Below are 223,962 nucleotides of genomic sequence, written 5' to 3'. Positions count from 1 at the left end.
ATCCTGACCGGCCGACTCCTGGCTGTGTCGAAACACTCTGCACCGCAGCCTGTTTCGCCGATCCTGCGAAGGAAATCCATGCTCAATCTCGCCGTGCTGCTCGAGGACACCGCCCGGCGCTGTCCCAGCAGCGACGCCGTCGTTCTCGGCGACCAGCGCCTCACCTACGCCGAACTCGACGCCCGCGCGAATCAGGTCGCGGATCTGCTCGTCGCGCGCGGCATCGGGCCCGGAGACAAGGTCGCCCTCTCCTGCCCCAATCTGCCGGAATTCCCGATCATCTACTACGGGATTCTGAAGGCCGGTGCGGTCGTCGTACCGCTCAATATCCTGCTGCGCCCCCGCGAAATCGCGTATCACCTGGACGATTCCGAGGCCGACCTCTACTTCTGCTTCGAAGGCACGAGCGAGCTGCCGATGGGGGAGTACGGGCGCGAAGGGTTCCGGCACGCGGCCCGCTGCCGCCACCTCATCATGATCACCAATGATCCCGCCGGATCGTCGTCGTATCCGGAGATCGAGACCCTCGCCCAGGCGGTCGCACAGCGCCCGCAGCGATTCGGCACTGTGGCTCGGCGACCCGACGACACGGCGGTCATCCTCTACACCAGCGGAACTACCGGCCGGCCCAAGGGCGCCGAGCTCACCCACTCGAACATGCTGTTCAACGCCCTGACCGCGAACCGGTTGTTCGACAACACCTCTGCGCGTCACGACACATACCTGGTGGCGCTGCCGCTGTTCCATTCCTTCGGCCAGACCCTCAGCATGAACGCACCGCTCTCGGTCGGGGCCACGCTCGTGCTCATGCCGCGTTTCGACCCCGCCACGGCGCTGCGGCTGATGGCGGAAGAGCAGATCACCTTCTTCGCCGGCGTGCCGACGATGTACTGGGGACTGCTCAACGCCGTCGACGAGGGCATCGACACCGGCTGCATCGCGCGCACGCTGCGCAAGGCGGTCTCCGGTGGCGCGGCACTTCCGGTCCACATGCTCTCGCGGTTCACCCAGCGTTTCGGTGTGCAGATCCTCGAAGGCTACGGGCTGTCGGAGACCTCCCCATTGGCACTGTTCGCCGATCCGGACCGCGACCAGCGCCCCGGGTCGATCGGAGTTCCCGTGTGGGGTATCGAAGCCCGACTCGTCGACGCCGACTGGAACGACATCACCGGCACCGGCGAGATCGGGGAAATCGCGGTGCGCGGCCACAACGTGATGAAGGGCTACCACAATCGGGCCGAGGCGACTGCGGAAGTCATACACGACGGCTGGTTCCGCACCGGCGACCTGGCCCGGCGAGACTCGGACGGCTTCTACTACATCGTCGACCGGGCCAAGGACATGATCGTGCGTGGCGGGTTCAACGTCTACCCGCGCGAAATCGAAGAGGTGCTGCTCACCCATCCGGCGGTCTCGCTGGTCGCGGTCGTCGGTGTCCCCGACGAGCACTATGGCGAGGAGATCAAAGCCTGCATCGTGCGGCGAATCGGCACGGCGACAACCGAAGCCGAGCTCATCGACTGGTCCCGTGAGCAATTGGCCGCTTACAAGTACCCCCGCATCGTCGAGTTCGCCGACACCCTGCCGATGACCGCCAGCGGCAAGATCCTCAAACGCGAACTCGTCGCGGCCCATACCGGGCCAGGGACAACGGTTCTCGCGAACGACACAGCCTCCGGCGCCTGACCGCCGGATGCGGGGGCGCCATGACCTCCGCTCACCACGGGCGAGGACCGCAGGGCCGCGCCCGATTCCATCAATGATGATGAGGTACCCATGAAGATGAGGAAATCCGCGGTAGTCGCCGCGTTCGCAGCGACTGCAGTGGTCATTCCCGCCGCAACGGCCTACGCGGAACCGACCGCAGGCGGCGAATCCGCTCCGGTGGCATACGAAGTCACCCGGCAGGGCGACTCCGCCGTTATTACCGTCAGTGACGGCACACTGCGCCGTCTCGACGAGCAACTGGTGCTCTTCGACCGCCACGACCGACCCGTCGCCGCGCTCCCGCTGACCTACCGCATCGACGACACCGCCTACCCTGTCACCGCCCGGCTCGACGGCTCGACCGCGACCCTCACACCATCGAAGGCCAACCCGCAGCAGATCACTCGGGTAGACGCCCGCGACGTCGTGACCGTCGACCAAGCGGCAACCCAAGTGGCCGAGTCCTTTACGCCACGTGACGCACAAGCCCTGGGTGCATTCGCGCAACGCGTCGCGATCGGTGCGGCCGTCAGCGCCGTGCTCGGTGCCGTCCTCGGCGCCGGTGTCGGCTGTCTGGTCGGCGGTGCCGCGGGCGCCGTCATCTCCAGCCCGGTCATCGCCCTGCTGGTGCCCTTCGTCGGCGCCACCGTCGCCGGATGCGTGCTCGGCATGGCAACCCTCGGCGCGGTCGGCTCCATGGCCGGCATCGTCCTCGCCGGCGGCCCCGTCACCCTCTTCTCCGCCATCCAGTACTTCTCCACCATCCTCACCCCCTGCCCACCCGAACTCCCGTACTGCAAGGATCCGGCGCAGCCTGCGCCACAGGCGAAGTAGCCGACGCTGCTTATCCGTTCGCGCCGGAACTGCGGGCATCCAGTTCGGCGCGGGCGGTGGCGAACCACGCCTGGGTGCCGACCAGGCCGGCTTCGATGTCCTTCCGGGCGCCCTTGAAGCCGTACAGATCGCCGGCGAATCGGGTCAGCACCGACCCCTCGTGCTCGTCGAGTTCCTCCAGCAGGTCGCCTTCCTGGAGCAGGTAGGCGACACCGGCAACCTCGCCGCTGGTCCACACGGACCGGTAGTCGTCCCACCCGTTCTTCCTGACCGCAAGCGCCCGTTCGACAAGGTCTGCTCGCAGCGCATCTCGTTCGGCGTCGGTCGGCTGTCGAGTCTTGAGATGGTCCCAGTTGATCCGTTCTGAGTCGGACACGTCGGATCCCGTCCTTCCGGGTCGGTGATGGGCGGTCGGTACTGCGCAAATGTAGGCCGCAGCCGTGAGCTTGTCGCCGTCCCGGTCACGAGTCGCCACATCTCGTGAGAAATGGTACGGGCGTACATGCGTGCCCAGTTTTCGAGGGGTTTCGTTGCAGTTCCGTAGCGTGTGTGCCAACCAAACGGAAACGAAACAGAATCAAGCGGTTTCGGGCGGAGTGCGGATTCTGACCGCCGATAACGTTCACTTATCGGGGGTCAGAACGGCTCGGTTTGGTTTGAGGCTCTTCTGGTTTCGTTTCGTGTTGTTCCGTTGTATTTGACGAAACCAACGCTACGATTTCCGTTGTGTCGAGCATCTGCAACTACCCCGGCTGCACCAAACCGATTACGCGTGGCGGAGGGCCGGGGCGTCCGTCGGAATACTGTGATCACCCGGAGCACACCCGCTGGCGGGCCTGGCGAGAGCGGCAACGGCAGCAGCAGGCCGAGAGGGAGGAGACACCCCCGGCGAATGTCACTGTGACGCAACGGGGGCCGGTGACCGTGGCTCGGCTGCGGGCCGATGAGCTGCTCGGACAGTTCCGTGCGATCGCCGAACAGCTTGGGACGACGCTCAATACCGCGGTGGCGGAGTTGTCCACGCTGGCCGATCCGGCCGTCGCGGAAGCTCAGGTCCAAGCCGTGCAGGCGGATGCTGCACGGCGGATCGCGGAGGCGGAGATGGCCACCGTTGCGGCCGAGCAGGCGCGGCGGGAGGCCGAAGAGGCCCGGGCGGCAGCCGAATCCGCGGCCGAGGACGCGGCGCTGGCCGCGGAGGAGGCCGAGAGCCGGATCGCGGAGGCACTCACTGCGCGCGACGACGCACTGAAGGAAGTCGAGCGCGTCACGAAGCAGGCGGCCGACGATGTGTTCGCGGCACGGGCGGAGGCCGAAGCCGAGATCCGCACCATCCGGCGGGAATCCGCCGAGGACACCGAGCGGGCGCGCCAGCAGGCCGGCGAGGACATCGAGCTGGCCCGCTCGAAGGCGGCCGCTGAGGTCGAGCAGGTGCGCCGGGACGCCACCCAGCGGATCACCGCGGCGGGCGCGGAACGCGATCTCGCCGTGCAGCGTGCCGCCGATGCCGAGCGCACCATCGAACGGGCCGAAGCCGCTGTGGCCGAACGCAATCAGGTGGTCGCCGACACCCGGGACGAACTGAAGGGGGCCCGCGCCGAGCTCGATCGGTCACGGACGGAACTCACCGAGGTGCGCCGGCAGGCCGCCGCCGACCTGGCCGCGGTGCGCACGGAATCGGCGGCCGCCGTCGACCAGACGCGGCAGGAGGCCGCCGAACGGCTCGCCGCCCTGGACGATGCCCGCACCCAGACCCTGGCCCGTGCCGAACGCGCTGAAAAGCAGCTGGATGCCCTGCTCGCGCAACGTGATCCGGCCTCGGCGGCGAAGCCGTGAGAGTAGAGTCGGCACTCAATCGATAAATCGCAGGTACCTGATCGATAAGTGGCCCACAGAAATAGGGGCACCGAGCACGATGGCGTCCGGTTGCTGGAGCCCTTAGGGTCGAGCGGGGGGTGTTGATGCCCCTGGATTCAAGGTTGTCGATTCGGTTCCGGATCGGCGAAAGATGCTCGTGCAGCGGATGAGTCGGGGCTGGGGCTGCACCCTCAGGAGGAATCGATGTCCGCTCTGGCGGAATGGCGTGGTCGGTCGCGCCTGCAAACGGCCACGCGTATCGCGGTGCTGATGATGACACCGGTGGTCGCGCTGGTGGCAGGTTGCTCGAGCGACTCGGGAAAATCGACCGCGATCGCGACGACGGTCAAGCCGTCGACCAGTGTGACGAGCACGGTGGCGGCCTCGACTACTTCTGGTGCGCCCGCGGCGGGTCCGGGTGCGGGCCAGCCTGCCGGGGGAAGTCCCGCGGCCGGCTCGCCGGGCGGCGCGGCGCCGCAGCAGCAGCCCCCGGGCGAGTCGCCCGATACCCCGCCTGTGTCCGACTCGGCCCCCGGCGGAGCCCCCGCGCCGGACGGTTACGTCAAGTGCACCGACAAGATCAACTATGTCGGTGACCCGCGCAGCAATGCCGAGATCAACCGTCTCGGTGAGATACTCGGCCATTGCCCCGATCCGGTTTCGGCGTCCATAATCCCGACGCCGACCACCACGGTCGCCCCGACCACCACCACAGATCCGGGAACCGCCGCACCGGTCACGACCACGACGACCGCGCCCCAAACCACTACTCCCGCACCGACAACCACCGCGGCGGCGCCGACGCCCGCGGCCGCCGCGGGCGCTACGCAATAGGCACGATCGGTCCTTCGGGGCGGCTGGCGGTGTTTGCCTGGATGGCGCAGGATTTCCTGGTGGATAGCGGTATCGTCGGTGAGGAAAAAGGGGTGTGACACTTGAACATCAACGCCATGCGAGCGCGGCAGTCCCGGCCGAGCGTGGCACGCGTATACAGCTACGTACTCGGCGGGCGTGACAACTACGGTGTCGACAAGGATGTCGGTGACTACTTCATCGAGGACCTACCCGGATCCGAGCGGTTGGCCATCACCAATCGAGACGCCGTGCTGCGGGCCGTGAAGGCCATGGCGGCGGCCGGAATTCGCCAGATCATCGATATGGGCTGCGGCCTGCCGGCCAGCGTCAATGTGCACCAGGTGGTGCGGCAGGTGTATCCGGACGCCCGCGTCGTGTATGTGGACGACGACCCGTTCGTGGCCTCCCACGGGCGGGCCCTGCTCGCCGTGGATGACGGAATCGTGGTGCTGGAAGCGGATATTCGTGATCCGGACGGCATTCAGAAGCATGCCGACGTACAGCGCGTGATCAACTTCGACGAGCCGGTGGGCATCCTGTTCGGGATCACCCTGAGCTTCGTCAATGACGAAGAGGACCCGGCCGGCGTGGTCCGGTACTGGTCGGATCGCTTCCCTTCCGGTAGCCGGATCTATATTTCACACTTCCGTTCCGGCGCCACCCGTGAGGCCGTGGCGACGGCGAACAAGATCGTGGAAGCGTTCGGTCGCGGTCGTTTCCGCACCGAACCGGAGATCGAGTTCCTGTTCGGTGAACTCACCCTGGAGGAAGACGGCCTGCGCCCATGCGCCCAGTGGCGTCCCGATCCATCGGAGTCCGACGCGGACAATGCGGAGCTGACAGTCTGGGAACAGCTGGTGGTCGGAGGCATGGCCCGCAAACCGTAACCCTGTCAATCAAAATGCGGTGTTGCCAGCCGAATCCCGGTCGGCAACACCGCATTTGCGTGTCAGCGCGGAGTGCGCCACATCGGCCACAGCGGTGGACCGCCGCGGGTTGCATCGAGGGTGCCGGTGACGTCGAAGCCGAAGCGTTCGTAGTACGGGACATTCTGGGGTTTGCTGGATTCCAGGTAGGCGGGGATGCCCTCGGCGTCGCACTGCTCGAGGCGGGACCGCATCAGCGCCTGGCCGTACCCCTGACCGCGGACGCCGGGCAGCGAGCCGATGACGGCTAGATACCAGTGCGGTTCGCGAGGATGGGCAGCCGCCATGCGGTCGGCGAGCCTGCCGGCCATGAGCAGGCGGTGCCGGAAGGCGTACGCGAGGCTCGGCAGCTGGGGCGGCATCGCGGTGTCGGCGACGTGCCAGTGGCCGGGTGGCGCCCAGAGTGCCGCGCCGACTACGGAATTCGCGTCATTGCAGGCCACCTCGACACCGCCCAGGGGAACGAAGTGGTGGCGAGCCTGGGCGGCGAAGAGGGCGGCGGCGCGGCGGGCCCGGGTGGCGTCGTCCCGGATCAGCCACATGATGAGTGGATCGTCGGAGAACGCGATGCCGAGCACGCGCGCCAATTCGGGAATGTCGGACATTTGCGCCGGGCGCACGGTGATCCCCATGCGTTCACGGTAGCTGTTCGGCGGCCTCCACATGAGGTGCGACGAGCTGCTGTGCCGCATCGTGATCATGAGTGGGGATAACCGGCAGAAGCCGTTGCGCCAGGTGCAGCCGGTGCAGAGTTTTGAAGGTCAGGTCGCGATTCTCGTCGACGAAAATGCCTGGGAAGCTGGACTTCTGGCGCACCTTCTCGATCTGCAACGCATGCCAGGCGGCATCGCCCGCCAGCAGGATCCACCCGCGCGCGGTGTGCGCGAGCAGGCCCACGCTGCCGGGCGTGTGGCCCGCGAGATCCACCAGGACCACGCTGCCGTCGCCGAACAGGTCACGGCTGCGGGTGAAGGTGAGCACCGGCGGGCCGTCGAGGTCGTACTCGACCGTGGGGCGGTCCACCAGTGCATCGCGCACACCGCCGACCGGCGCGACCGGCCCGGTCATAACCCAGTCCTTCTCTGTGCTGTGGAGGTGAACCGGCAGCCCCGGGAAGTCGAGGAGTCCGCAGACGTGGTCCCAATGCGCGTGCGTGGGCAGGGCGAAATCGAGCGCGGGCAGGGTGGGCTGGGACTGCAGGCCGGTGATGGTCGGGATTGTCTCGACGGGCGGGCGCACGACGGGACGAATGGCAGCGGGCAGCTGCGCGATGGCGCGGTGCTCCGCATCGATGCAATAGCTCGGATCGACGATGAAGGTGGCGTCGGGGTGCTGGACGACGAACGAGGTCAGCGAGCTGGCGATGCGTCGCGGTGTGAACACCCCCTCCACGATCGCCGCGGTCGGCGCCGAGCGCGGAAACTGCGGCAGCGGCGTGACCGTGACGGTGCGCTCGGTCGCCGGCAGCCCGGCGTCGGTGATGGACCGCAGGAACCGCTGGTCGATGGGCCGCGGCCGGACCGCGCCGTGAATGGAACTCACTGCCGCGGTGCAGCATTGGATGATGGTGGACTTGCGCACTGGATCGGACATGCTGGAACGCTAATACTTAAGGTCGACATGAAGTAAAGGGGTAAATCGTGGCCATAGCCCAGGACATGAGAATCGGTGACGCCGCCGCCGCGCTCGGTGTGGAGACGCACGTGCTGCGGCACTGGGAGTCGGTCGGCCTGCTCGCGCCGCCGCGCAGCCCGTCGGGTCACCGCAGCTACAACGAGCACATCCTCGACTACGCCCGCATGATCCAGACGCTGCAGCGGACCGGACTGTCACTGGACCAGATCCGGCAGCTCGGAGTGAGCGGGTATGACGGCCGGCGGGACATGATCGCCGACCGCCGCGCCGAGGTGCGCGAGCGCATCGAACTGCTGGAGGCGACGGACCGGTTCCTCGAGCACCTGCTCGAATGCACCCATCCGATCATCAGCGAATGCCCCGACTGCTCGGGGTTCGTGGCGCGGGCGCAGGCGCGGCGAGCCGCGGAGTTCCCGGACCGCCCCTAGGCTGGGCGGTGGAGTGAGCGCTCACACTCGCGCGGCGTGAACCGATACAAGGTGTGCGGACGCCGGGGGCCGCCCGCCAATGTTCCCGGACCGGGAGGAGTTGGGAAATGCGCTATCTCACAGGGATTCTCACCGCGCTGGGGGTCCTCCCGCTCGGCCTGACCGCCTGTTCGTCGAGTGCGTCCAACACCTCACCACCGGCGACATCACCGGCAGTCGCGAGCGGGGCCACGGTCGGTGGCGGGAGCACCGCGGCTCCCGCCACCCCGCCGAGTTCCCAGGAAGCAAAGACCACGGCCCCGGCGCGCCAGGCGGCCTGCGGCGCAGGCCAGGTCGACGTGACCGCCGACGTCATGTCCCCGGCCACCGGGCACCGGGGCGTGAAACTCACTTTCAGCCTCACCGCCGGCGCGGCCCCCTGCACGCTGACCGGCTATCCGGGCGTCGACACCGGCGCGGGCGGCCCACTGCTGCACGCCGATCGGACCCCGCGCGGATACATGGGCGGTCTGCCGCAGGGCAGCGACGAACCGCCCACCGTGACACTGGAATCCGGTAGTCCGGGCACCGCGGTCGTCGAGGGCATCGCCGTCGACGCCGCCGGCAATCACTGCCCGCTGTACACGAATCTGCAGGTCACGCCACCGAATTCGACCGACACCCGCACTGTCACAGTGACGATCGACAGCTGTGCCCTGCACGTGCACCCGGTCACCGGGTAAGGCCCGGTAGCTAGGGGTTCCGGTAGCAATCGCCGAAAAATCAACGGATACGGCGTAACCGCAGGTAGCCGGCGTGGCGAGGCTGACCGGGACCGGCAGCAGGAACTGGTCCGCGCAGGGCCTAGTGACCGCCCGAGCCGCAGACGTGTCGCTGGAAGGTTGACCGCCCCTGTCGTAATCGGTTACGCCCCTGACGTCAATGGTCCTTACGCGCATCTCTGCTACGTCGCTAGTCTTCGAGCTGTTCGTCTGGCGAAACACTCTGACTGCCGGTCGAATTCGATGACTCGGAGGCCGGAAGGTGCTGTGGACGACGAGGTGAAGCCGCGCCGACTGGTTGTGGGAATCAGTGGCGCCACGGGCATCGCCTATGGGATGCGGGTGCTGGAACTGGCCCGCAAGGCCGGGGTGGAGACGCATCTCGTCGCGACGCCCGCGGGCCGGCAAACGCGGCGACGCCTGGTGCTGATGATCCGGGAGACACCGCTGACACTCGGGCATCTGCGAGCGATGGCCGCCGTGACCGATTCCGGCGGCATCGTGATGCCGCCGGTCCCCGCGTTCTATCTGCAGCCGCACCGCGTGCCCGACATCATCGACCACTCCGCCGGCCGTGCGCTGGACCTACTCGACATCGACGTACCCGACCTGCCCCGTTAGGGCGACTAGAACAGGAAACCCGTGGCCCACTCGAGAAGTCTGCGCGAATTCATCGCCCAACTGGAGCAGATAGGCGAGGTACTGACCATCGGCAAGGAGGTGGACTGGAATCTCGAGGTCGGCGCGATCATTCGGCGCAGCTACGACTTGCGTGCTCCGGCACCGCTTTTCACGAATCTGACCGGTTACGCCGACAGTGGTTTCCAACTGTTCGGCGCGCCTGCGGCGCTGAGCTCGCCACGGCACCGGCTGGCCCGGCTCGCACTGTCGATCGGACTCCCGGCCGACGCCACAGGTCAACAGATCGTCGACGCCCTCGCCGACGCGCGCACCAAGCCCGGCATCCCCCCGACGGTGGTCGCCGCCGACAGTGCGCCGTGCAAGCAGCACATCATGCGGGGCGACGACATCGACCTATTCGCCTTCCCGACGCCGTGGATCCACGGCAATGATGGCGGCCGCTACATCCAGACCTTCGGTGCCAATATCGTCAAGACGCCCGACGGATCCTGGACGAATTGGTCCGTCAATCGAATGATGGTGCACGACAAGCGAACTCTTGCCTGCCTGCTGCCGAAATCGCAGCAGATCGGCATCATCCGGGCGATGTGGACCGAGGCGGGCAAGCCGATGCCGATCGCCGTCGCCCTCGGAGTCGAGCCGGGCCTGCCTGTGGTCAGCGGAATGCCGTTGCCCCAGGGTATCGATGAAAGCCACTACCTGGGGGCACTTTTCGGCGAGGGCATCGAGGTCGTGGCTGCCGAGACGGTCGACTTGCTGGTCCCGGCCACCGCCGAGATCGTGATCGAGGGCCACGTCCTGCTCGACGACGATGTCGAGGAAGGCCCCTTCAACGAGTACCCGGGCTACAACGCGATCGGGAGCTCGCTCAAAGCCCGCTTCGAGGTCTCCGCGATCACATACCGGGACAACGCGATTCTGCCGGTGGTCGCTGCCGGGCCGCCGGTCGAGGAGGACGACACTATCACCGGCACGGCGGCCGCAGGTGAAATCCTGCACCTGCTACGCGAGGCCGAGCTACCGATCTCGTCGGCCTGGTACAACTTCGAGGCCGCCGTGCACTGGCTGACCCTGGCGGTGCGTCAGGACTGGCACGAGACGACGGGGCTGGCGTCGCACGACCTGGTCGACAAGGTCGCCGAGGTGGTGCTCGGCGGGCCCGCCGCGGTGCACGCCCCCAAGATCCTGCTGGTCGAAGACGATATCGATATCACCGAATTGGATCAGGTGGTGTGGGCGTTCGCCACCCGCTCGCACCCTGACGTGAACCGCGGCGAATTCCATTTCGAACGCAAGCTCACCGATCCGCTCGGGATCTACCTGTCACCTGAGGAACAGCAAGGTTTCAGCGCGGGCAAGGTCATCTACAACTGCCTGCTTGCCGACCTCTATCCGATCGGCAAGCGGCCGATCAAAGGCAGTTTCGAGAACGGCTGGCCGGCCGAGATCCAGCGGCGGGTGCTCGCGAACTGGCACGAATACGGCTTCCCCGAGGCGAAATAGATAGGCGGACAATGAGAATCGTCAAGTCATACACCCCGGTTCGAGTAGAGAGCGAGCGTTTCTCACCGACCCTCGACTACTACGAGCAGGCCCTCGGCCTCGCTTGCGATCTGCACTTCCGTTTCGAGGCGGGCGATCTCGATATCGCGACCATCGGGCCGGTGGTACTGATCGGTGGCCCGGCCGAGGCACTCGCGTCCGCCCCCAGGCAGGACATGGTGATCTCGGTGGATTCGCTCGAGGAATGGCAGACGAGCCTGCTGGCCCGGGGCGCCACCCTCGTCACGCCACCGGCCGACATTCCGACGGGACGAAACATGATGGTGCGCAACCCCGACGGAACGCTGTTCGAATACGTCCAGTGGTCGCAGGCGAAACTGGCCGCAGTCGATCTGTCCCGCTCCGCCCAACAGGTCAACCCCTGATCCGAGCGCGTCCGGACGCAGTCGGATCGCGCAACCGTCGGTCCCAGCGTCCAGCCGCGCGGATCGGCCAGCGACTGCCACGAATACGCGACGGTTGAATACGCGCCTCTGCGAGTCCGGGACCCCAGCTACACCCGAACCGTGTTGTCGGTGGTGACCACCACGCGCGCGCCGTGTGCCGGAACGTGGGTGATATTGCGCATCCGCGACGGTTCGCTGCCCGCCCCGTCGGGCAGTGAAAGCTGGTAGCGGGTCAGAATTTCCCGCAGCACCGCCGTGCCCTCCATGAGCGAGAACCCCGCGCCGATGCAGCGCCGCACCCCGCCGCCGAACGGCAGCCAGGTGTTGGCGGCGACCGAACCGTCCAGGAATCGCTCGGGCCGGAAGGTCAGGGCGTCCGGGAAGGCTTCCGTGCGCCGATGCGCCAGCAGGATCGAGGTCGCGACCACGGTTCCCTTCGGCAGTTCGTATCCACCGAGTGTCATGTCGCGGGTGAGTCGCCGTCCGGTCCCGCCGATGACGGTGTGCAGACGCATGGCCTCCTTCAGGACCGCTTCGAGGTACTTTTCGTCCCCGTCGTGTGCCGCCCGGCGCGCCAGGTCCTGGACATCCGGGTTGGCGGCCAGCTCGTGGCAGGTCCAGGACAGCGCCGACGCGGTGGTCTCGTGCCCGGCGAGCAGCAGTGTCACCAGCTGGTCGCGTAGTTCCTCGTCGGACAGCGGTGCGTCGGTGGAGTTCTCGCCGGAGCCGACCGCCAGCAGCCGCGACAGCACATCGGTGCGCGCCTCCAGGTCCGGATGCGCGCGCCGCTCCGCGATCTCGCTGTAGAGCAGCTCGTCGATGGCGTTCTGGTTGTCGCGGAAGCGTTTCCACGGCCCGCGCCGTTCCAGGAACGGATACTTCCAGCCGAAGAAGATGATCGGATCGATATTGACGATCCGGCGCAGCCGCGGCGCCAGCTGGGCGCGGCGGCGTTCGTCGGTCATGCCGAACACCACCTGCATGATGACATCGAGTGTCAGATCGTTCATCGCGTCGAGCGTGAGCACCGTCGACCCCGACACCCACCGGTCGACATGGGCCGCGGCGATGGTGTCGACCAGCCCGCGATATCCGCGCAGCGACGAGCCGACGAACGCCGGCATGAGCAGCCGCCGCGCCCGCGCGTGCTCGTCCTCATCGGTGAGCAGCAGCGAATGTTGGCCCATGATGTGCACCAGCAGTCGATTGCCCTCGCCGGCATGCAGATCCGCGGGGTCGGCGGCGAAGATCTCGCGGATGTGCTCCGGCCGCGAGAACACCACCAGGTTCTCGGCATAGGGCGCGACCAGATGGAGCGTGAAGACGTCGCCGTAGCGGCGCGCGGACCGGCGCACCAGGGTCCCGCGCCATTTGCCGTAGAGGGCGGTCTGCACCGCGCGTGGCAGTGGCGGTCCCGGTGGAAATGCGGTGCCCACGATGCCTATCCCTTCACCTGGCCGCCTCGCTGCGGCTGAAACGCTTGTCCAACAGCGTAGAACGCGGGTGAACCCGAGGGGAATCCGCTGACGGTATAGGACAGCGTTTGACCTAGTTGGTTCCTACGGTGGACGCATGACGATTTTCGAGCCCTTCCGAATCGACATCCCGGCCACCGACATCGAGGATCTGCGGACCCGCCTGGCCCGCACCCGCTGGCCCGCGGACCTGCCCGGGGCGGGCTGGACCTACGGCATTCCGACGGCCTACGTGCGGGAGCTCTGCGAGTACTGGGGGAGCGGCTACGACTGGCGCGTCCACGAGGCCGAGCGCAATCGCCACCCGCAGTTCCTGACCGAAATCGATGGTCAGCGCATGCATTTCGTGCACGCCCGCTCACCGGAGCCCGACGCACTGCCGCTGGTGCTGGTCCACGGCTGGCCCTTCGAGGATTTCACCGGCATGATCGGCCCGCTCACCGATCCGCGCGCCCACGGCGGCAATCCCGCCGACGCGTTCCACGTGGTCATCCCGACCCTGCCCGGCTTCGGCTTCTCCGGCTCCACCCACCGGCCGGGGGACGCCTCGACCGAGCGCAGCGCGGAACTGATCACGAAGCTCATGGCCGCGTTGGGTTACGGGCGATACGGGGCGCACGGTGGCGACGCCGGGTCCTTCATCGCACCGCAGATGGGCAGGATCGCGCCGCAGCACCTGGCCGGTATCCACCTCAACGACCCGATCACGATCCCGGCCGAGGATATCGACCCGGCCGACCTCAGCGCCCGAGACCGGGAGAAGCTGGCCCGGTACCAGGACTGGAACAGGTTGGAGACATCCGGCTACGCGGGCATGCACTCCACGCGCCCGCAGACTCTCGCCCCGGCGATGTCCGATTCGCCGGCCGGGATGCTGGCGTGGGTCCTGGACGTGGTCAACACCTATGCCGATCCGGCGAAGCCGACACCCGATGCGGCAATCGACCGCGACCTGCTCCTCACCGATCTGTCGATGCTGTGGTTCACCGATACCGCAGGCTCCTCCATGCGGCTCTACAAGGAATCCCGGCAATGGGGTGCCGAGCCGGCCGATTCCGGCGTTCCCACCGGTGTCGCGGTCTTCCCGGGCAGCAGCAGTATTCGCGCTGTCGCCGAGCACCGGAACACGATCGTGCACTGGTCGGAATTCGATCGCGGCGGCCACTTCGCCTCGATGGAAGCCCCCGATCTGCTGACCGCCGATCTGCGTGACTTCTTCCGAGAGTTGCGCGGACCTAACGAATAACGCACCGCCGCAAGAAGTTCCACCGCTATCCCGCCCATCTCTGGCAGGATGGCGGCATGGCCGAGATCCACAGGACGACCATGGCGCCCACCAAGCTGGAGCTGCTGGCGCGGTGGCTGCCCACCCGGCACTGGTACTCCGGCGCCGAGTCGCCGGTGCTGTCCAAGTCCGGCGGCTTCCGTCTCGACGATCCGGCCGGCGAGGTCGGCATCGAGCTCATGGTCGTCACCGACGACTCGGGCGTGGAGCCGGTGGCGTATCTGATCCCCATGACCTACCGCGGTGCGCGGGCCGAGGACCTCGATCACGCACTGATCGGCACGTCCGAACACGGTGTGCTGGGCTTGCGCTGGCTCTACGACGCCGCGCACGACCCGGTCTTCATCGAGCAGGCCGCGCTGCTGCTGACCGGCAAGGCCACCGCCCAGGACCAGAGCACGAGCGATACCCCCGACCTGACCGTGCACGTGGTCCCCGGCGACATTCTCTGGCCCGCACCCGGATTCCGTCCGACGGTCATCGACACCGATACCCACACCGATATCGCCTTCGATTCCGACCGCTCGACCAACGCGGGCGCGGAGCTGATCCGCGTCCACCGCCGCCTCACCACCGGACCGGCGCTCGAGCGCGACCGCAGCCACGTCGACGCGCTGTGGTCGGCCGCGGACGGCACCTCGTCGCGCGGTGTGTTCCTCAGCGCTCCGTAGACGCGGGCCGGCCGGTGACGCAGCCGTACGTCACCGGCGAACCCGGCCGTGGCTCAGTGGTGTTCGAGATCGTCCTTGATCTCGCTGAGGGCGTCGACCGGAGTCAGGTTCTGGCCCAGGGAGTTCTGCCCGAGCTGGGGCCAGCCCTTGCCGTCCTGTCCGAGCAGCTGGGTCCAGATGTCGCGCAGCATGCGGCGGTCGTCGTCGGTGAAGCTCATGTCGTCTCCTGTGAGTAGAGCGCGGAATTGATCGGGGCTGCCGCGGAAGGCATCCACGTCCAGGGAGCGACCGGCTACCGCGCCGCTGTCGCTGAATTGGAACACCGCGACCTCGGCCCCGCCGTAGGGCTGCCAGCCGATGTCGTCGTCGCCCGGGTAGATGACCGAGGCGTAGCCGGAGCGGCCGTCGCCGTAATTCGAGGTCATCAGCGGCGGGATTCCGCTGAGGTCGGGTGAGCCCATCGTGCCTTCCCAGTACCAGTGCGGCAGGTACGAGAGTGCGACGTGCACACCACGATTCTCGATGGCGGTGCGCACCGCCTCGAACACGCCGAGGTCGCCGGAGTTCAGCTCGTGGTCGAGCATGGCCGGGATGCCGTGATCGCCGAGGTGATCGACGAACAGCGCGGCCTGGGCGTCGGCGTCGACATCGCCGCGCACGTAGTGATAGCCGACGAGGATCTTGCCGGCCGCCAGGGTGGCGTCGCGGAACGCGGGCCAGGAGTCGTCGGTGTAGTAGTCGCCCTCGCTGACCTTGGCGATGACGAACTCGAATCCCTCGGCGAAGACCTCCGTGAGGTCGAGCCCGTCCTGGTAATTCGAGATGTCGATGCCGAAAATCGTTGCGTTGGAAGTCATATCGGGTCCGTTCTGGTCGGGCGCGGGCGGCTCGGCGGCGTCGGTCAGCATGGTGAGCGGGTCCAGGCGATCCGGGCCCGGCGGCACCCACGAGTACCGGTGCCACTCGAAGTGCAGGTGCGGGGCGACGCCGCCATTGGTGCCGGAATCGGGATTGACGTGCGCGATGCGGTGCCCGGCCTCGACCCGGCTGCCCAGCTCGACCTCGCGGACGATGTGCCCGTAGACCGTGGTGCCCCCGCCGTCCGCCGCCGGATGGTCGACGACCAGCCAGCCCGCCGGATCCGGTCCGCCGAAACCCGTTGCGGCACCGGCGTACACAACCGTGCCGCCTTGCGACGCGTACACCGGCTCGCCCCCGCTACCGCCGTCCTTGCCGAAGTCCACGCCCCAGTGGAAGCCGTCGTCGCGCGGCCCGAATCCCGAGGTGACCACCCGCCCGGCGCCCATGGGCCAATACCTGGTGAAAGCCATGAGTCTTCTCCCCCTTGCGGTACAGCCGATCCGGTGCCCTTCCGTTTGCTGTGACCCGAGTAAAGCGGGATCGCCCGTCCGATTCCTCACCCGAACAGATGAATTTCCCTGTGATAACTCGCTGCGCTCGGCCGATAAACTGGTATCACCTCCGACCGGGGCTCGGCGGCCGGGACGTGATCGTTCTTGATTGGGGGGCGGGACAATGGACATGGGGGAGACGGGCATCTCGCTCGCTCGCTTTTCCGAGCTGATCGCGGAGATCAACCATGCAACAGGGCAGCCCGGCGCGTGGACCCGCGCACTGCGAGCCATCACCGACAGCCTCGGCGGCCACCACGGCTGCCTCGTTACGGCACAGGGCGGGCGGCGGTACATGATCGCGAGCACCACCGAGGGGCTGCGGGATAGCTACAACGAGCACTACGGGCGCATCGATCCGTTCGCGGCTGTGCTCGAATCCGCGCTCACCGCAATGGTGCTCACCGGTAGCGAGCTGATACCACCGGATGGCGGGCGCCGGCATCCGTTCTACACCGGCTGGGCCGCGCCACACGAGCTCGGGGACGGCGTGTTCGCGCGGCTGGCGACGCCCGGCTCCTGGATCGCCGTCTATCCGCGCGCGGACCGGAACCTGGACCGCCTCCTGGCCGAACGGTTGCTGAGGTTGTTCCTGCCGCACCTGGACCACGCCCTCGGCATCGCCGCGCGACTGGCCGATGCCGTCATCGACCGGGATCTCGCGCTCAGCGTGCTCGACCGCCACCGGCACGGCCTGGCCCTGGTATCCGGTTGCGGCCGGGTCGATTACGCCAACCCTGCGGCGCTGGCGATATTGGGGGCCGGCGACGGTCTGCGCCTGGGCGCCCTGGCGCGTCTGGAATCGAACGACCCCGCGGTGTCGAGTCGGCTGCGTCGCCTGCTGGCGGCGGCCGCGCAGACCGGCTCGTCGAATGCCGCGGCCCGCCTGCTCATTCCACGCGACCGCGACCGGCTGCCGTTGACCGTGTCGATCCTGCCGCTCTGCCCGGGTTCGCAGGAATCACCGCGCCGCGCGGCACTGATGGTGATCGTCGATCCCGAACGTGAGGAGCCGGGCGGCCGCGAAACCCTGCGCGAGCTCTACGGACTGACCCGGGCCGAATCGCAGGTCGCCTTCGAGGTTCTGCGCGGCAGCGGGCTGGCGTCGGTTGCCGAGGAGCTCTATATCTCGGTCAATACCGCACGCACCCACCTGCGCCAGGTGTTCGCCAAGACCGGCACCTGCCGGCAGGCCGAGCTCGTCCGCCTGCTGTCGTGCGTGCTCTCGGGCGCCGGGCAATTCGCGGACGGGCGACGCGCCGGTGCCGGTCAGAACGCAAACGTCCAGTTACCTGGGTGAATCGGTCATATCATTTATGCATGCCCGCCAATCGGATCGAGGGGCGAACCGATGTATTCGCCGACTGGGCTTGGCAGTCGCTGGTCGTGACCGGCGGCTGCTCGGTGGTGCTGGGGGTGGTGATGGCGGTGTGGCCGGACAAATCGCAGACGGTGGCGGGGATTCTGTACGGGCTCACGCTGATGGCGTCGTCGGCGGTGCAGTTCGTCGTCGCGTTCGGGGCGCGGATCGCCACCGCGTTGAAGGTACTGGAGGTCGTGAGCGCGATCGTCGCACTGGTGCTGGCCGCCTGGGCGTTCACCAGCGGTGAGTGGGTTGCGTTGCTGTCCTTGTGGATTGGGATGGCCTGGGTGGTGCGGGGCATCGTGCAGGCCATTGTGGGCGTGTGGTCGGAGCAGTTCGCGGGAGCGGGCCGGCTGGAGGTGGTCGGGCTGTTGACCCTGGCCGCCGGTGTGGTGGTCGGGGTGGTCCGGTTCGAATCGCTGACATCGCTGTCGATCGTGGTGGGCCTGTTGACCGTTGCCCTGGGTGTCTCGGAAATCCTGCTCGGCGTCCGGGTGGAACGCGAGGTCGTCGGAACCGCCTGACAATTGCCGGGTCGAATACCGGATCGCTTTCGCATAACTGACCAGTCTGAAATTCGTCAATTGCCCAAAATTTGCCGATAGGTTCGTATTGTTCGTGTGCTCGGGTAATCGATCGCGCGACGGATGCCGCCGCGACACCGTGAGAGGCAGGCTGGATGGCGCGAGACAACGGCAGCGGCGTGGTGGGGGTGGGCGGCCGGGGTCCGGTCGGTGAGAGCTCCGGGCAGCTGACGCCGGTCGCCGTGGAGAACTTCCGGATGCTGCAGGAGCGGCAGACCGCCGACCGGTCGGGGTCGGTCGCCGGATCCGCCCAGGTCAGGCTGCTCAGCTGGGACGGTCGCGGCACGCCCGACGGGCTCATGCCGGAACAGCCGGGGAGGCATCGCAAATGAGGCGCCGGACCGCGCGACCCGAGCCCGGCGACGCCCAGCGGATCGCAGCCTGGCAGGTGCAGTCGGTGCTACTCGGCTATCCCGACGAGGCGCTGCTCGACTCGCTGCCCATCCTGGCCCGGGCCGTTTCGACGCTGCCCGAGGCAGTGGGTGCACCTCTGCATCCGGTGCTGTCCTACCTCGACACCACGCAACCGCTCACCGCGGCAACCGAATACGCCGATACCTTCGATCATCGCAAGCGCTTCGGCCCGTACCTGACCTGGTTCCTCTCCGGCGACACCCGCAAACGCGGCATGGCTCTGCTGCGGTTCAAGCAGGTCTACCGCAGCGCCGGGCTGGTGCTCGGCGACGACAAGCTGTCCGACCACCTGGCGGTGGTGCTCGAATTCGCCTCGGCGCATCCGGTTCCCGGGCAGCGGCTGCTCGAGGAGCACCGCGCAGGCATCGAGGTCATGCGCCTGGCGCTACGGGAGGCCGGCTCGCCCTGGACGGGCGTGCTGGATTCGGTCTCCGCGACCCTGCCCGCCCTGCAGGGCACCGAGCGCGAGGCCATAGCCGCGCTCCTGGCCGCCGGACCGCCGGATGAGGACGTCGGTCCGGAGCCGTTCGCACGCCCCACCTCCATGCCGAATTTCATCGGAGGCCAACGGTGACGCTCAACGGCCGAGGACGCCGGCGGGACGTCAAGACTCTCGGCGAATCGCAGCCGAAGCGCGGCTGGGAGCCGGTCGGCCGCTGATTCGATCTCGCACTTGGGCCAATGTGCCGAGTGCAAGCCGAAATCCGTTCATCCGGATACATCCGAGCTCGGTAGGGTTCGGCGGGTGGCGAGGATTGCGTTTCTGGGTGTCGGGCGTATGGGTGCGGGGATGGCGGGGCGGCTGGTGGCTGCCGGGCACGAGGTGACGGTGTTCAATCGGACGCCGGAGAAGGCGGACGAACTCATCGGGGCGGGAGCGGCATTCGCGGCGACCCCTCGGGAGGCGGTGCGTGGCGCCGAGGCCGTTTTCGCCATGGTGGCCGACGATGACGCTTCGCGGGCGGCATGGCTGGGCGCGGATGGCGCGCTGGCGGGGGAGTATGAGCCGGGCGCGTTCGCGGTGGAGTTTTCGACCATTTCCCGGCCGTGGGTGCTGGAGCTGGCGAAACATGCCGCAGCACATGGTCTTCGTTATCTCGACTCGCCGGTGACCGGGCTGCCGGATGCTGCGGCTGCGGGGCGGCTGACGCTGTTCGTCGGCGCGGACGCTGCGCATCTCGACGCGGCGCGTCCGCTGCTGGCGCCGCTGTGCATCGACATCGTGCATTTCGGTGCGGTCGGGGCGGGCACGAGCTACAAGCTCATCCAGAATCTGCTGGGCTCCATCCAGATCGCCGCCACCGCCGAAGCACTGCGCACCGCCGAACTCGCCGGACTCGAACTCGCTGTCGTCACCGACACCCTGTCGCGAGGTGGAGCGGCCAGCCCCACCGTCATCCGCATGTGCCAGGAGATGACGGCCGGCGTCCACGACCGCGATATCGCCTTCACGGCCGCGCTCCGATTGAAGGACACCCGGATCGGCGTGGAACTGGCCGATGCGGTCGGCACCCCCGCAGCCCTCGGCCACACCGCCGAGCAGATCTTCCAACGCCTGGTCGACGCCGGGCACGGCGACCTCTCCGAAACCAAACTCATCGACCTGCTGCGTGACTGAACCCGATCCGCCACCGCTGCGGCCGGTCGCACGGCTGTTGCGCGCGGCCACCTATGTGTCCGTGCCCGCCTGGCGGAAAGCTCCGGCGTGAATTGTGGCCCACTGCCGGAAGGTTCGCGGTGCACGGCCGGTGACCTGCTCGACGGTGGACCGCACGATGGACTCGTCGATCGCGCCGGCGACGTAGAAGTCGAAGAACGCGTCCACGTATTCGACGGGCGTGGATTTCAGCATGTCGGCGCGGGCGTCCTCGTCGCTCAGGCCGACGCATTCCAGGTCCCGGCCGAGCACGTCGCCGAGAATGGCGATCTGTTCGGCGGGCAGCAGGGATTCGGGCCCGGTGGGCCACAGGATTTCGCCCCGCAGTGCGGGGTCGGCGAAGGCGTGCGCGGCGACAGCCGCCAGATCGAAGGCGTCCAGGCTCGCGGTTCGCACGGTCGGGAACGGGACCCGCACGGTATCGCCCGCCCGGAGCTGCGGCAGCCAGCGCAGGGCATTGGAGTCGAAAGCACAGGGACGCACGATCGTCCATGCCGCGCCGCAGTCGGTGACCTCCTGCTCGGACGCCATCATGTAGCGGGTGACCGCATTGCCGGTGTCACCGGTCGCCGCGGAAACACCGGACAATTGGACGATGTGTTCGACCCCGGCCTTGGCGGCTGCCTGCGCGACCCCGGGGTAGCCGGGCAGCAGGAACAGCGCCCGAACCCCGGTCAGCGCGGCCGTCAGGGTGTCCGGCGCGGTCATGTCGCCCGCGACCGCCTCCACACCGGCAGGGAGGGCGGCCTTCGCGGGATCGCGGACCACCGCCCGCACCGGTTCCGCGCCATCTGCCAGCGCCCGCACGAGTTCGGCGCCGACATTGCCGGTCGCGCCCGTCACCAGAATCATGTCATGCCCTTCGCATCCGGGCCGGGTACCGGCCGCCGGTTCAGGCTGTCACGAAAAGTGAACGGGCGCAAAGCATCCGATGAGCAACTAGGGCAGATCGTAGGCGGTGGCGTGGCGGGGCTGATACAGCCCGATCTCCCCGGCGCCGGGCACCTTCAGCATGGTGAGCATGCCCCAGCCCGCATTGGTGACCTCCGAGGTGAATTCGACGCCCTTCGCGTGCAGGTCGTCCATGGCGGCGGCCAGGTCATCGCACATGAGGTACAGCTCGGCGCGGCCGCTGTCCGGGGCGGCCGCGGGATGGACCGCGAGTTCGGCGGGTGGTGACTTGAAGATCAGCCATCCGTCGTGCGCGTCGACGTGGGCCAGGCCGAGGATGTCACGGAAGAAGGCCCGTGCCGCCTCGGCGTCCTCGGCATACAGGATGGTGTGTGCGCCGGTGATCATGCGCTGACGCTAACAGCGGCCGGCGCTTTCGGCCCGTAGGCGGGCGGTCATGGCGTCGGCCAGTTGCGCGGCGAATTCGGGTGCTTCGGTGCGCATTCCATTGTGGGCGCCGGGGAATTCGGTGACCTCGCGGCCGATCCGGCGGGCGATCTCCACGGCGGGGCGGTACGGCAGGCAACCCCGCGTCTCGCACCCGACCGCCAGGACCACCCGGTCGGCCACCGCGGCCAGCGCCTCGTAATCGGGCAGGTACGAGGTGAATTCCCGTAGTTCGTACTCCAGCATGAGCGGACCGTTGGCCGCCAGCCGCGCCCACATGTCGGCGGCGCGCGGCGGCAGCTCGGCCGGTACGGGAGACGGCTTCATCGCAGGGCCGATCCCGGCCAGGAAGCGCGCGCCCGCCGCGGCCGGGCCCTCGGTGCGGAACAGCGTGTAGACCTCCTCGATCATGGCGCGCTGTTCGGCGGCATCGGGAAGCACCGCGAAGCACGGCGGTTCGTGCGCCACCAGGAGGCGCACCCGATCCGGATGCCGGGCCAGTAGATCCAGTCCGACGATCGCACCCGCACTGCCGCCGACCACGAACGCGGGCTCCTCGGTGAGATGGTCGAGCAGCCTGAACGCGTCATCGCTCTGCACCTCGACCCGCTGTGTCTGCTGCTGCCCGTCCAGCACGCTGCGCGAATACCCGCGCGGATCCAGCGACACCACCGTGAACCGGTCCTCGAGCACCTCGGCGATCGGATCGACCGAGGCCGCGTCACCCCCACCGCCGGGCAGGAACAGCACCAGCGGCCCGCTGCCGCGCACCTCGTAGTAGAGGGACGCGCCGGGTACGCGCAACATCTCGGATCTCATTGCGGTATCTCCTCTTTCGAATTCGGACTGCTTGGCAACCGCAGGCGGCGGCGCAGCACCTAACCTAGGTATATGAGGGTGAAACCTAATATACCTAGGTTCTAAGGGTTCGCCAAAACGAGATTCCGGTTCGGTTCGATGGAGAGCGGATCAGTCGAGCTGGGACATGGTCCGGTCCGGGGTGCAGCCGCAGGTCTCACCGATGCTGAGCTGGACCGCGATGCGGGTCATCGTGCCGGAGGCGGTGCCCGATGTGGTGGCCGGCGTACGGGTCGGCGCCGCAATGGCATTCGTGCTGATCGTGGTCTCCGAGATGACCGGCACCACCGCCGGGATCGGCTATCGCATCTATCAGGCACAACTGTTCTCACAGGCCGACCGGCTGATCTTCTGCCTGCTGGTGCTCGGTGTGCTCGGCGCGGTCTGCGATCTGCTCATCGCCGCGATCACCGCGCCGATCCAGCGCTGGGCATGGGAGGTGAACTGACCATGGCCATCGCCACCCGAGACCTGACGGTGCACTTCCCGAACGCCAGGCACCCCACGCTCCGCGGAATCGATCTGACCGTGCCGGACGGTTCGTTCACTGTCCTGGTAGGGGCATCCGGAAGCGGGAAATCGACGCTGCTGCACTGCCTCGCCGGGCTCATCACCCCGACATCGGGCACGGTGACCGACAACGGTGCACCAGTGCTCGCGCCCGACCCGCGCCGCGGCGTCGCCTTCCAGCGTGACGTGCTGTTTCCGTGGCTGAGTGTCGCGGGCAATATCGACTTCGCCCTACGGGCGCACGGGGTTCCAGCCCGACTGCGCCGCAGCCGGATCGACGAGCTGATCGGCCTGGTCGGACTGCCCGGTGAGGTACGCGGCAAACGACCCACGCAGCTCTCCGGCGGAATGCGCCAGCGTGTCGGGATCGCGCGCATGCTCGCCGGTGAACCCGACATCATGCTCATGGACGAGCCCTTCGCCGCACTCGACGCGCTCACTCGGCTGAAGATGCAGGACCTGCTCATCGATCTGTGGAATCGACTGCGCCGCACCATCGTCTTCGTCACCCACGACGTGGACGAGGCGATTCGGTTGTCCGACACCATCAGTGTGCTCGGCGGCGGCCGGATCACCAACCGGATCCCCAATCCGCTCCCACGACCCCGCCCCGCCGATGCCCTCGCCGACCAGCCCGGTTACAGCGAGCTGCGGCGCATCCTCCACCACGAACTCGGTGTCGAGAGCGTGACGGCGTAGACCGGCACCTGTTGCCGGCCAAGCGATTCAGCCCAATCCGTGAATTACGAAAAGAAGATCAGCCGTGAAGAGACTCATCCGCCCGCTGACGGCCGCCGTCGCACTCCTCGCTCTGCTCGGGCCGCTCACCGCCTGCGGCACAGCCGACAATTCCGACCCGAACACGCTCACCGTGGGGTTCGTGGTCGACCCGTCGTGGGCCCAGATCCCGGTGGCCCAACAGGCCGGGTACTTCGCGAACCACGACGTGAAGGTCAAGGTCGTCAACTTCTCGACCGGAGTGGAGGCGTTGCAGGCGCTCGCGGCCCACCAGCTCGACATCGCCACCGCCGCCGATGTTCCGGCCGCGGCCACCTTGACCCGCTCGCCGGCACTACGAATCGTGGGCGACGGATCCCGGTGGCAGGGTTCCCGCATCGTGGCACGGCGCAGCGCCGGCATCACCTCCCTCGACAACCTCGCCGGGCATTCGATCGGCACCCCGCTGGGCACCAGCGCGGCCTTCTTCGCCTCGGATGTACTCTCGCACAACAAGATTTCGGCGAATCTCGTTCAGGTCGCGCCGTCCGCGACGGTCACCGCCGCCACGCAGCGCAATGTCGACGCCGTCTCGATCTTCCAGCCCTACCAGGCCCAGGTGGCCGAGGCACTGGGCGACGACGCGGTCCAGCTCACCGGTGGGAGCTACAACCAGCACAGCCTGTACCTCGCGAGCGATACCGCGATCTCGGCGAAATCGGCGGCGTTGACCGCCTTCTTCGCCGCGCTGAACGACGCCGGAGCGCAGCTGACCGCGCGATCCGACGCCGCCGTGTCCGCGGTCTCCACCGCCACCCAGCTGTCCCCGGATCTCATCCGGAAGATCCTCCCGGAGTTCGACTATGCCCTGCAGTTGCGACCGGACCTCGCCGATACCCTCGGCGCGCTCGCGAGCTGGGCGAAAGAACAGGGGTCGGTCGACCGATCGACCCCGCTACCCGACTACCGGACGCTTCTCGCCACCACCTTCGTGAGCCACGGGAACTGACTCGTTCCGCCAGCCCGCAGCCCGCTCGGTCAAGCTCGACCGAGGCCGGAAGGTGCCGGTTACTGTTGTGCCGCATGGGTTCCGAACTGAACGACTATGTCGCTGGACTGCCTCGCAAGCGCATGGGTGCGGGTGCGCTGTTCGTCGACGAGCAGGATCGGGTGCTGCTGGTCGAACCGACCTACAAGCCGTACTGGGAGGTGCCCGGCGGTGTCGTCGAGGCCGGTGAATCGCCCTACCGTGCGGCCGTGCGGGAGATCCGCGAGGAGCTGGGGCTGAGTGTGCCGATCGGGCGGCTGCTGGCGGTCGACTGGGTGCCCGCCGGTCTGTATCCCGACGACGGGGTGATGATGGTGTACGACGGTGGGCTGCTGACCGCCGAGCAGATCGACGCGATAGCCCTTCCGGCGGACGAACTTCGGAGCTGGGCGTGGTGTGACGCCGAGACGGCGACGCGGCTGCTGCCCGCGGTGCTGGCCCGTCGCGTGGCAGCAGCGCACCGGGCCAGAACGGTAGGGATCACGGTCTATCTGGAGGATGGCGTCGAGATCGGTTGACGCTCGATCACAGCGCGGCCAGGCCCCGGAGTGCTCGCCCGGTCATGAGGCAATATCTACTACGTCCCGTCGTTTTCGGCTTAGGATGTCTTCAAGGGAGCATCCGCGAACGCGAAGGGGAGTGGAGCGCATGCGAGCAATCACCCGAATCCTGAACTACGTCAAGGCGATGCGGCGGGCTCGCCGTAATCGAACAGATCTCGTCGGCTGGCTGATCCGGCGGCCGCAGCTGCTGGTCGGCACCATGATCCAGGAGACGATGCTGCTGTTCTCCAACCGGGTCGACCCGCATCTGAAGGACCTGGCCGAGCTGAAGGCCGCCGCTCTGGTGAACTGCCAGTTCTGCCTAGACATCGGTTCGACGCTGGCCCACTACGGCGGACTCACCGAAGCCCAGGTCACCGAGCTGCCGAAGTATCGGGACAGCGACGCGTACAGCGATCTGGAGAAACTCGTCCTCTCCTACGCCGAGGCCATGACTCTTACGCCGACCTCACTCGATCTGAGTGAGATTCGCGCCCAGCTGCTGACCCATCTGAGCAAGGCCCAGCTCGCCGAACTGGCCGCGGCCATCGCGTGGGAGAACCAGCGCGCCCGCGTCAACCAGGCACTCGGCGTGCGCCCGGCCGGTATGGCCGAGGGCATGACCTGTGCGCTGCCCGAACCCGCCAGGCCGGCTGACATCTTCAGGTTCACACCTTTTCCATTCGCGCAGCAATGAATTCGGCGCGGTCGTACCGTCGTAACCGGTGTCCATGTACTGACCACTTGGAGCGACCATGACCTCGACCGCACCCGTCACCTCCGGAACCGTCGCCGTGCCGGACGGCACCATCTACTACGAAGTCCGCGGCAGCGGCCCACTGATCGCCCTGATCGGCGCACCGATGGATTCCGGACCGTTCGGCGCGCTGGCCGAACTGCTCGCCCCCGACTACACCGTGCTCTGCAGCGACCCGCGGGGCCACGGCCGCAGCCCGGTCAACGACACCGACAAGGACTCGACTCCGGAACTGCGCGCCGACGACCTCGCCCGCGTGCTCACCCATATCGGCCAGGGCCCGGCCACCATGCTCGGTTCGAGCGGTGGGGCGATCACCGGTCTGGCGCTGGCCATCGCCCGGCCCGATCTCGTGCCGACCCTCGTTGCACACGAGCCGCCCCTGCGCGAACTGCTCCCCGATCGCGACGAGCTGCGTGCTCGGACCGACGAGGTCCGGGCCGTCTACGAGACCGGCGATGTGCTCGGCGCGGTCCGCAAATTCTTCGCCATGACCGGCCTGTTCATGCCCGAGGAAGTGCTGCAGGAGATGTTCGGCGGCGAGCGGGACCCGCAGTCGATCGCCTCCGACGACTTCTTCTACCGCCACGAGCTGCACACCACCTCCGGCTGGCAGCCCTCCCTCGACGCCCTGCGCGCCACCCCGACGAAGATCATCATCGGCATCGGCGACGAATCCGCCGACAAGTTCTGCGATCGCACCTCCCGGGCCCTCGGCACCGAGCTCGGCATCGAACCGACCCTCTTCCCTGGCGGCCACGGCGGTTTCATGGAACAGCCCGACGCCTTCGCCAAGCGCCTGCGCGAAATCCTGCAGGACAACTGACCGAATTCGTCGACGACCATGCATGGGCGGCAGGGCCACCCGGGTTTTGCCTGCGGCAATGCATGGTCGTCGGTAAACGTGAGGATTAGGCTGAGAACACACTGATCCGAGGGCGCGGAGGTGTGGACTATGAGGATTCGAATGGTTCGGGGCGTGGGACTCGGGGTGGTGGGGCTCGCGATATTCACGGCCGCGGTGGCGGTCTCGCCGGCGGCTCACGCCGATGGGCAGCTCTACGTGTGTGATGAGGTGCAGGTCACGATGGACGGGCACGGGCTCGGGACCGGGAATTGCGTGTCCGCGGGAGGCGGGGCACCTGCCATGGGATTGATCACCGGCGCTTTCGATATCTCGAGGCGCTCGGACAACTACACGGTGCATTGTTCCGACAATGGCGGCACGACCGGGGAATCATGGCTCCCGGGTGAGGTGAACGGGGGCTCGACGCAATGCGCTCCGACTTCCTGACCGGATTCAGTCAGGACGAATTGCCCAGCGCGCGTAAGTGTTTTCGGGATTCACCGTAATGATGTCGGCGACCTGCACGATATCGTCGGGTATCAGGCCGCCGAAATGCGCGAGGCTGGGGACGATCACCGCATCGGCCTCGAGGCGGGAGATCAGGGTGCGCACGCGCACGAACGGGCGATCGGTCTCGGGGCCGAAGACCAGGGTCTTGCACAGATCGTAGCCGAGCCGGCGAGCCAGATGCTGGATCTGAGTCTCGTCCCACTGTTGCTGTGCCCCCGACACATCGTGCCGGAGGAATCCGATCGCTGATGGTTGTGGCCGCATCTCGCCGCTCTCTTGAACTGATCCGCCTGGCGCCGGTGTCAACGCTACGGCTAACCAGTGCCGAACATAGGGTGATCGGCCGAGAAACTGCTCCTCGCAAACGTGTCGCGATCGGAGTGTCGGCGCCGACGCCACCGCGAATACCACCGAAAATGCTTGGTATGCAATGCATTACCTAATTTCGGTGAGCCTCTCTTTGCTGGCGGGAAACCCTCTGAAGCATTACCGTTCCCCTCGTGAGGGACGATTTCGACGGGTCGGTGGCGGTCGCGCAACCGACCGAACCGCATGCGGTGGGATTGGCGACGCGCCTGAATTGGCTGCGCGCCGGCGTATTGGGAGCCAACGATGGAATCGTCTCCGTGGCAGGCATTGTGGTCGGGGTGGCGGCGGCAACCAGCAACAGCACCGCGATCATGACCGCGGGCGTGGCCGGACTCGCGGCCGGCGCGGTCTCGATGGCCTTGGGCGAGTACGTCTCGGTGAGCACCCAGCGCGACAGCGAGCGCGCGCTACTGGAAACCGAGCGACGCGAATTGGCCGAGCAGCCCGAGGCCGAACTGGCGGAGCTCGCGGCCATCTATCGGGCGAAGGGCCTCTCGCCGGCCACGGCTCAGGCTGTGGCGGAAGAACTCACGGCCCGGGACGCGTTCACCGCGCACGCGGAGGCCGAGCTCGGCATCGATCCGGACGAACTGACCAACCCGCTGCACGCCGCGCTGTCCTCAGCGCTGTCGTTCACACTGGGCGCGCTACTGCCCCTGCTGGCAATCCTGACGCCCCAGGCGATCCGGGTACCACTCACCATGGCCGCGGTGCTCGCCGCACTGGCCTTGACCGGGGCCGTGGGCGCCCGGCTCGGCCAGGCACCGGTGGCGCGGGCGACCGTGCGTGTCCTCGCGGGCGGTGCGCTCGCCATGGTCACCACCTATGCGATCGGGCACCTGGTCGGCGTCGCGATCTGATCGGGAATCGCTGCGGCCATGCCGTGACAAGTCAACGTGCGCACGAACTTTCGGTTTCGACATTGTGATCCGCGGACGGTGTGCAGAATGCAACCGGCCTCACATTGGGTGCGACGGCCCGGACGCTGCGGAGACGGCGTCCGGGCCGAGCTGCCCTGGCACTGCATGCGCTGCCCAGCGCAACTGCTGGGCACCGGAGGTCCTACGGCGCCACCGGTGGCGGGGAGTCTGAAGTCTGCCGCCGGTGACACGGGGGTGCATTCCCTGCGCGGTGCCACGCGCAGCGCGCCGCGTAGTGCCCGGATCAATACCGGCGGGCGCGAAGTTCCGCCGGTGCCAATGAGTTTCGCGTATCCGGCTGGGCCCGGCATCTCGGGAAGGCTGGTAGGCACGCAAGGTCTCCGGATTGGCACGACCGGTCGGTCATGTGCGGAGGACGGCCGCAGCTCGTAGTTGAGGGCGTCGAGTTCCTCACGGCTGGTCGAGCTGAGCGGCGGGGCCGGCGACCAGGAGATCGCACGGCAGGGCCACTGGTCCAATCTCCGGACCGCGCACGGGGACATTCGGGCTGCGAATCCACTGGAAGACAATGCCGTGACCGAACTTTGTTTTTGATACGTGTTCAGGAATAGACTGCGTCACCATTCTGGTCGGAAGTCCAGATTATTGGAAGTCTCCGTATCGAATCGAGTAGTGCGATACGCAAGTAGCCCAGGCGGTCGGGGGATAGGGTGATGGCATCAACTATCCGGGCGTCTCAATAAGGGTGGACCTCGATGTCTCGGGATGTCGAACCTGCTGAACTGCGCATAGCGCTCGTCTGCTACGGCGGTGTATCGCTTGCCATTTACATGCATGGCATAACTAAAGAACTGCACAAACTCGTCCGCGCATCGCGTGCTCTGGATCAAATTCTGGAAAGCGACTCGCAGGTCGTGAATCCGTTCGTGGGAGCCGATGGTCAACCATCGGATACGGAAAGCATTTACTTCGACGTCCTTTCGCAGATGCGGGCGAAGGGGCAGCCGCTGTCCGTCGGAATCGACATCATCGCCGGAACCTCCGCCGGCGGCATCAACGGCGTGGTCCTCGGCAAGGCCATCGCGCAGAACGCGGATCAGGGACCGCTGAAGCAGCTCTGGATCGACGAGGCCGACCTGGGAATATTGGCACGCAGCGTGCATATCGGCGGGCCGAAGCTGCGCACGGCGCTGGCGTTCATCGGCAAGTTGGCGACCTTCTGGACCGATCGCGCGGTATTGAACGGCGACGTCATGTCGCGGCTCCTGTATCAGGCGCTGGCCGGGATGGATGAGAAGCGACCGGTCGCTTGGTCGGCGAATTCGCGCGGGCCCGCGGCCGAAACGCTGATTTCGCGATCCGGTGAGTTGTCTCTCTTCGTGACCACGACCGATCTGAACGGATTCGACGTAGCGGTGGCGTCGAGCGATGGCGGTGTGGGTCAGCGGGACCGGGAGCATGCGCAGGTACTCGAGTTCATCCGAGACGACAACAATGAAGACGCATTCGGCCCGCACGCGACACCGACCCTGTCCTTCGCGGCGAGGGCGACCTCCGCCTTCCCCGGTGCGTTCGAACCGGTCAATCCTGGAACCTTCCCGGCCCAGGCCCTGTTTCCTCCGGACACACGCGTGAATACCGATCTCTTCCACTACAGCTATCAAGAAGACGGCCGTGACGCGGACGCCGCCTGGTTCGTGGACGGTGGCGTGCTCGACAACGCGCCGTTCGACCTCGTCGTCGATGCGATCAGCCGCAGACGGTCGTCCACCGAGGTGCATCGCCGGCTCGTCTACATCGAGCCGGATCCGGGATGCGCTCTCTCGGCTCCACCTGCCGACACCAACAGCGGCAAGGCGGCGAAACGCAGTTGGGCAGCGGATGTTCAAAAGGTGCTCGTCGGAATCAGGGGCAGCCGATCACTGATCAGAGATCTGATCCGACTGCGTGACATGAACGAGAAGATCACCGAGATGGGCGCCATCGCCATGCGCCAGGAGGTCGAGGTTCTCGACCGGATCAGCGCTGCCGTCGCGTCGATACCCGGGTGTGAACAGGCTGTGCCGCAGGTCAATTCGAAAGATCTCGGTACGGCCATCGAGGCAATGCCCGCACTCGGGTTCTTGAGGGACCAGGAGAAATTCCAGGAGGTTTCGGCCAAGATGCACGCCGAAGCCGTAACCGCACTCGGTTCGACCTGGAATACCTATCAACGGCTGAAAGTCGAGGCAGCCGCCCGATGCATCGCGGACGCGATCGTGCAACATTTCGCGTTGCCTGGCGAATCGGGGACCGCGGTGTTCATCCGATGCGCCATGGCCGCCTGGCTGCGGCGGCAACCATGTTGGACCGCCAACGACTCCGCAGAACTGTCCACGCTCCTGCAACACATCGATACCCCGTATCGACATCGCCGGATCATGTTCATCCTCGCCGGGCTCAACAAGCTCTATACGGCCGAGGGCGGGCCACCGCGGGCGGATATCAACGATCTCAAGGGCCAAGCATGGTCGCAGCTGGATGAGATAACGGCTGCACCCGTTGCCGCGATTCGAGCCCTGGCCGACAAGGGGCTGCTCGACTTTCTGCGCCCACAACGGTTGCAAGCCAACGTGTTCGAGGGCGAGAGGTTCCGGACGCCGGAGGACTTCGCCGGATGCGAGGAGAATGCGAAGAGTTTCACCGACCTCAAAACCGCTTACGCAGAACAGATTCAGGAAAGACTCGGAAACGGTGGACAGACGCTCTGGGACGCGTTCGCGGCGACGACTCAGATGTGGAACAAGCGCGATCGTATCCTCCTGGCCAGCCGGTACCTGGGCTTCCCGCTCTGGGACGGGCTGCTGTTCCCGACGATCTCGTTGTCGTATCTACCGCAATTCACTCCCATTCCGATGACTCAGTTCAGCCCCCTTCGCGCGACCGCGCTCCAGCCGCTCGGCGCGGGCAAGCTCAAGGGTGTCGAGCTGCACCACTTCGGCGCGTTCGCCCACGCACCCGACCGGGAGAACGACTACCTGTGGGGCCGGCTCGACGCCGCCGAACTGATACTGCGCACCCTCGACGAAACATTCCCGGACGGAACACCACTGGGCCGAACCCTGCTCCCGCAGGCGCTGTCTGCTGTGCTGACGACCGAAGATGATCTCCGGCGGATCCCGGCGCAATTGATCGAGTCCCTCCGCGCACAGATTCCGGTGCTCAGCGCCAAGATCGCCGCAGGCGGTGACGCCGCACGCTGGCCATAGCGAAAGCAGCTTGCGGCTGATCTTCAGCGGGCAGGACTACCAGGGCAGCGGCCCATTGATATCGAAGAAGCCGCCGGTCGGGCCGTCCGCGCCGATCAGCGCCATCCGCACGATGATCTCGGCCGCTTCCTGAACTGTCTGATGTCCGCTGTTGTTGTTCAGATCGGTCTTCGTGTAGCCGGGCTCGACCGAATTGATGCGCAGCCACGGAAAAGCCTTGGCGTACTGAATGGTCAGCATATTGACGGCCGTCTTCGACGCCGGATAGGCCACACCGGGATACGCATGGGCCGGACTGCCCGGCGTGGCGACCCCGGTCAGCGAGGCGAGCCCACTGCTGACATTGACGACCACCGCCGCCGCGGACTCCTGCAGCACCGGCAGAAACGCGTGCAGCACCCGCACCGTCCCGAACACATTGGTCTCGAACGTCTCCCGCATGATCTCCGCCGTCAGCCCGGCCGCCCCGACCACAAGCCCGTCCGCACTCATCTCCGCCTGGATACCCGCATTGTTGACCAGCACATCCAGCCCACCCTCGGCCCGGATCTCCTCCGCAGCCGCGACCACGGACCCCTCATCGGTGATATCGATCCGAATCGCCTGCGCCCCTATCTCTTTCGCTGCCTGCCGCCCCCGCTCGGCGTCCCGGCTCCCGAGATACACCGTGTGCCCGTCCGCCACGAGCCGCCGTGCAGTCTCGAAGCCGATCCCTTTGTTAGCTCCAGTCACAAGGATTTTGCTCATGCCCCGAACCTAGAATTTGGAGCACACTCCAAGTCAACCCCCGGACGCCAGGTTCCGGTCATGGCGGCCGTAAAGAACGACGGAGATCGCTCAATGCCGGGTCACAGGGCGCGGATGGTCACCGACAGGTAGCTGTCGTCGACCTGTGTATCCGTTCGATCTCGATGGGAGTTATGTGGTCATTCGTCCGTTACGGTGATCTTCCCACTTGAGCCATGTTCGCCGCCAAGGATTCGGGAATGAGCTCGAAGGGTGCTATTGGTTTGCTGCGCGGCGGTCGGGCGTCGGGTACGGGGACCGGCGCAGTGGTCTGGGGTTGTGTTGTCGGCGGTAGGGCTGCTGGTGAGCTCGGTGGGTCTGGTGGCAGCCCGAATTCCGAAAGGGGTAGGGCAGTGGCGATCCTCGATGATGGTGTCGTGCAACAGGTTTCGTTGTCGGCCGAATCACTGTTGGACGATTATGGTGCGTGGTTGGCCGGGCATTCCGCTGCGCTGGAGTTGTTCTTCGCGCAGGACGCGCCGAGTGTGGGCGCGCTCGACGACCCCTGGACATTGCAGGGGCTGCAGGCTGCGGTGCGGGTGGCACGTACACGGATCGTGGATCGTCGTGGCATCCTCGCCCCTGAGAATCGAGCCCTGATCGATCGGTTCGGACGGTTCGTCGGGGAAGTGTTCGTGCGTCAGTTCGACGGATCGTGGACCAACGTCCTCGACAACGCACCGCCTGACGTGCAGGTCTGGCCGATGGTCCGCTGCACCGGCTACCTCGCCTGCATCGCACCGCACAGCGCGATCGAGATAGCCATCGCGCAGGGCCGCCCCCAGGGACCCGCCGCAACACCCGACGGCATCCTCACCGATCTGTACCGGGGGGTGCAGGACAAATACCTGACCTGGATCGCCACTGACCCGACGTCGCCGTACCGGGCGACAGCATGAATCGGGCCCGCTGCGAATCTCGCGGCGGGCCCGATCGATTGGCCGAGGCTCAGCGGGTGAAGGTCGAGGCGTTCTTGGCCAGGTCGAGCAGGGGTTGGGGGAAGATGCCGAGGACCAGGGTGGCCGCGGCGGTGAGGGCGATGACCGTGCTGGTCAGGGTGGGGTAGACGACGGTGGGCGGGGTGGCCGGCGGGTCGGTGAAGAACATCAGGACGATCACGCGGATGTAGAAGAAGGCCGCGATGGCGCTGGAGACGACACCGACGATGACCAGGGTGGCGGCATTGCCGCCGGTGGCCGCGGCGAACACGCCGAACTTGGCGATGAAACCGCTGGTGAGCGGGATACCGGCGAAGGACAGCAGGAACAGGGAGAAGATGGTCGCCAGCCAGGGGGAGCGGCGGCCCATGCCGGCCCAGGCGGGCAACGCCGTTGCCTCGTCACCGTTCTCGTCGCGGACCAGACTGACCACGGCGAAGCCGCCGAGGGTACCGAGGCCGTAGACGGCGAGGTAGAACAGGACGGACGAGACGCCCGCGGTGGTCGCGGCCACCAGGGCGGTCAGGATGAATCCGGCATGTGCCACCGAGGAATACGCGAGCATGCGCTTCATGTCGGTCTGGGTGACGGCGAGGATCGCGCCGACGACCATGGTGGCGATGGCGACCGCCGCGAGCACCGGCCGCCAGTCGTTGCGCAGGTCGGGGACCGCCACGTAGAGCACGCGCAGCAATGCACCGACTGCGGCGATCTTGGTGGCGGCGGCCATGAATGCGGTGATCGAGGTCGGCGCGCCCTGGTAGACGTCGGGTACCCAGGACTGGAACGGGACCGCGCCGATCTTGAACAGCAGGCCCACCGCCAGCATGGCGATGCCGAGAATGGCCAGGGTGTGCGAGCTTCCGGCATCGCGGGTGACGGCCTCGGCAATGCCTGACAGGCGGATGGTGCCGGCGTAGCCGTACAGCAGCGCCATGCCATAGAGGAAGAAGGCCGACGAGAACGAGCCCAGCAGGAAGTATTTCAGCGCGGCCTCCTGCGACAGCAGCCGGCGCCGCCGCGCCAGACCGCACAGCAGATACAGCGGCAGCGACAGCACTTCCAGCGCCACGAACATGGTGAGCAGGTCGTTCGAGGCCGGGAACAGCATGAGACCCGCGAGCGCGAACAGGGTGAGGGGGAAGACCTCGGTGGTGGCGACTCCGGCTTTGGTGGCGGCGATTTCGTCGACGCTACCGGGCGTGGCCGCCGCCTGCGGGGTGAAGGCGTCCACCCCGCCGCGCGAGGCCGTCAGGCTCCAGGTGCCGGGCCCTTCCCGCCGCACCGGTATGCGGTCGGCATGGCGTTCGGCGATGAACAGCAGCCCGAGGATGCCGACGACGAGGATGGTGCCCTGCAGGAACAGGGAAACCCCGTCGATGGCAACCGCGCCCACGACCGCCGTCTCGCGGACATCGCGCAGTCCGATCACCGCGCCGAGCGCGACGGCCAATCCGCCCAGTCCGAGCACCAGCTGGATCCCGTATCGGGATCGCCGGGGCGCGAAGGCTTCCACGAGGACGCCCGCGACGGCGACGCCGAACACGATCAGCATCGGGGACAGGTCTCGGTATTCGATGCTCGGTGCCGGGACTGTCGCGGCGAGCAGCAGACCTCCACTCATTTGTGGGCACCTCCGGTGGTTGTCTGGGCGGCTTCCGGCTGCACGGCCGGGGCCGGGTTGTGCTGTCCGATGGTGGTGAGGGTGCGGGCGACGGCCGGATCGATCCGGTCCAGCGCCGGTTTCGGGTACGCGCCCAGGAACAGCAGGGCGAGGATGAGCGGGACCACGACCACCAATTCGCGGGGGAGCAGATCGTAGAGCCGTTCGTTGCCCTCCTTCACCGGGCCGGTCATCATGCGCTGGTACATCCACAGCACGTACAGCGCCGCCAGCACCAGCGCGGAGGCCGCGAGGACGGCCGCCACCGGGTACCGGGTGAATGTGCCGATCAGGACCAGGAATTCGCTGATGAACGGTGCGAGACCGGGCAGCGAGAGGGTGGCCAGGCCGGAGATGAGGAAGGTGCCCGCCAGGATGGGCGCGACCTTCTGGACACCGCCGAACGCGGCGATGAGCCGGGTTCCCCGGCGCGACACCAGGAATCCGGCGATCAGGAACAGCGCCGCGGTGGAGATGCCGTGGTTGACCATGTACAGCGTCGCGCCGGTGCCGCCCTGGGTGGTGAGCGCGAAGATGCCGAGGATGATGAACCCGAAGTGCGAGATCGAGGTATAGGCGATCAGTCGCATGACGTCGGTCTGGCCGATGGCCAGCAGCGCGCCGTAGATGATCCCGATCACCGCGAGCACGCTGATCAGCGGCGCGTAAGTCGAAGTGGCGGAAGGGAACAGCAGCAGGCAGTAGCGCAGCATGCCGAAGGTGCCGACCTTGTCGACCACCGCCATCATGAGTACCGCGCTGGCCGGGGTGGCCGACACCGCGGCGTCGGGCAGCCAGGTGTGCAGCGGCCACAGCGGGGCCTTCACCGCGAAGGCGAACATGAAGCCCAGGAACAGCGCGTTCAGCACCGCGGGCGTCGCACCGAGGTGGCCGGAGTTGGCCGCCTCCATGACCGTCCGGAAGTCGAAGGTGCCGCCGCCATTGCTGCCGAGCTTGTCGCGGGCGGTGATGACGTACAGCCCGATGACCGCCGCCAGCATGATGAGCCCGCCGAACAGGTTGTACAGCAGGAACTTCACCGCGGCCCGCGACCGCTGCTGCCGCACCGCCGCGTCCCCGGTCCGCGGCCCGAAGCCGCCGATGAGGAAGTACATCGGAATGAGCATGACCTCGAAGAAGACGTAGAACAGCAGAATGTCCAACGCGGTGAACGAGATCAGCACCATGGATTCGACGACGAGGGTGAGTGCCACGTAGTAGTGCGCGACCCGCGGGCCGCTGCCGACCTCACGCTCGTCCTGCCATCCGGCGAGCAGCAGCAGCGGCACCAGCCCGGTGGTCAACAGGACCAGGACCAGTGCGATGCCGTCCATGCCGAGGGTGTAGCCCGCCCCGAAGGCCGGGATCCACTGCTGCTTCTCGACGAACTGGTATTGCGCGCCACCGGTTTCGAACCGGGTGGCCAGCCAGATGGCGATGCCGAGGGTGCCCAGCGAGACCAGCAGCGCGAAGACCCGCACCCCGGTGCGTCGGCCCGCCGGAAACAGTAGTGCGAGGGCGGCTCCGGCGAGGGGAACCGCCCACAGCGTGGTGAGCCACGGGAATTCCCGCACGGCGCCCAATGATGAACTAGCAAGGTCGTTCACAGGAACCTCACCGCCAGCAGGGCGGCGACCACCAGGGCCGCGCCGGTGAACATGGACAGGGCGTAGGAGCGCACGAAACCGGTTTGCACGCGCCGGATCCGGGCCGACAGGCCGCCGACGACGGCGGCCGTGGTGTTGACCAGGCCGTCGATGCCGCGGTTGTCGACGAACACCAGCGACCGGGTCAGGTGCTGGCCGGGGCGCATGAACGCGGCCTCGTTGGCGGCGTCGCCGTAGAGGTCGCGGCGAGCGGCCTCGACGAGCGGGCCTGCGGCAGGGGCGGTTTCGGGGATCTTGCCGTGTGCGTACTGGTCGTAGGCCACCCAGATGCCGGCCGCCACCACCGCCAGTGCGAAGAAGGTGATCGCCCAGGACGGGATGAACGGTTCGACGTGGTGCTCACCGACGACCGGGGCCAGCCAGTTGGTGAGCGAGGAGCCGTAGGCGAAGAGCATGCCGGAGAACGCCGAGCCGAAGGCCAGCAGGATCATCGGCCCGGTCATGGAGGCGGGCGCCTCGTGCGGGTGCACGCCTGCACGCCAGCGGCGTTCGCCGAAGAACGTGAGGATCATGACGCGGGTCATGTAGAAGGCGGTGATGCCCGCGCCGCACAGCGCGGCGAAGCCGGTGATGATGCCGCCGAATCCGCCGTGCGCGAACGCCGCCTCGATGATCCGGTCCTTGGACCAGAACCCCGCGAACGGCGGAACACCCAGGATGGCAAGGTATCCCAGTCCGAAGGTGACGTAGGTGACGGGCAGCAGTTTGCGCAGTCCGCCGTAGCGGCGCATATCGGTCTCGTCGTCCATGGCGTGCATGACCGAGCCCGCGCCGAGGAACAGCCCGGCCTTGAAGAAGCCGTGCGTGAGCAGGTGCATGATGGCCGCCGCGTAGCCGATGGGGCCGAGTCCGGCGGCGAGGACCATGTAGCCGATCTGGCTCATGGTCGAGGCCGCGAGGGCCTTCTTGATGTCGTCCTTGGCGCAACCGATGATGGCGCCGAACAGCAATGTGATTGCGCCGACTGCCATTACGGCGGCCTGTGCGCCCGGAGCCAGATCGAAGATCGGGTTCGAGCGGGCGATCAGGTAGACACCGGCGGTGACCATGGTGGCCGCGTGGATGAGCGCCGACACGGGTGTGGGGCCCTCCATCGCGTCCCCGAGCCAGGACTGCAGCGGCACCTGCGCGGACTTGCCGCAGGCTCCGAGGAGCAGCAGCAGCCCGATGGCCGTGAGGGTTCCGGTGCCGGCCTGCCCGGCGGCCCCGAACACGGTTCCGAAGTCGATGCTCCCGAAGGTCGCGAACATGACCATGAGCGCGATGGCCAGCCCCATGTCGCCGACCCGGTTGACCACGAACGCCTTCTTGGCCGCCGTTGCGGCGGAAGGCTTCTCGTACCAGAACCCGATCAGCAGGTAGGACGCCAGGCCGACGCCTTCCCAGCCCAGGTACAGCACCAGGTAGTTGTCGGCGAGGACCAGCACCAGCATGGCGGCCAGGAACAGGTTGAGGTAGGCGAAGAAGCGCCGCCGTCCCGGATCGTGGGCCATGTAGCCGACCGAGTAGATGTGGATCAGCGAGCCCACACCGGTGATCAGCAGTGCGAAGCACATCGACAGCTGATCCAGTTGCAGGGCGAAATCCACCTTCAGCCCGGTCACCGGCAGCCACTCGAACAGGCTGTAGTGCACGGCCCGTTGCGCATCCGACCGATCCAGCATGTCGCTGAACGCCCAGGCCGCCACCACGAACGAGGCCAGCGCCATGAGGGTGCCCACGAGGTGACCCCACGTGTCGCTGATCCTGCCGAGCAGCAGCAGGACCACGGCGCCGGCGAGCGGGAGCGCCGGCAGCAGCCACAGCATCATCTGTGCGGTATCCATGTCAGTACCGCAGCAGGTTCGCGTCGTCGACCGAGGTCGAGCGGCGGGCACGGAAGATGCTCATGATGATGGCCAGGCCGACCACGACCTCGGCGGCGGCGACCACCATGGTGAAGAAGGCGAACACCTGGCCGTCGAGGTTGCCGTGGGTGCGGGCGAAGGTGACGAAGGCCAGGTTCACCGCGTTGAGCATCAGCTCGATGCACATGAACACCACGATGGCGTTGCGCCGCACCAGGACTCCGGCCGCGCCGATGGTGAAGAGCAGGGCCGAGAGATACAGATAGTTGTCCGGATTCACCGCAAGCCTTCCTCGTGGGAGTCGTTGCCGTTCTTGCCGCCGTGCGCGTCGGTGCCGTTGTGGCCGTTGCCGTTCCGGTGACTGTCACTGCCGTTGCCGACGGTGAGCACCACGGCTTCGGTGTGGGCCCGATTGCGCCGGTGCCGCAGGATGGTGCTGACCGACAGCTCCTCGAAGGAGCCGTCCGGCAGTCGCGCGGGGGCGTCGACCGCATTGTGGCGGGCGTACACGCCGGGCGTCGGCAGCGGCGTGACCCGGGTGCCCTGGCGGAAGCGTTCCTTCGACAGCGTGCGCTGATCGGTGGGCGGCCCGAACTTCTCGCGGTGCGCGAGCACCATGGCGCCGATGGTGGCGGTGATGAGCAGCGAGCCGGTCAGCTCGAACGCCCACACGTAGCGCACGAAGATGAGTTCGGCCAGCGCCCCGATGCTGTAGTTGCCGCCCAGGCCGGGCCCGGTCTCGGCGACGCTCTTGCTGGACATCCCGTGCGCGATGCCGCCGATGAGCAGCATGCCGAAGCCGATGCCCACCACGATGACCGCGAGCCGCTGCCCGCGCAGCGTCTCCCGCAGTGACTCGGCGGAATCCACGCCGACGAGCATGAGCACGAACAGGAACAGCATCATGACCGCGCCGGTGTAGACGACGATCTGGACGATGCCCAGGAACAGTGCGCTCTGGGCGATGTAGAACGCGGACAGCGTGATCATGGTGGCGGCCAGGCACAGTGCCGAATGCACGGCCTTGCGCGCGCACACCATGCCGAGCGCGCCCAGCACCGCGACCACGGCCAGGATCCAGAACTGCACCGCCTCACCGGTGGAGGTGTGGGTGACGATCTGCTGGGCCGGCTGGGACAGGTGGTCGATCATTGCTGCGCCCCTTCCGCTCCGGCGAGTTCGCCTGTAGCGCCGGGGACTTCACCGCGGTAGTAGGACCCCTCGTCCGCGCCGGGATACATGGCGTGCGGCGGGGCGATCATGCCCGGCTGCATCGGCGCGAGGAGGTCCTGCTTCTCGTAGATGAGGTCGGCCCGATTGTCGTCGGCGAGCTCGTATTCGTTGGTCATGGTCAGCGCCCGGGTCGGGCAGGCCTCGATGCACAGGCCGCAGCCGATGCAGCGCAGATAGTTGATCTGGTAGACGCGGCCGTAACGCTCACCGGGGGAGAAGCGTTCGTCGTCGGTGTTGTCCGCGCCCTCGACATAGATGGCGTCGGCCGGGCAGGCCCACGCGCAGAGCTCGCAGCCGATGCACTTCTCGAGACCGTCCGGGTGCCGGTTCAGCTGGTGCCGGCCGTGATAGCGCGGCGCGGTCGGAGTCTTGACCTCGGGATACATCTCTGTGTTCGGCTTCTTGAACATGGTCGAGGCGGTGACCAGGAAGCCGCCGAGCGGTTCCAGCAGACCGGCCTTCTCGGTGGCCGCCGGAGGTTCGGCGGGCATCGGCGGCACCGGGAAGTCCGAATAGGCCCGCGTGGAGTCCGGATCCGGCGAAGCCTCGGTGCGGTCGCCGCCCGCGTGCCCGGCCCGGATGACCAGCGCGAGCAGCACGACCGCGACCACGATCCCGCCGATCACCATGCCCGCGGTCTGGATGTGGGTCCCGTTGTCCTGCAGTACCTTCAGGGTGGCGACGTACATGACCCAGGCCAGCGACACCGGGATGAGCAGCTTCCAGCCCAGGTTCATGAACTGGTCGTAGCGCAGTCGCGGCAGGGTGCCGCGCAGCCAGATGAACACGAACAGGAACGTCCACACCTTGGCGGTGAACCACAGCACCGGCCACCAGCCCGAGTTCGCGCCCGCCCACAGGCTGATCGGGAACGGCGCGTGCCAGCCGCCGAAGAACAGCGTGGTGGCCAGCGCGGACACCGTGGCCATATTGATGTACTCGGCCATCATGAACATGGCGAACTTGAGCGAGGAGTACTCGGTGTGGAAGCCGCCGACCAGCTCGCCCTCGGCCTCGGGGAGGTCGAAGGGCGCACGGTTGGTCTCGCCGACCATCGACACCGCGTAGATCATGAACGACGGCAGCAGCAGGAAGACGTACCAGGTTCCGTTCTGCGCCTTGACGATTCCCGAGGTGGCCATGGTGCCCGAGAGCAGGAACACCGCCGCGAAGCACAGGGCCATGGCGATCTCGTAGGAGATGACCTGCGCAGTGGAGCGCAGGCCGCCCAGCAGCGGATAGGTGGAGCCCGACGCCCAGCCCGCCAGCACGATGCCGTACACACCGACCGAGGCCATGGCCAGGATGTAGAGCACGGCCACCGGCATATCGGTCAGCTGCAGCGCCGTGCGGTGCCCGAACATGCTGACCTGCGGCCCGAACGGGATCACCGCGAACGCCATCACGGCCGGGATGAGCGAGATCACCGGCGCGAGAATGAAGATGGGCTTGTCGACGATGGCCGGGACGATGTCCTCCTTGAGGAGCATCTTGACGCCGTCGGCGATGGACTGCAGGCTGCCGCGCGGGCCGACCCGGTTGGGGCCGACGCGCATCTGCATGAAGGCCACGATCTTGCGTTCGGCGTACACCGCGAGCATCGGTATCAGCAGCAGGAAGACGAAGATGCAGATCGATTTGACCAGCACCAGCCACCAGGGGTCGTGGCCGAACATGGACAGGTCACTCACGGTGGTCCTCCCGTCGGATGCGCACGAGGTGTCCGGGTGTGGTGCCGAGCTGCACCAGCACGTCGGAGCCGGGGGAATTCATGGGCAGCCACACCACGCGGTCGGGCATCTCGGTGATGACCAGAGGCAGGGTGATGTGGCCGTGATCGTTGCCGACCGTCACCGGATCGCCGGTGGTGGCGCCGATCTCGGCGGCCGTGTGCGCCGAGAGCCGCACCACCGGGGTGCGGGCGGTGCCGGCCAGGTTGGGTTCGCCGTCCTGGAGCCGGCCGCGGTCGACGAGCATGCGCCACGAGGCGAGCACCGCGGTGCCCGCATGCGGCTGGGCGATGGGGTGCGGGCGGTGCACCGGGGTCGCGGCGGGCGGGCCTTCCCACGCGCCCATATCCGCCAATTCGGCTCGGGCACTGGCCGCGTCGGGCAGGCCGAGCCGGATCCCCATGTCCGTGGCGATCGCGTCGAGCACCCGGTATTCGGGCATCGGCGCGGCCTCGCGGCGCACCGTGGCGTCGCGCAGGGCGGCGTCGAACTGGCGGTGGCGGCCCTCCCAGGTGAGGAAGGTGCCGTTCTTCTCCATGGCCGAGGCGACGGGGAAGACGACGTCGGCGCGGTCGCTGATATCGCTGCGGCGCAGTTCCATCGACACCACGAAGCTCGCGGCATCGATGGCCGACAGGGCCGCGTGCGGGTCGGGCAGGTCGCCGACCTCCACCCCTGCGATGAGCAGCGCGCCCAGTGTCGGGGCGGCGGCCAGGATGGCGCTGGTGTCGCGGCCCGGAGTCGCGGGCAGATCGTTGACATTCCACGCGTCGCGGACCTGCTGGCGTGCAGCGGAATCCGCGACCGGCCGCCCGCCCGGCAGGAGCACCGGAAGCGCGCCGGCCTCCAGCGCGCCGCGCTCACCGGCACGGCGGGGGATCCACGCCAGGGTGGCTCCGGTCTCGTCGGCCAGACGGGCGGCCGCGGACAGGCCACCCGGAATGCCGCCGAGACGTTCGCCGACCAGGATCAGGGCACCGGGCTCGCGCAGCAGGTCCGCGATCTCGCGCAGGCGGGTGTATCCGGCGGTGGTGGCATCGGACTCACCGGTGCGGACCGCCTCCAGCACATGCGGTTCCGAGCCGGGCGCGGTGAGCAGCAGGGTGCCGGACATGCGCTGCAGGCCGCGGGTCATATAGGGGGCCAGCGAGTAGATCGGGGTGCCGTTCTTGCGGGCCGCCTTTCGCAGCCGCAGGTACACCATCGGCGATTCCTCTTCGGCCTCGAAGCCGGCGAGCAGCACGAACGGGGCGCGTTCGAGCGCCGCGTAGTCGACCGTGATGCCCTGTCCCGCAATGCGAGCCGCCAGGAAGTCGGCCTCCTCTCCGGAGTGCTCGCGGGCGCGGAAGTCGATGTCGTTGCTGTTCAATGCGATTCGCGCGAACTTGGAGTACGCGTAGGCGTCCTCGAGCGTGACGCGGCCGCCGATGAGCACACCGGCATTGCCGCGTGCCGACGCCAGTCCGCGCGCCGCGACCGTGATCGCCTCGGACCAGGAGGCGGGCTGCAGCGTCCCGTCCTTCCAGCTGCGCACCATGGGCGTGGTGAGCCGGTCCGGTTCGGTGGCGTACGCGAACGCGAAACGTCCCTTGTCGCAGTTCCATTCCTCGTTGACCTGCGGGTCGTCACCGGCGAGGCGGCGCATGACCTTGCCGCGGCGGTGGTCGGTGCGCTGGGCGCAACCCGAGGCACAGTGCTCGCACACCGCCGGGCTGGACACCAGGTCGAAGGGCCGGGCGCGGAAGCGGTAGGTCGAGCCGGTGAGCGCGCCGACCGGGCAGATCTGCACGGTGTTGCCGGAGAAGTAGGAGTCCAACGGCTCCCCGGCGGCAATACCGACCTGTTGCAGCGCACCGCGATCCATCAGTTCGATGAACGGGTCACCGGCCACCTGCTGGGAGAAGCGGGTGCAGCGCGCGCACAGCACGCAGCGTTCCCGGTCCAGCAGGATGGCCGCCGACAGCGGAATCGGCTTGGGATAGGTGCGCTTCTCGCCGTCGAAGCGGGATTCGGAACGGCCGGTGGACATGGCCTGGTTCTGTAGCGGGCATTCGCCGCCCTTGTCGCAGACCGGGCAGTCGAGGGGGTGGTTGATGAGCAGCAGCTCCATCACTCCCTCCTGGGCCTTGGCGGCGGCGGGCGAGGTCAGCTGGGTGTGGATCACCATGCCCTCGGCCACCGTCTGGGTGCAGGAGGCGACGGGCTTGCGCTGCCCCTCGATCTCGACCAGGCACTGCCGGCAGGCGCCGACGGGATCGAGTAGTGGGTGATCGCAGAACCGCGGGATCTGGGTGCCGATGAGTTCGGCGGCCCGGATCACCAGGGTGCCGGCGGGCACGGAAACCGTTGTGCCATCTATGGTTACGGTCACCATGTCGGTGGGGGTCACCCCGCCGCCGGTCGTGGAGCTCACTGTCGAGGTCATCGCGCTCCTTCAGCCCAGACGGTGGACCGGGCCGGGTCGAACGGGCAGCCGCCGAGGCGGATGTGCTCGGCGTACTCGTCGCGGAAGTACTTCAGGGAGGAGAAGATCGGGCTGGCCGCGCCGTCGCCGAGAGCGCAGAAGGACTTGCCGTTGATGTTGTCGGCGATGTCGGCGAGCTTGTCCAGATCGGTCTCGTGGCCCCGGCCGTTCTCCAGCCGCTGCAGCAGCTGGACCAGCCAGTAGGTGCCCTCGCGGCAGGGGGTGCACTTACCGCAGGATTCGTGGGCGTAGAACTCGGTCCAGCGCAACACCGCCCGCACGACGCAGGTGGTGTCGTCGAAGATCTGGAGGGCCTTGGTGCCGAGCATGGACCCCGCGGCCGAGACGCCCTCGTAGTCGAGGGCGACATCGAGGTGCTCGTCGGTGAAGATCGGGGTGGACGAACCGCCCGGCGTCCAGAATTTGAGGGTGTGGCCGGCGCGGATGCCACCCGCGTAGGTCAGCAACTCCCGCAACGTGATTCCGAGCGGCGCTTCGTACTGCCCCGGTCGCGTCACGTGACCGGAGAGCGAGTAGATCGTGAAGCCCGGCGACTTCTCGGTGCCGAACGACCGGAACCAGTCCACGCCATTGGCGATGATGGACGGCACGGACGCAATGGATTCCACATTGTTGACCACGGTCGGGCAGGCGTAGAGACCCGCCACGGCCGGGAACGGGGGACGCAGGCGCGGCTGGCCGCGGCGGCCCTCGAGCGAATCCAGCAGGGCGGTCTCCTCACCGCAGATGTAGGCGCCCGCACCGGCGTGCACCACGATCTCGAGGTCGAAGCCGGAGCCCTGGATATTGCGTCCGAGATAGCCTGCGGCATAGGCCTGCTGGACCGCCGCCTGCAGGCGGCGCAGCACCGTCACCACCTCGCCGCGCACGTAGATGAAGGCGTGCGAGGCGCGAATGGCGTAGGCGGCGATGATGACGCCCTCGACGAGGGCGTGCGGGCTCGCCAGCATGAGCGGAATGTCCTTGCAGGTGCCGGGTTCCGACTCGTCGGCATTGACCACCAGGTAGTGCGGCTTGGTGGTGCCGTCGGGTCCGGGGCCCTGCGGGATAAAGCCCCACTTCATGCCGGTGGGGAAGCCCGCGCCGCCGCGGCCGCGCAGGCCGGAGTCCTTCACCGTGGCGATGACCTCGTCCGGGTTCATGCGCAGCGCCTTCGGCAGTGCGCGATACCCGCCCTGGCCGCGGTAGGCCGCCAGGGTCCAGCCCTCCGGGTCCGCCCAGTGCTTGGAGAGGACGGGAGTCAGAGCGGTCGTCACTGCGCGCCTCCGTCGGTCGACTTCTGTTCCGCGACATGCAGATCCCGTTCGGCGACGTGCAGGCCCGCAAGGGTGGCGGGTCCGGCGGCGCCGTCGGTGGCCCCCGGCCGCTGGTCCTCGTATCCGGCGAGAATGCGGGCCGTCTCGCGGAAGGTGCACAACGGGATGCCGCTGCGCGATCCGGTCACGGGTTCCCCGCGCCGCAGCGAATCCACCAGTCCCTTGGCCGATTCCGGGGTCTGGTTGTCGAAGAACTCCCAGTTGACCATGACGACCGGCGCGTAATCGCAGGCCGCATTGCACTCGATGTGCTCGAGGGTGACCGCGCCGTCGGCGGTGGTCTCCCCGTGCCCGATTCCCAAGTGCTGATTCAGCTCCGAGAAGATCTGATCGCCGCCCATGACCGCACACAGCGTGTTCGTGCAGACACCGACGTGATAGTCACCCGTGGGCGTGCGCCGGTACATCGAGTAGAACGTGGCCACCGCGGTGACCTCGGCATCGGTCAATCCCAGCTGCTCGGCACAGAATTCGATGCCGGTCCCGGAGACGTACCCCTCCACCGATTGCACCAGATGCAAAAGGGGAAGCAGTGCAGAACGCGCGTGGGGGTACCGCTCGATGATCTCGCGAGCCTCGAGTTGCAGACCCTCACGCACCTTCTCCGGGTAGGGAATCGGCCGCGTGGTCAGGTTGAGCAGGATCTCGGTCATCGGTCCACACCACCCATCACGGGGTCGAGGGAGGCGACGGACGCGATCACGTCGGCCACCAGGCCGCCTTCGCACATCGCCGCCACCGCTTGCAGATTCGTGAAGGAGGGGTCGCGGTAGTGGACCCGGTAGGGCTGGGTGCCGCCATCGCTGACCATGTGCACGCCCAGCTCACCGCGCGGGGATTCGACCGGCACGTACACCTGGCCGGGCGGGACGCGCAGGCCCTCGGTCACCAGTTTGAAGTGGTGGATGAGCGCCTCCATGGAGGTGCCCATGATCTTGCCGATGTACTGGGGCGAATTGCCGAGGCCGTCCGGCCCGAGCTGCAGATCGGCAGGCCACGCAATCTTCTTGTCCTCCACCATGACCGGGCCCGGCCGCAGCTTGTCGAGGCACTGCTCGACGATCTTGACCGACTCCTTCATCTCGTTGACGCGGATGAGGTAGCGGCCGTAACAGTCGCAGCCGGTGTCGACCTGGACGTCGAACTCGTAGTTCTCGTAACCGCAGTAGGGCTGGGACTTGCGCAGGTCGTGCGGCAGGCCGGTGGCGCGCAGTACCGGACCGGTGATGCCCAGCGCCATGCACCCGGTGAGGTCCAGGTAACCGACATTGCGAGTACGGGCCTTCCAGATGGGGTTCTGGTTGAGCAGAAGTTCCATGTCCCGCAGGCGCTTCGGCAGCAGGTCCAGCAGTTCGCGCACCTTCTGCACGCCGTCGTCCGGCAGATCCTGGGCGATACCGCCGGGCCGGATGAAGGCGTGGTTCATGCGCAGACCGGTGATGGTCTCGAACACGTCCAGGATCAGCTCGCGTTCCCGGAAGCCGAACAGCATGGGGGTGAGCGCACCCAGTTCCATGCCGCCGGTCGCCAGCGCGACCAGGTGCGAGGAGATGCGGTTGAGCTCCATGAGCATCACCCGGATGACATTGGCGCGCTCGGGGATGTCGTCGGTGATGTCCAGCAGCTTCTCGACCGCCAGGCAGTACGCCGTCTCGTTGAAGAACGGCGATAGGTAGTCCATGCGGGTCACGAAGGTGGTGCCCTGCACCCAGCTGCGGTACTCGAGGTTCTTCTCGATGCCGGTGTGCAGGTAGCCGATGCCGCAGCGGGCCTCGGTGACGGTCTCACCCTCGATTTCGAGAATGAGCCGTAGCACCCCGTGCGTGGAGGGGTGCTGCGGGCCCATGTTCACGACGATGCGTTCCTCGGCGACCCCGTTCAGGGCAGCGGAGATCTCGTCCCAGTCGTTTCCCACCACGGTGACCGTGTGTTCGGGTCGTTCCTCGGTGTTGCGACGGGACTTGGTGTCGATGTCGTTCATCAGCTGTACGTCCTCCGCTCGTCGGGCGGCGGGATGCGCGCGCCCTTGTATTCGACCGGGATCCCGCCGAGCGGATAGTCCTTGCGCTGCGGGTGGCCACGCCAGTCGTCGGGCATGGCGATGCGGGTCAGCGAGGGGTGACCGTCGAACAGGATGCCGAAGAAGTCGTAGGTCTCCCGCTCGTGCCAGTCCACGGTCGGATAGACCGAGTACAGCGAGGGCAGGTGCGGATCGTTGTCCGGCACCGAGACTTCCAGCCGCACCCGGCGGTTGTGGGTGATGGAGTTGAGGTGATACAGCGCGTGCAACTCGCGCCCGGTTTCCTCGGGGTAGTGGGCGCCGCTGACACCCAGGCACAACTCGAAGCGCAGGGCTTCGGTGTCGCGCAGCGTCTTCGCCACCAGGACCAGGTGCTCGCGGCGGATGTGCAGGGTCAGCTCGCCACGGAACACGACGATCTTCTCCACGGCCTCGTCGAAGGTCTTCGCCAGCGCCAGGCGCAGATTCGCGATGATCTCGTCGAAGACCGGACCGTAGGGCGCGGGCGTGCCGCCGGGCATGGAGACCGTGCGGACCAGCCGGCCGTAGCCGGAGGTGTCGCCGGTGCCGGAGACGCCGAACATGCCCTTGCGGACGCCGATCACCTCGTCGGCGGGCTCGGCGGCCTCGATTGTCTCCGGGGTGTTCTCACTGGGTTCCACCGCCGCCTCCGGGGGGCTCTCCGTGCCGGTAGGTGCATCAAAGGTCATCGCAGCAGCCCCTTCAACTGGATGGTCGGGGTGCTGGCGAGCGCGGCGCGCTCGGCCTCGCGCACGGCTTCCTCGCGATTGACGCCGAGCGGCATCTCCTGAATCTTCTCGTGCAGCTTCAGGATCGCGTTCAACAGCATCTCCGGCCGCGGCGGGCAGCCGGGCAGGTAGATGTCGACCGGCACGATGTGGTCGACGCCCTGCACGATGGCGTAGTTGTTGAACATGCCGCCCGAGGATGCGCAGACACCCATGGCCAGCACCCATTTCGGTTCGGTCATCTGGTCGTAGACCTGGCGCAGCACCGGGGCCATCTTCTGGCTCACCCGGCCCGCGACGATCATCAGATCGGCCTGGCGCGGCGAAGCACGGAACGCCTCCATGCCGAAGCGGGCGATATCGAATCGCCCGCCGCCGGTGGCCATCATCTCGATCGCGCAGCACGCCAATCCGAACGTCGCCGGCCAGAGCGAACTCTTTCGCATATAGCCGGCGAAATCTTCCACCGTGCTCAGCAGGAACCCGCTGGGCAGTTTCTCCTCGAGACCCATGTCGGACTACATCTCCCGGATCGTTACACCCCGCCTCGCACGGGGTGTGTCATTGGAAATCCCCTGTGCGCCAATCAATCCCAGCTGAGGCCGCCGCGCCGCCACTCGTAGGCGTAGGCGACCGAGACGTTGAAGATGAACAACGCCATGGCGGCCAGTCCGAACACTCCGAGCGCGTCGAAGTGCACTGCCCACGGGTAGAGGAACACGATCTCGATGTCGAAGATGATGAACAGCATGGCGGTGAGGTAGTACTTCACCGGAAAGCGCTGGCCCGCAGCATTTCCCGGCCCGCCCGCGACAGCGTGGGGCGTGGGTTCGATACCGCATTCATAGGCTTCGAGCTTTGCTCGGTTGTGGCGTTTGGGGCCGATCAGGGCCGCCAGGAAAATGGAGAACACCCCGAACGCGGCGGCCACCGCGCCGAGAACCAGGGTCGGCACCTCGATATTCACAACAGCACTACCCCTCCTGCGAGCTGGACGACGCAATACGGACGGCAGCTGCCGAGGCGCGGGCTGACATCGTCGTCCGCCGGCCAGTCTCGTTCCCCGGGCACCGCTCAGCGACGACACGGACGTTCGGGGAGTGAGGCGGCGGCTTCATTCATACCGATGCCCGCGCTCGTGTGAGCTACGGCACAGCCTACAACTCGGATGAGAAGATACATCACGATTCGCAATCGCGTTTGATCGAATTCGGAACGGTCTTTTATGACCGATTGGACGCAATCACGAATGTCACGTGACAGGGGTTTGTCCTGATCACGAGGGCGAACGAAGATCAGGCCGCGAAGCTATTACCGAGCACACCCAGGACAGTGTCGGTGAGCCGGATAGGGTCGATGGGGTGGGGCACCGCAGCCTCGGCGCGCGACCAGTTGGCCAGCCAGGCATCGTCCGGGCGGCCGGTCAGCACGACGATCGGCGGGCAGTCCGCGATCTCGTCCTTGAGCTGCTTGGCCAGGCCGAGACCGCCCTCCGGGGCCGACTCGCCATCGAGGATCAGCAGATCCAGATTGCCGGCGTCCACGCGCTCGAGGACAACCGGCCCGGTCGCCACCTCGAGGTATTCGATGGGCGGCAGATCTGGGTGCGGCCGTCTGCCCAGCGCCAGCATCACCTGGCTCCGGGTATCGGCGTCATTGCTGTAGACGAGGACCCGCACCGCGGCGGGACGTTTCGCATCGGCCACGTTCCGCATGCTACGTCCCTGGTGGGGGAGTGCGGGGCAGCTTCGCCCGAAGTCGCGCGCGCGTCGCGGAATCGCCTGTCGCGCACTACGTCGATGGCTGATTGTTCGTAATTCGCGACCGGTACCATCCAGCGAATGAGGGGATACATCACGCAGCACCTCATCGAAACCAACGCGTGGACCGACGGGTTGGTGGGGTTGGCGGGGGCCGAGTGAGATGAGCACGCGGGTCGAGGTGGTGCCGGGCAGCCACCTGGTGGCCAGTGTGGACGACGTGGTCGTGGTTGTCGCGCACCGGGATTCGCGGCCGCTGACCGCCGAATCCGACGCCGTTGGGGTGCTGGACAAGCTGCTGGATCTGGTCGCCGAGGCGTCGTCGCGGGAGACCCGGCGGACCGGGCGGACCTTCGCCCGGCTGGTCAGCACCTGGCTGATGGCTCGCGACGACGAGGAGAAGGTCGAATTCGGGGTGCTCACGCCGGGCACCCGCGGGCTGGCCGTATTCCTGCACGGGCAGGTCACCGCGATCCTGGAGGGTGGGCAGCGCCGCGAGGTACTGCACGGGCGCGACGCGGGATTCAGCGTCGACCGGGTGGTCAGCCCCGCGCCCGCGCGGGCTGCGGCGGTGTTCGTGGACGACGGCGAGGCGCGGGCGACGTTGCCGCCGCCGGGTGTGTTCGCACTGCGCGATGGGCGGGTGCCCGGGTCCGGGGCGGTGATGTGGCGGGAGGGCGCACCCGATACACCGGTCGGTGGTGTGTCGGCGGGAGCACGCAATTCCGGGGCGCGCACGAATCCTGATCGCCGCGTGCGGCAAGCAAGACGCAATGGGCAACCGGCGAACGAGCCCGCAAGGTCGGGGGACGCCGCGTCCGGCAGTACAGGCAAGAATGCATCGCATGCCACTCGGCTCGGGGTCGTCGTGCACGGATACGACTGCGCGCGTGGGCATCTCAACGATCCGCGCGTGCCCCTCTGTGCGGTGTGCGGCATTCGGATGGAGCCGGTGACCTGTGTGCTCACCGAGGGCATCCGGCCGTCGCTGGGTGTGCTGCTGCTCGATGACGGGACCTCGTATGCGCTCGACAGCGATCTGGTGATCGGGCGAGAGCCGGAACGATCCGACCAGGTGCGGCGCGGTGCGCAGGCGATTCGGATCCCCGACACCTCGGGCGGCATGTCGCGGGTGCACGCCGAGATCCGGCTCGTGGGGTGGGACGTGCTGGTGATGGACCGCGGCTCGGCCAACGGCACCCACATTCGCCCGCCGGGCCGTCCGGATTGGGTGCCCGCGGCACCCGGGCGGCCGGCAGTGCTGGAACCGGGGAGTCAGCTACTTCTCGGCGGCCGGGTATTCACCTTCGAATCCTCGATCAGTCCGGGCTCCTCACCCCAGGAACTTCCAAGAATATAGTCGGGTACGGCAGATTTTCGACGCAGCGACCATGTCTGGTCACGCCATTAGCAAACACGCAGATAACTCCGATGCCGGAAGATGGCAATGCCCACGCATCCAGTTAGGCATCGAATCGCAATCTTTGCTGGTCGCGCCCGGTTATCAGCGGCATTCTAGTAACCACGGATAGTCCCGAGCGTTGGGCGGTGGACACATGCGAATCTCTGAAATACTGCGCCGGAAGGGCAGCGGCGTGGTCACGATTGCACCGGATGCATCAGTGCGTGAACTGCTCAGAGTCCTGGCGACCCACAATGTGGGCGCGGTGATCGTCTCGCGAGACGGTGCCGCCATGTCGGGCATCGTCTCCGAACGAGACATCGTGCGCCGACTCCATGACCAAGGCGCTGCACTCCTCGACGCCTCCGTCTCCTCGATCATGACCGCCGCCGTGCACACCTGCTCGCCCGACGACCGCGTGGAAACCCTCAACGCCACCATGACCGAGCACCGGATCCGCCACCTCCCGGTCCTCCGCGACGGCCGGATGATCGGCATCGTCAGCATCGGAGACGTCGTCAAAAGCCAGATCTCCGAACTCGAAACCGAGCGCGAAGCCCTGGTCAAGTACCTGCAGCACGGCTGACGGATAAACACACTCGTTTCACCCGACTGCCTGCCCGATACGATCGAATCGATTCGTCGTATCGAGGAAAGGCCCTGCGCCCGTGCAGTCCGAAAACCCAACGCCTGACGACACTCTGGGCGATTTCACCAAGCGCACCATTGCACTGGAAGGCGCGGACAAGACCGTCTATGTGGCAGGCAGCGGGCCGGCGGTGATCGTCATGCCGGAGATGCCCGGCATCAGCCCCGACGTGCTGCGCTTCGCACGGTGGGTCCGCGACGCGGGCTTCACCGTCTACGTGCCCTCACTGTTCGGTGTGGACGGCGCGTACCCGACGGTCGAACTGGGCGACCCGATCGCGCGGAAGACCTGCGTCAGCAAGGAGTTCCGCGCCTTCGCCGGCGGCGGCACCAGCCCCGTCGCCGTGTGGCTGCGCGCCCTGGCCCGCCTGGCCCACGCCGAATCCGGCGGCCCCGGCGTCGGCGCGGTGGGCATGTGCTTCACCGGAAACTTCGCGCTCACCATGACTCTCGAACCCGCGGTCATCGCCCCCGTCATCAACCACCCGTCCCTCCCACTCGACGACCCCGCCGGCCTCGAGCTCTCCCCGGAGGACGCGACCGCCATCGCCGCCCGCTTCGAACGCGACGACCTCCGCGCCCTCGCCTACCGCTTCGACAACGACAAATGGTGCACCGGCCAGCGTTTCGCCGCCTACACCCAACTCCTCGGCGACCGCTTCGACGGCCGAGTCCTCTCCGGCGCCCACGCCAACCCCAACCCCCCACCGTTCTTCCAGCACATCGTCCAAACCCCCCACAGCGTCGTCACCGCCCACCTCGTCGACGAACAAGGCCACCCCACCCTCCAGGCCCGAGACGAAATCCTCGCCTACCTCCACACCCGCCTCCACCCCGCACCACCCGCGTAGCCTCCCTCAGCTGCCGAAGCATCCGACCCCCGCCGCTCTACGCCGACGAGGGGTTCCGGACTGGTGACGATGGACCAGCCACTCACGATGCTGCGCCCCGACGACAGCACCATCGCCTATCAAGTCTCGGACGCTTTCACCGACTGATTCGCCGGGGTCCCAGTCGCTTTCGTGTCAAAACAATGGGCGGCGGCGGCTCGGCCCTCATCGGCGTTTCTTGAGCCTTGGCGTCTTCGGTGTCTGTTCGGCTTTCCGCGCGTGTTCGCCCTTCGATTCGCGGCGGTGCCTCCGCAGGGCAACATCCACTGGTTCTGTGCCGACGATACGGAGGTGGACTCCCGGTAGCCCTTTGTGTGCGCCGTGCTTGGACATGCGGGTCACCACCGCGTCCCCGACGCGCAGGGGTTTGTTGAAGTTCGTCGGGACATAGGCCAGGACCTGCATCGGAGCAGCGCCAGGTCTGTCGTAGGGCGTGAGCGAAACCACCCGAGGCAACGGCGACTTGTTCGGGCGGTCGGTGGACGCAGGCTCCCGGGTGGGACCGACGTCGGTCACCACAAACGTCCTGTCCGGCCATTTCTTCCGTCGTGTCGCCGCGTACCCGAGCGCGGCCGAATGATACGAGTGACCAGAAATTGCGAGCTTGACGCCATTTTCACCTTCCCCGCGAAGCTTCTGGCTGCTTTTTCTCATTGCCCTCACCTTCCCGCGAGTCGTCTGCGGGTAACGGCGTGCCCGCAGCTGTGCTGAACCCAGTTGAGCAGGGGACGTATCCGCTGCTCAGCATGCCATCACGCAGGGCAGACCGCGGCCGAACCCCAGTAAATCCGCCATGTGCCGGGCACCCCACCTAATCGTGCTGATCGATCCGTTCCAGTAGGGCATCGGTCAAGATCCTCGACCTCACCGCCGCGGTGCCCGGCCTGCTCTACGCGTGGGCGCAGTGCACCGACGGAACCTGGATCGGGACGCGCAGTAGGCCGCGTCGCCGACCAGCGCGACTCGGCCCATGGACCACGAGACCATCCGGACCTGGCCGAGCGCGCCGATGTAGGCGTGTGGAGGGGCTCATGGACACCTGGCCGCGGCATACGGAATTACTGCGGATGCAGATGCAGGATCAGGCGCTGTCCGCCGACGACGCGACCTACGCGCGGCTACGCGATATCGCCCTGACGGCGCGAGAACGGATCGCCGGTCCCGGCGCGGACTTCACCGAGCGGGTGCGGGCCGCGCAGGTGTGTGCGGCGCTCAGCGATCCGGTGGTCATTTTCGCCGACCACTCCGAAGCGGAGTTGCGGGCCGCGATTCTCGATGGAGCGCAACGGCTCCTGGGCTCGCCGCGACCCCAACCCACCGGGACTCGCGGCCACCGACCCGCCGAAACCCCGCGCCGCCGGCCGAGCTGCGGCCGTCCGGGTGCGATGACCTCGGTGATGGTGGAATTCGCCCGGCGCATGCGAGATTCCGGCAACTACACCGTGGACGAGATCGCCTCCGAGTTGGGCGTGTCCCGCGCGACCGTCTACCGGTATCTCTCCGCTGCGGCCGATGGCTCGGGTATTTCGTTGTGAGACATTTGTGAGACAGCCCATCAGACAACCGATCTGAACCCGATCATGAGTTGGACTAATGAACGAATAGCACTACCGTTCACAGCTTGGGTAATTCTCGCAGGTGGCTGCTCAGTGAATGGTTAGAAGTCCCGGTGAATAGACCGTAGGAGCAGTCCCCCGATCTAGTGTTGGGCCCGCAGGTTCCGAATTTCAAAGGCATCAAATGGAAAGGGAACAAGTGAAATCTAGAATTACCGGAGCGATGTTCATTGCCGCGGCGGCGGGCGCACTGATCGCGGGGCCCACGATCGGAACGGCAAGCGCCGCAACCATTGCGCCGGCGCATCAGGACGCCGGGTCGGCGGGCTGGGGCGACCAGGGACAGGGCGGCGACTGGGGCGGATACAACCGTCCGGGCTGGACCGACCCGGGCGATCCGTGGCACAACGACTGGCACTGCGACCGCCACGGCAACTGGCACGACGACGAGCGCGACCAGTGGGGTCGCCGCGACGATCGCTGCCGCGCCTGGTGATTCCCGGCGAGCCGAATACGATTCCGGCACCAGCCCGAATCAACGGCTCGGAAAAGATGAATACCACTGAAGTCCGTGCGTGAGTCGAGCAGTGCGGGCTGTTCGAACGGAACGGATACCGCCGCCGGGAAATTCGATACGCGCATTCGAATACCCCGGCGGCCTTGCCGGTTCACGGACAGTGGCGGATGAACTGCGGGGTGGGGGCCGAACACCACGGATCCTCGCGATCGGGCCAACCTCCGCCCGGTCCGCCACCTTGTCGGGGTTCCGGACTGGTGGGGTCGCCTGTTCGACTGTCGCGGATTATTGCGTGGCTCTCGGCATCTCAGAAGCTGGTGGAGCCGAGCCAGTTATGTGGTGATCGCAGCAACTGGGTCGTGGAGTTGCATGACCAGCTGTCGAACGACGGATGGGGCTGCCGTGAGGTCGCCTTCGATCCGAAGTTTGCCGCTGTCTGTTGCGAGTTCGCGGCGGTGTTCGGAGGCGGCGATGGCTTCCGGGTTGCCTGCCCAGGCTTGCCTGGAAAGCTCATGGTGCGTGACGTAGTCGGCGACGATTCGGATGTCGGCGTAGCCGACAGAGCCGCCGCTGACCTCGAGCTCGTTGTCGCGGATGCGGATGAACCAGCTCAGTGTTCCGGCGGGCGTGTTGGCCCGGCCGGGTGGTGGGTTCGTCAGGTCTTCACAGATGCAGAAATCGAGGGAATCGAGGTCGTGGCCGTCCAGCAGATCCGCGATGATCATTGCGACGGCATCGAGCCACTCCAGGCTCACGTATTCGAACTTGCGGGTGGGTGACATCTTCCGGATGTTTCCATGCAACGGCCTGCTGATCTTGTGGTGATCTGTGGGGTTCCGGTAGTAATCGCGCGATTGCCCCCGGCCGCGCATTAGGGTCTGACCGCATGGCAGTCCTCTCCCACCCCATCAGAAGCCTGGCAATCGTACTCGGTGTGGCCGTTGCGATTCCGATGCTCGCGACCCTGGCCTTCGCGGCCATCGGCCACCCCGAATGCGCGACCATCCCGGAGGATGTGGGCCCCTGCGGATACTGGGCCCGCGTGGGGGAATACGGGCCGTTCATCATGCTGTGGGGAACGGTCGTCACCGCAGGCTTCGGGTTGATGGTGTGGCTGGTGGTCGTCGGTGTGCTGAGCCTCTTCGCAGCGCTACGGCCTCGCCGCGAGTAGATAGCCGCGCACTGTCCGCCATAAGATGGGAGCCTTCGCCCAGGCCACTGCGGTGGCGGTGGACCGGGAGCCCGTTGCGTACCAGGACTATTGGACCGGGCTGCGGCCCACCTCCGACAACCGCAACCGCCATTTCCTCGATGTGGTCACCGTGAGTCCGGAACAAACCTTCGCTCCGTGGCTCATTCCGCCCGTCACTCCGGCTGGAATGGGATCTCGGCAGCGGGGCGGTCGACACATCCGGGCTCGATTGAGCGAATGAACAGTGGGTGAACCATGATCGAGTGGTGTTGTGTTGTCCGATGGGTATAGGTGGGTCGCGAACTTTGATATCTGAATCGAATAACCTGGCGGCGCACCGCATCTCGATCGGATTCGGGGGACCGTTGTGAGACCCCGCTTCGCACGCAGCGTGTTTCTGCGGGGAGCGCTCGGAATCGCGGTCGCCGGTGTCGGTTTCGCCGGAACCACCCGACTGCCCGCCTCCGACGCGGCGCCTGCCGCAGGCTCCTCCGACGGCACCGCCGGCTCCTCGGACAGCGCCTCCGGCTCCAGCACCGGCAGTGCCGACCCGAAATGGCGTGCGCTGCAGGACAAGCTGCACGGCCGAGTGATACTGCCCGGCGATCTCGGATACCCGATGGCCAAAGAGGTCTTCAACACTCGCTTCGACGACGAGATGCCCACGGCCATCGTGCAGGTCGCGGACGCCGCCGATGTGGCCACGGCCTTCGGCTTCGCGGCCGAGAACGATCTCGAGGTCGCCGCGCGGGCGGGGGGGCATTCCTACGCCGGGGTCTCCACGGCGACCGGCACACTGATTGTCGACGTCCGGCGGCTGCGCGGCGTCCGAGTCGAGGCCGGACAGGCCGTCATATCACCGGGCCACACCCTGTACGAGGTCTACGGGGAACTCGACCGGTCCGGGCAGAGTCTGCCGACGGGCATGTGTCCCAGCGTCGGCGTCGCGGGTCTCACCATGGGCGGCGGGTTCGGCTTCGAATCCCGTGCCTACGGCCTCACCTGTGATCGGCTGACCGCCGCCACCCTGGTCCTGCCCGACGGCACCATCACCGAGGTGTCCGCCACCGCCGGCCCCGACCTGTACTGGGCGCTGCGCGGTGGCGGCTCGCTGTTCGGCATCGTCACCTCGCTGACCTTCGACACCATCCCGGCGACCGCGAAAGACGTGGTGCGCCTGACCTTCTCGGGCGAGAACGCGGATCGCGTCATCGGCGGCTGGCAGGAGTGGCTGCGCGGCGCAGACCGCGAGCAGTGGGCCGATGTCAGCCTGGACGCCGACGGCGAGGGCGGCCTCCGCTGCTGGATGCAGCTGGTCTGCCCAGCGGGTTCGGCCGAGACGGTGACGGCCGCGCTCACCGATGCGATCGGCGTCGCGCCCGCCAACATCGATACCCGCACCCTCAGCCATATGGACACCGTTCTGTATCTGGCAGGCGGCACGGCGGATCAGCCGCGCGTCGCCTTCACCAACGGCTCCGACATCGTCTCGGACCTCACCCCCGACACCATCGGCCGGGTGCTCGAGGCCATCACCCGGTTCTCCAGCGTCGGCGGCACCGGCTGGGTGCAGATCAACACCCTCGACGGCGCGATCCGCGACCTGTCGCCCACAGCCACCGCTTTCCCCTGGCGCGACCACGCCGCCATGGTGGAATGGGGTGCCTACGAACCGATTCCGCACGACGCCGCAATGGCCTGGCTCTCCGACGCCCACGCCACCCTCGCCCCCGATTCGGTCGGCGCGTATGTCAACTACCTGGAGCCCGGCGATCCGCTGTCCCGCTACTACGGCGACAACCACACCCGCCTGTCCGAGCTCCGCAATCGTGTGGACCCGGACAATCGGATCCGTTCCGTCCTGACCTCCTGACCACGCGCCCGACGGTGACCGGGCACAGGGGAGTGCGGCCCAGACGTCGCCTCGCTGAGCGGGGCGACGTTACTGGTCGAGGGCCTCGATTAGGGTGTTGAGGCCGGATTTGACGGACTCGCGCTGGGCCGGGGTGAGGGATTCGAGGGCGCCGGCGAAGCGCTGGATGCGGGCGGAAGTGAGGCCGGTGACCAGGTTGTGGGCGGCGGCCGTGGCGGTGAGGAGTTGGGCCCGGCCGTCTTCCGGGTCGGCGTCCCGGGTCAGGTAGCCGCCCTTTTCCAGGCCCGTCACTATGCGGGACATGGTTGGGGCGCTGACCCGTTCGATATTGGCGAGGTCGCCGAGGCGGAGGGGTCCGGACCGGGCGACGGTCGCCAGGGCCGAGGCCGCCCCGGGGCTGAGGGCCCCGAGGTCGCCGGAGTGGCGCAACAAGCGTAGGAGGCGGCCGATCGAGTGGTACAGGTCGGCAGCTTCGGTGAGCTGGTCGGGGTCGGCGACGCTCGTGGGCTCGGGCAGCGTGATCTCCTCCGGTCAGATTCCCTCGCGAGCGGCTTCCCGCAGTTCGGCAGCCTCGTCCGGGACGGTGGGGCTACCGGCGAACCACGAGGCCACCGCGCCGATCAGCATCATAATCGCGGCTCCCAGGAAGACCACGACCAGACCCGAGTGGAACGGGCCGGAGATCAAGTGCGGGAAGAACTCCTGGCCCGTGAGGACGTCCTTGTGCACGCCCGGGTGGTCCAGGATGCCGGTCGGGCCCAGCAGCGCCTCGATCGGATTCACACCGAGGAAGGCCGCGAACAGGCTGCCGACCGGCGGCAGACCGGAGATGTTCTCCGCGACATTGGCGGGCACACCCTGCGCCTGCAGACCCGAATTCATGGCGCTCGGCAACGTATTGGACAGGCCGATGATCATGAGCGAGAAGAACACACCGATCGACAGCGCCATACCGCCATTGAGCAGCGTGCCGCGCATGCCGGACGCGACACCGCGCTGCGACGCCGGCACCGCAGACATGACCTCGGCGGTGTTGGGCGAGGCAAACATGCCCGAGCCCAGGCCGTTGAGCGCGATGACCACCGCAAACGCCCAGTAGGAGAAGTCCACCGGCAACACCACCAGCAGCACGAACGTCACCGCGGTGATCGCCATGCCGAGGGTCGCGAACAGCCGCGGCCCGTAGAGGTCGGACAGCTTGCCCGAAACCGGCCCGGCCACAAGGAATCCCACCGTCAGCGGCAGCAGGTAGATGCCCGCCCACAGCGGCGTGGACTCGTAGTCGAAGCCGTGCAGCGGCAGCCAGATGCCCTGCAGCCAGATGATCAGCATGAACTGCAGACCGCCACGACCCAGCGACGACATCAGGCCGGCCAGGTTACCGAGCCCGAACGCTCGGACCTTGAGCAGCGACAGGTGGAACATCGGCTGCTCCACCTTGGTCTCGATCCAGCAGAACAGCGCGAGCACCGCGATACCGCCGAACACCGCGGCCAGCACCCACGGGTTGGACCAGCCGGTATTCGAATCCCCGTACGGCTGAATGCCATAGGTGATGCCGGTGAGCAGGGCGGTCAGTCCGACCGCGAAGGTGACGGTGCCCGGAATGTCGAGCGAGCCCGCGTTGCGCTGACCGTTGTCGTGCAGCGACCGGTACGACCACACGGTCCCGAGAATGCCGAACGGCACGCTCACCCAGAACACGGCCTTCCAGTCCCACTGCGCGAGCAGGCCGCCCAACAGCAGGCCCAGGAACGAACCGGCCACGGCCGCAACCTGATTGATGCCGAGCGCGAAGCCGCGCTGTTCGGCGGGGAACGCGTCGGTGAGGATGGCGGCCGCGTTGGCCATGAGCATGGCGCCGCCGATTCCCTGGAACACACGCCATCCGATGAGCCACACCGCGCCGCCGCCGTGCGTGAACGGATCGAACGAGAGCGCGACCGCCGCGATCGTGAAGATCACGAACCCGTAGTTGTAGATCTTGACGCGGCCGACCATGTCGCCGAGCCGCCCGAACATGACCACCAGCACCGCGGACGCGAGCAGGAAGCCCATCATCATCCACAGCAGGTAGCTGACATTGCCCGCCGCGAGCGGGTTGAGATCGATGCCCCGGAAGATGTCGGGAAGCGAGATGATCACGATCGAGGAGTTGATCGTGACCATGAGCATGCCCAGGGTCGTATTCGACAGGGCTACCCACTTGTAGTGCGGGTGGTCATGCTCGATTCGGAGTCGCCTCCGAATGGTCTGGACATCACCGGTATCCAAACCGGTGGTTGGGGCCGCAGCCATCAGAGCCTCCCGCAAGTCAACGAACGAACAGCGCCTAAATATAGTTGCATGTCGCTAACTAATAAAATCGTGCGGCCAGATCACGTCCGGACGGGCGGTCGCGGGATTCATCCTCGGCTGCGGGATCAGTGTGGACGGCGGCTTCGGTGTCGAGATCGGCACCGATCAAGGGCTGGGAGTCAGGATTCTCCCCTCGGTCGGCCCGCCCAGCGCCTCGGCCATCCTGCCCGGTCCGAGCCGGCCCAGTGTCGGCGGGACTCTGGACGTGGGCGAAGGCGTGTTCGGGAACCTGGGACCCGGCCAGGTCACTGTTGCGAGAACGGAGACGGCCCGCCTGAATGCCAACACGACGTTCCCGTATCGCATCGCGTTCAACAATGCCCCGCTGAATATCGCCCAATGCGCCTCGCCGGTGTCGGCCGTCCCTTTCGTCACCACCACTGTGAGCACCCCCGAGGGACTCGCGCAGACCACCGCCTACGGCGACCAGTTCACCTTCTGAAACCCGGCCGAATCGGGTCCTAAGGGCGAGATCCTGTACCGGGTGGCCAGGCTCGTCTGGGCGCCCAACGGTGCCGGTAGCATGGGCTGCGCCCGCGCGTGTGATGTGCGCAGTTCGCACGATGCCGCGCTGCGGGATATCTGCCGCAAGTTCGGTTCTTCTCCGGATCTTCCCGACCACGTGAGGAGTTCGACGATGACGACTGTGGCACCAGCCAGTAACTGGCCTCTCATGCTCGGCAGCGCAGCGGTGTTTCCCGCCCGGGACGGCGGTCTGAGCACACCGTTCATCTTGGTGGGCGACTCGGACATGACGGCCGCCGATCCCGGTGCCTTCGCTCGGCAACTCGACAGCCCGAGGTACTCGTTCCGGGAGGCGCTGCGCGCCGCCGGCGCCGACTTGATCCTGGTGTCGCTGGGCGGTGGTGACACTCTCGACGGCGCCGCCCACCGCAGTGTGCTCGAGGTCCTGTTCCGCGTGATCGGCGAGCGCCTGGGCTCGACTCCGTTCACGGTGTGCGGGATCGGGCGCGGAGCCCTGCAACTGCGCTACACCCTGGCCAGGTGCGAGTGCGACCGCATCGACCACCAGACCGGGCAGTTCGTGTCCTACTCCAGCCCTACCCCGAGCGCTGCGGAGGCCGACGCGCTCAACGGGGTCGGCTGCTGGCCGGTCATACCCCGCAGACTCGAGGTCGCAGGCCCCGGCATCACCGCGGACAGCTTCGACTACGAGAACAGCGCCTTCGACGACCTCATCACCGGCGCGGCAGCCAACCGGAACCCGCTGTTCACCGAAGAATTGGGCAATCACATCATCGAACAGACCGTCGACCTATAGGACATGCGCCCCGTGTGTGCCGGATCGGTAACCATCTGGACAGACACCGGGCCCGCTCGGCAAACGCTCGCCTTCACCACGCAAGGCGAGCGTTTGTCGTTCCCTTCCCTGCCGGACCGGTATCACCGGGGCCACGACACCGCGATGGTGTTCATCGGGAGCATCCCACCGGACACCTGGATCAGGTCCTGGCCGGGACCTGACCCTCAGACCAGTCTCTGATCAGCCACTGACCGCGCTGACAGAACCGGCCACTGCGCGGTGCCAGCGACCGAGCCCCCACCCGGATTACCGAATGGGGGCTCAGCAGAGTCTCTACCGGCAGCGATACAGGCGCCGCCCTACCCGGCCCGCGAGCGAGCGGTATTCGATCGGAGCCACTCGATCACCTGCTCGGCATGGCGGTCGGGCGGGAAGACCGGGTAGAAGACGTGCTCGATGACCCCGTCTCGGACAACGAGAGTCAGGCGCTTGTAAAGGTCGCGGCCGCCCGACTCGAAGGTGGGAAGCGATAGCTCGGCGGCCAGGCGGAAGGAGGTGTCGGAGAGCAATCCGAACGGAAGGTTCAGACGGTCGACGACCTCGCGCTGATATTCGGTGTCCTGACTGGACAGTCCGAATACCCGGGCGGCGCCGGCTGCCAGTAATTCACTGTGATGGTCGCGGAAGGCGCACGCCTCCGGGGTGCAGCCACGTGCGCCGGGGATCTCGTTCCACCCGAGGGGTATGTCGGTATCGGGCCGGCCGGTGAGTGGATAGAGGTAGATGATCGTCCGCCCAGCAGGCAGCGCGGCCAGATCAACCTTCGTCCCGTCCGTGCAGTCGAGCACGAGTGCGGGCAGTCTCGTGCCGGGCAGATGTGCTGCTGCGCCGTCGTCCTCGGGCACGGGCAAGTCCGACGGCAGTGTGAAGAGGTCGGTCACAGGTGGTGCGACCCGGCTGTGGCGATAGGCGGCGTCGCGCAATCGAGCCGTGAGCGCGCCCCTGCGTACATTCAAAGCGGTGATGCGCGAGTCGATTTCATCGATGGCTCGCTGGTATTCCGCCAGCGATGCCGGACAGTCGTCGACATGCTCGCCGCCCGAGGACAGGCAGTCCAGAAACGGTCTGGTCTGATCCACCGCGATCCCGAGCCGACCCAATGTCCGGATCTCCCGAACCACGCGGACATCGTGCTCGGAATATTCGCGATATCCGTTCGCCGACCGCCGCGGCGAAATCAACCCCATCGCCTCGTACCGTCGAATCGCTTTCGGACTCACGCCCGCCAACCTCGCGACTTCCCCGATTCTCACACCCGGACCGTAAACCCTGCCCCCAGGGGCAATGTCAATCAGCTGTAGGGGAGCGGGCGCGAGCTTCATTGATGAAAGGCTCGGCGATCAGGTTTCACGCACCGCGAAAGGCCTTGTCCGCCACCCTGTCCGGATCGGTGATGTGGGAGAGGAACAGGCGGGCGGCGGGGGCGGGGGTGCGGGTGGTGACGACATGCCACGGGCGGTTGAGGGGAGTGCCCTCGACCGCGATGACTTCGAGCAGTCCGGCTGCCAGGTCGGTGGCGACGGCGTCGGAGTGGATGAGGGTGATGCCCAGGCCCTCGCGGGCGGCGGCCAGCGCGGCGCCGTGGGTGCCGAGAGTCAGTGTGGGCGGGCGAATTTGGAGGCGGTCGAAGAGGGCAAGGGTGGTGTCGCGGGTGCCGGAGCCTTTGCCGCGCAGAAGCCAGGTGGCCTCGCAGGGGTCGGGCCAGGCGTCGGGCGCGCCGACCACGACCAGCTGACAGGGGCGGCGGGCGCGGGTGACCAGTCCGGCGTCGCGGGGTGGGCGGCCGGCGATCACGAGATCGGTTTCGTGGTGGGTCAGTTCGAGGTAGAGCACGTCGCGGGGCTGGATGGACAGGCCCAGTTCGATGTCGGGGTACCGGATGCGGAAGGACGCGAGCAGCCGGAGCAGCACGTATTCGCCGGCGGTCGCCACCACGCCGATACGCAACCGGCCGGTCTCGGCTTCCCGGACGGCCGCGTGCGCCTCCTTCATCAAGCCGAGGATGCTGCGGCAGTAGTCGGCGTAGACCCGCCCGGCCTCGGTGAGCGCGATACCCCGCCCGGATTTGGCGACGAGTTTCGCGCCGAGTTGTTTCTCGATGTGTGCTACGGCCGCCGAGGCCGCCGCTTCGGTGATGTGCAACTGTGCGGCCGCGCGGCGAATGCTGGAGTGCTTGGCAACGGCGAGAAAGGTTTCCATGCGCACCGCGCTCACCGTACCCATACTCAACGGTAGCAAACTCGACGAAAAGGTTGAGCGAGAACAGAAACAATCGAATTGTTTGTCGTTAACGGCCCCGTCATCCTGGGAATCACAAGTCGCCCAACCCGGTTCGCAGGAGGAATGATGGCCGGATCTGTCGATGATCAGCGCAGCCGGTGGGATCCGGGTGTGCAGTCGTACGCGTCGATGGGATACTACGCTCCCGACTATCAGCCCAAGGACACCGATGTCCTGGCGGTCTTCCGGGTGACGCCCCAGCAGGGCGTCGATCCGGTGGAGGCGTCCGCGGCGGTGGCGGGTGAATCATCCACGGCCACCTGGACGGTGGTCTGGACCGACCGGCTCACCGCGCACGAGCGCTACCAGGGCAAGTGCTACCGCGTCGACGAGGTTCCGGGCCGCAAGGGCGAGTACTTCGCCTATGTCGCCTACGATCTCGATCTCTTCGAGGAGGGTTCCATCACGAACCTCACCTCCTCGGTCATCGGCAATGTATTCGGTTTCAAACCGCTGCAGGCGTTGCGGCTGGAGGATATGCGTATTCCCGTGGCGTATGTCAAGACCTTTCAGGGTCCGCCGCACGGAATCGTTATGGAACGGGAGTATCTGAACAAATACGGCCGTCCGCTGCTGGGCGCCACGGTGAAACCGAAACTCGGTCTGTCGGCCCGCAACTACGGCCGCGTGGTGTACGAGGCCTGCCGGGGCGGACTCGATTTCACCAAGGACGACGAGAACATCAACTCGCAGCCGTTCATGCGCTGGCGCGACCGCTACCTGTTCGCGATGGAGGGCGTCAACCGCGCCATCGCCGAAACCGGAGAAATGAAGGGGCATTATCTCAATGTCACGGCCGCCACGATGGAGGACATGTACGAGCGCGCGGAATTCGCGAAATCGCTCGGCAGCTGCATCATCATGATGGACCTGACGGTCGGCTACACCGCCATGCAGTCCATGTCGAAGTGGGCGCGCCGCAATGGCATGCTGCTGCACCTGCATCGGGCCGGGCACTCCACCTTCACCCGGCAGAAGACCCACGGCGTCAGCTTCCGGGTCCTGGCCAAGTGGTGCCGGCTGATCGGTGTGGATCATCTGCACGCGGGCACGGTCATCGGCAAGCTGGAAGGTGATCCGCACACGGTCAAGGGCTTCTATGACACGTTGCGCGACAACCACATTCCGATGAACCCGGTCAACGGCATCTTCTTCGACCAGGACTGGGCCAGCCTGCCCGGTGTCATGCCGGTCGCCTCCGGCGGCATCCACGCCGGCCAGATGCACCAGCTGCTGGACCTGTTCGGCGACGACGCCATCCTGCAGTTCGGCGGCGGCACCATCGGCCATCCGATGGGCATCGCCGCGGGCGCGGAAGCCAACCGGGTCGCTCTCGAAGCAGTGGTCAAGGCGCGCAACGAGGGTCGCGATCTGCTCAAGGAGGGCCCGGACGTGCTGCGCCGCGCCGCCGAGATCTGCCGCCCGCTCGATGTCGCGCTCGCCACCTGGGGTGATGTCACCTTCGACTACACCTCCACCGACGCCCCCGACGCCGTACCGACGGCCTCCCGCTGAAAGTCGAGGAATCCCCATGCATCTGCGCCAAGGCACCTTCTCGCACCTGCCGGACCTCGACGACACCGAGATCGCCGCCCAGGTCCGCTACGCCCTGCTCAACAACTGGCCGGTGTCCATCGAGTACACCGACGATCCGCACCCACGCAACAACTACTGGGAGATGTGGGGCCTGCCGCTGTTCGATCTGGATGAGCCCGACGGGGTGCTCGCCGAGATCAACGCCTGCCGGGCCACGTTCCCGCGCCACTACATTCGCGTGAACGCCTACGACGCCTCCTACGGCCGGCAGACCACGGCGCTGAGTTTCCTCGTGCAGCGCCCGGCCCACGAGCCCGGTTTCCGCCTCGACCGGACCGAGTCCGACGATCGCCGCCAGCACTACGGCTTCCATGCCTACGCACTCGACGACCGTCCGGGCCAAAGGTATGGCGGCTGAACAGCTTTCGGAACGGGAGGATATCGTGAGCGCGGAACGCCCCGCGGTACCGGGCGGCCGGCAGCCTGCAGCCGGCCGCCCGGCGGGCGGGTTCCAGATGCATCGGCCCGGGGTCACGAGCCCCGCACCGGTGCGCGGTACGGCCGCCGATGGTCCTCCCCGACCGGAGGATTCGGCGGCCGACCACCTGCACCGCCTCGCTTCCGGCCCACCGGAGATGCTGGCCGACGACGCCCTGCTGGATCTGTCGACGGATGTCGCGGGCAAGGACGTCGAGGACACTCTCGCCCGCCTCGACGCGGAACTGGTGGGTCTGGCGAACGTCAAAACCCGCGTGCGGGAAATCGCCGCATTGCTGCTGATCGATCGCGCCCGTCAGCGTTTCGGGCTCCAGGCTACCCGCCCGACCATGCACATGAGCTTCACCGGCGGGCCCGGGACCGGGAAGACCACGGTCGCCCTGCGCATGGCCGAGATGCTGCACGCCCTCGGGTACATCCGGAAACCCAAGGTGCACACCGTCACCCGCGATGATCTGGTCGGCCAGTTCATCGGTCACACCGCGCCCAAGACCAAGGAGGCCCTGGCCAAGGCCGCCGGGGGAGTGCTGTTCATCGACGAGGCCTACTACCTGTTCCGCCCCGAGAACGAGCGCGACTACGGGCAGGAGGTGATCGAGATCCTGCTGCAGGAGATGGAGAACGAGCGCACCAGCCTGGTGGTCATCTTCGCCGGCTATCCGGACCGGATGGAGACCTTCTTCTCCGCCAATCCCGGCCTGTCCTCCCGGGTGGCCCACCACATCGAGTTCCCCGACTACACCCACGACGAGCTCATGGCCATCGCCGAACTCATGGTGCGCCAGGAGAACTTCCGCTTCGATCCGGAAGCCGCGCAGGCCTTCTCGCGCTATCTGAAGCTGCGCATGGCCCGCCCCCGCTTCGCCAATGCCCGTAGCGTGCGCAATGCCCTCGATCGCTGCCGGCTGCGGCAGGCCAAACGCCTGGTCGAACTGCACCGGCCGGTCGGTCGCACGGATCTGATCACCCTGACGGACAGCGATGTCCTCGGCAGCAGTGTCTTCGCGGACGCCCTCGCCGACGAGGGGGCCCCTCCATGACGAATTGAGAGCGATTGTGCCCGAAGGATTGAAGACCCTCACCCGCTACACCATCGAGCAGGAGCACCGGCATCCCGGATCGTCCGGGGAGTTCTCGGCGCTGCTGAACGTGCTCGCCACCGCAACCAAGATCATCGGGAATCAAGTGACCCGGGGAGCGATCGTCGGCTCCCTGGGCGCGTCCGATGCCGAGAATCTGCCGGTCACCGTGCACCGGAAGATGGACGCGATCGCCAACGACATCATGGTGGCCGAGAGCCAGTGGACCGGACCGCTGGCGGCGCTGGTGTCCGAGCAGATGCGCGAATGCCATCAGGTGCCGACCGAGTATCGGCGCGGGAAGTATCTGCTGGCCTTCGATCCGCTGGACGGATCCAGCAATATCGACGTGAATCTGCCGGTGGGAACGATCTTCAGCGTGCTGCGCGCTCCGGAGGACGGGCGCGAGGCCGCCGGCACCGATTTTCTGCAGCCGGGCGTCCAGCAGGTGTGCGCCGGCTTCACGCTGTACGGGCCCGCGACCATGCTGGTGCTCACCACCGGCAACGGGGTGGACGGGTTCACGCTGGATCGCGAGGTGGGCGCGTTCGTGCTCACCCATCCACGCATGCGAATCCCCGACGACACTTCCGGTTTCGCGATCAATGCCGCCAATGAGCGGTTCTGGGAACGCCCCGTCCGCCGCTATGTCCACGAATGCCTCGAAGGCGTGGACGGCCCGCGCGGACGGGATTTCAATATGCGCTGGGTCGCCTCGCTGGTGGCCGACACCTTTCACATCCTGACCCGCGGCGGGCTCTACATGTATCCGCGCGATACCCGCAATCCCGAACGCCCGGGCCGGGTTTCGCTGCTGTACGGGGCGAATCCGATCGCCTTCATCGTCGAACAGGCCGGTGGCGCGGCCAGCACCGGGCACGAACGGGTGCTGGATGTGCGGCCCGCGGAGCTGCACCAGCGGATCCCGTTCATCTTCGGCTCCCGCAACGAGGTTGAACGGATCGAGCGCTATCACCGCGAACCGGAGGAGGGGCCCAGTTTCGACGCCTCGCTCTTCGGTTCCCGCTCCCTGTTCCGCGCGTCCCGGCACTGAAACGCCGGTTGCGTGAAAGCTGTTGTCCGGCAATCGAGGAGGTGCCATGTCGGTCAAACATCCCGTGGTCGCGATCACCGGGTCGTCCGGTGCGGGGACGACCAGCGTCACGCGAACCTTCCAGGAGATATTCCGCCGCGAGGGAATCAGCGCGGCCATCGTGGAAGGGGATTCGTTCCATCGCTACGACCGCAACGAGATGAAGCTGGCCATGGCCGAGGCCGAACAGCATCGCAACCTGACCTTCTCACACTTCGGGCCGGAGGCGAACCTGCTCACCGAACTGGAGTCGCTGTTCCGCGAGTACGGGGAGACCGGTGTGGGCGCGGTGCGGCGCTACCTGCACGATGACGACGAGGCCAAACCCTTCGGGCAGCCGGCGGGCACGTTCACGCCGTGGGAGGAGCTGTCGCCGGGCAGCGATCTGCTGTTCTACGAGGGCCTGCACGGGGCGGCGGTCGGCGACGGGGTCGATGTGGCCCGCTATGCCGATCTGCTGGTGGGCGTGGTTCCCATCATCAATCTGGAGTGGATTCAGAAGGTGCACCGCGACAAGACCGAACGCGGCTACTCCAGCGAGGCCATCATCGACACCATTCTGCGGCGCATGCCCGACTACGTGAAGCACATCTGCCCGCAGTTCTCGCGGACCTATGTGAACTTTCAGCGGGTGCCCACGGTGGACACCTCGAATCCCTTCACCGCCCGGACCATTCCGACCGCGGACGAGAGTTTCGTGGTGATCCGCTTCGCCGATCCGAAGGTCATCGACTTCCCGTATCTGCTGTCCATGCTGCACGATTCGTTCATGTCGCGGCCCAACAGCATCGTGGTGCCGGGCGGGAAGATGGACCTGGCGATGCAGCTCATCTTCACGCCGCTGATCCTGCGGCTGATGGACAAGCGGCCCAAGCGGCTGCGCTGATCCGGATTGTGCCGCACGAGAAACGGCGGCCGCCCGGAGAAGGCGACCGCCGTGGGTTACGCGGATCGAAGCGGTCAGACGGCGGTGGGCACATCCTTGGCGCGGCTCTTCACCAGGAAGGCCGAGACCACCTCGAAGACGCCGATGGCGATCAGCCAGCAGCCGACCACCACGACCAGGGCCGTGATCGAGCGGAACGGCTCCACGATCAGCAGACCGCCACCGACGATGAGCAGGATGCCGAAGAGGATCTGCCAGCCCCGGCCCGGGACGGCGGCATCGGACATCGCGGCCACCAGCACCGCGGTGCCGCGGAAGATCCAGGTGATGCCGATCCACAGCGCCAGCAGGCCGATGGCCTGGAACTCGTTGCGGAAGCAGAAGAAGCCCAGAATGAACGACAGGATGGCGGTAATGAAGGACAGCACCCGCATCCAGGTGCTGATGTGCATTCCGAAGGCGGCGATCAGCTGGAAAACACCGGATACGAGCAGGTAGATGCCGAACAGGACACCGGCGACGACCAGGGTGGGTCCGGGCCACACCAGCACCAGGATGCCCAGCACCACCGAGAGAAGGCCGGTGACCAGGATCGACTGCCACGCGCTGCGGGCCAGTGCATGGACCGGCCCTTCGTAAACTCCCTCTTTGCTGGTTGTCATGTTCAGCAGAATATGACCAGTTAGGGCTGTTTGCGTTTAATTAGCCAAGTGTTGCGTGGCTGTGACATGACTCAATCGTCGTCGGCGCTCAGGCGCGCGATGCGCCGCACCCAGCGAATGTCGGCCCGCCAGGTGTATCCGGCGACCAGCAGCGAACCGACGACCGCGGCATTGAGCATCGAGGAACCGTTCACCACCAGCGACACCAGGCCACCGATGAGCGCGCCCGTGCTGAACGAAACATATTGCGTCGCATAGCCGAGCCAATCACGGATAGTGCCGCCGCCGAAGACGTGCCGCTCGATGCCCTGCGCGAGTTTCACCAAGGTGCCGGTGACGTAGCTGACCGGAATGGAGACCTCGCCGTTCTTGACGAACGAGGTGTTGAGCGCGCCCATGCCGAAGGCGACGAACAGGATCGGGACCAGTCCGATGGCACGCTCGCCGAGCACGGCGTCCACGATGGCCGCGAGCACCAGCGCGCCGGTGGTGAGCATGGTCGCGCCGTGCGGATGGTTGGTCCACCAGTACCGGCGGCAGATCGAGGCAATGAAGACGCCGGCCAGGAAGCAGACGATGATCGCGGCCGCACCGCCGGCCAGGGCCGGGTCGCCCGCGAAGTTGCCGAGAATCGTGCGTTCCGTATTGCCGGTCATGAAGGTGACGAAATACCCCTCCGAGTGGGTGTACGCGGCCGCGCCGATGAATCCCGCCAGCATGGACAGCACCGCGGACAGCCGCATCTCGAGATCCCAGAAGGGCTTCTGGGGTTGCTTGCCGGTCGCAGTCACAGCAACAGGCTAGCAATCCGCGGGATGTCGGCCCGGAGGCGAAAATTCGCGCCGGTGACGCCGCGCTGTCGGTGCGGTACAGTGCGTATGTTAACCGGAATTCGCAACTGGAATGTCCAGTGGGAACAAGGAGAAGTCATGACCTCCGCCGTCATCGTCGACGCTGTCCGCACCCCCTCCGGGAAGGGGAAAACCGGTGGCGGCCTGTCGGAAGTGCATCCGGCGACACTGCTGTCGGGCGTGCTGGAAAGCCTGGTCGAGCGCACCGGGATCGATCCCGCGCTGGTCGATGATGTGATCGGTGGTTGCGTCACCCAGAGTGGCGAGCAGGCCTTCAATATCTCCCGCACCGCGGTGCTGGCGGCCGGCTTCCCGGAAGCGGTGCCCGCCACGACAGTGGACCGGCAGTGCGGATCCTCACAGCAAGCCGCCCATTTCGCGGCGCAGGGTGTCATCGCGGGGGCCTACGACATCGCCATCGCCTGCGGGGTGGAATCCATGTCGCGGGTGTCGATGTTCTCCAACGCCCAGGGCCGCGACGCCAATCGCGGGCCCATCGCGCACCGGTACCCGGACGGGCTTGTGCAGCAAGGCATTTCCGCCGAAGTGATCTCCGCGCGCTGGAAGTTCGACCGGACCGCGCTCGACGAATTCGCGGCGCGCTCGCACCAATTGGCCGCCGCCACCGCGGTATCCGGAGGCTTCGACAACGAACTGGTCCCGGCGGGATCGCTCACCGCTGACGAGACCATCCGCCCCAGCACCACCGTCGATGGCTTGGCCGGGCTGAAGCCCGCCTTCGTGGACGCCGAATTCATGGCCCGGTTCCCCGAAATCGAATGGTCCATCACCCCCGGCAACTCCTCGCCCCTCACCGACGGCGCGTCGGCAGCGCTCATCATGAGCGAGGAGAAGGCCGCCCAGCTCGGCCTGAAGCCGCGCGCCCGCTTCCACTCCTTCGCGGTCACCGGTGACGACCCGCTGCTCATGCTCACCGCCGTCATCCCCGCCACCCGCAAGGTGCTGGCGCGAGCGGGACTGTCCATCAACGACATCGACGTCTACGAGGTGAACGAGGCGTTCGCCCCTGTGCCGCTGGTCTGGGCACACGAGCTCGGCGCCGACCCGGCCAAGCTCAACCCGCGCGGCGGCGCCATCGCTCTGGGACACCCCCTCGGCGCCTCTGGCACCCGCATCCTCACCACCATGCTCAACCACCTCGAACAGACCGGTGGCCGCTACGGCCTCATGACCATGTGCGAGGCGGGCGGCCTGGCCAACGCCACCATCATCGAACGCCTCTGAGTTCGCGCCTTGCATCGGGGGCACGATCGGCAGCGAGCCGAGGCCGACAGGGCTGGCGCCCTCGTCGGCCCGGAGGCCTCGACGGAGCGACCCTTTTGCCGCCGCCCGACAGCGCATCGGGTGACCGTGCGCCGCACGCCGGATGGCTTCCTGGGCACGGGAAATCGCCGGCACTGTCGGGGACCGGCCGTAGGCTGGCGTCGGTTGCGCGGGCAGCACGTGGGAGAAGCCCGCGTGGACCAGGGCGTCCGGGGCGACACCGGATGATGTGGCGGCGCTGGTCAAGGCGGTCGGTGACATTCTCGACGGGCACGTGCTGACTCGCGACGAACTGGTGGCGGAGCTGATCGCCGAGCGGCGATTCCAGCCGCTGGAGGACCATCTGCGCTCCGGGTGGGGTTCGATGCTGAAGCCCCTGGCCTGGCAGGGCGCGCTGTGCCACGGCCCGTCCCGCGGCACGTCGGTCACCTTCACCAATCCCGCGCACGTCATCCCCGGATGGTCCGGCATCCCCGACCCGGATGCCGCCGCGCCCACCATCATCCGCGCCTACCTCGGCGCCTACGGCCCCGCCACCCCGGAGATCTTCAATACCTGGCTGACTCGCGGCTTCCTGAGCAAACCGACTGTGCGCCGCTGGTTTTCGGACCTCGGCAACGAGCTGACGGAGATCGACGTCGAGGGCCGCCCATGCTACTTCCTCACAGCCCACCTCGACGAACTCGCCAGGACCAAACCGACTTCCGCCGTCCACCTCCTCGGCCAGTTCGACCAGTACGTTCTGGGCCCCGGCACCGGCGACACCGCCCTCCTTCCCGGCGACCACCGCGCCAAGGTCAGTCGCACCGCAGGCTGGATCTCCCCACTCGTCCTGACCGGCGGCCGGATCACCGGAACCTGGGACCTCGACAAGGGCGACCTGACCGTCTCCATGTTCGACGGCGCACCCATCCCCACCGCCCAGCTCACCGCCGAACTACCCCGCATCGCCAAGGCCACCGGCCGGCCCGTCACAACAGTCCGCGCCGCCTGACGCAGACCGCCCGGTCACCGCCGGTCCCGTGACCGCAGCGGCATCCACCCCGCAAACCAGAACAGAGCCGCAGATGCCACTGTCAGCACCGCGAACAGCTGGCTCCAATGCTCCACATGGTCGAAGTCGACGATGTAGCTGACCAAACCGGCAAGGCACAACCCGCCCGTGATGGCCAACGCGACCAGAAACCGCCAGGTCCATCGCGCTCCACGCAGGTCCGACATCGCGAGATCCCCCCGAATCCGTTGTGCGCGAGCCCCTTCGGCCCACACATGATGCGGAATTCTACGCTCCGGTGCGGCCCGGAGCGCCTGCTTTCGCCATCGCACCCAACGTCGCGGACCTACTCGCCCGCGATCGTGACCGGCAGCATCCGGTCGGCGACGCGATGTACGAGGACACACAAAGTGCCCGAAGGATTCACGCCTACTCTGCTGTCGAGTGAGATTTGTTCGTCAGTTGCCGCCGGGCAGGAGGGACGGGTCGTGAGCGCCTGGGCCCAGTTGGGGGCGTAGGTCCTTGACGGTCAGGTGATCGCCGCATTCCGAGCAGACGGGCTGCACGGTCATGATGTGGCCGCAGGAGTTGTGGACGGATTCGATCGGGGGGCCGTCGGGGGCTGCCCATTCGTCGCCCCATTGGCGCATGGCGGCCAGGATCGTCCAGAGGGAGCGGCCCTTGTCGGTGAGCAGGTAGTCGTAGCGGACCGGGTTGTCCTGGTAGGGGGTCTTGTCCAGGATGCCCTGGGCGACAAGGTGTTCCAGGCGCTGGGTGAGGACATTGCGGGCGATGCCGAGGCGGGAGCGGAAGTCGTCGAAGCGGGTGATGCCGAAGAGGGCGTCACGGACGATGAGCAGGGTCCACCATTCGCCCACCACCTCCAGGCACTGGGCGATGGAGCAGTTCATGTCCTCGAAGCTGGTTCGCCGCATGACCCCAGCATAGTCGGTTGCTTGAAGCGACTCACTCGCCTATGGTCCGTCTCATGAAAAAACTCACTCGGGCCGACGGCCGGACACATGGGGGAGAACGATGAGCACCGATGTCGTGCAGGAGGAACGCCGGGCCGTCGATCCGCGGGTGGTGCTCGGGATCGTCGCGGTGGCGGTGCTGCTGTCCAGCCTGGACCTGTTCATCGTCAATGTGGCGCTGCCGCGGATCGCGGAGGATTTCTCGGGAGCCCGGATCGCGGGACTGTCGTGGGTGCTCAACGCGTATTCGATCGTGTTCGCCGCGCTACTGGTTCCCGCCGGGCGGCTGGGTGACCGGAACGGGAACAAGACCGCGTTCCTGACCGGGCTGGGCGTGTTCGTGCTGGGGTCGGCGCTGTGCGCGGTGGCGTGGAATACCGGTGCGCTGGTGGCCTTCCGGGTCCTGCAGGCGGCGGGCGCGGCGTTGCTGACACCGTCCTCACTGGGCCTGCTGCTGGCCGCGACACCGGCCGAGCGACGGGCGACGGCGGTGCGGCTGTGGGTGGCGTTCGGCGGTCTGGGTGCGGCGCTGGGGCCGGTGATCGGCGGACTGCTGGTCGAACTGCATTGGCGCTGGGTGTTTCTGGTGAACGTGCCGCTGGGGATCATCGCGCTGGTGCTGGGGGCGCGGCTGTTGCCACGGCCGAACGGCACGGGCGGATCGATGCCGGACGGGGTCGGCGCGCTCATGTTGATCGGGTCGGTGGCGTCGCTGATTCTGGCCGTCGTCAAGGGCGAGGACTGGGGGTGGGGATCGCCCGGTGTGATCGGCGCGTTCGCGGCGACCGCTGTGTTCGCGGTGGTGTTCGTGGTCTCGTCGCGTCGCCATCACAGTCCCGTCGTCGATCCGGGACTGCTGCGCGTGCCGAATTTCGCGCTCATGCTCGGCAATTCGTTGCTGTTCAATATCGCGTTCGCGGGGATGCTGCTGTCGGCGGTGCTGTGGATGCAGAACGTGTGGGGGTGGTCGGCCTTGCAGACCGGGCTGGGGATCGCGCCCGGGCCGCTCATCGTGCCTCTGGTGGCGGTGTCGGCGGGCCGGCTGATCGCCCGGATCGGTGTCGGGCCGGTGCTCGCGCTCGGCGGGGTGGCGTTCGCGGCCGGAATCATCTGGTGGGCGCAGGCGATCACGCTGCGGCCGGACTATCCGGCCGGGCTGCTCGGCGGCATGCTGGTGACCGGTCTGGGCGTCGGCCTGACCATGCCGACCAGTGTGGCGGCGGGGACGGCGGGGCTGCCGCCGCAGCAGTTCGCGACGGGGTCGGCGGTGCTGAGCATGGCGCGACAGCTCGGAATGGCCGTGGGTGTGGCCGTTCTGGTGGCGGTGCTGGGTACGCCCGCCGGCGCGCAGGCAACCCTCGACGCCTTCCAGCACGGCTGGTACGTGATCGCCGGCGCTTCGGTGGCCGCGGGCGTGCTGGGCCTGGCAGCGCGAATGCCGAAGGCTGCACCGGTATCCGGGTAGATTCTCAGGGACGGACTCAGGGGTTGTCCGGATGTCCCGGTCCGCGGCCGCCCATACCGTCGAGATATGCGAATCGGGCTGACGGTGACAGTGCTGGCGCTGGTGGGGGCCGCGGGATGCGGGAGTATGACCACCTCGGTGCCGCAGCCGGTCTCCACCACCCCGATGGCGGTGTCGCCCAAGCGGGTCGAGCGGATGCGCGACGACATCGACGGGCTGGTGCGGGCCGGGACCACCGGGGTGATCGCGACCCTCACCGAGAACGGGCAGACCATCACCCTCACCGCCGGGGTCGGGGACCGCACCACCCGGGCGCCGATTCCGATGGCCCCGCCGCAGCAGGTGCGGGTCGGCAGCATCTCCAAAACCTTTGCGGCGGCACTCATCATGCAATTGGTGTCGGAGGGGAAGGTGCGGCTCGACGAACCCGTCGACACCTATCTGCCCGGGCTGCTCAGGGGCAATGGCGTGGACGGGCGCGTGATCACGGTGCGCCAGATCCTTCAGCACCGCAGCGGACTGCCGGAACTCTCCGATGACCCCGAACTCGACGAGGTGCGCGCCGCGGCCGGGGGCCGCACCTTCACTCCCGCCGAGGAGATCGCGATCGCGCTGCGCCGGCCCGCGCAGTTCGCGCCGGGGGAGCGGTTCAAGTACACCAATACCAATTTCATCGTCGTGGGCATGCTGGTCGAAAAGGTGACGGGCAGAACGTATTCCGAGGAACTCACCGGCCGGATCACGACGCCGAATCAGCTCGCCGACACCTACCTGCCCGGTCCGGGCGAGACCGGCTTCCGCGGCCCACACCCGCAGGGCTACACCCTCGTCGGCGGCGTCCCGACCGACGTCACCCGCTCCGAGCCGTCGGTGGCGTGGTCGGCAGGCGGACTGATCTCCACCGGCAACGACCTGAACCGCTTCTTCATGGCCCTGCTCGCCGGAAAGATCGTCGCCGACGGGCAGCTGCGCGACATGCTGACGACCCCACCCCGTTCCCCCGGCAGCGCCCTCGACTACGGCCTCGGCATCGGCGCGATTCAACTGCCCTGCGGCGCACAATACTTCGGCCACGTCGGCGAGATCGCCGGCTACCTCACCATTTCCGGCGCCACCCGAGAGGGCCGCGCGGTGACCATCGCGATGAACGACTCCCCGGACACCGACCCGGACATCACCGGCCTACTCAGCGACGCCCTCTGCCCGTAACCGTCAGAACTGCCCCGCCAGTCATCAGCTGGGCAGGGCGTCCGAGCATCCCGAGGGTTCCGGGATCCGGCGCGTACGATGACTTTGCCCTGACGTCCCGTTTCGAGTGAGCCTGCCAGTGACCGAACTACCTGTGTGGGCCGACGACCCCGGGGCGCTGGAGCTCACCGAGGAGCAGTACGACGAGCTCCCGGATGCCCTGCGCAAGCTGGTCGAAGTCATCGACGGGAACGTGATCCGCTGCCAAAGCGGCAGTGCGGAACGCAGTGATGTCGCTCGGCGGCTCGCCAATCATCTCGAAGCGGCGAAGCCCGACGACCCCTGCATGCGGGTGTCGACCGATGTCGACGTCCACTTCACCCGGAGGAAGCGGCGCGACGGGGCCTTCTCGTTCCGTCGCCCCGACGTGACGGTCTACCGGTGCGTCGAACGTGGCACCAAACTCACCACCGCCGATGCCTTGCTGGTCGTCGAAGTCGTCTCGCCCGGTTCCGGATACACGGATACGGTCGACAAGCTTGCCGAATACGCGTACGAGGGGATTCCGGTCTATCTGATCGTTTATTTGGACTTGAGTCTCTACGTGAAGATGATCCAGGAGTACCGGCTCGATTGGGCCGCGCGGACCTATCGGCTCGCAGAAACCCACGAAGACGCGTTGCTGCTCGAGAGCCCTTATTCGGCAGTCGTTCCTTTCAGTCGATTGGATGGCTGACGCGCGCTGCGGTTCGCGGGGAATCAGCGTGGGTGAAGTTCGGCGGCCAGCTCGAGTAGTTCGGGGACGTGGCGGCCGTCGGTGGCTGCCAGGTGGATGGCCTCGGCGAGGGGGAAGGCGCGGACTTCCAGGATTTGTTCTGCGTCATCGGGGTTGGTGGGGTGGCCCGTGAGGGTGACGTCGGCGGTGCACCAGAGCCAGGCTTTGTGGGGGTGGGGTTGCCAGGGGCGGTAGGGGGTGGGGCGGTCGGTGGTGGCGTAGTGGGCGCCGAATTGATGCAGGGGGCCGGACAGTTCGGCGCCGGCCTCCTCGGCAAGTTCGCGGATTACGCAGGACTCGATGGATTCTCCGGCCTCGCGGGTGCCGCCGGGGAGGATCCAGCGGTTCCGGTCGTCACGGCAGAGGACGATGCGGTCGCCGAGGAAGCAGACGACGTGGATGTTGGTGACCAGGTGATCAGGTGGGAGATCGGTGGAGAACTGGACGTCGAGGCCGCCCCATTCCCACCGGGCGGGAGTGTGGAGGAGGGGGTAGCGGTCGGCGAGGGTCATGGTTCGACGGTACTGGGGGACGGGCGCAGTCGCCTGGGGCCGTAGGTGATTGCGCGGAGCAGGAATTCGATGGGGCCATAACCGTGGTGGCGGATCCAGCGGCGGGACAGGGCCAGTTGGGTGATGTAGATGGCGACGGCTATGGCCAGGACCGTCCAATCCGAAAGGTGGCCGGCCAAGGCGAAGCCGTAGCCGGTGAAGATCAGGGCCGTGATCACCGACTGGGTGATATAGACGGTGGCGGCGAGCTTTCCTGCGGGGGCGAAGAGGTCGGCTGTTCCGGGATGGCTGTGGATGATTCGCAGGAGGGTCGCGGCGTAGGCGGCGGCCAGCAGGGGTCCGGCCAGGACGGTGGGTCCGGCGAGTGGCATCCACTGCGTGATCGCAGACAGTGCCGAAATCGGAAGTCCCACACCGAAGCTGATCCATTGCAGGCGCGGTAGAAAAGGCAGGTACCGGTCGGGCGATTCGAGCAGTCTGGCCTTGCCCGCCGCAAGTCCGATGAGGAACAGCGGCAGCACATTGAGCAGCCCGAACAGCAGGAAGGTCGGCAGCCGATCGGCGAACAGCTCCCAGCGCCAGACTGCGGCCCGGCCCCATCCGGCGCGGACGCTATCGAGCTGCCGCTCGTGCTCGGCGGGATCGACGGTGTCGTGGCCCGCGGCGCTCATCACCGCGATCGCCAGTGCTCCAATGGCATACAGGACCCCCGCCACCCACAGCGCGACGCGCGGCCGCAGTCGGCACACTACCAGCAGAACCAGTCCGATCGCCCCGTATCCGAACAGCACGTCGCCGGTGAAGAAGAACACCACGTGCACCAGCCCGATGGCCATGAGCGCCAGGCATCTTCGCACCGTGCGGGTCCTCCCGCTCACCCCGGCCCGTTGTGCCGACCGGAACTGCATGGTCAGCGAGTAGCCGAACAGGAACGAGAACAGCACATAGAACTTGTTGTGGAACAGCGCCTGCGACAGGGTCATCGGGGCGCCGGCGGCGAACCCGCTCGGGTCCGACATGATCTCGATATTGACCAGAAGGATTCCGCCGAGCGCAAATCCGCGCAGGGCGTCGAGTTCCCGCAGCCTGGGCACCGCCGCGATGGCCCGCTCGTCTGTCATGGGCCGACCGTAGGGTGGCGCGAACGCGCCCCGGATCACTCGTGAGGGTGAGAGGACCATCCCTCCGTGGAGTGACGGCCCGCACTACCGTCTAGAACTGGTTTCAGTATTGTTCCCCTATGGCCTTCGTCATCGACAAAAGCGTGGAGATCGACGCGCCCGCCGAGCTGGTCTGGCAGGTGCTCACCGACGTGGACAAGTACGGGGAATGGAATCCCTTCTGCCTGGAGTGCAAGACCACCCTCGAACCGGGGTCGCCGATCGATATGAAGGTGCGGCTGGTCGGGCCGAAGCCCAAGCAGCAGCGCGAGTTCATCCGGTCGCACACACCGGGTAAGGAATTCAGCTACAACATGAAGCCCGCGCCGCTGGGCCTGCTCAGTAGCGAGCGCTCGCACACCCTGACCCCGCTGGCGGACGGCCGCACCCGCTACTTCTCGCACTTCCAGCTCAACGGACCGCTGGCCCCGGTGGTCGCCGGCCTGCTGGGCGGCGCGCTGACCACCGGGTTCGAGGGCATGACCGACGCCGTCAAGACGCGGGCCGAGGCCCTGAAAGCCGTGCGCGACTAGCGCTCACGCCTCGAACGGCAGCACATTGCCGGCGGCGTCGCGGCCACCGCTCTCGTTTTCGATGGCGGTGGCCAGGTCCTGCACGCTGGTCCAGCTGCGTGGTTCCTCGTCCTCCAGATTGCCGATGGTGTACCAGGCGGCGGTGCCGCGATAGCGCACCAGCCCGTGGCCCGAATAGTCCAGCGTCACATCGAGATCCCCGGAGACCGTTCCCTCTTCCCGGGTCATGACGGCTGCCTCGCTGCGGATTTCGACGACGGCGACTATGTGAACTCTCCCTTGCTGACACAGTCCTGCACCGCGGTCTGCAGTGCGGTCTGCTCCTTGGCATCGACGTTCAATCCGTACTTTACTTTCACCTGGATGTAGTGCCCGATATAGGCGCACCGGAAAGTCCCGGGCGGCAGATAACTGGACGGATCCTGGTCGCCCTTGGAGCGGTTGGCGGTGGGATCGGAAATCACCAGGTTCAGCGCGTCATTGGCGATATGGCGACGGGTGTCGTCGTCGAGGTTCGCAGCGCCCGAACGCCACGCCTCGGCCAGCGCCACGATGTGGTCGATGTCCAGTGCCGACGAATCGGTGGTCCACTTGTAGGGCTTGAGGGCATTGGTCTTCTTGTCCATGACCCCGTACTGGTCGCGCCAGCCACCATTGGTGCCGACGCTCAGTTTGCAGCTGCTCGGATCCAGCTTCACCGGCCCGGTCGCGTCGCGTAGTAGCACCACGTCACGGGTGGTGCAGCGACTGTATTGCGCGAAGGCGTCACCGAATCCGTGTTCGGGCTTGTCGGTGTCCCAGTGCGGGAATCGGTCGCGGGAGTAACCGGTCATCGGCAGTTCGTCGGCCACCTTCAGTTTGCCCAGCAGACTGCTGATCTCCTTGGCCGATCCCGCCGGTTGAGCGCCGCGATCCGGAATCGGCGGGCCGCTCGCGTCCGATTTATCGGTGCCGACATGCTTTTCGAGGACGGCGGCCACAATGGCCAGCACGATCACGAACAGCAGCGACACCGCCGCTTTCAAGACGCGGCGCAGGGCGGGGGAGGAACGGATCTTCGACCATGTCACCGCGCATCACCGCCCGCGGCGGCCGGGGACAGGGGCTTCGACAGGCGTGACGGCTTCGTGTGCAACATATCCCGCAAACCTTGGCAATCAGCGACCCGAAACGGCAAGCCGCACGAGGGTTTCGGAGACCGGTGTCACACCGCGTCCCGAGAATCGGGTCCGGAACCGGACTCGCGGCACACCCGCCGCAATTCCATACTGAGTCGCCCCGAGATCGAAAACAATGACGGTGCAGGGATTTCCGCTCGGCTTCCGGCGCGTTGACCATGTCGCGCTAGATCTGATGCCACCAGGCTATGAAGAACACCGCGCCACCCGCGCACAGCGCGATGGCCACCGGCACCGGCCACCACGGACCGCTGCGGCCCAGCAACCGCTGGGCGAGACGCTGTTCGAGCATTCCGAACCCGGCGATGACCAGTACCCACAGGGGGAGCGGCAGCGCGCCCCCGGCGAAATGCACCGCCCACGCGCCGGCCAATGTCGGCCCGCCCCAGGAATGTTCGAAATCGTGCGCGGCCACCAGGGGATAGAAGATGCCGCGCATCGCGGCCAGCACCATCAGGAACGCCGCGAACCAGGCGACCAGTCCGACCGCGACCGCCAGCACCGTGTGCCCGGCGGTCCGCCACGGTCCCGGTTCCCGCAGCTCGAACGGCGCCCGGAACACTCGCCGCACCACCCGGGCCCGAACCCCCGTGGGCGCGAAGGCAACCGGCACCGAGAGCAGCGCGTAGTACGCGGCCCGCAGCACCCGCTCGACCTTCCCCATGGGGACAACCCTAGCGCCGGCCGATGGTTCGACCTGGCAGCCCGCGACCTGGTGCCGCGCCGCCGGACATGCGTCGGCGCGTCGGGCAGCCCCTACCCGACGCGCCGAATCGCCTGAGCATCAGGCGGTGTCGATGCCCTGAGAATCAGGCGTTGTTGAGCTTGTTCAGCCTCTCGCAGGACTCCAGGTACTCGGTGATGAGCCGCTGCACCACGTCGGCGGAGCGCTCCATCTTGTTCATCATGCCGACGACCTGGCCGACCGGGTTGAAGTTCACGTCCTTGGCCTGCTCCGGGTACCGGTGGCCGCGCTTGACGCCGTCGAGGGCGACCATCATCTGCAGCGGCATGCCCAGCGGCTTCGGGTTTTCCGGCTGCTCCCAGGCCTCGGTCCAGTCGTTCTTGAGCATGCGGCACGGCTTGCCGGTCCACGAGCGCGAGCGCACGGTATCGGAGCTGGTGGCGTCGATGTAGGTCTGCATCTGGGCAGGCGGCACATTGGCCTCCTCCACGGTCAGCCACAGCGAGCCGGTCCACGCGCCCGCCGCGCCCATGGCGAGGGCGGCCGCGACCTGGCGGCCATTGCCGATACCACCGGCCGCGAGCGCCGGCATGTCGCCGATGGCGTCGATGACCTGCGGCCACAGCACCATGGAGGCGATCTCACCGCAGTGGCCGCCACCCTCGGTGCCCTGCATGACCACGAAGTCCAGCCCGGCGTTCTTGTGGTTGAGCGCGTGCTTGACCGAACCGCACAGCGCGCCGATGAGGCGGCCGGAGTCCTGGATCTGCTTGATCACGTCATCGGGCGGGGTGCCCAGCGCGTTGGCGACCAGCTTGGCCTTGGGGTGCTTCAGGATCACCTCGATCTGCGGGGCGACCGTGGTGGCGGTCCAGCCCAGCAGCTGATTGTGGTGCTCCTCCGGCGGCAGGTGCGGCACGCCGTGGTCGTTGAGGATCTTCTCGGCGAAGTCGCGGTGCTCCTGCGGAACCAGCTTGGCCAGTTGGGCTTCCAGCTCCTCGGGGCTCAGGCCCTCGACGCCCTTGCCCTCGTACTTGGAGGGGATGACCAGGTCCACGCCGTAGACGCCCTGCACGTGCTCGTCGAGCCACTGCAGCTCGACCTCGAGCTGTTCAGCGGTGAACCCGACCGCGCCGAGCACACCCAGACCGCCCGCATTGCTGACCGCGGCGGCCACGTCCCGGCAGTGGGTGAAGGCGAAGATGGGTACGTCGATGCCGAGGCGATCGCAGATCTCGGTACGCATGGTGTGGTGGGCTCCTCTGAACTTTCCGGCACTGGAAATGTTGTGCCCACCACACTAGAACATGTTCTACATTCGGACCAGTCTCTCGATGCCTACCCATAGGCCACTGTCAACAACATGTTCTAGTTGCCGGGAACGGTCAGCCGTGCGCGAGCAGGCCGTCGGCGTGCAGATCGTCGAAAAGGAGCTGGTCCACGGGCGGGACGTGCGGCCGATCGGCGTAGGTGAACCAGGCGATCTCGTCGATCTCGCTGCTGGCCGCGAGGGTGCCGGAGTACTCGGCGGTGTAGCAGGCCATGCGCACGACGGCATCGGGAATCAGTGCCTCGTAGGTGCCGACGTGAGCGACGGTGTCCGGCACGAGTTCGACCGTGAGCTCCTCGTAAATCTCGCGGACGAGGGTTTGCAGATCGGTTTCCGCGCCCTCGCGTTTGCCGCCGGGGATATAGAAGACGTCCTTGCCGTGCGGCCGCGCGCACAGGATGCGACCGTCCTCGATTCGCACCCAGGCCACCGTGTCGATCAGCCGCTGCTCCCGCTCCGTCTGCATGGGCGCAGCCTAGCGGGCGTCAGTCGGCGGGCTCCCAGGCGGCGACGAGGTCGAGCAGGCCGGGGAAGCGGGTTTCGAGGTCGTCGATGCGGACCTGGCTGCGGCGTTCGAGGCCGTACTGACGCTGGCGGGTGACACCGGCTTCGCGCAGCGCCTTGAAGTGGTGTGTCAGTGACGATTTCGGGCGGTCGATGCCGAACCAGCCGCAGGAGTGGTCGTAGGCCTCGGATTCGAGCAGCAGCTTCTGGACGATGTGCAGCCGCAGCGGGTCGCTGAGCGCGCCCATGACGGTCTCGAGTCGCAGCTCGTCGAGTCCGGGTTCGGGCAACGGATCCGGCACGACGGCCGGTTCTGCGGGGAGCGTGAACTTCGGCGCGGGGCGCTGCTTGGTCGGCATCGTTGAACTCCTCACGGTCGGCGCTTGTACGACTTTGATCGTACAGCATGCTATGTTCGACTCCGTTCGTACTAGTTCGAGTCGATTCGAACTGTGAGTGGAGGTAGTGGAAGTGGTTGCGACACAATCTCGTCCGGCACGGACCGCGGAGCCGATCGATCTCGGAATCGCATCTCGCATCGCCCCGACGTGGTGGATCTGGCTCGCGGCGTGGCCGGTGACCGCGGTCTTCGTGCTCTCGAACGCGGCGACGCCGCTGTATGTGCTGTGGCAGCGCGACTTCGGGTTCTCCAAGGGCACGATGACCGTGGTCTTCGCGTTCTACATCGTCGGCTTGCTCGGATCGCTGCTGGTGTCCGGCGTCGCCTCGGACCGCCTCGGCCGCAAAGCCGTGTTGATCCCGGCGCTGATCCTCGCGGCGGCCGCGTGTCTGATCTTCGCCACCGCGCCGAGCGTGACCGCGCTGATGATCGCTCGCCTGCTGACCGGCATCGCGGTGGGCGCTGCGGTGTCGGCGGGCATGGCCGCCGTGACCGATGTCGCCGGACCCGAGCGCAAGCACCTGGGCGCGCTCTTCGCCTCGACGGCGATGGTGCTGGGCGCGGGCGTCGGCCCGCTGCTGTCCGGTGTCCTGTCCGAAACCGTCCCGGCCCCGACCGTCACCGTCTTCCTGGTCGAGATCGCGCTGCTGGCAACCGCTTTCGTGACGGTGCTGCGGATGCCCGTCGGCCGTCCGGCGCACCGGGGTGCGGGTTCATGGATCCGGGTGCCCCGGGTGCCCCACGCGAACCGCCGCCAGCTCTTCCTCGGCATCGCGGTGTTCGCGCCCGGAATCACGGCGACATCCTTCGTGCTGTCTCTGGGCCCGGCCCTGCTGTCCGGCCTGCTCGGCACGACGAGCCGGATCGTCGCCGGCGCCATGGCCTTCGCGATGTTCTTCACCGCCACCGCCGTCCAGTTCGCCGCCCGGTCCCTGCCGCGCCCGGCGACGATGGCGATCTCCGCCACCGCGACCGCACTCGCGATGCTCACCCTCGTGATCGCCGTCCACACCCAGTCGCCGACCTCTCTGATCTGCTCGGCGCTGCTCGCCGGGGCGGGCCAGGGCTTGGGCCAGCTGGGTGGGCTGTCCCTGCTCAACCACGCCGTCCCGGCCGCTCGATTGGCAGAAGCCAACGCGGCGTTCAATATCGGCGGCTACATCCCCGCCGGTCTGCTGCCCGTCAGCGCCGGGTACCTGAGCGACATCGTCGGACTCTCGACCGGCGCGACGACCTTCGCACTGACCCTGCTGACACTGTCGGTGCTGGCCATCGGCGCAATCCTGCGCAATCGCCCCGCCCTCACTCCCGCCTGATCCGCCGGCACGCCTTGGCGCAGCACCCTTTCCGGTGGCTGCGCCAAGGCATGTTCGCCGTTCATGCGGGCGTGGGGATGGCTTGGGCTATGAGGAGGTTCGCGGCGCGGTGGACCCGGGTGGTGTCGCCCGTGACCCACCAGTCCTGGATCAGGCCGCGCATACCCGAGATGAGCAGGGTGGCGGAGGCCTCGGGGTCGGGGATGGTGGGGTCGATTCGGCCGAGGGACTGGGTCATTGCGGTGATGAGCACCAGGATGGCGTCGGTCGCGTAGGCCTTGAACGGGCTGTTGGGGACAGTGGCCGCTCCGAGAACCTGGAGCAGTACCGGGAGGCTGTTCGCGAACTGACCTGCGGTGTTGATCGCGAAGGACGCCGAGAGTCGCTCGCGGAGGACCTCCGCGGAGTCGATGCCCGAGAACAGCGCGGCGATATCGGGGCGCTGGGTTTCCAAGGCGGCGACCAGCATTGCCTCTTTCGTTCCGAAGTAGTGGATCAGCATGCGGGAGCTGGTGCCCAGGTATTCCGCCAGCGGGCGCAGGGACAGTTCGGCGAGGCCGTACTCGGCGATGTAGGCGATGACGCCTTCGAGGAGCCGGGCGCGGCGGGCGTGGTCGAGTGGGCGGGGCACGGGTTGACTGTAGCGGGTGGTACAGGTATCCATGTCAGCATGAGTGTAACGACTGGTACAGAAACTCGCCGGGACGTTGTGGTGACGGCAATGGCGGCAACCACCTGCCTGGGGGCCGACCTCGACACCACCTGGTCGCGACTGCTGGCGGGAAACAGCGGGATCGGCACGCTCACAGACGATTTCGTCACCGACAACGACCTGCCGGTGCGCATCGGCGGGCGGCTGGTCGCGCAGCCCGGGGAGCAGTTGACCCGGATCGAGCAGCGGCGGATGTCGTTCGTGCAGCAGCTGGCACTGGTGCTGAGCCGGCAGGTCTGGCGGGAGGCGGGGACGCCCGGCGTCGAGGCGGAACGGCTGGCGGTCGCCGTGGGCACCGGGCTCGGCGGGGGCGAGGCACTGGTCAATGCCGTGGACCTGATGAAGGCCGGGGGCTATCGGAAGGTGCCGCCCATGACGGTGCCCATGGTCATGCCCAACGGTTCGGCGGCCACCGTCGGATTGGAGATCGGCGCGAAAGGCGGTGTGTACGCGCCGGTTTCGGCCTGCGCCTCGGGCGCGGAGGCCATTGCGCACGGCTGGCGGCTGATCGCCACCGGTGAGGCCGACGTGGTGGTGGCGGGCGGCGTCGAGGGGCACATCGACGCGGTGCCGATCGCCAGTTTCGCCATGATGCGGGCCATGAGCACCCGCAATGACGAACCCGAGCGCGCCTCACGGCCTTTCGACAGGGACCGGGATGGGTTCGTGTTCGGCGAGGCGGGCGCGCTGCTGGTGCTGGAGTCGGAAGCGCATGCGCGGGCGCGGGGTGCGCGGATGCTCGGCCGGGTCCTCGGCGCGGGCATCACCTCCGACGGCTACCACATCACCGGCACCGCGCCCGACGGCGACGGCGCCGCCCGCGCCATGCGCAAGGCACTCGCCACGGCCGGTCTGACCGATGCGGACATCGACCACATCAATGCCCACGCCACCGGCACTCAGATCGGCGATGCCTCCGAGGCGAAGGCGATCACGACGGTCGCGCCACATGCCTCGGTGTATGCACCCAAATCGGCCCTCGGCCACTCCATCGGCGCGGTTGGCGCCCTCGAAGCCATGCTCACCCTGCGCACGCTCAACGAGCAGATCGTCCCGCCCACACTGAATTTCGAGACCCCGGACCCGGATACCGAGCTGGATGTGGTGGCCGACAAGCCGCGCCATCAAGAGCTCCGGTACGCGCTGAGCAACTCCTTCGGCTTCGGCGGCCACAATGTCACCCTCGCGCTGGGACGCGCCTGACCGATAGCCCTTGGGCCGCAGCCGGATTCGAAGGCTCAGGGCAACTTGTCCGTCTGGACACGCGGGTCCAGCTTGCGCAGCGTATCGGGGCGGTCGGTCAGGCACGGCCAATCCCGGCTCACCGCTTCGAGAGTCGCATGCCCGGCCGGAATGAGTGCGTCGGCGTCAGGGCGGTCGGCGAGGGTGTCGCCCAGATGGTCACTGGCCGGGCGGTCGAGGGGCTGGATGACGGTGTTCGGCAGATCCAGCAGCACCGAGAGGATGTCCAGGCGGCCGGGCGGAATCAGCGCGCGGGCCGCGGCGAGAGCGGTGGCCGGGACGATGATGGTGTGGCCCGCGTCCGCCGTCGCCCATACCACCGATTGCACGTATGCCACGCGATGCGCCCAGGCGGTCAGCGCTGCGGTGTCGAACACGACGCCGCCCAGCGTCGGGGCGGCGGGGGTCATGCCGCGCCGGCGTGATCGCCGGGATCCTCCTTATCCGATAAGGGCGGCAACCCCTGCACGGCACGGGCGCGATTGATCAGATCCAGCGGCGGGCGGCCGCCGAGCGCGTTCTCCAGGCGGGCCAGCGATTCGGCCCGATCGACCCGGGCCTTCACGGATTCGGCGACGAACGCGGAAATCGAGGCGATGCGGCCGGCGCTGCGCCAATCGTCGAGGGTGGCAGCGATCTCCTCCGGCATCGTCACGGTGATCTTGCGGGTACGACGCGGTCTCGCCATACCGCGATGGTAGAGCGGTATGGCGCGCGGACGCGAGCTGACATCGCCGTGAGACGCGCTACCCGTTGCCGGGGCATCCCGCACGAAAACCGGCCATTCGGATTGCGCTGATCCGAAACCTGCCGGTCAGGCGCGGATCCGAGTTCGATACGGTGGAGTGTGCCCACGGCCGTGGGCGTCGCCGCAATTCTCCAGTCAAGAGGACAGAACTAGATGGATCAGAGTTCGATCGCGTGGGCCGACGGTGCGCTCGTCACCATCGACCAGCGGGCGTTGCCGCACGAGGTGCGGGAGCTTCGGATCACGACGGTCGACGAGGTCATCGATGCGATCAAGACCCTGGCCGTGCGTGGCGCGCCGGCGATCGGCGTGTGCGGCGCGTTCGGTGTGGTGATCGCGGCCCGTGCCGCCGGCACCGACGGCGTGGTCGACGCCGGGCGCGTCGAGGCCGAGGCCGCGCGGATCGCGGACGCCCGGCCGACCGCGGTGAATCTGGCCTGGGGTGTGCAGCGCACGCTGGCCAAGCTTCCCGAGGGACTGCAGGCCATGCTCGCCGAAGCCCTCGACATGCTGGCCGAGGACGGGCGGGTGAATCTGGCCGCCGCCACCGCGGCCGCCGATCTGATCCAGCGGCTGTGCGCGGACCGCCCGCTGCGGCTGCTCACCCACTGCAACACCGGCCGCCTGGCCACCACCGCGTGGGGGACCGCCATCGGCGCGCTGCGGGTGCTGCACCAGCGGGGCGTGCTCGCCGAGGTGATCGTGGACGAGACCCGCCCGCTGCTGCAGGGCGCGCGCCTGACCGCGTGGGAGATGGCCGAAGCCGGTATCCCGCACCGGCTCACCGTCGATTCCGCCGCCGCGTGGGCCATGGCCACCGAGCAGGTGGACGCCGTGGTCGTGGGCGCGGACCGGATCACCGCCGACGGGGCGGTCGCCAACAAGATCGGCACCTACATGCTGGCCATCGCGGCGCAGCACCACGGCATTCCGTTCATCGTGGTCGCACCCGAGTCGACGCGGGACATCTCCACCGCGAAGGGCTCCGACATCGTGGTGGAACAGCGCGCCGCGGCCGAGGTGACCGGATTCGGCGGCGCCGCAACGGCTCCCGAGGGCACGAAGACGTTCAACCCGGCCTTCGACGTCACCCCGGCAGAGCTGGTGACCGCGGTGGTCACCGAGTTCGGGGTGCTCGAGGATCCGGCGGCCGCGCGGACTTCCGCGTCGGCGGTGACCACCCCGAAGTCTGCGGCGGGCGCGGAGATCGCGGAGATCGCGCGCGGTCTCTACGCCAGCGGCTGGATGCCCGGCACGGCCGGCAATATCTCGGTGCGCCAGGGCGATACGGCCCTCGTCACCGCCAGCGGGTTGTCGAAGGGCGAGCTCACCGCCTCCGACATGGTGACCGTCGCCGTGGTCGACTCCAAGCCCGTCGACGCTTCCGGCCGAAAGCCCTCGGCGGAGACCACCATCCACACCGCTGTCTACCGCACGCGCGGTGCCGACGCGGTGGTGCACGTGCACCCGCCGCACGCCACGGCCGTCTCGATCACGACGGCCGGATCAGGCGTCACCACAGCGCGTTTCGCCGGCTACGAGCTCATCAAGGGCCTCGGTTCGGCCCGCCCGGATGTCATCGACATCCCCGTGTTCCCGAACCATGCCGATGTCCCGCAGATCGGCGCGGATATCGAGAAGTACCTGACCGAGCATCCGGAGGCTCCGCCGGTGCTGTTCATCGCCGGGCACGGCATCACCGCCTGGGGTTCGAACCTGGCGCAGGCGCGCGATCGCGCGGAGTGCCTCGAGGCCATGTGCCAGCTGACCATCTTGACCGGACACCGAGAGATTCCGGTGGGCGACCATGTATGAACTGAATACAGCGTTCCGAGAAAGGAACCTCCTATGACCCTGTTGCAGATCATGTCCGACAAGGACGCCGGTGATGTGGTGCTGCGCACCGACGATGACGCGGTGATCGCCGCCGAGCTGGCCAAGCGCGGCATCACCTTCGAGCGCTGGCCGCTGCTGGAGGGTTTCAGCGCCGCCACCACCACCGAGCAGCTGCTGGCCGAATACCAGGGCCGCATCGACGAATTGAATGCCGACGGCCGCTACAAGTTCATCGACGTGGCGCGCATCCACCCCGACGACAGCGATCCGGAGTGGCCCGCCAAGGCGGTCGCCGCCCGCACCAAATTCCTGGACGAGCACCGCCACGCCGAGGACGAGGTCCGCTTCTTCGCGGCCGGTGCGGGCTGCTTCTATCTGCACCTGGGCGACGAGGTGCTGGCGACCGTGTGCACCGCGGGCGATCTGGTCTCGGTGCCGGCGGGCACCCTGCACTGGTTCGACATGGGCACCCGGCCGGAGTTCGTGGCCGTGCGCTTCTTCGAGGAGGAGGACGGCTGGATCGGCGATTTCACCGGCGACAAGATCTCATCCGGCTTCCCGACCCTCGACGAACTGCTGGCCCCGGCATGATCAAGGCGGTCGTGCTCGATATCGAGGGGACCACCAGCCCGACCAGTTCGGTGCGGGAGGACCTCTACGGCTACACCCGCGACCGGCTCCCGGCCTGGCTGGCCGAGAACACCGGCGGCGCAGCCGATCCCATCCTCGAGGCCACCCGCGCCCAGGCGAACCGCCCCGGCGCCGACGCCGCCGAGGTGGCCCGGATCCTCATCGGGTGGCTCGATACCGACGTGAAGTCCGAGCCGCTCAAGGCCGCCCAGGGCATCATCTGCGCCGAGGGCTTCCGCAACGGGTCCCTGCACGGCGAGTTCTTCCCCGACGTGCCGCCGGTGCTGCGCGCCTGGCGCGACGCCGGTCTGGAGCTCTACATCTACTCCTCGGGTTCTGTTCGCAATCAGAAGGATTGGTTCGCGTTCGCCCGGGGCGGCGATCTGTCCCCGCTGATCAGCGGTCACTTCGACCTGTCCACCGCGGGACCGAAGCGCGAAGCCTCCTCCTACGAGAAGATCGCGAGCGCCATCGGCGTCCCCGCCGACCAGATCCTGTTCCTGTCCGACCACCCCGACGAGGTCGACGCCGCCGTGGCGGCCGGCTGGCAGGCCATCGGCGTCACCCGCCCGGGCGAGCCGAACAGCCCGCGCGGTCCGCACCGCTGGATCGGCGACTTCGCCGACGTCGCGCCCAACTGACCTGCCGCACAAGCGAATGCGAGGCGAGCCCGTCCGGATTTCTCCGGGCGGGCTCGCCTCGCATTCGGGACAGCTGTCAGTGCACGCCGGCGGTGGCAGCCCGGTCGATGAGGTACTCGACCAGCGTCATCAGCACGTTCTTGCACGAGCCGCGGTCGCGGGCGTCGCACAGCAGCACCGGGATTCGCTCGTCCAGGTCGAGCGCGTCGCGGACCTCCACCGGGGTGTACAGGGGCGCGCCCTCGAAACAGTTGACGGCCACCGTGAAAGCGACGCCGCGGCGTTCGAAGAAGTCGATCGCCGCGAACGAGCCCTCCAGCCGGCGGGTGTCGGCCAGTACGACCGCGCCCAGCGCACCGCGGGCGAGTTCGTCCCACAGGAACCAGAAGCGGTCCTGGCCGGGCGTGCCGAACAGGTAGAGCACCAGGTTCTGGTCGATGGTGATACGACCGAAGTCCAGCGCCACCGTGGTGGTGGTCTTGCCCTCGACGCCGCGCAGATCGTCGACGCCGGCGGACAATTCGGTAATGAGTTCTTCGGTGCGGAGCGGAGTGATCTCACTGATCGCCCCCACCATCGTTGTCTTGCCCACGCCGAAGCCGCCCGCGATGAGGATTTTCACCGAGGCGGCCATGGGCTGGGCGGTATCAGAGTTTTCGAATGCCATCGAGTACCGCTCGCAGAATGTTGAGGTCACCGGGCGCGGCCTCGGGGGAGGCCGGGGCCCGGAAGTTGAGGATGTTGTCTGAAATCAGGTCCCCCACCAGGATTTTGGTCACCGCCAGCGGCAGCCGCAGGGCGGCCGAGACCTCGGCCACCGACAGCGGCAGCCGGCACAACCGGACGATTTCCGCGTACTCCGGTTCGACACGACGCAGCGGTGGGGCGGCATTGGGTACCACCACCACCGTGAGCATGTCCAGATCGTGTCCCGCACCCATGGTTCGGCCACCGGTCCGTGCGTAGGGGCGCACGAGCGGACCGGCCGCGTCATCGAACCACTGTTCCCCCGGCCCCGGCCTCATGACAGTCGGGGGTTGCCTTGTCCGGCCAGATTGTGGCGCGGGGTGGTGGACAGGTAGTTGCCTACGCGCTGCACGGTCAGGTTCATCTCGTAGGCGACCATGCCGAGGTTGGCCTGTTCGGTGGCCTGCAGCGCGAGGCAGGCGTGGCTGCCGGCGGCAGTCACGAACAGCACCGCGCGCTCGAGTTCGATGACCGCCTGGCGGACGCCGCCGCCGTCGAATCTGCCTCCGGCGCTGCGCGCCAGGCCGTAGAGGGTGGAGGACATGGCACCGAAGTGCTCCGCGTCCTCGCGGCTCATGGCGGAGGAGCGGCCCAGCAGCAGCCCGTCGGTGGAGTGCACCACCGCGTGACGGACGCCTGCGAGCCGGTCGACCAGATCATCGAGTAGCCAGTTGAGATCACCAGCGTTTGAGGTGGTCACCGTCGCCTTCCTGTCGTTCCGACTGTGTGCCTTCGAAGAAGGCCTGGGACTCAGGCCCGAACGAACCGGGGTCGGCCTGGCGGCCCTGCCTGGTTCCGTTTTCGATGGCGGAGAAAAGGTCTCGGGCCTGCTCGGCCGTGCGGGTGGCCTGGACCGTCGACTCGGGGGCCGACTGCTCCTGCGCCAATTCCGGTGCGAGACTTGCCTGCCGGCGCCTACGCGGGAGCGCGGGCCGGGCGTCGGAGCCAGTGTAATGGGAGCGCCCGAATTCGCGAGACCGGAAACCGTTTTCCACCGGCGGGACGGGTTCGGCCGGCGGATTCGGGTTCGGCCGCGGGTTGGTCGGCGGGTCGAACGGCGTTGCGGCTCCGAAGGACATGACCGGCGGCACCAGCGAACCCGTGGACGGCCCGAACGGCTCGCGCTGGGGCGCGACCGGGGCCGCCGGCGCGACGGGCGGTTCCGGTGCGGCCGGAGGTGTGTAGGCCTCGTAGCCGACGATGGGCAGCTCGTAACTCGAGATCGTCGACGGGGGGACCGCCGGTGCCGCGGGGAGCTGCGGCAGCGCGGCCACCGCCAGCGAGGCCGCGGACGGCTCGGCGGCGTCCAGCTGCCGCGGCACGACCGGGATCTCGCCGGTGCGGCCCGAGGGCTGCACGACCACGCTGTTGGGCACCAGCACGATGGCCCGCACGCCGCCGTAGTCGGATTCGGTGAGCCGCACCGAGATCCCGTTGCGGGCCGCCAGCTGGGCGACCACGAAGCGGCCGAGGCGGAAGTCGTCCGGCAGCATGGCGACACCGAAATCGGGTGCGTTGCGCAGGATCTCGTTGATCCGCGCCAGCTCCTCCTCGGGCATGCCCATGCCCTGGTCGATCACCTCGATGGCGACGCCCTTGCCGACCACGTTGCCGCGCACCTCGACCTGCGACTGCGGCGGCGAGAAGTGGGCGGCATTGTCGACGAGTTCGGCGAGCAGGTGCACGAGGTCGGCGACCGCGCTGCCCGCGATGGACACGTCGGGCAGCCGCGCGATCTTGACGCGGGTGTAGTCGAGAGTCTCGCCGACGGCCGAGCGCACGATCTCGAGCAGCTGCACGGGATTACGCCACTGCCGGCCGGGCTGACCGCCCGCGAGAATGATGAGGTTCTCGGCGTTGCGGCGTTCGCGGGTGGCCAGGTGGTCGAGGCGGAAGTAGATGTCGAGCAGCGCCGGATCCTCCTGCGACGACTCCGCGGCGTCGAGGATCTCCAGCTGACGGTGCACGATGACCTGGCTGCGGTGGGCGATATTGAGGAACATCGCCTTGACGCCCTCACGGGTGCGGGCCTCGGTGACGGCGGCGGTCACGGCGGCGGAGTGGGCGTGGGTGAACGCCTTTGCCACCTGGCCGATCTCGTCGTGGCCGAAGTCCAGCACCGCGGCCTCGGCGGCGATGTCGACCGGCTGGCCCGTGCGCAGCTTGGCCATGATCTCGGGCAGCCGCTCGTCGGCCAGCACCAGCGTCTCGTTGCGCAGGCCCTTGAGGCGGCGGATGATCCGGTTCGCGAGCACCAGCGACACCAGGAAGGCGAGCCCGGACACCGCCAGCATGCCGCCGCCGGCGAGCGCGGAGTTGCGGGAATTGCTGTCGGCCACATCGGCGGCCATCTTCTCGTTATGGCGGCTCATCTTCTCCCAGAGGTGCAGGATCTGGGTGTTGAGCCGGGCAACGGTGTCGCGCCACTCCTGCGAGGTGAAGGTCAGCGGTGCGACCTGTGGAGCGGCACCGGGTTTCGCGGGCGGCACGGTCATGGGATCGAGTGCCCGCGACAGCAGCACGTTCTCCATCATGACGATCTTCGTCCAGTCCGGATCGTTCATCAGGGCCTGCATGTCGACGTCACCGTTGGTGCCGTCGCCGCCGGCCAGCACGCCGAGGTTCACCCGGTAGGTGCCTGCCACGCGGGAGAATTCGATGGCCAGCTCGGGCGGCAGGGTGCCGCCGGCGACCAGGACCTCGCCGACCGCGGCCTCGCGGGAGAGCATCTCGGCGGCCTGCACGACCTGCAGGCCGTTGGCGACCTCCAGGGCCACTTCGGAACTGGGCGCGGTGTCGGCGACGATGCGGGTGCCGATCCAGACGAACTCGAGCAGCTTGCCGTAGAAGTAGTAGACATCGGAGATCGACACCGCATTGGTGTCGATCTGGGTGCGCAGACCTGCCAGCTGGCGGGTCAGGGTGAGCAGCCCGCCGACGTCCCCGGTGACGGATTTCGGGCCAAGGTTCTCCATGGCGGCACTGACCGGGGCCATGCCCTGCAACGCAGTGTCGAGACGGGTGCGCGCCTGCGCCAACGACTTCGGACTCGCGTCATCGCCGCCGCCCATCTGGGCGAGGGAGAGCTGACGCTCCTGCTCCACCGCGGCGATCACTTCTCCGGTGGGCGGTCCCGCGGCGGACAACGCGTCCGCCCAATCCCGCGCGTGCTTGCCCTCGACCACCAGGTACCCCGCGCCACCCACGCCGATCACGAGCAGCGCCAGGCTCGGGACAAGTGCGATGGCGAGCACGCGGGTCCGGACCCCGAGCCTCGCTCTGAACATCGGGCAAAGGTAACGGGGCGTAAGTCACATATGCCCCACCGATCCCGTTGAGCGGGACTGAGATTGACTTTCTTATTCATGTATGCCCGTACATCACCAATAATGCCACTGGACAGCTACCTGCTGGCAATCGGAATCCGAGGCAGGACGGCGCAATTCGCGACTCTCACGCACGCTGGCGCGGTGCGGCAGAGAGGAAGGATCCGACCCGCTGCACGGTCAGGTTCATCTCGTAGGCGACCATGCCGAGGTTCGCGTCGGCCGCGGCCTGCAGTGCCAGGCAGGCATTGGCACCCGCCGCGGTGACGAACAGGACCGCGCGGTCGAGTTCGATCACGGCCTGCCGCACCCCGCCCGCGTCGAATCGGTGCCCGGCACTGCGGGACAGCCCGAACAGGGTCGAGGACATGGCACAGAAGTGCTCGGCGTCCTCCCGGCTCATCCGGGCCGACCGGCCGAGCAGCAGCCCGTCGGCGGAATGCACCACCGCGTGCCACACGCCCGCGAGTTTGTCGACGAGATCGTCGAGGAGCCAGTCGAGATCACCAGCGGGGGAGGTGTTCACCTTCGCCTTCCTGTCGGGTGGCGGGCGGCGGGCCGGGATCGATCTGCCGCCCCTGTCGGGTGCCGTTCTCGATGGCCGAGAACAGCTCTCGCGCCTGCTCGGCGCTGCGTTCGTCCGGCGCCGGGGCCACCGCGGGGGAGTGCTCGGCGGCCGGGTGCTCGGCCAGCTCCGGCGCGAGATGCTCCTGGCGCCGCCGCCGCGGCAGCTCGGGCCGGAAATCGGCGGTGACCTGCGTATCCGGTGCGGGGAAGCCCGGTTCGGGCGGGCCCGGATGCCACGCATCGAATGATGCTGCCGCCTCGCGGAATTCCGGCGACGCGGTCGCGGCCTGCTCGAGTTCGGAGCGGCGCTGCGGGGGCCTGGCCTCCGTCCGCGGTTCCGCCGCACCGAGCTCGCCCTCGATCAGCCCGGACGGGATGAGGACGATGGCGCGTGTGCCGCCGTAATCGGAATCGGACAGGCGCACCGAGATGCCGTGCCGGGCGGCGAGCCGCGACACCACGAACAGGCCCAGGCGGGAATCCGAGGACAGGCTGGTGACGGCGAAATCCGGTGGGCCGGCCAGCAGCTCGTTGAGCCGGGCCAGGTGGGACTCGGGAATGCCCATGCCCTGATCGCTGATCTCGACCGCGACCCCGCGGCCCACCGAGGCGCCGGAGATCTCGACGCGCGACTGCGGCGGCGAGAAGGAGGCGGCGTTGTCGATCAGCTCGGCCAGCAGGTGGATGAGATCGGCGACGGATTGGCCGGCAATGAAAGCCGCAGGCAGGCGGCCGGTCTGGACCCGGGTGTAGTCGGCGGTCTCGCCGACTGCGGACCGCACCAGTTCCAGCAGCGGGACCGGATTGCGCCACTGGCGGCCGGGACGTCCGCCCGCGAGAATGATCAGGTTCTCGGCATTGCGGCGTTCCCGGGTGGCCAGGTGGTCGAGCTGGAAGTAGATGTCCAGCAGTTCCGGATCCTCCTGCTGGGACTCGGCCTCGTCGAGGATCTCCAGCTGCCGGTGCACCACCACCTGGCTGCGGTGCGCGATATTGAGGAAGACCGACTTCACGCCCTCGCGGGTACGCGCCTCGGTGACCGCGGCGGCGACGGCCGTCCCGTGGGCGTGGCCGAAAGCCTTGGCGACCTGGCCGATTTCATCGTGGCCGAAGTCCAGGACGGGGGTCTCGGTCTCGATATCGAGGTGTTCACCGGCGGCCAGCCGACTCGTCGTCGCGGGCAGCTGCTCGTCGGCCAGGGCGAAGGTGCGGTCGCGCAAACGCCGGAGCCTGCGGATGATCCGATTGGCCAGCGCCAGCGCGACCAGGATCGCGCCCACCCCGACCACGACCATGCCCGCCCCGGCCGCCAGCGATTTCCTGGTGGTGTCGTCCGCGGCGGCCCCGGCCAGTTGCTGGGCCTCGGCGTTCTCCGCCTGCCAGAGGGTCGCCAGGCCGTGCGTGACCTCCCCGGCGCTGTGCTGCCATTCCGCGACCGAGATCGGGAGCGGTTGCAGCGCCGAGCGTTTGGCCGAGCCGTCCGACGGCACCAGGGTGTGCTGGGCCAGGACCGGCTCCACCACGCCCAGCTGCTGCCACGCGGCGGTCGAGACCAGCGCCCGGGCCGCGGCGGCCTGCTTCTCGTCGGGTGCGCTGACGATGCCGTCGACCCGGGTGCGGTAATAGCCGACCAGGCTGAGGTACTCGGCGCCCAGCTCAGGGGAGAGGTTGTTGCCGTCGATCAGGGCCGCGCCCAGCGCGTTCGCGCGGCTCATGGCCTCGAGGCAGTGCAGTACGTCCGCGGCCTGGGTGAGCTCGACGGCGGTGGCGGCATCGGGCGCGGTCTTCTGCGCGACCTGCACGCCCGCCATGACGGCCTCGGGAATGTGGTTGTAGAAGGCATAGGCGTCGGCCAGCCCGAGCGTGCCCGCATCGACGCCGGCGCGAATTCCGGCGAGCTGCTTGCCCATTTCGCCGAGGGCGTCGGTGGCCTGGCCCATCGACGCGGGCCCGATCCGCGACAGCGCCGACTGAGCCGGGGCGATCAGGCGCACGGCACTGTCGAGCCGCTGGCGTGCCGTCGTCAGCTGGCGCACATCGGAATCCATCCCGGCCACCCGCCACAGGGTCAGCTGCCGTTCGGCCTGAACGGCCCCGATCAGCTCGCGGGTGGGCGCGATGCCCGCCTGCATCTCGTCGGCCCAGGTGCGGGCCTGGTGTGACCGGTCGATCAGGGTGCCGGCGACGCCGAGGCCGATGGCCGCCAACGCCACACTCGGTACCAGCGCGATGGCCAGGATCCGGGTGCGGACCCCGAGCGTCGGAAAGCGCATCGCTGCAACGTAACTGCGCGGCGATGCGCTCGGCGGGTCGAGTCCTTTTGTGCGGGACGGGATTTGACACTCGCGAGACGAGTCCCGTAAGCCGGGAGGTGGCCGATTTCCCGGCGATTTCTTTAGAATTCGTTTACCTTCGAGCCAGCTGTGAGCTTCCTGCGAGACCAGAGTGGGCAAACTTTCAGCACTAGCTTCGTCCGCGCCCGGGACAGCGGGCCGCGCCCGCTGATCCGGGCGCGCGGACGGAGGAGACGAAGTGCAGCACAGGAAACGCGCATGGCCGGTCGCCATCGCGGCCGCCACGGCCACGGTGTCGGCGGCGACACTCATCGCCGGATGCGGATCGGACAGCAAGGCCGACAACGAAGTCCACAACATCATCTATCTGCTCGGCGACGGCATGGGACGCACCCACGTCACCGCGGCCCGGGAACGTTTCGCGGGCGCGAACGGCCGGCTGAACCTCGAACAGCTGCCCTACGTCGGCGCGGTCGCGACCTATGCGGTGGAGCCCGGCAGCGCCAAACCGTCCCTGGTGACCGACTCGGCGTCCGCGGCGACCGCCTGGTCCTCGGGCGTGAAGACCTACAACGCCGCCATCGGCGTGGACGCCTACGGCAGGTCGGTGCCGACCCTCATGGAGCAGGCCAAGGCCGCCGGATTCGCGACCGGCAATGTCAGTACCGCCGAGATCACCGACGCCACACCGGCGGCCATGGTCAGCCACACCCTGTTGCGTGGCTGCCAGGGACCGGCATTCAGCGAATCGTCGTGTCTGCCGAAGAAATCCGACGGCGGCTACTAGGCGCAGCCCGCGGACAAGACGCTGGTCACCCCCATTGCCGAGCAGATCGCTCGTAACAACACCGCCGATGTCATCCTCGGCGGCGGCCTGGCCCGCTTCGAGCCCGACGACCAGAAGGCCATGCAGGACAACGGGTATCAGGTGCTGGGCAGCATGGGCGACCCGGCCCTGAAGGCGCAGACGCCCGAGAGTCAGCAGGTGGCCACCGCCGCCGACCTGAAGGCGGTGACCGGGCAGAAGGTGATCGGCCTGTTCGACCGCGGGAACATGACAGCCACCAATGCCCGCGCCGCACTGCCGGATTCGGCCCCGCAGAAGCAGGAGCCGACGCTGGCCGAGATGACCACCAAGGCCATCGACCTGCTGTCGAAACGCAAGGACAGCAAGGGCTTCCTGCTGCAGGTGGAAGGTGCGCTCATCGACAAGCGCTCCCACGCCAACGACGCCGCCCAGACCCTCGACGAGGTCAAGGCGTTCGACGACGCGGTGGCCGCGGCCCTGGACTTCGCGAAGAAGGACGGGCACACCATGGTGATCGTGACCGCCGACCACGAGTGCGCCGGGTTCAACATCATCGAGAAGAACACCTTCACCAATGCCGAAGCGGTTGCGCCGCCGACGAATGTCGACACCGGCAACCCGGCCAACAACAGCGTCCCGGCGCGCGACGGCAAGGACAGCGTGAAGGACCCCGCACGCTCGGCCGGGTTGATCAACGGTGCGGGACACCAGGATCCGCGCAATTTCGCCCCCGCCACCTTCCGCACGCCGGACGACCCGGCCGAGGTGAAGGACGGCTCTCCCGAGGCGAGCCTGTGGCTGACCTACCTGTCCGGCAACCACACCGGCGCGGACGTGCAGATCTACGCCTACGGCCCCGGCGCGCAGGTGTTCGCGGCGAATCAGGACAACACCTCGCTGTACACCAAGATGCACAAGGCGCTGCTGCCGTGAGGCGGCGAACGGGCTTCCTGAAGATGGGTCTGCTGATGGCAGCCGCGAGCGCGGGTTGTTCGACCGCACCGCACGCCGCCGACCCGGCACCCGCACCCACCCCGATGGCGGCACCGAAGCCCGCTTCAGCGCCCGTCTCGGCGGTCACGGTCTCGCCCGGTGAGGTGCGACTGAGCCCGGGTCCCTTCACCGATCGGGTCCGGCTGAATGGGATTCGGCTCGAAGGCGCTTCGGTGCGCGGCACTCTCGCCATCATCTCCGATATCAGCGATGTACTGGCACTGGAGGTGCACGCGGCCTTCTACGACACGACCGGCCACGTGGTGGGTGCGGGGACCTTCCAGCACGCCGACGCGGAACCCGGCGGTGGCGCGCACGCACCGAACCCGGACGGCATCCCCTTCACGATCACCGCGTCCCCGGCCGATGCGCCGATCTCCGCCGCGGTGCTGTCGATTCCGGTACTGGTCAACGAATAGCCCGCTCCCGCAGCACTTTTCATGATCCCGCGCACGCACCCCTCGTGCGTGCGCGGGATCGGGCCCGTAGCCGGTGCTGCCTCACCGGTGATGGATCCCTGCCCGGGTACTGCTGGCCGTTTCTTCGTTCTGCGTTCATGATCGGTTACAAGATTTCGCAGGTAGCAGCCAAAATCGGGGCAATCACGATATTTCGGCCCAACTGCCCCTCCGGTCGGAACCCGATCCGAGCGGGCGGAATCCCGCAGTCCCGGCCGGGCGCGGGCATAGCGGAGTAGATTGTGTGTATCCACAAGTTACTCGCAAGTAGGAGGCAATGATGCCGGTGCCGGCTGCCGCGGTGTTCGAACGGTTGCGCTCGTTCGCGGCCGTGGATACCACCCAGGACCATGCGACCCGAGCGATCACCGAGGTGTTCACCGGCGAGACCCTGGGCTCGGTGCCGGTCGGGACCGCCGTCGATGTCACGGCCGCCATCGCCAAAGCGCGTATCGCGCAGGCCGAATGGGCCGCGCGCACGCCCAAACAGCGGGCCGAGGTGCTGGATCGGTACCGGGCGCTCGTGGTCGAGAACCGCGAGTACCTGATGGACATCATTCAGGCCGAGACCGGCAAGGCACGGTGGGCGGCCCAGGAGGAGGTCATCGGGCTGATGTTCGCGGCCCGCTACTTCGCCCGGGTGGCTCCGCAGCTGCTCGCCCCGCACGGTGCGGCGGGCGCGTTCCCGGTGCTGAACCGGGCCTCGGTGCGCGCGGTGCCCAAGGGCGTGGTCGGGGTGATCGCGCCCTGGAACTACCCGATGCTGCTCTCGGTGGGCGACTCGATTCCGGCGCTGCTGGCCGGTAACGCCGTGGTGGTCAAGCCCGACAGCCAGACCCCGTACTCCTCGCTGGTCAACGCCGAGCTGTTCGCGCGCGCCGGGCTGCCGCGCGATCTGTTCGCGGTAGTCCCGGGACCCGGCACGGTGGTCGGCACGGCCATCGTCGAGGACTGCGACTACCTGATGTTCACCGGTTCCTCCGCCACCGGCCGCACCCTGGCCGAGCAGTGCGGGCGCCGCCTCATCGGCTTCTCGGCCGAGCTCGGCGGCAAGAACCCGATGATCGTCACCCGCGGCGCCGACCTGAACAAGGCCGCCAAGGCCGCGGTCCGCGCCTGCTTCTCCAATGCGGGCCAGCTGTGCATCTCCATCGAGCGGCTCTATGTCGAGCGCGAGGTTGCCGACCAGTTCACCGCGAAGTTCGTCGCGGCGGTGCGGGCGGCGAAACTCGGTGCCACGTACGACTTCTCTCAGGATATCGGCAGCCTCATCTCCGAGGCTCAGCTGGAGACGGTCACCAAGCATGTGGCCGACGCGGTGTCCAAGGGGGCGAAGGTGCTCGCCGGCGGCAATGCCCGCCCGGACCTGGGCCCGCTGTTCTTCGAACCGACCATCCTGTCCGACGTCACCGACGCGATGGAGTGCGGCCGCAACGAGACCTTCGGCCCGCTGGTGTCGATCTACCCGGTCGACTCGGTACAGGAGGCCATCACCCGCGCCAATGACACCGAGTACGGCCTGAACGCCAGCGTGTGGGCGGGCAGCAAGGCCGAGGGCGAGGACATCGCGGAGCAATTGCACGCGGGCACGGTGAACGTCGACGAGGGCTACGCCCCGGCCTGGGGCACCACCGGCGCGCCGATGGGCGGCATGGGCATCTCCGGCGTCGGCCGCCGCCACGGTCCCGACGGCCTGCTGAAGTTCACCGAACCCCAGTCCATCGTGGTCACGCGGTTCCTGAACCTGGACGCCCCGCCCTTCATCCCGCAGAACACGTGGCAGCCGTTCCTCATGGCCATCGCCCGCGGCATCCGGTTCCTGCCGGGTCGCTGATCCTCCCGCTGGACCACCCGTCCGGCGTGCGTACACTGTACCCGTCGGAAGGGTGGTCGAATGCCGGAGAATCCGCTTACCGCGCCGGGCGCGTGGGACGAGGTCGCTGAGAGTTACGACGAGGTCGTATCGGACATGATGCGGCCGTTCGCGATTCGCGCATTGGAATCGGCCGAACTGAGCGGCCGGTCCCGGGTCATCGATGTGGCCACCGGGCCCGGCGTGCTGGCGCTGCTGGCCGCGCCGCGGGTCGCGGAGGTGGTCGCGGTCGACTTCTCCGAGGCCATGATCCGGCGGCTACGGCGCGCCATCATGCAGGCCGGGGTCGGCAATGTGCTCACCGGCGTCGGCGACGGGCAGGAATTGCGCTACGCCAGTAACACTTTCGACGCCGCGTTCTCGATGTTCGGGCTCATGTTCTTCCCGGACCGGGCCAGCGGGTTCGCCGAGCTGCACCGGGTGCTGCGGCCGGGCGGCATCGCGGTGGTGTCGAGTTGGGCCCCGATCACGGACTCGCCACTGATGACATTGCTGTTCGAGGCGTTCCAGGCCGGGATTCCGGGATTCCCCGCGCCCCAGCCGAATCCGGAGACCCTCGAGAATCCGAACCTGTTCGAGAAGGAGCTGCTCGCGGCCGGTTTCACCGAGGTGGTGCTGCGGCCGCACGCGGAATCGTTCAGTTACGACAGCGCCGAGCAGATGTGGGACCGGCTGACCCGGGGCAGCGCACCACTGCAGGCGACCCGCCGGCGCACCGACAAGGCCACCTGGGCAGCCCAGGAGAAGGTCATGATCGACTATCTGCGCGAGCACTACGTGCCGGGCACGCCGCTGTCGACGACCGCGTGGCTGGGCACCGGTCGCGTTCCGCGATAAGGACTTTCGGATTCGGAGCTGTCCGGAGTCTCCGGGGGTTTACGATGGCGCGGCCGACCCGGAGAAACCGGCCGCGCCACCTTCCTTCATCCGGCCAGCTCGTTGCCGCGCAGCGGAGCGGGAGCCGCTTCCAACGCCGCTGTCTCGGCATCGGTGAACAGGCGTGACCGGATGACGAATCGGACTCCCTCGGGGGCCTCGAGGGAGAAACCACCGCCGCGGCCGGGGACCACGTCGACGGTCAGATGGGTGTGGCGCCAGTACTCGTACTGGTCGGCGCTGATCCAGAACGCCGTGTCCGGGAAGACGCGGCCGAGCAGCACATCGGCCGCGCCCACCCGGAATTCGCCCAGGGGGTAACACATCGGGGAGCTGCCGTCGCAGCAGCCGCCCGATTGGTGGAACATCACCGGACCATGGTGATCGATGAGGTCCTGCAGCACGTGTGCGGCGGCCTCGGTGATGGTCACCCGGGATACGGAACCTGCTTTCATCACGCTCCTCGCAGACCGTCCGGCCCGTCCGACTCCGAATTACCGACAAAAGTTCCGAATGAACCGAAGTGCTTGCGGTTCAGAAGAATCCGAGCTTGTTCGGGGAGTAGGACACGAGCAGGTTCTTGGTCTGCTGATAGTGGTCGAGCATCATACGGTGGTTTTCCCGGCCGATGCCGGACTTCTTGTAGCCGCCGAACGCCGCGTGCGCGGGATAGGCGTGGTAGCAGTTGGTCCACACCCGGCCGGCCTTGACCGCGCGGCCCACCCGGTAGGCGGTGCTGCCGTCGCGGGTCCACAGGCCCGCGCCGAGGCCGTAGAGCGTGTCATTGGCGATGGTTACCGCTTCGACCTCGTTGTCGAAGCGGGCCACCGCTACCACCGGACCGAAGATTTCCTCCTGGAAGATCCGCATGTCATTGCGGCCCTCGAAGATCGTCGGTTCGATGTAGTACCCATTGGGGAAGCCCTCCACCTTGCGCATCTCGCCGCCGGTGAGGACCGTCGCGCCCTCTTTGCGGCCGATGTCGATGTAGGACAGGATCTTTTCGTACTGGTCGTTACTGGCCTGCGCGCCGATCATGGTCGTGTCATCGAGCGGATTGCCGCCCTTGATGGCCTTGGTGCGCTCGAGGCAGCGGGCCATGAACTCGTCGTAGATGGACGAGTGGATCAGCGCCCGCGACGGGCAGGTGCAGACCTCGCCCTGGTTGAGCGCGAACATCACGAAGCCCTCGACGGCCTTGTCCAGGAAGGCGTCGTCGGCGGCCATGACATCGGGGAAAAAGATATTCGGGCTCTTGCCGCCGAGTTCCAGGGTGACCGGGATGATGTTCTCGCTGGCGTACTGCATGATGAGCCGGCCCGTGGTGGTCTCGCCGGTGAAGGCGACCTTGGCGACGCGCGGGCTGGAGGCCAGCGGCTTGCCCGCCTCGACGCCGAAACCGTTGACCACGTTGACGACTCCGGGCGGCAACAGGTCGGCGATGAGCTCGATGACCAGCAGCAGCGAGGCCGGCGTCTGCTCGGCGGGCTTGATGACCACGCAGTTGCCGGCCGCGAGCGCGGGGGCCAGCTTCCAGGCGGCCATGAGGATCGGGAAGTTCCACGGAATGATCTGCCCGACCACACCCAACGGTTCCTGGAAGTGATAGGCGACGGTGTCGGCGTCGATCTGGGAGAGATGGCCCTCCTGCGCGCGCACCGCGCCGGCGAAGTAACGGAAGTGGTCGACCGTCAAAGGCAGGTCGGCGGCGAGGGTTTCGCGGACCGGCTTGCCGTTCTCCCAGGTTTCGGCGACAGCGAGCCGCTCCAGGTTCGCCTCGATCCGGTCGGCGATCCTGTTGAGGATCTTGGCACGATCCGTCACCGACGTGGCACCCCAGGCGTCGGCCGCCCGGTGCGCCGCCTCCAGGGCCATATCGATGTCCGCGGCACTCGAACGTGCCACCTGGCAGAAGGTTTCACCGTCGATCGGGGAGGGATTGTCGAAGTATCTGCCCTCGATCGGCGCTTTCCACTCGCCGCCGATGAAGTTGTCATAGCGGCGGTTGAAGCTGACGATGCTCCCGTCGGTGCCGGGTTTTGCGTAGATCATGGCGCGGCTCCTGATCCCGTATCTGCGGTGACGGGGGCCACTATGAACCGCGAAGGTTGGCGGGAGGTTGGCGCCGGGTTGGCGAAACGTTGCTGAGTCACTGCCGTTGAATACGACTGCGGTAATGGACATTCCGGACAAGGCCGACATATTCGTGGCACGGTGGGCACCCGTGCACGCGCTGCGGCATCGATTACGCGCGCAAGGCGGTGTGCAGGCGTGCGGTCGCCAGGGCGCGGCGGCTGTCGCCGTGCGGGAGCAGGTGCAGCACGTGCTCGTGGATCTCGATGTCGTCCGGGCAGCGCTGGCCGAAACGTAGGGCGTGCTCGGGGTTGCGGTCGGCGAGCACGGCGGTGCGCAGGCAGACGTCGAGGTGTTCGCGCCACTGCACGATGCCCGGAACGTCCGAATCAGGCAGCAGCGGACCGCGATACAGGCGGACGGCGGTGGTCAGGTCGCCCGCTTCGAGGGCGGCGAGCAGTTCGACGGCGTCACAGGCGAGGGGTTCGGTGAGCATGTACCGGCGGTCGGCGATGCGGCCGTCGGTCGCGGCGCGCAGGCGGGAGACGTCGGCCTTGAGGGTGCTGGAGGACACCGACCGGTCACCATAGACGGCCTCGTGCAAGCGTTCCGGCGTGAAGCCCTCGGGCTCCAGGGCGAGCAGGGTCAGGATCTCCAGCTGCCGGGGCCGCATCGCCATCTGCTTGCCCTGCTTGTAGAGACGTGGCACCCCCAGCGATTCCAGCCGGGTATCACCGGCGGGGCGGGACTGTTCGGCATGTACTCGGGCTTCGATGGCTGTCACCAGGGCTCGGACCGTTGTGAGGATGAGCGGATGTGAGCGATCCCAATACGTCGACAAATCCAGCACGCCGAGCTGACGACCGTCGGCGGCGCGGATGGGCGCACAGTAACAGACCCAGCCGTGCAGCGCCTCCACCAGATGCTCGGCGGCCCAAACCGAGGTGGGGCGGCCGCTGTGCAGCGACAGCGCGACACCGCTGGTGCCCATGTACGGTTCGTCCCAGCAGCCGCCGGGCGCGAGATTGACCGATTCCGCCCGTCGCCGTACCGATCGGTCGCCACAGCTGAAGAGCACGGTCCCCGTGTCGTCGGTGACCACCGCGACCATGCCCGAATCCTCCGACAGGGCCCGGAGCTCACCGGCCATCTCGGTGATGGGCGTGCGCAACGGCGATTCGGCCCAGCGCGAACCCAATTCGTCTCGATCGGTTCCGGGCGCCACCGCGCGCGTCGGATCCACCGTGCGCAGCGACCGCTCCCACGACTCCGCCACTTCGTTGCGCAGCACCACTTCGTTGCCGGGCGGTCGGCCCGAGGAGGCCGTGGTCCACCGCACCCATGCCTTCTCCAACTCCGCACGCTGGTGCGAAGGGACTGGCAGCTGTGTCATGGCGCAAACTCCTCGCGGTGCGACCGGACCGAGCGATATCCCATGATGGCGCGCGGTCGCATCGCGCGGGCCGCATTCGCCGCAGTCCGTGCGCTAATTCGTTCCGGGCGGCTTCGCAGCCTTCGCCGCCCCGGTTCGGCGCCCTCGAACGGTTCCGGATTCCACTGGTAGACAAGAAGTCATGGTCCTCCCCTTCCGCTTCGGCGTGAACCTGCTGACCCCCGCATCCCGCCCGGAATGGATCGAGAAGTGCCGTCGCGCCGAGGGACTCGGCTACGACGTCATCGGAGTGCCCGACCATCTCGGGCTGCCCGCGCCGTTCCCGGCGCTCATGCTGGCCGCGGATGTCACCGAACGGCCGCGGCTGAACACCTTCGTGCTCAATACGCCCTTCTACAACCCGGTTCTGCTGGCCCGGGACGTGGCCGGGCTGGATCAGCTCACCGGAGGGCGGTTCGAGCTGGGGCTGGGGGCCGGGTACGTGCGTGCCGAATTCGAGGCCGCCGGAATGCCGTTCCCGTCGGCGGGCCGCCGCGTCGCACACCTCGAGGAGACGGTCACGACGCTGCGCCGCCTCTACGCCGATCCGGAGTATCAGCCGCGTCCGGCGCAGCCTTCCGGGCCGCCGCTGCTCATGGCCGGCTGGGGTGAGCGGGCGCTGCGGCTGGCCGCCGAGTACGCCGACATCGTCGCCTTCACCGGCGCGAGCTCGGCCGACAGCGGGCTGCTCACGCTCGCGGACGCCGACTCGACCGCGAAGAAGACGGACTATGTGCGCGGGCTGCTCGGAAACCGGGCCGGCGCCGTCGAATTCAACCTGCTCGTGCAGGGCATCGCCGCACCCGCCGATCGCGAGGCCGCGGTCGCCTACCTCACCGAGCACCTGCCCTTCGGCTACACCGGCGCGCTCGAGGACCTGCCCGTACTGCTGGTCGGCACCGCCGCGCAGATGGCCGAGGCCCTGCGCGAACGCCGGGAACGCTTCGGGTTCAACTACATCACCGTGCTCGAGCACAACATGGACCGGTTCGCGCCGCTCATCGAGCTGCTCAAGGGGGAGTGACCCCCGCAGGACTCAGGTGCCCGGGACCGCGTCGGGGGCGATGAACATGTAGCTCTTCTCCTCCACCCGCTGCTTGATGCGCCATTCGCCGTCCATGCGCACGAAGGTGTCGTGATACCAGAGCCCGCACAGCATGAGCTGCCGCGTGCCGTCGGCGGCGGTGACCAGCATGGGGTTGTGGCACATGGTGCGGGCGGTGGCGTTATCGCCCTCCACTCGAATGGAGGAGTTACTGATCATGTGCTGGAAGGCGGAGAAGTTCGGCATGACGGTGGCGAGGAACTTCTTGGTGGATTCCACGTCACCGGCCGGGCCGCCCATGGCGGTGTAGTCGATGTGCGCGTCGGGGGTGAAGATTTCGTCCAGCAGCTCCCATTGGTGGGTGTCCACGGCGTGGGAATAGCGGACCATGAGGTCCTCTATTTCCAGGCGGTCCGAAATCTCCTGCAGGGACAGCATGGTGCCTCCGAGTGGTGCCGATAACTGTTCAGGGACGGTGGGCCAGCGTACGGCGAGGCGGACGTTGATCTTGCCGTTTCCGAAAGATACGGGGATGCAATAGATCTCGTTCGGACCGGTCCGTCATCAGGTCAGACCGCTTTTTCGCCGATCCGGTAGTCCTTGGCCGCGACGGTCCGGGCCACCTTTTGCGGCGCGCCGCCGATGAGGCCGCGCCAGGGCAGGTAGGGGAGGAGGCGGACGTTCAGGTTGCGGAAGGCGATCATGGCCTTGGAGTTCGGGGCGTACCAGCCGCCGACGCCTGCGGCGAAGCGCTGGCAGGCGTCGACCACGGGTCGCATTTCGCGCTCGTAGGCGGCGAAGGCCACGCGGTGATCGCCTGCGGCGGCGGCCAATTCCCCGGCCAGCACATAGGCGCCGACGAGGGCGAGATTGGCGCCCTGTCCCGAGAGCGGGGAGGCGCAGTAGCCGGCGTCGCCGACCAGGGCGATGCGGCCGGCCGACCAGGTGTCCATGCGGATCTGCGCCATGGCGTCGAAGTAGAAGTCCGCGGCGTCGGGCAGTTCGGCGAGCAGGCGCGGCACCTCCCAGCCCTGGCCCGCGAAGGTTTCGGTGAGGATGCGGCGCTGGGCCGCGGTGTCGCGGTAGTCGTAGTCGAAAGGCTCGGAGGCCCAGGCGAAGATGGCTTTGGCCTCGGTGTTGTGGCGGGCGCTGTAGCTGCCCGCGATCTTGCCGGGAGTGTTGTAGTCCAGTTCCCAGTGGTCGAGGTCCAGCAGGTTCGGGGTCGTGTAGATCGCGATGTAGTACCCCATATGGTGCAGGAAGCCTGACTCCGGGCCGAAAGCCAGCGTGCGCGTGTGGGAATGGACGCCGTCCGCGCCGATGACCAGGTCGAAGGTGCGCGGCGCGGCGTGCTCGAAGGTGACGTGGACGCCGTCTTCGTCCTCACGCATCGCCACGATGGAGTCGCCGAACAGGTATTCCACGCTGTCCCGCGTCGCCTCGTACAGCACCTCGGCCAGATCGCCGCGCTGAATCTCGGTGTCGCCGTTGGCCCCGACGCCATTGAAGATCTCGGCGGAGATACTGGCGCGGACCTTCCCGGCGGCGTCGGCATAGGAGGTGCCGCGCTTGCCCGTGCTGCGGGCGTGGACCTGCTCGAGCAGGCCCATCCGCCGGACCACCTCGGTGGCGGTGCCGAGGACGTCGATGGCCTGCCCGCCCGGCCGCGGGGCGGGGGACTTCTCGACGATCGTGGGTGTTAATCCGTAGCGCTGCAACCAGAAGGCGAGGGCGGGCCCCGCGATGCTGGCGCCGGAGATGAGGACGTTCTTGGTGCTCGTCTGCTGCATGGCTCGACCATAGAACCGATTTGGGCAATTGCGCAAGACATTCGTCTGATGCGTATGCTCTAGTCTGGCCTGCATGGGAAATCGTGAGGATCTGCTCGCCGGCGCGCGGCAGTGCCTGTTCGACAAGGGCTATGCCCGCACCACCGTGCGCGATATCGCCGCTGCCTCGGGGGTGAGCATGGCCGCCATCGGCTACCACTTCGGGACCAAGGAGGCGCTGCTCACCGCCGCTCTCGTCGAGGCCACCCGGGAGTGGGGCGACGAACTCGCGAGCACGCTGGGCGACGCGGCCGACCCGGGCCCGGATCCGCTGCGGCACTTCGCCTCTCGCTGGGACGCGGTCCGCGAGTCCATCACTGCGCACCGCGGACTGTGGGGAGCGACCTTCGACGCGCTCTCCCATCCCGAGACCCGGGCCCAGCTGGCCGAGCAGACCGACGAGTCGCGGTCGGGTCTGGCCCGGCTCTTCGGCGACACCGGCGCGGGCGACACCGGCCGGACTGTCGGCGCGTTCTATCAGGCGCTGCTGGTGGGGCTCGCGGCGCAGGCGCTCATCGACCCCGAAACCGCCCCCACCGGAGCGGAACTCGCCGAGGGGCTGCGTCGGATCGCCGGGCTGCCGGCGGCTTCCGGCGAGTAGGCGACCCCGCGCCCCAGCGCCGATCCGGAGTGGGGCAGGGTGAGGCGGTGCCCAGCATTGTCTTGGACCGGGTCAGTCTCGGCCACGGATCGACCTCGGTACTCGTCGAGGTCGATGCGACCTTCGCGGCCGGGCGGTGCACGGCCGTGGTCGGACCGAGCGGGGCCGGCAAGACGACCCTGCTGCGGCTGCTGAATCGGTTCAGGGAACCAGACAGCGGACGGGTGCTGCTGGACGGGATCCCGGTGGCCGACCTGGATGTACTGGCGCTACGGCGGCAGGTGGGGTTGGTGCCGCAGCGTCCGGTGCTCCTCACCGACACGGTCGCCGAGGAGGTGTGCGTGGGGCGGGCCGTCGATTCCGAGCGGGTGGGCGAATTACTCGGGGCGGTCGGCTTGCCCGACGGGTTCGCGGCCCGCCGCTGCGCCGAGCTGTCCGGGGGTGAGGCGCAACGGGTTTGCCTGGCGCGGGCGCTGGCGGTGGAGCCGCGGGTGCTGCTGCTCGACGAGCCGACCTCGGCGCTGGACGGGGCGTCGGCGGTGGCGATCGGCGCGTTGATCCGGGCGCATGTGGCGGCCGGCGGCAGCGTGGTGCTCGTAAGCCATGATCCGGGATTCGTGGCCGAGGTAGCGGACGAGGTGTGGACGCTGGCCGCCGGTCGGCTCACGCGCGGTGCGGAAGCGGGGAATCAGCCATGACCCAGGGGCTTTCGGTGCCCGACTGGACGGGCGTCGGCGCGTCGCTGGTCCTGGTCGCGCTGGCGGCGGCCATCGCCTACCGGCAACAGCTGCATCTGACCCGCGAACTGCTGATCGCGGCGGCCCGGGCCGGGGTGCAGCTCGTCGCGGTGGGCGCGATTCTGCTGATCCTGTTCCGCCACACCGGATTGCCGGGCGCGCTGGGCTGGGTGGTCCTGATGATCGTCATCGCCGGGCAGGTGGCCGGGCGACGCGGGGCGGGGCTGCCGCACGCGACGCGCTCGGCGACCATCGGCGTGGCGTTCGGCGCGTCCATCACCCTGGGCGCGCTGATCGCGCTCGGCATCATCTCCACGCAGGCGCGGGTGGTGGTACCGGTGGGCGGCATGATCGTGTCGTCGGCGATGCAGTCGACCGGAATCGCTCTGCGCCGCCTGGTCGAGGATGCGCGCCGGGCCCGTGATGCCGTGGAAGCGCGGCTGGCACTGGGTCTTTCGGCGTACCAGTCGTTCCTGCCGAATCAGCGTTCGGCGCTGCGCACCGCTCTGATCCCGGCCATCGACTCGACCAAGGTGGTCGGTCTGATCAGTCTGCCGGGCGCGATGACGGGTTTGATTCTGGCGGGCGTGGATCCGCTGACGGCCATCCGCTATCAGATCGTCGTGATGTACATGCTGCTCGCGGCCACGACCCTGGCCGCGCTGGCGGCCACACGGGTGGCCGAGCGGACCCTCTTCGACGATGCGCAACGCCTGGTCCGGCTGCCCGACTGACGACCGTCCGGCCCGCAAAATCCTAATGAGTGAGATTTCAAATGCGAGCTCAAACGTCCGAAATGCCGTTATCGTTACGATGTCGTCGGTAAAATGCTTGGGGGATAGGTAGTTTCGTATGGAAGCGATCGAGTTCTTCATGCCGTTCGGCGCCGCGGGGGTCAATCCCGCGGAGCCGGAAGCCGAAGCGGGGATGTGGTCCTGGCTGGAGGCCTACGGGCTGGTTCCCACCGAGCCCACCCGGCGGCGCATGGAACGCACCCGCCCGGCGCGCATGTACGCCCTCTGGTGTCCGAGTGCGGACGCCGAGGAGCTCACGCTGCTGAGTCAGTACACCGCATGGGCTTTCATCGTCGACGATCAGTTCGACATCGAAATCCCCGATCCACGCCGGTGTCTCGAGGCCATTACCGCTATCGAGGCCGTACTGGACGGTACGACAACACCTTCCGGCGTGCTGGCGGTGGCCTTGGCCGAGCTGTGGCCGCGCCTGTGCCACGGCCGGTCGGCGGCCTGGCGGCGGAGCGTGCGCCGGGAGATCCACGACTGGCTGTGGACCTACTACACCGAGAGCGTCGGCCGGCTCTCGGGCAATCTGCCCGACCTCGAGACCTACCGCGCACATCGGCGAGACGGCGTGGCACTGTTCGTGTTTCTCGATATCAGCGAACGCGCCGAGGGCGTGGACCTGTCCGCCGCTGTCCGCCACCTGCCCGCCATGCGCAGCCTGCGGATGGCGGCCGTCGAACACATGGGCCTGTTCAACGATGTGCTGTCGGTTGCCTCGGACGAGGCCTCCGGCTACCTCTACAACTCGGTACTGCTCGCGCAGTATCACCACGGGCACAACAGAGCTCAGGCCCGGCAACTGGTCAACGGCATGCTCTCCGAATGCGTCGAGCACATGATCGAGGCGGTGCAACGCCTGCCGACCGAGCTCGACGATGCCGGCCTCACCGGTCGCGAACGCGCGGACGCCCTGGTCACCGCCCAGAATTACACCGTCTATGTGCGTGCCAACCATGACTACCACTATCAGGCGGCCCGTTACACGAGCGCACCCGCGGAGGCGCTCGAGCACGGCCTGCCACTGACCTGAAGCAGGAAACCTTCCGGCGTTGCCGAAATGAAATCCGCAGGCAACCCTCAGGTCTCAAACTGTGATGGGACCATGAGCTTCTTCTGAGCATGGCTGCCAGCCGCCATCGGTGGTTGCGGCGACCGTGTCCGAGCGAGCGGGGCCGATAATGCGAGCGTCGAAACCGATCCGATTCACCGCAGGACAGCACGCCGAGGGCAAACACTGGTGGGGCCTGTCCCGCCCGGCCGCGGCCGCCCTGGCCGACCGTGACGAAACCTGCGCCCGCGCACCCGAATCCCTATCGCGCCCGCTCGACGTGGACACCGAGCGGAGAGCTCGCAGGCGTCTGTCCGAGGCCCGGGTCGCCATTGATCCGGTGCTGCGCTCGGCGGTCGGCGCGCTGGCCGAACCCCTGGATGTGATGGCCGGGTATCACTTCGGGTGGTGTGATCCCGAGGGGCAGACGGTCACCGGCGTGCAGGGCAAGGCGCTGCGCCCGGCCCTCACCTTCGCGGCGGCCGCGGCCTGCGGCGGCGCGGTCGAGGAGTCGGTGCACGCCGCCGCGGCCGTCGAACTGCTGCACAACTTCTCGCTCGTCCACGACGACGTCATGGACACCGATCCGTTCCGGCACGGCCGGCCGACGGTATGGCGTATCTGGGGCGAGACCAATGCGACGCTGCTCGGTGACGCGCTGCAGGCGGTCGCGCTCGGCGTGCTGTGTGACGGCGCGCCCGAAACCGTCACCTCCGAGGCCGTCATCCGGCTGGCAAAGGCCACCGTCACGCTGTGCCGGGGCCAATATGCGGACTGTGCCTTCGAAACCCGACCCACCGTCAGCGTCGACGAGTATCTGGCCATGGCTGCGGGGAAGACCGGCGCGCTACTGGGCTGCGCTTGCGCGCTGGGCGCGCTGTGCGCCGGGGCCGACCACCGCGTGGTGTCGGCCATGCACACCTTCGGCATCGAGATCGGGCTCGTGTTCCAGCTCGTCGACGACTTCATCGATATCTGGGGCGATCCGGAGATCACCGGAAAACCGGCGCACAGCGACCTGATTCACCGCAAGCAGTCCTTCCCGGTGGTGTGCGCTCTGGAATCGGATACCACGGCCGGCCGCGAGCTGGCCCGCCTTTACCACGCCCGCCATCCCATGACCGCCGCCCGCGCGGCCCGGGCGGCGGACCTGATCGAGCAGGCGGGCGGCCGCCAGCGCACCCTGCACCGCGCGGCCGCCGCCCTGGACGCCGCATTCGCGGCCCTGCCCGGCGATCTCGCCTCCGACGATCTCACCGCGCTGGCCCAGCTGATGGCACACCGCGATCACTAGGCCGTCGGGAGCGTCAACCCGATGTCACCGGGGCGGTGGCGGGGCTGTCGGCGGTCCCGAACCATTGGAGCTGCGGCCGGGTTCCGGCCCCACCCGTTCGGCCCGTCGCGAACGGATGCGCCGATGCCAGGACGGATCCGTACCCTCTGACGGATGAGCACACCCTCGGCGACCTCACCGTGGACACCCCTGCGCATCAATACTTTTCGCGCCCTGTGGATCGCCTCGATCGCCTCCAATGTCGGATCCTGGATGCACCTGGTCAGCGCCTCCTGGCTGATGACCACGCTGACCGGATCGGCCGCGCTGGTGGCATTGCTGTCCACCGCCAATGCCCTGCCCAGTTTCGTGCTGGCCCTGCCCGCGGGCGCGCTCGCCGACATCCTCGACCGCCGCCGCCTGATCCTGTTCACCCAGGCGTGGCAGCTGGTGGTGGCGGCGCTGCTCGGCGCACTCACGCTGTCGCACAGCGTGAATCCGGCGCTGCTGCTGACCGCGACGCTGCTGCTGGGCACCGGCGCGACGCTCGGCATGCCGGCTTTCAGCTCGATCACCCCCGAGCTGGTGCCCGCTGGGCAGTTGCCCGCCGCGATCAGCCTCAACTCGGTGGCGATGACGGCGTCCCAGGCGATCGGACCGGCCATCGGCGGCGTGCTGGTGGCCGCGGTCGGCTCCGGCGGCGTCTTCCTGCTCAATGCCGCGTCGTTCCTGGGAGTGCTTGCGGTGGTGTATATCTGGCGCCGCCGGCCCACCGCGACGGCACTGCCGCCCGAGCATCTCACCACTGCCATCCGCACCGGCCTGCGCTATGTGGCCAATGCGCCCGAACTGCGCGCGGTGCTGGTTCGCGCCGCCGCCTTCGTACTCTGCTACGGTGCGCTGCCGTCCCTGCTGGCCGTGGTGACCCGCGTGCGTCTGCATCAGACGGCGACCACCTACGGTCTGCTGCTCGGTGTACTCGGGGTCGGTGGCGTGTGCGGCGCACTGGTGCTGCCGCGCATCCGGCACCGCTATTCCCCCGATCGGATCGCGCTGGCCTGCAGTCTGCTCTACGCCGCCTGCCTGCTGACGGTCGCGCAGCTGACCGCCTTCCCGCCCGCGCTGCCGGTGCTGTTCCTCGCCGGCATGGCGGGCATGGGTGTGATGTCGACGCTCAATATCGCGGCACAATCGGTGCTGCCCAGCTGGATTCGCGGTCGTGGACTGGCGGTGTTCCAGCTGGTGTTCCAGCTCGGCTTCGCGGTGAGCGCGGCCGGCTGGGGTGCGGTGGCCGGCACCGCGGGCCTGCCCGCGGCACTCACCGCGGCCGGGGTGGCGCTCGCGGCGCAGACGGTGCTGGGCCTGTGGTTCCGGCTCGCGGCCGCCGAGCAGATCGATGTCCAGGCCGCGCACGTGCTGGAACCGTACGTGCCGCTGTCCCTGGCCCCCGATGACGGCCCGATCATGCTCACCGTCGAGTACCGCATCCCCGCCGAGCATCTGGCCGACTTCCACGCCGCCATTCCCGACCTGCGGCGTTCCCGCCGCCGTGACGGGGCCATGCACTGGGCGATGTACTCCGATCCGGTCGACCCGGACCGTCACGTCGAGACCTTCATGAGCCCGTCGTGGGTGGAGCACGAGCGCTTGAGCCAGCGGGTCACCGGGACGGATGCGCTTGCGGTGCAACGGATTCGGTCATTGCACGTGGGTGAGGAGGATCCGGCGCTGCGGGCGCTGGTGAGCGACCGGGTGCATCGGGGCTGAAGACAGCGGCAAGGCTGAAAACAAAGTACGTGTAACCCAGGGTTACACGTACTTTGTTTTTTCGGAAGAATTTTTGATGAGGTAGGCGAACTGTATCAGAGCCGCCGGATGCGTGCCATCCAAGCCGCAACATCCACCAGGCCCGCGGGGGACACCTCGAGGCCGACTGCCTGATCGGCGACGGTGGCGGTGACCCGGCCGCGGTAGCGGGTGGGTTCCAGGCTCTCCAGTTCCCAGCCCGCGCCGAAGGATTCCCGGATCACGGCGTCGCTGATGCGGGGGCCGAAGCCGGGTTCGGCGTCGGAGAGCGCCAGGACGTGGACCACGCCGCCGGGCTTGCAGACGGCGTGCAGGCTGCGGACGTAGGCGGCGCGGGCCTCGGGTTCGGTGCCGAAGACGTGGAACAGGGCGCTGTCGATCACGGTGTCGAAGGCGGGCGCGGAGCCCGGAGGATCACCCGCGAAGTCGGCATTGCCGCCGAGGGCCAGGGCATCGGCAACCTCGAAGCGGACGGCCGGAACGCCCCGGGCAGCGGCATTCGCGCGGGCGTATTCGATTGCGCTGGGGGAGAAGTCGACGCCCAGGACGTCGTAGCCGAGGCGGGTGAGCAGGATGGTGTGCTCGCCCGCACCGCAGCCCGGCTCGAGGACGCGGCCGCGGATCTCACCGGCGCGTTCCAGTGCCACGATGGCGGGTTGCGGTTCGCCGATCACCCAGGGCGCGGTGTCCTCGTCGTAGACGGTGTTCCAGATTTCTACCGGTCGAGTCATGGTTCCACCCTGCAACCTCGAGCGCGCTCGAGGTCAATCCCCGGATAGCCCCCAACCGGAGCGGACCGACCGCCCACAATGTGGACATGCCCAAGTCTTGCCTGCTGCTGCAGCTGCGACCCGAGCAAGCCGCCTCCGACCAGGAGTACGAAGCGATCCTCGACGCGGGCGGGCTCGCGGCCGCGGACGTGGTGCGGGTCGAGATGAATCGTGGCATGCCCGATCTCGAGCTCGAGGACCACTGGGCGGTGATCGTCGGCGGCGGGCCGAGCAACCTCAGCTACCCCGAGGCCAAGAAGTACGACTATCAGCGGGTCTTCGAACCCGAGCTGAAGAAGCTGCTCATCGAGATCGTGCGCCGCGACATCCCGTACCTGGGCGCGTGCTACGGGTTGAGCATGCTCGCCGACGTGCTCGGCGGGCCGGTCGGCACCGAGCGCTACGGCGAGACCCCCGGCGCGACGACCATCGAACTCACCGAGGACGCGGCGAAAGACCCCCTGCTGCACGGGCTTCCGGAGACGTTCCGTGCCTTCGTCGGGCACAAGGAGTCCTGCCAGGACGTTCCGCCGGGTGCGGTGCTACTCGCGCGTTCGGCCGTCTGCCCGGTACAGGCGGTGCGGGTCGGGGAGAACGTCTACGCCACCCAGTTCCACCCCGAACTCGACGGCCGGGGCCTGGCGCTGCGCATCGAAATCTATCGGCACGAAGGCTATTTCGACCCGAGTGAGGCCGACTCCCTGACCGAACTCGGGCACCGCGAGCACATCACGGTGCCGCAGGAGATTCTGCGGCGCTTCGTCGCCCGGTACCGGGTGTGAGGACGGGGCGGACAGGCGCGGAACCGCGCCCTGTCAGCACCGCGGTGGCGGCGAAGAGGGCGAGCGTGAGCCAGATGTAGGCGTTGTGGTCCAGGACGGCGAAGGGGCCGCGGCCCGGGAGGTCGAAAACGCTGCCGTAGTGCAGGTCCAGCAGCTCGAAGACGCCGCCCGAGCAGACGAGGACGACGGCGAGCAGGCCCGCCACGGTCGGCAGGGAGCGGTGGCGCAGGGCGAGGTCGGCCAGGTAGATGAGCAGGGGAGCCAGCCAGACCCAGTGGTGGATCCAGCTGTACGGCGAGACGACCGTGCTGGTCAGACCACACAGGACCACGGCGGGAAGCTCACGGCCGGTGACCGAGAGACGGCGGGCCAGGATCAGGCATACCACTGCGATGGCGAGAGCGGCTGCGGCCCACAGCAATTGGATGCTGCCGACGGCGCCCAGGGTACGGGCGAGCATGCCGCGCAGGGATTCGTTCTGCGGGTTCTCGGGGACACCGACCCGGGCAGGGTCGGCGAAGGCGCCGCTCCAGAACGTCAGCGAATCCTTCGGCAGCACGGCCAGGCCGATCACCATGGTGGCGACCAGCGCGCCGGTCGCGGTGGCGGCCGCCCGGAACCGACGAGTCACCAGTAGGTAGACGATGAAGAACGCCGGGGTCAGCTTGATGCCGGCCGCGATACCGGTCAGCACGCCTTTGCAGCGGGAGGAATCGGGCAGCGCCATATCGGCCAGCACCAGGAGCAGCAGCAGGATATTGACCTGCCCGAAGGCCTCGGTCTCCCGGATCGGCTCACACAACAGCAGCAGAGCGGCAGCGGCAGGGCCCACGATCAGCATGCGGCGGTCGCGCCGATAACCGAGCACCGACAGTGCCGCCCAAACAGATCCGGTGAGCATCGCGAAATTCGCGAGTCCCCCGGCCCAGGTGAAGACCGACCCGTGTAACCACGCCAGCGGCACGAACATCAGTGCCGCGAACGGGGTATACACGAACTCCCACACCCCGCGCGTGCGCCCCCGCAAGGGGGTGTCGTACACCGAAACATCGTGCACCACACGGTCTGCCGCGATCTGATACACGCCGAGATCAACCAGGTGCAGCATCGCGCGGGGCGCGGCCAGCAGCTGACCGAGGTAGTACCACCCGGCCAGTCCACCCAGCACCGCTACCAGCCACACCACGACCAGCGGAATCGAGCGCCGTTGCGGCACATCCTGATTCGTGGCCATCACCTGTTCGGCCGTCGACAACGGCATCCACACACCCCCGCTTCCGGGCTTCCGATTGCCCGCCCCACCGTAGTGACGGGCCCACCCGATCGCCACCCGGCCCCGGCACGTGCGAACCGTGCGGGAGTGTCGAAATTGCCGGTTACGACCGGTCGGTGCACGGTAATGGGTCGCGCCGATCGGCGGCTGACCTCGGCCGAGGTGCACCGATCACACCCTGGCCAACCGCTCGATGGCGTCGCGGGGCACTGTCTCCGACGCGCCACTGTCTCCCGCCCGACGAGGCGTGACGAACATCGTCGTTGCGGCGGGCGGTGAAGCGCCCGGCCCGGCGTGTTCAGCGCTGCTCGCAGCTTGTCCTCGAATGCGTGCAGTGTGGCCGTCGAGATCGGGCGGGCAGGCGGTTTTTGCGCCGGCGCGGGGTCGGCGCCCGCGACCGCTCCTGATGCAGTTGAGGGATTGGCTCAGGCACGGAGGAGGACCTTCAGGGAGCGACGGTCGTCCATGGCACGGTAGGCGTCGGGGGCGTCATCGAGGGAGAGTTCGGTATCGAAGACCCTGCCGGGGTCGACGGTGCCGTCGAGGACCGCCGGGAGCAGGGTTTCGATGTAGGCACGGGCGGGTGCGGGGCCGCCGGTGAGAGTGATGTTGGGGCCGAAGAGGTCCCAGCCGACCGGGGCGTTGTTGTATTGAGGAAGGCCCACGCGGCTGATCACACCGCCCGGGCGGACCACGCCCAGGGCCTGTTCGTAGGCGGGCATGTGGCCGACCGCTTCGATGACGACGTGGGTGCCGTCGCCCCGGGTCAGTTCGCGCACCGCGGCGACACCCTCGGCGCCGCGCTCGGCGACCACATCGGTGGCGCCGAATTCGCGTCCCAGATCGGTGCGCTCCTTGTGACGGCCCATGAGGATGATCCGGGGTGCACCCAGCTGCCGCGCGGACAGGACGCCCATGAGTCCGACCGCGCCGTCACCGATCACGGTGACCGTGGTGTCCGCGGTGACCCGGGCCTTCACGGCCGCGTGGTAGCCGGTGCCGTACACGTCCGACAGTGTCAGCAGTGACGGGACCAGCGGCGATTTCTCTTCGACCGGTACCGGGACGAGGGTGCCGTCGGCGAGCGGCACGCGTACGGCTTCGGCCTGGCCACCGCGCACGTCGCCCGCGTTCCAGAAACCGCCATGGCGGCAAGAGGTTTGCAGTCCCTCACGGCAGAAGTCGCAGGTGCCGTCCGACCAGGCGAAGGGGGCGATCACGAAATCACCCTTCCCGACCGTGCGGACCTCGCTTCCGACGTCCTCGACGACGCCGACGAACTCGTGCCCCATCGATTCGCCCTGCTCCGACACGGGCATGTTGTGGTACGGGTGCAGATCGGAACCGCATACGCAGCTGCGGACGACGCGGACCAGGGCGTCGGTGGGGTGTTGAACCACGGGATCGGGAACGTCGATGACGCGGACGTCACCGGCACCGTACATGTAGGTCGCTCGCATGAGACTCCTTCGCTCGGTACCGATGCCGGTCAGGGTTGCGGGAAGTGCGCGGCAGCAGTCCGGCCCTTCCCTGTGGGCTGGCTGTTCAGGCGTTCCATGCGCTCTCCTTCGATCGAAGGGGACGTCATAGCTAATTATTTGCCACCTGCCGATTCCGCTGCCGGCCGACCCGGTCTATCCCGATGGTTCGCGTGTCAGGGCCGTTCGTAGCGGCCGGTGAGTTTGCCGCGGGCGATCACATGCCCGGCGACGGCTGCGAGCACGGTGGGCAACGTTGCGCCATCGGTCAATCCGCTCGGTTGGTCGAGCGCCAGGAACTGGAAGACGTAGCGGTGCGGTCCGTGACCGGGGACGGGGCGTGGACCGGCGTAGCCCCGGCGGCCGAAGCTCCCGGTGCCCACTCTGATGCTGCTGCTCGTCTCACCGTCATTCGAGCCGAGCACTCCCTCCGGGACGCCGGTGATGCGCGGATCGATTCCGGTGAACACGCCGTGCACAACCGGACGACGCAGAGGCGCGTCGGGGTCCTCGACGATCAGGACCAACTCGACGGCCTCGACCGGCACACCCGACCAGTGCAACGGTGGGGACACGTTGTCTCCCACGCCTGTTCCCGCGTGCAGACGCGGAATGTCCCCGCCGTCAGCGAAGGCGGCACTGCCCACTGTCAGGGTTTCGGGCGCATGCTGGACGGCCGGATCGAACCACGCGGTGCGGTCGATTCCGGCTCGCACCGGACGCAGGAGTCTCCCGATCAAACGAATTGCCATGGCTGGTCCGATTCTGTGGGGTCGGTTGCGATCACGACAGGAACCCCTGCTCGGCCAGGCGCGCGAGAATCCCTCCGCTGCTGATGATTTCCAGCAGCAACGGCGGCAGGGGGCGGCCCGGGCCACTGATACCGGTGGACTCGTTTCTGTACGTGCCCGTCGCGAGATCGAAAGTGCCGGTCTGGCCGTCCTGGAAGTGCTCGGTGATTCCGGGTGCGGTGATCGCGGGCAGTCCCGCGTTTACGGCGTTGCGGAAGAACAGCGAGTTGAAGCTCTCCGCGACCACGGCGGCGACGCCCAGCTGTTGGAAGAGGGCGGCGACCGGGCGGGAGGAGCCGACGCCGAAATTCGTTCCGGCGATGACGATATCGCCGGGGGCGACGAGATCGGTCCAGCCGGGGCGTACCTGGTAGAAGATGTGCCGGGCGGCCTCGGGCAGCTCGAGCTTCATGGCGAAGGCCGGGTACATCGCGTCGGTGTCGAGGGAGTCGCCGAAGACCCAGGCGCGGCCGGTGATGGTGGTGCTCATCCGGTGACACTCCGGGGGCCGGTGATGTAGCCGGTGATGGCGGAGGCCGCGACGGTGGCGGGTGCGGCCATGTAGATCTCGGCCTCGGTGCTGCCCATGCGGCCGGTGAAGTTGCGGGTGCTCGAGGTCAGGCAGACCTCGCCGGGTCCGACCACGCCCATGTGGTAGCCGAAGCAGGCGCCGCAGGTCGAATTGGTCACCACCCCACCGGCATCGGCGATGTCCTGCAGGTATCCCAGTCGCATGGCGTCCCGGTAGACCTGCTGGGAGGCGGGCGTGACCAGCAGCCGGACGCCGGGGGCGACGGTCCGGCCGCGCAGGATCTGCGCGGCGATGCGGAGATCTTCGAGCTGGCCATTGGCGCAGGACCCGATGAACGCCTGGTCGATGCGCCGGGTCTCGACCTGCGAGACCGGAACCCCGTTGCGGCTCACCGTGCCCGGGCGGGCGACGTACGGTTCGAGGCCCGACAGGTCGATCGTGCGGATGTCGGCGTATTCGGCGTCCGAATCCGCGTCGGCGGCAACGAAATCCGTCACCCCGCACGCGGCGAGAAACTCGCGCAGCAGCTCGTCGACACCGAAAGTGGCGAAGTCGGCGGAGATTTCGGCGGCCTGGGTGGCGATCGTGCGCCGGTCGTTGAGCGGGACCGTCGGCAGGCCCGGCCCGCCGAATTCGAGATTCTGGTTGGTGGCGTCACCGTAGGTGTCGGCGAGATAGAGGAAGACGTCCTTGCCGCTGACCTCCGGCGGGAGCGCGCCGGTGAGTTCGTAACGCACCGTGGGGGCGAGTTCGAACCAGGTGGCGCCGGTGCACAGGATGGAATACACCTCGGCCGGGCCGAGTCCGCGGGCAGCGGTGTTGTACGCGCCGCCCGCGCAGGTGTGTGAGTCGGTGCAGGCGAGCACCTCGCCTGGGCGGGCCAGCCCGTTCTCGGCAATGACCTGGTGGCAGATGCCGTGCCGGCCGACATCGTAGAAGTGCTCGATCCCGAAGTCCGCCACGAACTTCCGCGCCTTCGGGCCGCCCGCGGCATCCTTGAGCGACGGCGCCGGTACGGCGTGGTCCATGACGACCGCGACCTTGCGGGGATCATGGATCCGGCGGGGCTGCTGCCACAGCGTGGCGAACTGCAGATCGATCAGGACGCACATGTCGACGTCGACGGTCACGATGTCCCCGGGCCGGACCCGCGGCACCCCGGCCTTGCGGGCCAGCAGATTCTCGATCATGGTCATGCCCATGGGTCAGGCTCCTTCACGGTAGCGTTCGCCCAGCTCCGACCATTCGGCCAGACCGACGAGGTTGAAGAACTCGGCAGGTTTCGCGGGCAGCAGCGGCCCGGGATCGCGGCCGGCCAGTTCGGCCAGGCCGGTCAGCATCGCGTACGCCACGGCACCCAGCGGGAGCGAGGGGTGGATGGCGATCGAATAGCCCAGTTCCCGCAGACGCGTGGCGGATTCGATCGGGGTGAGGCCGCCCAGGACGAGATTGATGAGCAGTGGCGCGGACACCTCCCGCGCTATGCGCTCGATCTCGGCGGTGCCCTGCGGCGCCTCGACGAAGATCACGTCGGCGCCCGCCGCCGCGTAGGCGTTGGCCCGGTCGATGGCGGCATCGATACCGAGCGGGCCGCGGGCGTCGGTGCGGGCGATGACGACCAGGTCCGGATCCGTGCGCGCCTCCAGTGCGGCGGTGAGTTTGGTGACGAACTCCCCGGCCTCGATCAGCTCCTTGTCGGGCAGGTGCCCGCACTTCTTGGGGAAGGCCTGGTCTTCGAGCTGGATCGCGGCGACGCCGGCGGCCTCGTATTCGCGCACGGTGCGAACGACATTGAGCGCGGTGCCGTATCCCGTGTCGGCGTCGGCGAGCAGCGGAATGTCGCCGAGGACGCGCACCAGCATCCGGGCGCGCTCGACCATTTCGGTCTGGGTCACCAGCCCGATGTCGGGGAGTCCGAATCCGCTGGCGGCCACGCCCGCACCGGTCAGGTAGGCGGCGGGGAAGTCCAGCCGGCGGACCAGGGAGGCGGACAGGCCGTCGAATACGCCAGGGGCGACGATGATTTCGGCACGGTCGGCGAGGGCGGCGCGTAGTCGCGCCCGCGACGGGGTGGTCATCGGTGGTGATCCTGGTCCAGATTGTCGAGGGCGCCGGCGACGGGCGCGGCGAGCAGCTCGGCCAGCTCGCGCAGATCGGCGAGTTCGTCGATGCCGAGCACTGCCCGCTGGATGGCGTCGAGCCGATCGGGCGAGACCAGGGGACCGACGAGGGAGCGGTACTTGGCGACGAGTTCGTCGTCGGTGACCGGGTCGGCGGGGCCACCGTGCGGCTGGACGATCCGCTGTGCGAGCACCGTGCCATCGGTGAGGGTGATCGCCAGTTCGGTGGCGAAACGTTCGTGGACAGGACCGTTCTGGATGTTCTCGTCCAGTTTCACCTCGACCTTGCCGAGCAGCTCCCAGACATCGTCGGCGTCCAGCCGGGCCGGGGTGAACTGCGGCGGCAGCACCTGGCCGTCGAGCAGCGCGACCGCAGCGGCGTAGCCGAGATTCATCTGCGCGCCGATGGCCGTCAACGGCCGTTCCGGCTCCCACCAGCCGTGGTGGTAGACGGTGTGGCCGACGCGAATCTCGATGTGCGCGACCGACTTCGGGTCGATGTGGTGGCGGGCGCGCAGCTCCAGCGCCGCCTGGACGGTGCCATGCAGCCCGCCCTGGGCCGCATACGACTTCACCATGATGAGCTCGGTGTGCCAGCCCTCGCCCAGACCGGCGATCACCTGGGCGGGGTCCGGGTCGTGGCCCTCGCCGAAGACCGACAGGTAGCCGCCGTAGGGCCGATCGAAGACCTGCTTGATGCCGGTGTACCCGGCAGCGGCCAGACCGGCCGCGTAATAGCCGTTGCGGGCGGCGAATCCGTGCTGCATGCGCTTGGACATCGCCTCGTACTGGGCGGCCATCAAACCGGCGGACTGGGTGCCCGCCATGCCGAGCGCGTCCTCGAGCCGGGCGGCGTCGAGCGTGCGCAGCTTTCCGGCAACCATTGCGGCGGTGTGGGTTCCGAAGACCGGGCCGCTGTGCCAGCCGCGGGAGAGCATCTCCGAGCCGTGCAGGGCCAATCCGACGCGCGGACCGACCTCGAACCCGGCGATCGCGGCGGTCAGGGCCGCGGCGCCGGAGACCCCGCCGAGGTACTGGGCGGTTGCGAGCAGGACCGGCAGGATCAGGGAGGTGCTGTGCAGGGGCGCGAGCGGATGGAAATCGTCGAGCTCGAAGCCTTGGATGAACGTGCTGTTCAGCAGGACCGCCGCGGGCCCGCCGGTGGTGGCGCCGGTTCCGATCACGGTCGCCGCGCCCGTGCCCTCCAGGTCCAGCACCGCCGAGGTGGCGACCCGGGACCAGGGCAGTTGGGCGCCCACCAGACCGCACGCCACACCGTCGAGCAGCAGGTGCTTGGCGCGGGTCCGTACCCGCTCGGGGATCTGCTCGGGCGTCAACTGCTCGACCCACCGGGCCAGCGGTACCGTGACGCCCGTCGTCGTCGATTCGCTCATGTCCTCAGTGAACGGCAGGCCATCCGCCTGTCCCCGAAATTGCGGGGGAGTCGCACAATGGGTGCATCCAGTGCGGGAAATCGACGGAACGGATCTGAGTCGTGCGGGAGAGCAACCTCGACGAGGTCGACCTGATGCTGCTCGACGCGTTGCACGCCAACCCCCGGGTCAGCTTCGAACGGCTGGGCCCGGCGCTCGGGGTTTCGGCGGCCACGGCCGCGCGCCGGTGGCAGCGACTGTCGGAATCCGGGCGCGCGTGGGTGTCGTCGGTGCCCGGTCCGCAGGTGGCGCTGGTCGGCGCGGTGTGCGAGGTGCGGGCGCAGCCGGGCCGGGCGGTGGCCGTCGCCGCCGGGCTCGCGTCGATCCCGCAGGTCATGAGTGTCTACGGCACCGACGGCGATTTCGACCTGCACACCCTGGTGTTGTCCGACAGCCCGGCAGCCTTGAGCACCCTGCTGCTCGAGCGACTGCCCGCGGTGCCGGGCATCGTGCGGGTGCGCTCCACGGTGGCGCTGCAGTGGCACAGCGGCGTGCACTGGCGGCTCGGCGCGATCGACAGCGATCAGCAGCGGTCGGTCGGCGAGGAAGGTGGCGAGTCGCGAAAAGCGGTGCGCTACCGCACTTTCGAGCTCGGCGACCGGGACCTGTTCCTCGCCCTCCAGCACGACGGCCGGGCCAGGTACCGGGATCTGGCCCGCGAGCTGAACACCTCCGAGCATCTCGTGCGCCGGCAGCTCGATACCCTGGCCCGCCGCGGAATGCTGGCCTTCCGAACCGATTTCGCGCGCGGCGCGGGCGGCTGGCCGACCGAGTATATGCTCTGGCTGTCGGTTCCTCACCGGGACCTCGACGCGGCCGGGACCGAGATCGCTTCCTGGCCGGAAACCCGGATCTGCCTGTCCACGGTCGGGCGGGCGAACATCATGGTGATGGCCCAGGTGCATCGCATCGCGGACCTGAGCGCCATCCTCGGCCGAATCGGCACCGCCCTGACCGATGCGGTCGTCATCGACCAGCGCCTGGTGCTGCGGGCGTTCAAGTCGTGGGGGCGGCTGCTCGATGGTTCGGGGCACGCGGTCGGCGTGGTGCCGGTCAATCCGTGGGCGGCGGTGGCGGACGCCTGAGGCGCGTGGATCGAGAGCCGTTGCCGTGCAGCGGCTCTCGATCGCTCAGCCGTCGTGGACCGCGATCAGGCCCGGGATCACACCGAGATAGGCGGTGCTGTCCGGTCCGATGGCGATTCCGGCGTAGTTGTTGTTGAACCCGGGGCCGGTGCCGGTGAGCTGCTTCCACACCGTCGCTCCGGTGCGGAAATCCAGGGCCGTGAAGTACCAGGGATCGCTGGCCTCGGTGCCCTTGGTGTAGGTGTAGATCAGGCCGGTGGCGAGCGACAGCTTGGGCACGACGGTCGGTGCGGCCTCGGTCGTGTTGGCCCACACCTGGTGGCAGCCATTGCCGTCGGGGTCGATGTCGATGCGGGCGAAACCGGGGGTGGTGGTCTTGCCCAGCAAGGCGGCCTCGGGACCGGTGTAGCCGTAATTGTTTTCGACGATCAGTGCGTTTCCCGCGCTGATCAACGAGTTCTCGGTATCACTGGCGCCCGCCTCGAACACCGGCACAGCGCACACCTGCCGCTGCGCCGCTCCGGGCGCGGTGCGGTAGACCACGACGTTCATCGGGTCGACGTTGTCGGTGATGGCGACATAGCCGCCGGACAGGAGGGTGGGTGTGGTGCCGGTGCCGTCGTCGACCTGGCCGGGCTTGTGCTGTCCACTGTTGGAGTAGGTGACCCGCCAGGTGACGGCAGGTGCGCCGCCGGGCCCGGCATCGAAGCGCAGCAGCTCGCGGTTGGTGGCGATATACACGTCGCCGTCGTTGCCGACAGCGAAGGAGTTCTCGATCTCGCCCTCGGCGCCCTCGCCGAGCCGGACCACCTGTGCCGCACCGGTGTTCAGGTCGAGGGTGCCGACCACGCCGTCGGTCCGGGTGACGAACCACAGCAGCCCGTTGCTGTCGGGCAGCGCCGAGTTGAAGGTCTCCCCGGGCCGCAGCACACCGGTCAGGTCGTAGTCGTGCGCGAGAGTGAAACCGTCGCCGCCGGCGTTCTCGGCGAACACTCGGATGTGGCCGTCGCGGGAGGCGATCACCGCGCGATCTTCGTTGTCCAGATAGAAGTAGGCGCCGCCGGTGAAATTGCCGAAGGCACCGGGCCGCAGGAACGCGCCCGGATCACCGGGTAACGCACTGCGGCCCAGCACATTCAAGGTGACCGGGTCCAGCAGGTACAGCGCCGGGGATGGGCCGATGCAGGTGGTGACGATGCGGCCGGCCCGGTCGAAGGTGATCGACCCGCACTCCCCGCCGATCACCGCCGACACCACGCGGGGGTCGTGCCCGAGCGGTCCCGGGCGGGTGCTGGTGTTGCTCATCCACCCGTCGTCGTGGATACCGGAGCTGCCGTTGGGCGCGAGATAGGGATGTTGCGGCACCGGCGGCACATCGGTGACCGGCTGTGCCACAGCCGGATTGCCGATGAATCCGGGCGGCGACCCCGGTACCGCGGGAATCGGGACGGCGGCCGCGGTGCCGGCCACGGTGGCGAGCAACCCGCCGGCAGCGCCGGTGACGAGGTTGCCCCGCACGCTATTTCGCACCGATACCGTCCCGCAGGAAGTCGAAGAGCTGCTCCCCGAAGGGTTTCGCGGTCTGGGTGTTGTAATCGTTCCATCCGTCCTGCTGGGCCTGCTGCAGGTAGGAGGGTAGCGGCTGGTGCAGTTCGGTGCTGACCGCTTCGTCGTGCAACCGGCTCATGGTGTCGCGCAGGCCGCCGCCGACGGCCGCGACATTGTCCAGTTCGAGCTGCCCGTCGCTGGTCGAGTAGTCGTAGAGCTCGTATTCCTCCTGCTCGGCCGGGTCGATCTGCGCGGAGCCCGGCACCCAGTGCGAATAGCGGACGAACTTGGCGTCCGCGGTCCGCAGTGCGATCACGTGACCGGGTGCGTCGTCGTTGAACCGGACGGCTGCCTCCTCGATGGAATGCTCGTCGGTGGTGTGCAGGATCCACGGCCGTCCGGGTGCGCCCGGATCGGCGGCGACGGCGGCGATATCGTGCCGCCCGGCCAGGTGCGCGTAGCGGTCGTCGGCCCGCCACCCGTTGCCGCCGGTGCCGATGGTCAGCAGCAGCGCGGCCAGGTCGACACTGGAGGTCAGCTGATCGCGGGTGCCGGGTGCGGGGGTGAGCTGGCCGCGCGGATCGTGGATGAACAGCGGTACGCGAATGGCCTCGTCGTAGGCGCCGCCGCCCTTGCCGTGCAGGCCGTGCGAACCGGCGTAGTCACCGTGGTCGGAGGTGAACACCACCACGGTGTTGGCGGCGACCTCCGGCTGGGTCGCCAATTCGGTGAGCACGCGCCCGATCTGGGTATCGACCTGCTGCTGGAACCAGAGATAGAGGTTGCGCATGTCGATCCACTCCTGATCGGCCCCGGGCGTGCCGTAGGGCGCCAGCCCGAAGGTCACCGCCGAGACCTCCACCAGGGCCTTCTGCAGCCGCGGCTTGCGCGACAGCTGTTCGAGGCTCTCGAAATTGCCCGGCAGGTCGTTGACCCAGCGCGGAATGTTGTTGAACGCCAGCGTGCGTCGCGTCCAGCGCGGCCACCACTGGATGTCGTGCGGGTTGACCAGTGACACCGTCGTGCACCAGGGGCCCTGTCCCGCATCGGTATTGAACCAGTCGACGAACTGGTCGACTATGCGTCCGTCCATCTGCAGGCCCTGTTCGGGCGCGCCGTTGGGCGAGGGGTAGGTGCCGCCGTCGAATCCGTAGCGGTCAAGGCCGCCCGGGGTGGTGTCGGCGTAGTGGCCCAGATGCCATTTGCCCCACCAGGTGCTGCGATAGCCCTGCTCGCGCAGCATGGACCCCCAGGTCGGGAAGCCCGCCGCCAGCTCCGACTGCGAGGTGGACAGGCAGCCGGTCTGATGCGAGTAGAGGCCTGTCACCAGCACGCCGCGCGAGGGCGTGCAGTCGTTGGCGGCTGTGTAGTGCTGCTCGAAGGAGACCGACTTGTTCCGCAGCGCCGCGATATTCGGCAGGATGGTGTCGAGCACCGACTGCTCGGGGAACCACATCGGGGTGCGCATCTCGTCGACCAGGACCACCAGGATATTGGGCCGGTCCGGATGGTTGTCCATGCGTCGCGGGGTCGCGGCGGCCGGGCCGGTGGCGGCGACCGCCGCGGCGGTGGCACCGGCCATGGCGCCGGTGCCGAAAAATCCTCGCCTGCTGATCATTTCGTGGATCCTCCGGTGGTGTCGGGAGCCGGGTTGGCGGCGATGAACTCGGCCACCACCGTCGCGAGCTGCGGGCCGCGGTCCTCCTGCAGGAAGTGACCGGCGCCGGTGATCGTGATGTGCGGCTGACCGGCCGCGCCGGGCACCCGCTCCTGGAAGGCGCGGTAGCCGCCCGCGGTGATCGGATCACCGTCGGAGAAGGCGGTGAGCACCGGTTTCCCGAAGTGCGCCAACTGTTCCCACGCGCGCCGGTTGGCGGGGCCGGCCGGGTCGTCGGGGCGGGTGGGGACCAGCATCGGGAAGGCGCGCGCGCCCGCCTTGTAGGTCTCGTCGGGGAACGGGGCGTCGTATCCGGCCACCACCGCGGGGGAGAGCTCGGTGCGGCAGCCGCCCGCGATGATGCCGCCGACGGGAAATTGCGGTGTCTCCTGGGAGAACCGCTGCCAGGCGGCGAAGGCATCGGTCAGTTTCGCCTCACCCGTGGGCAGGCCGGTATTGGCGACCACCACCCGGGCGAAGCGGTCGGGATGCTCGGCGACCAGCCGCAGGCCGATCAGCCCGCCCCAGTCCTGGCAGACCAGGGTGATGCCCGAGAGATCCAGGTGATCGAACAGCGCCTCACGTAGCCATTCGACGTGGCGGGCATAGGTGTAGTCGGCGCGGTCGGCCGGCTTGTCGCTGCGGCCGAAACCGATCAGATCCGGTGCGACACAGCGTTTCCCGGCCGCCACCAGCACCGGGATCATGTGGCGGTACAGGAAGCTCCAGGACGGTTCGCCGTGCAGCAGCAGCACGATCTCGCCGTCGCGCGGGCCCTCGTCGAGGTAGTGCAACCGCAGTCGGGAATCGCCGCCGTCGCCTGCCTCGACCTCGAGGTAGCAGGGTTCGAAGGGAAAGTCGGGCAGGGCGGCGAACCGCTCGTCCGGTGTCCGCAATGCGTGCATGAGGGCGACGATAATATTGTTGCATGCGTCGTGCAACTACCCTTCCGCGTGTGTAGGGTTGCCGATGATGGACGGACGGACTGCACGTGGAGCCAAGAACCGTCAGGCGGTGCTCGACGCCGCGCTGACGCTGATGGAGGAGGGCAATCTGCAGCCCACCGCGCAGGCGGTGGCCGAACGCGCGGGAGTCGCGACCCGCTCGGTGTATCACCACTTCCGCGACCTGGAGACGCTGTATCTCGATGCCGCACAGACACAGATCGCCCGGCACTGGGTACTGCTGATGGAACCTGTCAGCGGCGACCTGGACGAACGCATCGATCGCGTGGTCGCACTGCGGGCCGAACTGTTCGAGCGTGTCGCGGGCACCCGCCGCGCCGCCCTGCTGCGTGAACACGAATCCGTCGTCCTGTCCGAGCGACTGGACGAGAGCCGCGCCGCGCTGCGCGCCCACCTGCGCACCCACCTGCCCGAGCTCGCCGATCTCGACCCCCCGGCCCGTGAGTCCGCCTACGCCCTCTGCTCCTGGGAAACCTGGGACGTCCTACGCCGCCATCAGTCCCTGTCCGTCACCGCCGCCCGCGCCGCGGTGACCACGGTCCTCACCCGCCTGCTCACCGGCTGAGCGGGCCGTCGAAAGAAGAGCCGCGCCATGTCGATCACGCCCGATCCCGACCAGTTCACCCGCTTCGCCGCCGCCACCGGCGAGGGCCCCGTCGTCATGCTGAACCTCATCACCTTCCAGGACCGCACCGAATACGCGGCCTACGGTGCGGCCGTCCTCGCCCTGGTCGCACAGCAGGGCGGTCGCCTCCTGTGGCACGGCGAACCGCAGCAGACCCTGATCGGCGAGACCGACTGGGACTACGTCGCCCTCGTCGAATACCCCAGCCGCCGGGCATTTCTCGATATGGTGACCGCCCCCGAATACCAGCGCATCCACCAGCACCGCGAGTCGGGCATCGCCCGCACCGAGCTCATCGCCTGCCACCCTCTCGCCACCCACTGACCGCATCGGGCAAGATCCGTGGAATATTCTCGACTCTGTTCCTCGGCGGCCCCCGGAGGAAGGACAGTCCTATGGAATCCGACGACTACACCCGCACCCGCCGCAGTCTCCACGGTGTGGCCGAACTGCTGATGGCCGGCCCGCAATACCGCGCCCACGGCACGATCAAGCTGCGCCCAGCCCCGGGCGGATTCAGCACGATCCATCCTCCATTGGTCGCTGTGGACGGCGACCTGCTGTTGGTCGACGGTTCGGTGGCCGGAAAGCTCAGCGGCACAACCTTTGCCGAACTGGCCTCCCACGCCGGCATCGACGCCGGCGCCCCCGCCGATCTCTACTCCGGCAGCTCCGGCTGCATCCTCACCGACACCATCCACGTCGACCTCGACCACGCCCAGACCATCGCCCGAGCCTTCGACTGGGGTGACCGAGCCCTCCGCCGCCTGAACCCCACCGAAACCCCCGTCCTCTGGCCCGAACACTTCGACCTCGGCATCACCATCACCGCAGATCGCATCAACTTCGGCGTCTCACCCGGCGACCCCCACATCCCCGAGCCCTACGCCTACGTTGGCCCCTGGGACCCCCACACGGGCCCCTTCTGGAACGAATCCTTCGGCGCAGCACACACCCTCACCGCCCTGGGCGCCGCGGAAGCGCTGTTCACCTTCTTCACCGAGGGCTACCACCTCGCCACCCAATCCTGACCACCCGCGAGCAGGCCGGCTCGATGCGCCCTGCACGGCCGGTTCCGCGACGATCAGAACCGGGTTGCTCGGTGTGCCGTTGCCGGGGAGGCTTTTCCGGTGACGAACAGCTCTGATGGTCTGCGTCTGTGGGATACGGTCGCCGATAGTTAAGCAGCGACGGTGTCGGGTCCCGCCGATAGCTTCTATCGGCGGATACACGAGTTCTTCTGGTCTCATCTGGGATCGATCGCTGATCTCGATGTCTTGGACCTGGGGTGTGGGCATGGCTGGCCGGCGGAACAGATGCGGCAGGCCGGAGCCCGCGTCACCGATGTCGCGGCAGCTTTGCCGGACGGCGGCGCGTTCGTCTTCTCGATACTGCATCCAGCATTCTTCAGCCAGAACATCGTCGACGAAGGACCTGGCGGCGAGCGCTATCGGAAGGTCACCGGCTAACTTCAGGTCGGAGATCGACATCTGGTTGGCGTTCTGCAAGGCGCTGCGCGCCTGGCGCTGACCGGATTCGCTGACGAAGTAGGTCAGGCGCAGCGGACCCTGGGGATCGCCGTCCCGCACGGTTGCGCCCGCGGGTGCTTATCGGGAGCGGCCGCATACTTCCAGTCGAGGCTGTAGTCGTACATTTCCGTCATGGTCCGCGCCACGGCGATCGAACACTGAACACCGTTGTGCAACAGCATGATCGACGATGGAATGACCGGGACAGGTTGGTTCGCAACGCACTTCGGGTGAGCACGACCGGTATGTCGATCGGTGCGGTGGAGGCGAACCGCAGGCGCGTGCGGTGGTTCCCGCCGACGTCCTCGCACCCCGGGTCGACCTCCTAATATCCGTTGGGGCACAACAGTTTGCGCAGTTGATCGGTTCCGGACACGTGACCAGGATTTAACGGCATTCTGGCCATGGATAGTGAAAATCGGCGTAGCGTGCCTTGAACATTCACCAGGTTCCCCCGTCATGAGCACCTCGGTCGACAAGCTGTCAGAACCGCCGGCGCCGTGTCGGTGGATAGCCAGAAACACGATGGCGGACAACGTGATTGATGATTCGACATCTGCCCCGACAACACCCGTCACGCAGCCGGCCCGTGGTCCGCGACTGGCCCTGTCCGGCGGGGATCCGGTACGACACACCCCTTGGCCGACATATGACCGGGGCGCGGTGTGCGTCCATCCCGAGGACGAGGAAGCGACGCTGCGCGCCCTTCGCAGTCACCTCTATTTCCGGTACGACCACCGCCCGCATCACGAGACCGAGTGCGCGCAATTCGAGGCAGAGCTGTGCGGCTACTTCGGGTCCGGGCACGCGCTGGCCACCTCCAGCGGCACCACCGCCCTGGCACTTGCGATCATGGCTTCCGGGATCGAACCCGGGAGCCTGATCGCCTGTCCCGGTTTCACTTTCGCCGCCACGCCCAGCTCCATCCTGCTCGCCGGATGCACGCCATTCCTCGTCGACGTCGACGAGAACCTCCACCTGGACGTGGCCGATTTGCGCGGGCGGTGGACACCGCGAATCAAGGCGATCGTGGTGGTCCATATGCGCGGTTTCGCCGGAGACATGGGTGCGCTGCTGCGGTTCGCCGAGGAGCAGGGTGTGCCGGTGTTCGAAGACGCGGTCCCGGCGCTCGGCGCGCAACTGGATGGGCGCAAACTCGGCACCTTCGGTCTGGCCGGCGCGTTCAGCACTCAGTCGGACAAGTCGCTCAACAGCGGCGAGGGCGGCTTCCTGATCACCGATGACAGCACCCTGTTCGCCCGTGCGACAGTGCTTTCCGGCGCCTATGAGGGGCGGTTGCGGCGGCATTTTCCCGACGGCGAACCGCCGATCGCCACCGATCTCGATCTGCCGCTGTTCAGCTTCCGGATGGACGAGATCCGCGCCGCCCTGCTGCGGTCCGAACTGGGACGGCTACCGGTCAGGCTGGCCGCCTTCCGCGACAACTACGACTATGTCGCCTCGGCGCTGGCCGACCTCGACAGCATCCGAATCCGGCGACCGGTGGCACCCGGCGCCTACCTCGGCGAGGCATTCATCTTCCGGGTGGCCGACGGCCATGCGCAGTGGTTCGCGCGGGCGTTGTGCCGCGAGGGCATCGAGGCGCGCAATCTCGGCTCGGACTCCGACCACAATATCCGCGCCTTCTGGAACTGGCGATTCATGTTCCGCGGCATGGAAACCGCTGCGGTCAAGGCGTCCCTGCCGAATGCGACCCGCTATCTGCAAGAGGCGGTGGACATTCCGCTGTCCTCGACCCTGTCGCGGGCCGACTGCGACGATCTGGTCGCCGCGGTGCGGAAGGTCGCAGCCGTCCTCACCGCGGATTCCTCGTGGGCCGGGCAACGATGACGGCATCCTCGGAGACCGGAACGTTCCCGCGGCTCGCGCTCGCCGGGGTGTTCGGCGGATTGTTCTGCGGCTACCTGGGCCTGTCCGCGGCTATCCCGGTGCTGCCGGACCACGTCCGCGACCGGTTCGATGCGGGCGATCTCATGGTCGGGCTCGTGGTCACGGCAACCGCGCTGACCGCGCTGCTCACCCGGCCCGTGTTCGGTGGGCTGGCCGACCGGCACGGTTACCGGTCGCTCATGCGGTTCGGCGCTCTCGCCCTGGCGGTCGGCGGTCTGCTGTATTTCGTGCCGCTCGGCTTGGTCGGTCTGATCGCGGTGCGCCTGCTGGTCGGCGTGGGCGAGGCCGCGCTCTTCACTGCGGGCGCCGCCTGGACCGTCTTGCTCGTACCGCACAATCGGCGCGGCCAATTGATCGGGCTCTACGGCGTCGCCATGTGGGGTGGCATCTCACTGGGGACGGCGCTCGGCGCGGCATTGCGGCACTTCGGGATCGGTGCGGTCTGGACATTGTGCGCCGCAGCACCTTTGGCCGGACTCGTCCTGATCAGCCTTGTCGCGCCGGAGCCGCAGGTGGCGCGGTCCGGCGGGGGTCGTGGACTGATGCTGCGACCCGCGGCGCTGCCCGGCCTGGCTCTGGCCCTCGCGGCCGCGGGCTATGTCGGGCTGGCCGCGTTCATCATCCGCGACCTGCAAGTACGCGGGATCGGTTCCGGCGCAGTCGTATTGAGTATATTCAGCGGGGTCTACGCGGGTACGCGGCTGGTCATCGGGAAGCTGCCGGACCAGCTCGGCCCCCGTCGAGTCGGCACCTGGTCCGGTATCGGCGAGGCGGCCGGGCTGCTGATCATCGCGTGGTCGCCGAACCTGGCTGTGGCGGTGCTCGGCGTCGTCGTCATGGGGGTCGGGTTCTCGCTGCTGCACCCCTCGCTGGCGCTGATGGTCATGAACAGCACCGAAAGCTCGAAACAGGGTGCGGCACTTGGCGCCTACACCTCGTTCTGGGATCTGGGCCTGTTCGTGTGGGGCCCGGCGACCGGCGCCATCGCGAGCCGATTGGGCTACCCCGCCGTGTACCTCGTCGGCGCGGGCTGCGCATTCACCGCCGCGGTCATGGCCAACAGAATTCGGCAATCGGTCGCCACCGGCTGAGAAAGGAGTCGGCAGATGACAAGCGCAGCACCGGTCAAGGTCCTCTGCATCACGGGATGGTGCCGCAACGGCAGCACCATCCTCGGCAATATCCTCAATGAGATTCCCGGCGTATTCCACGTCGGCGAACTGCACTTCCTCTGGAAGAACGCGGCGGGCCGCGGCGTGAACGAGCAGTGCGGCTGCGGCCACAAGCTCGTCGACTGCCCGTTCTGGTCCACGATCCTGCCGGTCGGCCGACCCGACGGTACCACCCTGGAAGCCCACACCGACACGGTCATCCGGCGCCAGCTCGGCAATGTCCGGACCAGGCATACCTGGCAGGTACTGCACCGCGGTCTGCACAATGGGGAGATTCGCGCGCACGCCGACCTGATGACCCAGATCTACCGGGCCGTCGCGGAGCGCAGCGATTCTCGGGTGATCGTCGACACCTCGAAGATGCCGGGGGAGGCGGCGATGCTCGCGCGCCTCGACGGCCTCACCCCGTACTACGTCCATCTGGTGCGCGATCCGCGAGCTGTGGCGCAATCATGGAGCAGGCCCAAGGAATACGTGTACGCGATGTCGCCGGGGAAGAGCACCGGCTACTGGAGTGGCTTCAATCTCGCGTCGCACGCAATCACCCGACGCTATCCGCAGCGGTCGCTGTTCCTGCGCTACGAGGACTTCATCGCCGAGCCGGCGGCGACGGTCGACACGTTGCTGCGATTGTGCGAGATCGACCCGGCGTCCAACCCGATGACCGATCGAACGGTAGAGCTGCACTCCAATCACACGGTCACCGGAAACCCGGACCGTTTCAACACGGGTGAAACCGTGATCCGCCCGACCGACGACTTCTGGCGCAGCGCGCTGCCGGATTCGGCCAGGCGAACGGCGTCGGTGCTGTCCTGGCCGCTGTCGCTTCGGTACGGATATCTCAACGGCGGTGCGAAGTCCAGCGGAAGAGGTTGAGCGACAGTGGATCTGGGATTGGCCGACAAGATTGCACTGGTCGCGGGCGGATCCAGCGGCATCGGGCTGTCGATCGCCCGCGAGCTGGCCGCCGAGGGCGCGCATGTCGCCATCGGCGCGCGCGACCCGGGACGACTCGCCGCGGCCGAGCGGGCCATCAAGGCGGTGGCGCGCGGCCGCATCCACGCCGCGCGTGTGGACATCACCGACGCTGCGGCGACCCGCCGCTGGGTCGACGAGGTCGCCGGGGAGTTCGGCGGACTCCATATCGTCGTCGTCAGCGGCGGCACTCCGCCGACCGGGAGCGCGTCGACCTTCGTGTCGGCCGCCTACCGGGAGGCGGTCGACACGGTGCTGATGCCGGCGGTCGAGCTGGCGCTGGCAGCGTTGCCCCAGCTGCGGAATGCGCACTGGGGCAGGGTGCTTTTCGTTGCCTCGGAAACGGCGCTGGTCCCCATGGGCGGACTGGCCCTGTCCGGAGTGACCAGGGCGGCGATCGTTCGGTTCGCCCAGGCCCTCGCCGCGGACGTCGGCCGCGACGGTGTGACCGTCAATGTGCTCGCGCCGAGCGCGACCCGCACACCGCTGCTGGAGCGAGTCCTGACGCAGGGATCCACCGACGGCCGGATCGAGGACCAGCTGCATGCCGTCGGCCTTGGAACCGCCGTGGGGCGAGTCGCACGTCCCGACGAAATCGCCGCCCTGGCAGCGTTTTTGGCCAGTGAACGCGCTGGCTATATCACCGGCACCGTCCAGCTGATCGACGGCGGCTCGAGCGTGCTCGGCGCGTCCTCATCGCACTACACCGTTTCCCAGGAGGGGACATGCTGAAGACAGACACCGTCAAACAGACGCTGGCGCAGGTCGTCGCCGACCGCAAGCAGGAACTGTCGCCGGGCCGGATGTTCGTCGAAGCCTGCGTAGAACACGGGCTGGACGCGGCGGTCGAGTACGACGTGACCATCACCGATTCGCTGACCAGCTCGCGGCGCAAACCGCGCAATCCCGCCCGCAATATGCTCAAGACCATCGACCTGTCTCGCGATCCGCGCCAGTTCTACTGGCACGAAAGCGCGCCCGCGGCAGGGGACACACCGATCGCGGGCGCCGAGGTCCGACGTGAACTGGCCAGCCGATTCGGCAAATCGCCGATTCCGGAACTGCTCACCACCACGGCCTGGGTGCAGGTCCCGCCGGATCTGTGGAAGGACCCCGAAACCTTCGAGTCCTTCATCAACTACCGCTTGATCGTCCGCCTCTGCACCGCCGAGAATTACACGATCATCAGCGGCGAAGGCGGGCTGCTGAACCTGCCCGGGATCGAAAGGATGACGTCGCCGGGACCCTTCGCATCGGCAATCCTGCGCGCCTGCAACGAGATCGAGCAGATGGGCGGCACGGCGGATGGCATGATCATCAACCCCGTCGACTACTACCGCGCGCTGGGCACCGGACGGCTGATGGACGATCTGGAACAGAACGGCGTCTTCATCGTCCGGACCCGCCTGGTCGAGCCCGGGACCGCCATCGTCGGCGATTTCGGTCACGGTGCACAGCTTTTCGACGCCGGCCGTTCGGTGATCCGCTTCGCCGAGCCACCCGAAGGAACGTTCACCGAGCCCGGTATCGCGCTGCAGGCGGAGATCTACGAGCGAGTCGTGGTCAATCTGCCGACGAACTTCTTCGTCGTCACCGTCTAGGTCGAAGTCGTGACGCGCGATCAGGAAACCCCCGTGCTCGAGGACCCGGATGTGGTGGTGGTCGGCGGCGGTGTCGTCGGACTGTTCTGCGCCCACCAGCTGCGGCTGCGCGGGGCGACGGTCACGGTGCTCGAGCGCGGTGCGCTCGGCGGGCCGCAGTCGTGTTCCTACGGAAACACCGGATTCGTCGGCACTCATGGTGCAGCGCCCCTGGCCGAACCCGGCATGCGCACACTCGCCGTTCCCGGTGCGACCGACCCGGACTCACCCTGGTACATCGAACCGCGGGCGGACGCCGAATTGACGCGCTGGCTGGAGCATTTCCGGCGTGCCTGCTCGGCCGATGCGGCTATGGCCGGATTCCGGGCGCTGATCGGAATGAAGAAGCGCAGCCTGGGGATTCTGCTCGACCTATGCGCTACCCAAAGCATTGCCGCGACCTTCGAGTCAACGGGCATCGTGTTGGCTTTCAAGACCGCGGCGGGTTTCGACGATGCGAGACGCGCTGTCGCGCGCACCGTCGCCGCCGGTGTGCCGCTGCGCGTCCTCGGCCCGGGTGAACTCGACGAGCTCGAGCCGAAGACCGTGTTCGATATCCACGGCGCGCTGTACAACCCCGAGGGCGCGTATCTGCACGTCCCCGAGTTCATCGTCGAATTCGGCCGAGTCCTGAGAGATTCGGGCGTGGAGATATGTGAGCACACCGAGGTCACCGCGTTCGAGGTGCGAGAGCGAAATGTCGTGCGCCTCAGCACTACTCGCGGAGACCTGCATCCCGGCAATGTGGTCATCGCCGCGGGCGTGTGGTCGGCCGAGTGTGCCCGCCTAGCGGGCATCGACCTGCTACTCCAACCGATCAAGGGCCACAGCGTGACCGTAGCCATGCCACCGAGCGCGCCCGGCCGGCCGGTATTACTGAGCGAGGGCAAGGTGGCGATGGTCGCGCTCGGCGACCGGCTGCGGATCGGCGGGCAGCTCGAACTGACCGGGATGAGCACCGAGGTCTCCGAACGCCGAGTGCGGGCGATGCGGCGTACCGTGCGCGAATTCCTTCCCGCACTGGAGGAAACACCGACCCTGCAGACCTGGAGTGGATTACGGCCGTGCACTCCCGACAGCCTGCCCCTGATCGGTCCCGCGGGCGATCTCCGCAACCTTCTCATCGCGGCCGGGCACGGCCATATCGGCATGGGACTCGCGCCCGCCGGCGGCGAACTCATCAGCCAGATGCTCGCGGGCGATTCACCGCTCACCGACCCGATCCCCTTGCGGCCGACACGTTTCGGCGCATTCACCTGAAACGGCGATCAGATGGCAGACCGAGCGGACATCAGGATCGGTGTCCTGTGTCTCGACACCAGTTTCACCAAGATCCTCGGCCACATCCGCAATCCGGCAACCTTCGACTTCCCGGTCGTCTATCAGGTGGTCCACGGCGCGACCCCGCGCCGAGTGGTGATCGAAGCGGATCCGACGCTGCTCGAACCGTTCATCGGCGCGGCCCGGAAGCTCGAATCCGAAGGCGTGGCTGCGATCACCGCCGCGTGCGGTTTCCTGGTCGTCTTCCAGCAGCAGCTGGTCGATGCCGTCCGAATCCCGCTCTACAGCTCGAGCCTCGTTCAATTGCCGATGGTCCACCGCATGGTGGCCGCCGATCGCAAGGTCGGCCTGCTGGTCGCCGACGAACAGGCCCTCACCCGCCGCCATTTGGATGCGATCGGAGGCGAGTCCGTGCCGATCTGTATAGCGGGAATGGCCGAGCGCCCGGAATTCCGCGAGGTCATCCTCGAAGGTCGCCGCAGCGACCTCGACGTCGACCGGCTCGGCCGCGAGGTACTCGACGAAGTGGAACGACTGGCCGCGCACAACCCCGATATGGGTGCGCTGATCATCGAATGCACCGACCTGGTGCCGTACCGGCACGCGATACAGAAGCACCTCGGCGTGCCGGTCTTCGACATCGTCACCCTCACCGAAATGGTGCACCGCAGCCTATCCCACCAGCCCTTTCACAGCCGACGGTAGGATATGTCGATTGCGGCTGCCGAAGACGAAGCGGGCGCTCCGCCGGGATCGGGTCTACGGCATCCCACAGGTGTTCATGTCGGGTATGCCCCGGAGGGCAAATGAGAGCCGTTGCTCTGCAACGGCTCTCATTGTGACCGGTGTCCGGAGGGGGACTTGAACCCCCACGCCCTAATACGGGCACTAGCACCTCAAGCTAGCGCGTCTGCCATTCCGCCACCCGGACCGGTGATGCTGGACAAGATTAGCGGAGAGGTTGGCGGAAACGGAAATCGGGGCTGGGCCAGGCGAAATGGGGTGCGCGAGGGGAGGTTTGGGGGGCTAGTGGAGGATGCCCGCGAGGTTGGCGTTCTTGATGGGGGTGTCCTTGTTGGCCTGAATCTGACAGAGGCCTTGAACGGCAGCCATGGAGAGGTCCACCTGGGTGCCGGCAGGCTCGTGGTCGTTGCCCGTTTGCTGCTTGATGAACTTGGTGATGGTGACGCGCTGGGTGTCGGCGTTCTGGGCGAGGTAGTCGCCGCACTTGGTGTCGCCGCCCTGGTTGAGGGCCTTCTCGACATCCGAGCAACCCGAGAGCAGGGCGACGGCTAGTGCAGCGGCGGCCACGGCCGTCCATCGGGCGGTGTTCATCATGCGTTCCTCGTGGGTCGTGCGCGGCGGTGTCGGCCGCGCGATCGACCGCCACTGTAGATGGGTGCGACCGTTCGGCAATCGGGGCCGGACCCGGAGATCCGATCCGAATCATTGTGATTTACATCACATTTCCCCGCACATCGAGGGGGGTCGGCCTGGCATGGTGGGGACATGTCCCTGGCCTCCACCGAAACAATTCGGATCCTCGGCGCCCGCGAGCACAATCTGCGCAACGTCTCGATCGACATTCCCAAGAACAAGATCACCGTCTTCACCGGGGTCTCCGGATCCGGCAAGTCCTCCATTGTTTTCGACACCATCGCCATCGAATCCCAGCGGCAGCTCTACGCCACCTTCCCGGCCTTCGTCCTGAACTTCCTTCCACGCTACGAACGTCCGCACGCCGAGGCCATCGAGAACCTCACCGCGCCGGTCATCATCGACCAGAAGGCGGTCGGCGGCGGGCCACGCTCCACGGTCGGCACCATGACCGACATCTACGCCCTGATCCGAGCCCTGTTCGCGCGCTTCGGTTCTCCGTCCACGGGATTGGTCTACGACTATTCCTTCAACACCCCGCAGGGCATGTGCACCGAGTGCGACGGACTCGGCGTGGCCATCACCGCCGACCCGGGCAAACTCGCGGACCGCACCAAATCGCTCAACGAGGGCGCACTACTGATACCCGGCTACACCGTCGGCAGCGGCGACTGGCAGCTGTACGCCAACTCCGGCCGATTCGACCCGGACAAGAAACTCGCCGACTACGACGACGCGGAATGGCACGACCTGCTCCACGGCACCGGCGGCAAAGTGGAATTGTCTTTCGCGAAAGGCACCTGGAAATCCAATTACGAAGGCCTGGTCGACAAATTCACCCGCACCCGGCTCAAGCGCGACACCTCGGGGCTGTCGGAGAAGACCCGCGAACAGATCCAGCGCTTCCTCACCGAGGGCGTCTGCGCGGCCTGCCACGGGGCGCGCCTGAATCCGAAGGCCTTGGCCACCGCCATCAATGGACGCAATATCGCCGACTGGGCGCGACTGCAGATCACCGATCTGATCGAGGTCCTCGGCGAGATCGACGACCCGGCCGCCGTCCCGCTGGCCGCGGCCACCCAGGTCGCGCTCGAACGCGTCGCCGCCATCGGGCTGGGCTACCTGAGCCTGGACCGCGCCACCTCGACCCTGTCCGGCGGCGAGGGCCAGCGCCTGAAGATGATCAAACACCTGGGCAGCACGCTGGTCGGGATGACCTACATCTTCGACGAACCCAGCGTCGGCCTGCACCCGCGCGATGTCGGGCGGCTCAACCACATGCTGGAGGCGCTGCGGGACAAGGGCAATACCGTACTGGTCGTCGAGCACGATCCGGATGTCATCCAGATCGCCGACCACATCGTGGATGTCGGTCCGCGCGCGGGCGTCCACGGCGGCGAGGTCGTCTTCACCGGCAGTTTCGCCGAGTTGCGGCAGGCCGATACCCCCACCGGCGCGGGATTGCGCCGCGCCTTCCGGGTCAAGGAGAACTTCCGGTCCGCGACGGGCGCGCTGACGGTGGCGAATGCCAACGCGCACAATCTGAAAGATGTCACCGTCGCCATTCCGACCGGCATCCTGACCGCCATCACCGGTGTGGCGGGGTCGGGCAAGAGCAGCCTGATCCGCGACGAATTCCTGGTGCGCTACCCGGAATCGGTCTTCGTGGACCAGTCCGCCATCGCCGCGTCCTCCCGGTCCACGCCCGCCACCTACCTCGGGCTCATGGATCCGATCCGCAAGCTGTTCGCCAAGGCAACCGGCGAACCGGCCGGTCTGTTCAGCTTCAACTCCGACGGCGCCTGCACCGAATGCGGCGGCCGCGGCGTCATCATCACCGAGATCGCCTACATGGACCCGGTCACCACCCACTGTGAATCCTGTGACGGGCGGCGGTTTTCCGATCGTGTCCTCGCACTCACCCTGCGCGGCAAGTCGATTGCCGATGTCCTCGAGCTCTCCGCCGAGGCGGCCGTCGAGTTCTTCCCCGAGAAGGCACTGAATGCCAAGCTGCGCACCATGAACGAGGTCGGCCTGGACTACCTGAGTCTGGGCCAGGCCATGAGCACCCTCTCCGGCGGCGAACGCCAGCGCATCAAACTGGCGACGCAGCTGCAGAACACCGGCACGGTCTACGTCCTCGACGAACCCACCACCGGCCTGCACATGTCCGATGTCGACACCCTGCTCACGCTCATGGACAACCTGGTCGAGCGCGGGAACACGGTCGTGGTCATCGAGCACAACCTGGACGTGGTCGCACACGCGGACTGGGTCATCGACCTCGGGCCAGACGGCGGCAAGAACGGCGGCGAGGTCGTGTTCACCGGTACCCCCGCCGAACTGCTCACCGACCCGGCCTCGCTGACGGGGGAGTACCTGCGCCGCTACAAGTCAGCCTGATGAAGAGCGTCACGAGGATCGATCGTCCGCGGTGCTGGCGGCCCTCCACGCTCTGGCTTCATCGGGATTGCCGCGGCGATTGAGGAGTTCGGCGAGACCGGCCATGGCCCGGGGGTCGCCCTGGGTCGCGGCGGTACGCCACCAGTGCTCGGCCTCGGTGAAATCTCCCCGGCGATAGCGGAAGACGCCGAGGTCGTAGGCAGCGCCCGGATGACCGAATTCGGCTGCCTGCGTCCACAGTTGGCACGCTTGCTCCTCGTCGCCGCGGCTCTGCATGGCCACGCCCAGCTCGTAGAGCGCGTTCTGGTAGCGGCTGGCATCGGTGGGCAGGGCCGGGGACGGCGAGGTGGAGCCGATGGTGAGCTCAAGGACCAGTTCGCCGAAGTCGGGTGGGCCGACGCCGGTGCTGCAGTGCAGGACCGTCATGGCGGATTCGCGGGCGATGAGCATGCCGTAGTTACCCGTCCAGGAAACGGTGGCCTCGGTGTCGTCCACCCAGACAGGGGTGAGGGTGATGGCGGCATCGGTCTCGGCCGGGCACACCTGTAGCTCGATGCCGCCCGACATGGCATCACTCCAGACGTCAACCCCCCTGAGCCGGCGGCCTTCCAGCAACACATGTCCGCGCTCCACGGCGAGTCCGATGCCCAGGCTGCGCACGCCGGGGCGCGGGGCGGCGCTGCGCAGGGTCAGCCGGACCGTGGTGGGGGAGCCGCCGAGACCCTCCGAGTGCAGGGGGTAGACCTGCGCTCCGTTCCAGGTCACCGGGTCTGCGCTGTCGTATCGGTCCGCCAGTGTTGGTTCGGTCGTGCCCGGCTCGGCGTACGAATACGACCCCTTCATCTGCCCCGCCTTCCGCCGGTGCCCGGTGATATTCGGGGCTACCGTAGTACCGATGCCACCTTCTGCGTCCCGGATTTGCCAGCTCCGCGATCCAGCAAACTCCTGGTCGCATGACCGGCATCTTTCCGGGCGTCCGACCGGTGCCCGGTGTACCGATTTCGCCGATCGATCGACGTGGCGGCTACGTCCACGCGGTGTGTCGTTCTTGCGGACGGCCTGGTGTCATGTTGAATCGTCGGCGACGTACCAGCGAACGAGTGAAAGGTAAGGACATATGGCTCTGCCCACCATGACCCCCGAACAACGCTCCGAGGCGCTGGCGAAGGCCGCGGCGGTTCGTAAGGCCCGCTCGGAACTTATCGCGCAGGTCAAGAAGGGGTCGGTCAGCCTCGCCGAGGTGCTCAAGCGCGCGGACAAGGAGGACCTGGTCAAGAAGACGAAGGTGGCGGCGGTCATCAAGGCGCTCCCGGGCATCGGCCCGGTCAAGGCGGCCAAGCTGATGGACGAGGCCGAGATCCCCGCGGACCGCCGTATCGGCGGCCTGGGTTCCCGGCAGCGTGCCGCGCTGCTGGAGGCGCTGAAGGCTTGAGATCGGGGGGTGGCCTGCCGGGTCGCGAACCGGCCCGGCGGCGACCACTCCCACCGCCTCCGAATCCTCGGTGAACGCGCAGGACATCGACCGATTTGGTCCAGGCGGTCCGATCCGATAACCTTGCTGAGCATCACCGGTCCGGGTGGCGGAATGGCAGACGCGCTAGCTTGAGGTGCTAGTGCCCGTATTAGGGCGTGGGGGTTCAAGTCCCCCTCCGGACACAGTCAGTAGGCCCACGGGCGGTTTTGGAGCAGTTTCCACCAAAACCGCCCTTTTTCATGGTCACAGCCCGCCGAGGAAATCGACCATCTGCCGAATCTTCTCCCGGCTCATCCTGTGGTGCGCAACGGATTTCGCCTCGATCGTGGCGGACTGCGCGGGTCCCGAGGTCCAGCCTCCGCACCGCGATAGAACCCCGAACTGAAACACCTCTCACAAAGTGGCGAATTCCGTGCTGCGCCTGCCGAGTTCGGTGATCACCGTATCGAACTCGGGTCATCCGGGCGTGCGTGGCGTCGGCGAGATGAAACACGTGTTGACAGCGCGACGGCGAGCCTCATAAACTCGATATCGATTCGAATTTGACAAAGATGGGCCGGGTTCCGGACCTGATTCATCGCCGAGGTCACCGGAACGAAGTGGCGTCCACGGCGGCGGAAATATGTCGACCACCGGCCCTCGAGGGCGTGGCAGGTAGTTGTGCGCCGCAGGCAGTTCACAAACACCACGACACCGAGGTGGTCAAGCCAATCGAGAGTCAGGAGTGATATGACTGCGCACGAAGAGACCCCAGAGGTAGTTGTCGTCGGCGCCGGCCACCAGGCCCCGCAGGCTCGCCTCGTCCTCCAGCCCCTCCGCGATACCCACCAGGGCGCGCAGCAGATACGCGACGGATAAGCCGCAGTGCCGAACTCGCCGGCCGCCCGGACGACGATCTGGTGCACGAACCACTGCTGCCGAACCCCGACCGCGTGCGCATTCGCGTCTACGCCACCCAGTCCACCCACAAGACGCTGACCGCGCTGCGGCAGGGGTCGATGATCCATGTGTTCGACGACGACTTCGCCGGGCGCGCCGAGGGCGCCTTCCGCGAGGCGTACATGACGCACACCTCGACCTCGCCGAACTGCACCTGGGCGTAGTGGTGCGATTTGTGGCAGTTGCGGTCGACCAGCACCACATCCCCGAACGCCACCAAGGCCTGGGTGACGATCTTGTTGGCGGTCGAGGTGCCGTTGGTGACGAAGTAGGTCCGGCGCGCTCCGAACGCGCGCGCCGCCAGTTCCTGCGCCTCCCGGATCGGGCCGTGCGGTTCCAGCAGCGAATCGAGACCACCGGCGTTGGACGAGGTCTCGGCCAGGAAGATGTTCAGCCCGTAGAACTCGCCCATATCCCGGATCCACTGCGAGTTCACCACCGAGTTGCCGCGCGAGATCGGCATGGCGTCGAAGACGCCGGTCGGTTTCCGCGCATAGGCGGTCAGCGCGGAGAAGAACGGGGTCCGCCGGCGCCGCGCCACCCCGCGCAGGATCGTCAGATGCAGATCCAGCACATCCTCCTGCAGGACGAGCCCCCGGCCGATGGTCTCGGCCAGCCGGGTCAGTTCGGCGTACGCCCCCGTGCCGGCCAGCTCCTGCGCCCGCGCCACCAGCCGGCCGCCGGGGTAACTGTGGTAGGGCTCGAGCAGGTCGGCGTCGGCGAGGTAGCGCTCCAGTTCCGCCACCTCGGTACCCGCGTCCGGGCCGAGCGCCGCCAGCCGCAGCGCGGTATCGGCGATGTGCCACCAGATGTCGTATGCGCGACACTGTTGTACGCCGACAGCTCCCGCCCGGAATCGCTGTCGGCATGGTCGGCCTCCGTGCTCACCACCGCGCCCGATGGACGGATCCGGGTGCAGACCCCGGCCGGCGGTCGTGGCGCTCAACCGCGTTCGGCATCCGATCGCCACGCCCGGTGCCCGGGCAGGCCCTGGGAGGCATTGTCACCAGCGTTTCCCTCCGCTGCGTCATCGGCCGGCACCGCCTGTCGCTATTTCCGGTTCAGCTGCCAATCCGGTGGCAGCCCCTGGACTTTCGCGTCGGTGCCGCACGCCTCGATGGACACGGTTGCCGGACCCAGGCGGAGGTCCGTGAGCCGGATGACGCCCGCCCGGTCGGGCAGGCGCGGCGCGATGGTGAGGGTGCGCCCGGGGACGTCGGGCATCAGCCCCAGGAACGATCGCATGAGCAGCAGGGGCGCCGCGCTCGCCCACGCCTGCGGGGAGCACGAGGTGGGATACGGCACCGGGGAACTGAAATCGGAGCGCGCGAAGCCGCAGAACAGTTCGGGCGGCCGGGCCCCGAATTCCAGGATGGCCTCGAGCAGTCCGCTCGCGAGTCTCACACTCAGGTCCAGTGCGCCGGGGATGTGGCCGTAGCGCATCAGACCGGCCACCGCGATGGCCGTGTCGTGCGGCCACACCGAACCGGTGTGATAACCCATGGGATTGAAGTGACGAGCGGTGGAAGACAGTGTGCGCAAACCGAATCCGCTGTTCAGGTCCGCCGCGCCCAGCCGCTCGATCAGTTCGGCCGCGCGTTCGTCGGGCACGATACCGGTCCACAGGCAGTGGCCGGGATTGCTCGATCCGACATCGACCGGCTGCTTCGAGCCGTCCAGCGCCAGGGCATAGCAGCTGCTCTTCGGCATCCAGAAGGTCTCGTCGAAACGGGCTTTGAGATCGGCGGCCTGCGTGCGCAGCCGCTCGGCGAGGGCGTGGTCGCCGAGCTCCTCGGCCAGTTCGGCGCGGCCGATCCTGGCCGCGTAGACGTAGCCCTGCACCTCGCACAGGGCGATCGGCGGGTCGGCGAGGCGGCCGTCGGCGAATCCGATCGCGTCCCAGCTGTCCTTCCACCCCTGGTTGGCGAGGCCGCGGTCGGTCTTGCGCCGGTACTCGACGAAGCCGTCGCCGTCGAGGTCGGCGTCGGTGTCGATCCAGGCCAGCGCCGCGTCGGCGGCCGGCAGCAACTCCTGTACGGCCGCGGCGCCGATACCCCAGCGACGGCATTCGGCGAGCAGCATCACGAACAGGGGCGTTGCGTCGGCGGTGCCGTAGTACACGGTGCCGCCGAGCACCCGATCACTGCCGGGACCGTAGCGCCGCTCGTGCATGATGCGGCCGGGTTCCTCCTCGGTGAGCGGATTCGACTCGGTGCCCTGGAGTTTCGCCAGCTGGCGCAGTGTTCCCAGGGCCAGGTCCGAATCCAGCAGCAGCGCCATCCACGAGGTGAGCAGACTGTCGCGGCCGAACAGGGCCATGAACCAGGGCGCGCCGGCGGCCACATAGGAGGTGCCGTCGGCGGGATCGTCCAGGCGCAGCGCGCCGAGGTCGGTCTCGGTGCGCTGCAGGATGAGGTTGAGGCCGGCGCCGCTCGCGGTGAGGGTGGTGGTCGAGGCACGCCAGCGGCGGATCTTGTCCGCCGGGCTGTATTCGTCGTTGTCGTCGAAGTTCATCGGGACGGCCCGATGGTCGTTGATCGGCTGGCAGTGCACCACCGTCTGCCAGCTGCCGTGTGCCGGGACCAATACCTGCCAGGTCAGCGATCCGGGCTGAACCTCGGGGTCCTCGCCGGCGGTGATGATGACGCCACGCCCCTGCTGACTGCGGTCGGTGAAGCGCAGCGCCTGCTCGGTGGCGGCCGACTCGCCGCCGCCACCGCCCGCCCGGCCCTCCTTGACCGCGAACAGGTCCGCGAAGTCCGCCTCGGCATCGAGAACCACCGTCAGGGCGGTGTCCTCGTCGCCGAGATTCAGCACGCTGATGATCTCCTGCATTCCCTCACCCACGACGCGACGGCGCTGGACCAGCACCGTCGCGTCGGCGATACCGTGCGGTGGCGGCTTCCGGGCCACGAATCGCGCCCGGAAGGGTTCGCGCACCACCACCGAAAGCTGTTCCGGCGGAAGACCGTCCACGCGCAGCTCCCATCGGGTCAGGATGCGCGTGTCCCGGTAGTACAAACCGTGGGCGGTGCCGGGGTGAATGTCCCCGAGTCGGTCGGACAGGCAGAAGGTTCCGGCCTCGACGAGGGTGATCACGCCGGCGCCACCCTCGATGAGAACGGGTGGGCCGGCATTGAATACGCTCACGGGCGACCGCCCGGCGCCTGGCTGCTGAGGATCGGGGTCCCGGCGGGTACCCGTACCCGGACGCCGGTTCGCGACGCCCGTTCCGCCGCCATCTCGATGGCCCGGTGATAGGCCGCCTCGTAGCCCTGCGCGAACAGGTCCGTGGCGAACAGCCTTTCGACACGCTCCCGGCAGGCGTAGGGGTCGATCTCATCGGCGCGGGCGATGTATCCGGGTAGTTCGTCGGGATCGTCGCAGATCCATCCGGTCACGCCATGTTCGACGACCTCTTCCACCGCACCGCCGCGCAGCGCGATCACCGGTGTGCCACAGACCATGGCCTCGATCATGACAATGCCGAAGGGTTCTTCCCACCGAATCGGGAACAAAAGGCAGCGCGCGCCGGCGAGCAGATGGCGTTTCGCGGTCGCGTCGGCCTCGCCGAACACATCGTCGCTCTCGGTGAGCAGCGGCTCGATGTAGTTGTCGAAGAACTCGTGCTCGGGCGGCTCGTTGAGCTTGCCCGCCAGGACCAGGCGCACACCGGCGGAGTGTGCGGCGCGGAGCGCCAGGTGGGGTCCCTTGTAGGGCGCGTAGCGGCCCAGAAACAGGGCGTAGTCGAGCTTTTCGGTGCGGAATGGCCATTCCGAGGGGCGGATCGCGTTGTGCACGCGGCCGATCCAGTTCAGATCCGGCGCGAGCGCGCGCTGCCGGTCGCTGATCGCTACGAGCCGCACACTGTGATCGAGCGATTGGTAGTACTCGTGCATCTCGGGGTCGACCGGACCGTGCACGGTGACGACGGTTGGAATCCCGAGCCCCCGGTACGCGGCCGCGTTGGCCGGGCCGGCGAAGGTGTGATCGTGCACGACGTCCACCGGGTCCTCGGCGTGCAGTGCCTCGATGATCTGCCAGGTCTTCATGGCATTGACGATCTCCGGGTACGGCTCGCCGAGCCGCTTGGACTGGATCTCGTCCCAGACCCGGACGAATCGGGCCTTCGTACCGGCGTGGCCGGCGCCGAGCAGCGTGACGCGGTGACCCTGATCGACCAGCTCATCGGCCAGCGTGGCGACAACAGCCTCGATACCGCCGTAGCCGACCGGTGGGATGTCGAAATACGGTGGAGCGGCGAGAACGATATGCAGCGACCGCTTCCGGGAATTGACCGCGCCGAACACGGCGGAATTTTCGGGCTGAAGCTGCAGAAAGTCGAAGGCGTTCTCGAGTGAGGCATCGCACGTAAGTTCGCTACTCATTTCGAAACTCCTCGTCGTGAGTTGAACTGAGCCAAACCCTCGTATACGTTGCCACGAACGGCGCTGGTCGGCAAGTGATGTTTGTCCGATTTGGGCGGTCGCAATTCAAAAGTTATGTCGATGGTTTATCAGCTCGAATTGCGGGTATCCTTATCCACCCATCGAGCATGAAATGTATTTGCACCGTGAGGGATTCGCGAATCTCGGCAGTAGCGCTCGGCGAGAACCCTTTTTCTGCCGACTCACTCCGCAAGCACCTCGGGGAATCCGAACAATGCGACCAGCGCCGGGTCGTGGAACGAGATGACACCGCGAACACCGGCGGTGGTCGGAGCCAGGACCACGACGCCGTGGCCGCGGAGCACGCCATCGGTGTCCCGGTGGTACTCGATGGCGGCCGGCTGGCCGTTGGCCGTGGTGGGTAGCATCCGCCAGTCGCCGGGCCGGGCCATCACGTAGGTGTCGAGCATGCGGATGCAGTTCACCAGGCCTGCCTGCCAATCGCGGAACGGGGTCGCCTCGAGCGTCGCGTCGGCGCGCAGCACCTGCTGCAGGAGAGCGGCGTCGGCGTGTTCGAAGGCGGCGATGTAGCCGTCGAGCAGCGCCCGCGCCCGCTCATCGGACGGCTCGAGCAATTCCTCTGGCCCCGAGGTCAATTCGTTCAGGCGAGCGCGGGCGCGCTGCAGGCCGCTCTTGACCGCCGCGGTTGTGGTGCCGAGGATTTCGGCGGTCTCGGCGGCGGAGAAGGACAGGACCTCGCGCAGGATGAGGATGGCGCGCTGGCGGGCGGGGAGATGCTGGAGGCTCGCGATGAGGGCCAGGCGGAGTGACTCGCGGGCGACCACCGCGGCGGCCGGATCGTCCGCGGCCGGGGCGATCCAGCCGCCGGGGCATGGTTCGAGCCACGAAACCTCGCCCCGCGCAACGTGACTCGGCGCTCCCTCGGACCCGTCGCCGGGGCCGCCCAGGCCCGAGGGCAGGACTCGGATGCGACGCGGCTCGAGCGCCGACAGGCAGACATTGGTGGCGATCTTGTACAGCCAGGTCCGCATCGAAGCGCGGCCCTCGAAGGCGGCGTAGGAGCGCCAGGCGCGCAGGTATGTCTCCTGGACCAGGTCTTCGGCGTCGTGGGCCGAGCCGACCATGCGGTAGCAGTGCGCCAGCAGTTCCAGGCGGAATCGCTCGGTTTCGGCGGCGAAGCGGCTCCGATCGGCCGCCTCCGCCAGGTGCGCCGTCATGCGGCGAGTTTAGGCTGCCGCCGGGCTGCAGAATGGCTGCTTGTCATGGGCTGCTCTCTTTCCGGATCGTGTGCCCGCTGATCGGGTCCTCGCCCATTACGACCGGTACGGCGGTCCGAAGGAATCGAAACCCAGGTCAGCGGGTATCCGGAGTGATCAGGGCAGCAGGGCCAATTTGCCCATGGTGGCGCGGGATTCCATTTCCGCGAGGACCTTCGGGCCGTCGTCGAGATCATGGGCGGTGGGTCTGGTGGGGGCGAGGACACCTGCGGCGACGAGCGCGAACATTTCGGCCACGACCTCTCCGAAGACGTGAGGAGCGGCCTGGATCAGCACGCCGATATTGAGGCCGATGAGGTGAATCTGGTGCTTGTACACCAACTCCCAGTTGGTGACGGCGGTGTCGCCCCCTGCCACGCCGTAGACGACGACCCGTCCGGTGACCCGTTTGGCCGCGGCGAGGCTCGCGGTGAAGGTCGCGCCACCGGCGGATTCGAGCACCAGGTCGGCTCCGGCGCCGCCGGTCAGTTCCAGGACCTCGGCGGCGAGGTGCTCGGACCGCGAGTCCAGCATGTGGTCGGCCCCGAGTCCCCGCACGATCTCGTGTTTGCCCAGCGAGGCGGCGGCGATGACGGTCGCACCGTAATGCTTGGCCATGGCGACCGCGGCTTGTCCGGTCGCGCCCGCTGCGGCGTGAATCAGCACCGTCTCACCAGTGGCTATGCGGCCCAACGGTTTCAATGCGGCGAGCGCGGTAGGCCAGTTCACGACCAGCCCGAGTGCCTGCTCGGCGGTCCACCCGGCCGGGATCGGCATGGCCGAGGCCGCGGGCAGCACCGCGTATTCGGCGAAGGCTCCGGCCCCGACGCCGACGACGCGGGCCCCCGAAAGCGATTCGGCCACTTCGTCTCCCGCCGCGACGACCTCACCGGCGGCCTCGAACCCCGCCGTATATGGTGGGCGCGGCCCGCCCAGGAAGGTGCCGTGGGCCTGGGAGATGTCGGCGAAGTTCACCCCGGCGGCGGCGACCCGGATCAGGACCTCGCCCGGACCGGGAACCGGTACCGGCGCGTCGGTGATCAGACGCAGGTCCTGCGGTCCCTGCAGCGAGGTCTGTTGCAGGGCCCGCATGGTGGTGGGAATGGTCATGGCGATCAGCACTCCTTCTCGGTTTGTCACCAGGTAGACCGCTGCCACCGGAGAAAGGAATCGGTCGCCGGAGCCGGTCAGCCGATCGGCGCGACCGCGGGCATGGCGAAGCGGCCCGACAGGATGTCGGGGCCGGAGACGTAGGAGCGGGCGAAGAGGATCCTCGGACAGGTCTCATGGAACCCTCCTCGATAGATCCGAATTGTAAGTCGACTGCCTTAAGGCACATGCCTCGAGAGGACGGCTTGTCAAAGGCCGGTCTGATCCCCGCGCCTGGGTATTGACATCCGATCGGGAGGTCCACCCCAGAGTTCGAGAGTTCCGCTGACCGGGACTTATGCCACCGCTCAGCGGCAGCGGCGTTGCCGGGTGTGTCCGGCCCACGGGCCAGGTGCGCCTCGCTCGGGGACCGGGACCGGATCACTACGATGTCGGAGTGTCAGACGGCCCATCCACCAGGCAGATCCTGGCTTCGACCGCATTGCGCATGTTCGCCGAGCGCGGCATCGACGCGGTGTCGCTGCGTGAGCTCACCGCGGCCGCCGGTCAGCGCAACAAGACTGCCGCGCAATACCATTTCGGCACCAAGGAACAGTTGGTCCGGGAGATCTTCGAACAACACACCGGGCAGGTGAATCAGCGCCGCTGGGAGCTGCTCGCCGAACTCGGCCACGACAGCCGGCGCCTCGGCGCCGCGGAACTCGCCGACGCCCTGATCCGCCCGCTCGCCGAGCAGGCCACTCGCGCGGACGCCCACTATCTGCGCTTTCTCGCCCAAGTCTCCACGCCCCCCTGGGTTTACGCTCTGACCCAGGCCGATCCCGCCGTCACCGACAGCGTCCGGGCCGTCCTGGCGGCCCTGGCCGAGCGGCTCACCCGCATTCCGGCCCCGGTCCTGCGCACCCGCCTGTCGTTCAGCATGATGCTCGCCGTCCGTGCCCTCGCGGGTCTCGAACACGCCGCCCCGGCCGCCGACGACCCGTGCACCGCACTGTTCACCACCAACATCATCGACGCCACCGTCGGCATGCTCACCGCCCCCGTCTCGGGCACCGCCGCAGACCTTCTCACCGAGCTGCCCGACAACCCGTCGGACCCGGCCTGGCCGTGGCAGATCCTGATCGGCGCGGCCAGCGGCGACTAGCTGATCGTGGTTCCCCGCCGGATCCACGGATCCCGGCGGGGTTTCGCCCGCGGTGGTGAGGACGCGGTCGGCCATCGGCGCCGAACATGCTGGGGCGCAGGATGTCCGCCCGCTCCGGTCAGGCGATGGTGGCGGGTTCGCGGAGTGGGGTCAGGGCGTGTGTCCAGGCCAGGAGTTCGTCGATCACGCCGTGCAGGGCGGGGGTTTGCGGTGGCTGGGGCCGGAATTCGGCGTAGGCGACGAAGTCGTCGCGCAGGGTCAGGGCCAGCTGGGGGCCGATGTCGGCCATGCGCAGGACACCGGCCTGGGCGCGCAGCTTCTGGATCGCCATGACCGCGCCGTAGATGCCGTGGCCGACGTAGGCGACCGGCTTGCAGGCCCATTCGGCGTACAGATAGTCGATGCAGTTGGCGAGGGAGGACGGGGGAGCGGTGTTGTATTCGCCGGTCACGAAGATGAAGGCGTCGCAAAAGCCGACGTGCTCGGCGAAGCGGCGGGTGTGCGGGTGCGGGTGCTGTACGGGGGTGCGGGCCGCCGGGACGGGTTCGTCCAGCAGCGGGAGCTGGTGGTCCTGCAGATCGATCAGCTCGAATTCGGCTGTCTCGCCTGCATGTTCGGCGGCGATGGCCTGCACCCAGCGGGCCACCTTCTCGCCGTTGCGGCCGGGCCGGGTGCTGCCGATGATGATGCCGATTCTGGTCATGTCGATTACTCCTCTGGGTGGTGACGACTCGACGACACAAGTGGCCGCCGACCCCTCGCGTTGTGAGAGCCCGGCGCAGTGACGTGCGTCACTCGCCTGGTGTCCGGAACCGTCCGGGCCGCCGGGCGGTTTCCCGCGAGTGCGGTTCAGCCCACCGAGCCCTCGAATCGGCACGTGCCCTGGGATTTCGACCATCGAGCGGATGGCGATCTTTCTGAACGAGCTGCGCTTCAGTTCAGCGTCGCAACTCGAAAGCGCTGGCGCCCTTGCCTTCAGCGCGCGGGCCAGTCATCTCGTCCGCCCGTAGCATCGGGGCAGGCCAGGCAACATTCTTGTGCCGGAAGGCATTCGGGCACTCGGAGCCGGAACCGGTTCCTGACAACAGTCCTGACGATTGTCCCAGTCGTGTGTATGGTCGGAAGGGCATGTTTCACAATGGGGAGTGCCAGGGCTTTATGAGTAGTGAACGACCGCTATCGTCCTTCGAGTTCAAGCATTTCGACCCCGACGCCCGCTGGGGCGATGTGCCGAAAGCCGGTGTGCCGCTGTTCGTCGCGACCACGGTGCGCGGTGAGATCGATCCCGACGTCATGCGCAGGGTGCTGGCGGAATTGGCCGCCGACCACGCGCTGCTGCGCGCGGTCATGGTCCACGAGCCCGGCGGTGAGCCGGTCTTCCGGGTTCGCGAGGAGTACCAGCCCCCGCTCGAGGTCACCGAGTGGGGACCCGACGGCTATCAGCGGCTGGTCAACATCGAACAGAACTGGAGCACCGGCCTTTTCAAGGCTCACGTGCTGCGTGAGGGCGGTCTCGACCAGATCGTGCTGATCATGCACCACGGCATGTGCGATGGACGGTCGGCGCTGGCACTGCGCGACGACATGTGGCAGCGCTACGGCGCCCAGCTGGCGGGTTCGCCACTGCCGCCGTCGAATTCGGACAACACGCTGGTCGACGGCATCGATACGTTGCTGGCGGGCAGTGTCACCGAGGCCGAGGTCGACGACTTGGTCGCGATGCTGCGCGGTATCGCGGCTGCCGGTGACGCGGTGCCCGCGCCGCTCGAACTGCCCCGTGACGGCGACGGCGTCGGCGACCCGGTGGGCCGGTTCGCCACCCAGCGCATCGAGGTGGACCCCGAGCAGAGCGCGGCCTTCTTCGGTGTCGCACGCGCGCAGGGTGTTTCGGTCAACAGCCTGGTCACCGGCGTGGCCATGGTCGCGGTGCGCAGTCAGCTCGAGGCGGATTCCGGGCCGGTGCCGATGGTGTTCGGGCACGCGGTGGATCTGCGCGCCTCGCTCGCCGAGCCGATCCCGCAGTCGACGCTGCTCAATTGCGCGGGTGGGGTGGCCACCCCGGTCTTCGCCGCCGCCGACACCGATCCGATCGAGCTGGCCAAGGCGACCGAGGTGGCCATGCGCGCCGCCCTCGACGCCCGGTTCCCGGCCCTGTTCATGCGGGCCTCGCAGCGCGCATTCGACCCGGAGACCGCCGCGATATTCGGCGCGCAGCCCACGCTGGGTATGGCGAATCTCGGTGTGGAACAGACGCCTTCGATCCCCGGCGGGCTCGAATTCGTCTCCGATGAGGCGTTCGGCATGGCCAAGGGCATGCCGCCGAAGCTGACCGTGTGGACCGTCGCCGAGCGGCTCGTCATTCACGTCAACTACGACACCACCCGCAACAGTCACGCCCTGATGGGCCGCGTGACCGAGGCGATCCGGGAGCAGGTTCGTCGTGTCTGCGACGCCGACACGGATCGTGGCTGACTCGCGGCCGGACACGCCATGAGAGTTGCTGTCAGTCAAGAGAAGTGCATCGCAGCCGGTCACTGTGTGCTGCGTGCCGACCAAGTCTTCGACCAGCGCGACGACGACGGTGTCGTCGTGCTGCTCGACGAGAGTCCGGCGCCGGAGCAGGCCCCGGCCGTGCGAACGGCCGCCGAATTCTGCCCAGCGCAAGCCATCCAGATCGAGGATTGACCCGAATATGCCTGAGTCCAGCACCGAGGCCCCGGCCGAGCCGACCTTCTATCCCGGTCGCCGCGCCGCGAGCTGCCCGTTCGCGCCCGCCGCGGAGATCCGCGAACTCGCCGACGCCGGCCCGATCTCCAAGGTCCGGACCTGGGAGGGCAAGCAGCCGTGGCTGATCACGGGCTACACCGAGGCGCGCGAGCTGTTCGCCGACGCCCGCGTCAGCGCCGACAACCACCACCCCTCCTACCCGCACATCCACGAGGGGATGAAGACGGTCGCGGAGATGAGCCCGCGCACCATGTTCAACACCGACGGCCAGGAGCACGCCCGCTACCGGCGCATGCTGGCCAAGCCGTTCACCCCCAAGCGGCTCGAGGCCATGCGGCCCAATATCCAGAAGCACATCGACGAGACCATCGACGGCATGCTGGCGCAGGGCAACTCCGCGGACCTGATGAAGGCGCTGGCGCTGCCGGTGCCGTCGCTGATGATCTGCGAACTGCTCGGCGTCCCGTACGAGGACCACGCGTTCTTCCAGGAGGCCACCGAACTCGGCTTCGGCGGCAATGCCACCGCCGAGGAGCAGCAGCAGTCGACGCTGGAGATGCTCGGCTACCTCAACAAGCTGGTCGAGGCCAAGACCGAGAACCCGGCCGAGGATCTGCTCTCCGATGTCGCCGAACTGGTGCGCGACGGTGAGCTGCAGGTGTGGGAGGCCGCGCTGCAGACTGTCGGCATTCTGGTCGCCGGGCACGAGACCACCGCGAACATGATCTCGCTGGCCGTCATCGCGCTGCTCGACCGGCCCGAGCAGCTGGCGATCATTCGCGAGACCGACGACCCGCAGGTGCTCGGCAATGCGGTCGACGAGCTGATCCGCTACATGACCATTGTCGACACCGGGCTGCGGCGGGTCGCCATCGAGGACATCGAGGTCGGCGGTGAGGTGATCCGCGCGGGCGACCCGATCGTGTTCGACCTGGCCACCGCGAACTGGAACCCGGAGGTCTTCGCCGAGCCGGGCACCCTGGATCTGGCGCGCTCGAATGCCGCGCAGCACTTGGCCTTCGGCTCGGGCCGGCACCAGTGCATCGGTCTGCAGCTGGCGCGCATCGAGCTCGGCATGGTGCTGCAGACGCTGTTCCGGCGGGTGCCGGGGCTGCACCTGACCGTGCCGACCGAGGAGATCGATTTCAAGTACGATGCCATGGTGTACGGGGTGCGGTCGCTGCCCGTCGCATGGTGATGCGGTGACCGGCGCCCTGCCGTCAGGGCAGGGCATGCAGCCAGAGTCTGCTGCGGTCGGCCTCGGTGGTGGCCAGCAGCAGGCCTGCGGGCAGCGCGACCATGCGAGCCCCGGGCGCGCTCACCGGCAGGGAAATCTGCTGCCATTCAGTGCAATTGGGCGTCATCGACGCCAGTTGCACCACATGGTCGAGTGCCACGAGACTCAGAACGCGCGACGCGGTCGGCAGGACCTGCAGCACGTCGACCGTTGACGCGCCCGGACCGGGCACGGCGTCGGCCTCGGCCGACGGCCAGCACAGCACGTGCGGTGTGGCACCGATGGATTGGCCGAGCACCGTGCAGCCGGCACCGCCGCAGCCGACGCGCGCGGCGACGGCATTCGCACCGGGCAGCTCGCGACGCTGCCATCCGAGGCCGTCGGGCGAGGTCCACTCCAGTGGCCGAAGGATGTTGTCGCGCAAGGTTTCCCCGACGATGACGAAGCCCTGCGCGCCGGTACCTACCCCGGCCGCGCCGGTCTGTTCGCCAGGTGCGGACGACAACGCCGGGTCGTCCGCGTGGCGTTGCCAGTCGGCGCCGTCGGCGGAGGTCCAGTACGCGGCGCCGTAGCGGCCGTTGTCGCCGTCCCAGCCGCCCACCAGCAGATCGGTGCCGCTGCGCGCGGCCGCCGCGGTCACCGCGATGGCGTGCGGGCCGCCGAACATCTCCATGGCCTGGGTGTGTTCGGTCAGGCCTCGGCCGTCGCCACTCCAGATGGTCATGCGCGGATTGCTGTGCGCGCCACCGAAAGCCTGACCCAGCACCACGGTGTGCGTGCCGGTGCCCGCCGAAATCAGTTCCGCCAGTGCGCCGTACGGGCTGTCGGGCCGGACGGGGACGGATGTCCAGCGCATACCGTCGGAGGAGGACCAGGCGGCTGGGGCGCGTCCGTCGCCGGCCGGAATCGAGCCCAGGGCGAGCACGCCGCCCGCGATCGGCGCGAACTCCAGCACCCGCGCCCCGTGCTGCGGCAGCGATACCTCGCGCCAGGGCGAATCCGATGGCCGCGCAGCGCACCCGGCCGCGAGCACGAGCACGGCGACCATGACAATCGACCATCTCATTGGGACAGGGTGCCAGACCAATCCGGCGATTTGTCGGTTGTGCGCGTTTCCCGCGGGACCCGAACCGCCGCGCCGAGGCAAATCCGGGCCGCGCGCCGGACGGCGTGTGACGATCTCTCCTCGTGGCTGCTGTCCGGTTCACACGGATATGGATGCTGGTGGCGCTGGTGACGGCGCTGCTCCCACTGCATGCGCACGCCGATCCCATCTCGGATCTGCTGAATCCGGCACACGATCCGGCCAGCGTGCTGCCGTCGCCGCCGATCGACCCCTTCTTTACGCCCAGGCCCGGATTCGAGGCCCGCCCGCCGGGCAGCGTGCTCTCCGCCCGTACCACCGACAGCCTGTTTCCCGGCGCCCGCGCCTACCAGCTGCTGGTGCGGTCCACCGACTCCCACAATCAACCGGTCGCCATCGTGACCACCCTGCTGCTGCCGAACGAGGCGTGGAAGGGATCGGGCCCGAGACCGCTGGTGTCGTACAACCTTCCGATCTCCTCGCTAGGGCAGTCCTGTGCGCCCTCCACGGAACTCAAGCGGGCTGTGTCGGCCGATGTCGTAGCGATCCGGTTGATTCTGGCCAAGGGCTATGCGGTGGTCGTTCCCGACCATCAGGGCCCGCGGCAGGCATACGCGGCGGGGCTGATGGGCGGGCACGCCGTGCTCGATTCCATTCGGGGCGTGACCCGCGCGAACATGCCGGAGCTCGGGCCGGCGACGCCGGTGGTGATGACGAGTTATTCAGGCGGTTCGATCGCCACCAGCTGGGCGGCGCAGCTTGCGCCGACCTACGCGCCGGAGATCCGGTTGGCAGGCGTGATAATCGGGGGGACGCCGGCGGACTATCAGATGCTGCTGCCCGCAATGAACGGCAACTGGGGTACCGGGGTCCTGTTGGCGGCCGTGCTCGGGCTGGCGCGTGAGTACCCGGAACTGATGGGCCTGTTCAACGACAACGGGTGGCGGTTGGCGCGGATGTTCCGCGATATCTGCATTTCGCAGGAGACGGCGCTCGGGCTGATCGCGCCGCTGCGGGTGGACCAGCTCTCGGTCGTGCCGGATCCATTGAAACTGCCTGCGGTGCAGCGGATTCTGGAAGAGAACCGGCCCGGCCGCAGCGCGCCGGCCGCGCCGGTATTCCTCTTCCACGGCGTCAATGAGATCTTCGTTCCCTTCGCGGGCGCGCAGCACCTGTTCGACGACTGGTGCGCGCGAGGCGCCCGGGTGCGGTTGCAGCCGTTCCCGGGAGAGCACTTCATCGTCGGCGCGCTGTCCATTCCACTGACCACCGGATGGATCGAGGATTTGCTGGCCGGTCGGCTGGTGCCGCCGGGGTGCACCGGTCCGGGTCACTGACCATCCGCGGAAATTCCGCTGACATCGAGCAAAATATATTCGGTGTCGCTGCCATTGAGTAATCGGCATTTCACTTAATATCCGAATTACCCGCCATGGTGCTCGTTCCACTTTCACTCGAACCGTCGCAACCTGGTGAATGGATCATAGAATGACCGCCAACACACGTACGGCCGTGACCGCGGCATTGACCATGGTGGTGTTGCTGATATCCGGCGCGGGTATGGTGCGCGCCGATTCCCAGACGGAATCCGCCATTTTCAGCGTGCGGGATATCGATCCGGCGCGGACGCGAATATCGGTGTATTCGGCCGCCATGGACCGCACCGTCACCGTCGATGTGCTGCATCCCGCTGATGACGAGCCGCGCCCGACCAGTGGGATCCCGGGACCGGAATCACTGACCGACCCGCTCATGCCGCAGGCGGTGACCTTCGGTGCGGTGCTGGAATATCTGGTGCACGGTTGTACCGAATCGTTCCAGCGGCGATTGCAGGACCTCGGTGTACCGGCCACCGTCGTACTCCATCCGCTGGGCACGCATTCCTGGCCGTATTGGCAAGAGGATCTCCATGAATCGTGGCCGATTCTGGAAGCGGCGCTGACGGAATAGGCCGGTACCGCGCTGGGTGGTTGCTCAGTGCCGGGTCGGCCGGTGCCGAGTCCGGTCCGCGCCGCGGCGGTGGTGGGCCAGTTGCAGTTCGAGCAGTAGGCGATCGGCCGGGTCGTCGAGGTCGATGCCGGTGATGTCCTGGGCGCGGCGCAGGCGGTAGCGCAGCGTGTTGGGGTGGATGCGCAACGCGGTGGCCGCGGCCCGCACGTCGCCGTGATGACGCAGGTAGTGGTCGACGCTGGCCTCGAGTTGCGCGGCGTGACCGCGGTCGTAGTCGAACAGGGCGGTCAGGCGCGGGTCCTCGAGTTCGGGGCGGGCGGCGATGAGATCGAGGATCTCGCCCAGCAGTACTGCCGTACGGGATTCGGCGAGGGTGGTCACCCGATCCTTCGGGAAGCCCGCCGCGGTGCTGTCCAGGACGCGGTCCACCTCGAGGCGGGCGCGGGCGACGTCGGTCAGCTCGGCGACGGGAACGGCGATGGCGGCGCGCAGGATCGGGGCGCCGGTGGATTCCAGCTGGTCGACCAGCTGCCGGGTCCAGGCGGTGACCGCGCGGGCCGAATGGTAGCGGGGGAGCAGGATGTAGGCGCGGTCGCCGATGAGGGTCGCCAGCGAGTCGCGGCGGAAGGCGCTCGCGCGCAGGCGAAGTGTGCTGCCCAGCGCCGACAGTTCCGCGGCGGCGGGGGTCGCGCCGGAGGATGCGAACCCGATGAGCGCGGCCGGGCCGGTCACCGGGATGCCCAGCGCACTCGCCACCGACGGCACATCGACACCGCCGCCGCGCGCGCCGAACAGGCGCTGGATCAGCAGCGCCTCGGTGGAGGGTGCGTCCAGGCTGCGCGAGATGATGCGCGCGGCAATGGCCGACGCGCCCCGCAGCACTTCGGCCGCATCGGACTTGAACGGCCGCTCGCCCTCCTGCAGCCAGATCGATCCGAGCACGGTGGCGGCACTGCCCTCGCCCGGCCGCCGAATCCCCACGGCCAGACGGTGTTTGATGTCGAGCTCGGCGTGCGCGGGCAGGTCGACCACCTCGTCGGTGTGCCGCAGCCGGTCGAAGACACCCCACTGCTGCAGGATCCGCAGATACTCGCGCGGCCCCTCCCGGCCCAGGATGGATTGGATCCGCAGCCGGTCCGCGGCATCGTTGGAGGCCGAGTAGGCGAGCACGTGTGAGTGCGCGTCCTCGATGGTGACCATGCCGCCCGCGTTCTGCGCGATGATCTGCGCCAGCCCGAACAGGTCGGTATCGGCAGCCAACAGATCCTGGTCCGCGCTGTCGCGGGCCGGGCCCGTCCGATCCAGCATCCGCCGGATCAGCGGGTACACGTGATCCCAGCGGGCCTGTGGATGCACCCCGACCACCGCCACCCCCGCCCGCAGCGCGGCCAGCCGCAACCCGCCCGCCGCGGCCGCGGACTTCGACAGCACCGCGCGGGGTCGTTGCGCCGGTGCCCGCTGGGCGACCTCCTCGAGCCACCGCACGGCCGCGGCCTCGGCGATCCCCACGTGCAGGTACATGTCCGACATGGGTGCGTGCGCAACGGTTTCCGAGCTCAGGTCCGAACTGTCGACCAGCGCCACCGACCGGATGGCCACCTCGTCCCCGAGCGGTGCGTCGACCAGTTCGACGAGCGTCGTGCCCAGTGCCCCCAGCAGTTCCCGCAGCGCTACTCCGGGTCGGTCGAGCTCGGCGGCCCGCAGACCGGTGGAGGTGTGGCGTTCATCTGCGGTCATGCTGTCTCCGGTGTTCAAAGCCTGGGTACTGCCGCGCCGGCACGCTCGGCCCTGCGGGTCATGGCCGGAACAGCGCCATCGATCCAGGCACGAGCGCGTCAGCGGTGTTCTGCCGAACGTACAACAGGTGCGGTGGTTCTTTGGCCGATCGGCTCAATATCCGTGGCACGATTCGGGGTTGACTCGGCGTACTCGCCCGGTGACACGGGCCACAATCCGCCAGGAGGTTGTCATGGACGCCGTCACAGTCACTCCACCGCCGGTGAACGAACCGGTGGGGACCTTCGCGCCCGGCACCCCGGAGCGCGCGCGACTGCAGGCCGAGCTCACCGAACTCGCCGCGACGCCGCTCGAGATTCCGCATGTGATCGGTGGGCGGGAGCGGCGGAGTGCGGGTGAGGTGGTGGATGTCGTGCAGCCGCACCGGCATTCGGCGGTACTCGGGACCATCACGGTGGCCGAGGCGCGGGATGCGGCCGACGCCATCGAGGCGGCGGCTGCTGCGGCGCCGGGGTGGCGGGCGCTGTCGTTCGACGAGCGGGCGGCGGTATTCCTGCGGGCCGCGGATCTGCTGGCGGGGCCGTGGCGGGAGACGGTGGCGGCGGCAACCATGCTGGGGCAGTCCAAGACCGCGTATCAGGCCGAGATCGACGCGCCGTGTGAGCTGGTGGATTTCTGGCGGTTCAATGTGCACTTCGCGCGCGGGATCCTGGCCGGGCAGCCGATCTCGACGCCGGGGGTGTGGAATCGGGTGGAGTATCGGCCGCTGGAAGGGTTCGTGTACGCGGTCACGCCGTTCAATTTCACCGCCATCGCGGCCAATCTGCCGGCCGCGCCGGCGCTGATGGGCAATACGGTGGTGTGGAAACCCTCACCCACACAGGCGTTTTCGGCCTATTGGACGATGCGGCTGCTGGAGGCGGCGGGCCTTCCACCGGGCGTGATCAATCTGGTGCACGGCCACGGTCCCGAGGTGTCGGCCGTGGCGCTGACCGATCGGCGGCTGGCGGGCATTCACTTCACCGGGTCGACGGGGACGTTCCAGCGGCTGTGGCGCACGGTCGGGGAGAACATTGCCGGCTACGACACCTATCCGCGGCTGGTCGGCGAGACCGGCGGCAAGGATTTCGTGGTTGCGCACAGCTCGGCGGATCCAGACGTGTTGAGCACGGCGCTGATTCGCGGGGCGTTCGACTACCAGGGGCAGAAGTGTTCGGCGGCGTCGCGGGCGTTCATTCCGAAATCGGTGTGGTCACGCATGTCGGGGGACTTTCTGGGCAAGGTGTCGGAGCTGACCTACGGCGACGTCACCGACTTCACGAATTTCGGTGGGGCGCTGATCGATCGGCGCGCCTTCGACCGCAATGTCGATGCCCTCGAGCGGGCCAAGGCGACACCCGGTCTGACCGTGCTCACCGGCGGGCGCGCCGACGACAGTGTGGGTTACTTCGTCGAGCCGACCGTCCTGCTGGGCGAGGATCCGGGTGACGAGGCGTTCCGGACCGAGTACTTCGGGCCGATTCTGGCCGTGCACGTCTACGACGACGCGACGCCGGGCGGGTTCGACGCGGTGCTGGATCTGGTCGATCGCGGGTCGTCGTACGGACTCACCGGCGCGGTGATCGCCGACGACCGGACGGCGGTCGCGACGGCGTCCGAGCGACTTCGGTACGCGGCGGGCAATTTCTACATCAATGACAAGCCGACCGGCGCGGTGGTCGGACAGCAGCCGTTCGGCGGGTCGCGGGGCTCCGGCACCAATGACAAGGCCGGGTCGGCGCAGAACCTGCTGCGCTGGACCTCGGCGCGCACCATCAAGGAGACCTTCGTGCCGCCGACCGATCACCGGTATCCGCACCAGGCCGTGGCGACGGAAGCGGGGGAGCGCTGATGTTCACGACCGTGCTGCGTCCGGCGCTGCTGGCGGCCTCGCGGTCGCCGCGGATGGAACGGACGGTGACGGGGCTGGCATCGACCCGGAAGATGGTGCGGCGCTTCGTCGCCGGGGAATCCGAGGCGGATGCCGCGGCGGCCACCGGGACGCTGCTCGACTCCGGGCGGTACGTCAGCCTCGACTATCTGGGCGAGGACACCACCGACCTCGCGCAGGCCCGCGCCACCGTCGCGCATTATCTCGCCCTGCTCGAAACCCTGGGTGTTCTGCCCGGGTCCACGGGAGAGGTACGGCCGCTGGAGGTTTCACTCAAGCTCTCCGCGCTGGGCCAGGCGCTGCCCCGGGACGGCCACGCCATCGCCCTCGAACACGCCCACAAGATCTGCACCGCCGCCGCGACGGCGGGGGTCTGGGTCACCGTGGACGCGGAGGACCACACCACCACCGATTCCACCCTGTCCGTCGTGCACGCGTTGCGGACGGACTTCCCCTGGGTGGGCACGGTGCTGCAGGCGTACCTGCTGCGTACCGAGGGCGACTGCCGCGACCTGTCCGGTCCCGGATCGCGAATCCGCCTGTGCAAGGGCGCCTATCGCGAACCGGCCGGGGTCGCGTACCAGGGCCGCGACGAGGTGGATGCGTCCTATCTGCGCTGCCTCGACATCCTCATGCGCGGCCTGGGCTATCCCATGGTGGCCACCCACGACCCGGTCATGCTCGATGCCGCCGCCCACTATGTGCGGGCGGCACGGCGGTCGCCGGACCGCTTCGAATTCCAGATGCTCTACGGCATCCGCGACGACGAGCAGCAGCGGCTGGTCGCCACGGGCGCGCACCTGCGCACCTATGTGCCCTACGGCGACCAGTGGTACGGGTACTTCATGCGCCGATTGGCCGAGCGCCCGGCCAATCTCGCGTTCTTCCTGCGCTCGTTCGGACCGGGCGCAGGACGCTGAGGATTTCCAGCGACCGGTTGGGCAAGGATGTTCACCCTCGAAGTCGGCGATACCGACACCCCATCGGGTTGAGACCCCGCCCCGTCCGGGCTCCGCTGGGCCGAGCGCAGGGCACCGGCCGGGCCCGCGTAGCGCACCGGAGCACGTTACCTATGGGTGAACTCCTGCTCACAATCCTTCAGTTCGGTCTGTGAGGTCGCCTAGGCTCGGCAGGGTGCTCGACCTCCCAGATGGAGGTGACGAGGGGAGCGGGCTACCTCGGCTGCCGTCCACGGCAGTGCTCGATCGCACGAAGGATCCGCCATCATGACTGTTGATGTACCTGTGCTTGGTGAGGTCCGATCTCGCGACGAACTCCCGGATGAATTCTTCGCCCTGTTCCTCGACCCGACCCGCACCTACAGTTGCGCGCTGTGGACTCGCCCGGACGACACCCTGGAACGAGCCCAGTCGGCGAAGATCGACCTCGCGTTGGCCAAGTGCGATCTGCAGGCGGGGATGACCTTGTTGGATGTCGGCTGCGGCTGGGGTTCGACCATGTTGCGCGCCATGGACACCTATGGGGTGAACGCGATCGGGTTGACCGGCAACCGCCACCAGTACCGGTATGTGCGGGACCGGCTCGTCGACCGGCTGATCCGCGGCCGCCCCTACGGCGGGGTCCGGCGGCAGGATTGGGGGGAATTCGACCGCCGTGTGGACCGCATCGTGTGTATCGGGACGCTGGAACACCTCCACCCGCAGCGCTACGCCGATTTCTTCGATTTCGCCTACCGGATCCTGCCCGATAACGGGGTGCTGTTGGTGCAGACCGTCGTCGCACCGGGCCGCGACCCCTCGGATGCCCACCAGACGCGTTTCGCGAGTACCGATTCCGTGTCCACGCCCAGGACTATCCTGCCCTTCGACCGAGTTCCGCCACCGACCGGCCGCAACCCCAAGGGGGTCACCGAGTACGCGGAAGATGCCGGATTCACCATCGCCGGAATCGGGAAACTGGGACCGCACTACACCACCACACTGCAGAACTGGGCCACCGCGCTGCACGAGCACCGCGACCGGGCGATCGAACTCGCCGGGCGCGACACCTACAACGCCTACATCAGCCATATGACCGGGTTCGCCGACTACTTCCGTCACGGCCACCTCGACGTCATGCAGTTCACCTGCACCAAGAGCGGGATGTGAGGATCGTTCGGCGCCGTCGCGGCCGAGGCCGCTGTCGCCGACCGGCGCGCCAGGGGTGATGTCGGCCTGCGCAGGGGCCGGCCGGCGAAGACCGATCCGGCGACGCGTGCGCGGATCAGCTGCGAACTCGACTCAACCGACACCACCACCGCGGTCCTCGCCAACGGATTCGACGCGCACGCGCTCCATGCCCGCAGCGTCGCCGTTGGAGATCACACCGCGGAACATGTAGGTATGGGCCGATCAACTCGGCGACCTTGACTACCGAAACCCCTGAGCCACAGGGCGTTCCGCGCGGTAGCGGCTCGGACGACGCGGCGGGTAGGCGCACTGCACAACACACACGCCGAACACGAGAGCTTTGGCCGATAAGACGACGATTCTGAACTTTATTTAACCAACCGCCCGATCACAGCATCGGCCATGGTCCGATTAGCTGAGCTAGCTCGAGTGTGACCTGCGTTACCGCAGAGTGGCGGTGCGCAGCGGAACGAAAGGATCCCGCATGTCTTTTGCGGAGTTGCGCGGCCAGATCCTGCGCCGCAAGCCGATCTCGGAGGTAGACGACGACACGCCCGCGGACGAGCGGCTGTCGAAACACCTCGGTCTGTGGCAGCTGACGGCCATCGGGGTGGGCGGCATCATCGGCGCGGGCATCTTCGCCCTGGCCGGGTCGGTCGCACACAATACGACGGGGCCGTCGGTCCTCATCTCGTTCCTGATCGCGGGTGTGGCCAGTGCGTGTGCGGCACTCTGCTACGCCGAATTCGCGGGCATGGTGCCCAAGGCGGGGTCGGCCTACACCTACGGGTATGTGTCGCTGGGCGAGCTGGCGGGCTGGTTCATCGGGTGGGATCTGCTGCTGGAGTATGTGGCGGTGGCGGCGGTGGTCGCCATCGGCGTGTCCGGGTACTTCAACTTCCTGCTGGATCAGATCGGAATCACCTTGCCGCACTGGATGCTCGGGGCCTCCGGCACCGGGGACGGGCATGTGGTGGATGTGTTCGCGATCCTGTTCTGTCTGGGCAGCGCGTGGGTGCTGTCGCGCGGTATCAAGAGCGTGGGACGGTTCGAGACTGTCGCGGTGGGGATCAAGGTGGCGATCGTGCTGCTGATCATCGTGCTCGGCCTGTTCAAGATCGACAGCGCGAACTACCACCCGTACTTCCCGTTCGGCACCGGCGCGGTATGGACGGGCGCGGCGACCGTGTTCTTCGCCGTCTTCGGCTACGACGCCATGAGCACCGCGGCCGAGGAGTCCACCGAAGCGAAAAAACATCTGCCCAAGGCGATCATCTACTCGCTGGCCATCGCCATGGTGCTGTACGTGCTGGCCACACTGGTGCTCACCGGCATGCAGAAGTACACCGAGATCAGCCCGACCTCCGGGTTCTCCACCGCGTTCAAATCCGTGGGGATGCCGGGCATCGCGAACATCATCGCGATCGGCGCCATCGTCGGCATCATCACCGTGGTGCTCACCTTCATGCTGGGCGTGACCCGCGTCTGGTACGCCATGAGCCGCGACGGGCTGCTGCCGGAATGGTTCGCCAAGACCCATCCCACCCGCAAGGTGCCCACCCGGGTGACCTGGATCGTGGGCGCCGGCTCGGCGATCCTGGCCGGGCTGCTGCCCATCAATACCGTTGCGGAGCTGACCAATATCGGCATCCTGATGGCGTTCATCGTGGTCAGCGTGTCGGTGATCGTGCTCCGCTACACCCGCCCCGACGAGCCGCGCGAATTCCGGCTCCCGCTCATGCCGGTGGTGCCGGTGGTGGGCATCGGGTTCTCCATCTATCTGATCTGGTCGCTGCCGTGGGAAACCTGGGTGCGCTTCGTGGCCTGGCTGATCGTCGGCCTCGTCGTGTACTTCGGCTACTCCCGCTTCAACTCCCGCCTGGGCCACCCGACAGCGATCGAAAACGCCTGAGCCGGAAACCATTTCCGGGTCACGCTGATATGTGAACGGCGATCGAGCCGCTGGGGAGCGGCTCGATTCGAATGTGGGTGAGGTCGGGGACGTGGGCGGTCGGGTCGAGGGTGGCGGCGCGGGGGCCGACACCGATGACACGCATGCCTGCTGCCCTGGCGGCGGTGATGCCTGCTTGCGAGTCCTCGAAGACCAGGCAGTCGTCGGCTGAAAGGCCCAGTTCGGCGGCGGCTTTCAGGAAGCCTTCCGGATCGGGCTTGCTCACCGTCACCGATTCGGCGGTGATGCGGATCCGGGGGATGGGTAGGCCGGCGGCGGTCATCCGGGTTTCGGTGAGGACGTGGTTGGCGGAGGTGACCAGGGCGTGGGGGAGATCGGCGAGGGCGGCCATGAACTCCGGGGCACCGGCGATGGGTATGACGCCGTCGACGATGGTGGCCTCCTCGGCGAGCATGCGGTCGTTGTCGGCGCGGTTGAGCTCGGCGGGACGGTCCGGCAGCAGTTCGGCCATGGTTGCCCAGCCCTGGCGGCCGTGTGCGACGGCCAGCACATCGGCCACCGCCAGGCCGTGCTCGGTGGCCCAGCGTCGCCACAGCAGCTCCACTACGGCTTCGGAATTCACGAGTGTGCTGTCCATATCGAGCAGGAGGCCGCGGGCGGCAAGCGTGGCATCAACCGTCATAAGCTGGTTATAACCACAAGATGCCGGGCATGCAATATGTCTCGAATCCGTATCGCGGGCACGGAATTCCCGCACATCGCGCCTCGGAGCTCGCCGCACGGCTGCAGGGCCCGCGCCGGACCGGTCTATAACGGTCGTTATAGTCGACGGAGGCTATTCTCCGACGAGACGGAGAGCCACGCGCTCGCGCGCACGAATCTGCACCTGTTCGAAGGAGAATTCGTCTTGGGGTCGACCACAACCCTCGAGCACCCGTTCGATACCGCCATCGCGCTGACGCCGGATGGGGAAGGGCGCTTTCTCGGTCACACCGCGGCCGAGTACTCGAACATGGTGGGCCCCTTCGGCGGGATCACGGCCGCCACCATGCTGCGGGCCGTTCTCGACGACCCGCGCTGCGCGGGCAGTCCGCTGTCGCTGACGGTCAACTACGCGGGGCCCATCGCCACGGGAGCGTTCACCATCGAGGCCGAGCCCGTGCGGACCAATCGCACCACCCAGCACTGGGTCGTGACCATGCGGCAGGACGACACCGTGGCCACCACCGCGACCGTGGTGTGCGCACTGCGTCGCCCGACCTGGTCCGACACCGAGATCAGCCCGCCCGCCGCGCCCGCACCGGACTCCCTCGAGGTGGCGGAACTGCCCGAATCGCCTGCGTGGCTGCGGAATTACGAGATGCGGTTCGTGGCGGGCCGCGGCCCGTTCGCCGGGGGCGATGACGGCGCACCGGCACCGACGTCCACCTCCACCCTGTGGGTTCGGGACACCCCTGCGCGCTCGCTGGACTTTCCGGCCGTGGCGGCGATGAGCGATATCTTCTTCCCGCGCGTCATGCTGCGCCTGGGCCGGATGGTCCCCGCGGGCACCGTCTCGCTCACCGTCTACTTCCACGCCGAGCTCGACCCGCTCGCCGATCCCGGACGGTTCGTTCTCGCGACCGCCCGGGCACAACACTTCGGCAATGGCTTCTTCGACCAATCGGCCCACCTGTGGACCGAAGAGGGCACCGCGCTGGCCACCAGTCACCAGCTCGTGTACTTCAAGGACTGACTCACCACACCGCGGGCAGCAGTCCGCATGCCCCGGCTACAAATGACGGAAATGGGTGGGAAGCAGCGGCTTTCGCCGTTTAACGGGGAATGTCAGGACGGCCAGACCGGCACCGAGGACGACCAGACCGCACCAGGACAGCACGGGTAGGCGCTCGCCGACAACGGTGACGCCGAGCAGAGCGGCGACCGCGGGCTCGGCGAGCGTCAGGGTGGTGGCGGACGCCACGGTGGTGTGGCGCAGTCCGTAACCGAACAGGCGGTAGGCGAGGAACGTCGTGAAGAACGCGAGGTGCAGGGCGACCGCCAGGCCCCGTGGCGTGGTCAGCCAGATCGGGTCGGAGGTTGCGACTACGGGCAGGACGAGGACGCCAGCGACGCCGAACATGATGCCCATGACCGAGCCGGAGGCGTGGCCGCGGGTAATGAGGGTGCCGCCGATCAGGGAATAGACGGCATAGGTGAGGCCCGCGCAGGCCGCGAGCAGAATGCCCAGCAGGTCGATCGGGGTCGCATTGCCGAATCGCGACCCCATAACCAGTACGGCGCAACCGATTACGGCCAGCCCGGTGGCGGCACGCCATCTCGCGGACGGTCGCCCCCGGCCGGTGAGCCAGGCCAGCAGGCCCGCGAAGACCGGTGCGCTCCCGAGAGCGATGACCGTGGCCACGGCCACGCCGGTGCGGGCCACGGCCGGATAGAAGGTGACCGGATACCCGGCCACGGCACCCGCGCCGAGCAGCAGCAGCCACCGTTCCGGCACGCCGGCGCGCATCCGATGCCCGCGGCCGGTGACGAACAGCAGCAGTCCACCGAGGGCCAAGCCAGCCGAACCGATTGCGGCAGCGGATGTTCCGGCCGGAGCCAGCGATGCCGCGGTACCGGTGCTGCCCCACAGCACCGACGCGGCGAGGATCGGCGCACTACCGCGCCAAGCGGTCGAAGGGGTGTGTTCAGGGGTGAGCGTGGATGTGCGTTCGGACACTGTCGAGTACTCCGTCGTCGAATTCCGAAGGGGGAAGGAATCGAAACGGGCGCACGACAAATCCGGGCTGCCGTCGGAGGTCAGCCGGAACGCGAAACGAGAGTCTGCCGCTGCGCCCGATCAGGCGGCCGGCGGCGGCGTGACGGAGTGCCAGAACATACCCATGGGTCGAGACTACCCAACAGCCTCGCGCCCGGTCTGCCCGGTGGTCAGGTAGTGGCGGTTCCGGCGCGTTTCAGAACGATCAGCGGGGTGAGGTAGTGCTCGAGTACGTACCCGCCGAGGGCGTGTGCCGCGTGGGCGGCCTCGTCGACTTCGACGGCCGTCCAGTCGCTGAAGGTGGTGAACAGGTCGTGGATCTGGTCGGCGCTCAGTTCGATTGTCCAGGAGAACCGTTCGACATGAGCGGCGACGAAGTGACCGCTGCCCGTCAGGCGGCGCACCCAGGCATCGGTGTCGAAGTCCGCCAGTCTGCGCGGCGGGGAGTGGTCGCCGCGGCGCGCGACGATCTCGGCCATTCGCTGCCGGAATGGGGTGGCAGCGGCCGACGGGTCGCCGAAGACGTGACGCCACACCGCGAAATGACCGTCAGCGATCAGCGCGCGGTGAATTCTCGGCCGGCGAGGCTCTGCCCCGGCTCGACAGCGGTGACGGCAGCGCCGGCCTGCAGCATCGGACCCGTCGCCAATCCGGTGCCGGCGCCGAGCTCGACCACCCGGACGCCGGACCGTAGTAACCCTAACTCCCACAACCGTTTCCACAGTGCGGCCGGGTAATCAGGTCTAGCGCGATCGTAGGTCTCTGCATGGGCATCGAAATGCCGTGGACCAAGCCCTCGACCGTCCCGGCCATCAGACCAGATCGAACTTTCCGGCACGCACGGCACCGCTGAACAGGTCCCAGTCGGCCGGGGCGAAGACGAGCACCGGGCTCGAATCTCCGAGCGCCGAATCCCTCACGGCGACCAAGCCGCCGCTCAGATGTGCAGCTTCGACGCACTCGCCGCCCGAGCTGGTGCTATACGTACTCTTGAACCAGGATGCCCTGGACAGGTCGATACTCACGCTCTGAACTCCTTGGCTATCGACAGCATGAGCTGCCGAGATGTGTCCGGATCCAACGCTACTCGGCTGATCTCCTTGAACGCAGCCCGATAGCGCGTCACCTCGCCCTCTCGTTCCAAGTAGAGGTCTCCGGCGTAGCCCTCGACGTACACGACCGGTGGCTCGACCATGCCGGTCGCCGGGAGTTTAGGAAATTCGAGCAGCGCAAACGAACCCACCATGGAACCGAGATGACCGGGGGTATCAAAGGTCACCGCCCGGATCGAGATGCGATCCAGCATCGACAGATCCACGAGACGCTGTAGCTGATCGGCCATGACCGCCTCGCCACCGATCCGGTCGCGCAGAACCATCTCAGACAAGATCACGTCCATGCCGAATCCATCGTCATTCAATCGGTTTTGGCGTCGGGCATTCATCTCGATGCGTTTTTCCAACTGTCCGGTCGGCATTTCCGGATTCTCGGTCCAGGCAATGGCTCGCCGGTATTCCGGTGTCTGCAGCAGTCCGGGAATCATCGTGACCCGCCACGTAACAAGCCTGCGAGCCGCGCCTTCCAGCGCCAGGTAATGATGGAGCCCCGGGTTCATCTCGTCCGCGTACGCCCGCCACCAGTTCTTCTGTGCGGAGACCATTTCCTGGGCGAGACCGAGTAGCAGGCGGCGTTCGTCGTCGCTGCACTTGTAGGCGTCAGCAAGCACGTTGATCCAGAGCCTCGACACCTTGCCCTTGAGCCCATCTTCCAGGCGACCGATGGTTTGTATCGAGGTATCCACGAGCCGCGCAGCAGCCGATCTGGTCACGTGCGCCCGCTGGCGGTATTCGGCTAAGAGTCGACCGAGAGCGCGGGCGGCGAGGGTGGAGCCAGACATTTTCCTAGCCTTTCTATCGAAGGCACTGAAATTTGGAACCCCCCGTGGCGGAAGTCCGGCGCAATAGCCGGAACCGGCCGGTCATGGCGGCCCCAAATCCCTTGGCATCGGAGTAAATCTGGGTTCGTGTCCAACCCATCCATCGCCGACCATAGCGAATTACCAACGATGACAATCGAATACGCGCATCTGACCATGCAGACACACCGGAATTGTCCGGTTTCGGTGTGTCCGGTGAAGAACCAGGCCAAGCGTCGGCTCATCGCGTGCGGGGCGCCGACACCCGCCGACGCTCGACACGTAGGGAGTTGATGTGGTGAATCGACCTGTTACGCACAGCATGCCGGACCACCCGGTGCTGAATCTGGAAGTCGCGCAACGCGCCTTGGCTCAGCACGCACAGTGCGGTGAGGAGTGCGAGGCGAAGCGGTATTTCAGCCGGCAGGTGCCCTACCTGGAGCGCAGTGGGCACCGGGAGCGCGGCGCCACCAGCTGGAACATCTGGGCCGGTGAGTGACCGCTCGGGACGAATATTCCGTTGATCCGCCCCTCCCGCACGAAGGAAGTTCGATACAGTTCCTCCATGAAGAAGGTTTCTTCAGGATCGAATGTGTCGGGCGGGGCGGTTCCGCTGGATGCCATCGACCGGCTGCTGCTCGATGAGCTGGCCCGCGACGGGCGAATGACCAACAATGCGCTGGCCGCTGCCGCGGGGATCGCACCCTCGACCTGTCTGGGGCGAGTGCGGGCTCTGGTGGAGCACGGGGTGATCCGCGGGTTCCACGCCGACATCGACCCGGCCGCGCTGGGTCGCGATCTGCAGGCCATGATCGCGGTCCGGGTGCGTGCGGCGGCGCGCGGTCAGCTGGCCGAATTCGGTGAGCAGATGGCCGCGCTGCCGGAGGTCGAGAACGTGTATTTCATTGCCGGGGCCGACGATTACCTGATCCATGTCGCCACCGCCGACTCCGGCGAGCTGCGCACCTTCGTGCTGGAGCATCTGAGCGCGCATCCCGCCGTCGCGTCCACGGAGACGATCCTCATCTTCGAGCACGTGCGCCCGGGGCATCGCCCCGCCTCCTGATCGGCGGCGCGGGGGCTGGTGCCATGTCCGGAAAGGTTGGTTCAGTAGGCGGAACCCTCACGGTCCGACGAACAGTCGTTCGCACGGCAGGCGCGGCAGCAGCCGGCAGTCGTCGAAGGTGTCGCGGATGAATTCGATTGTGAACCAATGCTTCTGCCTCCAATCGTGGATCAAGTTGCGTACCGCCACCGCAGTGACCGTGTAGTCGAAGACCACGTCGGCCAGCCAGATTCGCACGTGGACATCACCTTCGGGCGGGAACCATCCTTCGGTGGTCACGGCCGGTCGCCATCCCCGGGCATTACCGTGTCGTCCTTTCCGGATGGGGCCTCAGGCGGCCAGGGAGTGTGCGGCGTAACCGTGTGCTGCCGCAACCGATTCCGAGAGCAGTTCGCCCTTGTGGGTGCTCAGGCCCGCGGCCAGGCCCGGGTCGGCGGCGACGGCGTCGCGCCAGCCCTTGTCGGCCAGAGCCACCGCGTAGGGCAGGGTGGCGTTGGTGAGGGCCACCGTCGAGGTGTGCGGCACCGCGCCCGGCATATTGGCCACGCAGTAGAAGATCGAGTCGTGCACCCGGTAGGTGGGCTCGGCGTGCGTGGTGGGGCGGGAATCGGCGAAGCAGCCGCCCTGGTCGATGGCGATGTCGACCAGCACCGAACCCGGCTTCATCTGGGCGACAAGGTCATTGGAGACGAGGGTCGGAGCTTTCGCACCGGGCACCAGCACCGCGCCGATGACCAGGTCTGCCTCGCGCACCAGGTTCTCGACCTCGAGCCGGTTGGACATGACGGTGCGCACCTGGCCGTGGTACAGGTCGTCGATCTCGCGCAGGCGCTGAATGTTCAAGTCGAGCACCGTGACCTCGGCGTGCATGCCGTGCGCGACGGCGATGGCATTGCGCCCGGACACACCCGCACCGATCACCACCACGCGGGCCGGGCGCACACCCGGCACACCGCCCATGAGCACGCCGCGGCCGCCGCCGCTGCGCATCAGGTGATACGCGCCCGCCTGCGGCGCCAACCGGCCCGCGACCTCGCTCATCGGGGCCAGCAAAGGCAGGGAACCGTCGGGGGCGGTGACGGTTTCGTAGGCGAGGGAGGTGATGCCCGAGGACAGCAGGGCGTCGGTGCACTCCCGGGAGGCGGCCAGGTGCAGGTAGGTGAACAGCACCTGGTCCTCACGCAAGCGCGAATACTCTTCGGCGACGGGCTCTTTCACCTTGAGCACCAGATCGGCGACGCCCCAGACCTCGTCGGCGGTATCGAGCACCTGCGCACCGGCGAAGCGGTAGGCGTCGTCCTCGAACGTCGAGCCGACACCCGCACCGGCCTCGACGACCACCTCGTGGCCGCGGGCCACCAGCTCGTGCACACCGGCGGGCGTGCAGGCCACCCGGTACTCGTGGTTCTTGACCTCGCGGGGAATTCCGATCTTCATCCGCACTCCTGACTCTCTCGACTGGGGTTTCGGCGGGATCGCCGCCAGAGAGTTAGTATGAATATTGTGCGAGATCAGCACCAGAGAGGTGAATAAGATTCTCTGAATTTGCACTCGACTATCGGAATACTCGAAATCGGCGAGTGCGAGCTGGGTCACACCGAAGCATCTTCGGCGTTTGCGGCGCTACTGCAACGGCTCCGGCCAGCTGTCGTCGATCGGCCAGCCGCCCGCCCGCAAATGAGCGCGGACCCGATCCAGATCGGCTGCACGCGGCATCTCGTCGGTGAGTTTGGTGATGATCACCCCGACGTCGGCCCGGTCGGCAGGCAGCGCGCCGAGCAGCACCAGCTCGGCGGCCACCTGCCGCACCTCGTCCTCGGACAACCGCCGGGCCAGTACGGCCAGCAGCGGCAGATAGTCGGTGTCGGGAACACCGTGCGGGTACCCGGCGCGCAGCCAGCCGACAATTCTGGCCAGTAGCTCGGACAACTCCATCGGTGCTCGGTTCTACTCTGCCGGAACGGAATTCACGCCTCGGACGGGTCGCCCAGCGGCCACCCGCCGGCCGCCAGCCGGGCCGCGACCCGGTTCACGTCGTCGGCGCCGGGCTTCTCGTGGGCGAGCTGCGCGATGGCGGTTTCGATGGCGGCCCGGTCCAGCACGCCGCCGGAGGCGAGCAATCCCTCGATGACCTCGTCGACTTCGCGGTCGGTGAGCTTGCGGTGCAGCACCGCGAACAGGGCCACATAGTCCTCACGCGGGATGCCGTGCGGGTAGCCTGCGCGCAGCCAGGCCAGGACGGTGGCGAGGATCGAACGATTGGTCGTCATGGCTCACTTCTTCGGGGGTTTCGCGCCGAACAACTGGATGTCGAAGGTGTGGCTGATGAAATCCTTGGCGATATAGAGGATTCCGGCGGCGACCACGATCAGGGCGGCCGCGAAGCAGAGGTAGGCGATGGCGGTGACGACCACATTGCGGTTGGCGGTGGCCGGGCCGTCGGCAGCCGGTTCCAGGGCCCAGAGCCGGACGCCGATCCCGAAGATCACCGGCACCCCGACCCCGAGCACCAGCGCGATCAGCGTGACCTCGCCCAGGGACTTGGCGATGGCGTTGAAGGTGTGCATGCTCGCTCTCCTCAGGCCGCGGCGGTCTCGCGCGGCGGGGCCGACGGGGTGACGCCGTTTGCCCAGTCGTCGTTGACATTGCTGGTGTCGATCGGATTGCGGCGCGAGCGCAGGTACATGTAGACCGACAGGGCGATCAGCACGGCCAGCACGATCAGCACGCCGAGCAGGCCACCGCCGAGATCGGCGACCCACCAGCAGGCCGCGCCGACCAGACCGGCCAGTGGCAGGGTCAGCACCCAGGCCACGGCCATGCGGCCCATGACACCCCAGCGCACCTCCGCGCCCGGCTTGCCCAGGCCCGTGCCGAGGATGGATCCGGTCGCGGTCTGGGTGGTCGACAGCGGCAGGCCGAACTGGGCCGAGGTGAGAATAATGGCCGCCGAGGAGGTTTCGGCCGCGAAGCCCTGCGGCGAATCGATCTCCACCAGGCCCTTGCCCAGGGTGCGGATTATGCGCCAGCCGCCCAGATAGGTACCCGCGGCGATCGCCAGGGCGCAGCACACCTTCACCCACAGCGGTATGTCGTCGGCACTGGTGTAGGTGCCGCGGGCGACCAGGGCCATGAAGATGACGCCCATGGTCTTCTGGGCGTCATTGGTGCCGTGGGCCAGCGAGACCAGGGACGCGGAACCGATTTGGCCCCAGCGGAATGCGGTGCTCACCCGGTCCTTGCGGGAGTGGCGGGTCAGCCAGTAGACCGCGTAGGTGCCCAGTCCGGCCACCAGTGCGGCGACGAAGGGGGCCAGCAGGGCCGGGAGGATGATCTTGTTGATCAGGCCGGTCTTCTGATCCCCGGTCCAGATCACGCCGCTCGCGCCCAGCGCGGCGACCGCGGCCCCGATCAGGCCACCGAAGAGGGCATGGGAGGAACTCGACGGAATTCCGACCAGCCAGGTGAACAGATTCCACAGAATTCCGCCGACCAGGCCTGCGAAAACTATGTGCAGCAAGGCCATACCGTGGATACCGCCGATATTCAGCAGCCCACCCGAGACCGTCTTGGCGACCTCCACCGACAGGAACGCTCCGACCAGGTTGAGCACGGCCGAAAGGGCCACTGCCACCCGGGGAGCGAGCGCGCCGGTCGCGATGGAGGTCGCCATCGCATTCGCCGTGTCGTGAAAACCGTTGGTGAAATCGAACGCCAACGCGGTTATCACCACGATCAAGAGAACAAGTAGCTCAGCGCTCACAACTCCAGTGTCACAACGGAATACCGCGCGCAGAATGGCTACACGCCGGTGTTCACTGGAAATTCAATCGGATAGCCCCGGGACGGTCGCCCGGGGTTGTCCGGCCTCTCACATGCCCTGGCAGCAGCCGGGCATGAGCGTGCACATCCAGTTGCACAGCATCTGCAGCGGGTTCATTCGCGATCACCTCCTCCCGCAGGATTCGGAGTCGAGCAGGGGCCGGAGGTGCGCGGACTACGCCGTCAGTGAAATGAGCACGCAGCGGCGGTGTTTCGCGGTGAGAATGAGGCGGGCCGCTGGGGCCCCGAGGTTCGGGAGGGTGTTGATGGACGAGGTGCTGCTCACGCCGCCGGATGCCGCCGAGGTGCGGTTCCTGGCGCGGGGTGTGGTCAGTGCGGCGGCGGGAGAGGCGGGGCTGACGCCGCTGCAGGAGTTGCTGGTTCCGGCCTTGTTCCTGTCGATGACCGGGTGTCCGGTGGAACTGGCCGAGGTGCGCCCGATCGGGGCGGCGGAGTTCGCGGACGGCATGGCGCGGCGCAATCGGGTGTTCCGGGAACGGATCGTGCAGACCATGCTGCTCGCGGCGCTGGTGGTGCGGCCGCTGCCCGCGGAAGTGGGAAACCGGCTGCGGGAGTTCGCCGATGCGCTCGGTGTCGACGACGACATGATCGCCGTCGCGCAGCGCTACGCCGAGGGCGCGGTGGATCTGGCCGCGGTCGACTTCACCCGCAACGGCTATCTGGGCAATACGAATACGCTGCGGCTGGGCGCGCTGCACACCGAGGGCCTGGACAGCTCGTGGAGCGCGGTCACCGACGATCCGGTGCTGGCCGGGCGCTGGGCCGAACTGTGGGATCTGCCGGTCGGCACGCTGGGACGCGGTGTCGCCGACTTCTACCGCGACCGGGGCTTCGTCACTCCCGGTCTGCCCGGTTCCGCGCCGCCGCTGCTGGCCCAGCACGACTGGGTGCACGTGCTCGCGGGGTACGGGACCACCCTCGAGAACGAGATCGAGGTCTTCGCCTTCATGGCCCGCGCCAATGACGACCCGCGCGCGTTCAGCCTGCTGGCCATGGTGATTTCGCTGTTCGAGACCGGGTACCTGCGTGCGGGCGCGGGCCTGTTCGAGGCCGACGAAGGCCACCTCAGCACCCGGGGCATGGCCGAACGGCTCGGCGATGCCATGCGGCGCGGCGCGCTCACCCAGGGCAGCCACGACTTCCTCGACCTGGACTGGTTCTCGCTGGCCGACCGCCCGATCACGGTGGTGCGCAATGAGATCGGCCTGGTTCCCAAGGCCGGGTCGGCGCTCGCGGCGGGCTCGGCCGGACCGTGGCAGCCCGGCGGGATCACGCCGTACCAGCTGAACTCCTCGAAAAATGCCGCGGAGGCGTCGGGACGGCCCTACGTGCCCTGGCAGCCCGACCCGTCGCGCGACTGACCGGCTTCAGCGAAAGTCAGGTCTGAAAGTCAGGTTTGCCGTACGAGGGTCGTGCCCGGTAGATCGGGTGAGCGGTGCGAGCGTCTTGCGCACTGCTCACCCGGCATGCTGATCTGTCGCTCTCCGAGGCGACCGGTCAGCCCTGACCGAGCAGGCCGAGCATGCCGGAAACGGCTGCGGGCCAGGTGAATTCCTCGGCGCGGCTGCGGGCGGCCCGGCGGCGTTCGGCGGCCGGGCGGGACAGCACGTCGGTGACGGCTTCGGCGAAAGCACGCGGATGGTCGGCGGCCACCGCGCCGGCTTCGGCGGTGATGATGTCGGCCAGAGCTGAGGAGCGGCTGACCACGACCGGGGTGCCGGCGGCGAGGGCTTCGAGTGCGGCCAAGCCGAAAGTCTCGTGCGGGCCGGGGGCCAGGGAGACGTCGGCGGTGGCCAGCAGCGTGGCCAAAGCGGTTCTGTCGTCGATGAATCCGGCGAAGTGGACGGTGGGGCGGCCATCCGGGAGCGGTGGGATGGTGCGGGCGCGGCGCTCGAGGGCGTCGCGGCGGGGGCCGTCGCCAGCGACGACCAGACGGGCGTCGAGGCCGCGGCGGCGCAGTGCGCTCACCGCGGCGATGCTGCGGTCCACCCGCTTCTCGACCGAGAGGCGGCCGCAATGCACCAGCAATGGGTAGTCGTCGGCGCCGAGATCGGTGCGCAGCCGGTGGTCGTGGCGGTCCGGCCGGAACATGTCCAGATCGACGCCGAGCGGGACGAGTTCGACGTTCTCGACGTCGATGCGGTGGAACTCCTCGCGCGCGAACTGGGTGGTGCATACGACGACGTCGTAGTCCTCGGCGGTACGGCGGTTGGCGGCGTCTGCGGCCCGGCGGGCGATCGGACCGGGCAAAATCTGGCCCAGCAACCGGTCGAGGCGCTCGTGAGAGATCATCACGCCCGCGATGTCGCGGCGGCGCGCCCACCGGCCGAAGCCACGCAGTGTCAACCGGTCCGACACCTCCAGCACATCGGGCCGCAGCCCGGCCAGGGTGTCGGCGACCCGGCGCGGGTCCGCTGCCCGGTAGCCGCCGGTCCACGGAATCTGGGGCGCGGGCACCGTGATCCGCAGTACCCCGGTCGGCAGCACCTCCTCGGCCCGCTTCGGCCCCGGCACGACCAGCACCACCTCGTGCCCGGCGGCCGCATATCCCTCACCCAGGTGGTGCAACGCGGTGCGCAACCCACCCGACCGCGGACCATAGAAGTTCGCCAGCTGAACGATGCGCACCTGGCCGATCGTGCAGGGCAACGGGTTACCGTCGGCACCCCCGGCGCCAACACCACATGAACACCCGCGAAAGACCCAGCGAACCCGGCGTAGTCGGCACCCCGCACCCGCCCACCCGAACCTCACACCCCGAACCCCGCACGACCCACACCACCAAGATCGGGAAGCCCGCAGCGCGCAATTCCGGGCAAATCTCCAATACGCCGCGCACCCGTGCTCGGTCGTCATGCCCCAGAGCGCGGCACTGCCGCTCGGCGACAGCGGCCTGTGCGCGGTGATCCACCGGCGTCATCCTGCTGCACTGATGCGAGATGCCTTATGTGGGTACCTTGGATCCGGTCGAATTCGACGTAACACATTGCGCTGCTGGGTAACTGCCGAGACAGGCCGCCGTGTTTGAGGGGAAATGCAACTGGTCGGCGGAGTGGGATAGTGGTCGTCATGACCCCGATGAGTGGATGCGCGTCGCGACTACGGTGAAGGTCACGCTTCCGACGACGACTGCGCCGCCGGTCGCCAGGAGGAGCAGCCCCAGGGGCGAGTGTCCGGTGACATCGCCGAGCCGGGACCAGATCGCGGCGCGCAGGGCCACCGTGGCCGGTATTCCTAGTGCGGCGGCCGTGGCGGCAGCGCGGACTGCGCGATGTATCCGGTTCGGCCGCGGGACCGGAGCTATGAAAACGAGGATGTGGTTGCCGAGCATTGCCATTCCGAAGAACCCGCTGGTGGCGACGACCATTGCGAAGACGATCAGCAGCGGGTCGGTCCACCTCTCGCCGATGGCTTGCGCGGCTGTGACCGCTGCCCCTGCGGACACGGCCGCCGCTGCCAGGACGGCGATGTCGTGACGGCGGGTGAACGCCGCGGCTGACCTGTAGTAGGAGGGACGGACAATGGCTCGGCCACCGGTGAGCAATGCGGCCAGAGGTTCGATGTCGTGGACCCAATCACCATCGTGCACTCGCTCGGATACTAACAGTCGCACCGCTTTTCGCTGCAGCGTCAGCCCAGCGGTGGTGACGCCCGTGAGGACTGTGAGTGCGGTGATCAGCACCGGCGTGGTCGGCGCGATCCACTCGGTGCGATCGGCCTCGACCGCGACTGCGACCCAGTCCGTCACCGCAGTCACCGCCACGAGCCCCGTACTCGCGGCGGCGGTCCGTACCAGCTGCGCGACGCGGAAGGCTGGTTGTGGCTGACCGTTGCGCCACAACAGCATTCGCAGTGCCATCAGCAACAGCACTGCCGGTACCACGAATTCGGTGAACGACACCACCACGTCATATGGGTCGTCTTGCCACGGGCTCGCCGCCCGCACGGTCTTGGCCTGCGTCGTGGTCCATGCGAAGGCGACGAACCCGGCCCCTGCCACGAAGGAGGCTATCAGCGCCGCACCCGTGACACCCCGGACGAGGCTGCCGACCGATACCACCTGTTCATCCGCCACCGCTACTACTCCTTTCGACCGGGCAGAGCCGATCAATCACGAGCATAGTACGCACTGCGTACTACGTGGCGCGAGCTACGCAATGTGTACTAGTCTGCCGGGAAGGGGTCGAACGAGGAGGTCCTGATGCTCGCCAACGACGCACAGGTACTGGTGTTGTGCGCGCTTGCCGAGGGGCCGTTGCACGGCTATGCGATCAATGCCGCGATCGAGCACATGGTCGGTGAGCGGCTGGCGGCCGGCAGCCTGTACGGGGCGCTGGCACGGCTCGAAGCCAAAGGGTTGATCGAAGCGGTGGATGGTGTCGGGCGGCAGCGCCCGGTTCGCCTGACCCCGCAGGGCACCGCGTTGCTGGAACGGGAACTGCGTGCCATGGCCGAGGTGTCGAGGACTGGATTGCGGCGTCTGGGGGTGAGCCCGGCGTGACCAGCTGTACGCAAATCCTTGTGCGGCTGTTGTATCCGCGGCCCTACCTCGACCGGTGGGGTGAGGACCTGTGCGACGCTGCGCGTTCCGAAGGGTGGCGATCCTGGCCGAATCTGGTGGCGAGCGCGGCCGCAATCTGGCTGCAACCGGCGATCTGGCCGCCTCGTCACCGCGGGCAGCGCACCGCCCGCGCGTCCGCGATGGTCCTCGCGGTCGCGGGCTGCGGATGGTTCATCGCGAATCTCATTACCGAGGACGCCGACCCCGTCCTCAGGCAGGTGCTGCGAGGCTGCGCAGCGGCCCTGCTGGTGGGGTGCGGGCTGGTGGCACCGTTGCCACACCCGAACCGGACCGGGCTGGCTGCGGTGGTACGGCGGTCCATGCGATATTTCGCTGTTCCGGTGGTCCTGGTCGCCACCGTGGTGATCACCGTGCATGGCGGTGTGCTGCCCCGGACTCCGCCGGTGCCGATCCGGCTAGCTGTCGTGTCGTTGTGGTGGATCGGTTGGCTGCTGGCCGTCGGCGCAGGTTCACGAGTCCTGGCCAACCTTGGCCCGGACACCGTCATCGCACCGAGTCGTCGGCGAGTCGGTGCCGGCGGCGTGGTCCTGGCCGCGGTCGCCGTGATCACCGGCGCGGTCTTGCTGATCTTCTCTTTCTCCGGTGCCCGATTCGATCCGTTCGCAGCCATCTGCGGTGCACTCACGCTGGTGTTCGGGGTCGCGGGAACCGCAGCGCTCTGCGAGCTCCCATCTCTCGCAGACGACTAGCCCACAGGCCCTCACGCACACGAAATCCCGCTTCCCGCAACCGAACAGAAAGCTCAGGATGCGACTCGCCGATCCCCTCTATGCGCTCTACACCCGCCGGCTGCGCCGCCGACTCGATGGCGCATCGTTGCCGCGCCACATCGGGCTGATCATGGACGGCAACCGCCGCTGGGCCCGCAAACAAGGGCTGCCCGATGCCCGGATGGGGCACCGCTATGGCGCCGAGCACGCCGAGAACGTGTTGCGCTGGTGCGAAAACCTCGACATCCGCCACGTCACCGTCTTCCTGTGCTCCACCGAGAATCTGCAGAGCCGACGCAACGATGAGATCGAATTCCTCATGCGTGTGGTCGAGGACCTGGTCACCGACCGGCTCGGACGTCCGGATTCCCGGTGGCGACTGCATATTGCCGGATCGCTCGACCTGCTGCCCGATACCACCGCCGCAGCGCTGAAACAGGCGATCGAGACCACCCGCGCCTGCGACACCGGCGCGCACGTCACGCTCGCGATCGGTTACGGCGGCCGTCAGGAAATCATCGACGCGTTCCGCGATCTGCTCTACGAAGGTGTCAGCCACGGCAAGACGACCGGCGAGATTGCCGACAACCTGACCGTCGACGACCTCGCCGCACACCTCTACACCGCTGATCAACCCGATCCGGACCTGGTCATCCGTACCAGCGGCGAACAACGCCTATCCAACTTCCTGCTGTGGCAAACCGCTTACGCGGAACTGTATTTCTGCGAAGCATATTGGCCCGCCTTCCGCGAGATCGATTTCCTGCGCGCGCTACGCAACTACGCCGACCGCCACCGCAGATATGGCGCCTGAGTACCTCGCCGACCGTGACGTGTGCCCCGACACCGGGCGGGCCCGGTTGTCCTACGACCAGGCCCGCGACCTGATTGGCGCCGCCACCGCCGTCGATGGGCCCGGGACCGGATGGACCTGCACGAACTTCGGCACTCGGGTCTTACCCATCTCGGCGAGGCCGGCGCGAGCCTGTTGGAGTTGATGGCAAAGTCCAGGCACCGCAAGCCGGAAAACCTGCGCCGCTACTTCAAGCCGTCACCCCAGGCCATGCGCGACCTCGCCAGCTTCATCGGCCCAGGTGCAGATCGCCGCCGGTGATCTGACCAGCGATTACGCCATATCCGCCCGAAATTCGGCGATTGCTGCAGAAACCCCTGTAGTCGCCGATGTTGCCGCGCGGGCGGCCTGGGTATGAGGTAGTTGGCCGCGACTGGTCTGGCCGCTTGACCTGTTGGGTGGGCGGATTTAGCGTTCGGGGATGGCGTTCAAGCGTATCGATCGGCGGACGGTGCCGGACACTGTATTCGAGCAGCTCGTGGGTGAGGTGCTGGATGGAGAGTTGGCGCCGGGGGCGGCCCTGCCGGCGGAGCGGGCCCTGGCGGAGACGCTGGGGGTGTCGCGGCCGACGGTGCGGGAGGCGCTGCAGCGGTTGGCGCACACCGGGCTGGTCGAGGTGCGGCAGGGCGGGTCGACGACGGTGCAGGATTTCCGACGGCACGCGGGGCTGGAGATGTTGCCGCGGTTGCTGATCCGGCAGGGGGAGCTGGACCACGCGGTGGTGCGGTCGATCCTGGAGGCGCGGCGCGTGCTCGGGCGGGAGGTGGCCGGGCTGGCCGCCGAGCGCGCCTGGGGCGGGCTGGCCGAGGCACTGCAGGCGGCGGTGGAAGCGCTTGCGGCGGAACACAATCCGGTGACACAGCAGATGTCGGCGGTCACCTTCTGGGATCACCTGGTGGATGGTGCGGATTCGATCGTGTACCGGCTGCTCTACAACGATCTGCGGGCGGTGTACGAACCCGCGGTGGAGGCGCTGGCGGGGGTGATGGCCGGTGAGGTGGGCAGCATCGATCGCTACCGCGGGCTGGCCGAGGCGGTCATCGCGGGCGACGCTCAGGAGGCGCGGGCGGCGGCGGATGCCCTGCTCGCGATCGCGGCGGAGTCGTTCGACGCATTTCTGCGGCAGGCTCGAACCGGCGCATAGGAAGCCCGCTCGCACCGGTCCGGCCCGCGCATAGGAAGCCCGCTCGCACCGGTCCGGCCCGCGCGTAGGACACCCGCCCGCACGGCCCCGGCCGCCGCGCGTAGATCGTCGCGCGTACCGAGCCCTACCCCGGCGACCGTTGGGCACAGCGGACAGAGCCGGACGACGGTCTTGTGTTTCGACACTGGATCGATATATTGGTCTGACCACTTGGCCATCAGGCCAAGATCATCTGTCTGGACAAGGCGGTACGCGTATGACGCCCCCTCTGCAATCGCAACGCGAGGCTCGCGCCGAGCGGCCGGACGTGGTTGCCCCGGCCGCGCTGCTCGAGCGGGCGCGGGAAGTGCAGCCGGAGTGGGCTGTGTTGACGGTCGCCGAACGAGTCCAGGTGCTGGGGTCGCTCCCGCAGCTGCTGTTCGACCGGATGGACCGGATCGCGGAGGGGATCGTCGCCGAGAACGGCAAACCACTCACCGAGGCGCTGGCCCATGAGGTCGTCCCGGCGATCGCCCTGGCTCGCCATCACCTCGACAGTGCCGTCGCCACCCTGGGCGCGACCCGGATCAGCTCGGCGACCGTGCCGCATCGGAAGGCGCTGCGCACCCATCGGCCCTACGGGGCAGTGGTCGCCATCGCGCCCTGGAACTTGCCGTTCCTGATTCCGTTCAGTCAGGTGCTGCCCGCATTGATCGCGGGAAATGCGGTGGTGCTCAAGCCTTCCGAGCTCACACCGCGGGTGGCCGAGGCGCTGGTCGAGCTGATCTCCGACTGCGGTTTGCCCGCCGGGGTGCTGCAACTGGCGGTCGGGGACGGGGCGGTCGGCGCCGAGTTGATCGCCGGGCGGCCGGACAAGGTGCTGTTCACCGGTTCGGTGGCCACTGGGCGAACGGTGATGGCGGCGGCCGCGCGCTTCCCGATTCCGGTCGGGCTGGAGCTGGGCGGAATCGACGCCGCGATCGTGCTCGACGATGCCGACCTGGAGTTCACCACCTCGGCGGTGGCCTGGGGCGCGAATTTCAATGGGGGACAGGCCTGTTGCTCGATCGAGCGGGTGCTGGTGCACGACTCGCTGCACGACGCGTTCCTGGTCCGGCTCGAGGACAAGGTGCGGCGCATCGACACCGGGCGGGATCTGGCGCCGGCCATCGATGAGCGCCAGCAGCGGGTGTGGGAGCGCCATCTCGCGGCGGCACGGCAGAGCGGCGTGCAGGTGTGCGGCGGAGAACCGTTGCGGGACTGCCACATTTCGCCCGCGCTCGTGAGCGGTGCGGGTGTCACGGCGGCCGAGGTGTGGCGGGAGGAGACGTTCGGGCCGGTGGCGGCGATCGCGGGGTTCGGGTCCGATGACGAGGCCGTGGCGCTGCACAATGCGACCGAGTACGGGCTCACCGCCAGCGTGTTCTCCGCCGATGTCGGACGCGCCCGCGCGCTGGCGCAGCGGCTGCGGGCGGGCGCGGTGTCGATCAATGATGTTGCGGCGACGATGTATTCGACACCGGAGCTGCCGTGGGGCGGGGTCGGCCGGTCGGGCTTCGGCCGCTCGCACGGGGTCGATGCGCTGCTGGATGTGAGCTGGGTGCAGGTGGTGGATCTGCCGCGCGGCCCGGCGTTCGGGCCGAAGCGGCCCTGGTGGTATCCGTACGGGCCCGAACTCGAGGACGCCATGCGGGCGCTGGCCTCCGGCGCGGTCACGCCGCGGGCGGCGGCTCGGCTGCGAGGATACGGGCGGGCCGGTCACGTGCTGCTGGGCATGCTCAGCCGGCAGCCGAAACTCTGAAGGACGGGAATCGGTGAACAACCAAGTCTTGACCGCCATCGCCCAGAACGCGCCGCGGCTGCGGGCGGGGGCCGATCACGTCGAATCGTGGTTCGTGCGCGCCAATGACCCGCACTCGCCGCGCGCGGTGTGGATCAAGGCGACCGTGCTCACCGCGCGCGACGGGACCGCGTTGGCGCAGGCGTGGTGCAGCGTCTTCGACGGGCAGCGCACGCACGCGTGGTGTCTCGATGTTCCCTTGGCGGCGGCACGATTCGAGGCGCACGCGATCGGGCAGGACGTCACCGTCGGTCCATTGACCCTGTCGTTGACCGGGAACGGCGGTATGACCGGCGGCACACTGTCCGATGCCGCGCAGACCGTCGCCTGGGATCTGAGCTTCAGCAAGGTGGCGGGCCTGGGTGAGCCGATGTCGCTGCTGCCCGGCGACCGGTTGCTCGATACTCCGGTGCCGAACAACAAACTGGTGACCCCGTTTCCGGTGCTGACTTGCACGGGCCGGCTGGAGTGGCAGGGCGAGCACTGGGACCTGAGCGGCTGGCACGGGATGCAGGGCCACAACTGGGGCCGCGAACACAGCCCCGAATACGCCTGGGGCCAGTGCGTTTTCACCGATGCCCGGGGCGGCGAACCCTTCGCCGTACTGGAGGCAGCCTCGGGCCGCACCCGCGTCGCGGGCCGCACCTCGCCGCTGCTGTCCATGCTGGTCATCCGCCGCGGCGACGAGGAATTCCGGTTCGACCGCATTGTCGACCTGTGGCGGCAGCGCCCCCGGCTCGACTTCCCCGTATGGACCCTGCGCATGCGCGGCCGCCACGGCACCGCGGACCTGCGCATGCACGCCGAGCCCGAGCAGATGGTGTGCCTGGCCTACCGGAACCCGGCGCGCGACACCAGCTACTGCCTCAATTCCAAGACCGCCGCCGTCTCCGTGCATGTCGCCCCGATCAACGGCAATGCCTTCGAGCTGCGCAGCCCGCACGGCGGCGCGCTGGAATTCCTTGTCCCGCACCCGGTTGCGTCGGTGTCCCCGATCGTCTGAGAGAGCTCGCTATGCCTTTGACCTTCTTCGAGACCATGCGCGGCGAGCTCTACGACGCCGACGGGCTGGCTCATCACGTGGCCATGGATCTGCGCTGCGAATCCGGGCACGCGCGCGGATTCGTCACCAATGGGCGCGCGCGCATCACCGGCACCATCCGGGCCCTGCCGTGGGCCGACGGCGCGGCGGTGCTCGGCACCCTGATCGCGCTACCGGTGACCAAGCGGCTGATGAGCTACGAACTCGAGTTCCGCGACGACGACGGTCGCGCCTGGCAGCTGAGCGGTCGCAAGGATGTGCGGTGGCTGCGCGGCGCGCACGCCAGCTTGACCAACCTCGCCACCACCCTGTCGTGCGAGGGCGAACAGGTCGCGCAGGGGCGAATGCAGTTCTTCGCCAACGACTATCCGAGTCTTCTGCGCTCGTTCCAGCCGTGGGTGTCGCTGCGCGTCGACCTGCCCGAGGGTCGCCATCCGGAGGGGATACTCGGCCCGGGGCATCGCGAGACTCTCGCGGCGCTGGCCGAGGTGCTGATCGAGCCGGGCGGGTCGGTGCCGCCCGTCGGCACCGCCACCATCGACCGGGTCGACGCCTATATCGGCAATATGACCCCGCTCATGCAATCCGGGCTGCGGGCGGCACTGCGCGGCCTCGATGCGGCGGCGCGCGCCAGGCACGGCAAACGCGCTGCGGCGCTGACGGTTCCGCAACGCCGGGCCCTCGTGGAGGAGGCCCGGCGCGCCGGCGCCCTGCGGCACGCGGTCGATGCCGTCGAGACTCCGTTGCGGATCGCGCATTTCGGTGACCGCCGCTATCTGGATGCGATCGGCGCGCCACGTTACGACGAGCCCGTGCTCGAGCAGCGGCCGGGCTGGATGGCCAATGTCACCACCCCGACCGAGCTGTCGCGGCGGGAGACGATCGACTGCGATGTCGTGGTGATCGGCACCGGTGCGGGCGGTGCGGCCGCGGCCGCCCGGCTCACCGAGCACGGCCTCGGCGTGGTGATGGTCGAGGAGGGCGACTACGCCGGTCGCGCACAGTTCCGCGGGGATCTGGGGGAGCGCACCCAGAAGTATTGGCGCGATGGCGGATACAACCTGGCACTCGGCAATACGGTGCTCGGCGTCAGCACGGGTCGGCTGGTGGGCGGGACGACCGCCATCAATTCCGGCACCGCCTTCCGCACTCCGGACGCGGTGCTGCGGGAATGGCTGGACCTGGGCTTCCCCGGCGACTTCACCCCCGAGGCGTTCGCGCCCTATCTGGACGAGGTCGCCGCCGAACTGGGTATCGGCCCCGCCGATCCCCGTTATCTGGGCCGGGTCGCGGAGATCATCGGCGCGGGGGCGGACGCCCTGGGCGCGGCGCACGGTCCGCTGCCGCGCAATGCGGTGGGCTGCGACGGGCAGGGCCAGTGCGTGCACGGCTGCCCGACCGAGGCCAAACGCTCGAGCAATGTCAGCTGGGTGCCGCGGGCGTTGAAGGCCGGTGCGCAGCTGTTCACGAATCTGACCGTCACCCGAATCCTGTTGTCGGGCAGCCGCGCCACCGGTGTGCTGGCCGAGGGCCAGGACGTGCACGGCGCGCCGCGGACGGTGGAGATCCGCGCCCGCGCGGTGGTGGTCGCGGCCGGCACGCTCATGACGCCGCTGCTGCTGCGCCGCAACGGCCTGACCCTGCCCGCGCTGGGACGCCACCTGTCGGTGCATCCGTCGCTCGGCGCGGTGGCGATGATGCCGACGCCCGGAACGCCGTGGTCGGGGATCCCGCAGGGCTATCAGGTGGAAGGACTGGGCGATCCGCTGGTCACCTTCGAAGGCGTGGCCATCCCACCGCAGTTCGCGGGCGGCACGCTGCCGTTCCATGGTGCGCGGCTCACCGAATGGATGAACCGGTGGACCCACACCGAGCAGTTCGGCGCGATGGTGCGTGACACCGGCACCGGCAGCGTGCATCACGGTCCGGGCGGGCGGACCCTGATCCGCTATCACCTGACCCCGCGCGTCCAGGCCGCGTTGCAGCACGCCTGCGCGAGCCTGGCCGAGCTGTTCCTGCACGGCGGGGCGGAGTCGGTGGCGTTGCCGATCGCGGGGACCCCGCCAATCCGCACCCTCGATCAGGCCCGCACCGTCGCCGAGATCCGGTTGAGTCCGCGGCAATTCCGCATGATGGGGCCGCACCCGCTGGGCACCGCCCGGATGGGCTCCGATGCCCGGACGGCGGTGGTGGACTTCGGCCATCGGGTATTCGGCACGACCGGTCTGTATGTCGCGGACGGTTCGGTCGTCCCGTCGTCGCTGGGGGTCAATCCGCAGGTCACCATCATGGCCTTCGCGCTCCGCGCCGCCGATCTGATTGCAGCCGACCTCAATTGACCGGATTCGCCCCGTCATCCCTCTGGCGCACCACCCGTGATCTTGGTAGAGATTGGTGTAAGCACAAAAGGGGTGATCCGGATCATTCCGGAGGATGGGGACGAATCAATGGGTGCCAGAGCCGAACTGGAACGGGAACTGGGTGGGTCGCTGGCCGCGCTGGATCTGCTGACCGAGGCCGAGACCGCCGATCTGCTGGCCATCTTCCAGCAGGCGCAGCGCACCGAGAACATCGCCATGGTCGAGGCCGTCGACAAGACCGTCGGCGCGCTGCCGTGGCCGTTGCGCACGGCCGCCAAGAAGATCATGTTCGGCAACAAGCTCGGGTAGGGGCGATGAGCGACCTGGTCACCCGCGCGCAGATCACCCTGCTGTCGCGAACGCTGCACGTCTCCGAGGACAAGCTCTCATATCTCGAGAAGCTCGGCGCCGCCAACCTGCACGAACTGCAGGAACGCATGGCGCAGGTGATGTTCGCCGAACACAATGCGATCTTCTCGCGGCTGTCGCTGCTGGTACCGATCATCCCGCTGAGCATTTCGCTGCCGCTGGTGCAGAAGCTCGTGCCGCCGGTGATGGCCGGTCGTGCCGCGGGGGCGATCGGGGTGGATCACCCCCGGAAGGCGGCCGAGGCGGTCGGCATGTTCGATCCGGGCTATGCGGCCGAGGCCGCGCCCTACATGGATCCGCACAGTGTCGGGCAGCTGGCCGATATCGCGCCGGCCGAGCCGGTCATGCGGATCATCAACGAGCTGCTGCGCCGCGGGGACTACATCACGGCGGGACCGTTCCTGGCCTATGCGACACAGGATCTGGTGCACGCGGTCGAGCGCGACGTGCACGACGACGAGGGCCTGATCCGGTCGGCGTCGTACTCGTTCTCCGGCGAGAACATCAGCGTGATCATCCGGCACCTGCTGACCGGCGAGGGGCGGCGGATCCCGAAACTGGCCCGCACCATCTTGCAGGGCTCCAAGGAGTTGCGGCTGGCGGCGCTGTCGGTGTTCGCCCGCTGCGACACCGATGTGATCGTGGCGATCGGCGACATCCTCTTCGATGTGGGCTCGGCCGACGAGATCGCCGATCTGGTCGAGACCTTCATTTCCGCCGGGGCGGTCCCGGAGACGCTGCGCTTCGCCGGGCAGCTGAGTCCTGCGGCGCTGGACCTGCTCGCGGCCAATTCGATTCTGACCGAACCGGAGTCCATCGACGCCGTCGCGGGCGCGGCCGACGGTAGCAGCGAGGCCGCGGTCTGGCGGGGTCTGCTGGAGCTGGCCGAGCGCACCGAGCCGGGCATCTCGCGTCGGATCGGCGGGGCCATCTCGCATTTCGGCACCGCGACGCTGACCGGGCTCCCGGGGCTGGCGGTGACCGCGCACCTGTGGCCGCCGCTGCTGAAGGTCCTCGCCACCGCCGAGCCGGATGCGCAGTCGCGGATCGGGGAGCTGTGGTCGCCGCTGCCGGCCTTGGAGCGCAACGAGATCGAGCAGCGCATCGCCGATCTCGGCCTGGGCGAGCAACTGACGACACTGATCGCAACATTGCAGCTCACGCAATAGTGTCGCCGACACTGCGGCCCCGGCGACATTCGAGTCGCTTGGGCCGCAGCGGCTTTCGGTACTCACCGATGGCGCGGTCACGGCCCGAGCGCGCGGTCCGTCACTGCCCGCGCAGGGCCTCGATGCTGCGTTCGAACGCGGCCGCACCATGTCCATCGGTGACCTGACGGTCCACCAGCGAGGCGATCCCGTCGAGCGGTTCGGCGGTGATTCCGGCATCGAATGCGGCTTGACGCAACGTGTCCAGGGCGGTTTTGGTGAAGACCAGGTCCTGGAAGACGTCGCTGGTGTAGTCGCCGGTGTCGATGATGCGGCCGTAGGCGGGCAGCGTCCGGGACATGGCGGTCACCCATGCCGCCGCGCGAGTCGCGAACTCCGAGGCCGGAACTCCGGCCGAGCCGACCAGGGCCGCGCCCTGGAAGAACCCGCCGAACATGGCGTACATGGTCGACAGCAGCGCGAAATCCCAGAGCGCGGCCAGGCCCGCGTCGGTGCCGAAATATTCGGCCGAGCCCAGTAATTCGAGGGTGGGGCGGTGGGTGTCGAAAATCGTCTGCGACCCGCTGTAGAGAATGCTCGAGCCCTCCGCCCCGATCATGTCCGGGACCGCCATGATCCCGCCGTCGAGGAAATCGATGCCGTGCCCGGCCGCCCACGCGGCCAGTTCCCGCGACTGTTCCGGTGAGGTGCTGGTCAGATTGAGCCACTGTCTGCCGCGGAGCTCGGCCGCGATCGGATCGAGGGTCTCATGCACGGACGCGTGATCGAGCAGCACGGTGACGACCAGCTCACCGCCGCCCACCGCCCGCCCGGCCGTCTGGGCTGAAACCGCGCCCGCGGCAACCAGTTCGGCATCCTTCCCGGGCGTCCGATTCCACACCGTGGTCGCCACGCCGGCCTTCAGGAACGCGGCCGCCAGCGCCCGCCCCATCGCACCGAGGCCGAGTACGGTCACCGGGCTGTGCTGGATGTTCGTCATTACAGGACAACTCCTTGTCGCTCATTGGCGAGTGGTTCCGGCGCGCGCTGAATTCGAGGCTGCCGGTTACGGAGTCGTCCCACAAGTACGCACAAATAGCTCAGCTACTTACGAAGAGGTTTGTCTCCAGGAGAGTCGGCGACCAGGACGAGTTTTCCGTGCAGGTGCCCGTTCTCGCCGAGGCGGTGTGCGTCCGCCACCTCGGAGAGGGGGAAGGTTCGGGCGACCGGGAGGGAGAAGCGGGCGGAGTCGATCAGGTCGCCGATGTCGGTGAGCGCGTGCAGGGCTCGTAGCCCAGGGTCTGGGGGAGCTCCTGGTCCATCAGGCCCTGGCGCTTCTTCCAGTCGCTGGCATTGATCCCGGCCGCGCGCACCACGATTCGGACCTCGCCCGCACCAGGGTGCGGGTCGGGGAGTTCCACGAGCTCGAGGACCTCCGGGCCCCCGAACCGGCTGAAACGGACTGCCTTCATCTGTGGCTCCGATCGGAGGTGAGATCTCGGGGTTGCTGAATATTGGCGAGTTTGCCAGTCCCGCGTCCCGGAGCTAGGTGCTACGCGCTCCCGCCGCGTTCGGCTGCGTGCCGCCCGGCGACGCGGCCGAAGGCGAGGGCGTCGGCGATGTGGAAACCGCCGTCCTTGCACCAGGAGTAGGTGGAGCTGACATTGCCCGCCGCGTAGAGGCCGGGGATGACCGCGCCGAAAGGATCGAGGACTTCGGCGTTCTCGTTGCGGCGGGGGCCGCCGTTGCTCCAGGCCAGGATGGGGGCGGCGGTGAAGGCGTAGTAGGGCGGCTCGGACAGGGGTGCGAGAGTCTTTGCGGGGCGGCCGAACTGGTCGTCCTTCCCGGCGGCGCAGGCGGCGTTGTAGCGGTCGACGGTCTGCTGGAGGACGTCGGCATGCACGTGCAGGATGGCGGCGAGTTCGGTGAGGGTGTCGGCGCGGTGGATCCAGCCCTTGCCGATCTCGGCGCTGTTGTCGGCGCTCCAGTCGTAGCCTTCGATCAGACTGGCCCAGCCGACGGCGAGCCGCTCGCGTCCGGGCACGATCGGGCCTGCGCGGCGGGCGGATTCGTCGAAGACGATGTGCATCGGGGTGGTGGGGAACAGCTGGTAGCTGCCGTTGATGCGGGCATGGCCGTGGCCCAGGGCCACCCGTTCGTTGCAGTAGCGGCGACCGTCGAGGCCGAGGTAGACGAAGCTGTTGGTGTTGGGGAACGCGGTGTAGAACCCGGCTTCGTAACCGGGAGCACGCAATCCGGGCAGGGTCATCATATTGGACATGTGCCACAGGTCGGCTCCGGCCTTGACCGCCATGCGCAGGCCGTCGCCGGTGGCGGCGGGCGTGCCCCAGACCACCGGGTCGGTCAGGCGCAGGTGATCGCGCACCATCTCCGGGTTCGCCTCGAATCCGCCGGTAGCCAGCACGACTCCGCGGTCGGCGCGGATCCGCAGGGCGGTCCCGTCCGGTGCGGTGGCCAGGACGCCGAGCACCGTGCCGTCGCCGGTGATCAATTCGCGTGCGGGCGTCTGCAACCGGACCTCGATGCCGCGGGCGCGGACCGCCCCCGACAGGGCCGCCCACAGCAGTCCGTCACCCATGCGGCCCTCGACGCCGATCCACCCGCACATGACATCGCTGCCGTCGAGGTCGGGGAATTCCGGTGGCGCGGGCACCGCCAAACCGACCGGGATGCCGAGGCTTTCCATCCACTCGCTGTTGCGGGCGGTCTCCTGCGCCCAGACCCGCACCACCGGTTCCGGGATCGGCCGTCCGGCGCTGAGGCTGCGCAGATAGACCGCGGCCCGCTCGGGATCCCGGTTGTCGAACCAGACCGCGCCCGACACCCGGGTGCTGCCACCGGCCCGGCCACCGGATTCCTTGTCCAGCACCAGCACTCGCGCCCCGGCATCGTGGGCCGCGACGGCGGCCGCGCAGCCCGCCCCGCCGAAACCCACGACCACCACATCGGCCTCGACATCCCACGCCACACCCGAGTCGGCCACGACCGCACCGTCCTTCCATCTCGTCCACCGCGAACGGTCCCAGCCCGTCGCGCCGACCGAAAACGCTTGTCTCACTCACCGGATACCACCGGCGCGGCCACGGGAACTGCTGGCGTCGATCGCGGTGGTGGAGTGAGCTGCCGACCGCAGGCCGGTGCCGCGGGATCGGTCACGCCGGGCTGCCGAACCAGGTGGTCAAGGCCTGTTCGAGCCCATGCGGCTCGGCGGAGGTCCAGGCGACGATGCCGTCGGGGCGGATCAGCAGTGACAGCGGCTCGCGCGGCTGGGCGGGTTTGGCGGTGACGATCCGGATGCGATCCGCCCACGGCTCGATCTGGGCGCGCAGTGCGGGGGAGTCGGTCGGATCCAGCAGCAGGCCACGGCCGTCGGCGAAGTGACCGGACACGCTCGTGCCGTCGGACAGCTCGAAATCGGGTGTGGCCGCACCGACCAGCGGGTCGCTGCTGCCCAGGTCGTAGCGGTGCAGCACGCCGGAGAGCTTCTTCACGACCTGCGTGGTGGCCGCCGGGGTGTCGAGCAGGTCGGTGGTGACCGCCCGCAGCGCGCGGCTGCGCGGATCGGTGCGCATGAGCGCGATCTGCGCGCGCGTCCAGTCCAGCACCCAGGCGCCGATCGGGTGGCGTTCGCGAGCGTAGGTGTCCAGCAACGCCTCCGGGGATCGGCCGCGGATCACGGCGGCCAGCTTCCAGCCCAGGTTGACCGCATCACCGATACCCAGGTTCAGGCCCTGGCCACCGAACGGCGAGTGGACGTGGGCGGCGTCGCCGGCCAGCAGGACCCGGCCGCTGCGGTAGTCGGGGACCTGACGGGTGTTGTCGGTGAAGCGGGTGGCCGAAACCACCGTGGAGATCTGCACTTTCACGCCGGTGACGCGTTCGAAGCTGTCCTCGAGCTCCCCGGCGGTGACCGGGTTGGTGCGGTCGGCGGGCGGGCCGTCGAGTTCCACGGTCAGGATGCGGCCGGGTTGGGGGCCGTTGACGAAGATGCCGGTGGGGGTGGTGTGCCAGCCCAGGGGCACGTTTTCCGCGCCGGTCATCACGACCAGGGCCTGGCGGCCGGTGATTTCGGGGTCCAGGCCGGGGAATTCGAATCCGGCCAGTTTGCGCACCGTGCTGCGGCCGCCGTCGCAGCCGACCAGCCAGCCGGCGCGCACGGTGTGCCCGCCGCAGTCGACGGTGACACCGACGCCGTCGTCGTCGAATCCGGTCAGCTCGACCCCGCGACGCACCGGTACTCCGAGGTCGGCGGCGCGGCGGGCCAGGACGGCCTCGATGGTCTGCTGATCGAGAAAGCGGTATTCGGCCGCCGGGCCCAGATCAGCGAAGGCCGGATCCGCGCCGTCGACATTGTCGGCCCACAGCATGATCCCGGCGAAGTGCGCACCGGCCGGTGTACGCCGCGGTGCGGTGGGAACCGCTGCGCCCGCGAACATCCGGCCCATGCGGGCCAGCGCCGCCTCATGGGCCGCCCGCAGCTCCGGCACCAGACCGCGTCGGCCCAGCGCCTGGGCGGCGGGCACATTGATCGCGCCCGCCTTGATCGTCGTATCGGGTTCGGCGAGGCGCTCGACGACCAGCACGTCCACTCCCGCCAGCCGCAGCTCGCAGGCCAGCATCAGCCCGACCGGTCCGGCCCCGGCCACCACCACATCTCGTGTCTCGTTCATGAGAGTCACTGTGGTGGTGGCCGATCACCGGGCGCTTGCGTCGGCTTGCGCACCGCTTGCGCGGTCAGTTCCAGCCGCGCGAATCCTGCTTGAGGGCGGTGTCGATGGCCAGGCCGGAGGCCACCACCATGGACAGCAGCGGCTGGGGGAGCTGGCGGTGGATCTGCACGACATAGTTGTCGGCGGTGGTGAACATGGTCTTGAGCACGCCCTCCCACGTCTTGGTGATGCGGGCGACCTCCTGACCGGTGTGGTCGTGGATGGCGAAGTTCCAGGCCCGCCAGTTCTCGGCGCGGATACCGCCGATCTGCTGGCCGTTGACCACGAAGGCGAAGTTGATCTTGCCGACCATGTTCTCCTGGATGATCTCACCGATCGGCGCGCCATTGCCGTGCTCGAGCAGGAACTTCGACTTGAAGACCTTGGCCGGGCGGGTGATTCGCATGAGGCACTGGCCGTGCGCGTCGCGGATCTCCAGTTTGTGGGTCATGAACTGGTCGTAGCTGGACAGGAAGCGCACGGCCTTCTTCAGCGCGCTCTGCCCGACCTCGGCGACCGCGCCGATCTGGCGGCCGTGCTGGTCGAAGACGCTGTACTCGTTGACCATTTCGATCAACTTGACCTTCTGGTTGACCACCAGCACGGGTTCGGTGAACACAGTGCCGCCACCGGCCTGGGCGGGGGCGATCCCGGCCTGCTGCTGCACCTGGCGCTGAATGTCGGCAGGGTTGTCGGCGCTGCCGACCTCGAGCTCCCAGGGACTGGCCTCACTGCGACCACCGAACTGCTGCGGTTGCGCGCCATAGGGCTGGCCCGGCTGCTGCGGGTGTAGCTGGCGCTGACCGTATTGCTGTTGCGGCTGTTGGGCGTACTGCTGCTGGGGCTGCTGGCCGTACTGCTGCTGTTGCGGCGCGTACTGCTGCTGGACCTGGTGCGGCTGCGACTGCTGAGCGTGCGGCTGGTTCGGGTGCTGCGGGCGGGGCTGCTGCGCGAACTGGTCGGACCGGGGCCGATCCGGTTGCTGCGGCGCCGGCGCCGGTTGCTGCTGGGGCTGAGTGTGATTCGTCCATTGGCTGCCATCCCACCAGCGGAGTACTGGAGATCCGGGACGCTCGGGGTACCACCCCGCGGGTTGACTCATGGCCGCATCCTAACGGTGTACAGGGACTCTGCACTTTTTGCACTTTTCGCCCCGCGGTCACCTCTATGATGAGCGGTCGACATCCGGAGGCCCAGCTCGGGTCACCCGGGGAACGGGGAAAGTATGTCCGCCACAGTCGAATTCGCGGGTTGCCACGCGTACACGGTGCGGCCGGGCATATGACCGAACTGGTGACGCGAGCCCAGCTCGTCCTCCTGGCCCGGACCCTGCACGTGCCGGTGGAACGGCTCGCCCACCTCGAACGGCTCGGCCCGCATCGCCTGCACGAGCTGCAACAACGCATGGCGGGCAACCTCTTCGACCGGCATGCGCCGGTGTTCGAGCGCATCGCCAGGCTGGTCCCCGTCATCCCGCTGAGCATCTCGCTGCCGATCGTGCAGCGGCTGGTGCCGCCCACCATGACCGGGCGCGCGGCCGGCGCGATCGGAGTGAAGTATCCGGCCAAGGCGATCGAGGCGCTGCTGCGGCTGGATGTCGGATACGCCGCGGACTGTGCGCCGTATCTGGATCCGCGCACGGTCGGCCAGCTCGCCGACGACGCGCCGCCCGCGCCGGTGGTGGCGATCGTGAACGAGCTGCTGGCGCGGCGCGACTACATCACCGCGGGGCCGTTCCTGGCCTATGCGACACCGGAATTGATCCAGGCGGTCGAGGAGGGGGTGCCCGATGACGAGGGCCTCATCCGCTCGGCCGCCTACGCGTATTCGGGGGAATCGCTCAGTGCGGTGATGCGCCAGTTGCTCGCGGGCAGCGGTCAGCGGGTGCCGCGGCTGCTGGGCACGGTCATCAATGGTTCCAAGGAGTTACGGCTCGCGGCGCTGTCGGTGTTCGCGCGCTGCGCGCCCGATGTGATCGCCACGGTGGGCGACATACTCTTCGAGGTGGCCCCGCCCTCGGCGGTGGCGGACCTGATCGCCACCTATATCGCCGCCGACGCCACCGACGACATGCTGCGCTTCTTCGGCCGGCTGAGCCCGAACGCCTTGACCCGGCTGGCCCTCAACCCGGTGCTGCCGGAGGTCGCCGAGACCCTCGTCGACGCCGTGGACGGCAGCAGCGACCTGGCCGTGTGGCGCGGGGTTCTCGAACCCCTGGCGCGCACTCCCGCCGAAGTGCGCCGCCGGGCGGGCCTGCACCTGGCCACCCTCGACGCCCCCACGTTGCTCATGCTGCCCGCGCTGGCCCAGGCCGCCCGGTTGTGGCCGCCGCTGCTGTGGGTGCTGGCCGCGACCGATGTCGAGGTCCAGGCCCGCGTGGGCGAGCTGTGGGCCACCGCCACCCGCCTGGACCTCGAGGTTCTCGAACGCCGCATCGCCGACCAGCACCTGGATTCGCTGCTGGCCACGCTGACCAACACGATCCGTTTCCTGCGCTGAGCGCGCCGCCGTCGCCGATCGGGTGTGCGCGGGGTGCTTTCCCGCCCGGTACGGGAACCCTTGTGCCACGGATGATTCCAACTCCCGGCCGTCGGCCGACCTGCGGCGGGCCGGGTCGTGCGGGCGGCGGTGGGCGACGGGGTGCCGGGGAGGTGGTAGGAAAGGTGACGTGTCCGAAACCGCCGAAACCCGCACCCCTCGCGCCGTGTCGGAGGTGGTGGACCTGGTCAGCACGCTGATCCGGTTCGACACCTCCAACACCGGCGAACTGGAAACCACCAAGGGCGAGCGCGAATGCGCGCAGTGGGTGGCCGCTCAGCTCGAGGAGGCCGGGTACACCACCGAATACGTCGAATCGGGTGCGCCGGGGCGCGGCAATGTGTTCGCGCGGCTGCAGGGCGCGGACTCTTCACGCGGGGCCCTGATGATGCACGGGCATCTGGACGTGGTGCCCGCCGAGGCCGCCGACTGGAGTGTGCACCCGTTCTCCGGCGCGGTGCGCGACGGCTATGTGTGGGGACGCGGGGCCATCGATATGAAGGACATGGTCGGCATGATGCTGGCGGTGGCCCGCCAGTTCAAGATCGAGGGCACGGTGCCGCCGCGCGATATCGTGTGGGCGTTCGTGGCCGACGAGGAGAACGGCGGGCGCTGGGGCTGCCAGTGGCTGGTCGAGCACCGGCCCGACCTGTTCGAGGGCGTCACCGAGGCGGTCGGCGAGGTGGGCGGATTCTCGCTGACCGTGCCGCGGCCCGACGGCAGCGAGCGGCGGCTGTATCTGGTCGAGACCGCGGAGAAGGGCCTGGGCTGGATGCGGTTGCGCGCCAAGGCCCGTGCCGGGCACGGCTCGTTCCTGCACGAGGACAACGCGGTGACGATCCTGTCGCAGGCGGTGGCGCGGCTGGGCACCCACACCTTCCCCCTGGTCGTCTCCGATTCGGTCGCGGAGTTCCTGGCCGCCGTCGCCGAGGAGTCCGGGCTCGAATTCGATCCCGGCTCACCGGATATCGAGGGTCAGCTGGCCAAACTGGGCACCATCTCCCGCATCATCGGCGCGACCCTGCGCGATACCGCCAACCCGACCATGCTGCGGGCGGGCTACAAGGCCAATGTGATTCCGCAGACCGCCGAGGCCGTCGTCGACTGCCGGGTGGTGCCGGGACGGCAGGCCGAATTCGAGCGGGAGGTGGACGCGCTCATCGGACCGGATGTGGAACGGGAGTGGATCACCAAGCTCGACTCCTACGAGACCACCTTCGACGGGCACCTCGTGGACGCCATGAACGACGCCATCCTGGCCCACGATCCGAACGGGCGCACCGTGCCCTACATGCTCTCCGGCGGCACCGACGCGAAAGCCTTCGCCAAGTTGGGGATTCGCTGCTTCGGCTTCGCGCCGCTGCGGCTGCCGCCCGAACTGGACTTCTCCGCCCTGTTCCACGGGGTCGACGAGCGGGTTCCGGTGGAATCGCTCGAATTCGGCACCCGCGTACTGGAACACTTCCTGTTGCACAGCTGACGATTCGAAAGGACTGCTCGTGCCCGACTACTCCTACAATCCCTACGCGCCGCTGCCGCAGCTGCCCGAGTTCACCCTGACCTCCACCGATATCAGCGACGGCAAGCCCCTGCACCTGGATCAGGTCAGCGCGCTGGGCGGCGCGGGCGGACAGGACATCTCCCCGCAGCTGAGCTGGTCGGGTTTCCCGGCCGAGACCAAGAGTTTCGCCGTCACCATGTACGACCCGGATGCGCCGACCGCTTCGGGCTTCTGGCACTGGGTCCTCGCCAATGTCCCCGTCACCACCACCAGCCTCACCAGCGGGCAGGCCAGCACGGGCGGCACCCTGCCCGCCGGCGCCATCCACCTGCGCAATGACGCGGGCCTGCACGAGTACACCGGCGCGTTCCCGCCCGCCGGGCACGGCGCACACCGCTACTTCGTGGTCGTGCACGCCGTCGGCGTCGAGCGCCTCGAGGTCGACGAGAACGCCTCGCCCGCCTACCTGGGCTTCAACCTGTTCATGAACGCCATCGGCCGCGCCACCATCATCGGCACTCACGAGCAGAAGTAGGCGTCCACACCGAAACGACTGTGGCCCCGAGTAATTCGCTCGGGGCCACAGTCATGTCCGGGCATTACGACCCGCGTCCCGACCGCGGAGACACCCGACAGCACCCGGACAGCGCTGGGGTCCAACGAGACTGGGCCGGTCGCCCGACTCGGACACCCGAGGCTCGTCGCGGTGTGGCAGCGGCGGCGGCTCGCCCCGGGCGTGCCCACCGGCGGGTGCAGGTGGCTAGTCGGGGGTCGAGAGCTGGGCCAGGCCGCGTAGGCCCGCGGCGAGATCCTCGGGCGTGGGTGAGTGGTCGGGGTCGATGAGGTATTGGACCAGCAGGCCGCCGATGAGGGTTTGCAGGAGTGCGCCGATGGCGGGGTCGCCGGCGCCGAGGGCTTCGGTGAGGCCGGCGCGGGCTTGTTGCTGTGCGGCACCGGTTTCCGCGCGCAGGGTGGGGGAGTGCAGGGCCTGGGCCGTGGATTCGATATTGGCGGTCCAGATCACCCGGTCGGTGGTGAACGAGTCGATCAGTTTGTGCCAGAAGGTGTTCAGGCGGGCGGCCGGGTCGCCGGCCCGATCGGCGGGCAGGGAGTCGAGGATCTGCTGGACGGCGGCGGCGGTGGCCTCGAGCATGGCCTGGTTCAGCAGCTTGTCGCGGGTGCCGAAGTGGTAGTTGATGGCCGCGAGGTTGGCGCCGGAGGCGGCCACGATGTCGCGCACGGTGGTGCGGGCGTAGCCGCGGTCGGCCAGGCACTGCTTGGTCGCGGCGAGGAGGTCTTCTCGGGTTCCCACGGCGGTAGAGCCTAGCACCGGGTGAAACGGTCGTTTGTAACAGCCGTTTCAAACATCTGTTTTGCACGGACGTATGAAACGTGTGTATGGTCGAGTTCGGCACGATCCATCACACGGAAGTACGAGCCCCGACATGACTCAGCAGAGACTGTTGTCCCCCTTCGAAACCAGCTACTTCGCCACCGACACCCGACTCGGCAGCGTGCCGATCGGTGGTATGCCGCTGTTCATCGGCACCACCGTGCGCGGTGCGGTCGATCCCGCCGTGCTGCAGCGGGTGCTCGGCGAGCTCGCGGCCGGTCATGCGCTGCTGCGCAGCCGGGCCGTCACCGTGGCGGGGGTGTCGCGGTTCGACGTGGACGAGGCCTATGTGCCGCCGCTGGAGGTGCGCGACGGCGAGGTCGACGAGTACTGGGAACTGGTCAACACCCGCCCGGACTGGAGTGCGGGATTGTTCCGGGCGGTGCTGCTGCGCGGGGCCGCGGACAGCCGCATCGTGCTGGTCATCCATCACGGGATCAGCGATGGGCGTTCGGCTTTCGCGCTGCTGGACGAGATGTGGCGGCGCTACAACGCACACTTCGCGGGAACGGCACTACCGCTGGCGGATTCGGATCGGGACCTGCTCGACGGGGTCGATCAACTGCTGGCGCGGGTCACCACCGACGCCGAGGTCGACGGATTCCTCGCGCAGGTAATGGAGATGGCAGCGACCATCGGGCCCGAGGGCGCGCCGCGGACCCTGCCGCACGACGGCGACGGGTCGGGCGATCCCGGCGGGCGATTGGCGTTGCGCCGCATCGAATTGTCGCCCAGGCACACCGGCGAGCTGGTGGAGGTGGCGCGCGAACAAGGGATCTCGGTCAACAGCTTGCTCGCCGGTGCCGCCCTGGCGGCAGTGCGCGCCGAGCTCGCCGAGGACGGGCCGCTGCCGTTGATGTGCGGGCATGCCGCAGATCTGCGGCCGGAACTGTCGCCGCGACTGCCGGTCTCGACGATGCTCAATTGCGCCTCGGGGGCGGGAACCCCGGCGCTGGTGGATCGGGATGCCGATCCGCGGGCGCTGGGCGCGGTGGTCGACGCGACCATGCGGCAGATGCTGGACACACGGTTCCCGGCGCTGTTCATGCGGGCCTCGCAGCGGACGCTGGCGCCGGAGGTGGCGGCGATACTGTCGGGTGCGCCGGCGATCGCACTATCGAATATGGGCCGGCTGCCCGCGCATCCGATGCCGCTGGGCCTGGAGTTCGTGCGGGACGAGGTATTCGCGATGGCGGCCGGCATGCCGCCGAAGATGACGATCTTCACTGTCGGAGATCGGCTGACGATTCAGGTGGAGTACGACACCGCCGAGCACAGTCACCGCCAGATGGGGCGGATCGCCGAGTCGATGAGCGATCTGCTGGCCCGGGTGACCCGGACGGCCGCGGCGCGCGGGTGACCCCGCCGGCGATGCGGCGCCCGTAGCGGCGGATGCGAAAACGGCTGTGGGCCTGGACGACTCGTCCAGCCCCACCTCTGTTCCGGTGGCGTGCGGTTGCCGCGCGACCCCGGATCAGCTCATGTTGATCACGCCGTCCGGCGGCGGGGTCAGATACAGCGCGGCGATCTCGGTGGCGTACTTGGCCGCGATCGGGTTGCGCTTGAGCTTGAGGGTCGGGGTGAGTTCGTCACCGCCGGGCTCCCAGCCCAGATCCAGGATGGTGAAGCGCTTGATCTGCTCCACCCGCGAGAGCTTGGCGTTGGCCTCGGCGACCGCGGCCTTGATCTCGGCGACGATCTCCGGGCGCGCGGCCAGGGTCTTCAACTCGGCGTCGGGGGTGCCCAGGGCCTTGGCCCGCACCACCGCGGTGTCGGGGTCGAGCACGATGAGCGCGGAGATGAACGGCTTGGCGTCACCGATCGCCACCACCTGGCCGACCAGCGAGGACACCGCCTTGACGGTGTTCTCGATATTGGTGGGAGACAGGTTCTTTCCCGCCTCGTTGATGATGAGTTCCTTCTTGCGGTCCACGATGCTGACGTAGCCGTCGCCGTCGATGGTGGCGACGTCACCGGTGTGCAGCCAGCCGTCGCCGTCGATGGCCTCGGCGGTCTTGTCGGGCATCTTGCGGTAGCCGTGGGTGACGATGCCGCCGCGGACGAGCAGTTCCCCCTCCTCGCCCAGGCGAATCTCGAGCCCGCGCAACGGAACACCGACGGTGCCCGGCTTCGGCTTGGCCAGCGGGGTGTAGGTGCCGACGCCGGAGGTCTCCGACATGCCCCACACCTCGGTCACCGTGAAGCCCAGGCCCAGCAGGTATTCCAGGGTCTCCGGCGGGATCGCGGCCGCACCGGAGGCGGCGACGCGCAACTCGTCGAAGCCCAGGGCGTGACGCAGCTTCGACAGCACCAGCGCATCGGCCAGCTTGTGCTGCACATCCAGCAGCGGGCCGCGGCCGGTGCCGGCCAGATCCGCGCGGGCAGCCTGCGCGCCGACCCCGAGCGCCCAGTTGGCGAGGGCCTTCTTCACCGGGCTGGCCTCGGTGGCGAGCTTGGCATCGATCCCGGCCTTGATCTTCTGCCACACGCGCGGCACGCCGAAGAACGCGGTCGGGCGGGCGTCGGGCAGGGCGGCGGCGATCTCGCGCGGGTCGGGCACGCACGTCATCTGCACGCCCGTGAACAGGTTGGCGCAGTGGCCCGAAATGCGGTCGGCCACATGGGCGGCCGGCAGGTAGGACACCGAGCGATCGTCGAGGCCGACGGTCAGCGGGCCCTCGACCAGGCCCACGATCTGGGCCACCACATTCGCGTGGGTGAGCTCCACGCCCTTGGAGGGGCCGGTGGTGCCCGAGGTGTAGATCAGCGTCGCGACATCATCGGGCTGCACCGCCTGCCAGGCGGCATCGAAGTCGAAGTCCGCCTTCGGCGCGGCCTCCACCTCGGCGAGGGTCAGCGTGCCCGCCGCCGAACCCTCCACCAGCACAATGTGTTCCAGCTCGACGCCCGCCCCGCGCACCACGTCCAGGAACCCGGGCTCGGTGATCACGACCTTGTTCTCGGCATTGGTGAACAGGTGCGCGATCTGCTCGGCGGAGCTGGTGTTGTAGATCGAGAACGGCGTCGCCCCAACGTGCAACGCCGCCGTGTCGACCAGATTGAACTCCGGCCGGTTGGTCAGCATGATCCCCACGGTGTCCCCGCGCCCCACCCCCAATCCGGCCAGCCCCGCCGCGATGGCGCGCACCCGGTCCCCGTACTCCCGCCAGGTGATCTGCTGTGTCCCCCCGACGGTCCGCAACGCCACCTGCCCCGGCCGCAGCGTCAATGTCTCCTGGAACGCCTGCGGAATCGTGTGAACGGTCTTCCCAGATGCGTGCGCATACCCGATGTCAGTCGTCATAACCCTTTTCCCGATTGCCTCTCGCTTCACCCGCCACACGCGCACCCACCTGCGCGAACCCCGACGTCCGAGAGAACGACCAACCCGATCACGCGATGGCCACGCGCCGTCTGTGGCGCGGCTCACTCATCGTAACCAGACCATCACGGTTGTGTCGCGGGCTACACGGCCACATCGGTGGCCGAATTTACCGATCCTGGTGGCGGGCGGCGGAATCGAAGGTGCCCCCACACGGCGCGATCGCCGTGTCACGCACGATCCCCGAGTGACCCGGATACGCGCTGCGGCGCTTGGCTTTCGCCGCCATGTACAGCGCCGCTTGCGGACTGCGCGGCTCGGTCTCGAGCGGCACCGCCTTCACGATCAGCCCCGCGTCCTCCACGGCGGCGACCTTGTCCGGGTTGTTGGTCATCAGCCGCACCGCTCGCAATCCCAGGGCGGCCAGCGCATAGGCGGCATGGTCATAGGTGCGGGAATCGTCGGGATGCCCCAGCCTCCGGTAGACATCGAAGGTGTCCGCACCTGTTTCTTCACCGAGATGCAACCCCATTGCCTTGACCTCGAGGCCTTCTCCGCGCCCCTCCTGCTCGAGATAGATGAGCACACCCTGCCCGCCCTCGCCCTGGATGAGGTCCATGGCCAGCTCGAGTTCGGGCCCGCAGTCACAGTCCTGCGAGCCGAGCACATCGCCGTAGAGGCAGCGGGAGTGGATCCGTACCAGGCACCCATCGGCCGGCTCCCCGAAGATCAGCATGTGCCCGACACCGGTTTCGTCGTGCACTTCCTTCACACGCACCCGCAACTCGCGTCCGTTCCGGAGCAACGAATGTGCGGTTGCCTGAAGCTCTTTCACGCCTACTCCACCTGCCGCCCTGCCTCTGGCAATTATGGCCGAGCGACCAGGTTCATGCCCCGATCCGCGCAAAACGGGCACGATATTCAGAGGGGATCGTGTCCTACCGCAGCTGCACGAACGCTATGCGGGAGGCCAGCCGCGCCTTCTGCAGGCGTCGCCGGGTGGAACCGCGCTTACCGACAGCCAGTCCGACTGTGGCTGCGATACCGACAGCGATGATCACGAATCCACCGGCGGGCACCGCAGCGCCGGGCCAGACACGCTCCCATACGGTCAAGATGGTCGAACGCGCCACCAAGGCCAGTGCGGCACAACACAGTCCGAATACCAGCAGCCCGGTCGCCTGCATCATGCGATCGACCCACTTGTAGAACCGCCAGGACTTCGGCAATCGATGATGCCGCTGGGCGCGCTTGGCCTCGAGATAGCGGTGCACAGTGGGATTCTGAGGTGGAATCAGCAGCGGCTTCATCTCGACGGCCAATCCCGCCTCACGCAGGTCGTCGGCCTTGGCCGGATTGTTGGTCAACAATCGAATCTGCTTCAGCCCGAGCTCGTTCAGGGTCATGGCCGCGGCGGTGTAGCGCCGCGAATCCAATTGCAGGCCGAGCTTTCCGTAGCTCTCGAAGGTATCGGCGTCATGCTGCTGGCTGTACTGATAGGCGCGAGCCTTGTTGATCAACCCCGCGCCGCGCCCCTCCTGCTCGAGATAGATCAGTACCCCTTTGCCTTCTTCCTGGATCATGTCCATGGCCAGATCCAGTTCGGGGCCGCAGTCACAGTCGTCGGAACGGAGAGCATCGCCGTAAAGGCACCTGGAGTGGATACGAACCAAGCAGTTTTCCAGATGCGACCCGTCGCCGAATACGAGGGCATACCCCTGGTTCGCTTCTATCGCGATCACACGGACGGTGATATCGAGTCCATTGCGAGTGAATTGGTGCTCAGTGTCGCAGTGAGCTTTCGCAGTCGGCGCGACGACGTACTCACGATCAGACCATTTGGTCTCGACTACTGGTGCACGCAACCGATCCTCCCGGGTGAGGTCGAACCATTCCGACCCCATACGAGTGGGGACCGTGCCCGCAAGCCAGTTGCGGCCGCGGGGAAGCATAGTACGACTCTCGTCAAGACGTCGGCGTGTCTTTGATACATGAGCGACGTGTCGCTTTCGCGTAGCCGTCACGGCGCTGATCAGCGCGGCGGAGTTGCGGCGTCGGCATCAGGGCCTCGACGATCGCCGACAGGCGTACTTTCGACCATTTCGTCGATGCTCTCCTCGGAGGGCATTCCGTCGGGAACGCTCTCCACGGGATGCGCACCGGCATCACGATGGATCAGCGTCGCCATTGCCGCGGTCGCCCACACGAAGTCCGCGGTCTCGGCCGGCCGGGCGTTCTTGACGAGCCTGCTGGTCAGAGCAGAGGAGAAGGCCGAGGCCGCGCCGGCGACGTTCGATACCGCGGTGCCGAAGCGATCGACCTCGATGGCATCGAGACCACGCCGATGAACCGTGCATTGGGACCGATCGATCTCACACACCGTACCGACCCCGTCGTTCAGCAGGGCTTCGGCGACCGCCCCGGCCGGGAGATCGGGGCGCAGTCGAGCCAGATCATCGGAGGAACCGACCAGGTAATCGATGACCGCGAGGTGGTCGCGCATGTACTGCGTCGGAGGACGTGGCGGGCTCACATTCACGACCACCCACGGAGATTCGGATCTCGCGGACGAATCATTCACCGCACCAACGATTTCCAGCACCTTCTCGATCACGTTGTCCGATTGTTCGAAGGTGAGCACGACCGCTGCCGCGGAGGTGATCGCATGGCGGATGGGCGCGAGCTCGAGATCCGACGAGGTCAGCCGCGTTCGCCCTTTCTTGATCGCAATGGACGAATAGTCGCCGTCGGCCGGCGTCACCACCGTCGTCACCGGAGTCCGCTTGAGCGCCTCGACCTTGATCAGACTGGTATCGACGTGTTCGCTGTCGAGGTAGCCGAGGATCTCGAGGCCTTCGTCGTCGTCGCCGATCGCCGCGAGAAGTCTCGCATCGAGGTTCAGACGCGCCAACGCCACCGCTCGATTGAGTCCCTTTCCTCCCGGACGACTACCGGAATCCTTGCCCCACATCGACATCCCCGGCCGGGGGAAGTGGTCGACTTCCAGGATGTGGTCGATGACAGCATCGCCGATGACGACCACTGCATCCCGCTCACTACCGCCGGGATCGGACAGGGTGGTCAAGAGTTTCGCGAGGGACCCGAAGGCCGGGACCTCGTACCGGCCTCCGCGCACCGCCCGCGCGGTGGGCGCGGGCGGGATGTCGACCGCCCCGAATGCCTCGTGCAGCGTCCGCCAATGACGGGCCAGGGAGCTGCGACGCTGAGCAAGTGCCGCGCCGTAGTGTTGATCGAGATCGACACCCGGCGGACCGATCTCACGCAGCAGGCCCAGGCACAGCTCGGCGTCGACGACGACCCGGTCGGTCACCGACAGTTTGTCGGCGATCCGGCGAATCGCTCCCGGGAGCGCATCCTTCGGCTCCACGCGCTCCAGGTGCGCGCACCGGCGTACCGCTGTGAGCTGCAGCAGAATCCTGGTGTCGATCTCACTGCTCTCGATGCGGCCGACGTTCAAACCCTCGTGCTTTCTGACACGCATGAGGGTTCCGCAGACAGCATCCGCGGCGTGGTCGGGCACCGCAATGGTGGATGCGAGCCCTGGTTCGTTGTTGTCTCTCACCATTTGCTCCAACGATACCGCCGAAATCGGTTTAGCTACCAGCGAATACGGCAATAATCGGGATGCGGCGGCAAATGCCGGAGACCAGCGGCAAAAACACCCAACTCCCGGCAAATGCCATGCTGACGGTGGCGAAATACCGCCCCCACCAGGCAGGTTCGGGAGGTCCGGTGTCCGGAGTGCTTCTACTGATTCGACACATCCGCCGGCACGGACGCGGCGCGACCAGCGAGTGCGATGCGGAGCAGGAGATCGATGTCGCGGTGGGCTAGGACGGAATCCGTCCGCGCCGCGACCGACATCATCCATCCATGTCGCCAATCGCTCTGGCCGGCACCATCATTCGCAGGCGACGGCCGACCGGCCGGTCGCCTTTCGAGGGTCGGCCGGTACCGGCATCCAGCGGCCGCGCGAGGGCGACACACCTTCCGCCCCGGGGGCCACCGTGATCTATCCCAGTGTCAACTCGATCACCAGCAGCATCGCAGTCTTCGAATGGGCGCAGCGGCGCCCGGACTGCCCGGAACCGGCATGGGAGCTCAGCTGGCGGTCTCGGCCGCTGCTGACTCGCGAACAAGCGCTGGCGGCAATGGAACTCACCGAAATCCTGTGCACCCCGCTCGTCGGCTCCGACACGGTGTGGCAGCGCGTGCAGAGCATCGCCGCCGAACTCGACATAGATATCGAAGCAGCCTGCGACATCCTGCGCAGGCGCCGGCAGGAACGGGGGGACTCGTGACCATCTACGCTACCGACGACTGGACGATGACCAGCGACGTCACCGGAGAGAACGCCGTGCGGGTCGCCGACAGGTGGACCTTGGCGTGGCGGTGCAGCTGGCTGCCGGATCGGCTGCTGACCCGCGCTCAGGCGCTGGCGGCCATGGTGCTGGCCGAAATCGTCGCCGTCGATCCGTATCCGCGGGACGAAATCGTCCAGGGCCGCCTGATCGCCAGCGCGGGCGAACTGGGGATTCCGGTGGAGCAGGCGATGTTTCTGCTGCGCCGGCGGTCGGCATGAGCACAAGCGACGCCGGAAACGGGGTCGTGACGATCTTCGACTGCGGTACCCCCGTGGGTCGACAACGGGGAAAGGAGTTGGCACAGCCGACATTCAGGGCGGGAGCAGGAGACTCGATGACATTGCGACCGACCAGCATTCGATGAGGGAGCAAACAGCCCGGCGCGGGACATCGACCGCGACCGAGCGCACCACAGCGCGAACGGGCAGCGATCCTGCCGCTCGCGTGCACGGCCGAGGGAGGGCCCCATGATCGACATCACCACCACCGCCATGACCAGCACCATCAGCCCCGAATATGCGATCCGCGAGCACCGGGGCAGCGAAGCGGTCTGGCGCCTGAGCTGGCTTCCGACCCACCGGCTCACCCACGAACAGGCCCGCGCCGGAATGGAATTGGACGAAATCCTGTCCGATCCGGCCGTCGTCTACGACGAAGCCGCCCACCTGTGGGCCGCCGACCTGGCCACCCGAGTGGGCATCGGCGTCGAACGCGCGGTACTCCTGCTCGCGCAACGCCTGGCCGAACGGATGTACCGCGAGGACGCTCCCCGAGAGACCGACGAGGAGGACGAACGACCCGAATCGATCCTCGCAGGATGGGCAGCCACCACCCACCGTCCCTCGACGACGGGCGCCCGCTCCCGCCACCTGTGGGCCTGACCGACCTGACCCGCACGACGATTCGCCGCACCCGATCGATCCCCATGACGCGTCGGGCCGTCTGTCGATCGCTTCGCGCGACGTCATGGATCCCGGCGTGCCGTGTCCCTCCACATCGCGGGCAGCGGTTGCGGCCGCCGCCCATGCGAGGTCAGTGCCCGATTTCGGCTGTCAGGCGCGGGTTTTGTGTTCGGCGCCGACCGCGTCGGCCAGGGTGGTGTAGCCGTGGGCGCGAAGTTTGGCGGCGAGGCCGCGGTGGATGTGCTTGGCCCACAACGGGCCGCCGTAGATGAAGCCGGTGTAGCCCTGGAGGAGGGAGGCGCCGGCGAGGATGCGTTCCCACGCCTGGTCGGCGGTTTCGATGCCGCCGACGGAGATGAGGGTGAGTTCGCCGCCTACTCGGCTGTAGAGGCGGCGCAGGACTTCGAGGGAGCGGTCGGCGACGGGGGCGCCCGAGAGGCCGCCTGCGCCGATCGGTTCCACGTCGGTGGCGGGAGTGCGCAGGCCGTCGCGGCGGATGGTGGTGTTGGTGGCGACGATGCCGGCCAGGCCGAGTTCGACGGCGAGGTCGGCGACGGCGTCGATGTCCTCGTCGGACAGGTCGGGGGCGATCTTGACCAGGACGGGGACCGAGACGGTGTCGAGGACCGCCTGCAGGATCGGGCGCAGGGAGGTCACCGCCTGCAGGTCGCGCAGGCCGGGGGTGTTGGGGGAGCTGACGTTGACGACCATGAAGTCGGCCAGCGGGCCCAGTAGTTCGGCGGAGATGGCGTAATCGCCTGCGGCGTCCTCGGGTTCGACGATCTTGGTCTTGCCGATGTTGGCGCCGATGGGGACGCCGCCGGGCAGGCGGTGAGCCAGGTGTTCGGCGGCGGCGGCCGCGCCGAAGTTGTTGAAGCCCATGCGGTTGATGAGCGCCCGGTCCGCGGGCAGGCGGAACAGCCGTGGGGCCGGGTTGCCGGGTTGGGCCTGGGCAGTGACGGTGCCGATCTCGGCGTAGCCGAAACCGAGCGGGCCCCACGCGTCGACGCCGTCGGCGTTCTTGTCGAAGCCGGCGGCCAGACCCAGGGGCGCGGGGAAGTCCACGCCGAACACGCGGGTGCGCAGGATCGGATCGTCGGCCACCAGCAGCCTCGCGGTCAGCGCACGACCCGGGGCGAAGCGGGTCGCGAGCCGCATGGCGGCGAAGGCCAGGTGGTGGATGCGTTCCGGCGGCAGCAGGAACATCACCTTCAGCAACAGGCTGTACAGGCGCTCGTACATGGGGGGTTACATCACCGCCTCGGGTGTCGGGGATAGCAGGGGGGTCGTCTTGCGGCGGCGCAGTAACACCCGACGGCTGCCGTCGGTGTAGGCGCGCACCCGCGACAACTCCCAGCCACCGTATTCGGCGTGGATGGACAGTCGCATGGAGGCGGTGACCCTGCTGATGCCCGGCGGCAGCCGCAGGGGCACGTATTCCCATTCGTCGCTGGATTCCTCCCAGCCCTCCGGCAATGTGCGCGATTGGTGCGCCGATCGTGAGGCCCGAGCCATCACTGCCCTCTCTTCCGCTGGTCCGCGCCGATCCGTTGCAGACCGTCACCGGTCGCGGATCCCACGAACATGTCACCGGTGCGGCCGTCGATGGTCACCGCGTTGGGCTGGCGCACCGTCGGGTAGCGCCCCACCTCTACCGGTATACCCGTCGACAGGTCGTAGCCGACGACTTCGTTGCTGCCTGTCAGCGTCACCCACACGGTCTCGGACCGCTGATCGTAGGCGAGTGCGTAGGGCGAAGAGCCTACCGGGAAACGCTGGTGCAGGACCAAGGGATCGGCGGTGTAGACCAGCAGTTCCTGCCCGGCGGTGTCGGTGACGATGCGGCGGCCGAAGTGGTCGCCGATCATGTTCGACGCCCCGTCGCCCGCGCGCAGCGACAGCCCGAGCTTGCTGGTGCCGTCGAGCTGGACGATGGCGGTCTGGCGGCGATCGAGCACGACCACCGCGCCATCGCCGGCCTCGACGGCATCGGCGGAGGACAGACCCGAAATGGCGTGGCGCACAGTGCCGTCCGCGTCCAGCAGCAGCACCTTGCCGTTGGCCAGGCCCGCCACCAGCGAGCCGTCGGGGCGCAGCGCCGCCGCGTGCACGTCGCCGTCGATCGCGATCTCGGTGACCTTGGCCGAGGCGGCGTCGACGCGAAGGATCCTGCCGGGCACCGCGACGAGGATCTCGCCGGGCCTGCCGAGGGCGAGCGAGGCGGCCTTGCCGGGCAGCGGGACATCGGTGGTCCGGTGGTTGCCGGGCGTGACGGTGTCGGTGAGCCGCAGCAGGGGTTTGTCGCCGACGGTGGTCGCGGCGGCCAGGATTCCGGTGGCCGGTTCGGAGACCAGCAGCGAGATCGGGGTACTGGGGGTCACCTCCCCGGCGGGGGCCGCGGTGGCCACGGGCGCGGCGGCGGGGGTGGCCGGGTCGCGAGTGGCATTGTCGGCGTTGTTCTCCTGGGAGGAACAGCCCGCCAGCAGGGTCACCACGGTCACACCCGCGAGGGCTGAACCGATCCAGCCGCGACGGCGCATGCAGCGAACTCCTTACTGACCGAACTGACCGAACTGACCGACGAAATCATGCGTGCTCTCTTATCTGACCATGATCCGTCACCACACCCCGCAAGCGGGGGTCTTCACGGCGGCGTGCCGCGCGCCTCCCGGGCCGATTTGCATGATGTGACATGGGCTTTCGGTGGCGCTGTCGGTCGGTGCGGTTACCGTGGAAGGCAAAAGCGTGCTGTATCAGGGAGATCTGTTGGTAGCCGACCGCACTCCGGGCTTCACCGTCGAAGACGTGACGGTGGGTCGTTACGCGCACGGGTTCGGGGTCACCGCGGACGGGCGGTCCTTCGCCTTCCGCACCCACCGCGCGACCCTCACCCTCGAGATCTACCGGCTCGGGCTGGCCACCGCCGTGCCCGGCCCCGAGGACGTCGAAGCGGTGGCGCTGGCACCGGTGACCGATATCGATCTCGACGACGAGCGCAGCGTGGTGGCGCTGGTGCGCGATCTGATTCCGCAGGCCACGCCGGTGCCGGCCGCGCAGCTGCGGGAGGCCATCACGGTGCGGGCGCTGCTGGGCCGGCTCAGCGCGGTCATCGACGGCATGTGAGCCGCTCGCGCGGAACCGGGTGTCTGTGACACAGGAATCACCCTCGGGCGCGGCGCGTGACAAACTAACGGCACACAACCGCAGTTCGAGCTGACGAGGATGTTGATGCGACTTCGACGACCGGCCGCCGCAGCGCTCCTGTTGACCGTGCTCGGCGCGTCGATCGCCGCGTGCGGCGGGGGCGACGACGAGTCCAAAGTGGCCCAGGCACGGTCCTCGGCGTACGCGGCACTGAGTTCGTCGTCGGCGGCCGCGGCCGCGCAGAGCAGCGCCAACAAGCCGACCATCCCGACCGCGCAGGAGCTGGACGCGCAGATCAAGAGCGCGCTGGATCCGAATCTGCCCGACAGCGACCGGACCGGGCTGATCGAGGACGGGGAGGCGTTCAAGGACGCGATCCCGGACATGTACAAGGCGCTGGCCGATCATCCGCGCGCGGTGTACGGGGTCAAGGATCCGGTGTTCGACAATCACGACGGCACCCTGACCGCGACGCTGAGCCTGGACAAGGACGGCACCGGCACCGATGTGCGCACCACGGTGGTGCATTTCGTGTACAAGGACGGGCGCTGGAAGATCTCGCGCACCGACCTGTGCGGCATTCTGCGTTCGGCCGACTACAAGACCGCGGCCTGCGGCTGATGCTCGAGGCCGGATCCCTGCGGTGGGGGCGGCTGATCCACCGTTTCCGGTTTGCGGTGTTCGCCGTGTTCGGGCTGGTGGTGCTGGCATCGGGGTTCTATGGGCGGGACCTGGGTGATCACCTCACCCAGGAGGGCTGGTTCGACGAGTCCAGTCAGTCGGTGGCGGCGTCGAAGCTGGCCGATGCCACCTTCGGGCGCGACACCGACGCGGATCTGATCGCGATCTACACCGCCCCGCCCGGGCTGACCGTCGACGACGAGCCGGTGCGTTCGGCGGTGGCGGCGGAGTTGACCCGGCTGCGCACCGAGCATCCCGATCGGATCCTGAAGATCGACTCGTATTGGGACGGCGCGCTGATGGGGCAGTTCGCCGACACCTCGCGCACGCACGCCTTCGCCAGCATCGGGCTGCGCGGGGCCGGCGGCACTGACACGGTGAACAACTACCTGGCCATCAAGAGCGAATTCCACGCGGGCGCAACCGGTTCCGGGCCCGGCGGGACGACGGTGCAGCTGGCCGGATTGCAGCCGGTGGTGGAGGGCATCAACACCGGCATGCAGGACGACATTCGCCGGGCGGAGCTGATCGCGCTGCCGCTGGTGGCGATTCTGCTGTATTTCGTGTTCGGCGGGGTGGTGGGGGCGCTGCTGCCGGTGCTGATCGGCGGCATGACGATCCTGGGCAGTCAGGGCATCATGCGGCTGCTGACGAATCATCTGCAGGTCAATGTGTTCGCCTCGGCGGTGGTCACGCTCGTGAGCCTGGGGCTGGCGATCGACTACGGGCTGTTCGCGGTGACCCGGTTCCGGGAGGAGCTGGCGGCGGGCCGCAGTGTCGAGGAGGCGACCGCGCGGACGGTGGCGACGGCCGGGCGGACGGTGTTGTTCTCGGCGGCGATCATCGCGGTGAGCCTGGGCGCGTTGTTCATCTACCCCAATGGGGTGCTGCGGTCGGTGCCGCTGGGCGGCATCTCGTCGGTGCTGCTGGCGGCGGCGCTGTCGGTGACGGCGCTGCCGGCGGTGTTGTCGATCGTGGGGCGGCGCATCGATCTGTGGGGATGGCACGGGCTGGCCAGTGTGCGCACCGCCGAGCAGATCGATGCCGGATTCTTCTCGCGGCTGGCGCTTTTCGCGATGCGCAAGCCGTGGCTGGTGATCGTGCCGGTGGTGCTGATGCTGCTGGTGCTGATCCTGCCGTTCCGCAGTATCGAGTTCGGGGGGCTGAGCGAGCGATATCTGGCGTCGGACAATCCGGCGCGGGTGGCGCAGCAGGACTTCGACCGCCTGTTCCCGCAGTTCCGGACCGAGCCGTTGAAGCTGGTGGTGGTGGGCGCGAACCCGCAGCAGCTCTCGGACATCCGCTACGCCGCCAATCAGATGGTCGGCCCGGAGATGACGGGGCCGTTCGATCCGGCCGCGCCGACCAAGGATCAGGTGACGGTGCTGGCCAGCGGGCTGCGCGACAAACGCGATGCCGACAGCGTGATCGCGGCGCTGCGCTCGATCCCGCAACCGGACGGGGTGCATGTGATGATCGCGGGGGTGCCCGCGCTGGAACGGGATTCGATCCAGGGTCTGATCAAGGGGCTGCCGTTGCTGGCGGCGATCCTGGTCGTGGCGGCGATCGCGTTGATGTACGCGGCGTTCCGGTCGCTGGTGCTGGCGATCAAGGCGGTGGTGATGAGCGCGCTCAGCCTCGGCGCCACCCTGGGCGTGCTGACCTGGATCTTCGTGCAGGGCCACGGGGCGGGCCTGTTCGATTTCACGCCGGGCCCGCTCATGTTCGCGGTGCTGGTGCTGATCGTGACGGTGCTGTTCGGCCTGTCGACCGACTACGAGGTGTTCCTGCAGTCGCGGATGGCCGAGGCGCGCGCGGCGGGAGCCGATGCGCCCGAGGCGATCCGCTACGGCATCGCCCACACCGGCGGTGTGATCACCTCGGCCGCGGCGATCCTGATCGTGGTGACCGGGGCGTTCGGGTTCTCGGATCTGGTGCTGATGAAATACATTGCCTACGGCATGATCGCGGCACTGGTGTTGGACGCCACCGTGATCCGCATGCTGTTGACTCCTGCGGTATTGAAGTTGGTCTGGCGATGAGCGTGCTCAAAGGCGCGAACCTGTTGGTGATGTTCCTGCTGGAACTGTTGGTGCTGGGTGCGGCCGCGTGGTGGGGGTTCACGGTGTCGGCGCCGCTCGCGGCGCGGATCGTGCTGGGGCTGGCGGCCCCGGCGGTGTTCATCGTGGTGTGGGCGCTGTTCGGTGCGGCCAAGGATCCCCGGTTCCCGCAAACCGGTTGGCGGCGTGTCATTTTGGAGGTGGTGTGGTTCGGCGCGGCGTCGGTGCTGCTGGGCCTGGCCTGGACTCCGGTCGCGGGTGTGGTGATGTTCGCGGTGTGGCTGGGCAACGGCGCGCTGCGGCTGCTGTGGGGTCAGCAGCAGCTCTGACCGGCGCTGCCGCCGTGCGAGCCGGGGCGAATGTGCGTGGCCCGCACGGGTTTCGGCGGATCAGCCGCGGACGGGCAGCACCAGTTGCGCGCCGGTCACCGGGTGGTCGAAGACGTCGACCGGGTGCTGGTAGACGCGGGAGAGCAGTTCCGGGGTGAGGATCTGGCGGGGCGGGCCGTCGGCGGCGATGCGCCCGGCTTCCAGGACCGCGACCCGGTCGGCGTAGGCGGCGGCGACACCGAGGTCGTGCAGCACGACCACGACGGCCGCGCCCGCGGTGGCACGCTCGCGCGCCAGGTGCAGCACCTGCTCCTGGTGGCCGAGATCGAGTGCGGCGGTGGGCTCGTCGAGCAGCAGGGTCGCGGTGTCCTGGGCCAGCACCCGGGCCAGGGCGACGCGGGCGCGTTCACCGCCGGACAGGGCCGGGAAGGGGCGGGCGGCGAAACGTTCGACGTCGGTGGCGGCCATGGCGGCGGCGATCGCCTCGTCGTCGTGGTCCTGGCGGTCGGTGCGTGCCCACGGGGAGCGTCCCATGGCCACCACCTCGCGTGCGCGGAACGGGAATCCGACGGTGTGCGATTGCGGCAGCACCGCGCGGCGGCGCGCCATGTCCAGGTGCGTCCAGTGGGTCAGGGCGTGCCCGTCGAGTTCGACGCTGCCGCCGGAGAGTTCGAGTTCCCCGGCGAGGGCGGCCAGCAGTGTGGACTTCCCGGCGCCGTTGGGTCCGACCAGCGCCACGATCTGCCCGGCGATCACCGGGAAGTCGATGCCCTCGAGGACCGTGCGGTCGCCGCGCTTGGCGCTGACGTTGCGGGCGCGCAAGGTGACCGCGCCCGGTTCGGGTGTCTCCGGCAGTGCGGGGGAACGCCCGAAAATCGTTGCCAGTTCGCGTAGGCCGCTCATGCCCAGCCTCCCGATCGTGCGCGGGTGCGGCGCAGCAGCCAGAAGAAGAACGGCCCGCCGACCAGTGAGGTGATCATGCCCAGCGGCAGGTCCGCGTTGTGGACCAGGGCGCGGGCCCCGATGTCGGCGGCGACGAGCACCCCCGCGCCGAGGATCGCCGACAGCGGAATCAGCACCCGGTGTCCGGGCCCGACGAGCATGCGCACCAGGTGCGGCACGATCAATCCGACGAACAGGATGATGCCGGTGAAGGCGACGCCCGCGGTGGCGAGCACCGCGACGACGACGATGATATTGCGCCGCAACCGTTCCACATCGACCCCGAGGTGGCGGGCGGCGGATTCACCGAGGGCGAGCAGGTCCAGGCGCGGGGCCATCCAGATCGCGGCCGCGATGCCCAGCAGGGTCAGCGGCCACACCACGTTGACCGCCTGCCAGCTGGCCCCGTTGAGACTGCCCATCTGCCAGAACACCAGCTGATCGCGTGCCGCCGGGGACGCCTTGAACAGCAGGAACGAGATGACGCCGCCGGCGAAGGCGTTGATGGCGACGCCGGTGAGGATCAAGGTCACCACTTCGGTGCGCCCGCCCGAGCGCGAGAGCAGATACACCAGCAGGGTGGTGCCCAGCCCGGCGACGAACGCGCCCGCCGCCACCGACCAGGCTGCGGTGAACGCGCCGCCGACCACGATGACCGCACCCGCCCCGACCGCCGCGCCCGCGGACACGCCGATGACGCCGGGTTCGGCGAGCGGGTTGGCGAACACGCCCTGCAGCAGCGCGCCCGCTGTGGCCAGGGCCGCGCCCACGAGCACCGCGAGTACGACGCGCGGGAACCGTACTTCCCACAACGTCACGTAGCCGGCGGGATGGTGGGGCAGCGGCCCCCAGTCGAGCCCGATGCGGTGGAACACGCTGCCCGCGACCTCGGCGGGGCTGGTCGGCACCTGCCCGATGGCCGCGGAGATCAGGGCCAGCACCACCAGCCCGGCCAGGCCCGCGGCGAAGATCAGCATGGTGCGCGGCCGGCTGCGCCGATCGGCCGGAGCCGGGTCCGCACTCGCCGGCAAACGATGTGCGGCAACCGATTCCATCGCCGATTCGGCGACCTCGACTGCCCCGCGACCGGTGGCCGAGCCGCCGGACTCCACGGCGGCAGCCGGGTTCGCCCGCTCGGCCTCGTCGTGCTTACCCGTGGGAGAGGTCGTCCCGTTTGCCCTGGCCCGGTTCGCCGCGCGGTCCACGGCCCGGTTGGTCACATCGCCGTTCGGTGTGGCGGCAGCGCCGGGTGGGGTGGCCGAATCGGGTTGCGGGGCTCGCGGGTCGGTCATGCGTTGCTCGTGCCGTAGACGGCCTTGACGAGCGCGGCCAGGACGCGGCCGGTGTCGGGGCCGAAGGACAGCAGGACGGCGTCGGACATGTCGACGACGCGGCGGTCACGTCCGGCGGGTGTCTGGGCGACGCCGGGGATCTTCTCGAGGCCGTCGATGCCGCCGACGGAGGCCAGCCCGTCGCTCATGAGCAGGAAGACGTCCGGGGCGGCGGCGATCATGGCTTCGCTGGTGATGGGCAGGAAGTCCTGGGTGATGCCCGAGGCGGTGCCGGCGTCGATGCCACCGAGGGCGGTGATGAGCGAGTCGGCGCCCGAACCGGGTCCGGCGATCATGGTGATGGCGGTGCTGCGCAGGTACAGGAACGCGATCTTGGGCTTCGAATCCTGGTGCGGCACCGAGGCGGTGGCCGCGGAGATCTCGTCGCGGGTGCGCTGGGCCAGGGCCTTGCCGGCGTCGGGGACGCCGAGGGCGGCGGCGACGGCCTGGATCTGGGGGACGACGCCGTCCATGGTGCGCTGCGGATCGAAGTAGACCACGGTGATACCGAGGGCCTTGAGTTGCTCGCGCAGGGCGGGGGTGACGGCGGTGGTGTCGGTGAGGAATACCGTGGGCCGCAGTGCCGCAACCGATTCCACGCTCAGGGTGCCCGCGCCGCTGGAGACGGTGGGCAGGTCCTCGACGGCGGGGAACGCCGCAGAGTTGGAGCGGCCGACCAGTTTTGACCGGAGGCCGAGCGCGACGACCGTCTGGGCGAGGGTGCCGTAGCGGTCGGCGGCGATGATGCGGCTGGCGTCGGTGACGGTGACGTCGCTGCCGTCGAAGGACTTCACGGTCGCGGGCAGCACCGGGGTGGGTTCGGGCCCGATCGCCACCGGGTTCAGGTCGCCGACACTGGCGGTCACCGGGCCGTGGGTGCCGCCGGTGCCGGAGGTGCCGCTGCTGCAGGCGGTGACGCCCGCGACCAGGCCGATGCCGAGCAGCATGATCAGCAGCGTGCGTGCGGCCGAGCGGGCATTCACGAGACACCTCATGCAGGTAAGGTTAGCCTTGCTCATTCTGTGCGTGCGCTCACATCTCCCAGTGCCGCGGTGATGGCCCGCGGCAGCTCGAGGGTTTCGGCGGCCAGAATCCCGGTGAGCTGCCCGATATCCCGCGCCCCGACCAGCATCGTCGCCACCGCGGGCTGATCGCGGATCCAGGCCAGCGCCACCGCCAGCGGTGAGGTGCCCAGCCCGTCGGCGGCGGTGACCACCGCGTCCACCACCCGCACCGCGCGATCGTCGAGGTGGGCGGTGATCTCGGCGGCGGTGGCCTCGTCGGCGCCGCGCGAGTCGGCGGGCACGCCGTCGCGGTATTTGCCGGTGAGGATGCCCCCGGCCAGTGGCGCGGTGGCGATCAGGCCGATGCCGTGATGCTGTGCGGCGGGCACGAATTCGTGCTCGACCCCGCGCGCGAGCAGCGAGTACTGGGTGGTCGCGGCGGTGATGGGCGCCGCGGCCGCCAGGGTGGCCAGCTGCCAGCCGTCGTAGCCACGCGCGCCCGCGTAGCGCACCCGCCCCGAGCGCACCGCCCACGACAGGGTGTCGGCGATCTCCTCGAGGGGGGTGTGCGGGTCCCAGGCGGCGACCGTCCACAGGTCGAGGTGGTCGGTGCCGAGCTGGCGCAGGGTGTGGTCGAGCTGGCGCCGCATGGTGCGCCGGGAAGCGTCGACGGTCCAGCGCACGGCGGCGGGCGCTTCGGCGGCGGCATCGCTGAGTATCGGTGTGTATCCGGCACTTCCGGACAGCACGAGGTCCTCGCGCCCGATCTCGGAGAGCAGTTCGCCGAGAATGTGTTGCGCGGCGCCGTCCCCGTAGGCGGGGGAGGTGTCGACCAGGGTGCCGCCCGCTTCGACGAACGCCATCAGCTGGGCGGCCGCGTCCTCGGCGTCGGTTTCCCTGCCCCAGGTGTGGGTGGCCAGCCCGAGCCTCGAGACCCGCAGTCCGCTGCGGCCGACCGTCCGTTGTTCCATCACCGCGCTTGCACTTTCGTCACACGCGTCAGCCTAGGCCCACCTGTCGCATCTGCCGGGCTACGGCCCGCGGCGAGCGCGGCGGGTCGACGTCCGCACCGGGCAACTCCGCCCATTTCGCACATGCATGTCCGAATTCGGACACTCGCCCGGTAGGGTCGCTGCGGTGTTGCGGCGCGGATGCGCCGGGGCGGTGGCGGTTCGAGCGCGATGTGGCGCCGAAATCCGCACCGGGAGCCGACGATTCGGGACTGGAGGGTGTGTGGGCGAGTCGATGACGTGGGTGCAGGCGCTGGTGCTGGGCCTGGTGCAGGGGCTGACGGAGTTTCTGCCGATCTCCTCCTCGGCGCATCTGCGGATCACCTCGGCGGTGTTCTTCGGTGACGATGCGGGCGCCTCGTTCACCGCGGTCACCCAGCTGGGCACCGAGGCGGCCGTGCTGGTGTACTTCGCCAAGGACATCTGGCGCATCCTGGTCGCCTGGTGCACCACGATGTGGTCGAAGGTGGCCGCGCCGCAACGGGTTTCGGTGCCGGTGTCCGAGCGTGCGACCACCCGGCTGCCGGTGCTGACCGAGGACGGGCGCTTCTCCTTCGGCCCCGATCCCGACGTGCAGCGCGAGCTGGACTATCGGATCGGCTGGTATGTGATCATCGCCACCGTCCCGATCGGGGTGCTGGGTCTGCTGCTGAAGGACCAGATCCGTACCGGCGCACGGAATCTGTGGCTGGTGTCGATCATGCTGATCGTGTTCGCTCTGGTGATCGCGGCCGCGGAGTACTACTCGGGCAAGGCCTATGGTCGCCGGCGCCGCCCGATCGAGCTGCTGACCACCCGCGACGGCCTGATCATGGGGCTGGCGCAGTGCCTGGCCCTCATTCCGGGCGTGTCGCGTTCGGGCGCGACCTCGTCGGCGGGCCTGTTCTGCGGGCTGACCCGGGAGGCGTCGGTGCGGTTCTCGTTCCTGCTGGCGATCCCGGCGGTGCTGGCCTCGGGCCTGTTCAGTCTCCCCGACGCGTTCGAACCCGCTGGTGAGGGCCTCAACGCGTCGGGTCCGCAGCTGCTGGTGGCGACCATCGTGTCCTTCGCGGTGGGGTACGCGTCGGTGGCGTGGCTGCTGAAGTTCGTGGCGCGGCACTCGCTGGACTGGTTCGTCGGCTACCGCATCCTGCTGGGGTTGACGGTGATGGTGCTGCTGACGACCGGCGTCGTGCCGGCGACGTAGCCAGTAGGCTGTCCCGGTGACGGTGATCCTGTTGCGGCACGGCGTGTCCACGTCGAATACCGCTCGCACCCTGGCCGGCCGCAGTGCGGGCGTCGATCTGACCGACCGCGGACGCGAACAGGCGCAGAGCCTGATGGAGCGGCTGGGATCACTGCCCATCGAACACATCGTGTGCTCGCCGCTGCTGCGCTGCCAGCGCACCGTCGCCCCCCTGGCCGACAAGCTCGGACTCGAACCCGAACCCGACGAACGCCTGCTCGAGGTCGACTACGGCGACTGGACCGGCAAGGCCCTGGCCGACCTGATGAGCGAGCCGTTGTGGAAGGTGGTGCAGCGCCACGCCTCGGCCGCGACCTTCCCCTCCGGAGAGTCCTTGGCACAGGTGCAGTTTCGGGCCGTGTCCGCTGTCCGCGAACGGGATCGGCAGTTCGCGGCCCGGCATGGTAGCGATGTGTTGTGGATTGCGTGCACGCACGGCGACGTCATCAAATCGGTGCTGGCCGACGCGTTCGGCATTCACCTCGACGGGTTCCAGCGCATCGTGGTGGAGCCGGCGTCGATCAGCGTCATCCGCTACACCCCGACCGCCCCGTACGTGTGGCGGGTCAACGACACCGGGACGGACCTGTCCGCGTTGGCGGCGATTTCACCGCGAACCGGCGGCGAATCACGCTCGGGGCCGGTTCCCGGCGGAGAAACGGGTACCACCGTCAGTACGGATAATGGGGTAGCGGAACGCCCCGATTCATAAGTGTGAGTGAACCGAATGGAGGTGCAATGGGCCGAGCAATCCATATCTTCCGCACCCCCGATCGTTTCGTCGCCGGCACCGTCGGCGAGCCGGGCGACCGCGCGTTCTACCTGCAGGCCGTGCAGGACCCGCGGGTGATCAGCGTGCTGCTGGAGAAGCAGCAGGTGAAGGTGCTGGCCGATCGGATGGGTCTGCTGCTGGACGAGGTGCAACGACGCTTCGGCACCACCGTGCCGCCGCAGGCCTCCGATGTGGCCGACACCGCGCCGTTGATCACCCCGATCGATGCCGAATTCCGGGTCGGCACCATGGGTTTGGGCTGGGACGCCGACGCGGGCGCGGTGGTGGTGGAGCTGCTCGCGATCACCGAGACCGAGGTGGACGAATCGGTGGTGCTCGACGACACCGAGGAGGGTCCCGATGCGGTGCGGGTGTTCCTGACCCCGGTGCAGGCGCGCGAGTTCGCGCTGCGCTCGGCGCGCGTGATCGCCGCCGGACGCCCGCCGTGCCCGCTGTGCGGGGAACCGCTGTCGTCCAAGGGGCACATGTGCGTGCGCACCAACGGCTACAAGCGCGGCGACATCTTCGGCGCCAATGAACTCGAGGAATGACGGCGTGAGCGAGGACGGGCTGCGCACCGCCGAGCTGACGGTGATCGGGCAGGTCACCACCGCCAGCAATGTCACGCTCGTCTGCGAGACCGACGGCGCGGGGCTGCGGGTGGTGTACAAGCCGGTGCGCGGGGAGCGGCCGCTGTGGGATTTCCCCGACGGCACCCTGGCCGGGCGGGAGGTGGCCTCGTATCTGGTGTCGGAGGCGATCGGCTGGGGCGTGATCCCCGAAACCGTGTTACGGGAGGGGCCTTTCGGGCCGGGCATGGTGCAGCGCTGGATCGATACCGCCGAGGATGCCCCGGGCCCGGATCTGGTGGATCTGTGCCCGGTCGATGCGGTGCCCGAGGGGTATCGGGAGGTGTTGCGGGCGCTGGATCCGGGCGGGCATCCGGTGTCACTGGTGCACGCCGATGATCCGCGACTGTTTCGGATGGCGGTGCTGGATGTGCTGCTCAACAATGCCGACCGCAAGGGCGGTCACGCGCTCGTCGGGCTGGATGGGCGGGTCTACGGTGTCGATCACGGCATCTGCC

Annotated in this window: 222 protein-coding genes, 2 tRNA genes and 6 pseudogenes (2 of these 230 only partly in view); 119 read left to right on the top strand and 111 right to left on the bottom strand. The window is 68.0% G+C overall.

The window, feature by feature from the left end; all coding sequences use genetic code 11:
- The 3 genes from ACFXHE_RS08395 to ACFXHE_RS08385 all read left to right on the top strand — a co-directional run.
- Positions 1-7 carry the final stretch of a 3-oxoacid CoA-transferase subunit B gene (locus tag ACFXHE_RS08395; protein ID WP_379381157.1) on the top strand. It extends 650 nt beyond the left edge of the window, so only the last 7 of its 657 coding nucleotides appear in the window; its start codon lies off the left edge, out of view; the stop codon is at positions 5-7.
- A gap of 71 nt (positions 8-78) precedes the next feature.
- Complete coding sequence (locus ACFXHE_RS08390) at positions 79-1,686, top strand: long-chain fatty acid--CoA ligase (protein ID WP_379381155.1); 1,608 nt, start codon at positions 79-81, stop codon at positions 1,684-1,686.
- 90 nt (positions 1,687-1,776) lie between these two features.
- On the top strand, positions 1,777-2,541 hold the full coding sequence (locus tag ACFXHE_RS08385; RefSeq protein WP_364626144.1) for a hypothetical protein: 765 nt from the start codon (positions 1,777-1,779) through the stop codon (positions 2,539-2,541).
- Positions 2,542-2,551: 10 nt separating this feature from the next.
- On the opposite strand, the gene ACFXHE_RS08380 is transcribed toward ACFXHE_RS08385, so the two are convergent.
- The gene (locus ACFXHE_RS08380; protein WP_379381153.1) at positions 2,552-2,917 is read right to left on the bottom strand and encodes a hypothetical protein; all 366 of its coding nucleotides are present in this window, start codon (positions 2,915-2,917) and stop codon (positions 2,552-2,554) included.
- A gap of 524 nt (positions 2,918-3,441) precedes the next feature.
- On the opposite strand from ACFXHE_RS08380, the gene ACFXHE_RS08375 reads away from it, so the two are divergent.
- From ACFXHE_RS08375 to ACFXHE_RS08365, 3 genes are all read left to right on the top strand, one after another.
- The gene (locus ACFXHE_RS08375) at positions 3,442-4,374 is read left to right on the top strand and encodes a hypothetical protein (protein ID WP_379381151.1); all 933 of its coding nucleotides are present in this window, start codon (positions 3,442-3,444) and stop codon (positions 4,372-4,374) included.
- Positions 4,375-4,599: 225 nt separating this feature from the next.
- Positions 4,600-5,229: a hypothetical protein gene (locus ACFXHE_RS08370; protein ID WP_379381149.1), complete on the top strand. Its 630-nt coding sequence runs from the start codon at positions 4,600-4,602 to the stop codon at positions 5,227-5,229.
- Positions 5,230-5,345: 116 nt separating this feature from the next.
- Positions 5,346-6,137: an SAM-dependent methyltransferase gene (locus tag ACFXHE_RS08365; protein ID WP_379381147.1), complete on the top strand. Its 792-nt coding sequence runs from the start codon at positions 5,346-5,348 to the stop codon at positions 6,135-6,137.
- Positions 6,138-6,199: 62 nt separating this feature from the next.
- Here ACFXHE_RS08365 and ACFXHE_RS08360 read toward each other — a convergent pair whose 3' ends face one another.
- The gene (locus ACFXHE_RS08360; protein ID WP_379381145.1) at positions 6,200-6,808 is read right to left on the bottom strand and encodes a GNAT family N-acetyltransferase; all 609 of its coding nucleotides are present in this window, start codon (positions 6,806-6,808) and stop codon (positions 6,200-6,202) included.
- A 4-nt stretch (positions 6,809-6,812) separates the two neighbouring features.
- Positions 6,813-7,769 (bottom strand): MBL fold metallo-hydrolase, encoded by a 957-nt coding sequence (locus ACFXHE_RS08355; RefSeq protein WP_379381143.1) that lies wholly within the window; start codon positions 7,767-7,769, stop codon positions 6,813-6,815.
- 47 nt (positions 7,770-7,816) lie between these two features.
- Here ACFXHE_RS08355 and ACFXHE_RS08350 point away from each other — a divergent pair, with 47 nt between their 5' ends.
- From ACFXHE_RS08350 to ACFXHE_RS08330, 5 genes are all read left to right on the top strand, one after another.
- Complete coding sequence (locus ACFXHE_RS08350; protein WP_379381141.1) at positions 7,817-8,239, top strand: MerR family transcriptional regulator; 423 nt, start codon at positions 7,817-7,819, stop codon at positions 8,237-8,239.
- 107 nt (positions 8,240-8,346) lie between these two features.
- Complete coding sequence (locus tag ACFXHE_RS08345; RefSeq protein WP_379381140.1) at positions 8,347-8,961, top strand: DUF4232 domain-containing protein; 615 nt, start codon at positions 8,347-8,349, stop codon at positions 8,959-8,961.
- 306 nt (positions 8,962-9,267) lie between these two features.
- Positions 9,268-9,621, top strand: a complete 354-nt coding sequence (locus ACFXHE_RS08340) for a flavoprotein (protein WP_379381138.1) — start codon at positions 9,268-9,270, stop codon at positions 9,619-9,621.
- 21 nt (positions 9,622-9,642) lie between these two features.
- Entirely contained in the window at positions 9,643-11,145 is a 1,503-nt protein-coding gene (locus ACFXHE_RS08335; RefSeq protein WP_379381136.1) for a UbiD family decarboxylase, read from the top strand.
- Positions 11,146-11,156: 11 nt separating this feature from the next.
- Complete coding sequence (locus tag ACFXHE_RS08330) at positions 11,157-11,570, top strand: VOC family protein (protein ID WP_379381134.1); 414 nt, start codon at positions 11,157-11,159, stop codon at positions 11,568-11,570.
- A gap of 128 nt (positions 11,571-11,698) precedes the next feature.
- On the opposite strand, the gene ACFXHE_RS08325 is transcribed toward ACFXHE_RS08330, so the two are convergent.
- On the bottom strand, positions 11,699-13,027 hold the full coding sequence (locus tag ACFXHE_RS08325) for a cytochrome P450 (RefSeq protein ID WP_379381132.1): 1,329 nt from the start codon (positions 13,025-13,027) through the stop codon (positions 11,699-11,701).
- A 136-nt stretch (positions 13,028-13,163) separates the two neighbouring features.
- On the opposite strand from ACFXHE_RS08325, the gene ACFXHE_RS08320 reads away from it, so the two are divergent.
- Together ACFXHE_RS08320 and ACFXHE_RS08315 are read left to right on the top strand one after the other, a co-directional pair.
- Positions 13,164-14,312 carry an epoxide hydrolase family protein gene (locus ACFXHE_RS08320; protein ID WP_379381131.1) on the top strand — a complete coding sequence of 383 codons (1,149 nt, stop codon included), beginning with the start codon at positions 13,164-13,166 and terminating at the stop codon, positions 14,310-14,312.
- A gap of 56 nt (positions 14,313-14,368) precedes the next feature.
- Positions 14,369-15,022: a 1,4-alpha-glucan branching protein gene (locus ACFXHE_RS08315; protein ID WP_379381129.1), complete on the top strand. Its 654-nt coding sequence runs from the start codon at positions 14,369-14,371 to the stop codon at positions 15,020-15,022.
- A 53-nt stretch (positions 15,023-15,075) separates the two neighbouring features.
- On the opposite strand, the gene ACFXHE_RS08310 is transcribed toward ACFXHE_RS08315, so the two are convergent.
- The gene (locus ACFXHE_RS08310) at positions 15,076-16,353 is read right to left on the bottom strand and encodes a GH25 family lysozyme (RefSeq protein WP_379381128.1); all 1,278 of its coding nucleotides are present in this window, start codon (positions 16,351-16,353) and stop codon (positions 15,076-15,078) included.
- A gap of 205 nt (positions 16,354-16,558) precedes the next feature.
- On the opposite strand from ACFXHE_RS08310, the gene ACFXHE_RS08305 reads away from it, so the two are divergent.
- From ACFXHE_RS08305 to ACFXHE_RS08285, 5 genes are all read left to right on the top strand, one after another.
- Positions 16,559-17,734 (top strand): helix-turn-helix transcriptional regulator, encoded by a 1,176-nt coding sequence (locus ACFXHE_RS08305; RefSeq protein WP_379381126.1) that lies wholly within the window; start codon positions 16,559-16,561, stop codon positions 17,732-17,734.
- A gap of 20 nt (positions 17,735-17,754) precedes the next feature.
- Positions 17,755-18,321: a DUF308 domain-containing protein gene (locus tag ACFXHE_RS08300; protein WP_379381124.1), complete on the top strand. Its 567-nt coding sequence runs from the start codon at positions 17,755-17,757 to the stop codon at positions 18,319-18,321.
- Positions 18,322-18,476: 155 nt separating this feature from the next.
- On the top strand, positions 18,477-18,713 hold the full coding sequence (locus ACFXHE_RS08295) for a hypothetical protein (RefSeq protein ID WP_379381122.1): 237 nt from the start codon (positions 18,477-18,479) through the stop codon (positions 18,711-18,713).
- Entirely contained in the window at positions 18,710-19,369 is a 660-nt protein-coding gene (narJ, locus tag ACFXHE_RS08290) for a nitrate reductase molybdenum cofactor assembly chaperone (RefSeq protein WP_379381120.1), read from the top strand. Before ACFXHE_RS08295 ends, narJ begins: the two co-directional genes overlap by 4 nt.
- Positions 19,370-19,540: 171 nt before the next feature.
- Complete coding sequence (locus ACFXHE_RS08285) at positions 19,541-20,413, top strand: NAD(P)-dependent oxidoreductase (RefSeq protein WP_379381118.1); 873 nt, start codon at positions 19,541-19,543, stop codon at positions 20,411-20,413.
- 51 nt (positions 20,414-20,464) lie between these two features.
- Here ACFXHE_RS08285 and ACFXHE_RS08280 read toward each other — a convergent pair whose 3' ends face one another.
- The 3 genes from ACFXHE_RS08280 to ACFXHE_RS08270 all read right to left on the bottom strand — a co-directional run bounded on the left by ACFXHE_RS08280 (position 20,465) and on the right by ACFXHE_RS08270 (position 22,609).
- Positions 20,465-21,304: an NAD(P)H-binding protein gene (locus tag ACFXHE_RS08280; protein WP_379381116.1), complete on the bottom strand. Its 840-nt coding sequence runs from the start codon at positions 21,302-21,304 to the stop codon at positions 20,465-20,467.
- 87 nt (positions 21,305-21,391) lie between these two features.
- Entirely contained in the window at positions 21,392-21,751 is a 360-nt protein-coding gene (locus tag ACFXHE_RS08275) for a VOC family protein (RefSeq protein WP_379381114.1), read from the bottom strand.
- A gap of 9 nt (positions 21,752-21,760) precedes the next feature.
- Positions 21,761-22,609, bottom strand: a complete 849-nt coding sequence (locus tag ACFXHE_RS08270) for an alpha/beta fold hydrolase (RefSeq protein ID WP_379381112.1) — start codon at positions 22,607-22,609, stop codon at positions 21,761-21,763.
- Positions 22,610-22,811: 202 nt separating this feature from the next.
- Here ACFXHE_RS08270 and ACFXHE_RS08265 point away from each other — a divergent pair, with 202 nt between their 5' ends.
- From ACFXHE_RS08265 to ACFXHE_RS08240, 6 genes are all read left to right on the top strand, one after another.
- Positions 22,812-23,096: an ABC transporter permease subunit gene (locus tag ACFXHE_RS08265; RefSeq protein WP_379381110.1), complete on the top strand. Its 285-nt coding sequence runs from the start codon at positions 22,812-22,814 to the stop codon at positions 23,094-23,096.
- On the top strand, positions 23,081-23,857 hold the full coding sequence (locus ACFXHE_RS08260) for an ABC transporter ATP-binding protein (protein WP_379381108.1): 777 nt from the start codon (positions 23,081-23,083) through the stop codon (positions 23,855-23,857). Before ACFXHE_RS08265 ends, ACFXHE_RS08260 begins: the two co-directional genes overlap by 16 nt.
- 64 nt (positions 23,858-23,921) lie before the next feature.
- Positions 23,922-24,884 carry an ABC transporter substrate-binding protein gene (locus ACFXHE_RS08255; RefSeq protein WP_379381106.1) on the top strand — a complete coding sequence of 321 codons (963 nt, stop codon included), beginning with the start codon at positions 23,922-23,924 and terminating at the stop codon, positions 24,882-24,884.
- A gap of 74 nt (positions 24,885-24,958) precedes the next feature.
- A complete protein-coding gene (locus ACFXHE_RS08250; protein WP_379381105.1) occupies positions 24,959-25,441 on the top strand; it encodes an NUDIX domain-containing protein in 483 nt (160 codons plus the stop codon).
- A 130-nt stretch (positions 25,442-25,571) separates the two neighbouring features.
- A complete protein-coding gene (locus ACFXHE_RS08245; RefSeq protein WP_379381103.1) occupies positions 25,572-26,162 on the top strand; it encodes a carboxymuconolactone decarboxylase family protein in 591 nt (196 codons plus the stop codon).
- A 58-nt stretch (positions 26,163-26,220) separates the two neighbouring features.
- On the top strand, positions 26,221-27,048 hold the full coding sequence (locus ACFXHE_RS08240; protein WP_379381101.1) for an alpha/beta fold hydrolase: 828 nt from the start codon (positions 26,221-26,223) through the stop codon (positions 27,046-27,048).
- 474 nt (positions 27,049-27,522) lie between these two features.
- On the opposite strand, the gene ACFXHE_RS08235 is transcribed toward ACFXHE_RS08240, so the two are convergent.
- A complete protein-coding gene (locus ACFXHE_RS08235) occupies positions 27,523-27,801 on the bottom strand; it encodes a hypothetical protein (RefSeq protein ID WP_379381099.1) in 279 nt (92 codons plus the stop codon).
- 278 nt (positions 27,802-28,079) lie between these two features.
- On the opposite strand from ACFXHE_RS08235, the gene ACFXHE_RS08230 reads away from it, so the two are divergent.
- On the top strand, positions 28,080-28,808 hold the full coding sequence (locus tag ACFXHE_RS08230) for a VIT family protein (RefSeq protein WP_379381097.1): 729 nt from the start codon (positions 28,080-28,082) through the stop codon (positions 28,806-28,808).
- Between the two features lie 776 nt (positions 28,809-29,584).
- The gene (locus ACFXHE_RS08225) at positions 29,585-32,077 is read left to right on the top strand and encodes a patatin-like protein (protein WP_379381095.1); all 2,493 of its coding nucleotides are present in this window, start codon (positions 29,585-29,587) and stop codon (positions 32,075-32,077) included.
- Between the two features lie 36 nt (positions 32,078-32,113).
- On the opposite strand, the gene ACFXHE_RS08220 is transcribed toward ACFXHE_RS08225, so the two are convergent.
- Positions 32,114-32,824 (bottom strand): SDR family NAD(P)-dependent oxidoreductase, encoded by a 711-nt coding sequence (locus tag ACFXHE_RS08220; RefSeq protein ID WP_379381093.1) that lies wholly within the window; start codon positions 32,822-32,824, stop codon positions 32,114-32,116.
- 392 nt (positions 32,825-33,216) lie between these two features.
- On the opposite strand from ACFXHE_RS08220, the gene ACFXHE_RS08215 reads away from it, so the two are divergent.
- Positions 33,217-33,762 carry a hypothetical protein gene (locus tag ACFXHE_RS08215; protein ID WP_379381091.1) on the top strand — a complete coding sequence of 182 codons (546 nt, stop codon included), beginning with the start codon at positions 33,217-33,219 and terminating at the stop codon, positions 33,760-33,762.
- A gap of 49 nt (positions 33,763-33,811) precedes the next feature.
- Here the strand turns inward: ACFXHE_RS08215 and nuoN are convergent, their stop codons facing one another.
- From nuoN to ACFXHE_RS08140, 15 genes and pseudogenes are all read right to left on the bottom strand, one after another.
- The gene (gene nuoN, locus ACFXHE_RS08210; protein ID WP_379381089.1) at positions 33,812-35,425 is read right to left on the bottom strand and encodes an NADH-quinone oxidoreductase subunit NuoN; all 1,614 of its coding nucleotides are present in this window, start codon (positions 35,423-35,425) and stop codon (positions 33,812-33,814) included.
- The gene (locus ACFXHE_RS08205) at positions 35,422-37,038 is read right to left on the bottom strand and encodes an NADH-quinone oxidoreductase subunit M (protein WP_379381087.1); all 1,617 of its coding nucleotides are present in this window, start codon (positions 37,036-37,038) and stop codon (positions 35,422-35,424) included. The genes nuoN and ACFXHE_RS08205 overlap by 4 nt, the downstream gene beginning before the upstream one ends.
- Before the next feature lie 29 nt (positions 37,039-37,067).
- Complete coding sequence (nuoL, locus tag ACFXHE_RS08200) at positions 37,068-38,939, bottom strand: NADH-quinone oxidoreductase subunit L (RefSeq protein WP_379381404.1); 1,872 nt, start codon at positions 38,937-38,939, stop codon at positions 37,068-37,070.
- A 19-nt stretch (positions 38,940-38,958) separates the two neighbouring features.
- Complete coding sequence (nuoK, locus tag ACFXHE_RS08195) at positions 38,959-39,258, bottom strand: NADH-quinone oxidoreductase subunit NuoK (protein WP_357010729.1); 300 nt, start codon at positions 39,256-39,258, stop codon at positions 38,959-38,961.
- Positions 39,255-40,130, bottom strand: a complete 876-nt coding sequence (locus tag ACFXHE_RS08190) for an NADH-quinone oxidoreductase subunit J (RefSeq protein WP_379381085.1) — start codon at positions 40,128-40,130, stop codon at positions 39,255-39,257. Before ACFXHE_RS08190 ends, nuoK begins: the two co-directional genes overlap by 4 nt.
- Complete coding sequence (gene nuoI / locus ACFXHE_RS08185) at positions 40,127-40,621, bottom strand: NADH-quinone oxidoreductase subunit NuoI (protein WP_379381403.1); 495 nt, start codon at positions 40,619-40,621, stop codon at positions 40,127-40,129. Before nuoI ends, ACFXHE_RS08190 begins: the two co-directional genes overlap by 4 nt.
- A gap of 63 nt (positions 40,622-40,684) precedes the next feature.
- A pseudogene (gene nuoH, locus ACFXHE_RS08180) lies at positions 40,685-41,887 on the bottom strand (NADH-quinone oxidoreductase subunit NuoH); the annotation flags it as partial.
- A gap of 7 nt (positions 41,888-41,894) precedes the next feature.
- Positions 41,895-44,366 carry an NADH-quinone oxidoreductase subunit G gene (locus ACFXHE_RS08175; protein WP_379381083.1) on the bottom strand — a complete coding sequence of 824 codons (2,472 nt, stop codon included), beginning with the start codon at positions 44,364-44,366 and terminating at the stop codon, positions 41,895-41,897.
- Entirely contained in the window at positions 44,363-45,682 is a 1,320-nt protein-coding gene (gene nuoF, locus ACFXHE_RS08170) for an NADH-quinone oxidoreductase subunit NuoF (protein ID WP_379381081.1), read from the bottom strand. The genes ACFXHE_RS08175 and nuoF overlap by 4 nt, the downstream gene beginning before the upstream one ends.
- A complete protein-coding gene (nuoE, locus tag ACFXHE_RS08165) occupies positions 45,679-46,395 on the bottom strand; it encodes an NADH-quinone oxidoreductase subunit NuoE (RefSeq protein ID WP_379381080.1) in 717 nt (238 codons plus the stop codon). Before nuoE ends, nuoF begins: the two co-directional genes overlap by 4 nt.
- Complete coding sequence (nuoD, locus tag ACFXHE_RS08160; protein WP_379381078.1) at positions 46,392-47,723, bottom strand: NADH dehydrogenase (quinone) subunit D; 1,332 nt, start codon at positions 47,721-47,723, stop codon at positions 46,392-46,394. Before nuoD ends, nuoE begins: the two co-directional genes overlap by 4 nt.
- Positions 47,723-48,472 carry an NADH-quinone oxidoreductase subunit C gene (locus tag ACFXHE_RS08155; RefSeq protein ID WP_379381076.1) on the bottom strand — a complete coding sequence of 250 codons (750 nt, stop codon included), beginning with the start codon at positions 48,470-48,472 and terminating at the stop codon, positions 47,723-47,725. The genes nuoD and ACFXHE_RS08155 overlap by 1 nt, the downstream gene beginning before the upstream one ends.
- Positions 48,469-49,023, bottom strand: coding sequence for a NuoB/complex I 20 kDa subunit family protein (locus tag ACFXHE_RS08150; protein ID WP_379381074.1), 555 nt, complete (start codon positions 49,021-49,023; stop codon positions 48,469-48,471). Before ACFXHE_RS08150 ends, ACFXHE_RS08155 begins: the two co-directional genes overlap by 4 nt.
- Positions 49,024-49,097: 74 nt before the next feature.
- Positions 49,098-49,478: an NADH-quinone oxidoreductase subunit A gene (locus ACFXHE_RS08145; RefSeq protein WP_379381072.1), complete on the bottom strand. Its 381-nt coding sequence runs from the start codon at positions 49,476-49,478 to the stop codon at positions 49,098-49,100.
- Between the two features lie 328 nt (positions 49,479-49,806).
- Positions 49,807-50,226, bottom strand: coding sequence for a hypothetical protein (locus ACFXHE_RS08140; protein ID WP_379381070.1), 420 nt, complete (start codon positions 50,224-50,226; stop codon positions 49,807-49,809).
- 208 nt (positions 50,227-50,434) lie between these two features.
- Here ACFXHE_RS08140 and ACFXHE_RS08135 point away from each other — a divergent pair, with 208 nt between their 5' ends.
- From ACFXHE_RS08135 to ACFXHE_RS08125, 3 genes are all read left to right on the top strand, one after another.
- On the top strand, positions 50,435-51,631 hold the full coding sequence (locus tag ACFXHE_RS08135; RefSeq protein ID WP_379381068.1) for an FHA domain-containing protein: 1,197 nt from the start codon (positions 50,435-50,437) through the stop codon (positions 51,629-51,631).
- Positions 51,632-51,827: 196 nt separating this feature from the next.
- A complete protein-coding gene (locus ACFXHE_RS08130) occupies positions 51,828-52,259 on the top strand; it encodes a CBS domain-containing protein (protein ID WP_354832789.1) in 432 nt (143 codons plus the stop codon).
- 82 nt (positions 52,260-52,341) lie between these two features.
- Complete coding sequence (locus ACFXHE_RS08125) at positions 52,342-53,172, top strand: dienelactone hydrolase family protein (RefSeq protein ID WP_379381066.1); 831 nt, start codon at positions 52,342-52,344, stop codon at positions 53,170-53,172.
- 204 nt (positions 53,173-53,376) lie between these two features.
- Here ACFXHE_RS08125 and ACFXHE_RS08120 read toward each other — a convergent pair whose 3' ends face one another.
- Entirely contained in the window at positions 53,377-53,865 is a 489-nt protein-coding gene (locus ACFXHE_RS08120; protein ID WP_379381064.1) for a hypothetical protein, read from the bottom strand.
- 377 nt (positions 53,866-54,242) lie between these two features.
- Between ACFXHE_RS08120 and ACFXHE_RS08115 the strand changes: the two genes are divergently transcribed.
- A complete protein-coding gene (locus tag ACFXHE_RS08115) occupies positions 54,243-54,746 on the top strand; it encodes a helix-turn-helix domain-containing protein (protein ID WP_379381062.1) in 504 nt (167 codons plus the stop codon).
- Positions 54,747-54,990: 244 nt separating this feature from the next.
- Positions 54,991-55,263 (top strand): hypothetical protein, encoded by a 273-nt coding sequence (locus ACFXHE_RS08110; RefSeq protein WP_379381060.1) that lies wholly within the window; start codon positions 54,991-54,993, stop codon positions 55,261-55,263.
- 353 nt (positions 55,264-55,616) lie between these two features.
- Here ACFXHE_RS08110 and ACFXHE_RS08105 read toward each other — a convergent pair whose 3' ends face one another.
- On the bottom strand, positions 55,617-56,066 hold the full coding sequence (locus tag ACFXHE_RS08105; protein ID WP_379381058.1) for a hypothetical protein: 450 nt from the start codon (positions 56,064-56,066) through the stop codon (positions 55,617-55,619).
- A gap of 104 nt (positions 56,067-56,170) precedes the next feature.
- Here ACFXHE_RS08105 and ACFXHE_RS08100 point away from each other — a divergent pair, with 104 nt between their 5' ends.
- On the top strand, positions 56,171-56,455 hold the full coding sequence (locus ACFXHE_RS08100; protein WP_379381056.1) for a hypothetical protein: 285 nt from the start codon (positions 56,171-56,173) through the stop codon (positions 56,453-56,455).
- A 412-nt stretch (positions 56,456-56,867) separates the two neighbouring features.
- Positions 56,868-58,349 (top strand): FAD-binding protein, encoded by a 1,482-nt coding sequence (locus ACFXHE_RS08095; protein WP_379381054.1) that lies wholly within the window; start codon positions 56,868-56,870, stop codon positions 58,347-58,349.
- A 69-nt stretch (positions 58,350-58,418) separates the two neighbouring features.
- Here ACFXHE_RS08095 and ACFXHE_RS08090 read toward each other — a convergent pair whose 3' ends face one another.
- Together ACFXHE_RS08090 and ACFXHE_RS08085 are read right to left on the bottom strand one after the other, a co-directional pair.
- Positions 58,419-58,781, bottom strand: coding sequence for a MarR family winged helix-turn-helix transcriptional regulator (locus ACFXHE_RS08090; RefSeq protein WP_379381052.1), 363 nt, complete (start codon positions 58,779-58,781; stop codon positions 58,419-58,421).
- Positions 58,782-58,880: 99 nt separating this feature from the next.
- A complete protein-coding gene (locus ACFXHE_RS08085) occupies positions 58,881-60,647 on the bottom strand; it encodes an MFS transporter (RefSeq protein WP_379381050.1) in 1,767 nt (588 codons plus the stop codon).
- Positions 60,648-60,708: 61 nt separating this feature from the next.
- Between ACFXHE_RS08085 and ACFXHE_RS08080 the strand changes: the two genes are divergently transcribed.
- Complete coding sequence (locus ACFXHE_RS08080; RefSeq protein WP_379381402.1) at positions 60,709-61,149, top strand: MspA family porin; 441 nt, start codon at positions 60,709-60,711, stop codon at positions 61,147-61,149.
- A 195-nt stretch (positions 61,150-61,344) separates the two neighbouring features.
- Entirely contained in the window at positions 61,345-61,989 is a 645-nt protein-coding gene (locus tag ACFXHE_RS08075) for a hypothetical protein (RefSeq protein ID WP_379381048.1), read from the top strand.
- 341 nt (positions 61,990-62,330) lie between these two features.
- On the opposite strand, the gene ACFXHE_RS08070 is transcribed toward ACFXHE_RS08075, so the two are convergent.
- Both ACFXHE_RS08070 and ACFXHE_RS08065 read right to left on the bottom strand, forming a co-directional pair.
- Positions 62,331-63,284 carry a MerR family DNA-binding transcriptional regulator gene (locus ACFXHE_RS08070; RefSeq protein ID WP_379381401.1) on the bottom strand — a complete coding sequence of 318 codons (954 nt, stop codon included), beginning with the start codon at positions 63,282-63,284 and terminating at the stop codon, positions 62,331-62,333.
- A gap of 94 nt (positions 63,285-63,378) precedes the next feature.
- Positions 63,379-64,254 (bottom strand): LysR family transcriptional regulator, encoded by an 876-nt coding sequence (locus ACFXHE_RS08065; RefSeq protein ID WP_379381046.1) that lies wholly within the window; start codon positions 64,252-64,254, stop codon positions 63,379-63,381.
- Positions 64,255-64,377: 123 nt separating this feature from the next.
- Between ACFXHE_RS08065 and ACFXHE_RS08060 the strand changes: the two genes are divergently transcribed.
- From ACFXHE_RS08060 to ACFXHE_RS08040, 5 genes are read left to right on the top strand one after another with little or no spacing between them, the layout of a single operon-like run.
- Positions 64,378-65,826 carry a form I ribulose bisphosphate carboxylase large subunit gene (locus tag ACFXHE_RS08060; protein ID WP_364610746.1) on the top strand — a complete coding sequence of 483 codons (1,449 nt, stop codon included), beginning with the start codon at positions 64,378-64,380 and terminating at the stop codon, positions 65,824-65,826.
- Between the two features lie 16 nt (positions 65,827-65,842).
- Positions 65,843-66,265, top strand: coding sequence for a ribulose bisphosphate carboxylase small subunit (locus tag ACFXHE_RS08055; protein WP_364610743.1), 423 nt, complete (start codon positions 65,843-65,845; stop codon positions 66,263-66,265).
- Between the two features lie 25 nt (positions 66,266-66,290).
- Entirely contained in the window at positions 66,291-67,385 is a 1,095-nt protein-coding gene (locus ACFXHE_RS08050) for an AAA family ATPase (protein WP_379381044.1), read from the top strand.
- A 16-nt stretch (positions 67,386-67,401) separates the two neighbouring features.
- The gene (locus tag ACFXHE_RS08045) at positions 67,402-68,478 is read left to right on the top strand and encodes a class 1 fructose-bisphosphatase (protein ID WP_379381042.1); all 1,077 of its coding nucleotides are present in this window, start codon (positions 67,402-67,404) and stop codon (positions 68,476-68,478) included.
- A gap of 46 nt (positions 68,479-68,524) precedes the next feature.
- Positions 68,525-69,403 carry a phosphoribulokinase gene (locus tag ACFXHE_RS08040; RefSeq protein WP_379381040.1) on the top strand — a complete coding sequence of 293 codons (879 nt, stop codon included), beginning with the start codon at positions 68,525-68,527 and terminating at the stop codon, positions 69,401-69,403.
- A gap of 74 nt (positions 69,404-69,477) precedes the next feature.
- Here ACFXHE_RS08040 and ACFXHE_RS08035 read toward each other — a convergent pair whose 3' ends face one another.
- Both ACFXHE_RS08035 and ACFXHE_RS08030 read right to left on the bottom strand, forming a co-directional pair.
- Positions 69,478-70,065 (bottom strand): HdeD family acid-resistance protein, encoded by a 588-nt coding sequence (locus ACFXHE_RS08035; protein ID WP_379381038.1) that lies wholly within the window; start codon positions 70,063-70,065, stop codon positions 69,478-69,480.
- Between the two features lie 71 nt (positions 70,066-70,136).
- Positions 70,137-70,808, bottom strand: coding sequence for a YoaK family protein (locus ACFXHE_RS08030; RefSeq protein WP_379381400.1), 672 nt, complete (start codon positions 70,806-70,808; stop codon positions 70,137-70,139).
- A 186-nt stretch (positions 70,809-70,994) separates the two neighbouring features.
- Between ACFXHE_RS08030 and ACFXHE_RS08025 the strand changes: the two genes are divergently transcribed.
- The gene (locus ACFXHE_RS08025) at positions 70,995-72,161 is read left to right on the top strand and encodes a thiolase family protein (RefSeq protein ID WP_379381036.1); all 1,167 of its coding nucleotides are present in this window, start codon (positions 70,995-70,997) and stop codon (positions 72,159-72,161) included.
- A 247-nt stretch (positions 72,162-72,408) separates the two neighbouring features.
- Positions 72,409-73,194: pseudogene (locus ACFXHE_RS08020) on the top strand (DNA glycosylase AlkZ-like family protein); the annotation flags it as partial.
- A gap of 14 nt (positions 73,195-73,208) precedes the next feature.
- Here the strand turns inward: ACFXHE_RS08020 and ACFXHE_RS08015 are convergent.
- Positions 73,209-73,421 carry a hypothetical protein gene (locus ACFXHE_RS08015; RefSeq protein WP_379381034.1) on the bottom strand — a complete coding sequence of 71 codons (213 nt, stop codon included), beginning with the start codon at positions 73,419-73,421 and terminating at the stop codon, positions 73,209-73,211.
- A 231-nt stretch (positions 73,422-73,652) separates the two neighbouring features.
- Positions 73,653-74,129, bottom strand: coding sequence for a winged helix-turn-helix transcriptional regulator (locus ACFXHE_RS08010; protein ID WP_379381032.1), 477 nt, complete (start codon positions 74,127-74,129; stop codon positions 73,653-73,655).
- 100 nt (positions 74,130-74,229) lie between these two features.
- Here ACFXHE_RS08010 and ACFXHE_RS08005 point away from each other — a divergent pair, with 100 nt between their 5' ends.
- From ACFXHE_RS08005 to ACFXHE_RS07995, 3 genes are all read left to right on the top strand, one after another.
- Complete coding sequence (locus ACFXHE_RS08005) at positions 74,230-75,633, top strand: MFS transporter (protein WP_379381031.1); 1,404 nt, start codon at positions 74,230-74,232, stop codon at positions 75,631-75,633.
- Positions 75,634-75,699: 66 nt separating this feature from the next.
- Positions 75,700-76,842, top strand: a complete 1,143-nt coding sequence (locus ACFXHE_RS08000) for a serine hydrolase domain-containing protein (RefSeq protein ID WP_379381029.1) — start codon at positions 75,700-75,702, stop codon at positions 76,840-76,842.
- A gap of 118 nt (positions 76,843-76,960) precedes the next feature.
- Entirely contained in the window at positions 76,961-77,557 is a 597-nt protein-coding gene (locus tag ACFXHE_RS07995; RefSeq protein ID WP_379381027.1) for a Uma2 family endonuclease, read from the top strand.
- Positions 77,558-77,580: 23 nt separating this feature from the next.
- Here the strand turns inward: ACFXHE_RS07995 and ACFXHE_RS07990 are convergent, their stop codons facing one another.
- Together ACFXHE_RS07990 and ACFXHE_RS07985 are read right to left on the bottom strand one after the other, a co-directional pair.
- On the bottom strand, positions 77,581-78,108 hold the full coding sequence (locus ACFXHE_RS07990; RefSeq protein ID WP_379381025.1) for an NUDIX hydrolase: 528 nt from the start codon (positions 78,106-78,108) through the stop codon (positions 77,581-77,583).
- Complete coding sequence (locus ACFXHE_RS07985; protein ID WP_379381023.1) at positions 78,105-79,229, bottom strand: DUF418 domain-containing protein; 1,125 nt, start codon at positions 79,227-79,229, stop codon at positions 78,105-78,107. Before ACFXHE_RS07985 ends, ACFXHE_RS07990 begins: the two co-directional genes overlap by 4 nt.
- A 119-nt stretch (positions 79,230-79,348) precedes the next feature.
- Here ACFXHE_RS07985 and ACFXHE_RS07980 point away from each other — a divergent pair, with 119 nt between their 5' ends.
- The gene (locus ACFXHE_RS07980; RefSeq protein ID WP_379381021.1) at positions 79,349-79,801 is read left to right on the top strand and encodes an SRPBCC family protein; all 453 of its coding nucleotides are present in this window, start codon (positions 79,349-79,351) and stop codon (positions 79,799-79,801) included.
- Positions 79,802-79,804: 3 nt separating this feature from the next.
- On the opposite strand, the gene ACFXHE_RS07975 is transcribed toward ACFXHE_RS07980, so the two are convergent.
- The 6 genes from ACFXHE_RS07975 to ACFXHE_RS07950 all read right to left on the bottom strand — a co-directional run bounded on the left by ACFXHE_RS07975 (position 79,805) and on the right by ACFXHE_RS07950 (position 83,857).
- Complete coding sequence (locus ACFXHE_RS07975) at positions 79,805-80,029, bottom strand: hypothetical protein (protein ID WP_379381019.1); 225 nt, start codon at positions 80,027-80,029, stop codon at positions 79,805-79,807.
- A 35-nt stretch (positions 80,030-80,064) separates the two neighbouring features.
- Positions 80,065-80,871 (bottom strand): HNH endonuclease family protein, encoded by an 807-nt coding sequence (locus tag ACFXHE_RS07970; RefSeq protein ID WP_379381017.1) that lies wholly within the window; start codon positions 80,869-80,871, stop codon positions 80,065-80,067.
- Between the two features lie 274 nt (positions 80,872-81,145).
- Complete coding sequence (locus ACFXHE_RS07965; RefSeq protein WP_379381015.1) at positions 81,146-81,643, bottom strand: hypothetical protein; 498 nt, start codon at positions 81,641-81,643, stop codon at positions 81,146-81,148.
- A 145-nt stretch (positions 81,644-81,788) separates the two neighbouring features.
- Positions 81,789-82,910, bottom strand: a complete 1,122-nt coding sequence (locus ACFXHE_RS07960) for a nitronate monooxygenase family protein (RefSeq protein ID WP_354832725.1) — start codon at positions 82,908-82,910, stop codon at positions 81,789-81,791.
- Positions 82,911-83,049: 139 nt separating this feature from the next.
- Positions 83,050-83,460, bottom strand: coding sequence for an NUDIX domain-containing protein (locus ACFXHE_RS07955; RefSeq protein WP_379381013.1), 411 nt, complete (start codon positions 83,458-83,460; stop codon positions 83,050-83,052).
- Between the two features lie 19 nt (positions 83,461-83,479).
- Entirely contained in the window at positions 83,480-83,857 is a 378-nt protein-coding gene (locus tag ACFXHE_RS07950; RefSeq protein ID WP_379381011.1) for an ArsR/SmtB family transcription factor, read from the bottom strand.
- Between the two features lie 112 nt (positions 83,858-83,969).
- Between ACFXHE_RS07950 and ACFXHE_RS07945 the strand changes: the two genes are divergently transcribed.
- Positions 83,970-85,214 carry an MFS transporter gene (locus tag ACFXHE_RS07945; protein ID WP_379381009.1) on the top strand — a complete coding sequence of 415 codons (1,245 nt, stop codon included), beginning with the start codon at positions 83,970-83,972 and terminating at the stop codon, positions 85,212-85,214.
- Positions 85,215-85,275: 61 nt separating this feature from the next.
- On the opposite strand, the gene ACFXHE_RS07940 is transcribed toward ACFXHE_RS07945, so the two are convergent.
- The gene (locus ACFXHE_RS07940) at positions 85,276-85,845 is read right to left on the bottom strand and encodes a TetR/AcrR family transcriptional regulator (RefSeq protein WP_379381007.1); all 570 of its coding nucleotides are present in this window, start codon (positions 85,843-85,845) and stop codon (positions 85,276-85,278) included.
- A 39-nt stretch (positions 85,846-85,884) separates the two neighbouring features.
- Here ACFXHE_RS07940 and ACFXHE_RS07935 point away from each other — a divergent pair, with 39 nt between their 5' ends.
- On the top strand, positions 85,885-87,129 hold the full coding sequence (locus ACFXHE_RS07935; RefSeq protein ID WP_379381005.1) for a KasA/KasB family beta-ketoacyl-ACP synthase: 1,245 nt from the start codon (positions 85,885-85,887) through the stop codon (positions 87,127-87,129).
- A 35-nt stretch (positions 87,130-87,164) separates the two neighbouring features.
- Here ACFXHE_RS07935 and ACFXHE_RS07930 read toward each other — a convergent pair whose 3' ends face one another.
- Entirely contained in the window at positions 87,165-87,578 is a 414-nt protein-coding gene (locus ACFXHE_RS07930) for a hypothetical protein (RefSeq protein ID WP_033091132.1), read from the bottom strand.
- Entirely contained in the window at positions 87,575-87,856 is a 282-nt protein-coding gene (locus ACFXHE_RS07925; protein WP_379381003.1) for a hypothetical protein, read from the bottom strand. Before ACFXHE_RS07925 ends, ACFXHE_RS07930 begins: the two co-directional genes overlap by 4 nt.
- A 213-nt stretch (positions 87,857-88,069) precedes the next feature.
- On the opposite strand from ACFXHE_RS07925, the gene mtnA reads away from it, so the two are divergent.
- The 3 genes from mtnA to mtnC are packed head-to-tail and all read left to right on the top strand — an operon-like array spanning position 88,070 to position 91,023.
- Positions 88,070-89,731 carry an S-methyl-5-thioribose-1-phosphate isomerase gene (mtnA, locus tag ACFXHE_RS07920; RefSeq protein ID WP_379381001.1) on the top strand — a complete coding sequence of 554 codons (1,662 nt, stop codon included), beginning with the start codon at positions 88,070-88,072 and terminating at the stop codon, positions 89,729-89,731.
- 33 nt (positions 89,732-89,764) lie between these two features.
- The gene (locus tag ACFXHE_RS07915; protein WP_354832688.1) at positions 89,765-90,343 is read left to right on the top strand and encodes a cupin; all 579 of its coding nucleotides are present in this window, start codon (positions 89,765-89,767) and stop codon (positions 90,341-90,343) included.
- Positions 90,340-91,023 carry an acireductone synthase gene (gene mtnC / locus ACFXHE_RS07910; protein ID WP_379380999.1) on the top strand — a complete coding sequence of 228 codons (684 nt, stop codon included), beginning with the start codon at positions 90,340-90,342 and terminating at the stop codon, positions 91,021-91,023. Before ACFXHE_RS07915 ends, mtnC begins: the two co-directional genes overlap by 4 nt.
- Positions 91,024-91,099: 76 nt before the next feature.
- On the opposite strand, the gene ACFXHE_RS07905 is transcribed toward mtnC, so the two are convergent.
- The 6 genes from ACFXHE_RS07905 to ACFXHE_RS07880 form a co-directional block, all read right to left on the bottom strand.
- Complete coding sequence (locus ACFXHE_RS07905; RefSeq protein WP_379380997.1) at positions 91,100-91,690, bottom strand: ATP/GTP-binding protein; 591 nt, start codon at positions 91,688-91,690, stop codon at positions 91,100-91,102.
- The gene (locus ACFXHE_RS07900) at positions 91,671-92,048 is read right to left on the bottom strand and encodes a DUF742 domain-containing protein (RefSeq protein WP_354832682.1); all 378 of its coding nucleotides are present in this window, start codon (positions 92,046-92,048) and stop codon (positions 91,671-91,673) included. Before ACFXHE_RS07900 ends, ACFXHE_RS07905 begins: the two co-directional genes overlap by 20 nt.
- A complete protein-coding gene (locus ACFXHE_RS07895) occupies positions 92,045-92,470 on the bottom strand; it encodes a roadblock/LC7 domain-containing protein (RefSeq protein ID WP_040857697.1) in 426 nt (141 codons plus the stop codon). The genes ACFXHE_RS07900 and ACFXHE_RS07895 overlap by 4 nt, the downstream gene beginning before the upstream one ends.
- Positions 92,448-95,057: a nitrate- and nitrite sensing domain-containing protein gene (locus ACFXHE_RS07890; protein ID WP_379380995.1), complete on the bottom strand. Its 2,610-nt coding sequence runs from the start codon at positions 95,055-95,057 to the stop codon at positions 92,448-92,450. The genes ACFXHE_RS07895 and ACFXHE_RS07890 overlap by 23 nt, the downstream gene beginning before the upstream one ends.
- 166 nt (positions 95,058-95,223) lie before the next feature.
- A complete protein-coding gene (locus ACFXHE_RS07885) occupies positions 95,224-95,622 on the bottom strand; it encodes a roadblock/LC7 domain-containing protein (RefSeq protein ID WP_379380993.1) in 399 nt (132 codons plus the stop codon).
- Positions 95,600-97,936: a nitrate- and nitrite sensing domain-containing protein gene (locus ACFXHE_RS07880; protein ID WP_379380991.1), complete on the bottom strand. Its 2,337-nt coding sequence runs from the start codon at positions 97,934-97,936 to the stop codon at positions 95,600-95,602. The genes ACFXHE_RS07885 and ACFXHE_RS07880 overlap by 23 nt, the downstream gene beginning before the upstream one ends.
- A gap of 259 nt (positions 97,937-98,195) precedes the next feature.
- Between ACFXHE_RS07880 and ACFXHE_RS07875 the strand changes: the two are divergent.
- The 4 genes and pseudogenes from ACFXHE_RS07875 (at position 98,196) to ACFXHE_RS07860 (ending at position 102,926) form a co-directional block, all read left to right on the top strand.
- Positions 98,196-99,698, top strand: a pseudogene (locus ACFXHE_RS07875) (alkaline phosphatase).
- Positions 99,695-100,177 (top strand): hypothetical protein, encoded by a 483-nt coding sequence (locus ACFXHE_RS07870; protein WP_379380989.1) that lies wholly within the window; start codon positions 99,695-99,697, stop codon positions 100,175-100,177. Before ACFXHE_RS07875 ends, ACFXHE_RS07870 begins: the two are co-directional and overlap by 4 nt.
- Positions 100,178-100,496: 319 nt before the next feature.
- Positions 100,497-102,050 (top strand): succinic semialdehyde dehydrogenase, encoded by a 1,554-nt coding sequence (locus tag ACFXHE_RS07865; protein WP_379380987.1) that lies wholly within the window; start codon positions 100,497-100,499, stop codon positions 102,048-102,050.
- Positions 102,051-102,110: 60 nt separating this feature from the next.
- A complete protein-coding gene (locus tag ACFXHE_RS07860; RefSeq protein ID WP_379380985.1) occupies positions 102,111-102,926 on the top strand; it encodes a class I SAM-dependent methyltransferase in 816 nt (271 codons plus the stop codon).
- An 86-nt stretch (positions 102,927-103,012) separates the two neighbouring features.
- On the opposite strand, the gene ACFXHE_RS07855 is transcribed toward ACFXHE_RS07860, so the two are convergent.
- The 3 genes from ACFXHE_RS07855 to ACFXHE_RS07845 all read right to left on the bottom strand — a co-directional run bounded on the left by ACFXHE_RS07855 (position 103,013) and on the right by ACFXHE_RS07845 (position 106,431).
- Complete coding sequence (locus tag ACFXHE_RS07855) at positions 103,013-103,420, bottom strand: DUF779 domain-containing protein (RefSeq protein ID WP_354832666.1); 408 nt, start codon at positions 103,418-103,420, stop codon at positions 103,013-103,015.
- A gap of 79 nt (positions 103,421-103,499) precedes the next feature.
- A complete protein-coding gene (locus tag ACFXHE_RS07850; protein WP_379380983.1) occupies positions 103,500-105,017 on the bottom strand; it encodes an aldehyde dehydrogenase family protein in 1,518 nt (505 codons plus the stop codon).
- A gap of 193 nt (positions 105,018-105,210) precedes the next feature.
- Positions 105,211-106,431 carry a transcriptional regulator gene (locus ACFXHE_RS07845; protein WP_379380981.1) on the bottom strand — a complete coding sequence of 407 codons (1,221 nt, stop codon included), beginning with the start codon at positions 106,429-106,431 and terminating at the stop codon, positions 105,211-105,213.
- Positions 106,432-106,612: 181 nt separating this feature from the next.
- On the opposite strand from ACFXHE_RS07845, the gene ACFXHE_RS07840 reads away from it, so the two are divergent.
- Positions 106,613-107,494 carry an LLM class F420-dependent oxidoreductase gene (locus ACFXHE_RS07840; RefSeq protein WP_379380979.1) on the top strand — a complete coding sequence of 294 codons (882 nt, stop codon included), beginning with the start codon at positions 106,613-106,615 and terminating at the stop codon, positions 107,492-107,494.
- Positions 107,495-107,506: 12 nt separating this feature from the next.
- Here the strand turns inward: ACFXHE_RS07840 and ACFXHE_RS07835 are convergent, their stop codons facing one another.
- Positions 107,507-107,953 (bottom strand): nuclear transport factor 2 family protein, encoded by a 447-nt coding sequence (locus ACFXHE_RS07835; RefSeq protein ID WP_379380977.1) that lies wholly within the window; start codon positions 107,951-107,953, stop codon positions 107,507-107,509.
- A 131-nt stretch (positions 107,954-108,084) separates the two neighbouring features.
- Positions 108,085-109,305 (bottom strand): FAD-dependent monooxygenase, encoded by a 1,221-nt coding sequence (locus tag ACFXHE_RS07830; RefSeq protein WP_379380975.1) that lies wholly within the window; start codon positions 109,303-109,305, stop codon positions 108,085-108,087.
- Positions 109,306-109,378: 73 nt separating this feature from the next.
- Between ACFXHE_RS07830 and ACFXHE_RS07825 the strand changes: the two genes are divergently transcribed.
- The 6 genes from ACFXHE_RS07825 to ACFXHE_RS07800 all read left to right on the top strand — a co-directional run bounded on the left by ACFXHE_RS07825 (position 109,379) and on the right by ACFXHE_RS07800 (position 115,573).
- Entirely contained in the window at positions 109,379-109,945 is a 567-nt protein-coding gene (locus ACFXHE_RS07825) for a TetR/AcrR family transcriptional regulator (RefSeq protein WP_379380973.1), read from the top strand.
- 47 nt (positions 109,946-109,992) lie between these two features.
- Positions 109,993-110,643: an ATP-binding cassette domain-containing protein gene (locus tag ACFXHE_RS07820; protein WP_379380971.1), complete on the top strand. Its 651-nt coding sequence runs from the start codon at positions 109,993-109,995 to the stop codon at positions 110,641-110,643.
- Positions 110,640-111,416 (top strand): ABC transporter permease, encoded by a 777-nt coding sequence (locus tag ACFXHE_RS07815; RefSeq protein WP_379380969.1) that lies wholly within the window; start codon positions 110,640-110,642, stop codon positions 111,414-111,416. Before ACFXHE_RS07820 ends, ACFXHE_RS07815 begins: the two co-directional genes overlap by 4 nt.
- Positions 111,417-111,534: 118 nt before the next feature.
- Entirely contained in the window at positions 111,535-112,515 is a 981-nt protein-coding gene (locus tag ACFXHE_RS07810) for a hypothetical protein (protein WP_379380967.1), read from the top strand.
- Between the two features lie 148 nt (positions 112,516-112,663).
- A complete protein-coding gene (locus ACFXHE_RS07805; RefSeq protein ID WP_379380965.1) occupies positions 112,664-113,827 on the top strand; it encodes a polyprenyl synthetase family protein in 1,164 nt (387 codons plus the stop codon).
- Between the two features lie 153 nt (positions 113,828-113,980).
- Positions 113,981-115,573, top strand: a complete 1,593-nt coding sequence (locus ACFXHE_RS07800; RefSeq protein ID WP_379380963.1) for an MFS transporter — start codon at positions 113,981-113,983, stop codon at positions 115,571-115,573.
- Between the two features lie 95 nt (positions 115,574-115,668).
- Here ACFXHE_RS07800 and ACFXHE_RS07795 read toward each other — a convergent pair whose 3' ends face one another.
- On the bottom strand, positions 115,669-116,343 hold the full coding sequence (locus tag ACFXHE_RS07795; protein ID WP_379380961.1) for a class I SAM-dependent methyltransferase: 675 nt from the start codon (positions 116,341-116,343) through the stop codon (positions 115,669-115,671).
- A gap of 86 nt (positions 116,344-116,429) precedes the next feature.
- Here ACFXHE_RS07795 and ACFXHE_RS07790 point away from each other — a divergent pair, with 86 nt between their 5' ends.
- Positions 116,430-117,164 carry a glutamine amidotransferase gene (locus ACFXHE_RS07790; protein WP_379380959.1) on the top strand — a complete coding sequence of 245 codons (735 nt, stop codon included), beginning with the start codon at positions 116,430-116,432 and terminating at the stop codon, positions 117,162-117,164.
- Here the strand turns inward: ACFXHE_RS07790 and ACFXHE_RS07785 are convergent.
- The 7 genes from ACFXHE_RS07785 to ACFXHE_RS07755 form a co-directional block, all read right to left on the bottom strand.
- On the bottom strand, positions 117,112-118,425 hold the full coding sequence (locus ACFXHE_RS07785; RefSeq protein ID WP_379380957.1) for a glycosyltransferase 87 family protein: 1,314 nt from the start codon (positions 118,423-118,425) through the stop codon (positions 117,112-117,114). The genes ACFXHE_RS07790 and ACFXHE_RS07785 overlap by 53 nt on opposite strands.
- Positions 118,426-118,862: 437 nt before the next feature.
- Positions 118,863-119,897: a zinc-binding dehydrogenase gene (locus ACFXHE_RS07780; RefSeq protein WP_379380955.1), complete on the bottom strand. Its 1,035-nt coding sequence runs from the start codon at positions 119,895-119,897 to the stop codon at positions 118,863-118,865.
- Between the two features lie 194 nt (positions 119,898-120,091).
- Positions 120,092-120,667: a YbhB/YbcL family Raf kinase inhibitor-like protein gene (locus ACFXHE_RS07775; protein WP_379380953.1), complete on the bottom strand. Its 576-nt coding sequence runs from the start codon at positions 120,665-120,667 to the stop codon at positions 120,092-120,094.
- 31 nt (positions 120,668-120,698) lie between these two features.
- Positions 120,699-121,184, bottom strand: coding sequence for a 3-isopropylmalate dehydratase (locus tag ACFXHE_RS07770; protein ID WP_379381399.1), 486 nt, complete (start codon positions 121,182-121,184; stop codon positions 120,699-120,701).
- An 8-nt stretch (positions 121,185-121,192) separates the two neighbouring features.
- Complete coding sequence (locus tag ACFXHE_RS07765) at positions 121,193-122,440, bottom strand: aconitase/3-isopropylmalate dehydratase large subunit family protein (RefSeq protein WP_379380951.1); 1,248 nt, start codon at positions 122,438-122,440, stop codon at positions 121,193-121,195.
- A 3-nt stretch (positions 122,441-122,443) separates the two neighbouring features.
- Positions 122,444-123,316 (bottom strand): oxaloacetate decarboxylase, encoded by an 873-nt coding sequence (locus ACFXHE_RS07760; protein WP_379380949.1) that lies wholly within the window; start codon positions 123,314-123,316, stop codon positions 122,444-122,446.
- Complete coding sequence (locus ACFXHE_RS07755) at positions 123,313-124,752, bottom strand: MmgE/PrpD family protein (RefSeq protein WP_379380947.1); 1,440 nt, start codon at positions 124,750-124,752, stop codon at positions 123,313-123,315. Before ACFXHE_RS07755 ends, ACFXHE_RS07760 begins: the two co-directional genes overlap by 4 nt.
- A 101-nt stretch (positions 124,753-124,853) precedes the next feature.
- On the opposite strand from ACFXHE_RS07755, the gene ACFXHE_RS07750 reads away from it, so the two are divergent.
- A complete protein-coding gene (locus ACFXHE_RS07750; protein ID WP_379380945.1) occupies positions 124,854-125,876 on the top strand; it encodes an Lrp/AsnC family transcriptional regulator in 1,023 nt (340 codons plus the stop codon).
- A 45-nt stretch (positions 125,877-125,921) separates the two neighbouring features.
- Here the strand turns inward: ACFXHE_RS07750 and ACFXHE_RS07745 are convergent, their stop codons facing one another.
- Genes ACFXHE_RS07745 through ACFXHE_RS07735 form a run of 3 tightly spaced genes read right to left on the bottom strand, consistent with a single transcriptional unit; the run spans position 125,922 to position 129,986 of the window.
- Positions 125,922-127,394 (bottom strand): hypothetical protein, encoded by a 1,473-nt coding sequence (locus ACFXHE_RS07745; protein WP_379380943.1) that lies wholly within the window; start codon positions 127,392-127,394, stop codon positions 125,922-125,924.
- Between the two features lies 1 nt (position 127,395).
- Positions 127,396-129,042, bottom strand: coding sequence for a sulfatase-like hydrolase/transferase (locus tag ACFXHE_RS07740; RefSeq protein WP_379380941.1), 1,647 nt, complete (start codon positions 129,040-129,042; stop codon positions 127,396-127,398).
- Positions 129,039-129,986 carry a haloalkane dehalogenase gene (locus ACFXHE_RS07735; RefSeq protein WP_379380939.1) on the bottom strand — a complete coding sequence of 316 codons (948 nt, stop codon included), beginning with the start codon at positions 129,984-129,986 and terminating at the stop codon, positions 129,039-129,041. Before ACFXHE_RS07735 ends, ACFXHE_RS07740 begins: the two co-directional genes overlap by 4 nt.
- A gap of 67 nt (positions 129,987-130,053) precedes the next feature.
- Here ACFXHE_RS07735 and ACFXHE_RS07730 point away from each other — a divergent pair, with 67 nt between their 5' ends.
- The 11 genes from ACFXHE_RS07730 (at position 130,054) to ACFXHE_RS07680 (ending at position 139,884) form a co-directional block, all read left to right on the top strand.
- Positions 130,054-130,611 (top strand): TetR/AcrR family transcriptional regulator, encoded by a 558-nt coding sequence (locus tag ACFXHE_RS07730; RefSeq protein WP_379380937.1) that lies wholly within the window; start codon positions 130,054-130,056, stop codon positions 130,609-130,611.
- Between the two features lie 27 nt (positions 130,612-130,638).
- On the top strand, positions 130,639-130,995 hold the full coding sequence (locus ACFXHE_RS07725; RefSeq protein WP_379380935.1) for a DUF1330 domain-containing protein: 357 nt from the start codon (positions 130,639-130,641) through the stop codon (positions 130,993-130,995).
- Positions 130,996-131,066: 71 nt separating this feature from the next.
- On the top strand, positions 131,067-131,702 hold the full coding sequence (locus ACFXHE_RS07720; RefSeq protein WP_379380933.1) for a hypothetical protein: 636 nt from the start codon (positions 131,067-131,069) through the stop codon (positions 131,700-131,702).
- 162 nt (positions 131,703-131,864) lie between these two features.
- Positions 131,865-132,140, top strand: coding sequence for a hypothetical protein (locus ACFXHE_RS07715; RefSeq protein ID WP_379380931.1), 276 nt, complete (start codon positions 131,865-131,867; stop codon positions 132,138-132,140).
- 723 nt (positions 132,141-132,863) lie between these two features.
- Positions 132,864-134,051 (top strand): DegT/DnrJ/EryC1/StrS family aminotransferase, encoded by a 1,188-nt coding sequence (locus ACFXHE_RS07710; protein ID WP_379380929.1) that lies wholly within the window; start codon positions 132,864-132,866, stop codon positions 134,049-134,051.
- Positions 134,048-135,202 carry an MFS transporter gene (locus ACFXHE_RS07705; RefSeq protein WP_379380927.1) on the top strand — a complete coding sequence of 385 codons (1,155 nt, stop codon included), beginning with the start codon at positions 134,048-134,050 and terminating at the stop codon, positions 135,200-135,202. The genes ACFXHE_RS07710 and ACFXHE_RS07705 overlap by 4 nt, the downstream gene beginning before the upstream one ends.
- A gap of 15 nt (positions 135,203-135,217) precedes the next feature.
- Entirely contained in the window at positions 135,218-136,159 is a 942-nt protein-coding gene (locus ACFXHE_RS07700; RefSeq protein ID WP_379380925.1) for a sulfotransferase, read from the top strand.
- 6 nt (positions 136,160-136,165) lie between these two features.
- Positions 136,166-136,990, top strand: coding sequence for an SDR family NAD(P)-dependent oxidoreductase (locus ACFXHE_RS07695; RefSeq protein WP_379380923.1), 825 nt, complete (start codon positions 136,166-136,168; stop codon positions 136,988-136,990).
- Positions 136,984-137,859, top strand: coding sequence for a family 3 encapsulin nanocompartment shell protein (locus tag ACFXHE_RS07690; protein ID WP_379380921.1), 876 nt, complete (start codon positions 136,984-136,986; stop codon positions 137,857-137,859). The genes ACFXHE_RS07695 and ACFXHE_RS07690 overlap by 7 nt, the downstream gene beginning before the upstream one ends.
- A 9-nt stretch (positions 137,860-137,868) precedes the next feature.
- The gene (locus ACFXHE_RS07685) at positions 137,869-139,158 is read left to right on the top strand and encodes an NAD(P)/FAD-dependent oxidoreductase (protein ID WP_379380919.1); all 1,290 of its coding nucleotides are present in this window, start codon (positions 137,869-137,871) and stop codon (positions 139,156-139,158) included.
- A 12-nt stretch (positions 139,159-139,170) separates the two neighbouring features.
- Positions 139,171-139,884 carry an aspartate/glutamate racemase family protein gene (locus tag ACFXHE_RS07680; protein WP_379380917.1) on the top strand — a complete coding sequence of 238 codons (714 nt, stop codon included), beginning with the start codon at positions 139,171-139,173 and terminating at the stop codon, positions 139,882-139,884.
- 141 nt (positions 139,885-140,025) lie between these two features.
- Here ACFXHE_RS07680 and ACFXHE_RS07675 read toward each other — a convergent pair.
- Both ACFXHE_RS07675 and ACFXHE_RS07670 read right to left on the bottom strand, forming a co-directional pair.
- Positions 140,026-140,110 (bottom strand) — tRNA-Leu (locus ACFXHE_RS07675).
- A gap of 95 nt (positions 140,111-140,205) precedes the next feature.
- The gene (locus tag ACFXHE_RS07670; RefSeq protein WP_379380915.1) at positions 140,206-140,514 is read right to left on the bottom strand and encodes a hypothetical protein; all 309 of its coding nucleotides are present in this window, start codon (positions 140,512-140,514) and stop codon (positions 140,206-140,208) included.
- A 174-nt stretch (positions 140,515-140,688) separates the two neighbouring features.
- On the opposite strand from ACFXHE_RS07670, the gene ACFXHE_RS07665 reads away from it, so the two are divergent.
- Entirely contained in the window at positions 140,689-142,959 is a 2,271-nt protein-coding gene (locus ACFXHE_RS07665) for an ATP-binding cassette domain-containing protein (RefSeq protein WP_379380913.1), read from the top strand.
- A gap of 9 nt (positions 142,960-142,968) precedes the next feature.
- Here the strand turns inward: ACFXHE_RS07665 and ACFXHE_RS07660 are convergent, their stop codons facing one another.
- Complete coding sequence (locus ACFXHE_RS07660) at positions 142,969-143,802, bottom strand: tetratricopeptide repeat protein (protein ID WP_379380911.1); 834 nt, start codon at positions 143,800-143,802, stop codon at positions 142,969-142,971.
- Positions 143,803-144,076: 274 nt separating this feature from the next.
- Here ACFXHE_RS07660 and mihF point away from each other — a divergent pair, with 274 nt between their 5' ends.
- Positions 144,077-144,391, top strand: a complete 315-nt coding sequence (gene mihF / locus ACFXHE_RS07655) for an integration host factor, actinobacterial type (protein WP_354832585.1) — start codon at positions 144,077-144,079, stop codon at positions 144,389-144,391.
- Between the two features lie 139 nt (positions 144,392-144,530).
- Positions 144,531-144,615: transfer RNA gene (locus ACFXHE_RS07650), tRNA-Leu, on the top strand.
- Positions 144,616-145,135: 520 nt separating this feature from the next.
- On the opposite strand, the gene ACFXHE_RS07645 is transcribed toward ACFXHE_RS07650, so the two are convergent.
- Complete coding sequence (locus tag ACFXHE_RS07645; RefSeq protein WP_379380909.1) at positions 145,136-145,345, bottom strand: hypothetical protein; 210 nt, start codon at positions 145,343-145,345, stop codon at positions 145,136-145,138.
- On the opposite strand from ACFXHE_RS07645, the pseudogene ACFXHE_RS07640 reads away from it, so the two are divergent.
- A pseudogene (locus ACFXHE_RS07640) lies at positions 145,339-145,521 on the top strand (hypothetical protein); the annotation flags it as partial. The gene ACFXHE_RS07645 and the pseudogene ACFXHE_RS07640 sit on opposite strands and share 7 nt — an antisense overlap.
- Here the strand turns inward: ACFXHE_RS07640 and ACFXHE_RS07635 are convergent.
- The 5 genes and pseudogenes from ACFXHE_RS07635 to ACFXHE_RS07615 form a co-directional block, all read right to left on the bottom strand.
- Positions 145,515-145,949, bottom strand: a pseudogene (locus tag ACFXHE_RS07635) (ornithine decarboxylase); the annotation flags it as partial. The pseudogenes ACFXHE_RS07640 and ACFXHE_RS07635 overlap by 7 nt on opposite strands.
- Positions 145,950-146,422: 473 nt before the next feature.
- Positions 146,423-148,522 (bottom strand): glycogen debranching N-terminal domain-containing protein, encoded by a 2,100-nt coding sequence (locus ACFXHE_RS07630; RefSeq protein WP_379380907.1) that lies wholly within the window; start codon positions 148,520-148,522, stop codon positions 146,423-146,425.
- A complete protein-coding gene (locus ACFXHE_RS07625) occupies positions 148,519-149,760 on the bottom strand; it encodes a glycosyltransferase family 4 protein (RefSeq protein WP_379380905.1) in 1,242 nt (413 codons plus the stop codon). Before ACFXHE_RS07625 ends, ACFXHE_RS07630 begins: the two co-directional genes overlap by 4 nt.
- Positions 149,761-150,002: 242 nt before the next feature.
- Positions 150,003-150,998 carry an RNA polymerase subunit sigma-70 gene (locus ACFXHE_RS07620; RefSeq protein ID WP_379380903.1) on the bottom strand — a complete coding sequence of 332 codons (996 nt, stop codon included), beginning with the start codon at positions 150,996-150,998 and terminating at the stop codon, positions 150,003-150,005.
- A 156-nt stretch (positions 150,999-151,154) separates the two neighbouring features.
- Complete coding sequence (locus ACFXHE_RS07615; protein ID WP_379380901.1) at positions 151,155-152,147, bottom strand: zinc-binding dehydrogenase; 993 nt, start codon at positions 152,145-152,147, stop codon at positions 151,155-151,157.
- A 436-nt stretch (positions 152,148-152,583) separates the two neighbouring features.
- Here ACFXHE_RS07615 and ACFXHE_RS07610 point away from each other — a divergent pair, with 436 nt between their 5' ends.
- Positions 152,584-153,291 (top strand): TetR family transcriptional regulator, encoded by a 708-nt coding sequence (locus tag ACFXHE_RS07610; RefSeq protein WP_379380899.1) that lies wholly within the window; start codon positions 152,584-152,586, stop codon positions 153,289-153,291.
- A 118-nt stretch (positions 153,292-153,409) separates the two neighbouring features.
- Here the strand turns inward: ACFXHE_RS07610 and ACFXHE_RS07605 are convergent, their stop codons facing one another.
- Positions 153,410-153,994, bottom strand: a complete 585-nt coding sequence (locus tag ACFXHE_RS07605; protein ID WP_379380897.1) for an NADPH-dependent FMN reductase — start codon at positions 153,992-153,994, stop codon at positions 153,410-153,412.
- A gap of 455 nt (positions 153,995-154,449) precedes the next feature.
- On the opposite strand from ACFXHE_RS07605, the gene ACFXHE_RS07600 reads away from it, so the two are divergent.
- Genes ACFXHE_RS07600 through ACFXHE_RS07590 form a run of 3 tightly spaced genes read left to right on the top strand, consistent with a single transcriptional unit; the run spans position 154,450 to position 157,216 of the window.
- Complete coding sequence (locus tag ACFXHE_RS07600; RefSeq protein WP_379380895.1) at positions 154,450-155,763, top strand: condensation domain-containing protein; 1,314 nt, start codon at positions 154,450-154,452, stop codon at positions 155,761-155,763.
- Between the two features lie 18 nt (positions 155,764-155,781).
- Positions 155,782-155,976: a ferredoxin gene (locus ACFXHE_RS07595; RefSeq protein WP_379380893.1), complete on the top strand. Its 195-nt coding sequence runs from the start codon at positions 155,782-155,784 to the stop codon at positions 155,974-155,976.
- A complete protein-coding gene (locus tag ACFXHE_RS07590) occupies positions 155,972-157,216 on the top strand; it encodes a cytochrome P450 (protein WP_379381398.1) in 1,245 nt (414 codons plus the stop codon). Before ACFXHE_RS07595 ends, ACFXHE_RS07590 begins: the two co-directional genes overlap by 5 nt.
- A 22-nt stretch (positions 157,217-157,238) precedes the next feature.
- On the opposite strand, the gene ACFXHE_RS07585 is transcribed toward ACFXHE_RS07590, so the two are convergent.
- Positions 157,239-158,321 carry a hypothetical protein gene (locus ACFXHE_RS07585; RefSeq protein WP_379380891.1) on the bottom strand — a complete coding sequence of 361 codons (1,083 nt, stop codon included), beginning with the start codon at positions 158,319-158,321 and terminating at the stop codon, positions 157,239-157,241.
- Positions 158,322-158,443: 122 nt separating this feature from the next.
- Here ACFXHE_RS07585 and ACFXHE_RS07580 point away from each other — a divergent pair, with 122 nt between their 5' ends.
- Positions 158,444-159,676, top strand: coding sequence for a lipase family protein (locus ACFXHE_RS07580; RefSeq protein WP_379380889.1), 1,233 nt, complete (start codon positions 158,444-158,446; stop codon positions 159,674-159,676).
- A 151-nt stretch (positions 159,677-159,827) separates the two neighbouring features.
- A complete protein-coding gene (locus tag ACFXHE_RS07575; RefSeq protein ID WP_379380887.1) occupies positions 159,828-160,289 on the top strand; it encodes a hypothetical protein in 462 nt (153 codons plus the stop codon).
- A gap of 24 nt (positions 160,290-160,313) precedes the next feature.
- Here the strand turns inward: ACFXHE_RS07575 and ACFXHE_RS07570 are convergent, their stop codons facing one another.
- The gene (locus ACFXHE_RS07570) at positions 160,314-162,026 is read right to left on the bottom strand and encodes a PucR family transcriptional regulator (RefSeq protein WP_379380885.1); all 1,713 of its coding nucleotides are present in this window, start codon (positions 162,024-162,026) and stop codon (positions 160,314-160,316) included.
- A 232-nt stretch (positions 162,027-162,258) separates the two neighbouring features.
- Here ACFXHE_RS07570 and pruA point away from each other — a divergent pair, with 232 nt between their 5' ends.
- From pruA to ACFXHE_RS07550, 4 genes are all read left to right on the top strand, one after another.
- On the top strand, positions 162,259-163,917 hold the full coding sequence (gene pruA / locus ACFXHE_RS07565) for an L-glutamate gamma-semialdehyde dehydrogenase (RefSeq protein WP_379380884.1): 1,659 nt from the start codon (positions 162,259-162,261) through the stop codon (positions 163,915-163,917).
- Positions 163,917-164,876, top strand: a complete 960-nt coding sequence (locus tag ACFXHE_RS07560; RefSeq protein WP_379380882.1) for a proline dehydrogenase family protein — start codon at positions 163,917-163,919, stop codon at positions 164,874-164,876. The genes pruA and ACFXHE_RS07560 overlap by 1 nt, the downstream gene beginning before the upstream one ends.
- Before the next feature lie 306 nt (positions 164,877-165,182).
- Positions 165,183-166,064, top strand: a complete 882-nt coding sequence (locus ACFXHE_RS07555; protein WP_379380880.1) for a class I SAM-dependent methyltransferase — start codon at positions 165,183-165,185, stop codon at positions 166,062-166,064.
- A 505-nt stretch (positions 166,065-166,569) separates the two neighbouring features.
- Positions 166,570-167,997 (top strand): amino acid permease, encoded by a 1,428-nt coding sequence (locus ACFXHE_RS07550; RefSeq protein WP_379380878.1) that lies wholly within the window; start codon positions 166,570-166,572, stop codon positions 167,995-167,997.
- Positions 167,998-168,016: 19 nt separating this feature from the next.
- Here the strand turns inward: ACFXHE_RS07550 and ACFXHE_RS07545 are convergent, their stop codons facing one another.
- Positions 168,017-168,679: an HAD-IA family hydrolase gene (locus tag ACFXHE_RS07545; protein ID WP_379380876.1), complete on the bottom strand. Its 663-nt coding sequence runs from the start codon at positions 168,677-168,679 to the stop codon at positions 168,017-168,019.
- 225 nt (positions 168,680-168,904) lie between these two features.
- Between ACFXHE_RS07545 and ACFXHE_RS07540 the strand changes: the two genes are divergently transcribed.
- Positions 168,905-169,732, top strand: coding sequence for an acyl-CoA thioesterase (locus ACFXHE_RS07540; protein ID WP_379380874.1), 828 nt, complete (start codon positions 168,905-168,907; stop codon positions 169,730-169,732).
- A 36-nt stretch (positions 169,733-169,768) separates the two neighbouring features.
- Here the strand turns inward: ACFXHE_RS07540 and ACFXHE_RS07535 are convergent, their stop codons facing one another.
- The 4 genes from ACFXHE_RS07535 to ACFXHE_RS07520 form a co-directional block, all read right to left on the bottom strand.
- Positions 169,769-170,716 carry a DMT family transporter gene (locus ACFXHE_RS07535; protein WP_379380872.1) on the bottom strand — a complete coding sequence of 316 codons (948 nt, stop codon included), beginning with the start codon at positions 170,714-170,716 and terminating at the stop codon, positions 169,769-169,771.
- A gap of 209 nt (positions 170,717-170,925) precedes the next feature.
- Positions 170,926-171,291 (bottom strand): hypothetical protein, encoded by a 366-nt coding sequence (locus ACFXHE_RS07530; protein WP_379380870.1) that lies wholly within the window; start codon positions 171,289-171,291, stop codon positions 170,926-170,928.
- A gap of 276 nt (positions 171,292-171,567) precedes the next feature.
- Complete coding sequence (locus tag ACFXHE_RS07525; RefSeq protein ID WP_379380868.1) at positions 171,568-171,780, bottom strand: DUF397 domain-containing protein; 213 nt, start codon at positions 171,778-171,780, stop codon at positions 171,568-171,570.
- Positions 171,777-172,652, bottom strand: a complete 876-nt coding sequence (locus ACFXHE_RS07520; RefSeq protein WP_379380866.1) for a helix-turn-helix domain-containing protein — start codon at positions 172,650-172,652, stop codon at positions 171,777-171,779. The genes ACFXHE_RS07525 and ACFXHE_RS07520 overlap by 4 nt, the downstream gene beginning before the upstream one ends.
- A 316-nt stretch (positions 172,653-172,968) precedes the next feature.
- Here ACFXHE_RS07520 and ACFXHE_RS07515 point away from each other — a divergent pair, with 316 nt between their 5' ends.
- Together ACFXHE_RS07515 and ACFXHE_RS07510 are read left to right on the top strand one after the other, a co-directional pair.
- The gene (locus ACFXHE_RS07515) at positions 172,969-173,169 is read left to right on the top strand and encodes a hypothetical protein (RefSeq protein ID WP_379380864.1); all 201 of its coding nucleotides are present in this window, start codon (positions 172,969-172,971) and stop codon (positions 173,167-173,169) included.
- A 66-nt stretch (positions 173,170-173,235) separates the two neighbouring features.
- The gene (locus ACFXHE_RS07510; RefSeq protein ID WP_379380862.1) at positions 173,236-173,736 is read left to right on the top strand and encodes an Lrp/AsnC family transcriptional regulator; all 501 of its coding nucleotides are present in this window, start codon (positions 173,236-173,238) and stop codon (positions 173,734-173,736) included.
- 57 nt (positions 173,737-173,793) lie between these two features.
- Here ACFXHE_RS07510 and ACFXHE_RS07505 read toward each other — a convergent pair whose 3' ends face one another.
- From ACFXHE_RS07505 to ACFXHE_RS07480, 6 genes are all read right to left on the bottom strand, one after another.
- The gene (locus ACFXHE_RS07505) at positions 173,794-174,015 is read right to left on the bottom strand and encodes a hypothetical protein (RefSeq protein ID WP_379380860.1); all 222 of its coding nucleotides are present in this window, start codon (positions 174,013-174,015) and stop codon (positions 173,794-173,796) included.
- Positions 174,016-174,066: 51 nt separating this feature from the next.
- Positions 174,067-175,173, bottom strand: coding sequence for an alanine dehydrogenase (gene ald / locus ACFXHE_RS07500; protein WP_379380858.1), 1,107 nt, complete (start codon positions 175,171-175,173; stop codon positions 174,067-174,069).
- A gap of 186 nt (positions 175,174-175,359) precedes the next feature.
- Positions 175,360-175,671: a DUF3349 domain-containing protein gene (locus ACFXHE_RS07495; RefSeq protein WP_354832523.1), complete on the bottom strand. Its 312-nt coding sequence runs from the start codon at positions 175,669-175,671 to the stop codon at positions 175,360-175,362.
- Between the two features lie 32 nt (positions 175,672-175,703).
- A complete protein-coding gene (locus tag ACFXHE_RS07490) occupies positions 175,704-176,006 on the bottom strand; it encodes a DUF3349 domain-containing protein (protein WP_379380856.1) in 303 nt (100 codons plus the stop codon).
- Positions 176,007-176,009: 3 nt separating this feature from the next.
- The gene (locus tag ACFXHE_RS07485) at positions 176,010-176,303 is read right to left on the bottom strand and encodes a hypothetical protein (RefSeq protein WP_379380854.1); all 294 of its coding nucleotides are present in this window, start codon (positions 176,301-176,303) and stop codon (positions 176,010-176,012) included.
- Between the two features lie 11 nt (positions 176,304-176,314).
- Positions 176,315-177,499: an anion permease gene (locus tag ACFXHE_RS07480; RefSeq protein ID WP_379380853.1), complete on the bottom strand. Its 1,185-nt coding sequence runs from the start codon at positions 177,497-177,499 to the stop codon at positions 176,315-176,317.
- A gap of 325 nt (positions 177,500-177,824) precedes the next feature.
- Between ACFXHE_RS07480 and ACFXHE_RS07475 the strand changes: the two genes are divergently transcribed.
- Positions 177,825-178,940: a hypothetical protein gene (locus tag ACFXHE_RS07475; protein ID WP_379380851.1), complete on the top strand. Its 1,116-nt coding sequence runs from the start codon at positions 177,825-177,827 to the stop codon at positions 178,938-178,940.
- Between the two features lie 136 nt (positions 178,941-179,076).
- Here the strand turns inward: ACFXHE_RS07475 and ACFXHE_RS07470 are convergent, their stop codons facing one another.
- Together ACFXHE_RS07470 and ACFXHE_RS07465 are read right to left on the bottom strand one after the other, a co-directional pair.
- Entirely contained in the window at positions 179,077-180,207 is a 1,131-nt protein-coding gene (locus ACFXHE_RS07470; protein WP_364610405.1) for a glycosyltransferase, read from the bottom strand.
- 439 nt (positions 180,208-180,646) lie between these two features.
- Positions 180,647-181,654, bottom strand: coding sequence for a hypothetical protein (locus ACFXHE_RS07465; RefSeq protein ID WP_379380849.1), 1,008 nt, complete (start codon positions 181,652-181,654; stop codon positions 180,647-180,649).
- Between the two features lie 126 nt (positions 181,655-181,780).
- Here ACFXHE_RS07465 and ACFXHE_RS07460 point away from each other — a divergent pair, with 126 nt between their 5' ends.
- From ACFXHE_RS07460 to ACFXHE_RS07415, 10 genes are all read left to right on the top strand, one after another.
- Complete coding sequence (locus tag ACFXHE_RS07460) at positions 181,781-182,080, top strand: PadR family transcriptional regulator (protein ID WP_379380847.1); 300 nt, start codon at positions 181,781-181,783, stop codon at positions 182,078-182,080.
- Positions 182,077-182,850 (top strand): hypothetical protein, encoded by a 774-nt coding sequence (locus ACFXHE_RS07455; protein WP_379380845.1) that lies wholly within the window; start codon positions 182,077-182,079, stop codon positions 182,848-182,850. The genes ACFXHE_RS07460 and ACFXHE_RS07455 overlap by 4 nt, the downstream gene beginning before the upstream one ends.
- Positions 182,851-182,908: 58 nt before the next feature.
- Positions 182,909-183,685 (top strand): polyprenyl diphosphate synthase, encoded by a 777-nt coding sequence (gene uppS / locus ACFXHE_RS07450; protein ID WP_379380844.1) that lies wholly within the window; start codon positions 182,909-182,911, stop codon positions 183,683-183,685.
- Between the two features lie 111 nt (positions 183,686-183,796).
- Positions 183,797-183,985, top strand: coding sequence for a hypothetical protein (locus tag ACFXHE_RS07445; RefSeq protein WP_379380842.1), 189 nt, complete (start codon positions 183,797-183,799; stop codon positions 183,983-183,985).
- 160 nt (positions 183,986-184,145) lie between these two features.
- Positions 184,146-184,868, top strand: a complete 723-nt coding sequence (locus ACFXHE_RS07440) for a FadR/GntR family transcriptional regulator (protein WP_379380840.1) — start codon at positions 184,146-184,148, stop codon at positions 184,866-184,868.
- Between the two features lie 256 nt (positions 184,869-185,124).
- Positions 185,125-186,648, top strand: coding sequence for an aldehyde dehydrogenase family protein (locus ACFXHE_RS07435; protein ID WP_379380838.1), 1,524 nt, complete (start codon positions 185,125-185,127; stop codon positions 186,646-186,648).
- 13 nt (positions 186,649-186,661) lie between these two features.
- Positions 186,662-187,690 carry a hypothetical protein gene (locus tag ACFXHE_RS07430; RefSeq protein WP_379380836.1) on the top strand — a complete coding sequence of 343 codons (1,029 nt, stop codon included), beginning with the start codon at positions 186,662-186,664 and terminating at the stop codon, positions 187,688-187,690.
- Positions 187,691-187,701: 11 nt separating this feature from the next.
- On the top strand, positions 187,702-190,068 hold the full coding sequence (locus ACFXHE_RS07425) for a GMC family oxidoreductase N-terminal domain-containing protein (RefSeq protein ID WP_379380834.1): 2,367 nt from the start codon (positions 187,702-187,704) through the stop codon (positions 190,066-190,068).
- A 108-nt stretch (positions 190,069-190,176) separates the two neighbouring features.
- A complete protein-coding gene (locus ACFXHE_RS07420; RefSeq protein WP_357005732.1) occupies positions 190,177-190,398 on the top strand; it encodes a hypothetical protein in 222 nt (73 codons plus the stop codon).
- Between the two features lie 5 nt (positions 190,399-190,403).
- Positions 190,404-191,627, top strand: a complete 1,224-nt coding sequence (locus ACFXHE_RS07415; RefSeq protein ID WP_379380832.1) for a hypothetical protein — start codon at positions 190,404-190,406, stop codon at positions 191,625-191,627.
- Positions 191,628-191,727: 100 nt separating this feature from the next.
- Here ACFXHE_RS07415 and ACFXHE_RS07410 read toward each other — a convergent pair whose 3' ends face one another.
- The 6 genes and pseudogenes from ACFXHE_RS07410 to ACFXHE_RS07385 form a co-directional block, all read right to left on the bottom strand.
- Complete coding sequence (locus tag ACFXHE_RS07410) at positions 191,728-192,606, bottom strand: NAD(P)-dependent oxidoreductase (RefSeq protein WP_379380830.1); 879 nt, start codon at positions 192,604-192,606, stop codon at positions 191,728-191,730.
- Positions 192,607-192,710: 104 nt separating this feature from the next.
- Positions 192,711-192,860, bottom strand: a complete 150-nt coding sequence (locus tag ACFXHE_RS07405; protein WP_379381397.1) for a zinc-binding dehydrogenase — start codon at positions 192,858-192,860, stop codon at positions 192,711-192,713.
- Between the two features lie 32 nt (positions 192,861-192,892).
- A pseudogene (locus ACFXHE_RS07400) lies at positions 192,893-193,078 on the bottom strand (alcohol dehydrogenase catalytic domain-containing protein); the annotation flags it as partial.
- Between the two features lie 80 nt (positions 193,079-193,158).
- Entirely contained in the window at positions 193,159-194,610 is a 1,452-nt protein-coding gene (locus ACFXHE_RS07395; protein ID WP_379380828.1) for an FAD-dependent oxidoreductase, read from the bottom strand.
- Between the two features lie 169 nt (positions 194,611-194,779).
- Entirely contained in the window at positions 194,780-196,297 is a 1,518-nt protein-coding gene (locus tag ACFXHE_RS07390) for an FAD-dependent monooxygenase (RefSeq protein WP_379380826.1), read from the bottom strand.
- Positions 196,298-196,361: 64 nt separating this feature from the next.
- Positions 196,362-197,438, bottom strand: a complete 1,077-nt coding sequence (locus ACFXHE_RS07385) for a phospholipid scramblase-related protein (protein WP_379380825.1) — start codon at positions 197,436-197,438, stop codon at positions 196,362-196,364.
- Positions 197,439-197,617: 179 nt separating this feature from the next.
- Between ACFXHE_RS07385 and ACFXHE_RS07380 the strand changes: the two genes are divergently transcribed.
- The 3 genes from ACFXHE_RS07380 (at position 197,618) to ACFXHE_RS07370 (ending at position 200,910) form a co-directional block, all read left to right on the top strand.
- Complete coding sequence (locus tag ACFXHE_RS07380; protein ID WP_379380823.1) at positions 197,618-198,835, top strand: hypothetical protein; 1,218 nt, start codon at positions 197,618-197,620, stop codon at positions 198,833-198,835.
- Positions 198,836-199,004: 169 nt separating this feature from the next.
- Complete coding sequence (locus ACFXHE_RS07375; protein WP_379380822.1) at positions 199,005-200,354, top strand: M20/M25/M40 family metallo-hydrolase; 1,350 nt, start codon at positions 199,005-199,007, stop codon at positions 200,352-200,354.
- A 19-nt stretch (positions 200,355-200,373) separates the two neighbouring features.
- Positions 200,374-200,910 (top strand): YbhB/YbcL family Raf kinase inhibitor-like protein, encoded by a 537-nt coding sequence (locus ACFXHE_RS07370; RefSeq protein ID WP_379380820.1) that lies wholly within the window; start codon positions 200,374-200,376, stop codon positions 200,908-200,910.
- Positions 200,911-201,135: 225 nt separating this feature from the next.
- Here ACFXHE_RS07370 and ACFXHE_RS07365 read toward each other — a convergent pair whose 3' ends face one another.
- Positions 201,136-201,687 carry a TetR/AcrR family transcriptional regulator gene (locus tag ACFXHE_RS07365; protein ID WP_379380818.1) on the bottom strand — a complete coding sequence of 184 codons (552 nt, stop codon included), beginning with the start codon at positions 201,685-201,687 and terminating at the stop codon, positions 201,136-201,138.
- A gap of 133 nt (positions 201,688-201,820) precedes the next feature.
- Here ACFXHE_RS07365 and ACFXHE_RS07360 point away from each other — a divergent pair, with 133 nt between their 5' ends.
- On the top strand, positions 201,821-203,128 hold the full coding sequence (locus ACFXHE_RS07360) for a hypothetical protein (protein ID WP_379380816.1): 1,308 nt from the start codon (positions 201,821-201,823) through the stop codon (positions 203,126-203,128).
- A gap of 114 nt (positions 203,129-203,242) precedes the next feature.
- Here the strand turns inward: ACFXHE_RS07360 and ACFXHE_RS07355 are convergent, their stop codons facing one another.
- From ACFXHE_RS07355 to ACFXHE_RS07340, 4 genes are all read right to left on the bottom strand, one after another.
- Positions 203,243-205,072, bottom strand: a complete 1,830-nt coding sequence (locus ACFXHE_RS07355; protein ID WP_379380814.1) for an AMP-dependent synthetase/ligase — start codon at positions 205,070-205,072, stop codon at positions 203,243-203,245.
- A gap of 187 nt (positions 205,073-205,259) precedes the next feature.
- On the bottom strand, positions 205,260-205,868 hold the full coding sequence (locus tag ACFXHE_RS07350; RefSeq protein WP_379380812.1) for a GTP cyclohydrolase: 609 nt from the start codon (positions 205,866-205,868) through the stop codon (positions 205,260-205,262).
- Between the two features lie 160 nt (positions 205,869-206,028).
- Positions 206,029-206,994 (bottom strand): GTP cyclohydrolase II, encoded by a 966-nt coding sequence (locus ACFXHE_RS07345; RefSeq protein ID WP_379381396.1) that lies wholly within the window; start codon positions 206,992-206,994, stop codon positions 206,029-206,031.
- Positions 206,995-207,122: 128 nt separating this feature from the next.
- Positions 207,123-208,982: a carbohydrate kinase family protein gene (locus tag ACFXHE_RS07340; protein WP_379380810.1), complete on the bottom strand. Its 1,860-nt coding sequence runs from the start codon at positions 208,980-208,982 to the stop codon at positions 207,123-207,125.
- Positions 208,983-209,118: 136 nt separating this feature from the next.
- Between ACFXHE_RS07340 and ACFXHE_RS07335 the strand changes: the two genes are divergently transcribed.
- The 3 genes from ACFXHE_RS07335 to ACFXHE_RS07325 all read left to right on the top strand — a co-directional run bounded on the left by ACFXHE_RS07335 (position 209,119) and on the right by ACFXHE_RS07325 (position 210,356).
- Positions 209,119-209,412 carry a hypothetical protein gene (locus tag ACFXHE_RS07335; RefSeq protein ID WP_379380808.1) on the top strand — a complete coding sequence of 98 codons (294 nt, stop codon included), beginning with the start codon at positions 209,119-209,121 and terminating at the stop codon, positions 209,410-209,412.
- Positions 209,409-209,693 carry a hypothetical protein gene (locus tag ACFXHE_RS07330; RefSeq protein WP_379380806.1) on the top strand — a complete coding sequence of 95 codons (285 nt, stop codon included), beginning with the start codon at positions 209,409-209,411 and terminating at the stop codon, positions 209,691-209,693. The genes ACFXHE_RS07335 and ACFXHE_RS07330 overlap by 4 nt, the downstream gene beginning before the upstream one ends.
- A 249-nt stretch (positions 209,694-209,942) precedes the next feature.
- On the top strand, positions 209,943-210,356 hold the full coding sequence (locus ACFXHE_RS07325; protein ID WP_379380804.1) for a hypothetical protein: 414 nt from the start codon (positions 209,943-209,945) through the stop codon (positions 210,354-210,356).
- A gap of 171 nt (positions 210,357-210,527) precedes the next feature.
- Here ACFXHE_RS07325 and ACFXHE_RS07320 read toward each other — a convergent pair whose 3' ends face one another.
- From ACFXHE_RS07320 to ACFXHE_RS07310, 3 genes are read right to left on the bottom strand one after another with little or no spacing between them, the layout of a single operon-like run.
- Complete coding sequence (locus ACFXHE_RS07320; protein WP_379381395.1) at positions 210,528-211,607, bottom strand: quinone-dependent dihydroorotate dehydrogenase; 1,080 nt, start codon at positions 211,605-211,607, stop codon at positions 210,528-210,530.
- An 18-nt stretch (positions 211,608-211,625) separates the two neighbouring features.
- Positions 211,626-211,892, bottom strand: a complete 267-nt coding sequence (locus tag ACFXHE_RS07315) for a DUF5703 family protein (protein WP_040857817.1) — start codon at positions 211,890-211,892, stop codon at positions 211,626-211,628.
- Positions 211,892-212,917: a hypothetical protein gene (locus ACFXHE_RS07310; protein ID WP_379380802.1), complete on the bottom strand. Its 1,026-nt coding sequence runs from the start codon at positions 212,915-212,917 to the stop codon at positions 211,892-211,894. The genes ACFXHE_RS07315 and ACFXHE_RS07310 overlap by 1 nt, the downstream gene beginning before the upstream one ends.
- Before the next feature lie 205 nt (positions 212,918-213,122).
- Between ACFXHE_RS07310 and ACFXHE_RS07305 the strand changes: the two genes are divergently transcribed.
- The 4 genes from ACFXHE_RS07305 (at position 213,123) to ACFXHE_RS07290 (ending at position 216,591) form a co-directional block, all read left to right on the top strand.
- Positions 213,123-213,500: a hypothetical protein gene (locus ACFXHE_RS07305; RefSeq protein WP_379380800.1), complete on the top strand. Its 378-nt coding sequence runs from the start codon at positions 213,123-213,125 to the stop codon at positions 213,498-213,500.
- Positions 213,501-213,605: 105 nt separating this feature from the next.
- On the top strand, positions 213,606-214,142 hold the full coding sequence (locus ACFXHE_RS07300; RefSeq protein ID WP_379380798.1) for a hypothetical protein: 537 nt from the start codon (positions 213,606-213,608) through the stop codon (positions 214,140-214,142).
- Complete coding sequence (locus ACFXHE_RS07295; RefSeq protein ID WP_379380796.1) at positions 214,142-216,244, top strand: MMPL family transporter; 2,103 nt, start codon at positions 214,142-214,144, stop codon at positions 216,242-216,244. Before ACFXHE_RS07300 ends, ACFXHE_RS07295 begins: the two co-directional genes overlap by 1 nt.
- The gene (locus ACFXHE_RS07290) at positions 216,241-216,591 is read left to right on the top strand and encodes a YrdB family protein (RefSeq protein ID WP_379380794.1); all 351 of its coding nucleotides are present in this window, start codon (positions 216,241-216,243) and stop codon (positions 216,589-216,591) included. The genes ACFXHE_RS07295 and ACFXHE_RS07290 overlap by 4 nt, the downstream gene beginning before the upstream one ends.
- Before the next feature lie 60 nt (positions 216,592-216,651).
- Here ACFXHE_RS07290 and ACFXHE_RS07285 read toward each other — a convergent pair whose 3' ends face one another.
- From ACFXHE_RS07285 to ACFXHE_RS07270, 4 genes are all read right to left on the bottom strand, one after another.
- On the bottom strand, positions 216,652-217,494 hold the full coding sequence (locus ACFXHE_RS07285; RefSeq protein WP_379380792.1) for a heme ABC transporter ATP-binding protein: 843 nt from the start codon (positions 217,492-217,494) through the stop codon (positions 216,652-216,654).
- Complete coding sequence (locus tag ACFXHE_RS07280; protein WP_379381394.1) at positions 217,491-218,510, bottom strand: FecCD family ABC transporter permease; 1,020 nt, start codon at positions 218,508-218,510, stop codon at positions 217,491-217,493. Before ACFXHE_RS07280 ends, ACFXHE_RS07285 begins: the two co-directional genes overlap by 4 nt.
- 311 nt (positions 218,511-218,821) lie before the next feature.
- Entirely contained in the window at positions 218,822-219,859 is a 1,038-nt protein-coding gene (locus tag ACFXHE_RS07275; RefSeq protein WP_379380790.1) for a hemin ABC transporter substrate-binding protein, read from the bottom strand.
- 20 nt (positions 219,860-219,879) lie between these two features.
- Entirely contained in the window at positions 219,880-220,839 is a 960-nt protein-coding gene (locus ACFXHE_RS07270) for an aldo/keto reductase (protein ID WP_354832450.1), read from the bottom strand.
- A gap of 127 nt (positions 220,840-220,966) precedes the next feature.
- Here ACFXHE_RS07270 and ACFXHE_RS07265 point away from each other — a divergent pair, with 127 nt between their 5' ends.
- The 4 genes in view from ACFXHE_RS07265 to ACFXHE_RS07250 are tightly spaced (at most 26 nt apart) and all read left to right on the top strand, a layout consistent with a single transcriptional unit that may run on beyond the window.
- Positions 220,967-222,064 carry an undecaprenyl-diphosphate phosphatase gene (locus ACFXHE_RS07265; protein ID WP_379380788.1) on the top strand — a complete coding sequence of 366 codons (1,098 nt, stop codon included), beginning with the start codon at positions 220,967-220,969 and terminating at the stop codon, positions 222,062-222,064.
- A gap of 16 nt (positions 222,065-222,080) precedes the next feature.
- Entirely contained in the window at positions 222,081-222,815 is a 735-nt protein-coding gene (locus tag ACFXHE_RS07260) for a histidine phosphatase family protein (RefSeq protein WP_379380786.1), read from the top strand.
- Between the two features lie 26 nt (positions 222,816-222,841).
- Positions 222,842-223,426 carry a DUF3090 domain-containing protein gene (locus tag ACFXHE_RS07255; protein WP_379380784.1) on the top strand — a complete coding sequence of 195 codons (585 nt, stop codon included), beginning with the start codon at positions 222,842-222,844 and terminating at the stop codon, positions 223,424-223,426.
- Positions 223,410-223,962 carry the 5' portion of an SCO1664 family protein gene (locus tag ACFXHE_RS07250; RefSeq protein ID WP_379380782.1) on the top strand. 245 nt of this gene lie beyond the right edge of the window, so only the first 553 of its 798 coding nucleotides appear in the window; the start codon lies at positions 223,410-223,412; the stop codon falls past the right edge of the window. The genes ACFXHE_RS07255 and ACFXHE_RS07250 overlap by 17 nt, the downstream gene beginning before the upstream one ends.

Source organism: Nocardia sp. NPDC059229 (genome assembly GCF_042754165.1).
Lineage (GTDB): Bacteria > Actinomycetota > Actinomycetes > Mycobacteriales > Mycobacteriaceae > Nocardia.
The sequence above is the reverse complement of the archived record's forward strand: the minus strand, read 5'-3'. Positions and strand labels throughout refer to the sequence as shown.

Excerpts from the sequence above, each read along its gene's own strand:
- ACFXHE_RS08390 (WP_379381155.1), top strand. The coding sequence starts at position 79 with ATGCTCAATCTCGCCGTGCTGCTCGAGGACACCGCCCGGCGCTGTCCC.
- ACFXHE_RS08385 (WP_364626144.1), top strand. The coding sequence starts at position 1,777 with ATGAAGATGAGGAAATCCGCGGTAGTCGCCGCGTTCGCAGCGACTGCA.
- ACFXHE_RS08370 (WP_379381149.1), top strand. The coding sequence starts at position 4,600 with ATGTCCGCTCTGGCGGAATGGCGTGGTCGGTCGCGCCTGCAAACGGCC.
- ACFXHE_RS08365 (WP_379381147.1), top strand. The coding sequence starts at position 5,346 with ATGCGAGCGCGGCAGTCCCGGCCGAGCGTGGCACGCGTATACAGCTAC.
- ACFXHE_RS08360 (WP_379381145.1), bottom strand. The coding sequence starts at position 6,808 with ATGGGGATCACCGTGCGCCCGGCGCAAATGTCCGACATTCCCGAATTG.
- ACFXHE_RS08355 (WP_379381143.1), bottom strand. The coding sequence starts at position 7,769 with ATGTCCGATCCAGTGCGCAAGTCCACCATCATCCAATGCTGCACCGCG.
- ACFXHE_RS08345 (WP_379381140.1), top strand. The coding sequence starts at position 8,347 with ATGCGCTATCTCACAGGGATTCTCACCGCGCTGGGGGTCCTCCCGCTC.
- ACFXHE_RS08330 (WP_379381134.1), top strand. The coding sequence starts at position 11,157 with ATGAGAATCGTCAAGTCATACACCCCGGTTCGAGTAGAGAGCGAGCGT.
- ACFXHE_RS08320 (WP_379381131.1), top strand. The coding sequence starts at position 13,164 with ATGACGATTTTCGAGCCCTTCCGAATCGACATCCCGGCCACCGACATC.
- ACFXHE_RS08315 (WP_379381129.1), top strand. The coding sequence starts at position 14,369 with ATGGCCGAGATCCACAGGACGACCATGGCGCCCACCAAGCTGGAGCTG.
- ACFXHE_RS08310 (WP_379381128.1), bottom strand. The coding sequence starts at position 16,353 with ATGGCTTTCACCAGGTATTGGCCCATGGGCGCCGGGCGGGTGGTCACC.
- ACFXHE_RS08305 (WP_379381126.1), top strand. The coding sequence starts at position 16,559 with ATGGACATGGGGGAGACGGGCATCTCGCTCGCTCGCTTTTCCGAGCTG.
- ACFXHE_RS08300 (WP_379381124.1), top strand. The coding sequence starts at position 17,755 with ATGCCCGCCAATCGGATCGAGGGGCGAACCGATGTATTCGCCGACTGG.
- ACFXHE_RS08295 (WP_379381122.1), top strand. The coding sequence starts at position 18,477 with ATGGCGCGAGACAACGGCAGCGGCGTGGTGGGGGTGGGCGGCCGGGGT.
- narJ (WP_379381120.1), top strand. The coding sequence starts at position 18,710 with ATGAGGCGCCGGACCGCGCGACCCGAGCCCGGCGACGCCCAGCGGATC.
- ACFXHE_RS08280 (WP_379381116.1), bottom strand. The coding sequence starts at position 21,304 with ATGATTCTGGTGACGGGCGCGACCGGCAATGTCGGCGCCGAACTCGTG.
- ACFXHE_RS08275 (WP_379381114.1), bottom strand. The coding sequence starts at position 21,751 with ATGATCACCGGCGCACACACCATCCTGTATGCCGAGGACGCCGAGGCG.
- ACFXHE_RS08270 (WP_379381112.1), bottom strand. The coding sequence starts at position 22,609 with ATGAGATCCGAGATGTTGCGCGTACCCGGCGCGTCCCTCTACTACGAG.
- ACFXHE_RS08265 (WP_379381110.1), top strand. The coding sequence starts at position 22,812 with ATGCTGAGCTGGACCGCGATGCGGGTCATCGTGCCGGAGGCGGTGCCC.
- ACFXHE_RS08260 (WP_379381108.1), top strand. The coding sequence starts at position 23,081 with ATGGGAGGTGAACTGACCATGGCCATCGCCACCCGAGACCTGACGGTG.
- ACFXHE_RS08250 (WP_379381105.1), top strand. The coding sequence starts at position 24,959 with ATGGGTTCCGAACTGAACGACTATGTCGCTGGACTGCCTCGCAAGCGC.
- ACFXHE_RS08245 (WP_379381103.1), top strand. The coding sequence starts at position 25,572 with ATGCGAGCAATCACCCGAATCCTGAACTACGTCAAGGCGATGCGGCGG.
- ACFXHE_RS08240 (WP_379381101.1), top strand. The coding sequence starts at position 26,221 with ATGACCTCGACCGCACCCGTCACCTCCGGAACCGTCGCCGTGCCGGAC.
- ACFXHE_RS08225 (WP_379381095.1), top strand. The coding sequence starts at position 29,585 with ATGTCTCGGGATGTCGAACCTGCTGAACTGCGCATAGCGCTCGTCTGC.
- ACFXHE_RS08220 (WP_379381093.1), bottom strand. The coding sequence starts at position 32,824 with ATGAGCAAAATCCTTGTGACTGGAGCTAACAAAGGGATCGGCTTCGAG.
- nuoN (WP_379381089.1), bottom strand. The coding sequence starts at position 35,425 with ATGAGTGGAGGTCTGCTGCTCGCCGCGACAGTCCCGGCACCGAGCATC.
- nuoL (WP_379381404.1), bottom strand. The coding sequence starts at position 38,939 with ATGCTGTGGCTGCTGCCGGCGCTCCCGCTCGCCGGCGCCGTGGTCCTG.
- ACFXHE_RS08190 (WP_379381085.1), bottom strand. The coding sequence starts at position 40,130 with ATGATCGACCACCTGTCCCAGCCGGCCCAGCAGATCGTCACCCACACC.
- nuoI (WP_379381403.1), bottom strand. The coding sequence starts at position 40,621 with ATGTTCAAGAAGCCGAACACAGAGATGTATCCCGAGGTCAAGACTCCG.
- ACFXHE_RS08175 (WP_379381083.1), bottom strand. The coding sequence starts at position 44,366 with ATGACCTCGACAGTGAGCTCCACGACCGGCGGCGGGGTGACCCCCACC.
- nuoE (WP_379381080.1), bottom strand. The coding sequence starts at position 46,395 with ATGACCGAGATCCTGCTCAACCTGACCACGCGGCCGATTCCCTACCCG.
- nuoD (WP_379381078.1), bottom strand. The coding sequence starts at position 47,723 with ATGAACGACATCGACACCAAGTCCCGTCGCAACACCGAGGAACGACCC.
- ACFXHE_RS08155 (WP_379381076.1), bottom strand. The coding sequence starts at position 48,472 with ATGACCTTTGATGCACCTACCGGCACGGAGAGCCCCCCGGAGGCGGCG.
- ACFXHE_RS08150 (WP_379381074.1), bottom strand. The coding sequence starts at position 49,023 with ATGGGTCTCGAGGAGAAACTGCCCAGCGGGTTCCTGCTGAGCACGGTG.
- ACFXHE_RS08140 (WP_379381070.1), bottom strand. The coding sequence starts at position 50,226 with ATGCGGAACGTGGCCGATGCGAAACGTCCCGCCGCGGTGCGGGTCCTC.
- ACFXHE_RS08135 (WP_379381068.1), top strand. The coding sequence starts at position 50,435 with ATGAGCACGCGGGTCGAGGTGGTGCCGGGCAGCCACCTGGTGGCCAGT.
- ACFXHE_RS08130 (WP_354832789.1), top strand. The coding sequence starts at position 51,828 with ATGCGAATCTCTGAAATACTGCGCCGGAAGGGCAGCGGCGTGGTCACG.
- ACFXHE_RS08120 (WP_379381064.1), bottom strand. The coding sequence starts at position 53,865 with ATGAGAAAAAGCAGCCAGAAGCTTCGCGGGGAAGGTGAAAATGGCGTC.
- ACFXHE_RS08115 (WP_379381062.1), top strand. The coding sequence starts at position 54,243 with ATGGACACCTGGCCGCGGCATACGGAATTACTGCGGATGCAGATGCAG.
- ACFXHE_RS08110 (WP_379381060.1), top strand. The coding sequence starts at position 54,991 with ATGTTCATTGCCGCGGCGGCGGGCGCACTGATCGCGGGGCCCACGATC.
- ACFXHE_RS08105 (WP_379381058.1), bottom strand. The coding sequence starts at position 56,066 with ATGTCACCCACCCGCAAGTTCGAATACGTGAGCCTGGAGTGGCTCGAT.
- ACFXHE_RS08100 (WP_379381056.1), top strand. The coding sequence starts at position 56,171 with ATGGCAGTCCTCTCCCACCCCATCAGAAGCCTGGCAATCGTACTCGGT.
- ACFXHE_RS08085 (WP_379381050.1), bottom strand. The coding sequence starts at position 60,647 with ATGGCTGCGGCCCCAACCACCGGTTTGGATACCGGTGATGTCCAGACC.
- ACFXHE_RS08075 (WP_379381048.1), top strand. The coding sequence starts at position 61,345 with ATGACGACTGTGGCACCAGCCAGTAACTGGCCTCTCATGCTCGGCAGC.
- ACFXHE_RS08065 (WP_379381046.1), bottom strand. The coding sequence starts at position 64,254 with ATGGGTACGGTGAGCGCGGTGCGCATGGAAACCTTTCTCGCCGTTGCC.
- ACFXHE_RS08060 (WP_364610746.1), top strand. The coding sequence starts at position 64,378 with ATGGCCGGATCTGTCGATGATCAGCGCAGCCGGTGGGATCCGGGTGTG.
- ACFXHE_RS08055 (WP_364610743.1), top strand. The coding sequence starts at position 65,843 with ATGCATCTGCGCCAAGGCACCTTCTCGCACCTGCCGGACCTCGACGAC.
- ACFXHE_RS08040 (WP_379381040.1), top strand. The coding sequence starts at position 68,525 with ATGTCGGTCAAACATCCCGTGGTCGCGATCACCGGGTCGTCCGGTGCG.
- ACFXHE_RS08035 (WP_379381038.1), bottom strand. The coding sequence starts at position 70,065 with ATGACAACCAGCAAAGAGGGAGTTTACGAAGGGCCGGTCCATGCACTG.
- ACFXHE_RS08030 (WP_379381400.1), bottom strand. The coding sequence starts at position 70,808 with ATGCGGCTGTCCGCGGTGCTGTCCATGCTGGCGGGATTCATCGGCGCG.
- ACFXHE_RS08025 (WP_379381036.1), top strand. The coding sequence starts at position 70,995 with ATGACCTCCGCCGTCATCGTCGACGCTGTCCGCACCCCCTCCGGGAAG.
- ACFXHE_RS08015 (WP_379381034.1), bottom strand. The coding sequence starts at position 73,421 with ATGTCGGACCTGCGTGGAGCGCGATGGACCTGGCGGTTTCTGGTCGCG.
- ACFXHE_RS08010 (WP_379381032.1), bottom strand. The coding sequence starts at position 74,129 with ATGCGGCGAACCAGCTTCGAGGACATGAACTGCTCCATCGCCCAGTGC.
- ACFXHE_RS08005 (WP_379381031.1), top strand. The coding sequence starts at position 74,230 with ATGAGCACCGATGTCGTGCAGGAGGAACGCCGGGCCGTCGATCCGCGG.
- ACFXHE_RS08000 (WP_379381029.1), top strand. The coding sequence starts at position 75,700 with ATGCGAATCGGGCTGACGGTGACAGTGCTGGCGCTGGTGGGGGCCGCG.
- ACFXHE_RS07990 (WP_379381025.1), bottom strand. The coding sequence starts at position 78,108 with ATGACCCTCGCCGACCGCTACCCCCTCCTCCACACTCCCGCCCGGTGG.
- ACFXHE_RS07985 (WP_379381023.1), bottom strand. The coding sequence starts at position 79,229 with ATGACAGACGAGCGGGCCATCGCGGCGGTGCCCAGGCTGCGGGAACTC.
- ACFXHE_RS07980 (WP_379381021.1), top strand. The coding sequence starts at position 79,349 with ATGGCCTTCGTCATCGACAAAAGCGTGGAGATCGACGCGCCCGCCGAG.
- ACFXHE_RS07975 (WP_379381019.1), bottom strand. The coding sequence starts at position 80,029 with ATGACCCGGGAAGAGGGAACGGTCTCCGGGGATCTCGATGTGACGCTG.
- ACFXHE_RS07965 (WP_379381015.1), bottom strand. The coding sequence starts at position 81,643 with ATGGGGAAGGTCGAGCGGGTGCTGCGGGCCGCGTACTACGCGCTGCTC.
- ACFXHE_RS07960 (WP_354832725.1), bottom strand. The coding sequence starts at position 82,910 with ATGCGTACCGAGATCTGCGATCGCCTCGGCATCGACGTACCCATCTTC.
- ACFXHE_RS07955 (WP_379381013.1), bottom strand. The coding sequence starts at position 83,460 with ATGCAGACGGAGCGGGAGCAGCGGCTGATCGACACGGTGGCCTGGGTG.
- ACFXHE_RS07950 (WP_379381011.1), bottom strand. The coding sequence starts at position 83,857 with ATGCCGACCAAGCAGCGCCCCGCGCCGAAGTTCACGCTCCCCGCAGAA.
- ACFXHE_RS07935 (WP_379381005.1), top strand. The coding sequence starts at position 85,885 with ATGAGTGTAACGACTGGTACAGAAACTCGCCGGGACGTTGTGGTGACG.
- ACFXHE_RS07930 (WP_033091132.1), bottom strand. The coding sequence starts at position 87,578 with ATGACCCCCGCCGCCCCGACGCTGGGCGGCGTCGTGTTCGACACCGCA.
- ACFXHE_RS07925 (WP_379381003.1), bottom strand. The coding sequence starts at position 87,856 with ATGGCGAGACCGCGTCGTACCCGCAAGATCACCGTGACGATGCCGGAG.
- mtnA (WP_379381001.1), top strand. The coding sequence starts at position 88,070 with ATGGATCAGAGTTCGATCGCGTGGGCCGACGGTGCGCTCGTCACCATC.
- ACFXHE_RS07915 (WP_354832688.1), top strand. The coding sequence starts at position 89,765 with ATGACCCTGTTGCAGATCATGTCCGACAAGGACGCCGGTGATGTGGTG.
- mtnC (WP_379380999.1), top strand. The coding sequence starts at position 90,340 with ATGATCAAGGCGGTCGTGCTCGATATCGAGGGGACCACCAGCCCGACC.
- ACFXHE_RS07905 (WP_379380997.1), bottom strand. The coding sequence starts at position 91,690 with ATGGCATTCGAAAACTCTGATACCGCCCAGCCCATGGCCGCCTCGGTG.
- ACFXHE_RS07900 (WP_354832682.1), bottom strand. The coding sequence starts at position 92,048 with ATGAGGCCGGGGCCGGGGGAACAGTGGTTCGATGACGCGGCCGGTCCG.
- ACFXHE_RS07890 (WP_379380995.1), bottom strand. The coding sequence starts at position 95,057 with ATGTTCAGAGCGAGGCTCGGGGTCCGGACCCGCGTGCTCGCCATCGCA.
- ACFXHE_RS07880 (WP_379380991.1), bottom strand. The coding sequence starts at position 97,936 with ATGCGCTTTCCGACGCTCGGGGTCCGCACCCGGATCCTGGCCATCGCG.
- ACFXHE_RS07865 (WP_379380987.1), top strand. The coding sequence starts at position 100,497 with ATGCCGGTGCCGGCTGCCGCGGTGTTCGAACGGTTGCGCTCGTTCGCG.
- ACFXHE_RS07860 (WP_379380985.1), top strand. The coding sequence starts at position 102,111 with ATGCCGGAGAATCCGCTTACCGCGCCGGGCGCGTGGGACGAGGTCGCT.
- ACFXHE_RS07855 (WP_354832666.1), bottom strand. The coding sequence starts at position 103,420 with ATGAAAGCAGGTTCCGTATCCCGGGTGACCATCACCGAGGCCGCCGCA.
- ACFXHE_RS07850 (WP_379380983.1), bottom strand. The coding sequence starts at position 105,017 with ATGATCTACGCAAAACCCGGCACCGACGGGAGCATCGTCAGCTTCAAC.
- ACFXHE_RS07845 (WP_379380981.1), bottom strand. The coding sequence starts at position 106,431 with ATGACACAGCTGCCAGTCCCTTCGCACCAGCGTGCGGAGTTGGAGAAG.
- ACFXHE_RS07840 (WP_379380979.1), top strand. The coding sequence starts at position 106,613 with ATGGTCCTCCCCTTCCGCTTCGGCGTGAACCTGCTGACCCCCGCATCC.
- ACFXHE_RS07835 (WP_379380977.1), bottom strand. The coding sequence starts at position 107,953 with ATGCTGTCCCTGCAGGAGATTTCGGACCGCCTGGAAATAGAGGACCTC.
- ACFXHE_RS07830 (WP_379380975.1), bottom strand. The coding sequence starts at position 109,305 with ATGCAGCAGACGAGCACCAAGAACGTCCTCATCTCCGGCGCCAGCATC.
- ACFXHE_RS07825 (WP_379380973.1), top strand. The coding sequence starts at position 109,379 with ATGGGAAATCGTGAGGATCTGCTCGCCGGCGCGCGGCAGTGCCTGTTC.
- ACFXHE_RS07815 (WP_379380969.1), top strand. The coding sequence starts at position 110,640 with ATGACCCAGGGGCTTTCGGTGCCCGACTGGACGGGCGTCGGCGCGTCG.
- ACFXHE_RS07810 (WP_379380967.1), top strand. The coding sequence starts at position 111,535 with ATGGAAGCGATCGAGTTCTTCATGCCGTTCGGCGCCGCGGGGGTCAAT.
- ACFXHE_RS07805 (WP_379380965.1), top strand. The coding sequence starts at position 112,664 with ATGCGAGCGTCGAAACCGATCCGATTCACCGCAGGACAGCACGCCGAG.
- ACFXHE_RS07800 (WP_379380963.1), top strand. The coding sequence starts at position 113,981 with ATGAGCACACCCTCGGCGACCTCACCGTGGACACCCCTGCGCATCAAT.
- ACFXHE_RS07795 (WP_379380961.1), bottom strand. The coding sequence starts at position 116,343 with ATGACTCGACCGGTAGAAATCTGGAACACCGTCTACGACGAGGACACC.
- ACFXHE_RS07790 (WP_379380959.1), top strand. The coding sequence starts at position 116,430 with ATGCCCAAGTCTTGCCTGCTGCTGCAGCTGCGACCCGAGCAAGCCGCC.
- ACFXHE_RS07785 (WP_379380957.1), bottom strand. The coding sequence starts at position 118,425 with ATGCCGTTGTCGACGGCCGAACAGGTGATGGCCACGAATCAGGATGTG.
- ACFXHE_RS07780 (WP_379380955.1), bottom strand. The coding sequence starts at position 119,897 with ATGCGAGCGACCTACATGTACGGTGCCGGTGACGTCCGCGTCATCGAC.
- ACFXHE_RS07775 (WP_379380953.1), bottom strand. The coding sequence starts at position 120,667 with ATGGCAATTCGTTTGATCGGGAGACTCCTGCGTCCGGTGCGAGCCGGA.
- ACFXHE_RS07765 (WP_379380951.1), bottom strand. The coding sequence starts at position 122,440 with ATGGGCATGACCATGATCGAGAATCTGCTGGCCCGCAAGGCCGGGGTG.
- ACFXHE_RS07760 (WP_379380949.1), bottom strand. The coding sequence starts at position 123,316 with ATGACCACCCCGTCGCGGGCGCGACTACGCGCCGCCCTCGCCGACCGT.
- ACFXHE_RS07755 (WP_379380947.1), bottom strand. The coding sequence starts at position 124,752 with ATGAGCGAATCGACGACGACGGGCGTCACGGTACCGCTGGCCCGGTGG.
- ACFXHE_RS07740 (WP_379380941.1), bottom strand. The coding sequence starts at position 129,042 with ATGATCAGCAGGCGAGGATTTTTCGGCACCGGCGCCATGGCCGGTGCC.
- ACFXHE_RS07735 (WP_379380939.1), bottom strand. The coding sequence starts at position 129,986 with ATGCACGCATTGCGGACACCGGACGAGCGGTTCGCCGCCCTGCCCGAC.
- ACFXHE_RS07730 (WP_379380937.1), top strand. The coding sequence starts at position 130,054 with ATGGACGGACGGACTGCACGTGGAGCCAAGAACCGTCAGGCGGTGCTC.
- ACFXHE_RS07725 (WP_379380935.1), top strand. The coding sequence starts at position 130,639 with ATGTCGATCACGCCCGATCCCGACCAGTTCACCCGCTTCGCCGCCGCC.
- ACFXHE_RS07720 (WP_379380933.1), top strand. The coding sequence starts at position 131,067 with ATGGAATCCGACGACTACACCCGCACCCGCCGCAGTCTCCACGGTGTG.
- ACFXHE_RS07705 (WP_379380927.1), top strand. The coding sequence starts at position 134,048 with ATGACGGCATCCTCGGAGACCGGAACGTTCCCGCGGCTCGCGCTCGCC.
- ACFXHE_RS07700 (WP_379380925.1), top strand. The coding sequence starts at position 135,218 with ATGACAAGCGCAGCACCGGTCAAGGTCCTCTGCATCACGGGATGGTGC.
- ACFXHE_RS07690 (WP_379380921.1), top strand. The coding sequence starts at position 136,984 with ATGCTGAAGACAGACACCGTCAAACAGACGCTGGCGCAGGTCGTCGCC.
- ACFXHE_RS07680 (WP_379380917.1), top strand. The coding sequence starts at position 139,171 with ATGGCAGACCGAGCGGACATCAGGATCGGTGTCCTGTGTCTCGACACC.
- ACFXHE_RS07670 (WP_379380915.1), bottom strand. The coding sequence starts at position 140,514 with ATGAACACCGCCCGATGGACGGCCGTGGCCGCCGCTGCACTAGCCGTC.
- ACFXHE_RS07665 (WP_379380913.1), top strand. The coding sequence starts at position 140,689 with ATGTCCCTGGCCTCCACCGAAACAATTCGGATCCTCGGCGCCCGCGAG.
- ACFXHE_RS07660 (WP_379380911.1), bottom strand. The coding sequence starts at position 143,802 with ATGAAGGGGTCGTATTCGTACGCCGAGCCGGGCACGACCGAACCAACA.
- mihF (WP_354832585.1), top strand. The coding sequence starts at position 144,077 with ATGGCTCTGCCCACCATGACCCCCGAACAACGCTCCGAGGCGCTGGCG.
- ACFXHE_RS07625 (WP_379380905.1), bottom strand. The coding sequence starts at position 149,760 with ATGAGTAGCGAACTTACGTGCGATGCCTCACTCGAGAACGCCTTCGAC.
- ACFXHE_RS07620 (WP_379380903.1), bottom strand. The coding sequence starts at position 150,998 with ATGACGGCGCACCTGGCGGAGGCGGCCGATCGGAGCCGCTTCGCCGCC.
- ACFXHE_RS07615 (WP_379380901.1), bottom strand. The coding sequence starts at position 152,147 with ATGACCATTCCCACCACCATGCGGGCCCTGCAACAGACCTCGCTGCAG.
- ACFXHE_RS07605 (WP_379380897.1), bottom strand. The coding sequence starts at position 153,994 with ATGACCAGAATCGGCATCATCATCGGCAGCACCCGGCCCGGCCGCAAC.
- ACFXHE_RS07600 (WP_379380895.1), top strand. The coding sequence starts at position 154,450 with ATGAGTAGTGAACGACCGCTATCGTCCTTCGAGTTCAAGCATTTCGAC.
- ACFXHE_RS07595 (WP_379380893.1), top strand. The coding sequence starts at position 155,782 with ATGAGAGTTGCTGTCAGTCAAGAGAAGTGCATCGCAGCCGGTCACTGT.
- ACFXHE_RS07585 (WP_379380891.1), bottom strand. The coding sequence starts at position 158,321 with ATGAGATGGTCGATTGTCATGGTCGCCGTGCTCGTGCTCGCGGCCGGG.
- ACFXHE_RS07575 (WP_379380887.1), top strand. The coding sequence starts at position 159,828 with ATGACCGCCAACACACGTACGGCCGTGACCGCGGCATTGACCATGGTG.
- ACFXHE_RS07570 (WP_379380885.1), bottom strand. The coding sequence starts at position 162,026 with ATGACCGCAGATGAACGCCACACCTCCACCGGTCTGCGGGCCGCCGAG.
- pruA (WP_379380884.1), top strand. The coding sequence starts at position 162,259 with ATGGACGCCGTCACAGTCACTCCACCGCCGGTGAACGAACCGGTGGGG.
- ACFXHE_RS07560 (WP_379380882.1), top strand. The coding sequence starts at position 163,917 with ATGTTCACGACCGTGCTGCGTCCGGCGCTGCTGGCGGCCTCGCGGTCG.
- ACFXHE_RS07555 (WP_379380880.1), top strand. The coding sequence starts at position 165,183 with ATGACTGTTGATGTACCTGTGCTTGGTGAGGTCCGATCTCGCGACGAA.
- ACFXHE_RS07550 (WP_379380878.1), top strand. The coding sequence starts at position 166,570 with ATGTCTTTTGCGGAGTTGCGCGGCCAGATCCTGCGCCGCAAGCCGATC.
- ACFXHE_RS07545 (WP_379380876.1), bottom strand. The coding sequence starts at position 168,679 with ATGACGGTTGATGCCACGCTTGCCGCCCGCGGCCTCCTGCTCGATATG.
- ACFXHE_RS07520 (WP_379380866.1), bottom strand. The coding sequence starts at position 172,652 with ATGTCTGGCTCCACCCTCGCCGCCCGCGCTCTCGGTCGACTCTTAGCC.
- ACFXHE_RS07510 (WP_379380862.1), top strand. The coding sequence starts at position 173,236 with ATGAAGAAGGTTTCTTCAGGATCGAATGTGTCGGGCGGGGCGGTTCCG.
- ald (WP_379380858.1), bottom strand. The coding sequence starts at position 175,173 with ATGAAGATCGGAATTCCCCGCGAGGTCAAGAACCACGAGTACCGGGTG.
- ACFXHE_RS07495 (WP_354832523.1), bottom strand. The coding sequence starts at position 175,671 with ATGGAGTTGTCCGAGCTACTGGCCAGAATTGTCGGCTGGCTGCGCGCC.
- ACFXHE_RS07490 (WP_379380856.1), bottom strand. The coding sequence starts at position 176,006 with ATGACGACCAATCGTTCGATCCTCGCCACCGTCCTGGCCTGGCTGCGC.
- ACFXHE_RS07485 (WP_379380854.1), bottom strand. The coding sequence starts at position 176,303 with ATGCACACCTTCAACGCCATCGCCAAGTCCCTGGGCGAGGTCACGCTG.
- ACFXHE_RS07475 (WP_379380851.1), top strand. The coding sequence starts at position 177,825 with ATGGACGAGGTGCTGCTCACGCCGCCGGATGCCGCCGAGGTGCGGTTC.
- ACFXHE_RS07460 (WP_379380847.1), top strand. The coding sequence starts at position 181,781 with ATGCTCGCCAACGACGCACAGGTACTGGTGTTGTGCGCGCTTGCCGAG.
- uppS (WP_379380844.1), top strand. The coding sequence starts at position 182,909 with ATGCGACTCGCCGATCCCCTCTATGCGCTCTACACCCGCCGGCTGCGC.
- ACFXHE_RS07445 (WP_379380842.1), top strand. The coding sequence starts at position 183,797 with ATGGACCTGCACGAACTTCGGCACTCGGGTCTTACCCATCTCGGCGAG.
- ACFXHE_RS07440 (WP_379380840.1), top strand. The coding sequence starts at position 184,146 with ATGGCGTTCAAGCGTATCGATCGGCGGACGGTGCCGGACACTGTATTC.
- ACFXHE_RS07435 (WP_379380838.1), top strand. The coding sequence starts at position 185,125 with ATGACGCCCCCTCTGCAATCGCAACGCGAGGCTCGCGCCGAGCGGCCG.
- ACFXHE_RS07425 (WP_379380834.1), top strand. The coding sequence starts at position 187,702 with ATGCCTTTGACCTTCTTCGAGACCATGCGCGGCGAGCTCTACGACGCC.
- ACFXHE_RS07420 (WP_357005732.1), top strand. The coding sequence starts at position 190,177 with ATGGGTGCCAGAGCCGAACTGGAACGGGAACTGGGTGGGTCGCTGGCC.
- ACFXHE_RS07415 (WP_379380832.1), top strand. The coding sequence starts at position 190,404 with ATGAGCGACCTGGTCACCCGCGCGCAGATCACCCTGCTGTCGCGAACG.
- ACFXHE_RS07410 (WP_379380830.1), bottom strand. The coding sequence starts at position 192,606 with ATGACGAACATCCAGCACAGCCCGGTGACCGTACTCGGCCTCGGTGCG.
- ACFXHE_RS07390 (WP_379380826.1), bottom strand. The coding sequence starts at position 196,297 with ATGAACGAGACACGAGATGTGGTGGTGGCCGGGGCCGGACCGGTCGGG.
- ACFXHE_RS07385 (WP_379380825.1), bottom strand. The coding sequence starts at position 197,438 with ATGAGTCAACCCGCGGGGTGGTACCCCGAGCGTCCCGGATCTCCAGTA.
- ACFXHE_RS07380 (WP_379380823.1), top strand. The coding sequence starts at position 197,618 with ATGACCGAACTGGTGACGCGAGCCCAGCTCGTCCTCCTGGCCCGGACC.
- ACFXHE_RS07360 (WP_379380816.1), top strand. The coding sequence starts at position 201,821 with ATGACTCAGCAGAGACTGTTGTCCCCCTTCGAAACCAGCTACTTCGCC.
- ACFXHE_RS07355 (WP_379380814.1), bottom strand. The coding sequence starts at position 205,072 with ATGACGACTGACATCGGGTATGCGCACGCATCTGGGAAGACCGTTCAC.
- ACFXHE_RS07345 (WP_379381396.1), bottom strand. The coding sequence starts at position 206,994 with ATGGGGTCGGAATGGTTCGACCTCACCCGGGAGGATCGGTTGCGTGCA.
- ACFXHE_RS07340 (WP_379380810.1), bottom strand. The coding sequence starts at position 208,982 with ATGGATGATGTCGGTCGCGGCGCGGACGGATTCCGTCCTAGCCCACCG.
- ACFXHE_RS07325 (WP_379380804.1), top strand. The coding sequence starts at position 209,943 with ATGATCGACATCACCACCACCGCCATGACCAGCACCATCAGCCCCGAA.
- ACFXHE_RS07315 (WP_040857817.1), bottom strand. The coding sequence starts at position 211,892 with ATGGCTCGGGCCTCACGATCGGCGCACCAATCGCGCACATTGCCGGAG.
- ACFXHE_RS07310 (WP_379380802.1), bottom strand. The coding sequence starts at position 212,917 with ATGCGCCGTCGCGGCTGGATCGGTTCAGCCCTCGCGGGTGTGACCGTG.
- ACFXHE_RS07300 (WP_379380798.1), top strand. The coding sequence starts at position 213,606 with ATGCGACTTCGACGACCGGCCGCCGCAGCGCTCCTGTTGACCGTGCTC.
- ACFXHE_RS07295 (WP_379380796.1), top strand. The coding sequence starts at position 214,142 with ATGCTCGAGGCCGGATCCCTGCGGTGGGGGCGGCTGATCCACCGTTTC.
- ACFXHE_RS07290 (WP_379380794.1), top strand. The coding sequence starts at position 216,241 with ATGAGCGTGCTCAAAGGCGCGAACCTGTTGGTGATGTTCCTGCTGGAA.
- ACFXHE_RS07285 (WP_379380792.1), bottom strand. The coding sequence starts at position 217,494 with ATGAGCGGCCTACGCGAACTGGCAACGATTTTCGGGCGTTCCCCCGCA.
- ACFXHE_RS07280 (WP_379381394.1), bottom strand. The coding sequence starts at position 218,510 with ATGCTGATCTTCGCCGCGGGCCTGGCCGGGCTGGTGGTGCTGGCCCTG.
- ACFXHE_RS07275 (WP_379380790.1), bottom strand. The coding sequence starts at position 219,859 with ATGAGGTGTCTCGTGAATGCCCGCTCGGCCGCACGCACGCTGCTGATC.
- ACFXHE_RS07270 (WP_354832450.1), bottom strand. The coding sequence starts at position 220,839 with ATGGAACAACGGACGGTCGGCCGCAGCGGACTGCGGGTCTCGAGGCTC.
- ACFXHE_RS07265 (WP_379380788.1), top strand. The coding sequence starts at position 220,967 with ATGTCCGAATTCGGACACTCGCCCGGTAGGGTCGCTGCGGTGTTGCGG.
- ACFXHE_RS07255 (WP_379380784.1), top strand. The coding sequence starts at position 222,842 with ATGGGCCGAGCAATCCATATCTTCCGCACCCCCGATCGTTTCGTCGCC.